Source organism: Streptomyces sp. NPDC001728 (assembly GCF_040297565.1).
GTDB lineage: Bacteria > Actinomycetota > Actinomycetes > Streptomycetales > Streptomycetaceae > Streptomyces.
On record NZ_JBEOZK010000002.1, the window covers coordinates 1 to 224,631 of the forward strand.

Below are 224,631 nucleotides of genomic sequence, written 5' to 3' on the forward strand. Positions count from 1 at the left end.
CCCAGGTCAGAGGGGATGTGAGCGAGGACGGCCTGCCGGACGGCGGCCTGCTCGGCCTCGGACAGGACCTGATGCTCGCCCACGCGACGGCCTCGCGGGCGCGACAGCAGTGCGTCCCGGCCGCCGGCCTGCCACTTCGCCCACCAGTTGTCCACGGCCCTGGCCGACACTTTGAACAGGGCGGCGACCTCTACCCGGCCCCGGCCGTCCACCAGCGCGGACACCGCCAGCAACCGCACGGCCTCCTGCGCGTCCGGCGACCAGGTCCGCGCATCCCCCACCAGATCACTCACACACTGTCAACGAGCCTGAACTCAAAGCGTTTCGGATCAATAGCGCGCATGAAGCGGACTGGCGCCGGCTGACCGATCCCGCGTGCTGTACGTGCGGGCGTGTGCCGGGGCTGAGGCTCGGGGCGCCTTCCGGCATCTATGCAATGTCACACTGCATCGATAGCTTGCTGGGGTGCGGCCCGTGGTGGTCGTGCGTGATTTCTATCGAGAGGCAGGCCATGCACCCCGCTTACGCGGTCACCGATCACGTCTTCACCGTTCCGCTCGACCACTCCTCGCCCCAGGGGGGTGCCATCGAGGTGTTCGCGCGTGAGGTGGTCGATCCCTCGCTCGTCGGGGAGTCGTCGCCCTGGCTGCTCTATCTGCAGGGTGGGCCCGGCGGTAAGTCGCCTCGGCCCTCCGCCGGTTCGCCCGGGTGGCTCGCTCACGCGCTCAAGACCCATCGGGTGCTGTTGATGGACCAGCGCGGCACCGGGCGCTCCACCCCCGTCACCGCGCGCTTCGCCGGCCGGTTCGGCTCGCCTGAGCGACTCGCCGACCATCTGGGGCACTTCCGCGCGGACTCCATCGTCGCCGACGCCGAGCTGATTCGACGTCAGCTCTGTGGTGACGAGCCCTGGGAGACGCTCGGGCAGAGTTACGGCGGCTTCATCACCCTGTCCTATCTCTCCCGCGCTCCCGAAGGGCTCCGCGCCTGTTACGTGACCGGCGGGCTGCCCGGGCTCGCCACCACCGCCGACGACGTCTACGCCCACACCTATCCGCGCGTCCGCGACCGCGTCCTCGACTTCTACTCCCGCTACCCCGACGACGCCCCCCTCCTGCGCCGGATCGCCGACCTGCTCCACTCCACCGACGTCCGCCTGCCCGACGGCGACCGGCTCACCGTCCGACGGCTCCGCACCCTCGGCCTCGCGCTCGGCATGGGCGACGGCTTCGAGCGGATCCACTGGCTGCTCGACGAAGCCCTCGACGCGGACGGCGAGTTGACCGACACGTTCCTCCAGCAGGTCGCCGGCCTCACCGGCTTCGTCGACAACCCGCTCTTCGTCGTTCTGCAGGAGTCGCTCTACGGGCAGGGTGCCGGGCCCACCGCCTGGGCCGCCGACCGCGCCCTCTCCCACTTCCCCGAGTTCGCCGAGGACGCCGATCCCCTGCTGCTCACCGGGGAGATGATGTACCCCTGGATGCTCCGGGAGATCAGGGCACTCCGTCCCTTCGCCGACGCCGCCGACCTGCTCGCCGCCCGGACCGACTGGGCCCCGCTCTACGACCCCGCCCGCCTCGCCGCCAACCGCGTTCCCGTCGCCGCCGCCGTCTACCACGACGACATGTACGTCGACGCCGGCCTCTCCCTGCGTACCGCCCGCGACGTCGGCGCCCTGCAGGCCTGGGTCACCAACGAGTGGGAACACGACGGCCTCTCCGCCTCCTCGGGCCGCGTCCTGGCCCGGCTGATGGACATGGCCGCCGGTCGCGTCACCGCCGCGTAGACCCCGCACAGACCCTGCGTAGAACCCCGTACAGACGCGCGTAGCCCTCGCGCCGTCGTCGTCGCGCAGACCCGCAGAGACCCGTACAGACCCGTGTAGCCCCCGGGGAGTCGTCCCGCCCACGGCTCCCCGGCTTCCGCACGCCCGGACCCTACTCACCACCCCCACCGGCCTGCAACGAGGTAGTGAAAGTTTTCTTTTTGCTCAGCAGGTTTGTCCTGCAACTTTGCAATCCAATCGTGCACAAGCGTTGACACCGCACCCGCCGAAGTCCTCAATAGGCGACACAGTTCAACTTCTTCCCACAGCGCCTCGCCCTCCGCCCACCCCTAGACAACGTTGTCGCGCACGAAAGGATCCGATCGCACATGCGTCGTCGTCTTGCCTGTGCACTCTCCGCCGTCCTCGCCTCCGCCGGTGCCGTCGTCGTCCTGCCCGGTCCCCCCGCCGTTGCCACGGCGACGGCCGGGCCGTACGTGATCGAAGCCGAGAACATGTCGCTGACCAACTTCGGCACCGACACGGTCGACCACGCCTGGAACGGCAACCCCGTCGACCACGTCACCTACGCCCTGGGCGCCGCCGGTCAGACGAGTACCGCCCGCACCGCCTTCTCCGGCGCCGCGGGGACCTACGACCTCGTCACCCGCTACAACGGCAAGGCCGCGAGCGGCGTGACGTACACGCTCGCCGTCAACTCCACCACCGTGGACTCGTGGGCGACCTCCCAGCGCTACGGCCGCGACCACACCGATCCGATGAACATCGACACCCGTACGACCAGCCGGATCGCGCTCAAGGCCGGTGACACGATCGAGCTGACGGCCGTGTCCGCCGGCGAGGCGCCGCGCGTCGACAGGATCACGGTGCAGCAGCACGTGGGGCCGCCGACCAGCGCGCTGACCATCTCCTCGCCGAACGCGACGCTGAACGACGGCTTCGACTGGGGCAAGAGCCGCGCCCTGGGCATGACGTTCTACCCGGGCAACCCGATGATGGGCCACGAGCCCGAGTGGTGGCGCCTCAAGGACGCCACGCACTCCACCGTGACGCCGGGCTACTGGGGCTCGTACACCAGCCGGGAGTCCTTCTACAACCGGGACATCTCCCACCAGTCCGACGGCGCGCACGCGCTCGGTCTGGACGCCGAGACCTTCAACATGATGCGGACGTTCGCCGGCGACGCCGACGATCCGGGCCAGAACGGCTGGCCGCTGTGGGCGCACAGCTCGTACGGCGCCATGTACTACATCGACGGCACCGGCTTCCGTGAACTGCCCTCGCCGTTCAACGTGATGGCCAAGGCGTTCAAGCAGTACCAGTGGACGGGCGACGCGGCCTGGATCAACGATCCGACCCTCTCCGCGTACTACGACTCGACGATGGGTTCGTTCCTGGACGGCCACGAGGTGACCTGGAACGACGCGAACCCGGCCGCCGAGCAGCCGGTGGCGAGGAAGCAGCCCGGGGAGTACACGGCGACGTTCTTCGAGTTCCCGAACGAGAACCTGGTCTCCGCGGCCGACGCGCTCGGGTACCAGTACCAGTCGATGCAGGCCTACGCGGAGATCCTGAAGGCGAAGGGCGACACCGCCGGCAGCGCCACGTGGGCCGCGCGGGCGAAGCGGGTGCGCGACCACTTCGAGGCGAAGTGGTGGGACGCGGCGAACAACCGGTACGTGCGCGGCAAGGACGCCGCCGGTACGGGCTACAGCAGCTGGGGCCACGAGGCCAGCTTCCTGATGATGCTGACCGGCCTCGGCGACCACGGCCCCCGGACCAGCGCCTACCTGGACTTCATCGCCGCCAACGACGACGACCTGAACGTCGAGGCGACCTCGTACCTGCCGGAGATGTACTACCAGTACAACCGGTCGGCCGAGGGCTGGGCGTGGCTCAAGAAGCTCATGACCGGCAAGAACAGCTACCCCGAGGTCTCCTTCCTGGCGGTCAGCAGCGTCGTCGACGGCATGATGGGCGTGCAGCCGGACGCCCCCCACCACAAGGTGGCGACCGTCTCCCGGCTGACCTCCGACACCCCATGGGTGGAGATCGACCACCTCAAGGTCGGTGACAGTGACCTGAAGCTCAAGCACACCGGGACGACGTCCTCCACGCTGACCAACAACTCCGGAGGGTCCGTCGACTGGGAGGCCCAGTTCTACGGGTCCCCCGCCTCGATCACCGTGAACGGCACCGCGTACACGCCGCAGACCAAGTCGCTGTCCGGCAGGACGGTGTCCTACGTGACCGTTCCGGTGGCGGCCGGCGCGTCCGTGACCGCGACCGCCTCGTCCGGCGGGACCGGCGAGACGGTGGACCTGAGCGATCTCGGCTGGACCGACGCGCGGAGCGACTTCGGCACCGTCCAGAAGGACCGCAGCGTCGACTCCCACCCGCTCAGGCTGAACGGCGTCACCTACGCCAAGGGCCTCGGCACCCACGCCAACGGCACCGTCACGTACCTCCTGAACGGCGCCTACACACGGTTCCGTTCGGATGTCGGGGTGGACGACGAGGTCGGCGCGAACTCGACGGTCCGGTTCGAGGTCTGGGGCGACGGCGTCAAGCTGTACGAGAGCCCCTCGGTGATGACGCCGTCGAGCGCGACCGCGTCCGTGGACGTCGACGTCACCGGCGTACGCACCCTGGAACTCAGGGTGCGGGACGCGGGCGACGGCATCGACAGCGACCATGCCGACTGGGCCGGGGCGAAGCTCCTGGGATAGGAGCGACGCCGGAGCCGGCGGGCCGCCCGGAAGGGCACCCGCCGGCTCATCGGCAGTCCCGGAAGGGCACTACCCCTTCGGCGCCGGCCCGGTGGAGGCGCGGATGACCAGTTCGGGGTCGAAGAGGAGTTCCCCCGTCGGTACGTCCCGGTTGGTGACGAGCGCCAGGACGCTCCGCCCGACCTCCAGGGCGAGCCGGTCCGCGGGCTGGCGCACCGTCGTCAGGGGCGGGTCGACGAACTCGGTGATCATCGACCCGTCGTAGCCGACGACGGAGATGTCGCCGGGCACGGAGTACCCCTGGCGGCGGATGCCCCGGATCGCGCCGAGCGCCATGTAGTCGCTCGCGGCGACCACGGCGGTGGCGCCGAGGCCCAGCAGGGAGGCGGCGGCGGCCTGGCCGCCCTCGACGGTGTACGACTGCCGGATCACCCACTGCTCGGCGTCCTCGACGCCGCGCCTGGCCATCGCCGCCACGAAGCCGCGCACCCGCCGGTCGGCGGGGTGGTTGCCCGTGGGGCCCGAGGCCATGCCGATCCGGCGGTGGCCGAGCTGGAAGAGATGGTCGACGGCCAGGTCGGCGGCGAGCATGTCGTCCGTGCTGAAGACGGGGGCGGGCACCCCGTCGGCGAACTCGCCGTTGACGCCGAGGTACGGGATGCGGCGCGCGCGGAGCAGCTCGTACGTGTCGGTGTCGGCGCCCTCCAGCGTGTTGGACGCGGAGAGGAAGACGACGGCCGCGATGCCCTTGTCGACGATGGACGTGATGAACTCGCGTTCCTGCACGCCGCCGGGGAAGGCCGGGCAGAGCACGGTCTTCAGCCCGTGCGGGGCGAGCGCGGACTCGATGCGCTCGGCGACGTCGGCGAAGAACGGGTTCGAGACGCGCTCGGTGACGACGGCGACGAGCTGGCCCTGCACCGGCCGCTCGTACCCCAGCTCGGTCATGGCGCCCTCGACCGCGTCCCGCGTCTTCTTCGCGACCCCCTGCCGCCGGTTGATCACCCGGCTGACGGTCGCCTCGCTCACTCCCGCGCGGGCCGCGATCTCGACGATGCCGACCTTCACCGGTCCCCCTTCGTCATGACGTTCATCCGATGCTCCTGACCACTGCCAGCCCCATCCGCGGAACGGGGAGGCTCCGCAGGCCGGGCCGGAGGGTGTGCGGGTTCCGCTCGATCATACGGCCGTCACAGGCGTGGATCACGATCTCCACAGCCGTCCCCGCGCCCTCGGCGCCCTCGACGTCGAGCACGATCCGGTCCGTGTCCGAGGCGTTGACCAGGACGGTCTCCGTGAACTCGGCCGGCCGGACCGGCACCGCGCGCTCGCTGTGGACGTCGACCACGCTCACCCCGTCCGCCTCCGAACGGACCAGGGTGTAGAGGTCGTCGGGGCGGCCGGGCAGGACGGTCCCGTCGAGCAGCTGCGGACGCAGCCGCCGCCACTGCGCGAGCCAGAAGCGCAGCGCCGCCAGGTGGTCCGGGGGGAGCCGGTCGAGGCGTACGGAGATCTGCGGGACGGAGTGCAGGGCCCCGACGAGCTGCCGGGCGGCGGCCTCCACGGGCGCCGCGGCGTTCCACAGCAGCGGGTCGGAGTGCACGGCTCCGCCGACGGCGAGCAGGGCGGTGTCGATCGTGCGCACCCGGTTGGCGGCGGCGTCGCCGGGGCAGTCGACGGACCGCAGCATGTTGCCGAAGGCCACCATGCCGGGGCCGACGTAGGGCTGCCGGAGTTCGAGCAGCAGCTCGGGGCGTACGGCTTCCAGCGCGGTCCGCAGCTCGGTGAGCAGCAGGGTGAGGGCCTGTCCGACGTCGCCGCCGCCGTCGCCCGCGTACACCATGGCCTGGTCGAGGAAGTCGAGCTTGAGCCCGTCGAGTCCGTGGTCGCGGACGAGGGTGACGCAGGTGTCGACGACATGGGCGCGCACCTCGGGCAGGCGGGGGTCGAGGACGTATGCCCCCGGCACCGTCGCGGCGACCGGGGCGCGGGTCGCCCACCGCTCGTAGCACTCCGCCTTGGGGCCGAGCAGGAGCGGGGCGATCCAGGCGAGGTAGCGCAGGCCGGTGTCGCGGACGCGGGCGACGTGGGCCGTGAAGTCGGGGAACTTGGCGGTGTCGGGGGTCCAGTCGCCGCAGCCGGCGTAGCCCCGGCCGCTGCCCAGGTGCTGCCAGCCGTCGTCGAGGATGAGCACCCCGCAGCCGGCGTCGGCGGCGAGTGCGGCCTGCTGTTCGACGGAGGCGGCGTCCACCCGCTGGTTGAAGGCGTACCAGGTGGAGTACACGGGCAGCCGGGCCGCTTCGGGGACGGGCATCGCGCGCGTGCCGGCGGCGAACCGGTCGCGCAGGGCCCCGAGCGCCGTGGCGGCCGAGGGGCCGCTCGGGACGAACAGGATGCCGTGCGGGTCCTGGGACGCGGGCAGTCGGAGGTGGACGACGTAGGTGTCGTGTTCCTCGGACACCCCGAAGCGGATCCGGACCTCGGGCACGGGGTCGGTGGCAGCGAAGGTGAGCAGGGTCGCGCCGGAGTGGTCGTACAGGCAGCCCGCGGCGAAGCCGTCGACGAGGCTGACGGTGGACCGCCCCTCCCAGTCGGCGACGAGGGTGCGCGACCAGCCGGCCTGGGGGTGCCAGTAGCCTGCGGCGTCGCCCAGGGGCAGGGAGAGGCGGATCTCGACGGGGGCGTCCGCGGCGTCGACGCGCAGCATCCGCAGGCCGTCGGGGAGTTCGGTCAGGGTCCAGGCCGGTTCGGTGCCGGGGGCGAGGACGGCGATCTCGACCGTGTCGAGCAGCGGCTCGTACGTCGCCGGCGCGAGCTCGGCGGTGGTGACGGCGTCGTGGGTCAGGGCGGTCACGTTACTCCTTGACGGCGCCGGCGAGCAGGCCGGAGACGAAGTGGCGTTGCAGGGCGAGGAAGACGACGGCCATGGGGATCGCGGCGACGGCCGTGCCGGCGAGGATGGCGCCGTAGTCGGTGTCGTCGACTCCCTGGAGGGAGGCGAGGGCGACCGGGATGGTGTACGAGGCTCCGTCGCGCAGCACGATCAGTGGCCAGATGAAGTCGTTCCACTGATAGAGGAAGAGGAAGATGCCGAGGGCGGCCAGGGCAGGCCGCATCGGTGGCAGCACGACCTTGAGGAAGAGCCGGAACTCTCCGCAGCCGTCCATGCGGCCTGAGTCGAGGAGTTCGTCGGGGAGCGCCGCCATGGACTGCCGCATCAGGAAGATCCCGAAGGGCAGGGCCAGGTTGGGCATGATCACGGCCTGGTAGGTGTTGAGCCACTCCAGCTCGGCCATGAGCGTGAAGAGGGGCACCAGGGTGACCTGGGCCGGGATGACCAGGCCCAGCATGATCACGCCGAACAGCGGGTCGCGGCCCCTGAAGCGGTACTTGGCGAAGGCGTAGCCGGCGAGGGTGCAGACGGCTCCCGCGCACAGGGTGTAGACGGCGGCGATGCCGGCCGAGTTGAGTACCACGCGGCCGAAGGACACCGTGTTCTGGAGGCTGGTGAGGTTCTCCGTCAGGTGGCCGCCGGGGAGCAGCGGGGGCGGGGAGTCGAAGACCTCCCGGGAGCTGTGGGTGCCGGCGATGACGAGCCAGTAGAAGGGGACGAGGACGGCGGCGAGGGCGATGGCCAGTCCGGAGGTCAGCATGATGCCGTTGCCTCGGCCCTTGCTCCGGGCACGGCTCCGGCGCGGGCCGCGGCCGGTGCGGGTTCCGGTCGTGGTGGTGGTCATTTCCTGTCTCCCAGGACGCGGAACTGGATCAGCCCGAGGATGCCGATCAGTACGGCGAGGGCGTAGGCGATCGCGGAGGCGTAGCCGAAGTCGAAGTACGTGAAGGCGTTCTGGTAGAGGTACACGCCGATGGTGAGCGTGGCGTTGTCCGGGCCGCCGCGGGTGAGGACGTAGGGCTCGTCGAAGATCTGCAGGGTGCCGATGGTCGACAGCACGGTGGTGAGCAGGAGCGCGGGCCGCAGTCCGGGGAGCGTCACGTGCCGGAAGGACTTCCAGGGGCCGGCGCCGTCGACCGAGGCGGCGTCGTACAGCTCCCCGGGGATCGACTGCAGCCTGGCGAGCAGGATCATCGCGTTGTAGCCGGTGTAGTGCCAGGTGAGGGCGAGGCCGAGGGAGATCTTCGCCCAGAGCGGGTCGACGAGCCAGGGCACCGAGTCGATGCCGACCAGTCCGAGGAGCCAGTTGACCAGTCCGTACTCCTCGTTGAGCAGGACCGAGAAGACGATGCCGTACGCCACCAGGCCGGTGACCATCGGCAGGAAGAAGCCGAGCCTGAAGACGGAGCGGGCGCGCAGCGCCGCCGAGTCGAAGGCGACGGCCAGTCCGGTGGCGAGGATCAGCATGACCGGCACCTGGACCACGAGGATCACCGCGGTGTTCCCCAGGGCGGTCCAGAACAGCGGGTCGTGGAGCAGCCGGGTGTAGTTGTCGGCGCCGACGAAGGTCTCGACGCCTCCCACCGTCTTGTGGAGGCTGAGGACGAAGGACCAGGCGATCGGGTAGAGCTTGAAGGCGGCGAAGAGCAGCAGGGCGGGCAGGACGAAGGCGTAGGGGGCGAGTCGCCGGGCGGTGAGCCGCGGCGGGCGGGTCCCCCGGGGGCCGCCCGCCGCGGGCTTCGTGCGGGCCGGTGTGGCGAGCGCGGTCATCACGCCTGCTTACGGCCGGTCTGCTGGGCGAGCTGGTCGGCGGCCTCGCGGAGCACCTTGGCCGGGTCGGCGCCCTTGAGGAGCACCTTGGTCTGGGCGTCGGTGGTGGCCTTGAGGGCGCGGGCGTAGTCGGCGGTGTAGTTGAAGGCCGGCGAGTCGGCCTTCAGCGCGCCGAGGAAGATCTCGCCGGGCTTCCGGCCGCCGAAGAACGCCGAAGGGGTGTGGAAGACCGGGTCGTCGTAGGCCTTCATCAGGGCGGGGGCTATGCCCTTGCCCTTGTAGATCTTGACCTGGTTCTCGGGGCGGGTGAGGACGAACTCGACGAACTTCCAGGCGGCTGCCTGGTGCTTGCTGCCGCCGGCGACGGCGAGGTGGGTCGAGTTGACGGTGGCGCTGGTCAGTCCGCCGCGGCGGACGGGCGGGGGCAGCCGGACGCCCCACTTGCCGGCCTCGCCGGGGACGGTCTCCTCGATGATGCCGCCGAACCAGGTGGGCCAGGGCACCACGGCGGCGGTGCCCTTCTTGATGGAGCTGATGAGGGCGTTCCAGCCGCCGGAGATGTCGTTGACGAGTCCGGCGTCGTTCATCCGCTTGATGATCGTCATCGCCCTGACGGCCTCGGGCGAGTCGAGCGTGATCCGCCCGTCCAGGTCGAAGTAGAAGGCGCCCTGGAGTTGCAGCAGCATCTGGAAGAAGTTGGCGGAGTCGGCCTGCGAGGCGGGCTTGTCGATGCCCAGGAGGTACTTCCCGGTCTTGGCCTTGATCTGCTTGCCGGCCTCGATGGCGGCGTCCCAGGTGTCGATCGCGTCGACGTCGACGCCGGCGGCCTCGAACACGTCGGACCGGTAGTAGAAGCCGGCGGAGTTGGCCTCCCAGGGGAGGGCGCTGACGCGGCCGTCCTTGGAGGAGACGGTCTGCCACAGGCCGGCGGCGAAGGCGTCCTTGTACGTGTCCGCGCCGAGCCTGCCCAGGTCGGCGAGGCCGTTCGGGAACTTCTCGACGTAGCCGGGCAGGTAGTCGACGCCGATGTGGAGCACGTCCGCGAGACCGCCGCCGCCGGCCGCGAGGCCCGTGGTGATCTTGTCCCAGATGGCGGGGTTGCCGATGTCCTGGACGGTGACCTCGATGTCCGGGTACTGCTTGTTGAACGCCGGTACGAGCGCCTTCATCTCGGCGGCCGGGCCCGCCCAGCTCCAGACCGAGATGTCACCCTTCGCGGCGTCGCCGGCCGAGCCGCTCGCCTGCCCCGTGCCCCCCGTGCCCGAGCAGGCGGTGAGTCCGCCCAGTCCGGCGCCGGCGCTGAGCACGCCGCCCGCTCTCAGCACATCGCGACGGTTCATGACCATGGCACATCCCCTTGCCTCGCAGATCGAAGGGCCAGGCCGGCGGGCGCCAGGCTGACGAGCCGCGACGTTAACAATCAGCCAGGGAGACTTGCAATACTCAATTGAAAACTTGCTGCCGGATCCGGCAATTGAGGGTTGCAGGAGTCTTGTACGGCGGCGAACGGCGCTGTTAGCGTCCGGGCGCCACCCGTACGGCCCGCTGATTCCGGAGGAGCCCCCATGAGACACACGCGCCCCGCACGTCTGGCCCTCGTCGCGGCCACGGCCCTGCTGACCGCACTCGCCCCGCCGGTGCTGGGCGACGGCCCCGCCGCGGCGACCGCCCAGCCTCCGCTGACGATCACGAACCCCGGCTTCGAGCAAGGGTCCACCGGCTGGACCTTCACCCAGGGCACCGGCGTCGCCACCAACATCCCGCACGGCGGCTCCCGGCTGATCTACCTCGACGCGGGCGCGGGCCGGAAGGTCTCGCAGACGGTCACCGTCGGCGGCCCCGGCACCTACGACTTCTCCGCCTGGATCGCCACCAACGGCACCGGAGCGAGGTTCGCCGTCCGGGTCAACGGCGCCGTCGCCGGGGCGGTCGACCTGCCGAACCGCTCCACCTACGCGCGCTACACCGTCAGCCGGGTGGGCCTGAAGGCCGGCGACCGGCTGGAGATCGCCTTCGAATCCGGTACGGGCTGGGTCAACGCCGACGACGTCATGGTCTCCCCCGCCGCCCCCGCCGACCCGGTCGTGACCTCGTCCGACCCGAAGATCGTCGAGATGTTCGGCTGGGCCAAGCGCAAGGCCAACAGCTGGGTCCAACTACCTGGCACCACAGGCCCGTTGAACGTCGACGAGCGCTACCCCTCGGGCTCCGGCACCGGCACGTACGGCCCCTCCTACTGGGCGGGGTACGCCCACCGGAGCGCCTACTACTCACGCGACATGGCCCACCAGCTGGGTGGCGCGGCCGTGCTCGGACTGCATGACGAGAACAAGAACATGCTGCGCGCGTTCGCCGCGTCGTCCACGGCCACGCACGCGTACTTCCCCGTGTGGGCGGTCAACTTCGACAACCGGACCTATCTGTCGATCGACTACCACAGCTCCACCAACTACGTACGCGAGGTCCCGGCGCCCTTCGAGCTGGTGGAGAAGGCCAACGAGGCCTACCGCTGGAGCGGCGACCCCGCCTATCTGGACGACCCCGTCCTGTGGGACTTCTACCGGCACACCACCGAGGAGTTCGTCGAGCTCCACGACGCCAGGAAGCCCAACGGCATCGCCGAGGGCACCGGCAACGGCATCTTCGCCGGAGCCGCGAGCTACAACGAGCTCGGCACGGAACGCCTCGCCGAGTCCGGCGACGCCATCGGCTCCCAGTACCAGGCGTACCTGGCGATGGCGGCCCTGGCCACCAGCAAGGGCGACAGCGCGCTGGCCGCCGACTTCACCGCGAAGGCCGCCGCCCTCAAGGAGTACTTCAACACCACGTGGAGCGGCACCGGGTCCGGCGGATCCATGGTCCGGGGCTACACCGTCGACGGGCAGGCGCTCACCGGCTGGGGCAAGGAGAACAGCTGGTTCATGCCCATGAAGCGGATCATCGCCCCCGGAGCACGGAACGACGCCTACCTCGCGTACGTCGACCAACAGGCGAGCGGGAGCGGCCGGCCGGGCAACATCGAGGCGATCTCGTACCTGCCCGACACCTTCTTCGCGCACAACCGCAACGACACCGCGTGGAAGTGGATGAAGTACGTCTACGACCAGCGCGACGTACAGCACCCGGTGTCGCGGCAGGGCCCCAACGGCGACTACCCGGAGGTCTCGTACACCCTGGTCGGCCAGACGGTGAAGGGGCTGATGGGTGTCGAGCCCGACGCGCCCGCCCGCCGGCTCACCACGCAGTCGCGGCTGCCCTCGGGCATGGACTGGCTGGGGATCGACGGGCTGCGGATCGGCGGCGAGCCCTTCGCGCTGCGCCACGACGGCGCCACCCGGTCGACGCTGACCAACGACGGGGCGTCCACGTACACCTGGGAGGCCCGCTTCCCGGGCGTCCACACGTCGGTCGAGGTCGACGGCGCGGCCCGGGAGGCGAGGACGAAGGTGGTCGACGGGACGGCGTACACCTACGCCGAGGTCTCCGTGCCGCCGGGGACGACGGTGACCGTCCAGGTCGGCTGAGGGACACCCGCCGGCCGGGGTCCGCCGGGACCGGGACGCCTCACAGGCTCACCGGCCCCGGTCCCGGTCCCGCCTCAGGGCCTCATCGGTCCCGGCTCCAGGCACCGAGCGCCGGGACGCAGCGCTCGGCGAAGTCCTCGAAGTCGGCCGGGGTGTTGTAGAGGTGCGTCGAGAGCCGCAGATAGCCGACGCCGCCGAAGCTGGTGACGGCCGTGGCGACCCCCAGCTCCCGCAGCACCCGGTCGCGCAGCGCGTCGGCCTCGGCGTGGGTGGTGGCCAGCGGTTCCGGCAGCCGTACCAGCCGCAGGGCGCCGACCGGCATGCCGACGTCCACCCGGCAGTCCCGGCCGGTGAGCTCCGAGAACGCCTCGGCGACGATCCGCTCGGCGTAGTCGGCCAGTTCGCGCAGATAGGTGCGGGCCGTGTCCCATCCCCAGGTGTCCTCGATGAAGCCGAGGGCGGTGGGCGCGGCGAGGTAGCTCGTGGCGTCGACGGTCCCCTGGGTGTCGAAGCGGGCGGGGAACGGTTCGGGAGCGCCCCAGGAGTCGATCAGCGGGTGGAGGTCGTCGCGCAGTCCGGTGCGCGCCACGAGCGCGGCGGTGCCCCGTGGGGCGCAGCCGAACTTGTGGAGGTTGCCGACCCAGAAGTCGCAGGAGAGGCCGTCGAGGGGGCTCTCGGCGAGGCCGGGCACGTGCGCCCCGTCGACGAGGACCGGGATGCCGCGCCGGGCGGCCTCGGCGGCGATCCGCTCCACCGGCATCCAGCGGGCCGTGGGGGAGGTGATGTGGTCGATGACGAGAAGACCGGTGGCCTCGCCCAGCTCGCCGACGACGTGCTCGTACGCGGTGTCCGCGTCGGCGTCGAGCGGGACGCGCGCCGTGCGCACCCGGCCGCCCCAGCGCCTGGCCAGGCGCTCGGCCCCCATGGTCACGGCGCCGTAGCCGTGGTCGGTGACCACGATCTCGCCACCGGGACGCGCGGCGGCTCCGGCGAAGACGACGCTGGCGCCGGCGCTGGCGTTGGGCACGAGGGCCAGGTCGCCGGGTGCCACCCGGAGGAAACGGGCGATCTCGGTGCGCGCCGCCGCCACCCGCCCGGGCAGCTCGGGGAACCACTCGACGGGTGAGGCGTCCATCCGCCGGCGCAGCCGGTTCTGCTCCTCCTGGGCGAGGAGGGGAACCGCGCCGAACGACCCGTGGTTGAGGTGCCTGAACGCCGGATCGAGCGACCACGCGGCGGCGGCCGGACGACCGTCCGGGAGCGCCGGCGGGGTCGGTGCGGTGCTGGTGGTGTCGACCGTGCTCACGATTCTCCCGGGGACCTGCCGGTGGGGCCGCCCGGCGCGCTGTGCTCGCCGGACGGCCCCACGGGCGTGTGGTGCGGTCGCGTGCCGACGACGTGGTGCGGGTGTCGTGCGGCTACGCGGTGCTGACCGCTGTGCTGTTACTTGACGTTGATCGCCGTCCAGGCCTTCGCGACCGCGTTGTACTCGGCGCTGCCGGCGCCGTACAGGTCGGTGGCCGCGCTCAGCGTAGCCGTCCGCGCGCCGGCGTAGCTGGTGGACGAGGTCATGTAGGTGGACAGGGCCTTGTACCAGATCTTGTAGGCCTTGGTGCGGCCGATGCCCGTGACGGTGGAGCCGTCGGACGTCGGGGAGTTGTAGGCGACGCCGTTGACGGTCTTGGCGCCGCTGCCCTCGGAGAGCAGGTAGAAGAAGTGGTTCGCCGGGCCCGAGGAGTAGTGGACGTCCAGGCGGCCGACGGACTTCGACCAGTAGTCGGCGGAGCTGCCGTCCTTGCTGGGCTTGTCCATGTAGCGGAGCGGGGTGCCGTTGCCCCGGATGTCGATCTCCTCGCCGATGAGGTAGTCGCCCTGGTCCGAGGCGTTGGCGGCGTAGAACTCGACCGAGGTGCCGAAGATGTCGGAGGTGGCCTCGTTGAGGCCGCCGGACTCGCCGCTGTAGCGCAGGCCCGCGGTGGAGGCGGTCAGGCCGTGGGACATCTCGTGGCCGGCCACGTCCAGCGAGGTGAGCGGCTTGAGGTTGCCCGTGCCGTCGCCGTACGTCATGCAGAAGCAGGAGTCGGACCAGAAGGCGTTGACGTACGCGTTGCCGTAGTGGACGCGCGAGTACGCGGCGGCGCCGTCGCCCCGGATGCCGTTGCGGCCGAGCTCGTTCTTGTAGAAGTCCCAGGTGACGGCCGCGCCGTAGTGGGCGTCGGCAGCGGCGGTCTCGCGGTTGGTGGCGAGGCCGTTGCCCCAGGTGTCGGTGCTGTTGGTGAAGAGGGTGCCGGTGCCGTTGCCCGTGCCGCCCGCCAGGTCGTACGTCTTGTGGCCGCCGCGCGCGGTGTCGTTCAGGGTGAACGAGGGCGCGGTGCCGAGCGTGACGCTGCCGCTGTACTGGGTGTTGCCGGTGCCCGTCTCGATCGCCTCGTAGGAGTAGAGCTCCTTGCCGGTGGTGGCGTCGGTGATGACGTGGCGCTCGCTCGGGGTGCCGTCGGTCTGGACGCCTGTGACGGTCGTCTCCCAGGCGAGGGCCGGCTTGCCCGTGGCGGCCCAGATGACCTTGCGGGAGGAGGCGGGGGCGGCGGAGCGCGCGTCGGAGGAGGCGGCTGCGGCCTTCCCGGCGGTCGTCGCGGCGACGGCGGGGGCCGTGCTCGCCACGGATATCCGGGCCTCGGTCGCCTTGGTGGTGGCGCGGGCGCCGTTCTTCCTCTCGTGCACGACGAGGTCGCCGCCGAGGACGGGGAGGCCCTCGTAGGTGCGCTCGTAGCGGGTGTGGACGGTGCCGTCGGCGTCCTTGACGACATCCCGGACGACCAGCTTCTCCTTGCCGGAGAGGCCGATGGCCTGGGCGGTGGCGGCGGCACCGGCCTGGGCCTCGTGGACGGCGGCGGCGCGCTGGGAGCCGGTGAGGACGAGCGCGGTGGCGCCTGCTTCGCGCTGGACATCGGCGCTGGCGGATCCGGTCTGGACTCCGACGACGACCATGGCGGCCGATGCGATCAGGGCGGCGGTGCGGGCGGGGGTGATACGGCGGTGCGAGGACTGCTGGCGGGTCACGCGGGCTCCTTCGCTGCGAAGCGTGGGGGGGGGTTGTGGGGGGTGGTGCGGCTGAGAGCGTGCCAGCGAAGGATCCTGTTTGACAGGTCTGCAACAAGAATTTGACCAGCTGTTGTCCGAAGGAAAGTGAACTGTGTTCGCTATTCGGGGTGTTGGCGGTTAACGAGCGTTCCGCTGCCCGCAAGCGGGCAGCGAGAAGCCCCCGGAGCGATCTCCGGGGGCCGGGGGGCGCGGGGCCGCGTCAGGCGGTTCGCTTGTGCGGGGCGGCTTTCTTCGCCGTCTTCTTCGCCGTCGACTTGGAGGCGGTCTTGGAGGTGGCCTTGGACGCGGCCTTGGACGGCGTCGCCTTCGACGCCGCCTTCGACGCCGTCTTGACCGGGGTCCCCGCACGGGCCTTCCCCGCCGCCTCGGACGTCGCCTTCGCCGTACTCTTCCTCGCCTCCGCCTTCTTCGCCGTACCCTTCCTCGCCTCCGCCTTCTTCGCCGGCGCCCTCGACGTCGACTTCCTGCCCCCCGTCTCCTTCGGCGTCCCGCGCGGCTTGAGCTCCGTCACCACCGCGCCCTCGCCCCGCGCCTCCCTCGCCGCCCGCACGCTGCTCTCCAGCGCCGCCATCAGATCGATGACCTGGCCGCCCGTCCCCTCCCCCGGCTCCGCGGCCGGCACGCCCTCGCCGCCCTCCGCCTTGGCCGCGATCATCTCCTCTACCGCCGTCCGGTAGTCGTCGTGCAGGCTGCCGATGTCGACCTCCCCCAGCGTGGCCATCAGCGCGTCCGCCAGGTCGAGTTCGGCCTCCCGCACGCTCACCGGGGTCTCCGGGGCCACCCCCTCCGGGGCGCGGATCTCATCCGGCCAGAGCAGGCCGTGCATGGCGATGACGTCGTCGACCACCCGGAGCATGCCGAGCCGCTCCCGGCCCCGGAGCGCGTACTTGGCCACGGCCACCCTGTCGCTGCGCTTCAGGGCCTCGCGCAGCAGGGTGTACGGCTTGGCCGCCGGCACTCCGTTCGCCGACAGGTAGTACGCGGCGTCCATCTGGAGCGGGTCGATCTCACCGGCCGGCACGAAGGCGACGATCTCGATCGTCCGCGCCGTGGGGAGCGGCAGCGCGGCCAGGTCCTCGTCGGTGATCGGGATCATGGCCCCGTCGGCTTCCTCGTACGCCTTGCCGATCTCCGCCGGGGCGACCTCCTCGCCGTCGAGCTCGCACACCTTGCGGTAGCGGATGCGTCCGCCGTCCTCGGTGTGGATCTGCCGGAAGGAGACGGAGCGGCTCTCGGTGGCGTTCACCAGCTTGATCGGGATGCTGACCAGGCCGAAGGATATGGCGCCGTTCCAGATGGATCGCACGGTTCTTCCTTTCGGGCCGAATCATCGTTGATCGGGACGAATCGTGGGATTCTCATCGTATGACGCCGATCACAGAGGTGGAGGGGCGACGCCTGGCGCTCAGCAACCTCGACAAGGTGCTCCACCCGGCCACCGGCACCACCAAGGGCGAGCTGCTCCACCACTACGCGACCGTGGGGCCCGTGATCCTGCCGCATCTGCGCGATCGTCCGGTGTCGTTCCTGCGCTATCCGGACGGTCCGGACGGGCAGCTCTTCTTCACCAAGAATCCGCCGCCCGGCACGCCCTCCTGGGTGAGGACCACCCCCGTGCCCCGCTCCGAGGACCCCCGGGCCCGGCAGGTGGTGATCGAGGACCTGGCCTCGCTGATGTGGGCGGCGAACCTGGTCGTGGAGTTCCACACCCCCCAGTGGCGGGCCTCCTCCCCCGCCGTCGCCGACCGGCTCGTGCTCGATCTGGACCCCGGGCCGCCCGCGACGGTCGTCGAGTGCTGCCGGGTCGCCGTCCGGCTGCGCGAGCGGCTCGCGCGGGACGGCCTCGACGCGTACGCCAAGACCTCCGGCGCCAAGGGGCTGCACCTGCTCGTACCGGTGGTGCCGACGCCCTCGGCGCGGGTCTCCGCGTACGCGCGCCAGCTCGCGGTCGAGGCGGAGGCGGAGCTTCCCGGGCTCGTCGTGCACCGGATGGCCCGCGCGCTGCGGCCGGGGAAGGTGTTCGTCGACCACAGCCAGAACGCCGCCGCCAAGACCACCGCCACCCCCTACACCCTGCGGGCCCGGACCCTGCCCACCGTCTCGGCCCCGGTCACCTGGGAGGAGGTGGAGGCCTGCGCCCGCACCGGCACGGATCCGGCGGCCCTCGCCTTCCTCATGGACGACATCGCGCCACGTCTGGAGCGGTACGGGGACCTCCTGGCGCCCCTTTTCGCGCCGGAGCGGGCGGGGGAGGTGCCGTGAGCGGGGCGGCGGGAGGGGGCGCGGACCCGGGTTCGGACGCGGGTGCGGGCGCGGGCGCGGGAGCGGGAGCGGGTACGGGCGCGGGTACGGGTTCGGACGCGGGCGCGGGCGCGGGTACGGGTACGGGTACGGGTACGGGCGCGGGTACGGGCGCGGGTACGGGCGCGGGTACGGGCGCGGGTACGGGCGCGTACGGGAGCGAGGCGGTCGTACTGCCTCCGCCCGTCGACGTCATGCGGCCACGGGCCGCCGACGGGATTCCCGTACAGGCCGAGCCGCCCCGGGAACTGCAGTACTCCCTCAAGCTGGACGGCTTCCGCGCCCTCGCCTTCGTCCTCGGCGACGGGAAGGTCGTCCTCCAGTCCCGCTCCCGCCGGGACCTCGCCCCCGAGTTCCCCGGGATCGCCGCACACCTCCGGGACCGGCTGCCGCCCGGGATCGTGCTCGACGGCGAGCTGTGCGCGTACCGGGAGGGGCGGCTGAGCTTCACCGACCTGCTGCGTTCACCCGCCGACCGGACCCGGGAGGGGGTGCCGGTCTCGTACATCGCCTTCGATCTGCTGGCCGTGCCGGGGCGGGACGTGCGCGGCCTGCCGCTCCGCGACCGGTGGGAACTGCTGGGCACCGCCCTGCGGGACGCCGGGCCGCCGCTCCAGCGGGTCCTGGCGACGCTCGACGAGGAGACCGCGCACGGCTGGTTCCGGGACCTGCGGGCCGCCGGGGTGGAGGGGATCGTCGCGAAGCGGATGGGCTCGGCCTACCGGGCCGGGCCCACCTGGGCCTGGCGGAAGATCCGGCACGTCGACACCGGCGACGGGGTGCTCCTCGGACTGATCGGCCCGCCCGAGCGGCCCCGGGCCCTGGTCGTACGGCTGGCCGACGGCCGTACGGTGACCACCTCGCCCCGGCTCACCCAGGCCCAGTCCCGCGAGGTCGGCCTGCTGGTCGGCGACCGTGCGGGTCCGCTCGCCCAGGACCCCGAGCACGGGCCGGTGCGCCCGGTGGACCCGCCGGTCCCCGTGGAACTGCGCCGCCTCGCGGGCCGGCAGCCGCAGGAGAAGGCGACCTTCGTCAGGGTCCGGTCGGAGGGCTGAGGCGCGGGCGGCACCTCCCCTTCGTACGCCCGCCGCAAGGCCCGGCCTCCGTACGGCCGCCGCCCCCGCCCCCACGCCCGCAACCCAGCGCAACTGCCGCGCTCCGCACCGTACATGGCGCAAAGAAGTCGCAACTGGAGCCCCCCGCACAGCCGGTGTCACTTGTAAGGCCTTGCTGTCCGTCACGTGGTGCACACTTGCTGCCTTGGTACAGCGCTCACGGGGAAGGCGGCCTGGCAATGCTGACGGGGATCGAGGAGGTCGACTGGGCCTCGCTGGGGCACGCGTACGGCCCCGCGGACGACGTGCCGGAGCTGCTCCGCGGACTCGCCTCCGCCGATCCCGCGGAGCGCGAGACCTCCCTCGACGGCATGTACGGGGCCGTGCACCACCAGGGCGACGTCTACGACTCCACCCTCGCCTGCATCCCCTTCCTCCTCGAACTGGTCGCCGACCCCGGCGTCCAGGACCGCGGCTGCATCGTCGAACTGCTCACCAGCATCGGCGGCATCGAGCTCGACGACGAGGAGGAGCTGGACGAACTCGACCCCGACGAGGAGGAGTTCATCCCCGCCGCGAACTACGCGATGGCCGCCGCCGCCATCGCCGCCGGTGCCGACGTCTTCCTCGACCTGGTCTCGGACCCGGACCCCGAGGTGCGGCTCGCCGCGCCCTGCGCCCTCGCCTCGCTGCACCCCGAGCCCGCCCGGGTCCTGACCCTGCTGCGGGAGCGGCTCACCGTCGAGCGGGACAACGAGGTACGGCTCGCCCTGGTGGCCGCCGTCGGGCGGATCGCCCTGCGGCACGCGTCGCTGCGCACCGAGACCGTCGACTGGCTCGACTGGCTGGCCCGCGCGGCCCACGACCCCGGGCTGCGGCTCGCGGCCCTCGCCCAGCGGGCGCGCTGCGCGCCCGGCGACATCCCCGACGACGTGGTCCCGTGGGTGACGGGCCTCCTGGAGGAGATCCGGACGACCGCGCGGGGACCGGCATCGCCCGGCACCGAGCGGGCCGCGACACCGACCCTGATCGGGCAGGTCCGCGAGCTGCTGGAGGAGCACGCCGCCGGACGGCCCGCGCCCTGGACGGAGGAGTTGCTGCGGACCCTGCACGCGGCGCTCGACGACCGGGTCGACGACCGCATCGCGCTGATCCTCGCGCAGCTGCGCAGCCCGGACTGGGGGCAGCGCTCGGACGCGATCTGGCTGTGCGGCGGGTTGATACGGATCTGGCGCGGGCGGTACGAGGAGGTCGTCCGGCTCGTCGGCGCACAGCTCGACGACCCGGAGCCAAGGCTCCGGGAGGCGGCGACCACCTTCCTCGAGCGGCTCTTCGAACTGGGGGCGCCCGCCGCCGACGCACTGGCGACCCGCCTGTCCGGGGGCCCGTCGGGGACTCAGGCGCGGACCCGGCGGGGGCGTACCGGAACGGGGAAGCTCGACCTCGGTCAGCCGGGACCGGGCAAGCCCGGCGCTGGGCAGATCGGCCCTGGTCAGATCGACACCGGGGGGACCGGCGCTGGGTGGACCAGCTCCGGACAGTTCGGGCCGGGGCTGCTCGGCTCCGGGCAGTTCGGACCCCAGCAGCCCGGCTCCGGACAGTTCGGACCAGGACGGTTCGGACCGGAGAAGCCCGGCTCCGGGCAGCCCGACCCGGGAAAGCCGGGACCTGGGCAGCTCGGGGAGAAGCCCGGACCGGAGCAGCCCGGTCCCGGACCGGGCGACAACGCGAGCACCGACAGCGACACCGACGGCAGCAACGGCAGCAGCAGTGACAGCACCGGCACCGACCCTTCGAGCGGTTTCGCCGGCCGGTCCGGGCGGGACGGGGCGCTCCTCGCGCTGGCCCGGGCCGGCGACACCCGGGCCGTCCCGCTGCTCGCCCGCGCGCTCGAGGAGCGCGAGGTGCGGCGGGAGCTGCTGTACGCGATGGACGGCCTCGGCCCCTCGGCCGCGATGCTCGCCCCGCTGCTGCGGCGCCGCCTCGCGGAGGTCGACCTCGACGAGCGGCTCTACGACCGGGCCGCCCCGCTCCTGTACGCCCTCGCGGCGGTACGCGGTGCCCAGGCCGTTCCCGAGGTCCTGCGGGTCCTGCGCGGTGCGCCCTCGAACCGGCGCGACTGGGTGCGGGAGGCCGCCCTGCGGGCACTGGCCGCCTTCGGGCCGGCCGCGCAGGAGGCCGTACCGGACATGCGGAGGCTTCTGGACGCCGAGTCCGCCACCGTCGCCACGACGGCGGCGCGCGCCCTCTGGGCGGCCGAGGGCGACCGGGGCGACGTCCTGCCCGCCCTGGAACGGTGGCTCGGCCCCGACGCCTCCGGCGCGGACCGCTGCGCCGCCGCCCAGGCCCTCGGGGAGATCGGCCCGGCCGCCGCGAAATCGGCCGAAGCCCTCAGGCCCGGTCTGGCCTCGCGGGACCTGTGGGTCCGGGTCCGCTGCGCGGCGGCCCTGTGGCGGGTCTCCGGGGACGCGTCGGCCGCCCTGCCGGTGCTGCTCGCGGCCTGGGAGGAGAACCGGCACGCGCGCGTGGACGTCGCCGAGTGTCTGGCGGAGATGGGTCCGGCGGCCTCGGAGGCCCAGTTGGTGATCCTCACCGAGCTGACCCGCCGACGGCGTCACAACGCCCGCGAGGGGGCGTCGGGCAGCCATGACATCCACCTCGACGAGAAGCTGCTGACCCTGTGCCGGGCCGCCCTGGCCCGGATGGAGCGGGGCAGGTTCTGACAGTGGTGTCGGTCACCTCCGGGGCGTACCGGTGACCGCGACAACCATACGAATAGACAAAAAGGACTTCCTTCCGAATAAGGTCTACGGGGAGGAGGTCCGAACGGGTCCCCTCGACCACCCGACCGAACGAGGAGCAGCGTGGGACCGCGCGGAGTGCCGATCGCCGCCACCGGAGTCCTGTGCGCCCTCGGCCTCGCCGTCGCCCTCACCGGCTGCGGCGACGGGAGCGGCGGAGGCGGGCTGAAGAGTGCCGGGACGACGCCCCCGGCCGTCGGGCCCGCGCGGCTGTGGCCCGATCTGCCGCCCGCGACCAATCCGCCGATCGACTACGGCGAGTCGGACACCGGGCGCGTCCCCGGCGTCAAGGCGCCCGGTGACGACGTGCACGCCGTCGACCCCGTGGCGGTCGTCCGCGCCGAGGAGCACGCCAGGACCGCTGCCCCCGCCGCCCCCGACGCGCTGGACGCGCGGACCCTGCGCGCCCTGGACGCCTGCGGTTCCGCGCCGGCCGCGTGTCCCGTCCTGCGGCCGTACTACCACGACCTCAGCGGCAACGGCCGGGACGAGCTGATCGTCGGCATCCGGATGCCGGACCAGCAGTTCGGGGTGCGGGTGTACCTCGCGGAGAACGGCGGGCTCACCCGGATCATGTCCACCGTCGACCAGGTCGTGAGCGTGGAGATCGCCGGCCGGGACCTGATCATGCGGTCCAGTTCGGCGGGCATCCCGGGATACGAGTACCGCACCGCCTGGACCTGGGACGAGCAGCAGCAGAGCATGCTGCCCACCCGGGACGAGATCGTCCGCGTGAAGCCCCCCGGGACCGGTCCTTCGACCGTGCCCGCGCCCCGGCTCGTGAGCCCGGCCCCGACTCCGCCCCCTGCTCCGGCACCGCCCCCGGGCGTGGCCCCCGACGCCCAAGCGGCCTTCGCACCCCCACCCCCGTCCGCGCCCGCACCCGCCGGGTCCCGCCCGTGAGGGCGCCCCGACTGCCCGCCTGGACCGCGACCCTCACCTGGAAGGCCGCCGTCTTCATCGCGGTGATGTGCTGCGCCCTCGCCGCGCTGCTCGGCACCCTCGTCCATGTGTCGGTGACCGGCCAGACCGTGCACGACTCGCGCGAGAAGGCGCTCGCGCGGCTCACCGACGTCACCAGGCTGTACGAGGAGGGCGAGCCGCTCCCCCGGTTCGCCGGCATCGACCCCGTCGGGCTCCCCGCGTCGCTGCGGGCGCTCGCCGTGCGCGGTGAGCGCGGCACGATGGTCGCCGACGACGGGGGCCGCCCGACGATGTGGGCGGCGGGTCCGGCGGACCGTCCCGCCGACGGCCCGGCGAACGGCCCCACCGACGGCCGCGTCGGCGGTCGCGCCCTCGCGGTGCGCGTCGACTACACGCAGAGCGCCGAGACGATCGAGGCCCTCGACCGTTCGATCGTCGGCTCCTCCGTCCTCGCGATCGGCGCGACGCTGCTCGTGGGCGCCTTCGCCGTCACCCGGGTCACCCGGCGGCTGCATCTGACCGCCCAGGTGGCCCGCCGGATCAGCGCCGGCGACCTGGACGCGCGCGTCGACGACCCCCGTACCAAGGACCCCTCGCGTCCGCAGGACGAGGTGGCCACCGTGTCCGGGGCACTCGACACGATGGCCTCCTCGCTCCAGCGCCAGCTGCAGAGCGAGCAGCGGTTCACGGCCGATGTGGCGCATGAGCTGCGTACCCCCCTGACCGGGCTCTCGGCCGCCGCCGAACTGCTGCCGGAGGGGCGGCCCTCGGAGCTCGTACGGGACCGGGTACGGGCGATGCGGGCGCTCACCGAGGACCTGCTGGAGATCTCCCGGCTCGATGCCCGCAACGAGACCGTGGACCTGGCGGTGCACGAACTGGGCCCGCTCACCGAGCGGGTGGTCCGCTTCTCGGGCACCGACACGGAGCTGCGGATCGTCCGGGACGCGGCGGTGGTGACGGACCGGCGGCGCGTCGAGCGCGTGCTCGGCAACCTGGTGGCCAACGCGCACCGGCACGGGGCGCCCCCGGTGGTGGTGACGGTGGACGGGCCGCTGGTCTCGGTCCGGGACCACGGGCCCGGCTACCCCCGCTACCTGCTGGACTCGGGGCCGCAGCGGTTCCGCACCGAGAGCGGCGGCAAGGGGCACGGCCTCGGACTGACGATCGCGGTCGGGCAGACGGAGGTCATCGGCGCCGAGCTGGTCTTCGCCGTCGCCCCGGACGGGGGCGCCGAGGCCCGGCTGCGGCTGTCGGAGTACGTGCCTCCCGTCCCCGCCGAGCCGGCGGACTGACGGCGCGCACTCCACGGCACACCGTCACACAAAAGGGACATAGGGCATACCGCTTGCTACGTTGCGGCCATGACCGCACCGCGCCCGGACGCTCCCCCGCCCGGGGTACGCATCCCGAAGCGCCGCGGCGTGGAACTCTCCCTCCTCGTCTGCGCCGTCCTCATCTCCGTCTACGGCTACGCGGAGGTCGGCCTCGCCCGCAGCGGAGCCGTACCGCCGGACGCGGCCCGCTACGGGGCCGGGCTCGGCCTGCTCGCGCTCCTCGCCCATCTCGCGGTCCGGTTCCGCGCCCCGTACGCCGATCCGCTGCTGCTGCCGATCGCGGTCCTGCTCAACGGCCTCGGTCTGGTGCTGATCTACCGCCTCGATCTGGAGACGCCGAACGACCAGGCGGCGGCGACCCAGCTGGTCTGGTCGACCCTGGGGGTGGGCCTGTTCATCGTTGTCGTGCTGCTCCTGCGCGACCATCGGGCGCTCCAGGGGTACGCGTACGTGTCGGTGGCCGCCGCGCTCGCCCTGATGATCCTGCCGATCTTCTTCCCGGCGGTGAACGGCGCCAAGATCTGGATCCGGATCAGCGGTCTCTCCTTCCAGCCGGGCGAGTTCGCCAAGATCCTGCTCGCGGTCTTCTTCGCCGCCTACCTCGCCGCCAACCGCAACGCACTCGCGTACACCGGCCGCCGGATCTGGAAGTTCCAGTTCCCGACCGGGCGGGTGCTCGGGCCGATCGTGGCGATCTGGCTGCTGAGCGTCGGCGTCCTCGTCCTGGAACGGGACCTGGGCACCTCGCTGCTCTTCTTCGGGATCTTCGTGATCATGCTGTACGTGGCCACCGGCCGCATCGGCTGGATCGCGGTCGGGCTCGTCCTCGCCTCCGCGGGGGCCTTCCTCGTCGGCTCCCTCGAACCCCATGTGCACAGCCGGGTGCAGGACTGGCTCGACCCCTTCGCCTCCATCCGGGCGGGCGACGGCCCCGGACAGCTCGCCCAGTCGCTGTTCGCCTTCGCGGCCGGGGGGATGCTCGGCACGGGGCTGGGTCTCGGCCGTTCCGTCCTCATCGGCTTCGCCGCCAAGTCCGACTTCATCCTCGCCACGGCCGGCGAGGAACTGGGCCTCTCCGGACTGACCGCGCTCTTTCTGCTGTACGCGCTGCTCGTCGCCCGCGGCTACCGCGCCGGCCTCTCGCTGCGCGACCCCTTCGGGCGGCTCCTCGCGATCGGACTCGCCTCGATCGTGGCGCTCCAGGTCTTCGTGATCGCGGGCGGGGTGATGGGACTGATCCCGCTGACCGGCATGGCGATGCCGTTCCTGGCCCAGGGCGGCTCGTCGGTGGTGACCAACTGGGTGATCGTGGCGCTCCTCATCCGCGTCAGCGACTCGGCCCGCGCCCCCCAGCCCGACGACGCCGACACCGGGACGCTCGCGCCCGTGAAGGAGGGTGCCTCGTGACCAGGCCGTACGCCTCGGGGGGAACCACGTGATCCGGTACGCCCGGCGGGCCGCCGCGCTCTGTCTGGTCCTCCTGGCGGCCCTGCTCGTCAACGCCGCCCGTGTGATGGTCTTCGAGGCCGAATCGCTCGACGCCAACCCGGCCAACCGGCGGATCGCCATCAACCGGTACGCCGAGCCGCGCGGCGAGATCGTCGTCGACGGGAAGCCGGTGACGTCCTCCCGGGACAGCGGGCAACAGCTGCGCTGGGAACGGACGTACCCCCAGGGCCCGTTGTACGCGCCGGTGACCGGCTACTCCTCGCAGACGTACGGCACGACCCTCGTCGAGCACGCCGAGGACGCGGTCCTGGCCGGCACGGACCCGATGCTGGCGCCGCTGCCGCTCTGGAACGACCTCACCCGGGGCCGGCAGCCCGGCGGCGACGTGGTGACGACGATCCGGTCCTCGATGCAGGAGGCCGCCTACCGGGGTCTCGACGGGAAGCGGGGCGCGGTCGCCGCCGTCGAACCGTCCAGCGGACGGATCCTGGCGCTCGTCAGCTCCCCCTCGTACGACCCCGGTGTCCTGTCCGGCACGGGCCGGGAGGTCGACGACGCCTGGCGGCGGCTCAACACCTCGCCCAACCAGCCGATGCTGAACCGGGCGCTGCGGCAGACCTACCCGCCGGGCTCCACGTTCAAGATCGTGACGGCGGCGGCGGCCCTGGACGCGGGGGTGGTCCGCGACGTGGACGCGGCCACCGACACCCCGGACCCCTTCGTGCTGCCCGGCACCCGGCAGGTGCTGCCCAACGAGGCGACGGGCTGCGCCGACGCGTCGCTCGCCGCCGCGATCCAGTGGTCGTGCAACACGGTGATGGCCGGCCTCGGGGTGAAGGTGGGGCTCGCCGGGATGGTCGACGCGGTGGAGAAGTTCGGCTTCAACGACACCGGGCTCCGGGTGCCGTCCTGGGTGGCCAAGTCCAACTTCGACCGGGAGATGAGCCCGGACCAGCTGGCCCTCTCCTCGATCGGGCAGTTCGACACGACCGCGACGCCGCTCCAGATGGCCATGGTGGCCTCGGCCGTCGCCAACAACGGCGAGATCGCCCGCCCGTACCTCGTCGACCGCACCACCACCTCCGGCGGCACGACCGTGGACCGGACGGGCCGCCGCAGCTACCGGCAGGCGATGAACCCCTCGACCGCGATCCAGCTCCAGCGGCTGATGGTGAAGGCGGTCGAGGAGGGCACGGGCACGAACGCGGCGATCCCCGGCGCCCGGGTCGGCGGCAAGACGGGCACCGCGCAGCACGGATTCGGCAACACGGGGACCCCGTACGCCTGGTTCATCGCCTGGGCGCAGGCCGAGGACTCCGCCCGGCCGGCGGTCGCGGTCGCGGTGGTCGTGGAGGACGCGGAGGCCTCCCGTACGGACATCAGCGGGGGCGGCAGCGCGGCCCCCGTCGCCAAGGCGGTGATGGAGGAGGCGCTGCGGCTGGAGGCGGAGGCGCGGAGGTGACCACCGGGCGGGGCGCGGCGCCGGCCGAGTGGCCGGACCGGTCGGGCAGTACGGCCGGGCGGCCGGACCGGTCGGGCGGCGGTGTCAGTTGAGCGGCTTGCGGGTCTCCGCCCGGACCTTGGCCGCGGTCTCGGCGAGGGCGGCCAGGTCGATGCCCTCGGGGTCGGCGGTGGCCGACCCCGGGTCGACGAGCGCGACGGCCGCCGCGGTGTTGTCGTCGCCCCAGGCGCACATGGGGAGCGTGGTCGTGCCGAGCGCGGTCTTCGACGTCGTGACCTGACAGCTCACGGTCACGCCGTACCCGGCGGGGGTGAACTCCTTGGGCCCGACGACGAGCGTGGAGCCCTTGTCCTTGGCTGCGCCCTCCAGGATGGACGCGCGGCTGGCCTCGCCGCTCTTGATGCGTCCGTACATTCCGGAGAGGACGAGGACGGCCCCGTCCTTGCCACCGTACTGCCCGACCGCCGCCGTCGCGTCCTTCACGGTGAGGTCGGGGGTGTCCTCGATCTCCTTGCCCTGGGTGTCGGACAGATCGGAGACGAGGGTGTACTTCCCGCCGAGGAGGGTCTTGGGGACGACGAGCTTGTGCGTCGCCTCGGGAAAGGAACCGGTGACGCCCGCGAGCCCGGCCTTGGCCGCGTAGCCGAGACCGCCGACCACGACCAGCGATCCGAGGACGATGGCGACGATCGCCCCGGCCGACATCTTCTTCTTCGGCGGCGGCCCCATCGGCGGCTGCCCCCAGGCCCCGGCGCCGGGCCCCGGGTACTGCGGGGGGACGCCGTGCGGCGGGTGGCCCGGCCGGGGGTGACCCTGCTGCGGGAAGCCCTGGGGGGAGCCGTACGGCCCGGGCTGCTGCGGGGGCGGTACGGGTCCGCCGTACGGCTGGTGGGGCGGCTGACTCGGCGAGGGCGGCATGGTCATGACGAGCACGCTACGTCAGAGGTATGACAACGGGGTCCGCCGGGTGCGGTGGCGAGGCGGTCCGCCGCGCCCGGTCTCCCGGACTTCCCCTTACGCCTCCGCCGCCCCCGCCTCGATCGCGTCCGCGACCTCCGTCACCCGGGCCCGCTCCTCCCGCGCGAAGCGCTCCGCGTCGAGCGCCTCCGCGATCTCCTCGTCCTGGGTCATCAGCAGGTCGAGGTTGGAGTCGCCGAGGTCGAAGACGCCCATGTCGAGGTAGGCCTTCTGGAGGCGTTCGCCCCACAGGCCGATGTCCTTGACGCAGGGGACGATCCGGCTGAAGAGGAGCTTGCGGAAGAGCTGGAGGAACTCGCTCTGCTCGCTGAGTTCCTCCGCCTCCTTCTTCGGGATGCCGAAGTTCTCCAGGACCTCGACGCCGCGCAGCCGGTCGCGCATCAGATAGCAGCCCTCGATGACGAACTCCTCTCGCTCGCGGAGTTCGGCGTCGGTGAGCTGCTTGTAGTAGTCGCGCAGGGCCATCCGCCCGAAGGCCACGTGCCGGGCCTCGTCCTGCATCACGTACGCGAGGATCTGCTTCGGCAGCGGCTTGTCGGTGGTGTCGCGGATCATGCCGAACGCGGCGAGCGCGAGGCCCTCGATGAGGACCTGCATGCCGAGGTAGGGCATGTCCCAGCGGGAGTCGCGCAGGGTGTCGTCCAGCAGGCCCTGGAGGTTGTCGTTGATCGGGTAGAGCATGCCGATCTTGTCGTGCAGGAAGCGCCCGTAGATCTCGGCGTGCCGGGCCTCGTCCATGGTCTGGGTGGCCGAGTAGAACTTGGCGTCGAGGTCGGGCACGGACTCGACGATCCGGGCGGCGCAGATCATGGCGCCCTGCTCGCCGTGGAGGAACTGGCTGAACTGCCAGGAGGAGTAGTGCCGGCGCAGGTCGCCCTTGTCCTTCTCGGTCATCTTCGCCCAGTGGCGGGTGCCGTGGAGGGTCAGGACCTCGTCGGGGGTGCCGAGCGGGTCGTACGGGTCGACCTCGATGCCCCAGTCGATGCGGGTCGCGCCGTCCCACTGCTTGTCCTTGCCCTTCTGGTAGAGGGCGAGGAGACGCTCGCGGCCGTCGTCGTAGTCCCAGGAGAAGCGGGCGGAGCCGGTGGCGGGCACCTGCCAGACGGGTGCGGACGGAGCCGAGGTGTAGAGGTCGCGCGTCGACACTGACGCCTCCTTCGGGAGCGGGTCCTGCCCGCCAGGCTCACACGTTGGTAGACGGATCGTCAACAAGTCGTACACGACCGATCGGTGGCGGCACGGGGACGGCCGCCACGGGACACCTCCGCGCGTTCCGCTGCGGATACCCTGCGGGGCATGACGAGCCCCGCCACTCCCGCCTACCGCCGGCTCAGCGTCGAGGAGCGGCGCGGGCAGCTCCTCGACGCCGCCCAGGAGCTCTTCGCGCACCGGTCGCCCGAGGACGTCTCACTGGACGACGTGGCCGAGGCGGCCGGCGTCTCACGGCCGCTCGTCTACCGCTACTTCCCCGGCGGCAAGCAGCAGCTGTACGAGGCCGCCCTGCGTTCCTCCGCCGACGCCCTGAACCGCTGCTTCGCCGAACCGCCGGCCGGACCGCCCACCGAGCGGCTCGGCCGGGTGCTCGACCGCTACCTGGCCTTCGTCGACGGTCACGACGCCGGGTTCAGCGCCCTGCTGCGCGGCGGCAGCGTCGCCGAGACCTCCCGGACCAGCGCCATCGTCGACGAGGTGCGGCGGGCCGCCGCGGAGCAGATCCTCGTCCACCTGGGGGCGGAGAAGCCGGGCCCCCGGCTCGGCATGCTGGTCAGGACATGGATCGCGGCCGTGGAGGCGGCCTCGCTGATCTGGCTCGACGAGGACCCCCGGCCGCCGGCCGGGGAGCTGCGGGACTGGCTGGTGGACCATCTCGTCGCCCTGCTCGCGGCGACCGCGGCGGGCGACGAGGAGACGGCGCGGGTGATCGGGCTGCTCCTCCCCCAGGAGGCCCCCGGGGGACCGGTCGCGCGGCTGGCCCGGCGGGTGCTGCCGGTGGTGGGCGGGGCGGCCCACCTGCTGTGACCGGTGGGGAGGTCCGGCGGGACGGCGGGCCGGAGGGGACACTGGTGGGGTGAAGAGCGAGAACACCCCCTTCCGCGGCGGCCCCCTCGACGGCCGGGTCCTGCCGATCCTGCTCGGCCCGACCGGCCACCCGCCGAAGTGGTACGAGATCCCGGTCCCGGCCCACGACGGGCGTCCGCCGACGCTGTACGCGTACCGGCGCGAGCCCGCGGGCCACACGAAGCGGCTCGGGCTCCAACGGGGCTGGGTCTACGAGTACGCCCCCGAGGGCCGCGAGCGGCGCGAGCTGCGCTGGCCGTGGTCGAAGCCGGGCGGCGGGGCCGCGGCCCGCCCCGGGGACGCTGAGCCGAACGGGTGAGTCCGCCGGACGCGCCCCCATTCGTACGGTAATCGGATGAAGTGAGGCGTCATCATCCCCGTGGAGGTGATGACGTGCCACGCAAGCTGCTGCGTACGGTCTGCACGGGGGCGCTGGCCGCGATGACGGCGCTCACGGGGGTCACCCCGGTCGGTGCGGAGGCGCCCGGGCCGCAGGACGACCCGCCCGTGGAGGCGCCGATCGCGTGGGCGGACCCGGCGGGGGAACCGGTGGGGCCGGTGGATCCGGGGGCCGGGCCGGTGGGGCCGGGGACGGACCCGGTCGAGGGGACGGCCCAGGCCGACGGGGCGACCCAGGCCGACGGGATGAGGCCGGACGTCCCGACGGCTCCCGCTGTCCCCGACGCCTCCGCATCCCCTGCCGTTCCCGACGACGCCCTCGCCTCCTCCGACGCGCCGGCAGCTTCCGTCCCCCCCGGCACCCCCGTCCCCCCCGACGCTCCCGAGCCCCCGGCCGGTACGAGTCCCCCCGCCACAACCGATGACGCCGCAGCCCTCCCCCCCTCCGGCGGCGACTCCGTCACCGCACTCCTCACCCGGATGCGGACGCTCTACCGGCAGGCCGAGGAGGCCACCGAGCGGTTCAACGCCGCCGAGGAGGCCCTCAAGGTGCGGACCGCCGACACCAAGAAGGTCACCGCACGGCTCACCGCCGCCCGGACCGCGCTGGCCCAGGGGCGGGCGGCGGCCGGCCGGATCGCCCGGGACCAGTACCAGGGCAGGTCCGAGTTCTCCTCGTACCTGCGGCTGCTGTTCGCGTCGGACCCGCAGTCGGCGCTGGACCAGGGGCACCTGATGGCCCGTGCGGCCCGCGACCGGGCCACGACCGTGTCGCGGCTGGAGGGGGCCGAGCGCAAGGCGGACGCGCTGGCGGCGGCCTCGCGCAAGGCGCTGGACCGGCAGCAGACCCTCGCAGCCGCGCAGCGCACCCGGCGGGACGAGGTGCGGGCGCGGCTCGCGGAGGTCGAGAAGCTGCTCGCTGGCCTCTCGCCGGAGCAGCTGGCGCGGCTGACGGAGCTGGAGCGCACCCAGACGGCGGGTGCGCAGCGCGAACTGCTCGACTCGGGGGTCCTGGACGTCCGGCGCACCCCGTCGCGGGCGGGCGCGGAGGCGCTGCGGTTCGCGGTGGGGCAGATCGGCAAGCCGTACGAGTGGGGGGCGGAGGGCCCGGAGGCGTACGACTGCTCGGGGCTGACGCAGCAGGCGTGGGCGGCGGCGGGCAGGCGGCTGCCGCGCACCAGCCAGGAGCAGTGGGCGGAGCTGCCCAGGGTGCCGCTGACGGAACTGCGGCCGGGTGACCTGGTGGTGTACTTCCCGGGCGCGACGCATGTGGCGCTCTATCTGGGCGAGGGCCTGGTGGTGCAGGCGCCGAGGCCGGGCGGGAAGGTGAAGGTGTCCCCGATCGCGGCGAACCCGCTGCTCGGGGCGGTGCGCCCGGACGAGGAGGGCACGTCACTGGCCACGTACACCCTGCCGGAACTTCCGGCGGGGGCGAGGGACGGCGGGGACGAGGGGTACGACCGGGGCGAAGGGGCCGGGGACCGGAGCGGCGGGGCCGGGGACCGGAGCGGCGGGGCCGAGGGGCGCGACCGCTCCTGAACTCCCCCTGAACCCCCCTTCCCCACACACCCCTTGCTCCTGCAAGCCGCTCACGGTGGGGATCGGGGTCGGCCATCTCGCGGACCGGCACGGAGCGTGGGGGGTGTACGTGGCCACGCTGCTGGTGCAGGCGGTGGCGACGGGCGCGTTCGTCCTCGCCGACAGCTTCTGGCCGTTCGTCCTCGCGGTCTCGACGGCCACCGGGGCGAAGGCGGCGGGGCCGGCGGCCCGTGCGCCGCTCGTCCGCCACCACGGAGGGGAACGGCCCCAGGAGTTCCGGGCCTATGTGCGGGCCGTGACCAGGTGGGCCCCGCCCTCCTCATAGCCCTGTGCGTGGGCTGGGGCCGCCCCGGCTGGTACGTGGTCGGCGCCCTGTTCGCGACGACGGGCCTGCTGGCGCCGGCGGCGGTCCGGTGGGCGGAGGAGAGCCGTCAGTCGCTGAAGAGGGCGATGACGCCGAGCACCCAGACCCACACGAAGGCGACGACCCCCACGAGGCAGCCGGCACCCGCGACGAACCCGCCGACCGACCACCCGCCGACGTCCGACGCGTCCTCCTCGTACGTGTCCTCGCCGTAGGACGACGGGTCGTCCCAGTCGACCGGACGTCCCAGCCGCTCGGCGCACGCGGTCCGCACCGCCACCTGCTGTCCGTGTGCGAAGGCGGTGGCGGCGAGCTCCTCGGGCCCGCGCCATGCGAGGGCCTTCATCCGCCGCCCGGGAGCTCCGTACCGCGCCTCGAAGGCGGCGGTCTCCTCGGCGCTCCGGTCCTCCTCGAGGTACGTCCAGCGCCCGGCCTCCGCCGCGTCCCCGTACAGCCGGTACACCTCGGCGAGCCGGCGCCGCAGCGTCAGGTCGTACGGGAACGAGGCGACGAGCCCGCGCAGCCGCTGCCGCGCCATGGGGACCCGACCGGCGACGAGGTCGGCGTCCACGCGGGCCAGGGTGTTCGACTGAGACATGAACACATGATCGAGCCTCGGGGCGTGGCGGCTCGACCGGTTTTACGGCCCCCGTCCCGACGCGACGGTCGGCGCCCGAAGCTCGGGCCGCTGTTCGCCGGGCCCGGTCAGGCCCCGGCGACCTCCGCCAGGTACGCGTTCGTCTTCTCCGGGTCGAAGAAGAAGTTCTCGAAGTCCGACGGGTCGCTGAAGCCGTTGGCGAAGCGGTCGGCGACCGGCTGGAGCCGGCCTGCCGCGCCCAGGAGGTTCAGGACGTGCTCCGGCAGCGGTGCCAGCATCGCGTTCGTCCACTTGGTGACGTGCTGGGCCGTCTGCCAGTAGCGGTCGAAGGCGCTCTGCATCCACTCCGCGTCGAAGGGCTTGTCGCCCTGCTCGACGATCGCGTCGAGGTACGCGGCGGCGCACTTGGACGCCGAGTTCGACCCCTGGCCGGTGATCGGGTCGTTGGCGACGACGACGTCCGCGACACCGAGGACCAGGCCGCCGCCGGGCAGCCGGCCGATCGGGTTGCGGACGGTCGGGGCGTAGCGGCCGGCCAGCGTGCCGCCCGCGTCGGTCAGTTCGACCCGGGTGGCCCGCGCGTACTCCCAGGGGACGAACTTCTCCATCAGCTCCAGCGTCAGCGCCAGGTGCTCGGAGGGGTCCTTGATGCCGCGGAAGACATCCAGCGGGCCGTCCGGGACGCCCTCCCAGAAGAGGATGTCGGCGCGACCGCCCGTCGTCAGGGTCGGCATGACGAAGAGCTCGCCCACGCCCGGGACCACGTTGCAGCGGACCGCGTCGAAGTCGGGGTGCTCGGGGCGCGGCCCGAGGCCGTGGACGTACGCCACGGCCAGCGCCCGCTGCGGTGCGTCGTACGGCGAACGGGAGGCGTCCCGGCCGAACATCGACACCAGCTCGCCCTTGCCCGCCGCGACCAGCACCAGGTCGTAGCTGCGGGCGAAGTAGTCCAGGTCACCGACGGCCACACCGTGGATCACCAGTTGGCCGCCGCGCTGGGCGAAGGTCTCCATCCAGCCGGCCATCTTCACCCGCTGGTCGACGGACTGCGCGTACCCGTCGAGCCGGCCGACCCAGTCGATCGCGCGCGTGGAGTCGGGCGCGGCCACCGAGACGCCGACGCCCTCGGTCCTCGGCGCCTGCGACTCCCAGAAGTTGAGGCCGAGGTCCCGCTCGTGCTGGAGCGCGGTGTCGAACATGCACTGGGTGGACATGACCCGGCCGGACCGTATCTCGTCCGCCGTCCGGTTCGACATGAGGGTGACCTCGTACCCCCGCGTCTGGAGTCCGAGGGCGAGCTGGAGGCCGGACTGACCGGCGCCGACTATGAGTATCTTCCGCATGGGTGGAGCTCCTGGCGTGACGGGGCGGACTATTCGGGGGTGGCTTCGAGGGCGTGCGCGACCATCGCGAGCAGGCTCTCGACGACGCTGTACCGCTTGCGCGCGTCCATGATCACCACGGGTACGTCCGGGGACACGGTCAGCGCCTCCCGTACGTCGTCCGCCTCGAACAGCTCCGTGCCCTCGAAGTGGTTGACCGCCACGATGTACGGCAGCCCGCAGCTCTCGAAGTAGTCGAGCGCCGGGAAGCAGTCCGTCAGCCGCCGCGTGTCGGCCAGCACGATCGCGCCTATCGCCCCGCGCACCAGGTCGTCCCACATGAACCAGAAGCGCTGCTGCCCCGGCGTGCCGAAGACGTACAGGACGAGGTCGTTGTCGAGCGTGATCCGCCCGAAGTCCATCGCCACGGTCGTCGTCAGCTTGTCCGGGGTCGCGCTGAGGTCGTCGGTGTCCTCGCTCGCCCGGGTCATCAGCGCCTCGGTCTGGAGCGGGGTGATCTCCGAGACCGCGCGGACGAAGGTGGTCTTGCCGACGCCGAACCCGCCCGCGACGACGATCTTCGTCGCGATCGGGGCGCGCGTGTGATCGAGCTGCCAGTCCCGCGCACCGTCCTCCGGGTCCGGGGCGGCGTCCTCGGGCCCCGCGGTGTCCCGCGTGAACAGGTCGGCCCCGGGCTGCGCGGGAATGCCCGCGACCACCGGTGAGTCGGAGACGGCGGAGGCGTCAGAGACGACGGAGTCCACTCAGCACCCTTTCGAGGAGCGCGCGGTCGGGCTGGCCGGTGCCGTGACCGGTCCCGTACACACGGATCTTTCCCTGGTCTGCCAGGTCGCTGAGCAGCACCCGGACGACACCCAACGGCATCTTCAGCAGTGCCGAGATCTCCGCCACCGTGCGCATCCGGCGGCAGATCTCGACGATGGCCCGCATCTCCGGCATCAGGCCGCGGGCGCCGGGCCCGCCGTCCGTCAGGACCTTGCGCACGGCGGGCGCTTCGAGCGCCGCCACGAAGGTCTCGACGAGCAGGACGTGGCCGAAGCGGGTACGGCCGCCGGTCAGCGAGTACGGGCGTACGCGCGCGGGGCGGCGCGCGTCCCCGCGTACCGGCAGCCGGTGGGCGGAAGCTGACGTCACTGGGTGCTCTCCATCGATTTGCGCAGCTCGCTGCGGACTTCGGGGGTGAGTACGTGACCGGCGCGGCCCACGAAGAGCGCCATGTGGTACGCCACGACGCTCATGTCGCAGTCGGGCGTGGCGTGCACGCCGAGCAGCGAGCCGTCGCTGATCGACATCACGAAGACGCTGCCCTCCTCCATCGCGACCATGGTCTGCTTGACCCCGCCGCCGTCCATCAGCCGTGCGGCGCCGATGGTCAGGCTGCCGATGCCGGAGACGATGGTGGCCAGGTCGGCGCTGGAACCGCGCGGCCCTTCGGAACGGCCGGCCACGGCGGCGGCCGTCGGATGCTGCTGGGTGGCCGGGTCGGACGAGAGCAGCATCAGGCCGTCGGAGGACACGACGGCGACCGAGCGGACGCCGGGCACCTCCTCCACCAGGTTCCCGAGCAGCCATTGCAGGTTGCGGGCTTCCGTGCTCAGTCCGAACGTTCCCGTCGCAGTCAACTGCGTGCCTCCTCGACTGTGTCCCCCGTCATCTCCTCTGTACGTGCAGTCCTTACGTCTTCCGTCCGCGCCGTGTCCAACTCCGCTTCCACGTCACGGCGCCCCGCTTTGGCCCCCTGGTGGAATCCGCCCAGGCGGCGGCGCAGTGCCTCCGCGTCCACACCACCCGTTCGGGGGGTGGCGGTGGCGCCGGCCTGACGCACCACCTGCGGGGTGCGCTTGGGCAGGCCCTTGTCGGTGACCCGCTCCCACTGCGCGGCCCGCGGCCCGGGAACGGACTGGTCCGCTGCGGGCTCGGGGGCAGCCTCGGGGGCCGGTTCGGGGGTGACGGCGCCGGCCATGTCGGCGGCGCGCTCGTGGGTGTCCGGCTCCGGCGGCGGGTCGGGCAGCCGGACCTGGAGCGTGGTCTCGGAGAGGGACTCACCGAGGGCGGGCGACGCCTCGGGGGCGGGCTCGTCATGGACGGGGGCTTCGGGGGCGGGGGCGTACCCGCTGACCGGCTCGGGGGCGTATGCCGGCTCGGGCTCGTACGCCGGCTCCGGCTCCGGCTCCGGCTCCGGGGCGTATGCCTGCTCCGGCTCGTACGCCGGCTCCGGCTCGTACGCCGGCTCCGGCTCCGGTGTCGGTTCGGCGGCCGGCTCCGGGGGCTCCTCGCCCCGCTCCATCGCCGCGTTCACCTCCGCCTCCATGAACGCCCGCTCCGCCGCCTCCACCAGCGGGTCCCGGCTCCGGGACGGCAGCGCGTTGGAGTTGGCCTCCGCCGCCGAGCCCGGCAGCTGGAACGTGGGGGCCGCGCCCGCCACCCGTACGGGCTCCGTCACGGTGGCCGGCGGGGCGGTGGGGAGCAGCGGCGGCGGCAGGACCACGACGGCGGCCGTGCCGCCCGGCTGCTGCTCGCGCAGCTCGACGCGGACGCCGTGGCGGGCGGCGAGCACGGCGATGACGCGCATGCCCAGGCCCTCGCCCTCGAAGGCGGACGGGTCGGCCTTCGCCAGGCTCGTGTTGAGCTCGGAGAGCCGGCCGGGCGTCATGCCGATGCCCGCGTCCTGGACGGAGAGCATGACCTCGCCGGTCTCCAGGAGCCAGCCGGAGAGCTGGACCTCGGCGTCGGGCGGCGAGAAGGAGGTGGCGTTCTCCAGGAGTTCGGCGATCAGATGGCTCAGGTCGTCGGCGGCGAAGCCGGCGAGCTGGGCGTGCGGCGGCAGGGACTGGATGGTGACCCGCTCGTACCGCTCGATCTCGCTGACGGCGGCCCGCAGCACGTCGACCAGCGGCACGGGTCCGGCGTGGCCGTGGACGTGCTCGTGTCCGGCGAGGACGAGGAGGTTCTCGCTGTGGCGGCGCATGACGGTCGCCATGTGGTCGAGCTTGAAGAGGGTCGCGAGGCGGTCCGGGTCCTGCTCGCGCTCCTCCAGCTTCTCGATGACGCCGAGCTGCCGCTCGACGAGCCCGAGGCTGCGGAGCGAGAGGTTGACGAAGGTGTGGTGGACGGTGCCGCGGAGCCGTTCGAGGTCGGCGGTGAGGAGGGCGACCTGACCCTGGAGTTCGGCGCGCTGGGTGGCGAGTTCGGTGCCGAGGGTGTCCTTGGCGGCGGCCAGGTCGTCCTGTCCGTCGCTGAGCCGGTCGGTGAGCGACTCGTTGTGCGCGGAGAGGCCGGTGAGCTTGCCGTGCAGGGTGTTGAGGGAGCGTACGACCTGGGCGAACTCGTCGTTGCGGCCGGTGAAGCGGACCGGCTCGGCGTCCTCGCCGGACTGCGCGACGGGGGCGGCGGCGAGCCGGGCGGCGCCGATACGGAGGACGGCGAGCGGCCGGGTGAGGGTGCGGGCCACATAGGTGGAGATGCCGATCGCGACGAGCAGGCAGCCACCGAGGAAGGCGATGCGCAGTTCGAGGGCGGTGACGTCGTCGTCGCGGAGCGCGGCGAGCCGCTCGACGCGCTGGGTGGCGAGGGCGGACTCGACGCCGCGCATCTGCTCGACGCGGGAGGAGAGGGCGGCCTCCAGGCCGGCCGGGTCGGTCTCGCGCTCGCCCTCGGTCAGCTTCGGCTGGTCGGTGAGGGAGGCGAGGGAGCGCTCCGCGCTCTTGACGTCGGGGCCGGAGACGGTGGCGGCGAGGGAGTCGCGGGCGGCGGAGCCGGCGGCCTGGTCGAAGTCGCCGAGTGCGGCGAGTTCACGGACCCGGGCCTGCTGGGCGGCGGCGGTGAGGGTGTCACGGGCCCGCTCGGCCTCGGCGGCGCCCTCGGGTACATCGGGGACGTACCTGTCGGTCTCGGGGTCGTAGTGGACGTCTCCGGTGGGCTCGGGCTGCGTCACGGAGAGGGCGGCGAGCAGCAGACCCCGAGTGGCGGAGGCCTGTTCGACGGCGCGGCCGAGGGCGGCGGGGGCGCGGGTGGCCTCGGTGAGCGCGGTGTCGGAGGCGCGGGCCGGGCTCTTGTCGGCCAGTTCGTCGGCGAGGGCCTGGAGCTTGCCGATGACCTCCGAGTACGCCCGGTGGGCCTCCAGGGCGGTGCCCTTGCCGGTGAGGGCGGCGCGGCGGACGGAGGGGACCCCGGCGAGGTCGCGGCGGAGTTCGGTGGTGGCGGCGGGCCGGATCTCGTCGATCTGGCGGTCGACGCGGGCGGACCGGGCGCTGGTGATCTGGCGCTTGTGCTTGGCGTCGCCGGTCTGGTTGTCACGGCCCGCGGCGATGTACGCGACGACCTCGTCGCGTTCGTCGGCGAGGGAGTGGGAGAGGGTGACGGCCTGCCGGTCGAGTTCGGCGAGCGTCACCAGGTTCTGGGTGTCGGTCAGCTCGGCGGAGGCGGCGAGGATCGCGGGGGCTCCGGCGGCGAGGACGGTGATGCCGACGAGGGCGACGCCGGCGACCAGCCGGTTGCGGACGCGCTTGGGGCGGCCGGCGGGCGGCTGGGCCTGCGCGAGGGGCGCCGTGGTGGTGCCGTCCGGGTTCGGTGCTGCGCCGGGGGTCCGGCTCCGCGTGCCGTTCTTGCTCCGAGGCCGCTTCATCTGCACCGGTGCTCGCATTCTTGACTCGTCCACCCACAAAGCAGAGGTGACGACCGGTCACGTGGAGCGCCCCCACCCCTGGTACGGCTTCCGACCATTCCAGCGCTTCTGGGTAGGAGGCGCGCATCGGCCGCTCCGCCACCCGAACGAGTGAACAGCACTCATGAGTTGGCAAACAACTTGCCAAGGCGGACGGGACGGGGCCCGACGGGACGCCGGTTGGATCTTCCGCGCGGCCTTTGGCAGGATGCCCGCCCGCAGCCCGACGGAGGTGGCTGTTCCGCCTCCCGGCCCGTCACCGGCAGCTTGGTACAGGCCATTTCCGGTCATTTGCAGGTCCCGTGAAGGAGCCCGTGAAGGAGTGCGGCCGACCGGGCACACTGGACGTCATGCGCAGCGATGTCGCCTCCCTCCCCGGCAGCCCCGAACGCCCCAACGAGGACTGGGTGGCCGCCGCCCTGCCCGCCTCGGGGCGGGGTGGAACCGTCGTCCTCCTCGATGGCGTCACACCTCCCGCGACTGATGACGGTTGTGTGCACTCCGTGCCGTGGTTCACCGCCCGCCTGGGCGGGGCTCTGACCGAACTGTCCGCTTCTTGGCCGGACATGCCCCTGTCCGAGATCCTGTCCCGGGCCATCCTGCGGACCGCGGATGCCCACCGCGACACCTGTGACCTTTCTCACGTGCGTACACCCCAGGCGACCGTGGTCCTCGCCCGCTGGGACGACACCCTGGTCGAGCACCTCGTGCTCTCCGACTCGGTCCTCCTGGTCGAGGCGCCGGACGGGGCGGTACGGGCGGTGCTCGACGACCGCCTCGACCGGGTGCCGGACGAGATCCTGCGCTCCCTGGAGGCGACCGACCGGCTGCGGAACCGGGAGGGCGGCTTCTTCACGGCGGCGGCCGACCCGGCGGTCGCGGCGCGGGCGGTGACGGGGGCGACCCCGCGCGCGGAGGTGCGGTCGCTGGCCGCGCTGACGGACGGGGCGAGCCGCTGGGTGGACCTGTTCGGCGCGGGCGACTGGACGGACTGCCTCGGCGTCCTGCGGAAGGAGGGGTCGCTCGGGCTGCTCCACCGGGTGCGGGCCCTGGAGACGGCGGACGAGCGGGCGGGCGGGGCGCGCCGCTGGAAGCGGCACGACGACGCGACGGCGGTCTACACGGAGCTGTCGGGCACCTGAGCGAGGGCCGGCGACTGGACAGTGGGGGCGGGCCACCGGCGGACGCGGTCCGGGCGGACGCGGCCCGGGCGGCTGGACAGCCGGAACGGCCGTCGGCGGACGCGGCCCGGGCGGCTGGACAGCCGGAACGGCCGTCGGCGGACGCGGCCCGGGCGGCTGGACAGCCGGAACGGCCGTCGGCGGACGCGCCCCCGCGTTCAGCCCTCCGAGCGGACGTTGAAGTGGTTCAGGAGGCGGGCGAGTTCGGCGACCTCGGCGCGGTCCCAGTCGGCGAGCTTGCGGACGTAGCGCTCGCGCCGGGCGTCGCGGACGCTGCGGAAGCGGTCGCGGCCCTCCTCGGTGAGGCGGACGAGCGAGGCGCGGCCGTCGGCGGGGTCGGGGTCGCGTGCGACCAGTCCCAGGTCTTCGAGGGCGCGGAGCTGGCGGCTCATCGTGGCCTTGCCGACGCCGAAGTACCCGGCGAGTTCGGTGGCCCGCTGGGGCCCGGCGTCGTCGAGGCGTACGAAGAGGCCGTACGCGGCGGGCTCCAGTTCGGGGTGGACCTCGCGGGCCATCTCGCCGGACTGGGCGCGGGCGCGGCGCAGAAAGACCGCCAGCTCCCGTTCGAGGGCGAGGAATTCCTGGTCCACACCACCTCCGGAGGTGGCCCGGCCTTCACTTCCCGTACCGCTTCCGTGCACGTCAGCACCTTCCATGCGCTTTCCGGCCGCTGAAAGTTTCTTCCGGCGGCGCTCATCGCCGCAGCTCCTTCAGTATTTCGCAGGAGTAGACCAACGGCAGCCATCAGGCCCCCTTCCGCAGGGCGGGTCTACGTGCGTAGCGTCTTTCCCGGCAGCCCTCATGACATGTCCACACCAGGGCCCGCCGACACCGCTCCCCCCACCGAGCTTTCGGAGGCACGCAATGCGTGTGCACAGATCCGGAACGACCCTCGCCGGCGCCGCCCTCGCGGCCCTGACCCTCCTCCTCCCCCTCGCCGGGTCCGCCGGTGCCGCCCAGGACCCGGGCACCCGCGTGGCACCGCCGCGCGGTTCCGCCACCATGGGCATGGGCGTCATCGCCCACGACGGACAGGGCTCCGCCCCCGGCGGCGCCTCCGCCCAGGCCGTCCAGACCGAAGGCGTGGACGTCTCCAGCCACAACGGCAACGTGGCCTGGTCCACCCTGTGGAACAGCGGGGTCAAGTGGGCCTACGTCAAGGCGACGGAGGGCACCTACTACAAGAACACCTCGTTCGACCAGCAGTACACCGGCTCGTACAACGTCGGCATGATCCGGGGCACGTACCACTTCGCCACCCCCGACACGACGACCGGCGCGGCCCAGGCCGACTACTTCGTCAACAACGGCGGCGGCTGGTCGAAGGACGGCAAGACCCTGCCGGGCGTGCTGGACATCGAGTGGAACCCGTACGGCGCCACCTGCTACGGCAAGACCCAGGCCGGGATGGTCTCCTGGATCCGCGACTTCGTCGACCGGTACAAGTACCGGACCGGGCGGGACGCCGTCATCTACACGGCGACCAGCTGGTGGACCCAGTGCACCGGCAACTCCGCCGCCTTCGCCACGACCAACCCGCTGTGGATCGCGCGGTACTCCTCGACCGTGGGCGAACTCCCGGCCGGCTGGCAGTACTACACGATCTGGCAGTACACCTCCTCCGGCCCCACCGTCGGCGACCACAACCACTTCAACGGCGACTACTCGCGGGTGCAGGCGCTCGCGAACGGCTGACGCCTCCTCCTTCCCAGCGGTCCCCGGGTGCGCGGCGCCCCGGGGGCCGCTTCGGCTTTTTCCGCCCACCCCCTTGCTCATTGGTATGGACCAATGCGACGCTCTATCGCGGTCGCCCGGGATTCAACTTCCGTCCGCTCAGCGCGCGTTGCTCGTTCCGTCCTCCCCCACGCACGAGAGAGAGCCCCCGCATGCCGTCCTACCGCCGCACCGCCACCGGCGTCGCCGCCCTGTCCGCCGCCACCGCACTCGTCGGCCTGACCCCCACCACAGCCGCCGCCCACGGGGCCGTCTTCAACCCGGTCAGCCGCATCGCCGCCTGTTACGCCGAGGGCCCCGAGACCCCCAGGTCCCAGGTCTGCAAGGACCTCGTCGCCGACTCCGGCACCCAGCCGCTCTACGACTGGAACGAGGTCAACATCGCCAACGCCGCGGGGCAGCACCAGGCCCTCATCCCCGACGGCAAGCTCTGCTCGGCGAACCGCGAGAAGTACCGGGCGCTGGACTGGGCCCGCACCGACTGGCCGGCGACCGCGGTCGCCGCGGGCTCCTTCGACTTCAAGGTCCGGGTGACGGCCGCCCACTCGGGCACCATGACCGTCTACATCACCAAGCCCGGCTTCGACCCGACGCAGCCGCTGAAGTGGTCGGACCTGGACGCGACCCCCGTCGCCGTCTACAACACCACCCGCACCGCCACCGACGGCTACTACAACTTCACGGGCGACCTCCCCGCCCGCACCGGCCGCCACATCGTCTACAAGGTGTGGCAGCGCAACGACAGCCCCGAGGCCTTCTACAGCTGCTCGGACGTCACCTTCGGCGGGGCGGCGGCGCAGGCCGGCACGGCCCGGGCACAGGCCCCCACCGAGGCGAAGATCGCGGCGGGAGCCGAACTGTCCACCGTGAGCCACGCGGGCCACGGCGGCGACGAGCAGCCCCCGGCCCTCTCGGCCGAGTCCGCCGAGGCCCCCACCTCGCCGCTCCCCCTGGCCCTCGCGGGCGCGGGCGGGCTCGCCGTCTTCGCGGCGGGCACCCTGCTCCTGGGCCGCCGCCGGAACCCGTCCGCCTCCTAGGGCCTGTCTTTGGATCAGGCCGGATCAGGGAGCGGGGCCTGGTGCGTGCGATCGCAAGGCGGAGGAGGGAGTCAACGCGGTGGGGGCACCTCCCAGCGGTAGCCGGGGGAGTCGGCGACCGACGACAACACGGCGAGCGCGCGTGCCAGGCCCCGCGAGCCCGGCATGATCCGAAAGGCAGGCCCTAGTCCCGGCGGAACCCGCCGGGCCCGCGCGGAACCCGTCAGGAGCCGGACGTCCCGAGCGGGAAGAGGGCGGTGAGCCGGGGCAGCGCCACCCCTTCCGGGCGAGACCCACGGGAATCGTCGTCCTCTTCCCACTCCCCCGCCGCCTCGGCGGCCTCCTCGGCCTCCTCCACGGCGTCGAGGAACTCCTCGCCGTCGTCGTCGTCCTGGCCGGTCAGCTCGTCGTAGGCGTCCTGCGCGACATAGTCGAGCTCCTCCCACTCGGGCCACTCGTCGTCGTCCCAGTCGTCATGGGGCCGCCCCACCAGGAGCCGTATCCCCGGCACGTCCGCCAGCGCGTCGGGGTCGGCGACGACCGACTCGTACACCTTGCGTCCCTGTCCCACCAGCCAGAGCGTGAAGTAGTGGAAGCCGTCGTCCGTGCAGTCGCCGCCCTCGATCCGGTTCGCAGCCCTCCACAGGTCCTTCCGGTCGGCGGTCTCGCACGCCCGCTCCAGCCGCACCTGGAACTCCACGCTCTCGGCGGCGGGACGCCGGAGCAGCTGTCCGCGCAGCCACTCCAGCCGCTCGTCCCGGTCACCGGGGCGGCGGCTCAACTCGTCGATGAGAGCCCAGAAGGCGTCTTCGTTCATGCGTACGAGCATGACAGCCCCAACTGACATCCGGGTCACGATTTACTCCCGGGTACGGCGGAGCGTGATGCCCCCGAAGGACACCCGGGGTACGGCGGAGCGGGGTGCCCGTCGAGGACACCCCGCTCCGCCGCGCGAACGTCAGGCCGCCACGCCCACCGGCACCGCCGCCGGCGCCAGCGCGATCTCCAGGACCTGGCGGACGTCGGTCACCGGGTGGACCTCCAGCTTCTCCAGGATCTCGGCCGGGACGTCGTCCAGGTCGGCCTCGTTCCGCTTGGGGATCACGACCGTCGTGATGCCCGCCCGGTGCGCGGCCAGGAGCTTCTGCTTCACGCCGCCGATCGGGAGGACCCGGCCGGTGAGGGAGACCTCGCCGGTCATGGCCACGTCCGTACGGACCAGCCGGCCGCTCAGCAGGGAGGCCAGCGCCGTCGTCATGGTGACGCCCGCGCTCGGACCGTCCTTGGGGACGGCGCCCGCCGGGAAGTGGATGTGCACGCCGCGGTCCTTCAGACCGGTGACGGGCAGCTCCAGTTCCGCGCCGTGCGAGCGGAGGAAGGAGAGCGCGATCTGCGCCGACTCCTTCATCACGTCGCCCAGCTGGCCCGTGAGGGTCAGCCCGGCCGCGCCGGTCTCCGGGTCGGCGAGGGAGGCCTCGACGAAGAGCACGTCACCGCCGGCGCCGGTCACCGCGAGTCCGGTGGCGACACCCGGCACGGCCGTACGGCGCTCCGCCGGGTCCTGCGCGGACTCGGGGACGTGGTGCGGCCGGCCGATGAGGTCCCGCAGGTCGTCCGGGCCGACCGCGAACGGCAGTTCGCGGTCGCCCAGCTCGTGCTGTGCGGCGATCTTGCGGAGCAGCCGGGAGACGGCCCGCTCCAGGGTGCGGACGCCCGCCTCGCGGGTGTACTCGCCGGCCAGCCTGCGCAGGCTCGCGTCCTCGAGGACGACCTCGCCGGGCTCCAGGCCCGCGCGCTCCAGCTGCCGGGGCAGCAGGTGGTCGCGGGCGATGACGACCTTCTCGTCCTCGGTGTAGCCGTCGAGCCTGACCAGCTCCATGCGGTCGAGCAGGGCCTCGGGGATGGCTTCCAGGACGTTGGCCGTGGCCAGGAAGACGACGTCGGAGAGGTCGAGTTCGACCTCCAGGTAGTGGTCGCGGAAGGTGTGGTTCTGCGCCGGGTCGAGGACTTCGAGGAGGGCGGCGGCGGGGTCGCCGCGGAAGTCGGAGCCGACCTTGTCGATCTCGTCGAGCAGCACCACCGGGTTCATGGACCCGGCCTCCTTGACGGCCCGGACGATCCGGCCGGGCAGGGCGCCCACGTACGTACGCCGGTGGCCGCGGATCTCGGCCTCGTCCCGTACGCCACCGAGGGCGACCCGGACGAACTCGCGTCCCATCGCGTGCGCGACGGACTCGCCGAGGGAGGTCTTGCCGACGCCGGGCGGGCCGACGAGGGCCAGCACGGCTCCGCCGCGGCGCCCGCCGACGACGCCGAGGCCGCGCTCGGAGCGCCGCTTGCGCACCGCCAGGTACTCGGTGATGCGCTCCTTCACGTCGTCCAGGCCCGCGTGCTCGGCGTCGAGCACGGCACGGGCGCCCCGGATGTCGTAGCGGTCCTCGGTCCGCTCGTTCCAGGGCAGTTCGAGAACGGTGTCCAGCCAGGTGCGGATCCAGGAGCCCTCGGGGGACTGGTCGCTGGACCGCTCCAGCTTCTCGACCTCCTTGAGGGCGGCCTCGCGGACCTTCTCGGGCAGGTCGGCGGCCTCCACGCGGGCGCGGTAGTCGTCGGACTCGTCCCCCTCGGCCTCGCCGTTGAGGTCGCGGAGTTCCTTGCGGACGGCTTCGAGCTGACGGCGGAGCAGGAACTCGCGCTGCTGCTTGTCGACGCCCTCCTGGACGTCCTTGGCGATGGTCTCGGCGACGTCCTGCTCGGCGAGGTGCTCGCGGAGCTGGGCGGTGGCGAGCCTGAGGCGGGCGACCGGGTCGGCGGTCTCCAGGATGGCGACCTTCTGCTCGACGGTGAGGAAGGGCGAGTACCCGGAGTTGTCGGCGAGGGCGCCGACGCCCTCGATCTGCTGGACGCGGTCGACGACCTGCCAGGCACCGCGCTTCTTGAGCCAGCTGGTGGCCAGCGCCTTGTACTCCTTGACCAGATCGGTGACCTGGCCGGGCAGCGGGTCGGGCAGGGTCTCCTCGACGGTGCTGCCCTCCACCCACAGGGCGGCGCCGGGTCCGGTCGTACCGGCGCCGATGCGGACGCGGCCGACGCCGCGGATCAGGGCCCCGGGGTCGCCGTCGGACAGCCGTCCGACCTGCTCGACGGTGCCCAGGACGCCGGTCCCGGCGTAGGTCCCGTCGACGCGGGGCACCAGCAGCACCCTGGGCTTGCCCGCGCCGGGCCGCGCGGCGGCCTGGGCCGCCTCGACGGCGGCGCGCACGTCGTTGTCGGACAGGTCGAGCGGCACCACCATTCCGGGCAGCACGACCTCGTCGTCGAGCGGCAGCACAGGCAGAGTGAGCGGCACGGACGGCTTGGCGTCAGAAGCCATGATCTCCCCTTCGGCAGTCAAGTTGAGCTATGTGGACTCAATGCATGTGAGCCAAGGAATGTTCCCGGACGCCTGTTCGCCCTGAGCGATCAGCCCCCTACGCAGGGCCTCCCGTCGATGTAATGCCTGCATGGATATCTCGTCTATTACATCGGCCTGGGTGGCGGGCTGGGCCGTCTCCCGGGGGACCCCGGCCCCCGTCGCCGAGCACTGGGGCCACCGGATCGACGTGGGCCTGCCCCGGCACGTCGTACGCCATGTCCTGCCCGCCCCCGACGCGGCCTCCGTCGGCGCGCTCTGCGCGCGGCTCACCGCCCCGTACAGCTGGCTCAAGATCATGGCGGGGCCCGAGGACGCGGGCGCGTGGATCACCGAGGGCTGGACCGTCCCCGCCGACCCGGGTTTCATGATGGTCAAGCCGCTGGACCCGGCCGCCAGGCCCGCGCCGCCCGAGGGGTACGCGCGGACCACCGAGCTGCGCGAAGGCGTCATCCGGGTCCGGATCCTCGCCCCCGACGGAACGCTCGCCGCGCGCGGCCAGATCGCCCCGACCGGCTCCACCGCCGTCGCCGACCAGGTCGAGACCGACCCCGCCCACCGGCGGCGCGGCCTGGGCGCCAACGTCATGCGCACCCTGGAGGCCGCCGCCGCCCAGACGGGCGCGCAGACCGGGGTACTCGCCGCGACCACGGACGGCCTCGCGCTGTACGACTCCCTCGACTGGCGCTACCGGGGGCCGGTGACGGGGATCGTGCGGCCGGAGCCGACGGAGGCCTGACAGTCCGGACGGAGCCGACGGAGGGCCGGCGGTCCGGACGGCGGGCCGAGTCCCGAGCCGCCGCGGCCGGGCGACCTTCACCGTCCGGGCGGAATCCCGGCCGTCCGGCTGCGCGCGGTGCCCCCGTGCGGGCATGCTCGGAGCATGGTGCGAGGCGTACGGAAGACCTGGTGCGGGAGCCTGCTGCTGATCGGGGCCCTGGCCGGCGGTGCGAGCGGCTGCGGGCCCGGGATCACCCCCGCGCCCGGCGGGCCGCCGTCCTCGGTGAGCGGACCGGCCGTGCCGAGCGTCACCACCGGCCCCGGCACCCCGGCGGCCGACCCCCAGCCGGGTGAGGTCCTCGTCGAGGTGGCCGTCAGCGGCGGCTTCGCCGGCGTCGACAACCGTCTCGTCGTCCACTACGACGGCACCTGGACCAGCCGCTCCGGCGCCGAGCCGCCCCGCACCGGGCACCAGACCCCCGCCGAGGCCGCCGAGCTCCGGGCCGCCCTGGAGGACCCCGCCTACGCGCAGGTCCCCGAGCGCCCGACCGGCCGCCCGATCGCCGACGGCTTCCAGTACTCCGTGACGTACCGCGGCCGCGTCGTCGTCGCGGGCGACGGCGAACGCCCACCCGCCCTCCAGCGGGTCTTCGCCGCCCTCCCCGACGGCGGCCCGCCCACGAGTCCCTGACGTCGCGGCCCGCGCGGTGAACCGAACCGGGGCACGCGCGCGATAGAGAGGGCGTGAGACTGTTGCGCCCCGCAGGGGGAGGCCCCTCCGGGGGCGACGGGAAGGACGACGCGGCGCTGCTGCGCGCGGTCGCCCGGGGGGACACCGAGGCGCTCGCCGTGCTGTACGACCGGCACGCAGGCTGGCTGCACGCGCGCCTCGCCCGGCGCTGCCCCGACGAGGAGACCGTGCGGGAGGTCCTCCAGGACACCTTCGTCACGGTCTGGCGCTCGGCCGGCGGACACCGGGGCCGGGGCGAGGCCGGTGGCTGGCTGTGGGTCATCGCCGCCCGGCGGCTCGTCGACGCCCAGCGGGCCGGGGCCCGCGCCGAACGGGCCGTGGAACGGGCCGCCGCGCACGCCGCCGCACCCACGGAGCCGCCCGCCGCCGCGCCGTCCGCCGAGGACCGGGTGCTCGCGGGTCTGGAGTACGGGGAGGTCGGCGCCGCGCTCGACCGCATCTCGCCCGAACTCGCCGAGGTCCTGCGGGCGACCGTCGTCGACGGCCTGACGACCCGCGAGACCGCCCGGCTCCTCGGCATACCCGAGGGCACCGTCAAGACGCCGCCCTCCGCGCCCGCCGCGAACTGCGCGCCGCGCTCGGGGCGGCCCGGCCCGGCGGCCCGAACGCCCTGGGAGGCACCGCATGACGACACCACGGCCGCCCCGCCCGCGGCTCCCCCGGTTCGCCGGATCACGCTTCTCGGGATCATCCCGCTCCGGATCGCGCTCCGCCGGATCGTCCTCCCCGCTCGCCCGGCCGTCCGGTCACCCGCCGTCTGCCTGGCACGTCAGCGACGCCCTCGCCCTCCGGTACGCCGAGGGCTCGGCCGCCGAGACCGACGCCTGGTCCCTGGAGAAGCACGTCGAGTCCTGCACGTCCTGTGCGGGCCGCGTCTCGGAGACCGTCCGGGCCGGCGTGGCGGGCCCCGCCCTGGCGGCCGTACGCCACGAGCTCCTGACCTCCCTCGGCCACCGGCCCGCCCCTGCGACCGCCGCCACCCCCCACAGCCGCCTCGGGCGCCGGGCCCGGCTCTGGTACGCCGTCGGGCCCGCGCTCCGCGGGTCCTGGGTGGTGGCCGTACTCCTCGTCGTCGGCGGCGCCTTCGGGCTCGCCCACGGCGCCGGGGTCCAGGGCGCGCGGGGCCTGCTGCTCGCCGTCTCCCCCGTCCTGCCGCTCGCCGGGGTCGCCGTCTCGTACGGGCGGCACGCCGACCCCCTGCACGAGATCACCGCCGCCACCCCGTCCGGCGGACTGCGGCTGCTGCTCACCCGGGCAGCCGCCGTCCTCGGCGTGTGCGTACCGCTGCTGACCGCCGGCGGGGCGCTGCTGCCGTCGGCGGCCGGGATCCCCGGGGCCGCCGCCTGGCTGCTGCCGGGGCTCGCGCTGACCCTGGCCACGCTCGCCCTCGGCTCGTTCGTCGGCTGCCAGGCCGCCGCCGCGACGCTCGGCGGCGGCTGGCTGCTCGCCGTCACGGGCCCGCTCCTCGGCCCGCCGGACACCCCGGGCGCGGGAGCCGCCGCGCTCGCACCCTACTTCTCCGGCCCCGCCGCGCAAGGCGCCTGGGCCGCCGCCGCACTCGTCTGCGCCGCCCTGCTCGCACTGCGGCGCCGTTCCTTCGACCACCTGGAGTCCCGGTGAACACGCTGCCCACCGTCGCGGTGCGCGGACTGACCGTCCGCCACCGGCGTACCATCGCGCTCGACCGGCTCGATCTGTCCCTCGGCCCCGGCGTGCACGGCCTGCTCGGCCCGAACGGGGCCGGGAAGACCTCCCTCGTCCGAGTCCTCGCGACCGTCGCCGCACCCGCCTCCGGCGGGGTCGAACTGCTCGGCGCGGACGCCACGAGCCACCGCGAACGGACCGGCATACGGCGCCGTCTCGGCTATCTGCCGCAGGAGTTCGGGTACTACCCGGCCTTCACGGTGCGGGAGTTCGTCGCCTACGTAGCCTGGCTGAAAGAGGTACCCGCGGACCGGGTCCCGGCGGCGGTGGAACGCGCGGTGGAGCGGGTCGGGCTCGGGGACCGGATCGACGCGCGGATGAAGACGCTGTCCGGCGGCATGCTCCGGCGGGCCGGCATCGCCCAGGCCATCGTGAACGAACCGGAGCTGCTGCTGCTCGACGAGCCGACGGCCGGTCTCGACCCGGAGCAGCGGGTCGACTTCCGGGCGCTGCTGCGGGAGCTGGGCGGGACGGCGACGGTGGTGGTCTCGACGCACCTGGTCGAGGACGTGGCCGCGGCCTGCACCGGGGTCGCCCTGATCGAGGCGGGGCGGCTCGCCTTCCAGGGCACGACGGCCGAGCTCACGGCACTCGGCGGGGAGCCGGCCGGGGCGGGCGACTCCACCACGCACGCCGTGGAGCGCGGCTACACGGCCGCGCTGCGCGCCCACCGCAGCGGTGCGGGCCCGGAGCGGGAGGCACTGCGATGACCGCCACCCTCACCCCTTCCCGCACGGAGCCACGCGCGCGCGTACGGGCGGTCTCCCCGCTCCGGGCCGAACTGCGGCGCGGGCTCGGGCCCTGGACCGGGGCCGCCGTCGTCCTCACCGTGCTGGTGACGATGTACGGCAAGGCGCCCGGCTGGCAGGGCCGCTGGGCCGACGCCACGAACATGCTGCACGTCACCGCCGGGCTGCTCGCCGGGCCGCTCGCCCTCGCGGCCGGCTGCTGGCAGGGCGGCCGGGAGCGCAGGCGCGGGACGGCGGAGCTCTGGGAGTCCGTCCCCCGCCCGCCCCTGCGCCGGCTGCTCGTCGCGGTCGCCCCGGCCGCGCTCTGGCCGGCCGCCGCCGTGCTCCTCGCCGACGCCGTCTGTCTCCTCGCCACCTGGCCGTACGTCTCCGGGGGCCGCCCGTACGTCGAGCTGCTCGCCGCCGACGTGGTCGCCGTCGCCGCCCTCGGCGCGCTCGGCCATGTCGTGGGGCGGGTGGTCCCCTGGCGGCTCACGGCACCGCTCCTCGGGATCGTCGGGTACGTCGGGCTCGCCGTCGGCGCGTACGCCGTGGGCCCCGCGCGCTGGCTCTCCCCGGGGGCCGAGCACCAGTTCTTCTGGGACCGTCCGGTGTGGTGGTTCGGCCCGGTGTCGGCGGCGTGGACGGCGGGGCTCGCGCTCACCGCGCTCCTCGCGTACGGGCTGCGCCGGGGCCGGGGCCGGGCGCTCGCCCTGGTTCCGCTGGCCGTGGCGGTCGCCGCCGCCGCCCTCGTCCTGCGGCTGCCGCCGGACGAGGGCCCCTGGCGCCATGACCCGGCCCTGGCCCGGCGGGTCTGCGACGACGGCACCCCGCAGGTGTGTCTGACGGCCGTCGACGCGGAGCTGCTGCCCGAGGTGTCGGCGGCGCTCGCCCCGCTGAACGCCCGGCTCAAGGGGGTGCCCGGTGCCCCGGTCCGCTGGATCGGCGGCCCGTTCGGGCCCGGCCGCCCCGGCGACATGGAGCTGCCCAACGCGGCGCAGGACGCGGTGCGCGGCCGGCTTCCGCACCCCGATCTGTTTCTGAACTCGGCCGTGACCTGGCTGTTCTCGGACACGTGCGCGCCGGGCGACTTCACCGGGGCGGACGCGGAGCGGGCGAGCGAGGTGCACCTCGCCGTCACCGAGTGGCTGGCCCCGACACCGGACGACTACGGACCCGACACGACCGCAGCCCGGCCGTACGTGGAGCGGCTCCGCGCCAAGTCCCCCGCCGCCCAGCGCGACTATCTGGCCCGCTACCTCGCGGCGGACACCTGCCATCCGGACGAGGTGCCGATCCCGTGAGCCACCCCCGAACCGGCCCCGCAGGGCCGGCCAGGCCCATGAGGCTCGGCCCGCCGGCGCTCTACCTCCGCTCCCGGGCCCTGCCCGGCGCGCTCGCCGCTCTCGTCGGTGTCGCCGTGGCCGCCGCCTGGGTGGCCCGGTGGCTCGAATCGCTCCCCGGTCTCGACCACACCGCCCGGCTGCCGGTCGTGGTCTTCGGCCCGCTGGTCGCGGCGGCGGCGGTCGGCACCAGCCTGTACGCGCCCAGCGACGAGCTGGACCGCACGGCGGTACGCGCGTGGTGGCCGCTCCGGCTGGCCCACGTCCTCGCGCCGACGGCCCTCGCCGCGGCGCTGTTCGCCCTGGCGCTGCCGGGCCACCCGGAGGCGTTCGGCGCGCCCGCCGCGGTTCGGGACACACTGGGGCTCGTGGGGATGGCGGCGGGCTCCGCCACCGTCGTCGGCGCCCGGCTGAGCTGGCTGCCGCCCGCCTTCTTCGTGGGTGCGGTCCATCTGGCGGCCCCGGCCCGGCCGGGCGGTGCGGCGCAGTGGTGGGCCTGGGTGATGCAGCCGGGTCCGCAGGCCGGGGCGTGGACGGTGGCGGCCGGGGCGTTCGTGGCCGGAACGGGTCTGTACGCGTGGCGGGGCGCGCGGCGGACGGCTACGGAGGCGTAGACCGGTGGCCGCCGGCGGTCCGTAGGCCATGACCCGCAGTCCGTAGCCCGAACCCCGTGACCCGTGACCCTGCGGAGTCGAACGGGTGTCCGGACCCCATCTCCCCTCCCCCGCAAAGGGTTTGTCCCGCTCGTCCCCACCCCGTAAGGATGGGCCGGGACCGACTGCCGAGACGAGAGCGGAGCGACCGCCGATGTCAGGACCCGTGACCCTCGACCGCCGTGAAGGACCGTACGGAGAGGTCGTGCTGCGCCGCCGTGACGCGCACTTCGAGATCATCGCCAACGGGACCTTCCTGATGGACACCTCCGACGGGCGTTCGGAACGGCTGCTGATCGACGCGGCGCAGGCAGCGCTGCCGCAGGAGGAGCGTGCCGGCGCCTCGCTCCTGGTGGGCGGGCTCGGCGTCGGGTTCTCGCTCGCCCATGCCGCCGCCGACCCCCGCTGGGGCCGGATCACGGTGGTCGAGCGGGAGGAGGCGATCATCGACTGGCACCGGCGGGGGCCGCTGGCCGCGATCTCCGGGGCCGCGCTCGCCGATTCCCGGACCGTGATCCTGCACACGGACCTGGTGGCCCACCTCCGGACCTCGTCCGACCGCTACGACGCCCTCTGCCTGGACATCGACAACGGGCCCGACTGGACGGTCACCGAGGACAACGAATCCCTGTACGCGGCCGAGGGGTTGGCGGCCTGCGCGGCGCGGCTGAAGCCCGGGGGCGTGCTCGCCGTGTGGTCGGCACGGCCCTCCGACGATTTCGAAGGGTCCTTGCGGAATGCCGGATTCAGCGGGGTACGGACGGAAGAGATCCCCGTTGCCCGGGGCGTCCCCGACGTGGTCCATCTCGCGGTCCGTCCCGGATAACTCCTGGATAGCCGGGACGCCACCGGTACCTCTAGGCTGCTGAGCCGACATCGGCGACGCGAGGCGGGGCAATGGAGCAGACACACACCACTCACCACGGTGCGGCGGCCACTCCGGGGGCCCAGCGGCGCGTCCTGGTGGTCGAGGACGACGTGACGATCGTGGAGGCGATCTCGGCGAGACTGCGCGCCGAGGGCTTCCTCGTGCAGACCGCGACGGACGGCCCGGCGGCCGTGGACGCGGCCGAGGCCTGGCAGCCGGACCTGATGGTCCTGGACGTGATGCTGCCCGGCTTCGACGGTCTCGAGGTGTGCCGGCGGGTCCAGGCCCAGCGGCCCGTACCGGTCCTCATGCTGACCGCCCGCGACGACGAGACCGACATGCTGGTCGGTCTCGGGGTCGGCGCGGACGACTACATGACCAAGCCGTTCTCGATGCGCGAGCTGGCCGCCCGGGTGCACGTCCTGCTGCGCCGGGTGGAGCGGGCCGCGCTGGCCGCGGTGACCCCGCGCAGCGGCATCCTGCGGCTGGGCGAGCTGGAGATCGACCACGCGCAGCGCCGGGTCCGGGTGCGTGCCGAGGACGTCCACCTGACGCCGACCGAGTTCGACCTGCTGGTCTGCCTGGCGAGCACCCCCCGCGCGGTCCTCTCCCGCGAGCAGCTGCTCGCCGAGGTGTGGGACTGGGCGGACGCCTCGGGGACCCGGACCGTGGACAGCCACATCAAGGCGCTGCGCCGGAAGATCGGGGCCGAACGGATCCGTACGGTGCACGGGGTCGGCTACGCGCTGGAGACTCCGGCGCCGTGAACCCGCGGGGGCCCGGCGGGCCGCGGGAGCAGCGGGGCCCGGACGGCGGTGCGCGCCGGCCGCGCCGGATCGTGATCTCGATCAAGACCAAGCTCGGCGCGCTGGTCGTCGGGGCGGTCCTGCTGACCTCCGGTCTGGCCCTGGTGGCGATCCGGACGTCCACCGAGTTCCGGTACATCACGATCTTCGCGATGATCGCGACCCTGCTGATCACCCAGTTCGTGGCGCAGTCCCTGACGGCGCCGCTCGACGAGATGACCACCGTGGCCGGGACGATCTCGCGCGGCGACTTCTCCCGCCGGGTGCGGGGTGCGGACCGGCGGGACGAGCTGGGCGACCTCGCGTCGACGATCAACCGCATGGCGGACGACCTGGAGGCCGTGGACCGGCACCGCAAGGAGCTGGTGGCCAATGTGTCGCACGAGCTGCGGACCCCGATCGCCGCGCTCAGGGCCGTACTGGAGAACGTCGTGGACGGGGTGTCCGAGGCGGACCCGGAGACGATGCGGTCGGCGCTGAAGCAGACCGAGCGGCTGGGGCGGCTCGTGGAGACGCTGCTCGACCTGTCACGTCTTGACAACGGTGTCGTGGCGCTGAAGGTGCGCCGTTTCGAGGTCTGGCCCTACCTCTCGGGGGTGCTGCGGGAGGCGAACCTCGCCGCGTCGCAGCGCGGCCTCTCGTCCAGCTCGGGCCTGCACAACCGCACGGACGTCCATCTGCACCTGGACGTGTCGCCGCCCGAGCTGGTGGCGCACGCGGACGTGGAGCGGCTGCACCAGGTGATGGCGAACCTGATCGACAACGCGGTGAAGCACTCGCCGCCGCACGGCCGGGTCACGGTCAGGGCCCGGCGCGGCCCCTGTCCGGACTCGCTGGAGCTGGAGGTCGAGGACGAGGGTCCCGGCATTCCGGAGTCGGAGCGGCACAAGGTCTTCGAGCGGTTCAACCGGGGTTCGGCGCCGCGCCGGCACGGGCCGGGGAGCGACGGCGGCACGGGCCTGGGGCTGGCGATCGCGCGCTGGGCGGTGGATCTGCACGGCGGCGGGATCGGAGTGGCCGAATCGTCACGTGGCTGCCGGATCAGAGTCACTCTTCCGGGCAGCCTTCCGCCGCGAGATTGACGTAGGGTTCGAACCGGAAGCGCTCGTTCTGCGTGTAGATATGCGGGACCTGTTCAGGGGTGCGGTCGAAGGGGGCCGTGCTCGCTGTTTTCCGTACCCTCACACCTGGCGAACCACGCTTGTTTCCCGCCATTCACGGCTCCGAAACACCGCGTCAAGTGTGACTTGCGCGACGTTGGAGCGCCCGGCCTGCACCTCTCGGCCGGACAGGCGTAGCCTTTATTTCCGCTGTCCATCACCTTGTGAAGCGGAAGAGGGCGGTTGCCGCCGTGTCGTCTCAGTCCCCCAGTACCCCGAGCTCCCCGACCGACCAAGACGGGCAGGGCCAGAACCCTGCGACCGCCTTCGGTGCCAATGAGTGGCTCGTCGACGAGATCTACCAGCAGTACCTCCAGGACCCGAATTCGGTCGATCGTGCCTGGTGGGACTTCTTCGCCGACTACAAGCCGGGAGCGTCGGAGACCCCGGCCGCCCCGGCCGCCACCACCACTCAGAGCGCGTCCGCCGCGCCGCAGACGGGCCCCGCACAGGCCGCGCCTGCCGCTCCCGCGGCCGTTCCGGCCCCGGCGCCCGCCCCGGTCGCCGCCCCGGCTCCCGTGAAGCCCGCAGCGGCTCCCGCGGCTCCGGTCGCCGCGAAGCCCGCCGCCGCCGCTCCGGCCGCCGTGAAGGCGGCTCCGGCCAAGCCTGCCGCCGCCCCGGCGGCCGAGGCCCCGGCCGGCCCCGAGCTGATCACGCTGCGCGGCCCCGCCGCCGCGGTCGCGAAGAACATGAACGCCTCCCTGGAGGTGCCGACGGCCACGTCCGTCCGCGCCGTGCCGGTGAAGCTGCTCTTCGACAACCGGATCGTGATCAACAACCACCTGAAGCGTGCCAGGGGCGGGAAGATCTCCTTCACGCACCTCATCGGCTACGCGATGGTGCAGGCGATCAAGGCCATGCCGTCGATGAACTACTCCTTCGCGGAGAAGGACGGCAAGCCGACCCTGGTCAAGCCGGAGCACGTGAACTTCGGTCTCGCGATCGACCTGGTGAAGCCCAACGGCGACCGCCAGCTCGTCGTCGCGGGCATCAAGAAGGCCGAGACGCTCAACTTCTTCGAGTTCTGGCAGGCGTACGAGGACATCGTGAAGCGGGCCCGCGTGGGCAAGCTGACGATGGACGACTTCTCCGGCGTCACCGTCTCCCTGACCAACCCCGGCGGCCTCGGCACCGTGCACTCCGTGCCGCGTCTGATGCCCGGACAGTCGGTCATCATGGGCGTCGGCTCGATGGACTACCCGGCCGAGTTCCAGGGCACCTCCCAGGACACCCTGAACAAGCTGGGCATCTCGAAGGTCATGACGCTGACCTCGACGTACGACCACCGGGTCATCCAGGGCGCCGCCTCCGGCGAGTTCCTGCGCGTCGTCGCCAACTTCCTGCTCGGCGAGCAGGGCTTCTACGACGACATCTTCAAGGCCCTGCGCATCCCCTACGAGCCGGTCCGCTGGTTCAAGGACATCGACGCCTCGCACGACGACGACGTCACCAAGGCCGCGCGCGTCTTCGAGCTCATCCACTCCTACCGGGTCCGCGGCCACGTCATGGCCGACACCGACCCGCTGGAGTACAAGCAGCGCAAGCACCCCGACCTGGACATCACCGAGCACGGCCTCACCCTGTGGGACCTGGAGCGTGAGTTCGCGGTCGGCGGCTTCGCCGGCAAGTCGATGATGAAGCTCCGCGACATCCTCGGTGTGCTGCGCGACTCGTACTGCCGCACCACCGGCGTCGAGTTCATGCACATCCAGGACCCGAAGCAGCGCAAGTGGATCCAGGACCGCGTCGAGCGCCCGCACTCCCGCGTGGAGCGCGAGGAGCAGCTGCGGATCCTGCGCAGGCTGAACGCGGCGGAGGCCTTCGAGACCTTCCTGCAGACGAAGTACGTCGGCCAGAAGCGCTTCTCCCTGGAGGGCGGCGAGTCCGTCATCCCGCTGCTCGACGCGGTCATCGACTCGGCCGCCGAGTCGCGCCTCGACGAGGTCGTCATCGGCATGGCCCACCGCGGCCGGCTGAACGTCCTGGCGAACATCGTGGGCAAGTCGTACGCGCAGATCTTCCGCGAGTTCGAGGGCAACCTCGACCCGAAGTCGATGCACGGCTCCGGCGACGTCAAGTACCACCTGGGCGCCCAGGGCACCTTCACGGGCCTCGACGGCGAGGAGATCAAGGTCTCCCTGGCCGCCAACCCCTCCCACCTGGAGGCGGTCGACCCGGTCCTGGAAGGCATCGTCCGCGCCAAGCAGGACGTCATCAACAAGGGCGGCACGGACTTCACCGTCCTGCCCGTCGCCCTGCACGGTGACGCGGCCTTCGCCGGCCAGGGTGTCGTCGCCGAGACGCTGAACATGTCGCAGCTGCGCGGCTACCGCACCGGCGGCACGGTCCACATCGTCATCAACAACCAGGTCGGCTTCACCGCCGCCCCGGAGTCCTCGCGTTCCTCGATGTACGCGACCGACGTGGCCCGCATGATCGAGGCGCCGATCTTCCACGTGAACGGCGACGACCCGGAGGCCGTGGTCCGCGTCGCGCGGCTCGCCTTCGAGTTCCGCCAGACGTTCAACAAGGACGTCGTGATCGACCTCATCTGCTACCGCCGCCGCGGTCACAACGAGGGCGACAACCCCTCGTTCACCAACCCGCAGATGTACAACCTGATCGACAAGAAGCGTTCGGTGCGCAAGCTGTACACCGAGTCGCTCATCGGTCGCGGCGACATCACCCTCGAAGAGGCGGAGCAGTCGCTCCAGGACTTCCAGGGCCAGCTGGAGAAGGTGTTCGCGGAGGTCCGTGAGGCCACCACCGCCCCGGCGGCGACGACCGTGCCGGACGCCAAGGCCGCCTTCCCGGTCACCGTCACCACCGCGGTCTCCCAGGAGGTCGTGAAGCGGATCGCCGAGACGCAGGTCACCATCCCGGAGCGGATCACGGTCCACCCGCGTCTGATGCCCCAGATGCAGCGCCGTGCCGCCTCCATCGACGACGGCACCATCGACTGGGGCTTCGGCGAGACCCTCGCCATCGGCTCCCTGCTGATGGAGGGCACCCCGGTCCGGCTCTCCGGCCAGGACACCCGCCGCGGCACCTTCGGTCAGCGCCACGCGGTCCTGGTGGACCAGGAGACCGGCGAGGACTTCACCCCGCTGCTCTACCTGACCGACGAGCAGGCCCACTACAACGTCTACGACTCGCTGCTCAGCGAGTACGCGGCGATGGGCTTCGAGTACGGCTACTCGCTGGCCCGCCCCGAGGCCCTGGTCGTCTGGGAGGCCCAGTTCGGTGACTTCGTCAACGGCGCGCAGACCGTCGTCGACGAGTTCATCTCCTCGGCCGAGCAGAAGTGGGGCCAGACCTCCGGCGTCACGCTGCTCCTGCCGCACGGCTACGAGGGCCAGGGCCCGGACCACTCGTCCGCTCGCCCGGAGCGCTTCCTCCAGATGTGCGCGCAGGACAACATGACGATCGCGATGCCGACGCTGCCGTCGAACTACTTCCACCTGCTGCGCTGGCAGGTCCACAACCCGCACCACAAGCCGCTCATCGTCTTCACCCCGAAGTCGATGCTGCGTCTCAAGGCCGCGGCGTCCAAGGTGGAGGAGTTCACCACCGGCGGCTTCCGCCCGGTGATCGGCGACTCGACGGCGAACCCGGCCGACGTCCGCAAGGTCGTCTTCTGCGCCGGCAAGGTCTACTACGACCTGGAGGCCGAGCGTCAGAAGCGCGGTGACACGGAGACCGCGATCATCCGTCTGGAGCGCCTGTACCCGCTGCCGGGTGCCGAGCTCCAGGCCGAGATCGCCAAGTACCCGAACGCCGCGAAGTACATCTGGGCGCAGGAGGAGCCGGCGAACCAGGGTGCCTGGCCGTTCATCGCGCTCAACCTGATCGACCACCTGGACCTGGCGGTCGGCGCGGACATCCCGGCGGGCGAGCGCCTGCGCCGGATCTCGCGTCCGCACTCCTCCTCCCCGGCGGTCGGCTCGGCCAAGCGCCACCAGGCGGAGCAGCAGCAGCTGGTCAACGAGGTCTTCGACGCCTGATCGTCGTACCGCGTGAGGAGGCCCGGCACCCCGAGTGGGGTGCCGGGCCTCCGGCGTGTCCGGGGTCCGTCAGAGGTTGGCCTCGAAGTCCCAGTACGGGCGGTTGCGCTGGCGGGCGGAGAGGGTGTGCGGGTGCTGGGCGCCGAGCGTCCTGGTGAGGGTGAGCAGGGCGTCCTCCTCCAGCTTCGCCGCCTCCTCGGTCTCGCGCAGACCGCGGAGGTCGGTGGCCAGGGCGACCTGGCAGGAGAGGGTCAGCGGGTGCTCGTTCCCGAGGATGTGCCGGGCCCTGCGGAGGGTGTCACGGCTCAGCTCGGCGGCCTCGTACACCCGGCCGTTGAAGTTGCGGGCGGCGGTGGTGTTGAGGGCGCAGCCGAACACCCAGGGGTGGTCGGAGCCGAGGGTGGCGGTGAGTCCGGCGAGCGCGGACTCCAGCATGGTGAGGGCCGAGGACCGCTCGCCCGAGGCCTGCATGACGAGGGCGGTGTTGGCGAGGACGCCGGTGGAGACCGGGTGGGCGGGGCCGAGGAGGGCGCGGTAGCCGGCCTCCGCCTCGGTGATGAGTTCCCTCGCCAGGTCGAGGTCGCCGTGCTCGCGGAGGAAGTTGGCGTAGTTGGTGACGGCAGAGAGCGTCACGTAGTGGTCGCGGCCGTAGGCCTGCTCCAGGTGTTCCAGGACGGTGGCCATCATCGCGCCGATGTCCTGCTGGAAGCCGCCCTCGCGGCGGCGGCACAGCGCCAGCTGGCTGTGCGCGTACAGGGTGTGGAGGTGCTGGGGGCCCAGGATGCGCACGTGCAGCCGGACGTTGGCCTCCTGGCGGCCGAGGGCCTCGCGGTAGCGGCCGAGCAGGCGCAGGTCCTGGGCGACGGCGTTGTTGGAGTTGAGCGTGGAGGCGTGGTGGGGGCGCAGGATGCTCTCGCAGCGGGAGAGGGTGTCGGCGTCCTGCTCGTACGCCTCCTGGTAGCGGCCCAGCATGCGCAGGACCACGCCGAGGTTGTGGCGGGCGACGAGGGTGAGGAACTGGGTCTCGCCGAGCAGGCCCCTGGCCTCCGCGAGGGCTTCGCGCTGGAGGAGCTCCGATTCCTGGTACTGGCCGAGGAAGCGGAGGTCGCGCGCGATGGAGATCTTCGACTGGAGTGCGCCGAGCTGGTCGGTGTTCCCGGCGGCGGTCAGCCGCTCGCGCTGGGCCAGGTCGAGGTCGTACGCCTCCCGGAAGCGGCCGTAGCGGCGCAGGATGTCGCCTTCGAGGGTGGTGAGTTCCTGCATGTGCGGGGCGAGCGGCTCCATGAAGGACGTCCACTCGTGGCGGATGCGCTGGGCGAGCCGGATGCCCGCCCGGTACTCGCCGCTGCGGTCGCAGAAGCGCAGGCAGTTGAGGACGGCGACCTGGATGCGGGGGTCGGTGCTGCGGAGCGCGCCTGAGGGTTCGAGGTGCGGCAGGAGTTCGGAGTAGCGGGGCCAGTGCCTGCTGTCCGTGGGGTTGCCGGGGTCGGCCTCGGCGAGCAGGGTGCGGACGGCCTTGCGGTGGGCGTCGCGGTGCTCGCCGTCGGTGAGCCGGGCGACGATGTCGTGCACCAGCCGGTGCATGTGGATCGACTCCTGGTGGGGGCCGATCTCGTCGGTGGTCACGGGACCCCGGGTCTCACGGGTGAGCACCGAGTAGTTGACGAGGGTGTCGAGGGCGCGGGTCCAGGCGGGCAGGTCGGTGGCCATCCAGCGGAGGTCCTCGGGCAGCTGCGCCTGGGGGTAGGCGCGGACGATGCCGAGGGGGATGCGGCCGGGGGCGAAGGAGGCGCACAGGCTGAGGATGTCGATGGCCTGCGGCTGGGCGCGCCGGAGCCGGTTGATCAGTATCGACCAGGAGGTGAGTGAGGCGTTGGGCATGCCGTCGCCGGGCGAGGGCTCGTCGACGGTGGAGAGCCGTCCGTCGCGGACCATCCGGAGGTACTCGGGGGCCTCCATGCCGGACTCTCCGAGCCAGGCGGCGGCCTGGACGAGCGGCAGCGGTACGTCCCCGAACTCGGCGGCGACCTCGTCCGCCTCGGCCGCGTTGATCTGCGGGGCGCGGCGCATCAGATAGCCGGTGGACTCGCGCCGGTCGAAGCCGGGGATCTCCAGGACGTCGGTGTGCTCGCGCCAGCCGCGGTTGCGGGAGGTGATGAGGACGTGGCCGGGGCCCTGGGGGAGCATGACGTCGATGCCGTCGGTGTCGTCCCAGCCGTCGAAGACGACGAGCCAGCGGGAGTGCGGGTCGCCGCGGCGGAGGGCTTCGCGGACGGCCCGGATGCGTTCGCCGGGTTCGCTGCCGGTGGGCAGGGCGAGTTTCACGGCGAGTTCGCCGAGGCGGTCGCGCTGGACGTTGCGGTCGTCGGAGCTGACCCACCAGACGACATCGTAGTCGGGGCTGAAGCGGTGGGCGTACTCGGCGGCGATCTGCGTCTTGCCGATGCCGGACATGCCGAGCAGGGTGCAGGCGGCGCTGCCGCGGTCGGCGTCCATCAGCCGTTCCTGGAGCTCGCTGAGAAGGTCGTCGCGGCCGGTGAACCGGGGGTTGCGGCGGGGGATGTCGCCCCAGATCTCCGGCGGGTTGTCCGGGTAGCGGGCGAGCGCGGCGGCCGGGAGGCGGCGGCCCCCCGGCCTGCGGGGTTCGATGGCGAGCCGGCTGAGGACGCGCGCCTCGGCCTCCTCCTCGCCGACACCCCAGAGGCTGACGGGTTCGAGGACGGCGGTGGAGGGCAGCAGGGGCCGGTTGGTGAGGTTGACGGCGGCGAAGCGGTCGGCGTGCGCGGCGACGAAGCCGCGCAGGACGTCGTTCCATTCGCCGGCCGGCCGGGGGCCCAGCTCGAAGAACCAGTCGTTGAGGACGAGGAGGACCTGGCCCCGGGCGAGCAGCAGGTCGCCGAGGGAGTCCTCCAGGGGGACTTCGCGGGGCGGGTCCCACCGCTGGAGCGTGGCGCGTACGCCGTGGGCCTCCAGGCGCTGGTTGATCCAGGCCGCCCAGGGGCGGTGGTATCCGGGGAAGACCACCAGGACGTGTTCGGGAGCGGCTCTGCCCCCGTGGCTCTCCGTGCCCCCGCCCGACCGCTGTTCCGCCATCTGTACGTCTCCCGTCCCGCTCACGCGCAACGCAGTGTCATGTGCCGTGGGCACAGTGTTACCCACGGGCCGTGGGGCTCGCGCCGAGGCTCGCATGGCGCTGCCTCATTTGCCGGGCGAACTCCCGGCCCTCATTGGTCAGTTCATCGGATTCAAGCAGCATCGTGAGCGCTTCGCCCACCTGATCGTGGACATGGTCGAACTGCTGCACGGCCCGCGCGCTCCACGCCCCCGGGACCCCGGGGGCGTCCCTCGCCCGCCGCCACAGATCGGCCAACGCCAGATGGGCGTACGCCCCTTGGAAGACCCCGGCGACCGGGCGCGCGTCGGTGCGCCAGCCGACCCGGTACAGCGCGGCCCGGCCGGGCCGGTAGAGCGGGACGAGTTCATGGAGGGTGGAGAGCTTGCTGTGGTGCAGCTCGTGGACGAGCGTCTCCGCCATGTCGTACGGGCCGGCCGAAGGCGTCATGAGGACGGCGCCGGGCGCGACGCTCAGCGTGGCGCCGACGGAGCGCGGCCCCTGCGGGCGCAGTGGCACGAGCGCGCCGACCGTCCCCCCGACCTCAGCCGCCCGCTCGCGGTCGGTCCGCCGCAACAGCTCCCCGGCCGCCCGCCAGTGCCCGGACCAGGTGGCGTGGTCGATGTCCGGCCGCTCGGCCGCGACCCGGGCGGGGGTGCCCACGCCACCGGGCGGCACCCGGTACGGGTCCAGGTCCTCCAGCCGGGCGGCTCCGCCGGACAGGGCCCGCAGCCCGCGCCAGCCGGGGCCGGTGCCGGCCACGGCGCCGGTGCGGGCGTCTTGGAGCCGGAGGAGGGCGGCGGTGGCGGCGGAGTCGGAGTGGACGCGGACGACTTGGGAGCGGGAGGTGAGCCGGACGGGGGTGCTGTCGGGGGTGCCGGTGGTCGTGGGGGGCGGGGTGCGGTGCGGGGGCGAGTCCGGAGGCGAGTTCGGGGCCCCGTCCGGTCCGGGGTCCTGCGCACGCTCCGGGTTCACCACGACGTTCCCGACGCCGGGGAGCGAGAGCACGCCGTCCGGGGCCCCGACCACCAGGTCCAGCGGCCGTCCCGCCCGCAGGGCGGCGGTGACGGCGACGAGTTCCAGCCGGGTCAGATGCCGGTCGAAGGCGGGGCCCGGGGGCTCGGTCAGCGCGGCGGCGAGCCAGGCGCCGGTGGTCGGGTAGTCGAGGACCGCGCGGACGGTCGCGGGGGCGGCGCGCTCGGCCGTCTCCAGGAGGCGCCAGGCCGTCCGGAAGCCGCGCAGGACGTCGGGCGCCACCTCATCGCGGTGGCGGCGCACCCGTACGAGCAGCGCCTTGAGCAGGAGCATGCGGCGGGCGTGCGCCCCGTGGCGCAGATAGGACGCGCCGGCCGGCGCGGGCCGGGTGGCGGCCAGGGCGGCGAAGGCCTCGGGGCGCGGCGGCGCGGCGATCACTCCCGGCTCCCGGAACGGGCCACCGGCCTCGGCGGTGTCGTACCGGCCTGACGGACGGATTCGGCCGGAACCGAGCGGTCGGCACGGTTGCGGGGCGCCGTCGGCCGGAGGGTGCGGACCGGGCGGAGATCAGTCGACGAAGGCGTCCTCGGGCCAGGAGACGACCAGGTCCGAGGGATCGCGCAGTACTCTCTCGACCGCCTCGCCGAGGACGGCGTCGTTGCTGACGCGCAAGGTCCGCAGGTCAACGGCCGCGAGATCGGACAGACGCGGAGACCGGCGGGCACCCCGGCCGATACCGGTCGCCCACTCCGTACGCTCGAACACTCTCGGCTCCTCCTCACCGACGCTGTCCCCCACGGTCGTAGCGGCGCAGCGGTTCTTCCCGACGCCGGGAGACCGGAAACCCATTCGATTCAACTGCGCCCATTCACGCCCCCGTTATCCGGCCGCTCGTCAGAAGCTCATTCGCCGATGCCGCTCCAGGCCCACCAGGGTGGTGCGATCCCGCGCCGGGCCTCGGCGGAGACCGTCCCGGGGGGCGCTCCCGTCACTCCCTCCACCTCCCTCAGCAGGGTTCTGGTCCGCTCCACGTCCTCCCAGTCCACCTCCACGAGTCGTCCCGTGAGCCGCCGCCACTGCTCGCTCGCCGCCCGCAGCGTGGCCCTGGCCCGTACCGGACGGCCCATCAGCCACAGGACCGCTCCCTGAGCGTGCAACGCGCGGGCGCCGGTGACCGTGCCCGGGTCGTCGCCGTGGGCGGTACGGGAGTCCTCCGCGGCGTTGCGGTAGGCGGTGAGGGCGTCGCCGATCACCCCGTCGCGCGCCACCTCGGCCAGTTCCAGCCGCACCCGGCCCAGTTGCAGCCACACCTCGGCCCGGTCCCCCGGGTCGTGGGTGCCCCGCAGCGCCTGTTCGAGGAGGTGGCGGCTCTCGAAGAGGTCGGGGAGGAACCCGGCGCGGTGGAAGCGGAGCGCGAGGACGCTGCCGATCAGGCTCCTCGCCCTGGCCCGCTCGGGCGCCCCGGCGGGCAGCCGGGTGAGGGCCTCGCGCAGGACGCCCTCGGCCCGGTCGACGGGGGCGGTGCCGGTGCCGGCCTCGGCGCGCCGCAGCAGCGATCCGCCCCAGGTGAGCAGGAGCGGGCCGCGCTGCTCGCTGTCGGCGGGGGCGAGCAGGGTGGCCTCCTCGTACGCCGCGTCGGCCGCGGCCCCGTCGCCCTCGGTGTCGTACAGGCGGGCGCGCGCCGTGGTGAAGCGCAGCCGGAGCGCGCGGGCGTCGCCGAGGAGGGGTTCGGCGCGGTCGAGCACGCGGCGGACGCGGGCCGGTTCGGCCTCGGCGAGGTGCAGGGCGTCGGCGAGGTCGAGGAAGGCGGCGGCGCTCTCGTGGAGGGTGAGGGCGGCGCCGAGTTCGCCGGCCGCCGCCTCGCCCTCGCCCTGGGCGAGGAGGAGTCGGCCGCGCCGCAGGTGGAGGGTGTGGCGGGCGGTTTCGGGCCAGCGCTCGGCGTCCCCTTCGAGGGCGGTGAGGGCCGCGTCGAGGTGGCCGGGGTCGTCGGTGTCGCGCCACAGCGCGTGGTGGACGACGGCGAGTTCGAGCCGGGCCTCGGCCCAGGCCTCGCCGCCCGCTCTGGCGAGTTCCCCGGCCCGTACCAGCGTCTCGGCGGCCTGGTCGAGGAGTTCGGGGCGGCGGCCGGTGCGGCGGGCGGCGGCGGTGCCGGCCTCGGCGTACAGGGCGCGGGCGAGGACGATCCGGGCCTCGACGGGTTCGTCGGGGAGGGCCGCCTCGGCGCGCTCGCGGGCGCCGGCGAGGAGGGTCGGGTCGGACTGGCCGCGGCCCTGGTCGAGGAGGCGGCGGGCCTCGGTGAGGGGGTCGGGCGTGATCAGGTCGGGGTGGTAGAAGCGGAGCACGCGCGCGGGGATGCGGGCGAAGAGTTCGGTTTCGGCGCCTTCGGGACCGAGCGGTTCGTCGGTCTCCTCGGGAAGGCCGGGGCCCCGGGCGGCGTCCCGCTCGGCCTCGGCTCCGGTGTCGGCCCCCGAGAGGCGGGCGGCGGCGAGCGCCGGGAAGTTGCGCATGCCCTGGCCGAAATTGCGCTCCACGTACGCGGAGCAGTGTTTGAGGACGAGGGCGGCGGCGCTGGGGTCGAGCGAGCCGAGGAAGTGCTGCTGGATGCCGGGCGGATAGCTGAAGCAGGGGTACGGGGTGGGGCCGGGGAGCCGTCGCAGGAGGCCGCTGAGCAGGACCTCGGCCAGTTCCATGGGCCCGGTGTCGGGCAGCATGGCGCGCTGGACGAGCTGCATGACGGGCAGGGTCAGGGGGGCCGCCGCGAGGTGGACGGCCAGCCGGAGCGCCCCGGGTGAGGCGCCGGCCCGGAAGGCGCGCAGGAGTTCGTCCTCGCGGCGCGGGACGCGGGGGGTCCCGGGGGTGCGGGGCAGGGTCTGCTCGGGGCCGAGCCAGGCGGCCCAGCCGCGTACGGCGTTGCCCCCGTGCCCGGTGTGGAGCCGGGTCCAGGAGGCGAAGGCCTCGGGCGTCGGGGTGAGCACGGGGACGGCCCGGCGGCCGGGGACGCGGGGGCCCCAGGGCTCGTCGTCGGAGCGGAAGGTGGTGTGGCCGCCGGGGGTGGTGGAGCGCTGGAAGGTGCCGGGTTCGGCGGGGAGCGCGGTACGGGGCCACAGGCGGGGCGGCAGCGGCTGGACGAGGGCGAGCGGGGAGTTGCGGGGCCACTGGTGCAGGAAGCGCTGGGCGGCGCCGCGCTGCCAGAGGGGTCCGACGCAGTCGCTGACGATCAGGGTGAGGCGGCGGCCCGTGGGGTCGTGGAGCTGGTCGACGGGGCGCAGCCGTGGCCGGCCGTCGGCGCCGGAGGTGGTGGTGACGAGCGGGGGGCCGTCGCCGGTGTCGTACAGCCGGTGCACATGGACGTCGCGGAAGGCGCCGGACTGCTGGCAGGCCTGGCGGAGTTCCTCGACCATCCGGCTCCAGACGACCATGGCGGGTCCGGTGTCCATGAGGAGCTGGATGTCGGGGCGGCGGCCGGTCGCGGGGCGCACCACGAGGGTGAGGATGCCGGCGGCGGCGCTGCGTTCGGCGGTGGCCTCCTCGTCGAGGGTGCCCTCGCCGGGGCGTTGCGGTGCGAGGGCGTAGTCGCGCAGCGGGCGGAGGGCCTTCTGCAGGCCGAGGAGCCCGGGCAGGGCGTTGGCGCCGGGGGCGCGGACGGGCAGGGTCGCGCCCCGCTCCGGGCGCCGGGGGCGGCGTCCTGGCCCGCCGTCCCCGGTACGTCCCGTGACCTCGGTGGTGGTGGTCCGGGCGGCCATGTGGAGGGAGACGGAGTCGCGCGGGTCGTCGGACCCGGCGTCCCCTTCCTCGCCGGTCCCCTCCTCGCGTAACGTGCCGTCCTCGCCGCGGAGGGGGTCACCGTCGGGACGGTCCGGACCGTCGGCGGCGTCCCCGGCCGTCCCTCGCCGTGCGCCGTGCCCCTCCGGCCCCACCGCTCCCTCGGGTCTCTCCGGCCCCCCGGGTTCCTCCGGTTCCGCCGGGGGAGGGCCGGGCAGCCACCGGGCCAGCCAGACGGCGTCGGCGATGTCCTCGGCGGTGGGGTCCTGCCCGGCGGCCCGCAGTCTGCGGGTCAGCTCCTCCAGATGCGTCCGGAGCATCCGACCGTCACCTCGGCTGATCGAGCGGTTGCATGAGCATGTCGGCGATGCGTTCCCTGGTGACCCGTTCGGCGCGGGAGGCGTGCTGGGTCAGGTAGAGCGCGTTGAGGAGCTGGTCGGTGGCGATCACCTCACCCGGCTCGCGGTTGAGGAAGCGCTGCACGAGCCCCTGCTCGGCCTCGCCCGCGGCGGCGTCGGAGCCGAGGTGGGCCTCGATCATGGCACCGACCTGCTCCTCGCCGGGGGCTTCGAGCTCCAGGCGGATGCAGCGGCGCAACAGGGCGGCGGGGAAGTCCCGTTCGCCGTTCGAGGTGAGCACGATGAACGGGAAGGTGGTGCAGCGGACCCGGCCGCCGAACACCGGCACCTTGCGGCCGTCGTCGCTGAGCACCTCGACGACGGGCTCCCGGTCGGCGATCCGCTCCAGCTCCGGGACGGCGAACTCGCCCTCCTCCAGGGCGTTCAGAAGATCGTTGGGCAGGTCGAGGTCGCTCTTGTCGAGCTCGTCGATCAGCAGCACCCGGGGCTCGTCGGAGGGCAGCAGCGCCGTACCCAGCGGACCGAGCCTGATGTACGAGCCGATGCCGGCCGGGGCCGCGGCGCCGGGCGATCCGGCCTGGGCGCGCTCCAGCTGGACGTCCTGGAGCCGGCCGATGGCGTCGTACCGGTAGAGGCCGTCCTGCAGCGTGGTGCGGCTGACGATCGGCCAGCGCAGCACGCGCCCGAGGCGCAGCTCGTGCGCGACGGCGTGGGCGAGGGTGGACTTGCCGGTGCCGGGGTTGCCGGTGACGAGGAGGGGGCGCCGCAGGTACAGGGCGGCGTTGACGGCGTCCGTCTCGGCGGGCCGGGGATGGTGGTTCTGGACGAGTCTGCGCCGGACGCCGAGCCGCCGGTCGGAACCGGCCAGGGTGTCGTCGGCGCTGCCCGCCGAGAAGTCCCGCCAGGGCGGCGGGGCGGGCAGTCGCTGTATCTCGTCGTGCGGAAGACCGGCACCACGGTAGATCCGCCAATCGCTCACGATGGACTCCTCCTGGCTGTGGTGTCGATGCCGGGCCCGTCGAACGTACCGCCCGGGGGCGGGGCCTGTTGATGCCGTAACCGGACGGATCCCGGTCGTGTCGTCCCGGTTGCCGCTGGGGTCACTGCTCCCCCTCCCCGAGCAGGGACGGGACCTCTAGAGGGCCGCCGTACGGGGGCCGGTCGGGCGGGTCCAGCAGGATGGCGATGCTCTGCGCCCACGCGTACGCGGCGCGTGCCTCGGGGCCGGCCGCCGGGTCCGTCGCCCGGGTGCGCAGGGAGCGCACGCGCCCGCGTACGCCCCAGGCGCCGTCGGCGTCCGCGAGCAGCCGGTCGGCGCGCTCGTGGAACTCCGCGCAGTCGGTGTGGTCGTGGGCTCCGGTCCGCCAGAGCGCGATCGGGTGCCCGGCGGCCAGCGCCGCGTTCATCGCCATGAGCCCGTCGCCGCTGCCCACCGGGCCGCAGTAGACGGGGACGGTGCCGCCCTCCGCGTCCCTGAGCCGGTCGTACGTCTCCGCCCAGGTCTCCCGGCGTACGCGCGCGGTGTGGGCGTCCATGCCCGCGTCGGGCACCTCGGCGCGCAGCGCCGCCGCGTGCAGCGGGCCGCACTCCCCCGCCTCCCAGCGCTCGCGCCACTCGGGGGCCGGTTCCAGGTCGTGGCGGCGGACGTCGCGGATGACGACGATCCTGCGCTGGCCGAGATTCGTCCCCCAGGCCTCGTCGGGGCCCTGCGGAGGTTCGAGCCGCCAGGTGTCGAGGGGTTCGTCGAAGAGCTCCAGCGGAAGCATGGCCTCCACGGCGGCCAGGTGCGGTCCGCTGTCGCCGCGCCGCAGGGCGTCCGCGAGTGGTTCGCGCAGGGTCTCCCGGAGCCGTGACCGCTCGACTCCCCGGTCGTCGCAGTGGAGCGGGCTGACGGTGTGGCCGTCGAGGAGGAGCTTGACCTGCCAGGGGTACCGGCGGCCGTAAACGGGCTTGTCGATCTTCAGGAGGACGTCGGCACGCGCGCGGGGTTCGCGTACGGACAGGGGCGCGGGGCGGCCGGGGCTCACCAGCCGGTCGATCTCGCGCCGCAGGAAGCGGTCGGCGTCGCCCGCCTTGTCGACGATCCAGTGGGTGAGGCCCGCGATGTCGGCCCTCGGCCCGTACCGTCCGCCGACGTGCCGGACGACATGGGCCGCGTACAGGAGCACCGCGTCCAGCTCCAGGTCGCGGACGCCGTCCCGGCGGGGCGCGCGGAGCCCCCGCAGGAGCCCGGCGCCCTCGCTCCAGGTGCGCGGGTCCTGCTCCAGGGCGTCGGGCAGGTCGTCGTCCCTGATCCAGGCCTTGACCTGGTCGATGAGGTCGAGGATCTCGCCGGGCGCGGTGGGCGCGGGCAGCTCCGCGAAGTGCCCGTACAGCTGGGTGCGCACCCCGGGGCTCGGCCCCGGGGAGGCGGGCAGCTTCCCCTGGGCGCGGGTCCAGTCGGGCCGCTCGTCGAAGGAGTGGTAGCTGAGGAGGTGGTACCGGTCGTGGGCGCGCAGGGCCTCGGCCATCGCCTCGCCGCCGGGCAGGTCGTGCAGCCGGCGCAGGGCGGTGACGGGGACGACGGCGCCGCCGTCGGGCCCGCGCCCCTTGTTGAGCCCGACGACGACGCCCTGCCCGTCGTCGACGACGGGCCCGCCCGAGCAGCCCTCGACGGGCATGACCCCGTCGGTGACGAGGGCCTTGCCGTCACTGCCGTTCAGGGTTCCGTGGACGTGCCGGACGCCCAGCTCGCCGGTCTCCCGCGACCAGCCGTGCAGCCCGACGGAGGCCGGCAGGACGGGCACGCGCTCGCTGAGGCGCACGCACGACGCCTTCCGGGTGCCGGGCACCCGGATGAGCGCGAGGTCGGGGAAGGGCCAGCGGTCGGGGGGCGCGTCGGGCTCGTCGGGGAGCGGCAGGGCGAGCACGACGGTGCCCGTGGTCCGCCGGGTGGTCGGGCCGTCCTCCCAGATGACGCCGACGGCCGGCTCGCTCCTCCACACCGCGCTTCCCCCCTCGGCCACGACATGGGCGCAGGTCAGCACCCAGCCGGGGGCGATGAAGAAGCCGGTGCCCCAGTACCGGTCGCCGTCGTGGTCATACCCGCCGTCGGGAGCCGCGATGCGTACGAGTGCGGGGCGCACGAGAGCGTCGAAGGCGCTCATACGGCGCCATCGGCCGCCGGACGCCCGTCGGAGGCGCCTTCCGGGGCTTCGGCGGCGGGGGCCGGGGGCGCGGACGGCGGCTCGGACGGGGCCGGCGGAGTGGCCGGAGGGGTGGACGGTGCCGGGGGAACGACCTCGGAGCGGGCCGGTGGGAGGGTCGGCGCGGGAGGCACGCGTACGTGCGCGGGCACGGGTGCCTCGGAGGGTGCGGGTGCGGATGCCTGCGCGGGTACGGCGGGGGCGGATGCCTGCGCGGGTGCCCGGCCCTCCTCGGTCCAGGTCAGCGAGACGTTCACGGAGGCCTTGCCCGAGCCGTCCGCGAGGACCCCGATGACCTTGCCGGACTGCGCCGACAGTTCGATGCCGAAGCTGACGGCCACCTCCACCGGGCCCTGCGGATCGAGTCCGGCGCGCAGCGAGCCGACCACCCCGCGCACCACGTCCGTGAGCCCGCCGGCCATCGAGACCACCCGGTCTCTGACGCCGGTGTCCGTGAACCCGCCTCCCCTGCCCAGCTCCTGCACGTCACTGACCCGGGCCCACACGTGCGTGCCGTCGTCCAGCCGAACCCGAGCGATCCCGTGCGTCACAGCGGCCCCCGCTCCCCGAAACGATGATGAGGAAGGCTAGTCGGTGGGACTGACGGGCGACAGGGGACGTGAGAGGTACGGCCTATCCTGATCGCATGTACTTCACCGACCGTGGCATCGAGGAACTGGAGAAGCGGCGAGGCGAGGAGGAGGTCACCTTCGAGTGGCTCGCCGAGCAGCTGCGGACGTTCGTCGACCTCAACCCCGACTTCGAGGTGCCTGTCGAGCGCCTCGCGACCTGGCTGGCCCGTCTGGACGACGACGAGGACGACGACGAGTAGCGGGGTCGGCGGGCACCGGTCACCGGCCGGGACGACGGGCGGGCGGCGTCGGTCCCGTTCACCCGCAGGGGTGACGGCGCGCGGGTGACACCGGTACCGGTGTCACCGGCCGGGCACCCGTCATCGGCCGGAAACAGCTCACGCGCGTGTGCACGCACGACTCGGGAACCGCTGGACCTCCACGTCGTGCGCACGTGTGCACGCACGGCTCGGGAACCGCTGGGCCTCCACGTCGTGCGCGCGTGTGCACGCACGACTCGGGAACCGCTGGACCTCCACGTCGTGCGCACGTGAGCACGCACGGCTCGGGAACCGCTGGACCTCCACGTCGTGCGCACGTGAGCACGCACGGCTCGGGAACCGCTGGGCCTCCACGTCGCCGCGCGTCCTCACGCGCGCGTGCTCACGGCTCCCGCGGACGGTCGTAGAAGAGCCCGAACGCACCGTGCGCGACGAGCAGCGCCCCGGCCGCCGTCCAGCCGCCGCTGCGCCGGCCGATGCCCCAGAGCAGCAGCGGCACCCCCGCCGCGAGCTGGGCACCGCTCAGTACGCGCGCCCTGGGGCCGCCCGGCAGATACGGACCGAGGGGACTGCTCTCCACCACGTCGAGCTCCGCGCGCACGGCGTCGCCGCCCCAGGCCATCAGCTTCGTACGGGCGGCCGGGAAGACCCCCTCGTCGTGCGGTTCGAGCTGCTCGGCGCCCTGGGCCAGGGCCGCGGAGCGGAGCCGGTCGGCGCTCTCGCCGGGGAGGAGCCCGGTGGGCAGGGCGAGCCCGGTGCGGCGGAGGACCGCGACGACCCCGAGGAGCCGGGTGGGGGCGTCGGCGTCCGGATCCGGTCCGGTGAGCGGCTCCAGGTCCTGCACGTCCAGGACGGGGTCGAGGTCGAGCCGCGCGGCGAAGGTGCGCATGGCCTCGTCCTCGCCGACGGGGGTGCCGTCCGCGAGCCAGGTGTAGCCGACCGTACGGCGGAATCCGGCGGCGAGCGTGAGTCCGGCCCGGTCGCGGTCCCACCAGAGCGCGACGACCGGCCAGGTGGCGGCCGAGACGGCGAGGGCCGTGGCCCAGCCGGTGACGACCTGCTCGACGGGCTCCCCGCCGTGCAGCCAGGGCTTCCCCTCCGGCACGAGCACGCTCCAGCCCTCTCCCGCCGGGGCGAGGAGGAGCTGTTCCCGTAGCAGCCGGGCCGGCGGACGGACCGCCGTGGGATCGGCGCGGCAGAGCAGCAGCGCCCCGGCGGGGTTCGGTCCGGATGTCGCGTTCATGCGCCCCACGCTAGGCCAATTTGTCCGCATACGGACGTAATTGCCCCCACCCTGTCAGGGGAGAGTCAGGGTTGACTTCACTTCGCCGCGATATATCGTGTCTAGGGAGATACGCGATATGTTGCGTTGCCGAACGGGAGGTCAGCACCATGACAGAGTGGTCCGTCAGCGAGCCGACGAAGCTGACAGCGGCTGAGCCCGTGACCCGGCTGCGGGTCCGCATCGTCAACGGCACGGTGAACGTGGTGGGGACCGACGAGAGTTCCGCCCGGGTGGAGATCTCCGAGATCGAGGGCCCGCCGCTGACCGTGTCGCAGGACGGCTCCACCCTGACCGTGAGCTACGAGGACCTGCAATGGAAGAGCGTCCTCAAGTGGCTCGACCGCAAGGAGTACCGCCGCCGGGCCGTCGTCTCCGTCGCCGTCCCCGCGGGCGTCGACGTCGAGGTGGGAGTGGTCGGCGCCGAGGCCGTGGTCACCGGGATCAAGGGCCGTACGGAGGTGCGCGGCGTCACCGGCGGCACCACCCTCCTCCGGCTCTCCGGCCCGGTCCGCGCCGAGACGGTCTCGGGCAGCCTGGAGGCCCAGTCGGTGACCGGCGCCCTGCGGTTCAGCTCCGTGACCGGTGACGTGACGGTGATCGAGGGTGCGGGCGCCTCGGTGAAGGCCGAGACGGTCAGCGGTGACATGGTCATCGACCTCGACCCGGCCGAGCTCGACGGGCCGCCCGCCGACATCCGGCTCTCCAGCGTCTCCGGCGAGGTCGCCATCCGGCTCCCCCACCCCGCCGACGCCCAGGTGGAGGCGAGCACCACCAGCGGCTCCGTGTCGAACGCCTTCGAGGATCTGCGGGTGAGCGGCCAGTGGGGCGCCAAGTCCGTGACCGGCACCCTCGGTTCCGGCCGGGGCACCCTCAAGGCGACCACCGTCTCCGGCTCCATCGCGCTGCTCCGCCGCCCCGAGCCGGACGAGGACACCGGCTCGACCTCCTCCACCACTCCCACCGCGTCCGGAAAGGTGCTCTGACATGCCGCCCGTCTTCGCGCACGGCCGCCTCCGCCTGTATCTGCTCAAGCTGCTCGACGAGGCCCCGCGCCACGGCTACGAGGTGATCCGCCTCCTGGAGGAGCGCTTCCAGGGGCTGTACGCACCCTCGGCCGGCACGGTCTACCCGCGACTGGCCAAGCTGGAGGCCGAGGGCCTCGTCACCCACGCCAGCGAGGGTGGCCGGAAGGTCTACTCGATCACCGACGCGGGCCGCGCCGAACTGGCCGGGCGCGCGGACGAACTGGACGACCTGGAGCGCGAGATCCGCGAGTCGGTCTCGGAGCTCGCCGCGGAGATCCGCGACGACGTGCGCGGGGCGGCCGGCCGGGTGCGCAGCGAGATGCGCGCGGAGGCGGGCCGGACCCGCGCCTCGGAGTCCTCCTCGTTCGCCGACGCCAAGGAGGAGCTGCGCCGGGTCGGCCAGGAGTGGAAGGAGCAGGCCCGGCAGGCCCGCGCCGAGGCGAAGTCGGCCCGCCACCGGGCGAACGAGTTCCAGCGGGTCGCCCAGCAGGTGCAGGACGAGGTGCAGGACCGCTTCTCGCGGGGCGACTGGCCGAAGGGCGTCTGGGAGGGCCTCTCCGACATCACGGCGCAGCTCGGCGGCCTCGTGGCGGGCACCACCCACCCGAAGGCCGCCGCCGCCCAGGAGTCGCCGTTCGCCAAGGCGCCGGAGTGGGCCCGGGACATGGAGGGCTCCGGTGACCCGGCCCGCGATCTGGACCGCCTGCTCGACCGCTTCCGCGACGAGATCAGGGACGCGGCCCGCGACCACGGAGTGAGCCAGGACCAGCTGACCGAGACCCGCGAGCAGTTGTCGGCGGCGGCAGTCCACATCACGGGACTGCTGAGGTCCCGGCCAAGAACGTAGACGGGGCGGGCGGGGGCGGAGACACCCCGGGCCTCCACCCCCGCCCGCCCCCGTGCGCTCAGCCTCGGGTGGCCGTGACCGTCACCCTCGCCCCCGGGGCCGCGAGAACCCACGCCCTGCCCGGGGACTTGCGGAGGACGAGCGCGCCGCCCCGTGCCGTCACCCGCCAGTCGCCGGGCGGCAGGGAGAGTTCGGTGACCCGGGGGCCGCGGCGCCCGGCGGAGTCGTACGAGAGGCGGTAGACCCCGGCCCCCGGGTCGTACGTGGTGGAGCGGACCGTGCCCGCGACCGCCTCCGCGTACGGCTCGGCGGTCAGCTCCTTGTTGACACGGAAGGCACCGGCGGCGTCCACCGCGCAGTAGCCGCCGCCGTAGCACCACGCCCACCCCGCCCAGCCGGAGCTGTAGCGGCCGAGGGAGGCCATGGCCTCACGGTAGAAGCGGTTCATGTTCGGCAGGGAGTTGTTGAGCGGGCCCCACTCCCCCACCACCACGGGGACCTTGTACTCCTTGGGGTACAGGGTGACGGCCTCCTCGTAGTTCTCGAGCCACCGGGCGGCGGGGTCGTAGTCGGTGCCCGCCTCCATGCCGGAGTTGTAGAAGTGGGGGGCGTAGACGATCTTCGGGTCGTCGATCCGGCCGAGTCCGGTGGGCACACCCTCGCCGACGATCGGGGTCGGTTCGACGAAGATCCAGTGGGACCGGTCGACCGAACGGACCGCGTCCGCGATCCGGTTGTACATCGGGGTGAGCTGGTCGCGTTCGATGCGCCGGGCGGCCGTCGCGAGGTCCTCGCCCTCCCGCAGCTCGCCCATCGGCTCGTTGATCAGGTCGTAGCCGATGACGGCCGGGTGGTCCTTGAAGCGGTCGGCGAGCACCCGCCACATCCGGGCCTGGGCGCGCCGCAGGTCCTCGTCCTCGTAGAGATGGGTGAAGGCCCGCTGGACGGCGGGCTCGAAGTACTGGGAGAACCAGTCGTCCGGGTGGGGAGTGAAGGGCAGCCCGTCGGTCCTGGTCGCCCACGCGGGTATGCCCCGGCTGCCGAACGCGGGCCCGAAGACGTCCTGGTGGGCGTCGATGAGGACCTTGACGTCGTACTTCTCGGCCCAGTCCAGGACGCGCCCGATCTTCCGCAGATAGCCCTGGCTGTACTGGCCCGGCCGGGGCTCCAGGTCGTCCCAGAGGACGACGAGGCGGGCGAGGTTGAAGCCCTTCGCCCGCATGTCGCGGATGTGCTTCTCGGTGATCCCGGAGAGGGCGGCGTCGCCGCTGTTCGTCTTGTCGGTGAGGTTCCAGCCGCGCAGGGTGAGGGTGCGGCCGTACTCGTCGGTGAGGACGGGGACCGTGTCGCCGCCGACCTCCGCGCGGGCGGCGGCGGTCGGGGCGAGCAGCGAGGCGGCGAGGGCGCCGGCCACGAGGGTGGTTCGCAACAAGGGAGGACCTCCAGCACGATGAAGTGAGCGTTGTTCACGTTTTCGCGGTGCGGGAGATCCCATCAGTTCTACTGACGAGTCATCAAGACGTCGTCAGCACGATCTTTCCGAAGAGTTCGCCGGAGGCCATCTTCCGGAAGCCCTCGCGGGCCCGGTCCAACGGCAGCACCTCGTCGACGACCGGACGTACGCCCGTCGTCGCGCAGAAGGAGAGCAGATCCTCCAGCTCGTCCTTGGATCCCATGGTCGAGCCGACGACCTTCAGTTCCAGGAAGAAGATCCGGGTCAGCTCGGCGTGGGCGGGCCGGTCGCCGCTCGTGGCGCCGGAGATGACGAGCGTGCCGCCCGGCCGCAGCGACTTGACCGAGTGCGACCAGGTGGCGGCGCCGACGGTCTCGATGACCGCGTCGACCCGCCGCGGGAGCCGGGCGCCGGGCTCGTACGCCTCGACGGCGCCGAGTTCGACGGCCCGCTTGCGCTTGGCCTCGTCCCGGCTGGTGGCGAAGACCCGCAGGCCGGCGGCCTTGCCGAGGGCGATGGCCGCGGTGGCGACGCCACCGCCCGCGCCCTGCACGAGCACCGAGTCGCCGGGGCGCACACCGGCGTTGGTGAAGAGCATGCGGTACGCGGTCAGCCAGGCGGTGGGCAGGCAGGCGGCCTCCTCGAAGGAGAGCTCCTTCGGCTTGGGCAGCACGTTCCAGCGGGGCACGGTCACCCGCTCGGCGAAGGTGCCCTGGTAGCGCTCGGTGAGGATGGAGCGGGGCTCGTCGGGTCCGACGCCGTGGCCCGTCTGGCCGATCACGGAGTGCAGGACGACCTCGTTGCCGTCCTCGTCGATGCCGGCCGCGTCGCAGCCGAGAATCATCGGGAGCTTCTCCTCGGGGAGGCCGACCCCGCGCAGCGACCAGAGGTCGTGGTGGTTGAGCGAGGCGGCCTTGACGGTGACGGTGGTCCAGCCGGGACGCACCTCGGGTTCGGGGCGTTCGCCCAGTTCGAGGCCGTTCAGGGGCTGGTCGCGGTCGATTCGGGCGGCGTAGGCAGCGAACATGGCCCCGACCCTAGGGTGCGGCGGCCGGACGGGGAACCACGCCCCGCTGTGACCCGTGTCGCCTGGACAGCACCGGGCCCTCCCCGTACGCGAGAGCCCCGCCCGTACGCCGAGGACCCCGCCGTACGCGCGGACCGCCGGCCCGTACGTGGAAGGCCCCGCCCGTACGCGAAAGGCCCCGTCCCGGCGTACGGAACAGGGCCCCTCGAGTGACGTCCGGCGCGTCAGCGGCGGGCGACGCCCTCGGCGCGGGCCGCGGCGGCGACCGCGGCGGCGACGGCCGGGGCGACCCGCTCGTCGAACGGCGACGGGATGACGCAGTCGGCGGCGAGCTGGTCGCCGACGACGTCCGCGATGGCGTTGGCCGCGGCGATCTTCATGCCCTCGGTGATCCGGGAGGCCCGGACCTGGAGCGCGCCGGCGAAGATGCCGGGGAACGCGAGGACGTTGTTGATCTGGTTCGGGTAGTCCGAACGCCCGGTCGCCACGACGGCCGCGTACTTGTGCGCGATGTCGGGGTGGACCTCGGGGTTCGGGTTGGCCATGGCGAACACGAAGGCGTTCGGAGCCATGGACGCGACGGCCGCCTCGGGGACCGTACCGCCGGAGACGCCGATGAAGACGTCGGCGCCGGCGAGGGCGGTCTCCAGGGAGCCGCTGAGACCCGCCTTGTTGGTGAGCCCGGCGATCTCGCGCTTGACGTCCGTGAGGTCGTCCCGGTCGCTGCTGACGATGCCCTTGCGGTCGGCGACGGCCACGTCACCGAGGCCGGCCTCCAGCAGGAACTTGGCGATGGCGACACCGGCCGCACCGGCGCCGGAGATGACCGCGCGCAGGTCGCCGAGGGTCCGCCCGGTCAGCTTCGCCGCGTTGCGGAGGGCGGCGAGGGTGACGATGGCGGTGCCGTGCTGGTCGTCGTGGAAGACGGGGATGTCCAGGCGCTCCTGGAGCTTGCGCTCGATCTCGAAGCACCGCGGGGCCGAGATGTCCTCCAGGTTCACGCCGCCGAAGGACGGGGCGAGCCGGACGACGGTGTCGACGATCTCGTCGGTGTCCGTGGTGGCGAGGGCGATCGGGACCGCGTCCACGCCGCCGAACTGCTTGAAGAGGATGGCCTTCCCCTCCATGACCGGGAGGGAGGCCTCCGGGCCGATGTCGCCGAGGCCGAGCACGGCCGTTCCGTCGGTCACGACGGCGACGACCTGGGACTTCCACGTGTAGTCGTTGACCAGGTCGGGCTGCTCGGCGATCGCGGTGCACACCTTGGCGACGCCGGGCGTGTACGCGAGGGACAGGTCGTCCTTGTCCCGGAGGGGGACGGTGGCCTGGATGGCCATCTTGCCGCCCCGGTGGAGGGCGAAGACAGGATCGAAGGGCTCCTCGGGAGCCCCTTCCGTACTGTCATTGCGAGGATTGACGATCTCCGCTGCCATTGGGTTGACCCCTTAAGTCTGCTTCGTCTGAGGGTTGGCCGCTCCTGGTGTGGAGCGGTGGGCGGGTCCCGCAGCCGCCGTGTCTGGCAGCCGCGCGGGCGCGCCGCACAACGCGCCCTGAGCCCCGGATGAGGGGTGTAAGGATCCTTCTTACCGGACGGACGGCACCGCAGACGAGTCCGTATCCACTCGGTGACACGACTCATACCGAGCGCATCCGGACACGGACGGAGAACGACACGTCACCCGATGTCCCCATAGATGGTTTCTGCACCCGATTGGCGGCCTTCGGCTCGTCCGAATGGCGAGACGGGCAGGAAATTCTTCGGTGGCGTGGAAGGCATTCCGCAGAAGGTCCGGCCTTGATGTACCGGCCTGTTGGTATCCGGCCATCACCCGTTACCCGATTTTGACATCCTTGGCCGTCGGTTTGAGGCGGTCCGAATGGCAAGATGCCGTAATCACACGAGGTCACGACACTCGAAGACGCGTACGTGACCCCACCTGGCATCTCCCTCACACGCCGGAGGAACCCGATCATGACCGCACGCACCACGCGCTGTACGACCGCCAAGACCCGCACGTCCCGTCTTGCCGCGGTCGCCGCCATCGCGGTCGCCGGCTCCGTCCTGCTGACCGCCTGCGGCGACCAGACCGACAGCGGATCGACGAGCCCGACGAAGGAGGGCGGCTCCACGAACGCCGCCCCGCTCTTCTCGAAGCTCCCCGCCGACATCCAGAAGGCCGGTGTCATCAAGGTCGGCACCGACGCCTCGTACGCGCCGATGGAGTTCACCGAGGGCGGCAAGATCGTCGGCGTCGACCCCGACCTCGCACAGGCCCTGAGCAAGCAGCTCGGCGTCGAGTTCCAGTTCACCTCGGGCACCTTCGACGGCCTGATCACCTCGATCTACACCGGCCGCCAGCAGCTGATCATGTCCTCGATGACGGACAACAAGAAGCGGCAGGAGGGCCTGGACGACAACGGCAAGAAGATCGGCAAGGGCATCGACTTCGTCGACTACTTCAGCTCCGGTGTCTCCCTGCTGGTCAAGAAGGGCAACCCGCAGGGCGTCAACTCCCTCGACGACCTGTGCGGCAAGACCGTCGCCGTCCAGCGCGGCACGATCTACGAGGACACCTTCAAGGCGCAGGCCACGAAGTGCGGCGACAAGAAGCTGACGATCCAGGCCTTCGACACCGACGCCGAGGCCCAGACCCGCGTCAAGGCCGGCGGCGCCGTGGCCGACCTGAACGACTACCCGGTGGCCGCGTACATCGCGAAGACCTCGGGCGGCGGCAACGACTTCGAGGTCGTCGGCAGCCAGAGCGACGTCGGCCTCTTCGGCATCGGCGTCTCGAAGGACAACACCCAGCTGCGCGACGCGGTCAAGGAAGCGCTCGACGCGATCATCAAGGACGGCACCTACGCCGAGGCCCTGAAGAAGTGGAACGTCGAGGACAGCGCCGTCAAGTCGGCCACCGTCAACGCCGGCAAGTGACCTCCCCGCTCCACTGAAGGGCAGTCGTCATGACTGACAAGATCAGCAAGGACCCGGCCGCCGCTCCGGCCGGGCCCGGCGCCTCGGGCACCCCGTACGAGGCCATCAAGGCGATCCCCGTGCGCCACTACGGCCGCTGGGTCAGTGCCGTGGTGGTCGTCGTACTCCTCGGATGGCTCATCTACGCCTTCTCCCAGGGCGATGTCATCTGGGCCACGGTGCGGGACAAGGTGTTCGACCCGTCGGTCATCAGCGGCCTGTGGAACACGATCATCATCAGCGTCGCGTCCATGGCCCTGGGCCTGGTCCTCGGCATCCTCTTCGCGGTGATGCGGCTCTCCAAGAACCCGGTCACGGGTGCGGTCGCATGGCTCTACATCTGGTTCTTCCGCGGTACCCCGGTGTACGTCCAGCTGCTGGTGTGGTTCAACCTGTCGCTGATCTTCCACTACATCAACCTGGGGCCGATCTACAAGAACGAGACCGTGGACGTCATGACGCCGTTCATGGTGGCGCTGCTCGGCCTCGGCCTCAACGAGGGCGCCTACATGGCGGAGATCGTCCGCGCCGGCATCCAGTCGGTCGACGAGGGCCAGACCGAGGCGGCGCACGCGCTCGGCATGTCCCAGACGAAGACCATGGGCCGCATCGTCCTCCCGCAGGCCATGCGGGTGATCGTGCCGCCGACGGGCAACGAGTTCATCAACATGTTGAAGACCTCGTCCCTGGTCTCGGCCGTGCAGTACACGGAGTTGCTGCGGGCCTCCTCGAACATCGGCAACACGGCGGGGGCCGTGATGGAGATGCTCTTCGTCGCCTCCATCTGGTACCTCGCGCTGACCAGCGTGTTCAGCGTCGGCCAGTACTACCTGGAGCGCCGTTTCGCCCGCGGTTCGACCCGTAACCTGCCGCCCACCCCGCTGCAGCGCATCAAGGCGAACCTGACCACGTTCAAGCGTTCCCCGGAGGCAGCGGCATGACCGGCCAGCCCATGGTCAAGGCGGAGGGCGTCCACAAGTCGTACGGCGCGGCCCACATCCTCCGTGGCATCGACCTCGAAGTGCAGAACGGCGAGGTCTTCTGCCTCGTCGGCCCGTCCGGCTCCGGCAAGTCGACCTTCCTGCGCTGCATCAACCACCTGGAGCGGGTGGACGGCGGCCGTCTCTCGGTCGACGGCCAGCTGGTCGGCTACCGGGAGAAGGCCGGCAAGCTCTACGAGCTGAAGGACAGCGAGGTCGCGGTCCAGCGCCGGGACATCGGCATGGTCTTCCAGCGCTTCAACCTCTTCCCGCACATGACGGCCCTGGGCAATGTCATGGAGGCCCCCATCCAGGTGAAGGGCGAGTCCAGGGCGGTGGCACGCGAGCGTGCCGAGCGCCTGCTCGACCGGGTCGGCCTGCGGGACAAGATGGGGAACTACCCGTCGCAGCTCTCCGGCGGCCAGCAGCAGCGAGTCGCCATCGCCCGCGCGCTGGCGATGGAGCCGAAGCTGATGCTCTTCGACGAGCCGACCTCGGCGCTCGACCCGGAGCTGGTGGGTGATGTCCTCGACGTCATGCGGGACCTCGCCGAGTCGGGCATGACGATGATCGTCGTCACCCACGAGATGGGCTTCGCCCGTGAGGTCGGCGACTCGCTGGTCTTCATGGACGGCGGCGTGGTCGTCGAGTCGGGCAACCCGCGGGACGTCCTGGGCAACCCGCAGCACGACCGGACGAAGGCATTCCTGTCGAAGGTGCTGTAGGGCGTACGACGCAGGCGCTGTAGGGCGTACGACGGAGGAAGGGGCGGTACGGGATTCCCGTACCGCCCCTTCCCGCGTCCCCGGCGCTACTTCACGGCGAGGAGCAGCGTGTCGGAGGGCGAGGCCCAGACCGGCCGGGCCTCGCCGAAGCCGGCGGCGAGGAGGGTGTCGGCGTGCCAGCGCGGCGAGGGCATGTCGCCGTCGGCGTGCTCGCCGTAGATCTCGAAGCGGCGGGCGGTGGGCTCGGCGAGGGCGGGGTCCTGGGCGGCGGCGGCCCACCACTCGGCCCAGTCGAGGGCGCCGCCGGCCTTCGCGCGGTCCATGACGGCGTGGCGCTGGGCGCGCTCGGCGGCGTTGATGCGGGGGGTGGTGCCGTCGATCATGTGGTCGGCGTTCATGAAGACGCCGCCGTCGCGGACGAGGCCGGCGACCTGACCGTAGAGCGCGGTCAGGGGCCCGCTGTGGAGCCAGTGGAGCGCGGTGGCGGTGAGGACGGCGTCGTACGAGTCGTGGGGCAGCCGGGCGGCCCACGACGGGTCCTTGAGGTCGGCGGTCACGAAGGTGACACGCTCGTCGCCGGCGAAGTACCCCTCGGCGATGGCGAGAAGGGCGGGGTCGAGGTCGACACCGGTACTGGTCGCATCCGGGAACCTCTTGAGGAGCCGATCCGTGATACTTCCCGTACCGCACGCGAGGTCGAGGACGCGGGGCTTCGGCCCCGCGAGGGCCTCGACCATGTCGAGCATCACGCGGAACCGTTCCTCACGGTCCGGCATGTACCACTCCTGCTGACGGTCCCAGCTCTGCTGCCAGCCCGCCCAGTCGGTTCCGGTCATCGCCGTTCCTCCCCGCCTTCGTAATACCCTCTAAGGGGAAACAGCCGTTACCCCTTTCGACCGAGACACTAGCCCGCCGGAGTAAGGACTACAAGTGGAACTGGCCTATTACTCGGATTACGCCGTGCGTCTGGTCAACACCGAGGAGCCGGCCCGCAACAAGGACGCCCTGACCTCCGTCGAGGTGATCCGCGAACTCTTCGGCCCCGCCACCCAGATGGCGCGCCGGGCCACCGACTCCGACGTGACCCGTTTCCGCGCGGTACGCACCCGGCTGCGGGCGATCTTCACCGCGGCCGACGAGGGCGACCACACGGGCGCCGTGGACCTGCTGAACTCACTCCTCCTGGAGTTTCCCGTCAGCCCCCAGATCTCCGGCCACGACACCCTCGACGAGGACGGCCGCCCCCGGTGGCACATGCACCTCGCCGACCACCCCTCGAACGCGACCGCGGGCTACGCGGCCATCGCGGCGATGGGGCTCGCCTTCCACCTGACGGAGTTCGGCGCCGACCGGCTCGGCCTCTGCCAGGCCCCGCCCTGCCGCAACGCCTACCTCGACACCTCCACCAACCGCTCCCGCCGCTACTGCTCGGACCGCTGCGCGACCCGCGCGAACGTGGCCGCCTACCGCGCCCGCAAGCGCCAGGAGGCCGAGCGGCCGGACCCCACCGGCCTGAGCGCGGAGAACAGCCAGGAGAGCGTCACCCCCCAGGACCGCTGACGCCCCGGCGTCAGCGGCCGGTAGCGTGCCCGCACCCGCCCGAGGACCAGCTCGGGCGGTACGGCCCCGAAGACGCGGCTGTCCCCCTCGGCGTCCGGGTTGTCCCCCAGCACCCACCAGCCGCCGTCGCGTCGCTCGATCAGCCGCTTCACAATGAGGAGATCCTGCTGGAGCGGATGCCGCAGCACGGCCACGCACCCCGGCCGCAGCCGGCCGCCGTACCGCACGAGCAGCTGGTCGCCGTGGAGCAGCGTCGGCACCATCGACACCCCCGTCACCTCGGCGATCCCGAACGGAGCCCCGGCCTCCGCCACCCGCTCACTCCCCGATCCCGTCATCCGGCACCTCTCGCTCCACTCCTGCGTCGGCTCGTCCACTCGTACACGAGTCCCATGGTGACCCTGGACTTTTGACCTAAGCCCCAGGGGGCGCCCGCGAAAACGCCCTTCTCACCGAGTAATGTCCCACCTGAGAAGACGATCACGAGGAAGGACGGCTCAATGCTCTCCCGCCTGTTTGCCCCCAAGGTGAAGGTCAGCGCCCACTGCGACCTCCCGTGCGGCGTGTACGACCCGGCCCAGGCCCGCATCGAGGCCGAGTCGGTCAAGGCTGTCCAGGAGAAGTACCAGGCGAACGAGGACGCGCACTTCCGCGCCCGCGCCACGGTCATCAAGGAGCAGCGCGCGGAGCTCGCGAAGCACCACGTGTCGGTGCTCTGGAGCGACTACTTCAAGGCCCCGCACTTCGAGAAGTACCCCGAGCTCAACCAGCTGGTCAACGACACTCTGAAGGCCCTCTCGGCCGCAAAGGCGTCGACGGACCCTAAGACGGGCGAGAAGGCGCTGGAACTCATCGCCGAGATCGACCGTATCTTCTGGGAGACCAAGAAGGCTTGATCTCAGCCTAGGCCGCCTGACCTGCGCTTTCGCGGGTAAGGCTGCCTACCTGTCCGCACCCGGTCCGCAGGCCGCCGAGCACGGCGTCCATGACGGCCCGGGTGCGGTCTTCTTCCCCGGGCCAGAGGTGCGCGTAGATCCGCAAGGTGATGACGGCGGACGCGTGCCCGAGGACGAGCTGCACCTGCTTGACGCTCGCGCCTCCGGCGATGAGCGCGGAGGCGTAGAAGTGCCGCAGGTCGTGGGTCACCATGTGCGGCAGCTCGACGGCCTTACGGCCCTCGCGCTCGGCGACTTCGTTCTCGGCCGCCTGGAGCGCCTTGCGGGCGCCATTCCACTCGGTCTTCCAGCACCGATAGTTGAGCGGCTCACCCTCCTCCATCGTGAACAGCCACTCCCTGGACGGACGTGCGGCGAGATGCGCGAGGAGCGCGTCAGTAACGACCTCGCCGACGGGGACTGTACGCCGGGACTTGGCGGTCTTCGGCGGGCCGATCTTCCCGGACTGAAGCCGCTGCCGGTCGACCCGGATGGTGCCGCCCTTGAAGTCGACGTCCGACACCTTGAGGCCTAGCAGTTCACCGATGCGCAGCCCTGATCCGGCAAGGGTGACGATCGCCGCACAGATGTACGGCGGCATCACCCGCGCCATCGCCTCGACCTGCTCGACCGTGGGCGGGGTGACCTCCTCATCCGGCATGGCGGGGAGGGTGATCCGGCGGCACGGGCTGGAGGCGATGACCTTGTCGTCCACAGCCGCGGTCATGACGCGTACGAGGACGTCGTAGACGTTCCGCACGCTGCCGGGGCCGAGCTGGTCGGAGAGGTGTTTGAAGAGCACCTGGATGTCGTTGCGGTGTATCGCCGCCATGGAGCGGGCGCCCAGCGCCGGTACGAGGTGGAGCCGGAGCGCGTTGTCGGTAATGCGCTCGCCCGCCTCGCTCGCGATGAGCGAGCCCTCCCACTTCGCGGCGTACTTCTCGAAGGTGACGCGGCCGGCGCGCGGGTCGACGTACTGGCCGGTGACCATGCTGGCCGTGACCTCGTCGAGCCAGCGTTGGGCGTCGAGCTTCCGCTCGAAGTGGCGAGCGTGCTCCTTGCCGTCGAGGTCGCGGTAGCGGGCCCGCCATTTGCCGTTGGGGCGTTTCTGGATGTTGGCCAAGTGGCCTCTCCTTCGTGTCGGTTGTCAGTAGTGGCCGCCGTCCGCGATGTCGTTACTGAGGGTGCGAGCGTCCCGCTCGTCGCCCATGAGGCGGAGGCACTGCTCGTGGATGGCCCGCGAGCTGTCGGGGTGGGCCTTGATGTGGTCGGCGATGGCGACCACGGCGCGGTGCAGGCGGTCGCGCGCGTCTCGGGCCTCGTAGAACGCTTCGACGGCCTCTTGGACGAGGCGCCGGCTGTCGATGTCGAGCCCCTCCAGGGGCGGGGACATCAGCTCTTCGAGAGGGAGCTCGAAGACGCGGGTGAAGGCGAGGGCCTCGTCGAGGTTGATGCGCCGACGGGGGGTGCCGTTCTCGATACGCCAGACCGCTGTCTGGTTCATCTTGACGCCGGCTCCGGTCACCCGATCCGCCAGCTCGGTCGTGCTGTACGTCGCCCATCCCTGAACGAACGAACCGGTGAGAGGCGGGACCTTGCCCGTCCCGTCCCTCACCTGAGAGGAACGTCGATGGAGGACTCTACGTCCCCCGCCACCTCGAACACATCCCACAAGGTCGTCTGGCCCACCCCCGCGGTCCCCGGCCAAGGCATCCCGTGGCACGGTCCGGACCGAGCGGACGGCCGGTCCGTCTCTCCGGGGACCGGCGGACAAGCGGACCGTGCCGCTGGTCCGGTCGGCCCGGAACCGGACCGGTCCGCGACCGGAACCCGGACCGGAGTTCCGGCCAACCCGGACCAGGAACCCGGGCCGACGGAAGACGCGCGGCTCAGCGGCCTGACCGACCGGACCGGGAACCCGGACCATGGACCCGGTCCGGAAACTGAGGGGCGGACGGAGAGTTCCGGTCATTCGAGTGTCGAACCCGGACCGTCGGTCCGGGTTGACCACGGTGCTGCGGGGACGGCCCCGGAACCCGGACCGGGGACTGGGGACCGCGAGCGTGCCAGCCTCAAGGCGGACGAGGACCAGGACGGGGCCGCCGTACTGGACGAGCTGCGCGCCGCGATCGGCCGCTACGTCGTACTGCCGAGCGACGAGGCCCTGACGGCGGTCACGCTGTGGGTTGCGGCCTCCCACATCCAGCCCGCCCTCCAGCACGCGCGGGCGCCTGGCGGTGGTGGGACCGACCAAGGGCTGCGGCAAATCCCGGGTCCTGGACGTGCTCCACGAGACCGTACACAAGCCGATGATGACGGTGAACACCTCGCCGGCGGTGGTCTTCCGGATCATCGGCGAGGACCCGCCGACGCTGCTGGTGGACGAGGCCGACACCATCTTCGGCCCCAAGGCCGGCGACAAGGAGGACCTTCGTGGCCTGCTGAACGCCGGACACCAGCGCAACCGGCCCGCCTGGCGGATCTCCGGTCCGGAGCACAAGCCGACCGCGTTCCCGACCTTCGCCATGGCGGCGCTGGCGGGCATCGGCGACCTGCCGGACACGATCACGGACCGGGCCGTCGTTCTCCGCATGCAGAAGCGCAGGTCCGGCGAGAAGGTCTCTCCCTTTCCGCTCCCGGCACTCCGTCCCGGAACTGAACGCGCTGCGGGACCGGCTGGCCGCGTGGCTGACCCCGCTGCGCGGGACAGCGCACCGACTGGTGCCACCGATGCCGGTCGAGGACCGCGCCGCCGATACGTGGGAGCCGCTGGTGATCGTCGCCGACCTGGCCGGCGGCCACTGGCCCGTCCAAGCCCGTGCCGCCTGCCTGGCGATGACCAGGAACGAGGTGGTCCAGGACGAGCAGACGACGCTGAAGACCCGGCTGCTCCGGGACATCCGCCGAGTCTTCGAGCACCAGGGCGACACGGAGGCGCTGCGCAGCCACGACCTGCTCGCCGCCCTGGTCCAGGACGCCGAGGCACCCTGGGCCGAGTACGGCACCAAGGGCCTGAACGCCTACCACCTGGCCAACCTGCCGCGCGACTTCGGCATCAGCCCGGCCAACCACCGTTTCGAGAACGGCAGGCAGGCCAAGGCGTACGCCCGCAACCAGTTCCTCGACGCCTGGGCCCGCTACTGCCCCGACCCTGCCCAGCCGGCACCCGCAGCAGAGAAGACCGCGCCCGTACGTCGAGTCCCAGGCAAGCCGCCCTCCCCTCCGTCCGGGGCGCTGCCCATCGGCCTGCCCGGCGGGCCTGCCGGCCCCAGGCCCACGCGCTGACACCAGCTCCGTATCAATCCGTCGCATCCGTCCCCGCGCAGGTCAGCGCGGGGACGGAGTTCCTCGCCGATACGGATCACCCCGTACCTGAGACCGCCTCCGTACCTGTCCTGACCAGCGACGGGACGGATGCGACGGACGTGACGAAGCCCCACCCCACACGACCACCGGAGCACCGCCATGCCCGAAACGAGCACCGACAACGCCCCCGCCCGCCGACGCAGGGGATTCTTCGGCCTGACCCGCCGATCAGCAGCAAGCTGGAGCGAACGAGCCTATAACGAGGCTTCGTCCGCGCGTGCCCACGCCCCAGGGGTGGCGGAGGAGAAGGCCGAGCGCCAGGGGGCGCCCGAGCCGGAGGAGGGTGTAGCCGAGACCAGCTGCCCGCCCGCACCCGACGCCGTCGCCCCGAGCACTCAGCCGCCGGCCGACGTCCCACCGCCTGTCGAGCAGCCCTCCTGGCGGGATCTCGATGCCCCCGTCCTGCCCGCGCTGATGAACCGCAAGCGCACGGTGGAGAAGCGCGACCAGGAGAAGACCATCCGCTTCACCCGGACCGCTGTAAGCGTGATCAGCGCCGCCGCTCACCAGCGCGGTCAGAAGTTCGCCGGATTCGTCGGCGACGCCGCCCTCGCCGTCGCCCTCGGCAAGACAGGGCTGGTCGGCAGCCCGGAGGACGACCCGGTCCGCCCGCTGATCGAGGCCGTCGAGGCGCACACGGTGGCGCTGAACCGCATCGGCGGCAACCTCAACCAGATCACCGCAGCCATCCCGTGCCCGAGCGCGCCGAGGCCGTGCTGGAGGTCCGGTCCGTACTGCGCCCAGCGACCGCTACCTCACCGACGCTGAGTGGGCTGAGGTCGCCTGCCGGATTGTGCACGCCACCGGCATCGCCCCCGAAGGCGACGAGAAGGCGTGCCGCTGGATCGCCGTGCGCCACGCCGACGACCACATCCACATCATGGCCACCACCGTCCGCGCCGACGGGCGCCGCCCGCGCATCCACCACGACGGACAGCGGGCCCAAGCCAAGTGCCGCAAGATCGAGGCCGAGTTCGGCCTGCGCCGCCTGAAGTCCGGCGACCTCACCGCGCCCCGCACTCCCACCGGCGCCGAACGCGCCAAGGCCGAGCGCCAGGGCCAGACGGTCACGGCACGGCACTGGCTGCGCGAGCAGGCGTACGCGGTCGCCGCCACCGTACGCAACGAAGCCGACTACTTCACCGTGCTGCAGTCCCTCGGCATCAAGGTCAAGACACGCCTCGGCCCCGAGACCGGCGACGTGATCGGCTACAGCCTCGCCGCACCTGGCGACACCAACGCGGCCGACGAACCCATCTGGTACGGCGGCTCGAAACTCGCCCCCGACCTCTCCATCAACCGCCTACGCGAACGCCTCCCCGACCAGAAGGTGGCCGACCACCCGCGGTACGTGGCGGACCCCGCCGACCCATGGCGCCACACCACCACCGCCATCCACACCGCACGCACCGTCCTCGCCTCCGATGACGATGCCGCCGCCCAGGGCCACCTGGCCGCCTTCGGCGATGCCCTGTACAACATCGCCAGCGCCACGACCGGCCCTCACCGGGCGGAACTACGAGCGGCGACGATGGCGTTCAACCGAGCCCGTCGCTCCGCCACCCGCGCCGACCACCAGGCCGCCACCGCCCTGCGCAAGGCCGCAAAGGAACTCGCCTACGCCTCCAACGAGCCGGGCGGGCTCGCCATCGCCCTGCTCTTCGCCACCATGCACCTGGCCCGCGCCGCCGCCAACTGGCACGAACAGCGCGGCCACGAACAACAGGCCGCCGCAGCCGAAGAAGCCCTCCGCCACCTCCAGGCGGGCTACCAGCAGGCCGCCGCACCCGTCTTGGCTGACCTGGCCCGCCTCGCACCACGAGACGCAACCGCCCGCCGCTACGAACAGGACGTGCGCGCGGCCCTCCCCGACCACGCCGACCGCATCCTCGCCGACCCCACTTGGACCGCCCTGACCACCACCCTCGCCCACGCCGAGACCGCCGGCCACAACCCCCGCCGCCTCCTGGCCGAGCTGGGCACCCAGCGGGAACTCGACAGCGCGGAGCGCCCGGCCGAGGTCCTCAACTGGCGCATCACGGCTCAGCCGAACCGGCAGGCCCAAGCGGCTCGCAGGCGAAGCTCCGTCAGGGGCGCCTCGCCCGTGTCGGCCACGCCACACCCTCCGGCCATGGCAGTGGCCACGAGGCCCGGAGCGCACGGTCGGCACCGCTGACCCCGCGCCGGAGCTCTGCCTCCCGGCCAGTCCGGGGCTCAGGCACTTCGCAGCCGTTGCATCCGGGGACCGGAGCACGGCACTCTCACTCACGCGCCGCGTGCAGCAGTGAGCCGAGCTGGGTGCGGGAGCGGACGCCGAGTTTGCGGTACACGCGGGTCAGGTGGTACTCGACGGTCTTGGCACTCAGGAACATGCGCACCGCCACCTCGCGGTTGGTGGCGCCCTCACCCACAAGCACCGCGATCTGCTCCTCCGTGGGAGTAAGGGACTCGAAGAGCCGACGCCCCGGTGCGGCCTGGTCGTCGGCGCGTGACTCGTCCGGGCGGCCGGTGTCGCAGCGTTCGAGGGCATCGGCCGCCTCCTGCCGCCAGGGCCGGGCGTCGCAGCCGGTAAACAGCGTCAGCGCTGCGGAGGCGGCCTGCCGGGCGGGCGCGGAACGTCGTCTACGGCGCTCGATCGCGCTTCTGACGAGCAGGCACTCCCCCTGCTCCAGCGGCTGCCCGAGCACCGAGAAGCCGTGCTCAGCCTCGTCCAGCAGGGTGATCGCGTCGTCCAGGTCGCCGCCGGACGCCCGCAGCACGGCCTGTGCCCGGTGCAGTTGAAAGGTCACGGCGCAGGCGGACGGATCGGGGACGTTCCGGGTCAGTTCGGTGTGGGTGTCGGCGATCAGCTCCGATGCCTCCCGCATCCTGCCCAGGCGGGCCAGTCCGGTAGCGAGATCGGCATGCCAGCGCAGGAGCACGGGGGCCTGCATCCCGTGCGCGCGCTCCGCGTCGCGCACGCGCTCCAGCATCGCCACGCCGCCCGGGACGTCACCCGAGCGCATCAGCGCCTGTCCGAGCACATGCAGGCCGCGGCCCAGGAAGATGGTGTCCTGCTCCTGTTGCGAAGCCCGGACGGACTGCTCAGCGAAGGCCGTGGCGCGTTCCAGGCAGCCTCCGGCGAGTTCGGCCACCGCGCGCGTGTACCAGGCGGGCCCCGGGCTCGTGCCGAGTTCCCGTACGACGCGTACCGCGCGGTCGGCGAAATCGAAGGCTTCGCTGCACCGCCCCATCCGGGCCGAGACCTCCGCCACCGAGCGCAGGACCACCACCAGCTCGTCGTCCAGACCGCGTTCGGCATGGGCGAGCATGCGCAGCAGGTCGGTGCGGGCCTCGAAGAGCCGGTCCTCGAAGAACGCGAAACGGGCCGCGTTGAACCGCGGCGTCACGTGCAGAAGCCCGGGGGGCGCCACGTCCGGCAACGCGAGGGCGGCGGCGAGCGCCTGTTCGGACTCGGCGGGGCGGCCGGTGACACGGGCGGCGATGGCCTTCATCGTCAGGGCGATCGCCTCGGTCGTGGCGTCCCCGGCCGTACGGGCCAGCTCCGCGGCGGACGCGGCCTCCACGCCACTGGCCTCGTGCTTGCCCTTGACCATCGCCGTCCATGACAGACGCAAACGCACCGGAGCCAGCAGCGCCGGGTCGTCCCCGGCGTCCACGAGGGCCCCGGCGAACACCTCGTCCATCTCCGCGAGGGCCTGGCCGGAGAGGTCGATCAGCGCCTGCCGGACCCGGACCCGCTGGGAGGGTTGCGCGTCGGCGCCCAGTACGGCGTCCGCAGCGCGGTGGACGATGTCCGGAAGGGCGCCGGCGGCTCCCACCTCGGCAGCGCAGACCAGCCACTCCAGTCGTTCCGCGTCGCGGTCGGCCGGGGTGCGGTCGGCGGCCAGCAGGTAGAGCTCGGCCCCCAGTGCCCGGGCCCCGTTGCGGCAGGCGGTCTCGGCAGCGGTCACCAGCGAGCGGGTGAGGGCGGCGAAGGGGCTCGACGAGGCAAGAGCCCGGTGCCGGACGCGGCTGGCGGCGTCGGTGACGACGGCGGCCAGGGTGAGATGGGCGCGCGCCCGTTCGGCCGCCGACGCCAAGTCCGCCACGACGCCGACGGCGGTCGGCGGGGTGAAGCGGATTGCGCCGCCGTCATTCACGAGCAGCCCCGCCGCGGCGGCGGCCACGACATCGGCGTGTTCGCGCCCTGCCCTGCGCAGCAGTTCGACGGTGGGCCGGCCGGCCAGGGCGGCCGTCAGGACGGTGGCCCGGGCCTGCGTGGGCAGTACGCCGAGCCGGTCGGCGATCAGCCGGTGCAGCAAGGGCGGCAGCGGCACCGGGCGACGGCCCCCCGGGGGCCGGTCGCCGAAGGCTCCGGCGAGCGCCAACGCCAGGAACGGGTTGCCTCCGGAATCGGCGTGCAGCTTGTTGACGACGCGCTCGGGCAGCGCGTACTCCGCCAGGAGTTCTGCCGACTCCGTGGGGGTGAGTGGCGGTACGGGAATCTCCTCGGCGTCCGGGAGGACCCGCGGCCCGGGGCGGGCGGCGGCGACCACGCGGAACCGGTCACCCGTCACACGGCGGGTGGCGTAGGCGAGGATGTCGGAGGAAGTCGTATCGATCCACTGGGCGTTGTCGAGGAGCAGCAGCACCGGCTCCTCGGCAGCGAGGCATTCGAGCAGCGCTTGCCACGCCAGCCGGCTCTCGCGCGGCTCCGGGCCGCCCCGGGACGCGCCGTCGTGCACCCGCAGTGCTGTGGCGTCCACCGCCGCCCGCAGCCGTTCCGGGATCTGGCGGACGAAGCGGTGGGGGATCTGCCGCAGCAGATCGGCCAGTGCCGTGCCGGCCATCCATCTGTCGTGCTCGGCACCGATGACCTGAAGCACCCGACCGCCCGCATGGCAGGCCGCCACGGCCAGGGCATCGAGTACGGCGCTCTTGCCGATGCCGCTCGGACCGGTGAGAAGCACCCGGTGTCCGGCTGCTACGCGCGCCTCGACAGATACCAGCAGCTCCGTCCTGCCGATGAGAAACGGCCCGCCCGCGGGGCCGTTGAGCGAGTGCAGGGCGTGTTCAGTCATATGGCCCGCCCTCTTGGTTCCGGCGTCAGCAGGTCTGCCGGATGACCATAACCACTGGTGGTGGGGGGTGCAATGGTCGGTGAACGCGAAGCGTCCGGTGCCCGCGGACGCGGGCACCGGACGCTGGGGAGGCCGTCAGGGACTCAAACGCCCCTGACTGATCCGGCCTACGGCTGGAAGTCCGCGACGTCCACCGTGATGTCGTCGAGCAGGAAGAAGGTCGGGAGGCTGGAGTCCTCGGTGCCGACGAAGCGGATCATCACGGTCCGGTCCGCGAACGCTGACAGGTCGGCGCTGTGCCGGACGTAGCCGGCCGACTGCTCGATGTTGGTGTGCGTCTTCAGGGTGCCGAGCAGCGTCCCGTCAACGGACCAGACCTGGACCCGGAGGAAGTCCCAGGCGCGGGTGTTGCCCTCCTTGCTGGCCACGCGCAGCGAGTAGTTGAGCGTGGCGGGCCCGCAGCCCGCGGGGATGCGGACGTTCTGGGAGAACCTGTCCATGCCCGTGGTGCCACGGCCGTTGAGCGACGCGTACCACTGGCCCGTGTGGGGGGTGTAGGTCGTCGTGTCGTTGGTGATCAGGGACACGGGGCTGGCCGTCCAGCCAGTGGCGCCCTCCTCGAAACCGGGGTTGGCCAGCTTCTGCCCGCTCTCGCAGGGGCCGCCGCTCACGACGAGCGTGTAGGAGGCGGCGCGCCTGGTGGAGGGAGTAGTGGCGATGACCCGGATCTCGTAGGTGCCGTTGGGGGTCTCGGGTGTGGTGGCGATGGTCATGGTCGAGGTGCCGCCCGCGGTGACCGACGCGGGGCTGAACGTCACTGTGGCGTTCGCCGGCGTGCCCAGGGCCGTGAGCGTGATGCTCTCGGCCACACCCCGCGTGACGGCGGTCGTGATGTCGGTGGTGACGGACTGGCCGACGGTCACGGCGCCCGAGGAGGACCCCAGCGACAGCGAGAAGTCGTTGGCGACGTTGGAGGCCGTCGTGTGCAGCAGCTTGTTGGGCGAGCCGAGTCCGGGCTGGTTGACGGCGCCGGTGGTGGCCTCGTTGATCATCGCGTCCCGGACCTGCTGCGGCGTCCAGGTGGGGTTCTGCGCGACGATCAGGGCAGCGTCACCCGCGACGTGGGGGGACGCCATCGAGGTGCCGTTGATGGTGCTGGTGGCCGTGTCGTCGGTGTTCCAGGCCGAGGTGATGGTGCTGCCGGGCGCGAAGATGTCCAGGCAGGGACCGAAGTTGGAGTAGGACGCGCGCGTGTCCAACGCGGAGGTCGTGGCGCCGACGGTGATCACCGAGGGCTCGGAGGCGGGCGAGCTGTTGCAGGCATCGACGTTGCTGTTGCCGGCCGCGACCGCGTAGGTGATGCCTGCGGCCGTCGACCGGGCCACGGCGTCGTTCATGGCCACGCTGAACGAACCGCCCAGGCTCATGTTGGCCACGGCGGGCTTGACCGCGTTGGTGGTCACCCAGTCGATACCCGCGACGACACCCGCGGTCGTGCCGCTGCCCGAGCAGTTGAGCACCTTGACGGCAACGAGCTGCACGCCCTTGGCGACACCGTACTTGCCGCCGCCGGTGGTGCCGGCGACGTGGGTGCCATGACCGTTGCAGTCGGATTCGACTCCGTCACCGGAGGTGTTGATGCCCCAGGTGGCCCGGCCGCCGAAGTCGGTGTGGGTGGTCCGGATGCCCGTGTCGACGATGTAGGCGTGGACGTTGGAGGCCAAGGCCGGGTACGTGTATGAGGAGTCCAGCGGCAGGCCGGTCTGGTCGATCCGGTCCAGACCCCAGGACGGCGGGTCGACCTGGACATCGCCGGGGCCAGGGCCCGTGCCCGGGTCCGTCGGGGTCGGGTCCGTCGGGGTCGGCGTCGGGTCCGTCGGGGTCGGCGTCGGGTCCGTCGGCGTCGGCGTCGGGTCCGTCGGCGTCGGCGTCGGGTCCGTCGGCGTCGGCGTCGGCGTCGGCGTCGGGGTCGGCTTGGGCTTGGGGCCCCGGCCGTTGCCCTGCGCCGACGCGCCGGGCTCGATCAGGCTGATGATCTGGTTGACCTCGACCCGGGCGACGGCTGGGTCGGCGGCCAGCGCGCGAGCGTCGTCCTCGCTCATGTTGACGGAGAAGCCCTTGAGCGCCTCGTGGTAGACGTGCTTGACCTTGCCCTTGTGCTTCTTCGCGAGGCGGTCGGCGCTGGACGCCGGGCTCTGGCCGTCCTTGAGAGTCACGATGTAGCTGTCGGCGATGCGCTCGGGCGCGTCGAGGCCCTGGATCGCGATGGTGCTGCGTGGCGCCGGGTCGACTGGGGCCGCCGACGCCAGTGATGCCACACCGACCGTCGTCACCGCGAGGGCGGTGGCGACTGCGGTCGACAGAAGGACACCCTGCAGGGTTCTCCGTGAAGGATTTGGTGACTTGCGCATGACAAGACCTCGGGATCTCTGGTGCCCGGCACCGTGTGCCTGCGAGCTGCTAGTGGGGAGCACCGCCTCGCCCCTTCAGGAGGGGAAGCGGTGCCGATCACCCTAGGGACTCGGCCCCTCGGGGGAATCAGGGAAATCCCCTGCATGCCTCAGGGGGTCCGGGAGTGCCACTCGGTCACGCCCTGCCGGCCTCCAGCGGGACACACACGCGAGACGGTGTCCCTGCTCGGGACAGCAGGGACACCGTCTCTATGCCTTCGGGTACGGGAAACGGGGATTGTCGGGTCGTAGAGCCGGTCAGCACGGCGGAGTGGCTGATCCGCTGTGGGAAGCCGTGAGCTGCTGCTTCGACCCGGACTTGCCGAGGTCGTTGCCGGAAGGTGCCGTCGGGAGCATTGCGAAGAGAACATCGGCCCGCTGTCAGGTGAGGCAGAGCAGGGTTGCCGCACTGGTCGCGGGGTTGGCCCGGGAAACGGCGATGCTGGCCCGCCCGCGGTGGTCGAATCGGTCCGCAGAAAGCCCGCAGGACACCCGCAGGAGGCCGTGGGAGACCAACACACCAACGAGGAAGTCGCGTCAGGGCCCTGCTGGGCCCCCCGACGCAGGTCAGGATCGGGCCGCAGGCATTCCGTTTCAGCGTCTAATGCGTGCGACGAAAGGCCATCTGACCTGCGGCGGAGCGGGTAGGGCAGCCTTTGCGGGTGAGAGATCGAAAGCGCTGAGCACCCCGCCGAGGTCCTCAACTGGCGCATCACCGCTCAGCCGAACCTGCGTGTAGAGGCCGCGCGCAGGCGGAGCACCCGCGCGACCACACCCACGTCTCAGCCCACTCCCAAGCCGGTAGGCGAACGGCCCACGGAGCGCGGGCGTCGCCGGTAGCCGAGTCGGATCTCAGCGACGACACACGAGGATGCCGCCCCGACACGTGATCTCGAACGCCCCGTGCCGTGCGATGTCATCGGCGAGCATCGTGCGTGCCCGGTCGATCGTGGCCTCGAAGGGCACTTCGTGCTGATCCGCCCAGGCTCGGTAGGAGGCCATGTGGGCGATGACGGGCTCGGGGTCGCGGACGGTGATGCTGCCGGGCAGCTCGATGGTCTCCACCCGGCTGAACTCCTCACCGAGGTAGGCCGGGGCCTTCTCCAGGGAGAACCGGGCGCTGAGCGAGATTCGGGCGGGGCCGCGTCCGGTGCCGAGGACGTCGCCGGCGGCCCGCTGCCACAGGTCGTCGAGTTCGGCCTTGTCCTGGTCGCTGTTGGTGGAGGCGATCACCAGCCCGTCGCCGGTCACCACACGCGACAGCTCCCGGACCGCCTGGGCGATGTCGGGAACGTGATACAGCATGTGCAGCGCCAGGGCGGCGTCCACGCTCTCCGTGGCCAGCGGCAGACGGGTGGCCTCCGCCACGGCGACCGGGCCGGGGACCCCGGCGAGGATGCCGGGCGCGATGTCCAAGCCGAGCAGGTCCAGGTCAGGCCGGTCCTGGCGGAGCCGCTGGAGGAACTTGCCGTTGCCGCAGCCGATATCGACCACGCGCCCGCGCACGTTGTTCAGCTTCTCGGCGACGATGCCGGGCAGGTCGTAACGAGGCGTCTGCCACTGATAGAGCGACTGGCGGGCAGCCAGATCCCGATCACTGCTGTAGGCGCTTCCGGCCAAGCGGGCCCGGTCGGTGACGGCGGCGTCGTGGGCGGCGGACAGGTCGGTCACGTCGGCAACTCCGGGGGGTGGGCGGCAGGCAGGGACGCACGGACGGCCGTGTGCTGGAGTCGTTCGCACAGCTGTACCACCTGCGCGGCCCCACCGTACTGCGGCCCTCCCCGCTCCTGCCCGAGAACGATGAGCCGACACGTGAGACCGGCCGAGAGTCGCTCGGGCGAGGCCGCAAGGCCGAAGGCCCTCCAGGCCCACGGCTCGAAGCTCGCCGGGCGCCCCACCTTCCCGGCCCCGGGAAGGAAGCCCTCAGGCCTGGAAGAGGTGACCGACGTTGTTCCACATGAGCGTGCCGCGCCGGTCCGGCTTGTCCGCGGCCCAGTCGAGCAGGGCGTCGCGGACCTTGTCCTGCGAAACCGTGCGCGTGAACCGTCGGCGTCGTCCGATGCAAACCGGCCAGGGCCCTCGCCCGGACGCGGCTACTCCGTCGGCAGGCTGTACCGGCGCTTCTCCTTCGACGTCGCTCCCAGGCGGTCGTAGAAGCGGATCGCGCTCTCGTTCCACGACGGGGTCTGCCACTGGATCTCCGCGAGGCCCAGCCGCGTCGCCTCCTCCCGCACCGCGTTCATCAGCAGCGGGCCAAGGCCGTGGCCCCGGGAGGTCTCCGTGAGGTAGAGGCAGTCCATGTGGAGGTACTCCGTACCGTCCCAGGTGGAGACCTCCGGGGCGCAGGTCGCGTACCCCACGAGGGTCCCGTCGGGGAGGGTGGCGACCAGGCAGCGGAGTCGCGCGGGGCCGGGGCCCGGGCCGAAGAGGAGGCCGGTCAAGCGGTCCGCGAGGCCGGGCGCCGGAGGGGCCGACTTCTCGTACGCCGCGTGCTCGGTGATGAGTTCCACGACCCGCGTCAGGTCCTCCGGGCGGGCGTGCCGGACCACGGCCCGCGCGCGGTCGAGGGCCGGTCCGTCCTCGTGTTCGTGTTCGCTCATGCGGTCATCATGCCCTCGTCAGGAGCCCGTCACGGTCCCCGTACGCCCTGAGGCACAGCACCCGCCCCCGTCGCCCTCACGCCGTCATCAGGTCCGGTCCCACGAACGCCCCCGGCGCCGCCCCCTGGCCGCGGAGCCACTCGCGGTACGGGGCCGCCCGCAGCGCCACTTCCCGGTACGCCGCGGCGAGTTCCGCGTACAGGATGTCCAGGGGCGCTCCGGGCCGCGCGTACAGCAGCAGCCGGACCGCCAGCGGGTCGCCGCGCAGGGGGCGGATGGCCATGTCCTCGCGCGGGCCCGACGTCGGCTGGCACGGGGCGACGGCCTCGCCGAGGACGACGAGCGAGGCGGCCGTGTGGTAGTCGGCGTGCAGCAGGGGCGGGTCGATGCCCGCGGCGCCCAGGACCCGGCGCAGGCCGTCCCATTCGCCGTCCACGGTCGGGTCGACCATCCAGTGGTCGTCCGCCAGGTCGGCGAGGTCCACCACGGGCCCGGCGGCGGCCGGGTGGTCGCGGGCCATGGAGATGAACTGAGGTTCGCGGGCGACCAGGACGCGCCCCCGGAGGCCGTCCGGGACCCGTAACGGGCTGCCCTCGACCTCGTGCACGAAGGCCACGTCGAGCTGGCCGGCGGCGACCGTGCGCAGCAGCGCGTTGGCGGAGACGTCCATCCGGAGGCCGACGTCGGTGCCGGGCAGGCGCCGGCGGATTCCGCGCAGCCAGCCGGGGAGCGCCCGGCTCGCGGTGGAGCCGACGCGGAGTCCGGGTCCGTCGGCGCGGGCGGCGGCGCGGGCCTCGGTGACGAGCGCGGCCATGTCGGCGACGAGGGGGCGGGCCCGGCTGAGCAGGGAGTGGCCGAGCGGGGTGGGGCGGCAGCCGGTCCGGCCCCGGGAGAAGAGTTCGGCGCCCAGGGAGTTCTCGATGCGCCGCAGTTGCGTGGTCAACGAGGGCTGTGTCATGCCCAGTTGGCGGGCCGCCTTGTGCAGGCTGCCCGTGTCCGCGATGGCGCAGAGCGCGCGCAGGTGTCTCACCTCCAGCTCCATGCCCCGAGGGTAGGGCGGCTCCCTGAGTCGCACCAGACACCCGGAACCGTTCAATCACCTTTCATTCCAAGGCAGTTGAAGGTGATCCGGAGTCGTATCGGGGGCCTTCGCGGGCGGGTCCGGTGAGGGTGATGCGGTGGGGCTATCGGCGGTTGACATCATCCGCGCACGGCCCGGCTGCCCCGAGACTCTCTCCGACCCCAACAGGAGGAGCCCCCCATGCGTCACCCCAAGGTCCTCACCTCCGTACTGACCGCCGCCCTCGGCCTCGGTCTCGCCGCCTCCGTCGGTACGGCCCCGGCGGCGGCCGTGAGTACCGTCCACGCGGGCAACGCCACCGTGGCGTACGCCGGTTCGGCCGAGGAGGCCAAGGCCAATCAGGCCTTCTTCGACGCCGTCATGAAGTCGGTGGCGAAGAAGCGTGCCGCCACGCCCGGCGCGACCGCCGTCACCGTCGTCTACAGTGCCGCCAACGCGCCGAGCTTCCGCACCCAGATCTCCCGCTCGGCGCAGATATGGAACAGCTCGGTGGCGAACGTCCGTCTCGTCGAGGGCGGCAACCCGGACTTCGCGTACTACGAGGGCAACGACTCCCGTGGCTCGTACGCGAGCACCGACGGTCACGGCGGCGGCTACATCTTCCTCGACTACCAGCAGAACCAGCAGTACAACTCGACCCGTGTGACCGCCCACGAGACCGGGCACGTCCTCGGGCTGCCGGACCACTACAGCGGTCCGTGCAGCGAGCTGATGTCGGGTGGCGGACCCGGTACGTCCTGCCAGAACGCCCAGCCGAACGCGCAGGAGCGCTCCCGCGTCGACCAGCTGTGGCGCTACGGCCTCACCTCCGCCTTCAAGGGCTGATCCCGGCCCCTTCCCGCACACGGGCCGACCCTCGGCCCATCCCGTACGCGGGCTGATCCCGGCCCGTTCCGAGCCCCCCACGTACGACGACGGCGGCGCCCCTCCCTCTCCGCGTTCGAGGGGGCGCCGCCGTCCCGTGCTTCTCAGGCCGGCTGGAGCAGACGGCGGCCGAAGTCCGCGCCGGGCGGGAGCTGGCGCCGGACCCGGTCGAGCGCCCCGTCGAAGTCACCCCCGGCGACGCACGCTTCGAAGGCCGCGCCGCCGTAGTGCAGCGTCAGGCTGAGGTCCCCCCGCTCGCCGAGCGTCAGCAGACAGGCCAGCGTGGCCTGTTGGGAGGCGCCGTCCACGACGACGGGGAGCGGCAGGTCCCACTCCAGGACGCAGCCGGTGAGGGGCTGCCCGCCCTCGCCGTCCGCGCTGAGCGCGGCGAAGCCCTCGCCCTTGTACTCGATACCCCTGATGCGGGCGGTGACGTGCCGCCCATCGGCTGTGATGACCAGCGCTTCCGCGCCGTTGCGGTCCCGGTACCAGCCGGTCCAGACTTCCGTCGACTCCGATGACATGCGCGGACTGTAGCGGTATGACCGGCTCCGGCGCGCGCCTGGTCACCCTGCGGCCGGACTTCTCCCGATCTTGCCGTTTGTGCCGGTCACGTGCGTGCTCGCGGCTTCCGCTCCCGTCCCGGTCCCCGGCTCGGCGCCGGCGCCCGCGGGCTCGTGGAGCGGGCAGTCGGGATTGCGGCAGGGCTGGACCTCCCACTCCGGCACCCAGGCCCCGAGGACCTTGTGCCGGGTGGCCACAGTGGCCCGCCGACGGCCACAGGCCGGGCAGTCGAACTCGGCCCGGGGATCCCGCGTCGTGCGGGGCGCCTCATCACCCATGGTTCCAGGGTAGGACGCCCCGCGCGGCGGCGCCCGTCGCCGCTACCGCTGCCTGGCGTACGTACGGACGAGCACGCCGTTGTCGAAGGCGCGCACCGCGCCGAGTTCGAAGTCGCGGGGCTCGAAGCCGGCGCCGAACATCGGCATGCCGCTGCCGTAGACCTGCGGGTAGGTCTTGATGATCAGCTCGTCGATCTCCTCGATGAGCTCGCCGGCGATGGTCGAGCCGCCGCAGAGGTAGATGCCCAGGGGGCTGTCCTCGGCCTTGAGTTCGCGGACGCGGCCGACGAGGTCGTCGGCGATCAGCTCCACGTTGGCGTGGGGCGACTCGGCCAGCGAGCGGGTGGCGACGAACTCGCGCAGGTGGTTGTACGGACTGGTGACGCCGATGTCCAGGGCGAGCTGGTAGGACCGCATCCCCTGGATCAGGGTGTCGAAGTGCTTGTTCTCGGCGTCGATCCCGAAGATCTCCCGTGCGTGCGTCGGGACGGTGTCGGGGTACTCGGCGCTCATGGCCTCCATGTACGCGCCGGTCGAGTACTTGAACATGGACGAGGCATCGCCTTCGGGGTCACCGATGAAGCCGTCGATGGTGCAGGCGATGTAATACGTGAGCTTGCGCAAGCCGGTCCTCTTCTCCTTCGGAGCGCGGCTGCGATCGCAACCACGACGGCTATAGTGCTTCACCTGTAGTGGTTGCGCAAGACCCTTTTTCGAGAAGATCCGCTCTACCCGGAGGGAGCCCGAGATGGCCAAGAACCCGGAACGCCGTACGGCACTGCTCGACGCCGCGATCGAGGTCCTGGCGGACGAAGGTGCCCGCGGGCTGACCTTCCGCGCGGTCGACGCCCGTGCCGGCGTCCCCACGGGCACCTCGTCCAACTACTTCCGCGACCGGGACCAGTTGCTCTCCCAGGTCGGTGACCGGATCTTCGTACGGCTGACCCCGACGCCGGAATCCGTGGAGACCGCCTTCGCCCCCGCGCCCAGCCGGGAGCTGCTGGTGGAGCTGATGCGCTGGATCGCCCGGCGTCTGACGGCCGAGCGCACCTGCTACCTCGGGCTGTTCGAACTCCGCCTGGAAGCCGTACGCCGCCCCGAGCTGCGCACCCAGCTCACCAGGGTGCTCCGCTCCGACCTGGACGAGAACGTCCGGGGGCACCTCGCCGCCGGGATGCCCGGGGACGCCGACACGGTCCGGCTGCTCTACTTCGCGCTCACCGGACTGCTGCTCGACCACTTCACCGTCCCGGACCTGCACGGCGACCGGCACCTGGACGAGCTCATCGAGACGGTGGTCACCCGCATCGTCCCCGCCGCCTGAGGCCCGCCGGCCGACGACAGGCGCCCGCCGGTCCTCAGCGTGTGCGGCGCGTGACGAACTCCGCCAGGGCAAGCAGGTCTCCCGCCGCCGCCGGATCCGGGACCGCCTGCGCCAGGTACTCGACCGCGCGGCCCATCCGCTCGGCCGCCTGCGCCTGCGCCCAGTCGCGCCCGCCGGCCCGCTCGACCGCGTCCGCCGCCGCCCGTACCGCCGCCGCGTCCAGCACCGGACGGGCGTAGATCTCGGCCAGCTCCTCGCCCGCCGGGGTCCCCGAGGTCAGCGCCGCCACCACGGGGAGCGACTTCTTGTGGGCGACCAGATCGGCCCCGGCCGGCTTGCCCGTCCGGTCCGGGTCGCCCCAGATCCCGATCAGGTCGTCGATCAACTGGAAGGCGAGGCCCGCCTCCCGGCCGAACGCGTCGAGCGCCGCGACCTCCTCCTCGGCCGCGCCCGCGTAGAGCGCGCCGATGGCGCAGGAGGCGCCGAGCAGCGCCCCGGTCTTCGCGGTGGCCATGGCCAGGCACTCGTCGAGCGTGACCGCGCGGGGGTCGCGCTGTTCGAGTGCGCAGTCCGCCTGCTGCCCGGCGCACAGCTCGATGACGCAGGCCGCCAGGCGCGCGGCGGCGGCGGGCGAGGCCGGGTGCGGGTCCTCGGCGAGCAGCCGCAGCGCGAGCGCGCTCATCGCGTCACCGGCGATCAGCGCGTCCGGGATGCCGAAGACGGTCCAGGCGGTGGGCCGGTGCCTCCGGGTCACGTCCTCGTCGACGATGTCGTCGTGGAGCAGGGTGAAGTTGTGTGCGAGCTCGACAGCCGCGGCGGCCTTCACCGCCTGGGCCTCCTCGGCGCCGAGCGCCCGCGCCGCCGCCAGGACCAGGGCGGGCCGGATCGCCTTGCCCGGCTGCTCCGCGGCGGGTGTGCCGTCGGCGTGCTCCCAGCCGAAGTGGTACATCGCGACCCGCCGCATGGAGCCGGGCAGGGTCTCGACGGTCGAGCGCAATTGGGGATTGACAGCGGTGCGCGTCCGGTCCAGGAGCCGCACGGCCCCCTGACCGTCGGTGACGGCATCCGCGCTGGCCATGGTCACGGTCACTTCCTTCGTTTCCTCCGTGGCGGTACTGCGCGGCGACGAGCCGGGAACGCCCGGGGGCGGGAGGGTTCGGTCCCCGCCCCCGGGCGTCGTCGGACTCAGCGCCAGCGGCCGACCTCGACGTTCTCCAGGACGCCGAGCGCGTCCGGGACGAGGACCGCCGCCGAGTAGTAGGCCGTGACCAGGTAGGAGATGATCGCCTGCTCGTCGATGCCCATGAAGCGGACGGAAAGGCTGGGCTCGATCTCGTCGGGCAGGCCGGTCTGGTGCAGACCGATCACGCCCTGGTCGGCCTCGCCGGTACGCATGCAGATGATCGAGGTGGTGCGGGCGTCCGACACCGGGATCTTGTTGCACGGGTAGATCGGCACACCGCGCCAGGTCGGGATGCGGTTGCCGTTGATGTCGATCGTCTCGGGCACCAGACCGCGCTTGTTGAGCTCCCGACCGAAGGCGGCGATGGCGCGCGGGTGCGCCAGGAAGAGCTTGGAGCCCCGGCGGCGGGAGAGCAGCTCGTCCATGTCGTCGGGGGTGGGGGCGCCGTCGTGGGGCTGGATCCGCTGCCCGTAGTCGCAGTTGGCGAGGAGGCCGAACTCCTTGTGGTTGACGAGCTCGTGCTCCTGGCGCTCACGGAGCGCCTCGACCGTGAGCCGCAACTGCTGCTCGGTCTGGTTCATCGGCTGGTTGTAGAGGTCGGCGACGCGGCTGTGGACCTTCAGTACGGTCTGGGCGACGCTCAGCTCGTACTCACGGGGCGAGGCGTCGTAGTCGACGTACGTGTGCGGGACGACGGCCTCGCCGACGTGGCCGGCGGAGAGGTCGATGGCGGCCTCGCCGTAGGTGTTGGTGCGCTGGTCCGGCAGGGCGGCCACCGTCGCGAGGTGGGCGGCGAGCGAGCCGGCGCGGTCCGCGAGGTTCCGCACGTCGTCCCGGGTGAGCTCGAGGACCGTACAGGCGGTGGCCGCGCGGGCGGTCCACTCCCAGGAGGCCTCCGGGTCGACGAGGGCGTCGTCGCCGAAGTAGGCGCCGTCGGCGAGGACGCCGATCACGGCCTCGTCCCCGTACGGCCCCTCGCCGACCTGCTCGACCCTGCCGTGCGCGAGGAGGTGGACCCGGTCGGTCGGCTCGCCCGCGACGGCGATCACCTCGCCCGCCGCGTAATCCCGCTGGCGGCAGCGGGACGCCAGCTCGGTCAGCGCCTCCTCGTCCTCGTAGCCGCGCAGGGCGGGGAGCTCGCCGAGTTCGGCGGGGATGACCGCGACGCGCTCTCCGGTCTGCACGAAGGTGACCCGGCCGTCACCCACGGAGTAGCTGAGCCTCCGGTTCACCCGGTACGTACCGCCCTGCACCTGGACCCACGGCAGCGCCCGCAGCAGCCACCGCGAGGTGATCTCCTGCATCTGCGGTGCCGACTTGGTGGTCGTGGCGAGGTTCCGCGCGGCGGCGGTGCCGAGACTCTGCTGCGGGGACTGCTGCTCCGCGCGGACCTCGTCGCCAACCGAACCAACGGACATGGAACTCCCTCTCGTATGACCTCGAAAAAGACTGAGTTGCGAGAGAAAGCCTTTCAGCACGGAACGTGTCGGCGCCATTACACATTCGGGTGGGACTGTTCGACGATCTTCGGGGCATGTCACGTGATTTCCATCCGAACAGCGGAGCCCCACCCGCCCCATCGGCCGGTGTCCGGATCGGCTCGCACACCGTCCGAACGGATGGCAGCGGACTGGCGGACTCCGGTATTCCGGAAGCTCACCCCGTCCTCCGGAGGGAGTCGGTCATGTCCTCACCCATGTCGGCGAGCAGGTTCCTCGACGCGCTGCGCGACGAAGGCCTCACGGTCGTCCAGGTCGGCGAATGGTCCACCCACAACCGCAACCACAAGGGCCCCTGGGGCCCCGTGTACGGCGTGATGATCCACCACACCGTGACCCGGGGCACCGCGAACACCGTCCGGATCTGCCGGGACGGCTACGCGACCCTGCCGGGACCCCTCTGCCACGGCGTGATCGCCAAGGACGGCACGGTCCACCTCGTCGGCTACGGCCGCGCCAACCACGCGGGGCTCGGCGACGACGAGGTGCTCCGGGCGGTCATCGCCGAGCAGGGACTACCGCCGGACGACGAGGCCACGACGGACGGCAACCGGTACTTCTACGGCTTCGAGTGCGAGAACCTCGGGGACGGCAAGGACCCGTGGCCGAAGGTCCAGCTGGATGCCATCGCGAAGGCGGCGGCGGCGCTGTGCCGGGTGCACGGCTGGACGCAGCGCTCGGTGATCGGGCACCGGGAGTGGCAGCCGGGGAAGGTCGACCCGCGCGGCTTCACGATGGCCTCGATGCGGGAACGGATCGCCGACGTCCTGAGCTGAGCGCGCGTGGGGCGGTTCCACGGCTCCGCCGGCCACGGACAATGGCCGGGTGAACGCGTTCGACCTCTCCCGTCTCCGGCCCCGGCTCCCCTCCCCCCTGGAGCCGGTGGAGGACGAGCGCTTCGCCCGGCGCGGCCTCACGCTGCTCCTCAAGCGCGAGGACCTGATCCACCCCGACCTGCCGGGCAACAAGTGGCGCAAGCTCGCCCTCAACCTGGGTGCCGCCGCCGGACGTCCCGTCCTGACCTTCGGCGGCGCGTACTCCAACCACCTGCGGGCGACCGCCGCCGCCGGGCGGCTGCTCGGCTTCCCCACGGTCGGGATCGTCCGGGGCGACGAGCTGGCCGGGCGCCCGCTCAACCCCTCCCTCGCGCGGTGCGCGGCGGACGGGATGCGGCTGGAGTTCGTGGACCGGACCACGTACCGGGCGAAGAACGATCCGGCGACCCTGGCACGGCTCCTCGACCGTGCCCCCGCGGGCGCGTACGTGGTCCCCGAGGGCGGCAGCAACGCGCTCGCGGTGCGGGGCTGCGTCGAGCTGGGACGGGAGCTCGCCGGGGTGGCGGACACGGTCGCCGTCGCCTGCGGCACCGGCGGCACCCTCGCGGGCCTCGCGGCCGGGCTCTCCCCCGGGCAGCGGGCGCTCGGCGTCCCGGTCCTCAAGGGCGGCTTCCTGGGCGGGGAGGTCCGCGCCCTCCAGGAGGCGGCGTTCGGCGGGCCGCGCGGTGACTGGACGCTGGACGAACGTTTCCACTGCGGGGGGTACGCGCGCGCGTCCCCCGTTCTGGAGGACTTCGCACGCGACTTCGAGGCGCGGCACGGACTCGCCATCGAGCGACTGTATGTGGCCAAAATGCTTCACGGCCTGACGACCCTCGCGGAGGAGGGCGCGTACCCGGCGGGCACCCGGCTCGTGGCCGTGGTGACGGGCGCCCCGGACCGGCCCGGGCAGACCGGCCCCGGCGGCACTCAGCCGTCCGACTCCTCGCGGTAGGCCGCCGCCTCCTCCAGGTCGAGTCTGCGCAGCAGCGTCCGCATCATCTCGTCGTCGATCCGGCGCGCGTCCCGCAGCTGTACGAAGACCTCACGCTCGGCGTCGATCATCTCGCGCGACAGCCGCCGGTAGGTGTCGTCCGCCGTCTCGCCGGTGACCTCGTTGACGGAGCCCAGCCGCTCCCAGACCGCGTTGCGGCGCCGTTCGAGGACCGTGCGCAGCCGGTCGGCGAGGGGCTTCGGCAGAGCGTTGCGCTCGTCGGCGAGGAGCTTGTCGAGGCGTTCCTCGGCGGCCCGCGAGGCCTCGCTCTGGGCCTGCGCCTCGGCCAGCGTCTCGGCGTACGTGTCCCGTCCGGGGAGTTTCAGGAGCCGGATCAGGGGCGGGAGGGTCAGTCCCTGCACCACCAGGGTGCCGATCACGGTGGTGAAGGTGAGGAAGAGGACGAGGTTGCGGGCAGGGAACTCCACACCGTCGGTGACGACGGGGATGGAGAAGGCGATGGCCAGGGAGACCACGCCGCGCATGCCGGCCCAGCCGACGACGAGGGGCGCCCGCCAGTCCACCTCGGGCTCCCGTTCCCGGATGCGCGGGGACGTCCAGCGGGGCAGGAAGGTCGCCGGGTAGACCCAGACGAAGCGGACGACGACCACGGCGACGAAGACGCCGACCGCGTACCAGGCCGCTTCGCCCATCCCGTACGGGCCGAGTCCCTGGACGACGTACGGCAGCTGGAGGCCGATCAGGGCGAAGACGGCGGACTCCAGGACGAAGGCGACCATCTTCCAGACCGCCTCCTCCTGGAGCCGGGTCGCGAAGTCGACCTGCCAGGCGCGGTGGCCGAGGAAGAGGCCGACCACGACGACGGCGAGGACTCCGGAGGCGCCGACCTCCTCGGCCGCCGCGTAGGCGACGAAGGGGATGAGGAGGGAGAGCGTGTTCTGGAGGAGGGAGTCGCCGAGGCTGCGGCGCAGCCAGTGGATGGGCACCATGAGGACCAGGCCGACGCCGATGCCGCCGAGGGCCGCGAGCGCGAACTCCCCCAGGCCGCCCGCCCAGCCGACGCCCTCGCCGACGGCCGCCGCGAGGGCGACCTTGTAGGCGGTGATGGCGGTGGCGTCGTTCACCAGGGACTCGCCCTGGAGGATCGTGGTGATCCGGTTCGGCAGGCCGAGCTTGCGCGCGATGGCGGTGGCGGCGACGGCGTCCGGCGGGGCGACCACCGCGCCCAGCACGAGCGCGGCGGTCAGCGGCAGGTCGGGGACGAGGGCGTACGCGAGCCAGCCCACGGCCACGGTGGCGAAGAGGACGTATCCGACGGAGAGCAGCGCGACGGGCCGGATGTTGGCCCGCAGGTCGAGATACGAGGAGTCGACGGCCGCCGTGTAGAGGAGTGGGGGCAGGATCAGCGGCAGCACGATGTGCGGGTCGAGGGTGTAGTCCGGCACCCCGGGGACGTACGAGGCGACGAGACCGGACGCGACGAGCAGCAGGGGGGCGGGCACCGGTGTCCGGCGCGCGATCCCCGCGATCGCGGCGCTCGCCGCCACCAGCGCCACCAGTTGCAGTGCGTCCATGCCCGTCTGCCCCGTCCCTGTCCGTGCCGCGACGTAACCTGGCCATCATGAGCGAGTGCCCGCACGTAGCCGAAATGCCGCGCCCCGAACCGGCGCCGCTGGCCGACACCTGTCCCGAGTGCCTTGCGGACGGTACACATCCGGTACAGCTGCGGCTCTGTCTGGCCTGCGGGCACGTGGGCTGCTGCGACTCCTCGGCGGGCCGGCACGCGACGGGGCACTTCTCCACGACCGGGCATCCGGTGATGCGGACGTTCGAGCCGGGCGAGGCCTGGCGCTGGTGCTTCGTGGACGGCTCGATCGTCTGACCCGGACCCGCGGTCCGGGCCGGATCGTCCGGCCGTCCGCCGGTCCGGTCGTACGACCGTCCGGCGATTCGGCCGTCCGACGGTTCGCCCGCCCGCCGGTTGGGTACGTCATCCCTCCGCCGGTCGCTCGTTCCCGGCCCCCGCAGACCCCTGCCCACCGTCCGCGCCCATGGGCCTACCATGGGTGACGGTCGGTGACGGGGGAGGCGGGAGCCGACGGCGACACGGCGGGACCGATCGCGATAGCGTCACGGCGGACTGCGCAGTCCCTGCGTACCGCCCGGTTCGGGGGGCCCTTTCCCCCGAGCCCCGAATGAGCTTGCGCCACCTTGGAGGTGAGGGTGTCCCAGATCACAGGCGAGCCCGGGACCCAGGACTTCGTGGAAGTCCGGCTGCCCGCTGCGGGTGCCTATCTGTCCGTGCTGCGTACGGCCACAGCCGGTCTCGCGGCGCGCTTGGACTTCACCCTCGACGAGATCGAGGACTTGCGGATCGCGGTCGACGAGGCCTGCGCCATCCTGCTCCAGCAGGCCGTGCCGGGGTCCGTCCTCAGCTGTGTCTTCCGGCTGGTCGACGACTCCCTCGACGTGACCGTCTCCGCCCCGACGACGGACGGCCGGGCGCCCGAGCGGGACACCTTCGCCTGGACGGTGCTCTCGGCACTGGCCGGCAAGGTGGAGTCGTCGGTGGCCGACGACCGTACGGTCTCGATCAGCCTGTACAAACAGCGCGGCGCGGGGCCAGGCCCGGCGTGAGGCGCGGGGACGCGACGGCCGGCATCCCTGAGCAGCAGGCACGGCCGTATGAGGTCGCTACGGAGCAGGCGGACCAGATGAGCGAGCACGAGCAGCACCACGAGGTTCCCGAGACACCAGGTGTCTCCGAGGCCCCCCGGGGCCCCGCGAGTGCGGAGGGCTCCGCCGCGGCTCCCGAGGAGCCGCGGTCGGCGGAGGCCGATGCCGCCGCGGGCGGGGACGCGGAGGCGGACGCCGGCGCGGGGAAGCCCGGGGACGAGGCCGAGGAGGACGACGAGGAACCGGACGTCCCCGCCGCCCCGGACCCGCACGACCGGAGCGGCGCCCGCGCCCTCTTCATCACGCTGCGCGAGCTGCCCGAGGGCTCCCCGGAGAAGGCGGAACTGCGCAACCGGCTGGTACGGATGCACCTGCCGCTGGTGGAGCACCTGGCCCGGCGCTTCCGCAACCGCGGCGAGCCGCTGGACGACCTGACCCAGGTCGCGACCATCGGTCTGATCAAGTCGGTGGACCGGTTCGACCCGGAGCGCGGCGTCGAGTTCTCGACGTACGCGACCCCCACGGTCGTCGGTGAGATCAAGCGCCACTTCCGTGACAAGGGGTGGGCGGTCCGGGTGCCGCGCCGGCTCCAGGAGCTGCGGCTCTCGCTGACCACGGCCACGGCGGAGCTCTCCCAGCAGCACGGCCGCTCGCCGACCGTGCACGAGCTGGCGGAGCGGCTCGGGATCTCGGAGGAGGAGGTCCTGGAGGGGCTGGAGTCGGCGAACGCCTACTCGACGCTGTCCCTGGACGTCCCCGACACGGACGACGAGTCGCCGGCGGTCGCGGACACGCTCGGCGCGGAGGACGAGGCCCTGGAGGGGGTCGAGTACCGCGAGTCGCTCAAGCCGCTGCTCGAGGACCTGCCGCCCCGGGAGAAGCGGATCCTGCTGCTGCGCTTCTTCGGGAACATGACCCAGTCGCAGATCGCGCAGGAGGTCGGCATCTCTCAGATGCACGTCTCCCGGCTGCTGGCACGGACCCTGGCGCAGTTGCGGGAGAAGCTCCTCGTCGAGGAGTGACCCCTCAGGCCTGCTGACCGGGGCGCCGGATGCCGAGCGCCTCGGTCGTGGCCGGGTTCACCAGGAGGACGAGCCCGGCGACGGCCAGGACGCCGAGGACGACGCCGGCCGGGATCATCGCGCTGTTCGCCTGGATCATCTGCCAGGCGACCGGCAGGGCCAGGATCTGGGTGATCACGGCCGGGCCGCGGCTCCAGGAGCGGCACAGCCACAGACCGCGGGCGGCGGCCAGCGGGATCAGACCGAGTGCGACAAGGGTCACAGCTCCGGTCGCGGCCCCGGTGAGGTCCTCGGACGTCCCGGTCAGGGCGTGCACCATCATGTACACGCCACCGGCGACGAGCCCGAGGGCCTCCACACCGGCCACGACCGCCGCCGCGGCAAGGCGGACGGGTCGGGCGGCCGGTCGGGCGCCGGCGGTCCGGTCCGTACTGTTCGTGGGCTCCGTACTGCTCATAGAGGGCAGGGTAGCGGGGGCGGGCCGGGGCTCAAGGAGCCGGGCGAGCCGTCCAGGGAGCGGGCTGGACTGGGCCCGGTACCGAGGGGTAGGTACCCTGACGCTCATGCGCGCACTTCTCGTGGTCAATCCGGCAGCCACCACCACCAGTGCCCGCACCCGTGACGTCCTGATCCACGCCCTCGCCAGCGAGATGAAGCTGGAGGCGGTCAGTACCGAGTACCGCGGACACGCGCGTGACCTGGGCAGACGGGCCGCCGACTCGGGCAACATCGACCTCGTGGTGGCCCTCGGCGGCGACGGCACGGTGAACGAGGTCGTCAACGGACTGCTCCACGACGGGCCGGATCCCGAGCGGCTCCCGGGCCTCGCGGTGGTCCCCGGCGGCTCGACGAACGTGTTCGCCCGCGCCCTCGGACTGCCGAACGACGCCGTGGAGGCGACCGGCGCCCTGCTCGACGCCCTGCGTGAGCGGCGGGCACGCACGGTGAGCCTCGGGCTCGCCTCGGGAACGCCGGGCACGGACGACGAGTCCGTCCCCTCCCGCTGGTTCACCTTCTGCGCCGGCCTCGGTTTCGACGCGAGTGTCATCGGCCGGGTCGAACAGCAGAGGGAACGAGGGAAGCGGTCCACGCACGCCCTCTATCTGCGCCAGGTGGCGCGTCAGTTCCTGGAGGAACCGAACCGCCGGCACGGCACGATCACCCTGGAGCGCCCCGGCGCCGAGCCGGTCGAGCACCTCGTCCTCTCCATAATCTGCAACACCTCCCCCTGGACCTACCTGGGCAATCGTCCGGTGTACGCGTCCCCGGAGGCCTCCTTCGAGACCGCGCTCGACGTCCTCGGACTGCGCCGTCTATCCACTCCGGCGGTGGCCCGCTACGCCACCCAGCTGCTCACCTCGACCCCCGAGCGAGGGCCGCGCGGCAAGCACGCCGTATCCCTGCACGACCTGACCGACTTCACCTTGCATTCGAAGGTCCCTCTCCCCCTCCAGATGGACGGAGACCACCTGGGACTGCGTACGAGCGTGACGTTCACAGGCGTACGCCGTGCACTGCGTGTGATTGTGTGAGTGGAAGGGCCCAAAGTCCTTTCACTCGAACGTTTAGGCGTGCATCCACCCCTTAGAAGTACGGCTGTGACCTAGCCGACACCGAGGAATCAAAAAAAACTTTCCGGAAGGGGTTGTATCCGTTGCCGGGGTTTGGGAGTCTCTTCTTGGCGATCGGGACGGCCCGCAACACCGGCCTCCACTGAGAGCCAGAACCCCTCCTCAGTAACAAGGACCACACCAGTTGACCTGGCAGTCGGCCCTTCCCTTGCGGGGGGATTCGTGAAAGCGTTCACATTCACAAGCAACTCGCACATAACACTGAGAGAGGTAGCAGCCATGGACTGGCGTCACAACGCCGTTTGTCGTGAGGAAGACCCCGAGCTGTTCTTCCCCATCGGCAACACCGGTCCTGCGCTGCTGCAGATCGAGGAAGCCAAGGCCGTCTGCCGCCGCTGCCCCGTCATGGAGCAGTGCCTGCAGTGGGCGCTCGAGTCCGGCCAGGACTCCGGCGTCTGGGGTGGCCTCAGCGAGGACGAGCGCCGCGCGATGAAGCGCCGTGCCGCTCGCAACCGGGCGCGTAACGCCAGCGCCTGAGCCACCTGCACAGCCTGAGGCACGCGGCGCGTACACAGCGTACGCAATCACCGCTCCCGAGCCGCAGCACGCAGCAGTAACCCACAGCATTCGAGCCCCGGACCGATTTCCTCGGTCCGGGGCTCGCTGCTGTTCCACCTTCGGGCTTTCCCCTGATTCCGGCCTTCTCCGGTTTCCGCCATTCCCGCCGTACGGCTACTTCAACGGCTGTACGGGAATGTCGAGGACCACCTTCGTGCCGCGTTCGGAGCCCGGCAGCATGTCGAAGGAGCCGCCCAACTCCCCTTCCACCAGGGTCCGTACGATCTGGAGGCCGAGATTTCCGGCGCGCTGCGGATCGAATCCCTCGGGCAGGCCGCGGCCGTCGTCCCGGACGGTGATCAGGAGCCGGGCATCGGCCCTGGGTTCGCCGCGCACCGCGGTGACTTCGACGGCGCCCTCGTCACCCGGGGCGAAAGCGTGCTCCAGGGCGTTCTGCAGGATCTCGGTGAGGACCATGGCGAGCGGGGTCGCGACCTCGGCGTCCAGAATGCCGAAGCGGCCGTTGCGCCGGCAGGTGATCCGGCCCGGGGAGATCTCGGCGACCATCGCGATCACCCGGTCGGCGATCTCGTCGAACTCGACGCGCTCGTCCAGGTTCTGAGACAGCGTCTCATGGACGATGGCGATGGAACCGACGCGCCGCACCGCCTCGTTGAGGGCCTCGCGGGCGCTTCTTCCGCCTGGAGCGGCAGCGTCCATCCGACGAGCCTGGAGGCGCAACAGGGCGGCCACCGTCTGGAGGTTGTTCTTCACCCGGTGGTGGATCTCCCGGATGGTGGCGTCCTTGGTGATCAACTCGCGTTCGCGGCGGCGCAGTTCGGTGACGTCCCTGAGCAGGACGAGCGAACCGATCCGGGTGCCCTTGGGCTTGAGCGGGATCGCCCGCAGCTGGATCACCCCGCCGTTGCCCTCGACCTCGAACTCGCGGGGCGCGTAGCCGGAGGCGAGGGTGACCAGGGCCTCGTCCACCGGGCCCCGGGACGGGGCGAGTTCGGCGGTGATCTGGCCGAGGTGCTGGCCGACCAGGTCGGCGGCGAGACCGAGCCGGTGGTACGCGGAGAGGGCATTGGGCGAGGCGTACTGCACGATGCCCTCGGCGTCGAGCCGGACCAGTCCGTCGCCGGCGCGCGGCGAGGAGTCCATGTCGACCTGCTCGCCGGGGAAGGGAAACGTTCCGGCGGCGATCATCTGGGCGAGGTCGGAGGCCGACTGGAGGTAGGTCAGCTCGAGCCGGGAGGGGGTGCGGACGGTCAGCAGGTTGGTGTTGCGCGCGATGACACCGAGGACCCGGCCCTCCCTGCGCACGGGGATGGACTCGACCCGTACCGGGACCTCCTCGCGCCACTCGGGGTCGCCCTCGCGGACGATCCGGCCCTCGTCGAGAGCGGCGTCGAGCAGTGGACGACGGCCGCGCGGCACCAGATGGCCGACCATGTCGTCCTGGTAGGAGGTGGGGCCGGTGTTGGGCCGCATCTGCGCGACGGACACGTACCGCGTGCCGTCGAGGGTCGGGACCCAGAGGACGAGGTCCGCGAAGGAGAGGTCGGAGAGCAGCTGCCACTCCGACACCAGCAGGTGGAGCCACTCGAGGTCGGAGTCGCTCAGGGCGGTGTGCTGGCGCACGAGGTCGTTCATGGAGGGCACGGTGCGAGCGTACCCGCGGAATAAAGGGCCGGTGAACCTGGATCTCCTGGGCTACGTGTTGGAGTATGGGCCAGGAACGACCGCGCTCCTGTGGATGGACAGACAAGAATGGTCTAGTCCACAATGAACGCAACAGAGCCTCCATCCTCCCCGCACAGGAGGATGGAACGAGGTACCCGACGCTCTCTGCCCTGACTGCGTCGAGACCTCCCACAACGGCCGAGGGACCGCACACCCCGGCCGGCGCAACTCCGGGCTGCGGTGCCGGACGGGCTGAGGGTCCCGTCAGGCGCCGCGGCCCGCGGGCGTTTCCGGGGGCTTCACCGGCGCCCGCGCCGACACGGCGCGCACCGCGGCCCCGGCCACCACCGCGAGCTCCTCCGTCATGGCCCCCCGGCGGGCCCGCCGCGGCATGCCCCGGGGTTCGAGTGGCCGGGGTGGGCAGGGCGGCTGACGATGGGGGCGGCGGGGTGTCCGGGAGGCGGAACGGCATGAGGGGAAGGCCCCTCCTCTGCTAGATTTGGCTTTGATTGGTCTATACCACACGGCTCCTCACCAGCCCCTCATCAGATCGGCAGGCACAGCGTGGAAGTTGTCATCGTCAAGGACGCCAAGGCGGGCGGCGAGCTCATCGCGGACGGCATCGCCGACCTCCTGCGCCGCAAGCCCGACGCGCTGCTCGGCGTGGCCACGGGCTCGACTCCGCTGCCCATCTACGACGCCCTGATCGCCCAGGTCGAGGCCGGCTCCGTCGACGCCTCGCGGGCCCGGATCGCCCAGCTGGACGAGTACGTCGGCCTCCCCTCCGGCCACCCGGAGTCGTACCGCTCCACGGTGCTCCGCCAGGTCGTCGAGCCGCTCGGGCTCTCCCAGGAGGCCTTCATGGGCCCCGACGGCTCCGCCGAGGACGTCCTGGCCGCCTGCGAGGCCTACGACCGGGCGCTGACCGCGGCCGGCGGTGTGGACCTGCAGATCCTCGGCATCGGCACCGACGGTCACATCGGTTTCAACGAGCCGTGCTCCTCGCTCGCCTCCCGCACCCGGATCAAGACGCTCACCGAGCAGACCCGCGTGGACAACGCCCGCTTCTTCGACGACGACATCGAGCAGGTGCCGCACCACGTCATCACCCAGGGCATCGGCACCATCCTGGAGGCCCGCCACCTGGTGCTGCTCGCCACCGGCGAGGGCAAGGCCGAGGCCGTGGCGCAGACCGTCGAGGGCCCGGTGGCGGCGCTCGTGCCGGCCTCCGCGCTCCAGCTGCACCCGCACGCCACGGTCGTGGTGGACGAGGCCGCCGCCTCCAAGCTGAAGCTCGCGGACTACTTCCGTCACACCTTCGCCGCCAAGCCCGCCTGGCAGGGCATCTGAACCGCCCGGAACCCGCTGTGACCGCGCCCCGGTCATGGCGAAGGGGCCCGGCACCTGAACAGGTGCCGGGCCCCTTCGCGTACGCCTGCCGGAGCGACCGTCAGGCGCAGGTTCCGACGACGGCCTCGGCGGCGGCCCGGCCGCAGACCCGGGCCGCGCCGTGGGTGGCGATGTGCAGGGCCCCGCGGGGCTCCGCCTCGTTCAGGCCCATCTCGACCACGACCGTGTCGGGGCGGGCCGCGACGAGGCCGTCCAGGGCCTCGCCCATCCAGGGGTGGCGGTGGACGTCACGTACGACCGCCACGATCCGCCGCTCCCCCGCTGCGGCGAGGACGGCGTCCACGGAGGAGTCGGCGTAGGAGCCGGTCTCCGTGCCGGGCAGCAGCCGGTCCAGCTCGGCCGCGACGCCCCAGGGCGTCTCGTCGCCCACCGCGAAGTTCGCGACGGGAGTGAAGGAGGCCACGTAGGGAGCGCTGCTCATCGGCGTGTACGGCCGGTCCCCCCGGGTCACATTGAGGGCCCGGCGGGCGGCGACGAGTCCGATGTCGGCGCCGGGCGCGGTCCCCTCCTGCACTGCCGCGCCCGGCACCGATTCAGCCCCCCTGGCCCGGTGCGCCTGGGTCCAGGACGCCAGGGCGCGCACGCGCGCCGCGGCGTCGGCAAGCCGCTCCTCGGGCAGTTCACCGGTCCGTACCGCGTTCACCAGCGCGTCGCGCAGCTGCAGCACGGTGTCCTCGTCGCACAGCCCGCCGCCGACGCAGATGGCGTCGGCGCCCGCGGCGATGGCGAGGACGGATCCGCGCTCGATGCCGTACGTCGCGGCGACGGCCTGCATCTCCATGCCGTCGGTGACGATCAGGCCCTCGAAGCCCAGCTCCTGGCGCAGCAGACCGGTGAGGATCTGCGGGCTCAGGGTGGCCGGACGGTGCGGGTCGAGCGCGGAGAGCAGAATATGCGCGCTCATGACCGCTTTGGTACCCGCGGCGATGGCCGCGCGGAAAGGCACCAGCTCACGGGCGTGCAGTGTGGCGAGGTCCACATCGATCCGGGGCAGCGCGTCGTGGGAGTCCACGTTCGTGTCGCCGTGTCCGGGGAAGTGCTTGGTGCAGGCCGCGACCCCGACGCCCTGGAGGCCGTCGACGTACGCCACCGTGTGCCGGGCGACCAGGTCCGGGTCCGGCCCGAAGGACCGGACGCCGATGACCGGGTTCTCGGCGTTGGAGTTGACGTCGGCGGACGGCGCCCAGTTGAGGTCGACACCGCACCGGGCGAGCCGGCGGCCGAGCTCGCGGGCCACGGCCCGGGTGAGCTCGACGTCGTCCACGCTGCCGAGCGCGTAGTTGCCGGGGAACGACGACCCCTGCTTGACCTCGAGGCGGGTGACGTCGCCGCCCTCCTCGTCGATGGCGACGAGGACGTCGTCCCGCTCGGATCGCAGCTGCGCGGTGAGCGCGGCGAGCTGCTCGGGGCTGACGATGTTCCGGCCGAAGAGACCGACCGAGGAGAGGCCCTCGCCGATGCGGCGGAGCAGCCAGTCGGGCGCGGTGGTCCCGACGAAGCCGGGCTGGAGCACCGTGAGCGCGTCACGGGTCAGGGTGTCCGCGCCGTGTACGAGTGTGGTCATGGGGAGCCGTTATCCCTTCACCGCGCCGGCGGTCATGCCGCCGACGGCCTTGCGCTGGAGGAAGAGGAAGACGATGAGGACGGGCAGTGCGAAGAGCGTGGAGGCGGCCATGGTGGCGCCCCAGTCGCTGCCGAACGCGGTCTGGAACTGGGTCAGCCAGAGCGTCAGGGTCTGCGACTCCTTGTCCTTGTTCAGCATGAGGATCATGGCGAACTCGTTCCAGGCGGTGATGAAGCCGAAGAGCGAGGTCGACATCAGGCCGGGGGCGAGCAGCGGGAAGATCACCTTGCGGAAGGCCTGCGCCCGGGTGCAGCCGTCGATCTGGGCGGCCTCCTCCAGCTCGACCGGGACGGCGGCGATGAAGCCGCGCAGGGTCCAGATGGTGAAGGGGAGGACCATCACGAAGTAGATGAGCGTGAGCATCGGAATGCTGTTCAGCATGTCGTTCTCACGGGAGATCATGTACATCGCGATGACCATGACCTCCCAGGGGGCCATCTGCGCCAGCATCACGATGAGGACGATGCCCTTGCGTCCCTTGAACCGCATGCGGGCGATGGCGAAGCTCGCGGCCAGGGCGACGAGCAGGGCCAGGAGGACGGCGCCGATGGTGACGGTGAGGCTGTTGGTGACGTACGTCCAGAACAGGTCGACACCGGTCGCCGTCGTGTAGTTCTCCAGCGTCGGCGTGAAGACGAAGACGGGGTCCTTCGTCATGATCTCGTGCTGCGGCTTCAGCGAGGACGAGAACATCCAGTAGACGGGGAAGACGAACACCACCGCGATCACGAGGGCGCTGACGTTCTTGGCGACCGTGCCGACCGTGAGCGGCTTCCTGGTGCGCAGCTTCTGCGGAGTCGGGTTGGTGGTGCTCACAGCTCCTCCTCCTGCTTCAGGATCAGGCGGAAGTAGAAGGACATGACCGCGATGAGCATCACGATCGTCAGGATGGAGATGGCGGCGGCGACACCGTAGTGGAACTGGCCGACGCCCTCGATGTAGGCGAAGACGGGGAGCGTCTCGGAGCCTCGGTCCGGACCGCCCAGGTTCATCGCGTAGACCTGCGCGAACGCCTTGAAGATCCAGATGATCTCCAGGAACGTGGTGATCATGAAGAAGGACTTCAGGTTCGGGAAGACCACCGCCCAGAAGGTCCGCCAGCCGCTGGCGCCGTCCATCTTGGCGGCCTCGTACAGCTCGGTCCCGACGGTCGTCAGGGCGGCGTACATGTTGAGGGCGACGAAGGGGACGGAGCCCCAGACGAGCAGGATCAGGATGATGACCAGGGTGGAGAAGCCGGTCTCGAACCAGTTGTGCTGTTCGTAGCCGGCGAAGCCGAGCGTGCGCATCAGCCAGTTCACGACGCCGAACTGCTCGTCGAAGAGCCAGCGGAAGACCGTGACGGAGGCGACGATCGGCATGGCCCAGGCGAACATCAGGGCCAGCGAGAGGACCAGTCGCATCTTCTTGCCGAGGCGGTTGAGCAGCAGGCCTATACCGGTGCCGATCGCCATGATGAGGACGACGTTGACGGCGGTGAAGACGAGGCTCCGGACGACGACGGTCCAGAAGTCCGGGTCGCCGAGCAGGTCCTTGTAGTTGTCGAAGCCGATCCAGACCGACTCGCGGGTGATGAATTCCTTCCGGTTGATCTGCTGGAAGGAGAGGATCACATTGCGGATCAGCGGGTAGAGCAGCAGCACCGCCATGGACAGCAGGGCAGGCGCGACGAGCAGGTACGGCAGCAGCCCGCCGGGCAGGGAGCGTCTGCCGCGCGAAGGCTGAAGGACTTCCTTCGGGCCCGAAGAGGGTGGCGGAGTCTGAGACTTCCCTGCCGCCCTCCCGGGCGCGTCCTGGGGACCGGCGGTCGCCGTCCCCTGGGAGTCCACGGTCATGGTCTTTTTCCTCGCGGTTCTGGGGCTCCCGCGCCCACCGGGGCACGGCCCGGGGGAGCGGGCCGCTGTTCACTGCTTTTCAGCAAAGCGCCGGTGGTGCGGCCGGTGCGATACCGGCCGCACCACCGGGCTACGGATTACTGCTGGTTGATGCGCTCGTTGATGACCTTGTCGGCCGCCTCCGCGGCCTTCTTGGCGTCCTCACCCTTCAGGACCTTGGTCATGTAGTCCTTGATCGGGTTCGGGGCGGTCTCGACGTTCGCCCAGCCCGGGGTGACCGGGGTGACCTTGCCGGAGGCGGAGGACAGCGCCATGGCCTCGGCGAAGGAGCCGGCGGCGGGCTTGAACTGCGCGGCGTCCGTGTTCGGGAGCAGCGCGCCCTCGGTGGCGGCGGCGTACTTCGTCATGAAGTCCTTGCCGGCGGCGAGGGCCAGCCACTCCTTCGCGAGGTCCTTGTTCTTGGAGCGCTCGGCGATGGCGAGGTTCGAGCCGCCGAGGAAGACGGAGCCCGGCTTGTCGGCGGTCTTGCCCGGGATCGGGAAGTAGCCGAAGTCAGCCGTCTTGCCGGCCTTCTTCATGGCGTCGACCGCGCCGGTGGCCTCCCAGCCCAGACCGATCCAGGAGGAGACGCCACCCTTCGGGACGACGTCGGTCGACTGCTGCGGGGTCGCCTCGTCCTTGTCCTTCGGAGCGGTGGAGTAGGACGCCAGCTCCTTGTAGAAGTTCATGGCGTTGACGGCCTCGGGGGAGGACAGGTTGCCCTTCCACTTGTCGCCGTCCTTGACGGCGAGGTCGCTGCCCTCGTCCCAGACGAGACCGGCGAGGACGTACCAGCTCTGGCCCGGCAGGTAGATCGCCTGCGACTTCGGGTCGGAGGACTTGAGCTTCTTCAGACCGTCGATCCACTCGGCGCGGGTCTTCGGCGGGGTGACACCGGCCTTCTTGAAGGCGGCCTTGTCGTAGACGACGACGCGGTTGGCGGCGTACCACGGCGCGGAGTAGAGCTTGCCGTCCAGTTCGTTGGAGGCGACCATGCCCTTGTTCCAGGCGTCGTAGCCCAGCGTGGCCTTGTCACCGCTCAGGTCGGCGAGGCCGCCCGTGACGGCGTAACCGGCCGTCTGCGTGTTGCCGAGCTCCAGAACGTCCGGCGGGGTGTCCTCGGAGAGGGCGGTGGTGACCTTCTCCTGGATGCCGTTCCAGATCTGCTTCTCGACCTTGACCTTGACGCCCGGGTGCTTGGCCTCGAAGGCCTTGTTCACCTCGGCCATCCAGGTGTCCGGAGCGGAACCGTCCATGACCCAGACCGTCAGGGTCTTGTCGCCCCCGGCCGGCGCCTTGGCGCCGTCCTTGCCCGTGTCGCTGTCGGAACCACATGCAGCGATAGAGACCATCATGCCCGCGACGCCGATCGCCGCGATGAGCTTGCGCTTCACGCCACCCTCCTCAGGGATGCCTGCAACCCCTGCCCACCGCGCGAAGACATACGTCAGGTAGTGCTCGTGGGGCTGGGACCTGGTCTTTAATGGTTTAGACCAGTACCCGGAGCTTGGCCTAGACCTTTAGGGGTGTCAAGGGTGTATAAGAAGGGCAGTCGCGTCCGTTATCGGACCGACACCTGAGGGAGGGCGACGACCCGTGACCGGTCCGTGCCACCATGTGAGCCGCGACAGACGGAGGAGCCGGTGACGGCAGCAGCACAGGAGTCGGGAAGGCAGGCCATGGCCACGGACGCGGGCAGCACGGAGACGGAAGGTGGCGCACCCACCCGTACCGCGCGCGTGCCCAAGTACTACCGACTGAAGCGGCATTTGCTCGACATGACGGAGACCCTGCCGCCCGGCACACCGGTCCCGCCCGAGCGCACTCTCGCCGCCGAGTTCGACACCTCGCGCACCACCGTGCGCCAGGCCCTGCAGGAGCTGGTCGTCGAGGGCCGCCTGGAGCGCATCCAGGGCAAGGGCACGTTCGTGGCCAAGCCCAAGGTGTCCCAGGCCCTGCAACTCACCTCCTACACGGAGGACATGCGCGCCCAGGGCCTGGAGCCCACCTCGCAGCTCCTCGACATCGGCTACGTCACGGCCGACGACACCCTCGCCGGGCTGCTCGACATCTCGGCCGGCGGCCGGGTGCTCCGCATCGAGCGGCTGCGCCTCGCGAGCGGTGAGCCGATGGCGATCGAGACGACCCATCTGTCGGCGAAGCGTTTCCCCGCGCTGCGCCGCTCGCTCGTGAAGTACACGTCGCTGTACACCGCGCTCGCCGAGGTGTACGACGTGCACCTCGCGGAGGCCGAGGAGACCATCGAGACCTCCCTCGCCACCCCGCGCGAGGCCGGGCTGCTCGGCACGGACGTCGGTCTGCCGATGCTGATGCTCTCCCGTCACTCCGTGGACGCCCAGGGCGAGCCGGTGGAGTGGGTACGGTCCGTCTACCGGGGCGACCGGTACAAGTTCGTGGCGCGCCTGAAGCGCCCCAACGGCTGAGCCGCCCCTCCCGTACACGCCGAACGGCCGCACCCCCACCGGGTGCGGCCGTTCGGCGTTTCCGGGGGCCGTACGCACCGGGACACCGGGGCCGTACGAGCCCTGCGGCGGGGACCGTACCCACCCCGCCGGCCGGACCGGGTCATTCCGGGGCCGTACGGGAGATGACGGGCGCCCGGCACCTTCCGCCTGGCAGCATCGTGACGCCTCCCCGGTACGCGCAGGTCAGCGGCGCGCGGCGGCCCGGCGTACCGACTGGCTCCAAACGGCCACGCGGTTGGCGCCAGCCGGATTCCGGTGACGGGGCCCCTCGGCCGGGCCAGTCTCGGACCTGTCGAAGCCGCCCGGCAGAGCCCGGGAGCGGCGGCGGGAGACCCCCCCCGACAGCCTCGGTCCGCATCGCCAGGAAGGCAGTTCCGCCATGCTCAGCGCCGCCCGCCTGCTCCTGGAGCGGCCCGAGTACGACGTGACGGAGAGGGGGAGTACGTGCGCTGGTACTGCGACCTCGGCGGCGCGGCGCGCACCGTCCCCGTGGTCCCGATGCTGATGGTGGTGGTGGACCGGGAGGCCGCGCTCGTCCCGGTCGACCCGGAGGACGGCCGCGCGGGCGCCCTCGAAGTCCGCAGCCCGGGGGCTGGTGCACGCGCTCGTGGTGCTCTTCGACCGGCTGTGGGACACCGGTACCCCGTTCGGTGAGGCCCCGCGCCGCGACGAGCACGACCTCTCCCCGCAGGAGCGGGAGTTGCCGATGCTCCTCGGTATCGGCTGCACCGACGACATCGCCGCCCGGCACCTCGGGATCTCCCTGCGGACCGTGCGCCGGATGAGCTCGGAACTGATGAACCGGCTCGGCGCGCGCAGCCGTTTCGAGGCGGGGGTGCGGGCCGCCGAGGAGGGCTGGCTCCGAGGCCGGTTCCGGGCCCTGTTCCGAAGAATCACTTCCGTTATACGGACGGGGGTTCCGTGGAGCGGGAACCGTCCCCTAGATTTCCCCAGCATTACCGAGGTGATCAGCGAGGGGACGGAATCGCCATGCCGGACACACCAGACACGCCAGAAGCGACACAAGGGAGACAACCCACCGTCACCCCCATGAGGGTGGTGATCGCGCTCTGCCTGATCGCACCGATCGTGGCGATGCTCTGGGTGGGCTCCTACGCCAAGACCGAGCCGCTCTTCATCGGCATCCCGTTCTTCTACTGGTACCAGATGCTCTGGGTGCTCATCTCGACCGCGCTCACCATGATCGCGTACAAGCTGTGGCAGCTGGACCAGCGTGCCCGCAAGGGAGGTGACGCGCGATGAAGGACGGCGTGAACGGCGTGGCGCTCGGCGTCTTCGTCTTCTTCTTCGTGGCCGTCACGGTCATGGGCTTCCTGGCCGCGCGCTGGCGCAAGGCCGACAACGAGCAGAGCCTCGACGAATGGGGCCTGGGCGGACGGTCGTTCGGCACCTGGGTGACCTGGTTCCTGCTCGGCGGCGACCTCTACACCGCGTACACCTTCGTCGCCGTCCCGGCGGCCATCTACGCGGCGGGCGCGGCCGGCTTCTTCGCCGTGCCGTACACGATCCTGGTCTACCCGCTGATCTTCACCTTCCTGCCGCGCCTGTGGTCGGTCTCGCACAAGCACGGGTACATCACCACCTCGGACTTCGTGCGCGGCCGTTTCGGCTCCAAGGGTCTGTCGCTCGCGGTCGCGGTCACCGGCATCCTCGCCACCATGCCGTACATCGCGCTCCAACTGGTCGGCATCCAGGCCGTCCTGGACGTGATGGGCGTCGGCGGCGGCGAGAACACCCACTGGTTCATCAAGGACCTGCCGCTGCTGCTCGCCTTCGGTGTCCTCGCGGCGTACACGTACTCCTCGGGTCTGCGCGCCCCGGCGCTCATCGCCTTCGTCAAGGACACCCTGATCTACATCGTCATCGCGGTGGCGATCATCTACATCCCGATCAAGCTGGGCGGCTTCGACGAGATCTTCGCCAAGGCGGGCGAGGCGTACGCGCAGACCAACCCGGCGACCGGCAAGCCGCGCGGCGCGCTCGTCCCCGGTGAGGCCGGCCAGTGGACGTACGCGACCCTCGCACTCGGTTCGGCGCTCGCGCTGTTCATGTACCCGCACTCCATCACGGCGACCCTGTCGTCGAAGAGCCGTGACGTCATCCGCCGCAACACCACGATCCTGCCGCTGTACTCGCTGATGCTGGGGCTGCTCGCGCTGCTCGGCTTCATGGCGATCGCCGCCGGGATCAAGGTGAAGAACGGCCAGCTCGCGATCCCGCAGCTGTTCGAGACGATGTTCCCCGACTGGTTCGCGGGCGTCGCCTTCGCCGCGATCGGCATCGGCGCGCTCGTCCCGGCCGCGATCATGTCGATCGCCGCGGCCAACCTCTTCACCCGCAACATCTACAAGGACTTCATCAAACCGGACGCCACCCCGGCCCAGGAGACCAAGGTCTCCAAGCTGGTCTCCCTCCTGGTGAAGGTCGGCGCGCTGGTCTTCGTCCTCACCATGGACAAGACGGTCGCGATCAACTTCCAGCTACTCGGCGGCATCTGGATCCTGCAGACCTTCCCGGCCCTGGTCGGCGGTCTGTTCACCCGCTGGTTCCACCGCTGGGCGCTGCTCGCCGGCTGGGCCGTCGGCATGGTCTACGGCACGGTCGCCGCCTACGGCGTCGCCAGCCCGACCCAGAAGCACTTCGGCGGCTCCTCCGCGGAGATCCCGGGCATCGGCGAGATCGGCTACATCGGCCTCACCGCCTTCGTCCTCAACGTCGTCGTCACGGTCGTCCTGACCTTCGTCCTCAAGGCCGTCAAGGCCCCCGAGGGCGTCGACGAGACCTCCCCGGCGGACTACACGGCCGACCGCGGCGACTCCGGGGTCAAGGACCTCCCGAAGGTCGGCGCCGGGTCGCGCTGACCCCCGGACGCGCGATGAAGGGGCCCGGGAAGATCCCGGGCCCCTTTCCGTACGCCCCGGGGCACACTGACCGTCATGGACTTCACGATCAGGGCGGTACGGCCCGAGGAGTACGAGGAGCTCGGTGACCTCACCGGGCTGACCTATCTGAACGACGGACTGCTGCTGCACGGGGAGGACGACTTCTATCTGGACGTGCTGCGCGACACCGCCCGGCGGGCGCGCGAGAGCGAGGTGCTCGTCGCCGTCGACGCCGAGGACGGGATCATCGGCGGGGTGACCTTCGCCCCCGGCGGCACCACCTGGGCGGACATCGCGGTCCCCGGCGAGGCCGAGTTCCGGATGCTCGTGGTCGCTCCTGCGGCCCGCGGCAGGGGCGTCGGGGAAGCCCTCGTACGCACCTGCGTGGACCGGGCGCGGAACCTGCCGGAGTGCGCGCGGATCGTGCTCTCCACGGACGCGAAGATGGTCTCGGCGCACCGGATCTACGAGCGGATGGGCTTCGTCCGCACCCCCGAGCGGGACTGGGAGCCGATCCCCGACCACCGCCTGCGTACCTACGCCTTGGCGTTCTGAGCCCGGGACCGACACAACATGTGGGGGGTGCCACGAGCGGCGCCCCCCACATGTATGCTCGTCCTCGCTGTCGACGCAGGGGAATCCGGCGCGAATCCGGAACTGTCCCGCAACGGTGTGCTTCATACGGATTCGACGGATCCGTACGACGTGAGTCCGAGGACCTGACGACAGCGCGCCCGGTCCGTCCGTTCCGGGTGCCACAGACGTCCGGGCCTCGCGGAGTGGGCCGGTGGACGCGGCGCACCCGCGCGTACGGGTGCCCGCCTGCCCGCCTTCCCCCGCCGCGGCCCCGAGCCGAGCGAGGGAGAGCCCCCACGTGACCATCGCGCCCGCCGATCCGGCGTCCGCCGAGGCTTCCGCGGTCGAGAGCGACGGCCCCGGGACCGTGCTGCTGCGGACCCTGACCGACCTCACCGCCGATCTCCCCGACACCGACCCCGGCAAGGTCGCCGCCGCCGCGCTCCGCGGCCGGAGCGCCGTCGCGGACGAGGCGGAGCTGCGCGAACTGGCCACCGAGGCTGCCGCGGGCCTGATCGCCGAGGACCCGGCGTACTCCCGGCTCGCCGCCCGGCTCCTGACGATCACGATCGCCGAGGAGGCGGCCGGCCAGGGCGCCGTCGCCTTCTCCGCCTCCGTGGCCGTCGGTCACCGCGAGGGTCTGATCGCCGACCGCACCGCCGACTTCGTCGCGCTGCACGCGGACCGGCTCGACGCGACGATCGACCGGGCCGGCGACGACCGCTTCGGCTACTTCGGTCTGCGCACCCTCTACTCGCGCTACCTGCTGCGCCACCCGATCACCCGCAAGGTGATCGAGACCCCGCAGCACTTCATGCTGCGCGTCGCCTGCGGTCTCGCCGAGGACGACTCGGTCCGCGCGCTCGACGAGGTCGCCGCGCTGTACGGCCTGATGAGCCGCCTGGACTACCTGCCGTCCTCCCCCACGCTCTTCAACTCCGGCACCCGCCACCCGCAGATGTCCTCCTGCTACCTGCTGGACTCCCCGCAGGACGAGCTGGACTCCATCTACGACCGCTACCACCAGGTCGCGCGGCTCTCGAAGCACGCCGGCGGCATCGGCCTCTCGTACTCCCGCATCCGGGCCCGCGGTTCGCTGATCCGGGGCACCAACGGGCACTCCAACGGCATCGTGCCGTTCCTGAAGACCCTCGACGCCTCCGTCGCCGCCGTGAACCAGGGCGGTCGCCGCAAGGGCGCCGCGGCGGTCTACCTGGAGACCTGGCACGCGGACATCGAGGAGTTCCTGGAGCTCCGCGACAACACCGGCGAGGACCAGCGCCGTACGCACAACCTGAACCTGGCGCACTGGATCCCGGACGAGTTCATGCGCCGGGTCAACGCCGACGCCGACTGGTCGCTGTTCTCCCCGGCGGACGTGCCCGAGCTGGTCGACCTGTACGGCGCCGAGTTCGACGCCGCCTACCACAAGGCCGAGGCGGCGGGCCTGGCCCGCAAGACCATGCCGGCCCGTGACCTGTACGGCCGGATGATGCGGACCCTGGCCCAGACCGGCAACGGCTGGATGACCTTCAAGGACGCCTCGAACCGGACCGCCAACCAGACCGCCGAGCCCGGCACGGTCGTCCACTCCTCGAACCTCTGCACCGAGATCATCGAGGTCACGAACGACGGCGAGACGGCCGTCTGCAACCTGGGCTCGGTCAACCTGGGCTCGTTCGTGGTCGGTTCGGACATCGACTGGGAGCGTCTGGACGAGACCGTCAGGACCGCCGTCACCTTCCTCGACCGGGTCGTCGACATCAACTTCTACCCGACCGAGCAGGCGGGCCGCTCCAACGCCCGTTGGCGGCCGGTGGGCCTGGGCGCGATGGGCCTCCAGGACGTCTTCTTCCAGCTGAAGCTGCCCTTCGACTCCGCCGAGGCGCGCGCGCTGTCGACGAAGATCTCCGAGCGGATCATGCTGGCGGCGTACGAGGCCTCCGCCGAGCTAGCCGAGCGCAACGGCCCGCTCCCCGCCTGGGACGAGACCCGCACCGCCCGGGGCGTCCTGCACCCCGACCACTACGACGTGGAGCTCAACTGGCCGGAGCGCTGGGCGGCCCTGCGCGAGCGGATCGCGGCGGTCGGCATGCGCAACAGCCTCCTGCTCGCCATCGCGCCGACGGCGACCATCGCCTCGATCGCGGGCGTCTACGAGTGCATCGAGCCGCAGGTCTCCAACCTGTTCAAGCGCGAGACGCTGTCCGGCGAGTTCCTCCAGGTCAACTCCTACCTGGTCGACGAGCTGAAGAGGCTCGGCGTGTGGGACGCGCAGACCCGTGACGCGCTCCGCGACGCCAGCGGTTCGGTGGCCGGCTTCACCTGGATCCCGGCCGAGGTCCGCGAGCTGTACCGGACGGCCTGGGAGATCCCGCAGCGCGGTCTGATCGACATGGCAGCCGCCCGTACGCCGTTCCTGGACCAGTCGCAGTCGCTGAACCTGTTCCTGGAGACGCCGACGATCGGCAAGCTGTCGTCGATGTACGCGTACGCCTGGAAGCAGGGCCTGAAGACGACGTACTACCTGCGCTCCCGCCCGGCGACCCGGATCGCCCGCGCCGCCCAGGCGTCGACGGCCGCCGCCGCCATTCCCGTCCAGCAGGCGACGCCCGACGCGGACGCCCTCGCCTGCTCCCTCGAAAACCCCGAGTCCTGCGAGGCCTGCCAGTAATGAGTACCGAGAAGAAGAACCTCCTCGACCCGGGCTTCGAGCTGACCCTCCGTCCGATGCGCTACCCGGACTTCTACGAGCGCTACCGCGACGCCATCAAGAACACCTGGACCGTGGAGGAGGTCGACCTCCACTCGGATGTCGCCGACCTCGCCAAGCTGACGCCGGCCGAGCAGCACATGATCGGCCGTCTGGTCGCGTTCTTCGCGACGGGCGACTCGATCGTCTCCAACAACCTGGTGCTGACGCTCTACAAGCACATCAACTCCCCGGAGGCGCGGCTGTACCTGAGCCGTCAGCTCTTCGAGGAGGCGGTGCACGTCCAGTTCTATCTGACGCTGCTCGACACCTATCTGCCCGACCCGGACGACCGCGCCGCGGCCTTCGACGCGGTCGAGGAGATCCCCTCCATCCGCGAGAAGGCGCAGTTCTGCTTCCGCTGGATGGACTCGGTCGAGAAGATCGACCGGCTGGAGACGGCCGCCGACCGCCGCCGCTTCCTGCTGAACCTGATCTGCTTCGCCGCGTGCATCGAGGGCCTGTTCTTCTACGGCGCCTTCGCGTACGTGTACTGGTTCCGGTCCCGCGGTCTGCTGCACGGCCTGGCCACCGGCACCAACTGGGTGTTCCGGGACGAGACGATGCACATGAACTTCGCCTTCGAGGTCGTGGACACCGTCCGCAAGGAGGAGCCCGAGCTCTTCGACGACGCCCTCCAGCAGCAGGTCACGGACATGCTGAAGGAGGCCGTCGAGGCGGAGTTGCAGTTCGGCCGCGACCTGTGCGGCGACGGACTGCCCGGCATGAACACCGAGTCGATGCGCGAGTACCTCCAGTGCGTCGCCGACCAGCGCCTCCAGCGCCTCGGCTTCCCCCCGGTGTACGGCTCCGAGAACCCCTTCTCCTTCATGGAGCTCCAGGGCGTCCAGGAACTCACCAACTTCTTCGAGCGCCGCCCGTCCGCCTACCAGGTGGCGGTCGAGGGCTCGGTGGACCTCGACGAGGACTTCTAGCCGGTACGAGGAAGGGCCCCGCTCCTGGTGAGGAGCGGGGCCCTTCCTCGTGCACGGGTCCGGATCAGGCGTTCGGCACCGTCTCGTAGCGCGGGGTGCCCTCTTCCATCTGGCGCAGGGCGTCCTTGCGGTCGCGCTTCGACAGCTTGTCGATGTACAGGAAGCCGTACAGGTGGTCCGTCTCGTGCTGGAGGCAGCGGGCGAAGTAGCCGGTGCCGCGGACCTTGACCGGGTTGCCCTGGGCGTCCTGGCCGTGGACCTCCGCGTAGTCGGGGCGGGCCAGCTCCGCGTACGCGGTCGGCACCGACAGGCAGCCCTCGTTGGACTCGTCGAGGACGCGCAGCTCGGGCGGAAGCTCCTGGAGGACCGGGTTGACCACGACACCGGTGTGCCGGACGCCCTCGTCGTCGGGGCAGTCGTAGACGAAGACCTTGAGGTCCACGCCGATCTGGTTCGCGGCCAGGCCCACGCCCTCGGCGGCCTTCTGGCTGGCGAACATGTCGTCGATCAGCTTCGCCAGCTCGTCGTCGAACTCGGTGACGTCCTTGCACTCCCGGTGAAGCACCGGGTTGCCGACGACCGTGATCGGGCGGACCGTGCCGCGCTCGCTGTGGGCGAGCTCGCGCGCCTCGCAGTCCTCCGTGTCCACGACGAAGCCGTCGTTGATCTGCGTCTGCTCGTCCGTCTCCTGCTGCGCCATGTCCGGCCGCGCCCTTCTGAAATCCCGATTCCGTCGAGGGACAGCCTACGGGCCCGCCGGGAGACGATCAGCAGACCTCTTCGAGATCGCGCCACTCCCGGCTGTCGGGACTGTCCGCCACCCAGCCGTCGAGGAGGCCCCGCACCAGGCCCGGCGGGGCCGCGATGCCGCACTCGCGCTCCGGCACCCACAGCTCGCCCGGCGAGCGGTGGCCGAGCGGCCCGGGGTGCCCCGGCTCGCTGTGGTCGTGGGGGTCGGTGTGCTCGCCCTCGCCCTCGGCGCTCGGCATGGTCGACTCCGAGCAGGCACGGCAGAGCAGCCGCACGGAGGACGACCAGTCCTCGGCGGCGAAGCCCGCCTCGGCGGCGAGCTGCTCCAGGGCGTCCCGGTCGGCCTCGGTGGCGGCCTCCAGGAGGACGACCCAGGTGGGGACGGGTGAGGGCGCCCACAGCTCGATCTCGTCGAAGACCGGGTAGGAGGGTCCCGCGGTGGTGGTCCGCTCACCGTTGGGCACACCATCGTGCAGGACGACCTCGCCCCAGCGGCGCCCGGAGGACGGCAGCGGGATGGAGAGGACCTCGATCCGGGCCGGGTCGAGCCGGCGGCCCCACACGACCTCGGCCTCGCCCTCGGGCGAGAGGCGGACGGCGGCGCTGCCCAGCTCCATACCGGCGGGCTCACCGGTGCCCGCGGCGGCGCCGGGCACCTTCAGTCCGTAGGCCTGCCAGGCGCGGCGGGCCAGCGGCCAGTCCTGGAGCGCGGTGGCGGCGATGCCCACGTTCCACCAGTCCGGGGCGCCGGTCTCCTTGTCGAGCAGGGCGACCGCGCGGAGCCCGGCGGCCCGCGCCTGCTCCCAGTCGTGCCGGAACTTGTGCAGCAGCGCGAGGTTGAACCAGGACTCGGAGAGCCAGGGCTCCAGATCCGCCGCGCGCGTGAGCAGTGCCCCCGCGTCCTCGTACCGGCCGTCGCCGATCAGCGTGAACGCGCGGTCGGTGGCCTGCCGCCACGAGGCGGAGGGCCGATGCCGTACCTTCCCGAAGATCTTCACGATTCCCGCCTGCCGGTCGCTTCACCCTCTTGTTCGCATCCAACCATGCCCGGTCGGACGCGCGCTCATTACCCATGGGTTACCCAAGGACGACCGAGGTCACCCCAGGCGTCCCGCCCCGCGCCAGGACCCTGGCCAGGCATTCGACGACGTCCGGATGGTAGTCGCGGGCGGTGCCGAGCCGGAGCCGTTCCAGGGCGTCGAGGGCGGCGCCCGCGTGCTCACCGCCCGCGAGGCCACCCGCGAGGTCGTCGTAGGCGTTCACGGCCCGGACGATCCGGGCGGGCAGCGGCTGCTCGCGGTACGGGTCGGCCTGCCGCTCCACGACGACGGCGACGGCCGCGGGGACGCCGGTCCTGCGGACGACCTCGCCGCCCAGGAGGGCGATCCGGCGCTGCTCCTCGGTGGGCAGCAGGGCGGTGGCGCCGCCCGCGACCGGGTCGACGAGGGAGAGCTGTCCGATGTCGTGCATGAGCGCCGCGTACTCGAGGACGGTCAGCCCGGTCCCGGAGAGCCCCAGCTCGCGCCCCACGGCGGTGCTGAGCGCGGCGACCCGGCGCGCGTGGCCGGGCGGGGTGCAGCCGGCGATCTCGGTGGCGCGGGCCAGGGAGGCGATGGTCTGCCGGTTGACGGTGCGGACGGCCGCGTACCGCTGGAAGGAGAGCTGGGTGAGCAGCAGCGGTACGGCGAACACGGGCAGCGCCCAGAGGCCGGCGGCGGCCACGCCGAGCGCCATGACGGCCCCGGTGGCGCAGACGGCGGAGCCGATGCCGAGGAGGGCGCGCAGCTCGTCGCGGAGGAGGGGCCCGTACGGGAATCCCGTACGGGCGCGGAGCACGAGCGCGGCGAGCACGGCGTCGCAGAGGGCCGTGAGGACGAGCAGCAGGAGGAGGAAGAGGGCGTACGGCGGGCCCTGCCCGAGGCGCCGGACGACGGCCCCCGAGTTGTAGAGGGGCTGGAAACAGAGGGCGGCGAAGCCGACGGTGAGGACGCGGCGGGCCAGGTGGTCGAGGCGGGGGCCGCTGCCCCGGGCGATGTGGGGGACGATCCCGGCCAGGCAGGCGGCGACGACGACGGCGACGATCTGGAGGGCGCCGTGGGTGGTGGCGGTCCCGGCGCTCGCCCCGAGCAGGGCGTAGGCGAGGGAGCCGGCGACGGCGAGCGGCGCGGGTTCCCTCCCCGGGGCCTCCTCGGGTACGGGCGCCGCCGCCGTGTGCCGCGGCCCGCCCCGGCGGGCCAGCTCGCCGAGGAGGATCAGGGTGCCGAAGGCGAGGGCGTGGGCGGGTTCGTCGACGCCGTACCAGAGGGTGGAGCCGAAGCCGGCGAGGCCCAGCAGGAGGGCCGCCGCGTACACGGCGCCGACGGTGGCCGCCCCGGGTCTCACGCGCGCTCCTTCGGCCGTGCGGGGGCGGCGCCGGGCTCGCGGGGCGGGGGCACGTCTCCGCCGGGTCCGGCGGTCTCTTCGGCGGTGACGGCGGGCTGCCAGCCGTGCCGTTCCAGGGCGCGGACGAGGGCGGCGACCATCCGGGGGTCGAACTGGCTGCCCGCGCACCGCTCCAGTTCGGCGACGGCGGTCGGGACGGGGCGTGCCCGGCTGTAGGAGCGGGTGGAGGTCATCGCGTCGAAGGAGTCGGCGACGGCCACCACCCGGGCGAACTCGGGGATCTCCTCGCCGCGCAGCCCGTAGGGGTAGCCGCGGCCGTCGATGCGCTCGTGGTGGTGGAGGATCGCGGCCCGCGCCTCGCCGAGGAAGCCGATGCCCCGGACCATCTCGTGGCCGTACTCGGGGTGCAGTTCGATGATCCGGCGTTCCGCCGGGGTGAGCGGTCCGTCCTTGCGGAGCACCCGGGTGGGGACGCCCAGCTTGCCGACGTCGTGGAGGATGCCGGCGAACCGCACGACGTCGAGCCGGTCCTCGGCCATGCCGAGTTCACGGGCGATCAGGACGGAGGCGTGGCCGACGCGTTCGCTGTGGCCGCGGGTGTAGCGGTCCTTGATGTCGACGGCCTGGACGAGGGCGCGGATGGTGGCCTGGTGGGCGGCGCGTTCGCGGTGGTACTGGGCGAAGACCCAGCAGGAGATGTACATGGGCAGGAGGACGAAGAGCGCCGCGACCGGCCCGTACGAGCTGCGCCAGAGCACGGCCATCATCAGCCCGGCGAGCCCGTGCAGGGCGTACGGGGCGAGGGCCCGGCCGAGGAGGCCGCGCCAGGCGGTCCTGAGGGGCAGTCCGTCGGCGGTGGCGCGGATGCCGCCGTCGAGGGCGGTCAGGACCAGGCAGAACGCGAGTGCGGCGGCGAGCGCGGGCAGCAGGGCATACGGGAAGTCGGGGGTGTCCGGTCCGTGCCCGAGGGCGTTTCCGCAGCTCAGCACCCTGGCGACCTGGGCGGCGGCCCAGACGGCGAGGGCCGCGGCGGCGGCCCGCCAGGCGCGCCGGGGCGCGGCCGGCTGTTCGTCGACGCGGGCGAGGAGGCTCCCCGGCAGGGCGGTGAGCGCGGCGGCGGCGGGCGGCAGGAGGAGGGCGGCGGCGAGGAGGACGGGGAAGAAGGAGCCGGTGCCCATGGGGACGGAGCCGCCGAGGCCGCGGCCCAGGAGGCGGCAGCGCGCGGGCAGTTCGCAGAGCGCGTACAGCGCGGCGAGGAGGGCGACCGTGCCCCAGGGGGTGGCCGTGCCGGGGCGCAGCGCGGGCAGGGCGCAGGCCCCCGCGCCGAGCAGGGCGCAGCCGAGGTACACGCGGGCCGCTCGCGGAATGACCTTCACGCCCATCACGCGTATCACGCTAGCGAGTTGGGGGGCCGTCGGCGGCTCGGTGGCGATGATTCGCACCATCGGGTGATACAAGCTGATATACGAAGGAGGCCGCCGCGTCCCTGACGCGACGGCCTCCTCTCCCGCTACCGGGACGTCACTCCTGCGGAGCCGGTGTCGTCGGGACGATCTCCGTGATGTCCTGCTCGGGCACCAGGTGCCCGGAGCGGATGAGGTCGATCCGGCCCATCACCTTGGCACGCAGGTCGGTGGGGACGTCGTCGCTGCCGCAGCAGCGCTTGACGAGCTTCTTCACCGCCTGCTCAAGGCCGTACTTCTCCAGGCACGGTGAGCACTCCTCGAAGTGCACCTCGAACTTGGTGCAGTCACTGTCGGGCATCTCGTGGTCGAGGAACTCGTAGAGATGATCCAGGACTTCCGAGCAATCCGTCTCGTGCGGCTCTCCGCAGCTCATGAGCCCGAGCCTTTCAGATCGTTCGACGACTCTCCGGCGCCCGCGGGAACGAGCCCGCGGTCGCGAGCGTAGTCCTCGAGCATGCCGCGCAGCTGGCGGCGGCCCCGGTGCAGTCGGGACATCACCGTACCGATGGGTGTCCCCATGATGTCCGCGATCTCCTTGTACGCAAAGCCCTCGACATCCGCGAGATAGACGGCGATGCGGAACTCCTCGGGAATCGCCTGCAGCGCTTCCTTGACGTCGGAGTCCGGGAGGTGGTCGAGCGCCTGGGACTCGGCCGAGCGGAGACCGGTCGACATGTGCGACTCGGCGCGGGCGAGCTGCCAGTCCTCGATCTCCTCGGCGGCGCTGCGCTGCGGCTCGCGCTGCTTCTTGCGGTACGAGTTGATGAAGGTGTTCGTGAGGATGCGGTACAGCCACGCCTTGAGGTTCGTGCCCTCACGGAACTGGTGGAAGGATCCGTACGCCTTGGCGTAGGTCTCCTGCACCAGGTCCTCCGCGTCCGCGGGGTTGCGCGTCATGCGCAGCGCGGCCGAGTACATCTGGTCGAGGTAGCCGAGGGCGTCCCGCTCGAAGCGCGCGTTGCGCTCCTCGGTCGTCTCCTCGGGGCCTTCGTCGGTCCCTGTGTCGGTCCCAGTGACCGGACCCACCTCCTCCAGCGCCGCGGCGAGCCCGAGGGCGGACCCACTCGTTTCGGAGGATAGACGAGGAACCGCTCCGCCCGCCGCCCGAATCGGGCCCCCCTTGGGCGCGGGCAGCACTGTCCAGTCGAGGTCAGCGGCCTTCGCACGCTCCGGGCAGATGATCGAACCCATGCGACGGACTCCCTCTTCCTTTGCTCTCACACCGACGAACCGAACAACAGTGGTCCCCCACTCAACATTCCCGGTTCGTCAGCGGAGCGAAGTGATCCACTCGGCGACCCCTTCGACGAGCACGGCCATGGCCTCCTCCTGACCGAGGGGCGCGCGCTTGGGCAGCGCGAGGCCGTGGTCCCCGTAGGGGATCGCCAGGAGGCGGTACGGGCCTTCCGGGAACTCCGGGGGCCGTCCGAAGGTGTCGTTGCCGCCCTGGACGACGAGCGTCGGCAGCCCGGTGCCGAGCAGTTCGTCGGCGCGCGACTTCTCCGGCCGGCCCGGCGGGTGCAGCGGGAAGCTGAGCGCGAGGACGGCGAGGGCGCCCAGCTCGTCCCCGGTCCGGCAGGCGACGCGGGCGCCGGCGCTGCGACCGCCGGCGATCACCGGGAGGCCGGGCCGGGCGAGGGCGGGCCAGAGGCCGCGCCAGCCGGTGTCCAGGGTCTTCGGCGCGGGGGCGACCTTCCTGCCCGCGACCCGCCAGGGCTGCTCGACCAGGGCGACGGTCACGCCGTGCGCGGGCAGCGCCCCGGCCAGGGCCCGCAGGTCGCGGGCCTCGATGCCGCCGCCGGCCCCGTGGCCGAGGGCGAGGACCACCCAGGGCCCGGTCCCCTCGTACCAGGTGACGCGCGCCTCACCGGCCTCGGTGGGAACGGTCTCGGAGGAGGGCTCGTACTGTGTCACGTCGCTCACGCCCCCATCCTGCCCCCCGCGAGCGCGGCGGGAGCGGTTCAGAACAGCGTGCCGACCTCCGGGCCCTCCAGCTCGGTCAGCAGTTCCGGCCCGTTGTTGCGGACGTTGCTGACGGCGGTCGCCACCGGGTAGGCCCGCATCAGGCCCTCCGGCGGCGCGGCGAGCAGCCCGCGCAGCTCCTCCGGGTCCGTGCGCGCCGGGTCGAGCCAGGCGTCCCAGCGGTCCTCCGTCAGCATCAGCGGCATCCGGGGGTGGATGTCGGCGAGCGAGTGCGGGCCCTCGGCGGGGGCCACGCCCAGCGGACCGGTCTCGGCCTCCGTGGTGATCACCGAGCAGGTCACCCACCACGCGGAGGGGTGGGCGTCGGGGAGGGTCCGGTCGCGCCAGAACTCGTAGAGCCCGGCCATCGCGAAGACCGAGCCGTCCGCCGGGGTCACGAAGTACGGCTGCTTGCGGGGCCGCTTCTTCTTCCCCTCGACCTCCAGGTCCCGCTCCCCGGACCCGGTCACCCACTCGTAATAGCCGTCGGCGGGCAGGATGCAGCGGCGGGCGGCGAACGCCTTCTTGAAGGAGGGCTTCTCGGCGAGGGTCTCCGCCCGCGCGTTGATCATCCGGGCGGCGCCCTCCGGCGACTTCGCCCAGGACGGCACGAGGCCCCATCTCAGCGCGCGGAGCTGGCGAACCGGACGCAGGGTCTCCGCGTCTTTCAGTGGACGCTCCAGAACGGCCCAGACCTCTTTGGTGGGGGCCACGTTCCAGTCGGGGGCCAGAGTCTCCTCCGGCTCCCACTTCTCGATCCCGAAGACGTCGACGAGATCCTCGGGCCGCCGACTGGCCGCATACCTTCCGCACATACGTGCCACACTGCCACGATCCCCGACCTCCCGAGGAGCGGCCCGAAAGATGGACCTCTCGATCGACCTCCTCAGCCCGCAGGCCGCCCCCGCCGAGTGGCTGGTGATCGCCACCGGCGTCGCCGCCCTCGCCGTCACCGTGCCCCGCCGCCTCTGGCTGCTCGCCCGGAACGCGATCACCATCGCCCACGAGGGCGGCCACGGGCTCGTCGCCCTCGCCACCGGCCGCCGCCTCGAAGCGATCCGGCTGCACTCCGACACGAGCGGGCTGACCGTCAGCCGGGGCAGGCCCACCGGGCTCGGCGTCGTGCTCACGCTGGCCGCCGGGTACCCCGCCGCCCCGCTGCTCGGCCTCGGCGGCGCGGCCCTGATCGGCACCCACCGGGTCACCCTGCTGCTGTGGATCGCGACCGCCCTGCTGCTCGCCATGCTGGTGATGGTCCGCAACGCCTACGGCATCGCCACCGTCCTCCTCACCGGCGCCGCGTTCCTCCTCGTCTCCTGGCTGACCGGTCCCGAGGTCCAGTCGGCGTTCGCCTGCGCGGTGGTGTGGTTCCTGCTGCTCGGCGGCGTCCGCCCGGCCTTCGAACTCCAGGCGAAACGGCGCCACGGCGGCGCCCCCGACTCGGACGCCGACCAGCTGGCGCGGCTCACGCACGTGCCCGCCGGAGTGTGGCTGTTCTTCTTCCACGCGGTCGCGATCAGTGCCCTGATCGGCGGCGGTCGCTGGCTCCTGGGCATCTGACTCCCCCGTACAGTGAGTCCATGACCGCAGTGACCCCCGCGCACACCGACCCGCCCACCGACCTCTGGCCCGCCCCGTACGCGCGCGGCGCCGTCGACGCGACCGTCACCGTGCCCGGATCGAAGTCGGTCACCAACCGCGCCCTCGTCCTCGCCGCGCTGGCCTCCGAGCCCGGCTGGCTGCGCCGCCCGCTGCGCTCCCGCGACACCCTCCTGATGGCCGAGGCGCTCCGCACCCTCGGCGTGCGGATCGAGGAGACGGTGTCGTCCAGCTCCTCCGGCGCGGGCGGCTCCGGCGAGGCCTGGCGGATCATCCCCTCGCCGCTGCGCGGCCCCGCGACCGTCGACGTCGGCAACGCCGGCACGGTCATGCGCTTCCTGCCCCCCGTCGCGGCCCTCGCCGACGGCCCGGTCCGCTTCGACGGCGACCCCCGCTCCCACGAGCGCCCGCTGCACGGCGTGATCGACGCGCTGCGCGCGCTCGGCGCCCGTGTCGACGACGAGGGCCGGGGCGCGCTGCCGATGACCGTGCACGGCGCCGGCGGTCTGGACGGCGGAAAGGTCGAGATCGACGCCTCCTCGTCCTCCCAGTTCGTCAGCGCCCTGCTGCTCTCCGCGCCCCGCTTCAACCAGGGCGTCGAGGTACGGCACGTCGGTTCGCGGCTCCCCTCGCTCCCCCACATCCGGATGACCGTCGACATGCTGCGCGCGGTCGGCGCCCGGATCGACGAGCCCGAGCACGGCGGCGAGCCGAACGTGTGGCGGGTCGCGCCCTCCGCGCTGCGCGGCCGGGACCTGGTCGTCGAGCCCGACCTGTCGAACGCCCAGCCGTTCCTGGCGGCGGCGCTGGTGACCGGCGGCCGGGTCACCGTCCCCGACTGGCCGGAGCGGACCACCCAGCCGGGCGACGAGCTGCGCCGCATCTTCACCGAGATGGGTGGCTCCTGCGAGCTGACCGAGGCGGGTCTCACGTTCACCGGTACGGGCCGGATCCACGGCATCGACGTGGACCTCGGCGAGGTCGGCGAGCTGACCCCCGGCATCGCGGCGGTCGCGGCCCTCGCGGACTCCCCGTCGACCCTGCGCGGCGTCGCCCATCTGCGGCTGCACGAGACGGACCGGCTGGCGGCGCTCACCAAGGAGATCAACGAGCTGGGCGGCGATGTGACCGAGACCGAGGACGGTCTCCACATCCGCCCGCGCCCGCTGCACGGCGGCGTCTTCCACACGTACCACGACCACCGCATGGCGACGGCGGGCGCGATCATCGGCCTCGCCGTCGAGGGTGTGGAGATCGAGGACGTGGCGACGACGGCCAAGACCTTGCCGGACTTCCCGGGGATGTGGACCGAAATGCTCGGGGCCTGAACCATGCGGCGTTACGGCAAGCACACCGACGAGGACGACATCCGCCAGCGGCCCAACCGCAAGGGCACCCGTCCCCGTACGACCATCCGCCCGAAGCACGAGGACGCCGTCGAGGGCATGGTCCTCACCGTCGACCGCGGCCGGCTGACCGTCCTGGTCGACGACCGGGCCATCACGGCCATGAAGGCGCGCGAACTGGGCCGCAAGGCCGCCGTGGTCGGCGACCGGGTCTCGCTCGTCGGAGACCTGTCCGGCGAGAAGGACACCCTCGCCCGGATCGTGCGCATCGGTGAGCGCAGCTCGGTGCTGCGCCGCACGGCCGACGACGACGACCCGTACGAGCGGGTCGTCGTCGCCAACGCCGACCAGCTGGCGATCGTCACCGCGCTCGCCGACCCCGAGCCGCGCCCCCGGCTGATCGACCGCTGTCTGGTCGCCGCGTACGACGGCGGCCTCACCCCGCTGCTCGTCCTCACCAAGTCGGACCTCGCGTCGCCGGACAGCCTCCTGGACATGTACGGGGCGCTGGGCGTGCCGTATGTCGTGACCACCCGCGACGAGTTCGTCGACGGGGTCGCGGCCGAGCGGGTCCACGAGCACCTCAAGGGCCGGACGACCGCGTTCGTCGGGCACTCCGGTGTCGGCAAGACGACCCTGGTCAACGCCCTGGTCCCGCCGGAACGACGGCGGACCACGGGTGTCGTCAACGCGGTCACGGGCCGCGGCCGGCACACCACCACCTCCGCGCTGGCGCTGCCGCTCGACGACAAGGAGGGCGGCTGGGTCATCGACACCCCCGGCGTCCGCTCCTTCGGCCTGCACCACGTGGACCCGTCCCGGGTGATCCTCGCCTTCCCCGACCTCGTACCGGGTACGGAGAACTGCCCGCGCGCGTGCAGCCACGACGAACCGGACTGCGCGCTCGACGCGTGGGTGGCGGAGGGGCACGCCGATCCGGCGCGGCTCGTCTCGCTCCGCCGGCTCCTGGCGACCAGGGAACGACGCGAGGGCGACTGAACCGTCCGTGTTTACGGGCTCCCACGACCGGTAAGTGCATAATCACACCAAGTGCGACGAAGCAGTCACCGACGGGCGTGGGAGGCACTGACGATGGCGTGGCTGCTGGTGGTGGTCGCGGGGATCCTGGAGACGGGGTTCGCGGTCTGCCTGAAGCTCTCGCACGGTTTCACCCGGTTGTGGCCGACGGTCGCCTTCGCGGCCTTCGCCCTGGGCAGCTTCGGTCTCCTGACGCTCGCGCTGCGGAAGCTGGACGTGGGGCCGGCGTACGCGGTGTGGACCGGGATCGGGGCGGCCGGGACGGCGATCTACGGGATGGTCTTCCTCGGCGACGTGGTGTCCACGCTCAAGATCGTGTCCATCAGCCTGGTGATCGCGGGGGTCATCGGACTCCAGCTCTCCGGCTCGGCGCACTGAGCGGTCACCGGCAGGGCCGGTGCGACGACATGGCTGAGGGCGATCCGTACGGCGAGTTCGCAGCCGGCCGCCCACCGCTCCCCCGCGCAGGCCGCGGTCTCCGCCACGAGTTCGCCCGGCGCGGGCGGGCCCTCGTCGGCGCGCCGCTGGGCGGGGACGGGGGCGAGCCGGGCGCCGGGCCTCACCGGCCGGGGCTGGGGCAGCCACTCGTTCCAGGCGCCGGTGAGCAGGGCCCGTAGTATCGGGCGGACGGCGGCGCGGGCGATGATCCACTCGGCGACGGCGACGAGGTTCCGCTCGGGCGGGGCGGGGGCAGCGAGAAGTCGCCGGACGCCCTGGAGGTAGGCGTCGGCCTCTCTGCGCACGAGGGCGCGGGCGAGGCCCTCCTTGCTGCCGAACTCGTTGTAGAGGGTCTGCCGGGAGACCCGGGCGGCGGCGGCCAGGTCGGCCATCCGCACGGCGGACCAGGACCGGTGCGCGAGCGCGGCGACCGCGGCGTCGAGCAGGGCCTCACGGGCAGTCGGCACGTTCGCCTCCCGGAACGGACGTTTCCGTACGCGGCTCAGGGGCCCAGCCTCGGCAGCGGTCCGGCCACTGTCAAGGGGTCGCGGTGGACGCTCATCCGTGCGGGGATCGCACGGCGATAGAGTGCCGACCATGGCCGACTACCACGATGATCTGCGTCTCGCCCACGTCCTCGCCGATGCCGCCGACGCGGCCACCATGGACCGGTTCCAGGCGCTCGACCTCAAGGTCGAGACCAAGCCGGACATGACCCCGGTGAGCGAGGCCGACAAGGCGGCCGAGGAACTGATCCGGGGGCAGCTGCATCGCGCGCGACCGCGTGACGCGATCCTCGGCGAGGAGTTCGGCGTGGAGGGCTCGGGCCCGCGCCGCTGGGTGATCGACCCGATCGACGGCACGAAGAACTATGTGCGCGGGGTGCCGGTCTGGGCGACCCTGATCGCGCTGATGGAGGCCGGGGACACCGGCTTCCAGCCGGTGGTCGGTGTGGTGTCGGCCCCGGCGCTCGGTCGCCGCTGGTGGGCGGCGAAGGGCCTCGGCGCGTACACCGGCCGCAGTCTGGCCTCGGCGACCCGGCTCGGTGTCTCGAAGGTCGCCACCCTGGAGGACGCCTCCTTCGCGTACTCCTCGCTGGGCGGCTGGGAGGAGCGGGGGCGCCTGGAGGGCTTCCTCGACCTCACGCGCGCGTGCTGGCGGACCCGCGCGTACGGCGACTTCTGGCCGTACATGATGGTCGCGGAGGGTTCCGTGGACATCTGCGCGGAGCCGGAGTTGTCACTGTGGGACATGGCGGCGGTGTCGATCGTGGTCCAGGAGGCCGGCGGCACGTACACCGGGCTCGACGGCCGACACGGCCCGCACAGCGGCAACGCGGCGGCCTCGAACGGCCTGCTCCACGGCGAGCTGCTGAGCTATCTCAACCAGGAGGACGCGCGCGACTGAGCGCGCCGAGGGGCCGCCCCCGGGAGCACGCCGACGCCCGCATCGAACGCGCCGACGCGCTCCCGGGGGCGCTTCGCGCGCCCCCTTGTCGGACCCCTCCCCCGGTGCCACTCTGAGAGTCCCCCCACTTGTGAACTTGTGAATCGCTTCTCGTGGAACGCGGGAACGATTCACCAAGGAGGTGGCTCCGTCCATGCTCGTCCGCGACGCCATGAGCACGGTGGTCCTCACCATCGGCCCCGCCCACACCCTCCGACAGGCCGCCCGGCTGATGGCGGCGCGCCGCGTCGGCGCGGCCGTCGTCCTCGACACCGACGCCGGCGGACTCGGGATCCTCACCGAACGCGACATCCTCAACTCGCTCGCCAGGGAGCAGGACCCCGACCTGGAGACCGCGGGTTCCCACACCACCCGTGACGTCGTCTTCGCCGCGCCCGCCTGGACCCTGGCGGAGGCGGCCGAGGCGATGACCCGCGGCGGCTTCCGCCATCTCGTCGTCCTCGACGACCACGGGCCGGTCGGCATCGTCTCCGTGCGCGACATCATCCGCTGCTGGATCCCGGTGCACAGCGTGGCGGGCTGAGCCGGCCCCGGGGCTCACGGGCGCGTGTGCCCTCGGACTCCCGGGCACGCGAAGGCGGGCCGGACTCCATACGGAAGTCCGGCCCGCCCTCATCCACGGCAAGCGCCCTCAGCCGCGCAGGGCCTGGACCACGGCCTCCAGCCGCTTGCCGAAGTCTCCGTCCGCCCGGCGGAAGTTGCCGATCGCCCGCTCGACGATGTCCTCGCGCGAGACCTTGGCGATGAAGCCCGACAGGTTCTCGACCAGACGGCTCTTCTCGTCCTCCGTCATCAGCCGGTAGAGGTTGCCCGCCTGCACGAAGTCGTCGTCCTCCGCGTGGGCGGGAGCGGCGTGGTCGCCGGTGACACCGGTGACCGGGGCGGACTGCCACAGCGGGCGGTCCGTCTGGAACGGGCCGCCGAAGCTGTTCGGCTCGTAGTTCTTCGCGCCCTTGTGGCGGCCGTCGTAGAGGTGGCCGTCACGGGAGTGGGTGCGCGCCTCGGTGGCGTGCGGGCGGTTCACCGGCAGGTGGTCGGCGTTGATGCCGACGCGGTAGCGGTGGGCGTCGCCGTAGGCGAAGAGCCGGCCCTGGAGCATCTTGTCCGGGGAGGGCCCGATGCCCGGCACGAAGTGCGCGGGGCTGAAGATCGACTGCTCGACCTCGGCGAAGATGTTCTCCGGGTTGCGGTTGAGCTCCAGTCGGCCGATCTCGATCGGCGGGTAGTCCTCGTGCGGCCACACCTTGGTGAGGTCGAAGGGGTTGAAGCGGTAGTCCGCCGCGTCGGCCGCGGGCATGATCTGGACCTGCACGGTCCAGCTCGGGAAGTCACCGCGCTCGATGGCCTCGCGCAGGTCGCGCTGGTGCGAGTCGGGGTCCTCGCCGGCGATCCGGTTGGCCTCGGCCTGGGTGAGGTTCTTGATGCCCTGGTCGGTCTTGAAGTGGTACTTGACCCAGAAGACCTCACCGGCCTCGTTGTTCCACTGGAAGGTGTGCGAGCCGTAGCCGTTCATGTGGCGGTACGAGGCGGGGATGCCGCGGTCACCGAAGAGCCAGGTCACCTGGTGGGTCGACTCCGGGGAGAGGCCCCAGAAGTCCCAGACGTTGTCGGCCTCCTGTGAGCCCGAGTACGGGTCGCGCTTCTGGGTGTGGATGAAGTCGGGGAACTTGATGGCGTCCTTGATGAAGAACACCGGGGTGTTGTTGCCGACGAGGTCGTAGTTGCCCTCTTCGGTGTAGAACTTCAGCGCCCAGCCGCGCGGGTCGCGCACGGCGTCGGCCGCGCCGAGGTTGCCCGCGACGGTGGAGAAGCGCAGGAAGGTCTCGGTCTCCTTGCCGACCTCGGAGAGGAACGCGGCGCGCGTCCACCGGGAGACGTCACGGGTGAGCGTGAAGGTGCCGTAGGCGCCCGCACCGCGCGCGTGGACCACGCGCTCCGGGATGCGCTCCCGGTTGAAGTGGGCGAGCTTCTCCAGGAGGAGCTGGTCCTGTACGAGCACCGGACCGCCGACGCCCGCCGTCTCGCTGTTCTGGTTGTCCGCGACCGGCGCGCCGGCCTCCGTGGTGAGCGGTCCCTGCGTCACGTGCGCCTCCTGCGTCCTGTCCCTGCCGTTCCGCACTCGATCCTACGATAGACATTGTCTAAGTCAAGTGAACTTCCAAAGTCACACCAGTTCGGGACTCGGCGCCTCGGCTGCTACCCTGACCCTCATGAGCGACCTGTTGGAACGACTGCGCGGACGCGGCTGGCGGATGACCGCGCAGCGACGCGTCGTGGCCGAGGTGCTCGACGGGGATCATGTGCACCTGACCGCCGACGAGGTCCACGCGCGCGCGGTGACGCGCCTTCCCGAGATCTCGCGCGCGACCGTCTACAACACGCTGGGCGAGATGGTCACCCTCGGCGAGGTCATCGAGGTCGCGACCGACGGACGCGCCAAGCGGTACGACCCGAACGCCCACCGGCCCCACCAGCACCTGGTCTGCGGCCGCTGCGGCGCGATCCGCGACGTCCACCCGGGCGGCGACCCGCTGGCGGACCTGCCGGACACCGAGCGCTTCGGTTTCACGATCTCGAACGTCGAGGTCACGTACCGGGGCCTCTGCCCGAACTGCGCGACCACCGCCTGACCGAGAAGCCCAAGAAGGCCCCCGCTCCGGCGGGGGCCTTCTCCGTGTCGTCCGCGTGTCGACGCGCGGACGACGAAGGCCCGGATCCAGTGAATGGATCCGGGCCTTCGCTGCTACTGAGTAGCGGGGACAGGATTTGAACCTGCGACCTCTGGGTTATGAGCCCAGCGAGCTACCGAGCTGCTCCACCCCGCGTCGGTAAACCTGACTCTACGGGACGCCCCCCGACCAGCGCAAATCCGTTGGCGCACGGCCTCCGCACGGTCCCCGGGGGACTACGCGGTCAGTTCCTGGTGCAGTGCCTCGCTCAGCCGGGCCGCCCGCTCGGCGACCTCCGCCGGGCCGAGCTCCACCGCGCGGGCGCACCAGTGGCGCCCCTCGGTCAGCTCCCCGCGCCGGGCCGCGAGCAGCGCGAGCCGGAGCGCGGCGCGGCCGTGCCCGGCCCTGGCCGCCCGGGTCCACCAGAGGGCGGCCTCGCGCTCGCTGCCCTCACGGGCGAGCAGCAGCCCGAGGTTGAAGGCGCCGTTGCGGCTGCCCGCCTCCGCGGCCTCGCGGTACCAGCGGTCGGCCTCGGCCAGGTCGCCGCGGCCGGCGGCAAGCATCCCGACCCGCACCTGGGCGCGCCGGTGGCCCTGCTGGGCGGCCCGCTCGTACCACTCCTCGCACTCGGACTTCTCCTCGCGGGGCGCGCCGAGCACGGCGGGGCCGGGCTCGGGCCGACGCGCGTCGAGCACCGAGGCCAGCCGGAAGGCGGCCTCGGCGCTGCCGCCGCCGGCCGCGCAGCGCAGGTGCCGCTCGGCGGTCCGCTCGTCGCCGTCCCTGAGGGCCGCGATGCCCACCTGGAGCGCCGCTTCGGTGTGCCCGGCGGCGGCGGCCCGCTCGTACCAGACGAGGGCCGTACGGTCGTCGTCGCGGCCCGCGTGGAGGATGCCGAGGTTGAAGGCGGCGTCCACGCTGCCGGCCTCGGCGGCCTTGGAGAACCAGGGCTCGGCGCCGTTGGCGTCGCCGGCCTGGAGGAGCAGCACGGCGAGCGCGTTGGCGGCCTCGCGGTGACCCGCGTAGGCGGCGCGGCGGTACCACTGCTCGGCCTGCGGAATGCGGTCCTGGGCGGCGCAGAGCAGCCCGAGGTTGTAGGCGCCGTTGACGTCGCCCGCGTCCATGGCGGCGCGGTACCAGCGCTCGGCGGTCTGCTGCTCCCCCCGGGCGGCGTGCAGCGCGCCCAGCGCGTTGGCGGCGTTGCCGTCGCCGTCCTGGGCGGCGCGCAGCCACCACACGGCGGCGCTCTCCTCGTCGCCCGCGTCGCGGAGCAGGAAGCCCAGTGCGCAGGCGGCCTTGGCCTCGCCCTCCTTGGCGGAGCTGAGGTACCAGCGGCCGGCCTCCTTGAGTTCGCCCCGGTGCTCCAGGATCGCGCCCAGGTGGAGCGCGGCCCGCCGGTGACCGCGCGCGGCGGCCTGCCGGAACCACTGCTCGGCCTCGGTGGGCGCTCCCCCGGGCTCGCCGGGGGCGCGCCCGGCAGCGGCGGTCCCGGTGCCCGTGGCGCCGCCGGGCACGATCGCGCCGGTGCCGGGCGTCCTGAGCCGGGTGCCGGTCTCGTGCGGGCCGCGGGTGCTCTCGGTGGCGCGGCGCTCCAGGGCGAGGGCGAGCCGGAAGGCGGCCTCGCGGTGACCCTGTTCGGCGGCGGCGCGCAGCCAGCGCTCGGCGCCGACGTCGCTGCGGTGCTCGAGCAGCTCGGCCAGGGCGTACGCGCCGAGGGCGTGGCCCTGCTCGGCGGCCTGGCGCAGCCAGTACTCGGCGGCGGGCTCGTCGCCGCGCTCGCGGTGGTGGCGGCCGAGGGCGTGGGCGGCGGGCGCGGAGCCGGCGACGGCGGCGACCCGCCACCAGCCGGCGGCCTCCTCGGCGTAGCCGCGCTGGTGCAGCAGGACGCCGAGGTTGTTCGCGGCGGCCCGGTCGCCCTCGGCGGTGGCGCCGCGCAGATAGGGCTCGGCACCGTCGAGGTCACCGCGGCGCAGCAGCAGCGCGCCGAGGGCGCTCATCGAGGCGAGGTCGCCGCGCTCGGCGGCACGCCGGTGGCGGGCCTCGGTCTCGGTCTCGTTCTCGGTGTCGGCATCGGTCTCGGCGGTGGTGTCGACGGCCGCATCGACGGCCCCTACTGCCTCGATGATCTCGTCTGCGGCTTTTCTGGCGTGCCGCTGCACAAACCGCCCTGTCTCCAACAGAGTTGCCCTGTCCCCCATAAATACCATCGTCGCACCACCCGCAACCCGAGCACACCTGGTATACCGCAGCCAGTGAGGTCACTCAGCGTTTTGTCGACATGCCCACAGAGAGACAAGTCAAACACGACTCACGCCAACTCGCCCCTTCCCTACCGCGCTTCGGGCCCCCCGCGCACGCCGACACACGACGAGGGCCCGGATCCTTATGGATCCGGGCCCTCGTCCTCTGAGTAGCGGGGACAGGATTTGAACCTGCGACCTCTGGGTTATGAGCCCAGCGAGCTACCGAGCTGCTCCACCCCGCGTCGGTAAACCAACAGTACCACGGACGCGGGGTGGAAAACCTCAGGTCAGCCGCCTGATCCCGTGGAGGGGGCGCCGGAGGCGTCGCTCTTCGGCGCCGCCGGAGGCGCGCTCGCTCCGGTTGTCTTGAGCTTGGCCCCGGCGTTCGCGGCCCGCTGGAGCGCGGCCTGGAGCTCCTCCTGGGCCTTGCCGTACGCGGCCCAGTCCTGCTTCGCGAGCGCCGCCTCACCGTCGTCGTACGCCTTCTGGGCGTCGGCGATGGCCTGCTTGAGCACGGCGTCGTTGGACGCCGGCGGCGGATTGGTGGTGCCCGGCGGGGTCGTGGGCGTGGTGGGCGGCGTGGTGGGCGACTCCACCCCGAAGACGGCGTTGAGCGCCTTGGTGAGGTTGTCCTCGAACACGGTGGTGTCCTTGGTCGTGTCACCGTCCGGCTGATCCGCGTCCACGTACGACACGGCGACCTTCTTCAGGAGCGGGTAGAGCGCGTTCCTGCCCTGGGCGTAGACCGGTTCGACGTACAGGAACCCGCCGTCGAGCGGGACGGTCAGCAGGTTGCCGTACTGGATGTCGGAGTCGGCGCCCTTCATGTCCCGGACGAAGGTGGCGACCGATGGCAGACCGTTCAGCTTGCTCTGCACCTGGGCCGGGCCTGGCACGTCCTCGGTGACCCGCAGCAGTCTCAGTCGGCCGTACTCCTTGCTGGTGGCGTCGGCGTCGACCGCCATGAAGCCGCCCAGGTTGGGCCGCCCGTTCGGCGTGAACGTCGTCGTCAGCGAGAAGCGCTGCGCCGTGTCCCCGGGCATCTTCATGCTCAGGTAGTACGGCGGGACCGCGTTGCCGTCCTTGTTGGTCGGGTCGTCCGGCACCTGCCAGGCGTCCGAGCCGCTGTAGAACTGCGCCGGGTCGGTGACGTGGTAGCGGGTCAGCAGCTCGCGCTGGACCTTGAACATGTCCTGCGGGTAGCGCAGGTGCTGCATCAGGTCGGCGTCGATGTCGGACTTCGCCTTGACCGTGTCGGGGAAGGCCTTCATCCAGGTCTTGAGGACCGGGTCCTCGGTGTCCCACTGGTAGAGGGTCACCGTGCCGTCGTACGCGTCGACGGTGGCCTTCACCGAGTTGCGGATGTAGTTGACCTGGTTCTGCTGGGCGACGACCGCGCGCTGCTGGTTGCCGACGGTCAACGAGTCGGCCGTGGTGTCGCCGAGCGTGGTGCGCGAGGCGTACGGATAGCCGTTGGTCGTCGTGTAGGCGTCGATGATCCACTGGATCCGCCCGTCGACGACCGCCGGGTAGGCGTCGCCGTCGATGGTCAGCCACGGTGCGACGGCCTCGACGCGCTCCTTGGGCGTGCGGTTGTAGAGGATCCGCGAGCCCTCGCCGATGGCCCCCGAGTAGAGGATCTGCGGCTCGCTGAAGGCCACCGCGTACGCGGCGCGGTTGAAGGTGCTGGAGAGGCTGACGCCGCTCTTCTCCTTGTAGCTGGTGGTCTTCTCGCCGTTCTCCTCGTAGTCCAGCTCCTTCTGCGGGCCGCCCACGATCGAGTACTGGTCGGTCTTCTCGCCGTAGTAGATCCGCTGCTGGTAGGTGCCGAGCTGACCGGTCGTCGGCAGTCCGGACTCGGTGAAGACCGGGGAGCCGTTGGCGTCGGTCTGGGTGCCCGAGGCCAGGATCGCGCCGAAGCCGTGGGTGTACGTGAAGTGGTCGTTGATCCAGTTCCGCTTCGGGATGCCCTTGATGTTGAGCTCACGGAGACCGACGACGGTGTCCTTGCCCTGGTAGCGGTCCACATCCAGGGTCGTCGGGAACTGGTAGTACTTCCGCTTCTGCTCCAGCTGCTGGAACGTCGGCGACACGATGTTCGGGTCGAGGAGCCGGTAGCTGGCCGCCGTGTCGGCGTCCGTGCGCAGCTGGTCCTTGGCCTTCACCGTCGACTTGCCCGAGTAGTTCTCGGGCTTCGTCCCGTCGATCGCGTACGCCTTGCGGGTCGCGTCGATGTTCTTCTGGATGTACGGCGCTTCCTTGGCCTGCTCGTTCGGCTGGACCTGGAACTTCTGCACGATCGCCGGGTACAGACCGCCGATCAGGATCGCGGAGAGCACCATCAGACCGAAGCCGATCACCGGCAGCTGCCAGGTGCGGCGCCAGAGCGTCGCGAAGAACAGCAGCGCGCAGATGACGGCGATGCAGAACAGGATGGTCTTCGCCGGCAGGTACGCGTTGGCGTCGACGTACCGCAGGCCCGTCCAGTTGCCGGTGGCCTTGAAGTCGCTGGACTTCACGGCCAGGCCGTACCGGTCGAGCCAGTACGCGACCGCCTTGAGCGCGACGAAGAGGCCGAGCAGCACCGAGAGGTGACCGGTGGCGGCGGCGGTGGCCCGGGCACCGGGGCTGGTGATCCGCAGCCCGCCGTACAGGTAGTGCGTGAGCGCCGCGGCGATCAGCGAGAGCACGGCGGCGGCGAAGCCGAAGGCGAGCAGGAAGCGGTACCAGGGCAGGTCGAAGGCGTAGAACGACACGTCGAGCCCGAACTGCGGGTCCTTCTGCCCGAACTTCACGCCGTTGACCCACATGAGCCAGGTGCGCCACTGGCCCGAGGCGGAGGCGCCGGCGATCAGCGCCACCAGCGCGGTGACGGCGAGCAGCACCCACTTCTTGAACGGGGCCAGGCCCATCCGGTACCGGTCGAGGCTCTGCTGCTCCAGCGACATCGCGCTGAGCGGCGGCCGGAGCCGGTACGCCAGCCAGATGTTGAAGCCGACGGCGAGGCCCATCAGCAGGCCGAAGACCGCGAAGAGACCGATCTTGGTCCACAGCGTGGTGGTGAACACGGACGAGTACTCGACCGAGCGGTACCAGAGCCAGTCCGTCCAGAACCCGGCGAACATCACGAACGCCATGGCCAGGACGGCCAGCACCCCGAGAGTCATGAGCAGGGTACGGGCCCGCCGGGACGGCCGGCCGACTCTCATCCTCGGCCCGGACGGGCTACCGCCCCGGTCCGGCATCTGGAAAGCCAACGTGCGCCCCTCGATGTTGATGCGTCTGAAAGCAGGCCCCGCGATCGTAGAGCCCACTGGTGCAACTTACTGAGGCTTTACCTAGTTCCCGTGTTCCGGGTCAGAGGAGGCAGGATGTTGGTCATGTCCAACGTTTCCCCCTCCGGCCCGGCCATGGCCGCGAGCCCCCTCACCCGCGCGGTGCTCGAGATCGACGAGTACGCGGCGGGCCTCGGCTGGGACCAGCCGGCCCGTCTCTTCGCCCTCGTCGACACCGCACGGCTGCGCGCCAAGGAACCCGCGCTCGCCTCCCAGCTGGGCCTGGGTGACGATGCCACCGCCTACACCCCGATCGAGCAGGACAAGCTGCCGCGCGGGAAGCCCCTCGACGAGTTCCTCGGCACGATCGCCTGGCCCAAGGGCGTGGCCGGCTGCGCCATGACGGTGGAGCGGCTCATGCTGCCCCCGTCGGCGGAGGCCCAGGTCCCGCAGGGGCTGAACGAGAAGCAGCTCGCCAAGTGGGTGGCCTCGCACCCCGACCGGCAGGAGGTGCGGATGACCGTGGCGGTGCTGCGCGGCGGCGCCCGTGAGGCGGCGATCCGGCTGCGTGAGAAGGACACCGCGACGGAGGTGCTGACCGGCCCCGACCTGGTACCGGGCCTCGCCGAGGCACTGGCGGCGACGTTCGAGTCCTGAGTCCCTGCGAATCGCCGAAGGGGCGCCCGGCCGGTCCGGCGGGCGCCCCTTCGGCGATTCCGTGCTCAGCTCCTCGAGCAGCTCGGCAGGGACTTCGTGTCGCCCTTGCGGAGCTTCTCCAGGGACTTCGTGGCGTCGTCGATGGTGTTCACCTTCACCAGGGTGAGGCCGTCGGGCGTGTCGGCGGCGGCGGCCTCGCAGTTGTCGGCCGGGGTGAGGAAGTACTCGGCGCCGGCGTCGCGCGCGCCCACCAGCTTCATCTCGATGCCGCCGATCGGGCCGACCTCGCCCGCGTCGTCGATGGTGCCGGTGCCGGCGATGAACCGGCCGCCGGTGAGGCTCTCCGGGGTGAGCTTGTCGACGATGCCGAGCGCGAACATCAGACCGGCGCTGGGTCCGCCGACGTCGGCCAGGTTGATGTCGATCGTGAACGGGAAGACGTGGTCGGTCCCGGCCTGGATGCCGACGACGGCCCGGTCGCCCTCCTCCGAGGTCGTGGTCGTGATGACCACCTTCCGGGTGGCGGTCGGCTCCTTGCGCGCCTTCTCGGCGGCGGCGGCCTCCTTGGCGGGGACGATCGTGAACTCGACGTCCTGGCCCGGCTTCCGCTTGACGACCTGCTTGGCGACGTCCGCCTGCGCGGTGATCGGCACACCGTCGACGGCCTTGATCACATCGCCCGCGTGCAGCTTGCCCTCGGCGGGCGAACCCTTGACCACGGCGCCGACCACGACTCGGGAGACCACCGGGATCCCCAGCTCGTCCAGGGCCGCCACCTTGGCGCTCTCCTGGGACTGGCTGAACTCCTCGGCGTTCTCCTGGCTCGACTGCTCCTCGGTCTTCCCGTCCGGGTAGAGGGTGTCGTGCGGCACCACCACGTTGTCGTGGGCGAGCCAGCCGTAGACGGCCTCGACGGCGTTCATCCGGTAGTCCGCGCCGGTGACGCGTACCGTCGTCATGTTGAGGTGGCCGTCGGTCGGGTAGGTCTTGTGTCCCGAGATGTGCAGGACGGGCTCTCCCCTGGCCTCACCGAGGGTGTTGACCGTGGGGCCCGGGCTCATCTCCGCGTACGGCACCGGGATCAGAACGCCCGCGATGAGCAGACAGATCAGGACCAGGGTGGAGGCGAGCATCGTCGCGGTGCGGCGTGGCATGGAACGACAGTACGGGACTCGCCTGTGGGTGCACCCCTGGGGCGGTCCGTACGAGGCGGCCCGCGTCGGCCCTACGGCGAGGTGGTGACCGGGGCGGCCGTCGTGGCCGGTTCGCGCTCCGGCCGAGCGGAATCCGGTGTCGTGGTGTGGGCGCGTTCCATCGCGTCCCGGAAGCGGGCGTAGCCGGCGAGTTCGGCCACGTCACCTATGGTCTTGTTCCTCGAAGCCCAGCTTCCCCATATCGCCGCGCCGACGACTGCGAAAAGCGGAATCAGCAACCAGGCGAGCGCTGCCATCCCGACCTCCCATCCCCAGTGAGTTGATCAGCAGACTGTTTCATCTGTGATGTCAACGCTGGCGCTTGGGGGCCGGTTACGCAAATCGGGCGTTCGGCTACCCGCCGTCGGCGCGTCGACTTGCGGCCCCGCACAGGAAGCTCAGCAAGCCCCCACCCACTCCTCGGTGCCGTCCGAGAAGGTCTGGTGCTTCCAGATGGGGACCTCGTGCTTGAGGTCGTCGATGAGCTTGCGGCTGGCCTCGAAGGCCTCGCCGCGGTGCGGGCAGGACACGGCGACGATCACCGCGACGTCCCCGACGACCAGATCACCCACCCGGTGGACGGCGGCGAGCGCGCGCACGGGGTAGTTCGCGACGACCTTCTCCGCGACCCGGCGCAGCTCCGCTTCGGCGGTCGGGTGGCTGGAGTAGCCGAGCCCGTCGACGTCCGCGCCGCCGTCGTGGTTGCGCACGGTGCCGACGAAGAGCGTCGTGCCGCCGGAGGCGTCGTCGCCGACCGCCCGGAAGACCTCGTCGAGGGAGAGCGGCGTCTCCCGGATCGCGAGGAGCTTGATCGGGTCGGCGGCGGCCTGCTCGCCGGGGTGGTCGTGCGTGTGTGCCATGGACCCATCGTGCCGTACGCGCGCGTGAAGCCGGAATAGCGGTTTCGACCGGCGGTCGGACCCCGCCCTAGGAGGGTCCTACAGGCCGCCGGCCGGGCCGGTCAGATCCCGCGCCGCTTTCGCATCTGGCGGACCAGCGCCGCCGTGCCGAGCAGCGCCACCGTCGCGCCGGCCGCACCGGCCGCCGTGGCGTCCTTGCGGCCCAGGCGGCGGCCGGCGACCGTGTGGCGGCCCTCGGCCTCCTCCAGGAGCGCGGCGAGGACCTCCTCGTTCGTCCACTTCGGCCGCCAGCCGGCGTCGTGCAGCCGTCCGACGCTCACCACCCACGGGTGCATCGTGTAGGCGAGGTCACCCGCCGGGGACGGGGTGAGCCCGATCCGGTGGAGCCGGGCGGCGGCGCCGAGGGCGACGGCGGAGGGCAGCTCCATGCGGCGGATGCCGGAGAGCTCCTCGACCTCCTCCTGCTCGAGCCAGCCCTCGCAGCCGACCGCGAACTCGCCGTCGACCTTCTCCAGGGCCGCGTACTCCAGGGCGCTCACCAGGTCCTCGACGTGGCAGAACTGCCAGGTGGGCCGGGAGCCCGCGACGACGAGCAGCCGGGGCGACTCGAAGTAGCGGGTCAGCGCCGTGTCCGTACCGCCGACGAGGACGGCCGGGCGGACGACGGTGACGTTGAGGCCGGGGTGCGCGCGGGGCGCCCGGCGGCCGAGGCGCTCGATCTCCAGCATGTCGCCGACGCCGGTGGCCTCGGCGGTCGCCCGCAGCTCGGCGTCCTCGGAGAGCGGGATGTCGTTCTCGGGCAGGGCGCCGTAGACCATCGCGGAGGTGCACAGCACCACCCGGTGGACACCGGCGGCCGCGGCGGCGGTCAGTACGGTCTGGGTGCCGCGCACGTTGTAGGCCGTTCGGGCGGCGGGGTCGGTCTCCAGGTCGAGATCGACCGCGAGGTGCACGACGACGTCGGCGCCGCGCAGCTTCTCGGCGATGGCCGGGTCGCGCACGTCGAGGACGTGCCATTGCGCCTCGGGGACCTCGCCCCGGCGCTCGTCGATGGCGACGACCTTCTTGATCTCGTCGGAGGCGGCCAGGCGCCTGGTCAGCAGGTCACCGACCCCGGACGCGGCGCCGGTGACCGCGACGACGGGGCCGCGCGCGGCGGACCGGGTTGAGTGGTTTCGCGCTCCGCGAACCTGAGGATCTGGGGAACTCACCGGGCGTCTCCAGCGGTTGTCTTCAGTACGTACGCGGATGACGCGTACGGACCAGGTGGCGTCCATCCTGCCGCAGGGCACGCCCCGGCGGAGCACCGAGCCCATTTCCGGCCCGGATGTCTACGCTGGTGGTGTGCGGGTCTGTCTGACAGGCCTGGTCGGGCAGTCGCCGTCGGCAGGAGGCCGGCGGCCCTACGAGCCGAGGAAACCTGTGAGTGACACCCCATTCGGATTCGGCCTTCCGCCGGAGGAGCCGGAGAACGGCGACGAGGGCAAGAAGAAGGACCCCGCCGGAGGTGGCCAGGGGTCCGGTGGCCAGGGCGGCAACCCGTTCGGGGCGAACCCGTTCGGTTTCGGCGGGCTGCCGGGCATGGGCGGTCCGGGCGGCGCGGACAACCCGTTCGCCGCGATGTTCGGCTCGCTGAACCCCAACGACCTGGGTGCGGCCTTCCAGCAGCTCGGGCAGATGCTGAGCTACGAGGGCGGTCCCGTCAACTGGGACATGGCCAAGCAGATCGCCCGCCAGGTGGTGGCCCAGGGCACCGCCGACGGCACCAAGGACGCCAGCGTGGGCCCGGCCGAGAAGTCGGCGGTCGAGGAGGCCGTGCGCCTCGCCGACCTGTGGCTGGACGAGGTCACCTCGCTGCCCTCCGGGTCGAACACGGCGGTGGCGTGGAGCCGCGCCGAGTGGGTCGAGGCGACCCTGCCGGCCTGGCAGCAGCTCGTGGACCCGGTCGCGGAGCGGGTCGGCGCGGCGATGGGCGATGTCCTGCCGGAGGAGATGCAGGCCATGGCGGGCCCGCTGATCGGCATGATGCGCTCCATGGGCGGCGCCATGTTCGGCCAGCAGATCGGGCAGGCCGTCGGCGCGCTCGCCGGTGAGGTCGTCGGCTCGACCGATGTCGGTCTGCCACTCGGCCCGGCCGGGCGTGCCGCGCTGCTTCCGCTGAACATCGAGGTCTTCGGCAAGGACCTGGGCGTGCCCTCCGACGAGGTGCGGCTGTACCTGGCGCTGCGCGAGGCCGCGCACCAGCGGCTCTTCGCGCACGTGCCGTGGCTGCGGGCACACCTGTTCGGCGCGGTCGAGGGGTACGCGCGGGGGATCAAGGTCGACACCTCGAAGCTGGAGGAGGCGGTGGGCCAGCTCGACCCGACGCACCCCGAGCAGCTTCAGGAGGCCCTCCAGCAGGGCATGTTCCAGCCGGAGGACACCCCGGCGCAGAAGGCGGCGCTGGCCCGTCTGGAGACGGCGCTCGCGCTCGTCGAGGGCTGGGTGGACGCGGTGGTCCACGAGGCCGCCAAGTCGCGGCTGACCTCGGCGGACGCGCTGCGCGAGACGCTGCGCAGGCGCCGGGCCTCGGGCGGTCCCGCCGAGCAGACCTTCGCGACGCTGATCGGTCTGGAGCTGCGTCCGAGGCGACTGCGGGACGCGGCGCGCCTGTGGGCCTCGCTGACCGACGCGCGCGGGGTCGACGGCCGGGACGGGCTGTGGGAGCACCCGGACATGCTGCCGACGGCGACCGACCTGGACGACCCGGACGGCTTCGTGCACCGGGAGCACCTGGACTTCTCCGAGCTGGACAAGATGCTCGGCGAGGCGGCGAAGGGCGACGCCCCCGAGGACGGGGACGGCAAGGAGTGAGTCTGTTCGACGACGCGGTCCTCGTCCTGAAGGGTTACGAGGGCCAGCCTGAGCTGCGCGATGTCTATCTGGAGCATCTCGCCGCCCACCCGGGCGGCATGTACAAGCCGTGCACGGCCGGGCATCTGACGGCCAGTGCGCTGGTGGTCGATCCGGCGCGCGGGCGGGTGCTGCTGACCCTGCACAAGAAGCTGGGCATGTGGCTGCAGATGGGCGGTCACTGCGAGGAGGGCGATCCGACGGTCGAGGCGGCGGCGCTGCGCGAGGCGACGGAGGAGTCCGGGATCGCGGGTCTGACCCTGCTGCCGGGCGGTCCGGTGCGGCTGGACCGGCATCCGATCCCGGCGCCCTGCCACTGGCACCTGGACGTGCAGTACGCGGCGCTCGCCCCGGCGGACGCGGTGGAGCAGATCAGTGACGAGTCGCTGGACCTGCGCTGGTTCGCGTACGACGAGGTGGCGGGGGTGGCGGACACCTCGGTGGTCCGGCTGGTGGAGGGCACACTGGCCCGGCTGTCCTAGGGCCAATGCCGGTCTGGCCCCTGAAACGAGCCGAACACCGCGACTGGCCGCCGCCCGACCCGCCCATCGTCACGATCACCGGACCGGGCAACACCCAAAGTCACCGGCATTGGTCCTAGGGCCTGTCGTCCCACTCCCGTCGTCGCCCGCAGGGCGGCCCCGCGGCGTCCGGTGCGTGCTCTCGGCGTGCCGGGCGGAAGCCCTCGTACGGGACGCACTCGGGCTTTTCCCCGGGTGCGGCGAGAGCGCGTGCCCGGCGTCGTGGGGCAGGCGGGAGTGTGACGACAGGCCCTAGCCGCGGGCTGCTGTCGGCGGAGATGGCTGAGGGGGCGGTCGCCGTGGCCGCCCCCTCACGCGCGCTCAGTTCCAGGCGTTGTTCTGGTTCTGGCCGTGCGCGCCGTGCTGTCCCGCGCCGAACTGGGCGGCGACGCCCTGGCCGATGGCCGCGTGCTGCGGGGGCATGACCTCGCTGGGCTGGACGAGCGCGAAGCCCTGGCCGAGGAAGCTCAGCTCCCAGCCCTCGCCGGTGTTGCCGCGACGGCGGCGGACGCTGGAGTTGCTCGTCTGGGCCTGCATCTGGACGCGCAGCCCGGTGGACCAGGCGACGATGGCGTCCGCGTCGACGTTGACGTACTTGTCGGGCGTGACGTGCATCATCAGCGGCTGCCCGGAGGTCATCAGGGCGACCTTGCCGCGGCCGGAGATGTTGAGCTGGTACTTGCCGGAGCCGGAGACGCCGTACTGGCTGTCGACGGCGATGACCTCGGTGTGGAGGGTCGAGTCGAGCGCCAGGACGTAGCCGCTGTCGACGGTCAGGCCCTCCTGCTCGACCTCCACGATGTGGACGTACTGGGCGAGGTTGGCGAAGTAGACCGTGCCCTGGCCGGAGCAGCGCATCAGGTCCAGGCCCTCACCGGTGCGGGCCTGGGCCCGTCGCTGGCTCGGGGTCTGGTACTCGCCGTCGAAGTCGACGAGTCCCTGGTAGGCGACCATGGCGCCCTTGCGGGCAAGGATGTCGTCCTGCCCGGAGAGGGTGACCCTCAGGAGCTGCGGGTTCTGGACGACGTACCGCTCGTGGCTCTGCTGCTCGGCGTGGTTGAAAAGCGGGCTCTGCATGATGTGTTCTCGCTCTCCCTCAGCCCCGGGCCCGCAGGCGGTCGGTGCTGTCCTCGCTCGGCTGGACGACGACGATGCCCTGGCCGGAGAAGGCCATCTGGTACGCCTCGCCGCTGCCCCGCCCGATGAGCGAGGAGGCCTTGAAGCTGCGCTTGCCCTTGACCTTGAGCGTCGGCGACCAGGCGACGAGGGCGTCGGGGTCGACGTACGTCTCGTCCTCGCCGCGTCCGCAGTCGACGACGATCGGCGTGCCGCGCGAGGTCAGCGCGACCCAGCCGGTACCGGAGATCTCCACGTTGAACAGGCCCTGGCCGGCGAACTTGGCGAGGCCCTTGACCCGCTCGACGCCCCACTGGAGGTGGGCGTCGAAGGCGAGGAGGTTGGTGCCGTTGACCGAGAGGGAGTCGTTCTGGAGGTTGATCACGACGACGTCGGCGCCGTAGTCGGCGAGGTAGAGCAGTCCGTCGCCGGTGCACTTCATGATCGGCGCGCCCTCGCCGGTGGCCCACTGCTGGGCCACCTGGCGGACGGCCGGCGGGTTGGGCTCGTAGGTGATGAAGCCTTCGTAGGCGACCATCGAGCCGGTCCGGGCGTAGAGGTCCTGGCCGGATGCCATGGCCACCTTGAGCATGGTGTGGCCGTGGTTCTCCATCCGGGCCGCGACGGGGGTCGGGGCGTAGCCCGCGAGTTGCTGGTTCATGACTTCGGGCTCCCTCAGACCTCGTAGGGCTGGACGACGATGAAGTTGCCGGGGGCGGCCCGGAACTGGAGGTTCACGGTCTCTCCGCTGTGGCCGGGGTAGGCGTTGCGGCGGAGCCGCACCTGGCTGGAGAGGATGACCTGGGAAGCGGACGACCAGGCGACGACGGCGTTGCAGTCGGCGAAGGTGGTCGGCGTGACGGGCAGCACCACGGGGACGCCGCGGGTCTTGACGACGACGGTGCCGGTGCCCTGGAACTGCATCGTGAACAGGGCGCCGCCGGGGATGCCGTGGCCCTCGATGCGGCGCACCTCGTACTGGAGGGTCTCGTCGAACGCGAGGACGTTCTCGGCGGAGACGCAGATCCCGTCGCCCTGGAGTTCGATCGGGTGCAGATGGGCACCCTCCTCCGCGAGGAAGACCTGTCCGCGGCCGGTGCAGCGCATCAGCTGCATCTCCTGCCCGGTGGCGTTGCCGACGATCCGGCCGGCGAAGCCCGCGCCCTTGTACCCGAAGTCGACCTTGCCCTGGTACATGACCATGGAGCCCTGCCGGGCGAGGACGGGAACGCCGCCCATGGCGAGGTCGACCCGCATGAGCTGCTGGTTCTGCGGGGTCCAGCGGGCGCCGGTGGCGGTCTCCTTGTACGGGGCGAGCGCGGCGGCGAGCCCCGCGCCTCCCGCCGGGACACCCTGCGGGACGCCGGGCTGCTGCCCGTACCCCGGAGGCTGCTGGCCGTACTGCTGCGGCGGCTGCCCGTACGGGGGCTGGCCCTGCGGGGGGTACGGGCCGGGAGCCTGCCCGGGGAACTGGCCCGGGGGCTGACCCGGGACCTGGCCGTACTGCTGCGGCGGCTGCTGCCCGTAGGGGGCGGGGGCCGGAGCGGGCGGCGGGACCGGGCCGGGGGCCAGCGGCGCCACCATCGTGGGCGCGGTGTGGACCGGCTGCACGGGCGCGGGCGGCGCCGGTGCGTGCGGGGCCTGCGGGGCGCCGAAGGCGGGCGCGGGCGCCGGAGCCGGGGGCGCGCCGAAGGCCGGCGGGGCCGCCGACTGCGGCGGCGGAGCGAAGCCGGGGGCCTGGGCCTGCTGCTGCGGGACGGCGGGCTCCTCCTCGGCGACCTCGCCGCCGAAGTTGCGCAGGAGCGCGTCCAGTCCGCCGTCGAAGCCCTGGCCGACTGCGGCGAAGCGCCAGGCGTCCTTGAGGTAGAAGTCGCCGAGCATCACCGCGCGCTCGGTGGTGAACTCCGCTCCGGTGAAGGCGTACCGGGCGACCTCCTCGCCGCCCGCCACGATCCGCAGGTGGCCGGGGCCGACCTGGGACATCTGGCCGGCGCCGTCGATGGTCGCGGTGAACGACAGCTTGTGGATGTTCGCGGGGATGCGGTCGAGGGTGACGCGGAAGGACTCGGTGTCGCCGGACTGGGCGCCCAGCAGCTGCACGGACTCCTCGGGCGTCTTCGGCTGGTTGAAGAAGACGAAGTAGCGGTCGTCGGAGAGCCGCTCCTCGGCGTCGAGACCGAAACAACTGATGTCGAAGGTGAGTCCGGGCGCCGCGATCTGCACACCCACGTACAGATCGGTCCCTGCGGTCAGATCACTGATCTTGGCCTTGTGGCCGCGTTGGAATTCCCTGGCCATGCGTAACGACCGTCCCCCATCCCGAATGGCGAATGCTCGCGCCAGGCTAACCGCTGTACGCGACATTGAGACAGGCCAGGTCGCTTTCGGTACGGAATCGGGAAATCCACTCCCGCGCGTACCCGGGGCGTCACTCCTCGCGAGCGGCGGGCAGGTGCGGCAGCCGCTCGGCGGCCACCACGCCCTCCAGATAGCCGCGGGCCCGCTCGGTGCGGGAGTAAGCCTCCAGGAGCCGCCAGAACCTCGGGCCGTGGCCCGGTACGAGCAGATGGGCCAGCTCGTGCAGGAGGACGTAGTCGACGACGTACTCGGGCATGCCCTGGAGCCGGTGGGAGAGGCGGATGCTGCCCTCGGAGGGGGTGCAGGAGCCCCAGCGGGCGTTCTGGTTGGTGACCCAGCGGACCGAGGAAGGCCGGGCCCGGCCGCCGAAGTACTGCTCCGAGAGCTGCGATGACCGCTCGGTCAGCTCACGGTCCCCGAGGACGCTCCGGCTCTCCTGGGCGGCCAGCTTGTCCAGCATGACGCCGACCCAGCGGCGCTCCTCCGCCTCGGACATCCGGGCCGGGATGAGCACCACCGTCCGGTCGCCCTCGCGGTAGGCCGAGACGGTTCTGCTTCGCCGTGGGCTTCTGCGGACCTCGACCGCACTCGTCCCGGCACCGCGGTGCGGCTTGTCGGTCACGCTGCGCTGTGGGTCGGCGGGCACGGCCCCGACGTTACCCGCTGCCGGCGGGGGAAGTCCCGCCTCCGGAGTGGTTTCGGGAACGATCCGACCCCACCGCACACCATTTGAATGACTATTCCCCTCGCCTGTGGACAACTTTCGACGCCCGTCACGACGTCGGGGCATTCTCACCGGGACGGCGAAAGAGCCGCTGTCGATCACGAGGCTTTCGATCATGAATGCGCGGTACGGGACGAGGACGGGGGCGGGACGAATGCATCCGATGGTGAAACCGGCGCTGAGGCGGGCCTGGCGGGGGCTGCGCCGCCTCCAGTTCGGGGTCACCCCCGCTCACGCGGTGGTGCTCGACCCCGTCGACCCCGGGACGGGAGCGGTGCTGGGACTTCTGGACGGCACCCGGGGTGTCGACCTGCTGCGGGCCGAGGCGCGGGCACGCGGCCTGCCGGAGGGACACCTCGACGCCCTCCTCGGGCGGCTGGAGTCGGCCGGGTTGCTCGCCGACGCGGCGGCCGGGCGGCCGGGGAGGACGGGTCCGGCGGCCGGGGCGCGGGACACCGCCCTCGATCCGCTCCGCGCCGATCTTGCCTCCCTCTCGGTGGTCCACCCCGAACCGGACCGGGCGGCGCGGACACTGACGGCCCGGCGGGCCCTGCGCGTCCAGGTCCGGGGCGCCGGACGGGTGGGGACGATGGTCGCGGCCCTGCTGTCGGCGGCCGGCGTGGGCACGGTCGAGGTGCTGGACTCGGGCCGGGTCGAGCCCTGGGAGACGTCCCCGGGCGGGCTTCCGCCCGAGGCCGTGGGCGAGCGGCGGGCGACGGCGGCGCGGCGCCTGGTCGGCGGCTGGCGGAGGGGCCGCGCCGCCGCGGTCAGGCCGGGCGGGGCGGCGTCCGGCGGCGGACCGGGTGAACGGAGCGGAGGGAGCGGACTCTCACTCGTCGTGGTGACACCGAGGGACGGCCTCGGGGCGTACGTCCCCGATCCCCTCCCGGCCGCGGGGTGGGTCGCCACCGGCACCCCCCATCTGTACGCGGGGGTCCTGGAGGCGACGGGGACGGTCGGTCCGCTCGTGCTGCCCGGCGGCACCGCCTGCGCGCGGTGTCTCCAGGAGGCGCGGACGGACGGGGAGCCGGACTGGCCCCGGCTGCTCGCCCAGTGGCGCTCGGGCGCCCCGCATCCCCTGCCCGCCTGCGACCTGGGTCTCGCGACGGCGGTGGCAGGGCTGGCCGCCGCGCACGCGCTGGTGTTCCTGGACGGGGACCTCCCGGCGAGCACGGGCACCCGATGGGAGGCGTCGTTGCCGCTGTTGGAGTGGCGGGAGGAGCGGCTGAGACCCCATCCGGCCTGCCCCTGCGGCGCGGCGCGCGCGGGAGAGGGGGAGCGTGCCTCGGCAGCCGGAGGCGCGCAGGACACAATGGCGGGGTAACGGCCCTGCGCGGCACGGCAGTCTGGGTTTTGGAGGGGCGTATGTCTGATCTTCCCCGGAAGGCGGTCACCCGGACCGCCAAGTTGGCCGCGTTGCCGCTGGGCTTCGCGGGCCGGGCCACCTGGGGCCTGGGCAAGCGGATCGGCGGGAGATCGGCCGAGCTGGTCGCCCGCGAGCTCCAGCAGCGCACCGCCGAGCAGTTGTTCAAGGTCCTCGGTGAGCTGAAGGGAGGGGCGATGAAGTTCGGGCAGGCGCTGTCCGTCTTCGAGTCGGCCCTGCCCGAGGAGGTGGCCGGGCCGTACCGGGCGGCGCTGACGAAACTTCAGGACGCTGCGCCGCCGATGCCGACACGGACGGTCCACGCGGTCCTGGAGGAGCGGCTGGGCGGGGAGTGGCGGGAGCTGTTCCTGGAGTTCGAGGACAAGCCGGCCGCCGCCGCCTCGATCGGCCAGGTGCACCGGGCCGTGTGGCATGACGGTCGCGAGGTCGCGGTCAAGGTGCAGTACCCGGGCGCCGGGGAGGCGCTGCTCTCGGACCTGACGCAGCTGAGCCGCTTCGCGCGGCTGCTCGGTCCGCTGATCCCGGGCATGGACATCAAGCCGCTGATCGCGGAGATGCGGGACCGGGTCTCCGAGGAGCTGGACTACGGCCTGGAGGCGGCGGCGCAGCAGAGGCACGCGGAGGAGTTCGCGGACGATCCCGATGTGCGGGTGCCGGCGGTGGTGCACCGGACGGACCAGGTCCTGGTGACCGAGTGGACGGACGGTATCCCGCTGGCGGAGGTGATCACGGACGGCACGCAGGAGCAGCGGGACCGGGCGGGTCAGCTGCTGGCCCGCTTCCTCTTCTCCGGCCCCGCCCGCACGGGGCTGCTGCACGCCGATCCGCACCCGGGGAACTTCCGGCTGCTGCCCGGCGCCGACGAGGACGAGGGGCCGGAGGGCTGGCGGCTCGGGGTCCTCGACTTCGGCACGGTGGACCGGCTGCCGGGCGGGCTTCCGGAGACGATCGGGACCTGCCTGCGGATGACGCTCGCCGGTGACGCCGACGGTGTGTACGGGGCGCTGCGGACGGAGGGCTTCGTCAAGGAATCGGTCGCGCTCGACCCGGACGCGGTCCTGGAGTACCTGCTGCCGATCATCGAACCGGCGGAGGCGGAGTCCTTCCTCTTCACCCGGGGCTGGATGCGCACCCAGGCGGCCCGGATCGCGGACCCCCGCTCCCCCGCCCACCAGCTGGGCAAGCAGCTCAACCTGCCGCCCTCGTACCTGCTGATACACCGGGTGACGCTGAGCACGATCGGGGTGCTGTGCCAGCTCAACGCGACGGTACGGCTGCGGGACGAGCTGGCGGAGTGGCTGCCGGGCTTCGTGGTGCCGACCGCCGCCGACTAGTCCCGGCCGGAGGCGGGACCGGGGCAGGGCCGGTCCCGGGGGCGGCTTTCACCACCAGGAGGAGTCGAGGCGGCCCTCGATCGAGCGGATGTTGGCGCGGGCGCACTCCTCGCAGAAGTAGCTGCGCCGACCGTTCTCCACGGAACAGGTCCAGGTCAGCGGCAGGGTCTCGGAGGTCTTGCCGCAGCGCGCGCAGGCGAGGGGGCCCTCGGGGGTACGGGCGTCGTTCACCCTTGTGACGATAACCCGACGAAGCCCCGCCGACCCGACAACGCACCGCGGGGGCCCGTCCGCTCGGACGGGCCCCCGCAGGGGCGCCCCTGGGGGCGCGGGATCCTTCGGTCCGGGTACGGACTCAGTGCATGACGGCCATGGCGAGCGCGCGGCGGGCGCGCAGCGAGACGCGCTCGGCGCGGCGCTGCATGCGCCGGGCGGCGACCAGGCGCACGGCCTGGCGTTCCGCGTCGGCCTCACGCTGTCGCTCGTGCATATGAGCACGAGCCAGGGCTTCTGGGGCGAGTTGCATTTCACGGGTCCTGTTCTGACGCGCGACGGGCGCGGCGGAGGGGGAGAAGACTGAGGTCGCGAAGCCGGCGGGCTCGCTGGTGGAAGAGGTCATCGGGGCCTGCTTCTGGGGATCGTGCGTGAGGGGGCGGTCGATGGTTCCGGTGGCGCTCATGCCGCGACGACCGGGTTCTTGCGCGGACGGCCACGGGGCCGCTTGCGGGCGACGACGACGCCCTGGACGAAGAGCTCGCCACCCCAGACACCCCAGGGCTCGCGGCGCTCCTTGGCGCCGGCGAGGCAGGCGGCCACGAGCGGGCAGGTCTGGCAGAGGGACTTCGCGTACTCGACGTCGGCCGGGGACTCCGCGAAGAAGACCTCGGGGTCGTAGGCGCGACAGGGGACGGGCACGCCGAGGTTCTCGATGGCGTCGTCGAGCGCGGTGAGCGCGGTGAGGGGGATCAAAGCGGGGTCCTCCGTGAGGCCGGGCAGGGGGATCGAGTCGGAAGGCGGTACGGACGGGGCGTGCGCTTCGAGTTGCACGGTGGATTTTCCTCGTCTGGTCGTTTCCGGCCGGTTGACCGGGTTTTCGGCTGGTACCGGGTGGTGCTGTCCCGAGGCGCCTTCGTGTCCTCGTCCCCGTTCGGGGACAAACAGAAGGGCCGCGGATCCCGGGTGGGGTTCCGCGGCCCTGAAGGCGCCGGTCTGATCAAGGATCAGACTGGATCACTCCAGGGTTCGAGCCCACGGAAGGCCCACATCTTGTGGTGGTGCGTCGTCGTCTGCTGCTTGCCGGCACCGGTCGCCGCAAAGCCATAGACCGTGGCCTTGCCTGCTGCTACTACTTCCAGTGCCTTGGTCGGTCGCTCATTGCGCAGCTCCCGGGCAGCCTCACCGAGACCGGAAACACCGGCGACGGGCAGACCGGTGGCGGGCAGACCGGTGCCAAGGAGCGCAGCGGCGGAGAAGCCGAGCGTGCAGGCGGAGGCGGCCGAGCGATCGGTCATTTTGGCGGTGCTGACGAAGCTGACGGTGCTGGCGGAGCTGGTCTGGATGGTGTAGCTGATCACTGGATTCGCCTCCTCTCGGCGTCTCGGAGGGTTCGGGTGTGAGCCGGACCCTCATGTTTATTTGGACAAGTACAGCACGAAGACAGGGCTTCGAAGAAGCCGCTGTTGTCGTGGTTAAGAACCTATGGGGCTTGACGGGGCGGGCGCAAACTATTTTTCCGACGAGTTTTCCTCAGTCCTCGTCCCCTCCTGCCCCACTGTCCTCACCTGCGCAGATGGCCAGGACATCGGCGCCGAAGCGGTCCAGCTTGCGGGCTCCGACGCCGGAGATCGTGGAGAGCTCCCCGCCGGTGGTGGGGACCCGCTCGGCGATGGCCATCAGCGTCTTGTCGGTGAACACGCAATACCCCGGCTGGCCGAGTTCCCTGGCCTGTTCCGAGCGCCACTCGCGGAGCCGCTCGTAGAGGCCCTCGTCCATGTCCGAGGGGCAGTCCTCGCAGCGCATCAGCTTCATGGCGCCCGCCTCGGTGAGGGTCGTCCCGCAGACCCGGCACAGGGCGGGTCCGCGCGGCTTGCGCCGGCCTGCCGTACCGGAGCCGCGCTCGAAGGAGCCGGACCCGCCGGACGGGACCGTGCCGAGGGACCCGGAGCCGGGCCGCAGCCCCTTGAGGAAGCGGCTGGGCCGCCGGGAGGCCCGGCCGCCCGGGGAGCGCGCGAGTGACCAGGAGAGCGTGAGGTGGAGCCGGGCGCGGGTGACACCGACGTACAGCAGGCGCCGTTCCTCCTCGACCTGCTCGTCGGTCTTGGCGTAGGTGATGGGCAGCATGCCCTCGGTGAGGCCGACCAGGAAGACGGCGTCCCATTCGAGGCCCTTGGCCGCGTGCAGCGAGGCGAGGGTGACGCCCTGGACGGTCGGGGCGTGCTGGGCGGCGGCCCGCTCGTCCAGCTCGGCGACCAGGTCGGAGAGGGTGGCGCCGTGCTTGGCGCGGGCGAAGTCCTCGGCGAGCCGAACGAGAGCGGCGAGGGACTCCCAGCGGTCACGGACGGCGCCCGAGCCCGCGGGCGGCCTGGTCGACCAGCCCTTGGTGGAGAGCACGGCCCTGACCTGCGCGGGGAGGTCGTCGGCGTCGTCGAGGAGGGAGTCGTTGCCCCCGGCGCGGGCGGCGCCGCGCAGGGCGATGCCCGCCTCCCGTACCTCCTGGCGCTCGAAGAAGCGCTCGGCGCCGCGCAGCTGGTAGGGCACCCCGGCGTCGGCGAGGGCCTGCTCGTAGACCTCGGACTGGGCGTTGATCCGGTAGAGGACCGCGATCTCGCCGGCCGGGACGCCGGCGGCGATGAGGTCGCGGATGCGGCGGGCGGTGCCCTCGGCCTCGGTGGGCTCGTCGGCGTACTCCGTGTAGACCGGCTCGGGGCCCGGGTCGCGCTGGGAGATCAGCTCCAGACGGTGGTCGGCGGCCCGGCCGCGGGCCTGGCTCAGCAGCCCGTTGGCGAGGTGGACGACCTGCGGGGTGGAGCGGTAGTCGCGGACGAGCTTGACCACGGTGGCGCCCGGGTGGCGGGTGCGGAAGTTCAGCAGGTGGTCGGGGGTGGCGCCGGTGAACGAGTAGATGGTCTGGCTGGCGTCGCCGACGACGCAGAGGTTGTCGCGGTCGCCGAGCCACAGGTCGAGCAGCCGCTGCTGGAGCGGGGAGACGTCCTGGTACTCGTCCACCACGAAGTGCTGGTACTGGCTGCGGATCTGGTCGGCGATGTCGTGCCGGTCCTGGAGGATGCCGACGGTGAGCAGCAGCACGTCCTCGAAGTCGATCACCGAGCGGTCACGCTTCAGCTGCTCGTACATGGCGTAGATCTGGCTGATCTCCGCCGGGTCGCGGGGGGCGTCCCTGAGGGACTTGGCGACGACGGCAGGGTAGTCGGCGGGGACGGTCTGGGTGACCTTGGCCCACTCGATCTCGCCGGTGACGTCCCTGAGCTCGTTCCGGTCGAGCCTGACCCGGCAGCGGGCCGCCGCGTCGGCGACCAGCTGGATCTTCCGCTCCAGGAGCCGGGGCAGATCGCCGCCGACGGCTTTCGGCCAGAAGAACTGGAGCTGGCGGAGGGCCGCCGAGTGGAACGTACGGGCCTGGACACCGCCCGCGCCGAGCTCCCGGAGCCGCCCGCGCATCTCGCCCGCGGCGCGGTTGGTGAACGTGACGGCCAGCACGCTGGCGGGCTGGAGTCTGCCCGACCGGACCCCGTAGGCGATGCGGTGGGTGATCGCCCGCGTCTTGCCCGTGCCGGCTCCCGCCAGCACGCACACCGGGCCGGTCAGGGCCAGGGCGACCTCGCGCTGCTCCGGGTCGAGCCCGTCGAGCACCGCGTCGGCCGTCTCCGGGACCTGCGGGAAGAGAGTGGAGTGCGTTGCTGCTGTCACCCCCCAATGCTGCCAGGTCGGGCGGACTCGTCGCGGAGGCTTGTCCACAGGCGGCCTCGCCGGTCATACGAATTCCGGGAATGGGACGGAAGGCCCGTACGTTCTCCTTCTCGGCACCCGTCAGCGAAGAAGAGGAGCGCCTGGCCATGCAGGGCACTGTGACGATGTACAGCACCACGTGGTGCGGCTACTGCCGTCGGCTGAAGAGCCAGATGGACCGCGAGGGCATCGCGTACACCGAGATCAACATCGAGCAGGACCCCGAGTCGGCGGCCTTCGTCGAGAAGGCCAACGGCGGCAACCAGACCGTCCCCACGCTTCTGGTGGTGGCCTCCACGGGTACCGAGTCGGTCATGACCAACCCGTCGCTGGCCCAGGTCAAGCAGGCGCTGACCGCCTGAGCCCCGCGAGCGGTACGACGAAGCCCCCGGCCTCATACGGCCGGGGGCTTCGTCGTACCGGTCGGCCGGACCACCTCGCCCGGCTTCGCCGTACCGCTCGGTCAGACCACGTCGCCCGGCTTCGGGAGCGGCTTGCCGTACCAGCGCTCGATCAGGCGGGAGGCGATCGAGATGCCGTACGGGGGCACGATCTCGCCGGACTCGAAGGCGGCGGCCAGGTCCTCGCGGGAGAACCAGCGGGCCTCGTGGATCTCCTCGCCGTCCACGTCTATCTCCGAGGACGTGGCCCGGGCGAAGAAGCCCAGCATCAGGCTGGACGGGAACGGCCAGGGCTGGCTGGCGATGTACTCGACCTCGCCGACCGTGACGCCCGCCTCCTCGAAGACCTCGCGGGCGACCGACTGCTCGATGGACTCGCCCGGCTCCACGAAACCGGCGAGGGTCGAGAAGCGGCCCTCCGGCCAGTGCACCTGACGGCCCAGGAGCGCCCGGTCCTGGTCGTCCGTGACCAGCATGATCACCGCGGGGTCGGTCCGCGGGTAGTGCTCGGCGCCGCAGGCCTGGCAGCGGCGGATGTGGCCGGCCGCGGCGATGACCGTGCGCTCGCCGCAGCGCGAGCAGAAGCGGTGGAGGCGCTGCCAGTTCTCCAGGGCCACCGCGTGCACCATCAGGCCGGCGTCCCGGTCCGAGAGCAGCAGACCGGCCTCGCGGAGCCCGGCGGGCCGCGCGGACTGGTCCATGCGGCCGGGCAGCGAGTCCTTCTGGAGCGCGAAGTAGGAGACGCCTTCGGCGTCCGTGCCGAGGAAGTAGCGGTGGGTCTCGGTGACCGGCGCCTCGAACGCCGGGGTCATGACGAGTTCGGTGCTGCCGTCCGGCAGGTCGTCGATGAGCACCTGCCCCGCGGAGACCACGAAGACCCGGGTGGTGGGGTGGCTCCAGGCGGCGGCCAGCCACGCCTCGTCGAGGCGGTGGTGTGCGGCGCGGTCGATGCCGCTCGGGGCGGTGAGCGAGATCGGGCGGTCCGCCGGCACGTGCTTCGGGCCGCTCTGCGCGTTCTTCAAGGTGCTCACAGGTGCTTCCAACTCCCCCGGATCGGTGTGTGGGTTCAGCGCTGGGCGACGAGGAGGGCGGCGGGCAGGTCGCCCCACAGGTGCGCGGTCGTTTCGACGCCCTTCATGAGGAGATCGAGTTCGATCTTCTCGTTGGGGGCGTGCCAGCCGTCGGACGGGACGGAGATGCCGAGGAAGAGGACGGGCGCTTCCAGGACGTCCTGGAGGTCGGCGGCCGGTCCCGAGCCGCCCTCGCGGGTGTAGCGGACCTTGGCACCGTCGAAGGCCCGGCTCATGGCCCCGGCGACCGCCTTGAGGGCGGGGTGGCCGAGGGGCGTGAGGCAGGGGCGGGTCGGGGCGCCGAAGACGATCTCGTACCGGATGCCGGCGGGGACGAGGGCGGCGAGCCAGTCCCGTACCGCCAGCTCGATCTTGGCCGGGTCCTGGCCGGCGACCAGCCGGAACGACAGCTTGAGCTGCGCGGAGGCGGGGACGATCGTCTTGCCGCCGGGGCCCTGGTAGCCGCCACCGATGCCGTTGACCTCGGCGGTGGGGCGGGCCCAGACGCGCTCCAGGGTGGAGAAGCCGGCCTCGCCGAGGGTGCCGTGCGACTTCGCGGTGCGCAGCCAGGCCTCCTCGTCGAAGGGCAGCTCGGCGACGAGGGCGCGCTCGGCCTCGGTGAGTTCGGTCACGCCCTCGTAGAAGCCGGGGATCGCCACGTGCTCGTGCTCGTCGTGGAGGGCCCCGACGATCCGGCCGGCGACGGTGGCCGGGTTCGGGACGGCGCCGCCGAAGGAACCGGAGTGGATGTCCTGGTCGGGGCCGTACAGCTCGATCTCGCAGTCGGCGACCCCGCGCATGCCGGTGCAGACGGTGGGGGTGGTCTCGGACCACATGCCGGTGTCGGAGACGATCACGGCGTCGGCGGCGAGCCGTCCGGCACGGGTCTCGACGAGCTCGCGGAAGTGCGGGGAGCCGGACTCCTCCTCGCCCTCGACGATCAGCTTGAGGTGGACGGCGGGCGCCGTGCGGCCGGTGGCGGCGAGGTGGGCGCGGACGCCGAGGGTGTGGAAGAACACCTGGCCCTTGTCGTCGGCCGCCCCGCGCGCGTACATCCGGCCGTCGACGACCGTCGGCTCGAAGGGGTCCGTGTGCCAGCCGTCCTCGCGGGCCGCGGGCTGCACGTCGTGGTGCCCGTAGACGAGGACGGTCGGGGCGTCCGGGTCGTCGGAGGGCCACTCGGCGAAGACGGCGGGGGCGCCGGCGGTCTCCCAGACCTCGACCGTGGTGAAGCCGGTCTCCGTCAGCTTGGCGGCGAGCCACTCGGCACTGCGCCGCACGTCGTCGGCCCGGTCCGGCTGCGCGGAGACGGAGGGGATGCGCAGCCACTCGGCGAGGTCGCCCAGGAAGGCGGCACGGTGCTGCTCGATGTACGTACGTACGGCGTGGACGGCGCTGTCCGGGGTCTCGCTCATGCCCCCGAGCCTATCCGGCGTCCTGGGGTGCCCCTCCCAGCAGGAGGGTCTCCAGCTCGGCCCGGCCGGGCAGCCGGGCGGGCCGCGCGACTTCACCCGTTCGGACGTACACGAAGGCGGCGGCGACCTCCTCGGGCGGGAGGCCGTGCTGCTCGGCCCAGGCGAGCCGGTAGATCGCGAGCTGGAGGGGGTCGGCGGTGCGGTGCCTGCTGGTCTTCCAGTCGACGATCTCGTACGCCCCGGAGTCCGGGTCCCGGTAGACGGCGTCGATCCGGCCCCGGACGACCCGGCCGCCGAGCGAGAGGTGCACGGGGACCTCGACGCGGTACGGGGTGCGGTGGGCGTACGGGGTGCGGGCGAAGGCCTCCTTGAGTTCGTCGAGGTCCCGCTCGTCCAGGATCTCCGGCTCCCCCGCGAAGTCCTCGCCGCCGGGCAGTTCCTCCGGGCCGAGGAACGGCAGCGGCAGTTCCTCGAAGCGGGACTCCACCCACGCGTGGAAGCGGGTACCCCGGCGGGCGGCCGGCTGCGGCGCCTGGGGCATGGGCCGGGCCAGCTCCTGGGCGAAGCCGTCGGGGTCGGCGGCGAGCCGCAGCACCTGGGAGGCGGAGAGGTACGCGGGGAGCAGGACGTCCCGGGTGGTGGCGCGGGCGCGGCGCAGCTCGGTGGTGAGGGCGGTGAGGTCGCGGTCCCAGGAGGCGATGGTGCGGGCGTCCTCGGGGGTCGGCCCGGATTCCGGGTCCCTCGGCGCCGGGACGGTGTCCGCGTGGGTGTCCTCGGGGAGGGTCTCCTCGTCCCAGAGGGGTTCCTCCTCCTCGGGCCAGGGGTCCTCGGGGTGGGGGTCGGCCGGGGGTGGTGCATGGGTGGGCCCGGCCTCCGGGTACGGGGTCTCCCGGTGCGAGGTCTCCCGGTGCAGGGGCTCCCCGTGCGAGGGCTCCCCGTGCGAGGGCTCCCCGTGCGAGGGCTCCGCATGCGCGTGCTCTGTGTCCGGTGCCGTGGCGAGGGACCACAGCGCCGTCCTCACCTGTTCCGCCGCCCTCCTCCGGAGGGCCAGCGCGTCCGGGTCCAGCGGCAGCGGCCAGGCCTGGTCCGTCCCGTCGTCCGCCAGGGTCGGGTTCTTCTCGTCCGGGCCCGGCTCCTCCGCCCAGGCCTCGATGTCGCCGTGGCCCGCCGCGCAGTGCTCGTACAGGGCCTGGAGGAAGTCCGAGGGCCCCCGCGGCTTCTTCTGCGAGGGGCCCCACCAGTGGGCGGAGCCGAGCAGCAGGGAGCGGGGGCGGGTGAACGTGACGTAGCCGAGGCGCAGTTCCTCGGTGTGCTGGTGGTCCTTCATGTCGTTCTTGAAGGCCGAGAGGGACTTGGCGTCCCAGGTGTCGACGCGGGGCAGGGTGGGCGCGTCGCCGCGCAGGGCGTGCGGGAGGACCTGCGGCTGGGAGGTCCAGGACTCGCGGGCGCGGGCGCTGGGGAACTGGCCGGCGACCAGGCCGGGGACGGCGACGACGTCCCACTCCAGGCCCTTGGACTTGTGGGCGGTGAGGACCTTGACGGTGTTCTCGCCGCCGGGGAGGGCGTTGTCGAGGCCCTTCTCGTACTGGACGGCCGTCCGCAGGAAGCCGAGGAAGGCGAGCAGGCTCGCCTCGCCGTCGAGGGAGGCGAAGCCGGCGGCGATGTCGAGGAAGTGGCCGAGGGTCTCGCGGCGGCGGGCGGCGAGCGCGTGCGGGGACGCGGACAGCTCGACCTCCAGGCCGGTCGCGGAGAGCACCCGGTGCAGGACGTCCATGAGGGGGTCGGCGAGCGAGCCGCGCAGGGCGCGCAGCTCGGCGGCGAGGCGGGCGAAGCGGACCCGGGCGTCGGCGGAGAACGCCAGGCCGTCGTCGGCGGCGCCGCCGGAGTCGAGGAAGGTGTCGAGCGCGTCGGCGAGGGAGACGACCTCGGCCGGGTCGACGCCCTCGACGGCGGCGGCGAGCCGCTGTTCGGGGTCCGGCGCGTCGCCGCCCCGGTGGACGAGGAGGCGGGCCCGGCGGCCGAGGAGGGCGAGGTCGCGGGGGCCGATGCGCCAGCGGGGGCCGGTGAGGAGGCGGACCAGGGCGGCGTTGGCCCCCGGGTCCTGGAGGACCTCGCAGACGGCGACGAGGTCGGCGATCTCGGGCAGGTGGAGGAGGCCGGAGAGGCCGACGACCTCGACGGGCACGTCGCGGGCGACGAGGGCCGCGTGGATGGCGGGGAAGTCGGTGGCGGTACGGCACAGGACGGCGATCTCGCCGGGTTCGCGGCCGGTGCGGACGAGGTGGGCGAGGGAGTCGGCGAGCCAGTCGATCTCCTCGGCGTGGGTGGGGAGGAGGGCGATGCGGACGCTGCCGTCCTGCTCCGCGCCGGGCGCGGGCCGCAGCGCCTCCACGCCCGCGTGCATCGCGCGCAGGGGTGTCGCGAGCCGGTTGGCGAGGTCGAGGAGCCGGCCCCCGCTGCGCCGGTTCTCGGAGAGCGAGTAGCGGTCGGCGGGGCTGCCGTCCGCGTGCGGAAAGTGCTCGGGGAAGTCGTCGAGGTTGGCGACGGAGGCGCCGCGCCAGCCGTAGATGGCCTGGCAGGGGTCGCCGACGGCGGTCACGGCGTGGCCGGTGGGCGGGCCCGCGGCGCTCCGGCCGAAGAGTCCGGAGAGCAGCAGCCGCTGGGCGACGGAGGTGTCCTGGTACTCGTCGAGGAGGACGACCCGGAACTCCTTGCGGAGGATCTCGCCGACCTCGGGCCGGGTGGTGGCCAGCTCGGCGGAGCGGGCGATCTGGTCGCCGAAGTCGAGCAGGTCGCGGGAGCGCTTGGCGGCGCGGTAACGGACGACGAGGTCGAGGAGTTCGCGGCGGGCGGCTGCGGCCTCGGGGATCTTGCGCAGTTCGGCGTTGCTGAGCCGGGCGCCTTCGAGGGCGGTGAGCAGCTCGGAGTCGTACGCCCGGAGCGTCTGCGGCGGTACGAGGTGTTCGGCCAGCTCGGCGTCGAGGGCGAGGAGGTCGGTGACGAGGGTCGGGAACGACCGGGTGAGGGCCGGGTACGGGCCGGGGGCCTCGCGCAGCACGCGCGCGGCGAGCTGGTAGCGGGTGGCGTCGGCGAGGAGCCGTGAGGTGGGTTCCAGGCCGATGCGGAGGCCGTGGTCGGTGAGGAGCTGGCCGGCGAAGGCGTGGTACGTCGAGATGCGGGGCTCGCCCGGGGGTTCGTCGGGGTCGATGACATCGGGGTCGGTGACCCCGGCGCGGACGAGGGCGGTGCGGACGCGCTCGGCGAGTTCACCGGCGGCCTTGTTGGTGAAGGTGAGGCCGAGTACCTGCTCGGGGGCGACCTGGCCGGTGCCGACCAGCCACACCACGCGGGCGGCCATCACCGTCGTCTTGCCGGAGCCGGCTCCGGCCACGACGACGTGCGGGGCGAGCGGCGCGGTGATGCAGGCCGTCTGCTCCGGGGTGAAGGGGATGCCGAGCAGCTGCTTGAGCTGCTCGGGGTCGGTGATGCGTGAGGTCACCCCAAAGAGGCTAACGGGGCCGACCGACATTCCGGTCCGGTAGCGCTCCGGCCCGCGGGGTCAAAGGGGCTCGTCACACGGCCGTGCCCTGGTCCAGCTTCGACAGGTCCACGGTCTCCGAGGCGGGCGGGATCACCACCTTGACGGGCTTGTCGTAGTCGGAGAGCACCAGGGCGCCGGGTTCGGGGCCGCCCTTCTTCACCATCTTGAGGATGTACGGCTTGCCCTGCCGGGCGACGGACACGGTGGTCGTCTCCCCGCCCGCCTTCTTCTTCACCAGGGTCGCCACGGGGGTGTCGCCGACCTTCGCGTCCGGGCCCCTGACGAGGCCGCGGCGCTCGGCCTCGTCCCTGCCGAGGTCCGCGAGGAGCGATTTCAGGTCGCAGACGCCGCCGAGGTCGGCGCTGCCCGCCTGCCCCGGGGAGATCTTCAGCCAGCGGCCCTTGACCAGCTCGATCGTGGCGGCGATCTGCGCGGGGGACATCCCCTGGGAGGTCATGGAGGCACGCCAGAAGGCCTCGTCGCCCTTGAGGTAGGTGATCGAGGCGGCCTTGCGGAGTTCGGCGGTGCCGCCCTTGATCTTCATCACGCCGGTGCACTCGTCGTGGTCGTTGACGGCGAAGTCGATGTCGAGCGGTTGGCCGTCCGCGGACAGCCGGCCGGTCATGCGGAGGGAGGTCGCGGACCGCGTGGCGGTGACCGCCTTGTCCCCGATCCGGTCGGCGGTGAGACCGGCGAACGGATCGGGTGACGGGGCCGTCACCGCCGGCGCGGCGGCCGGGTCACCGGCCGCCGCCCAGGCCGCCGCGGGTGCGGGACCTGTCACGACGGCGACGGCGCAGACGACGGCCGCGGCGCGGAGCTTTCGGTGGGACGCCATGCGAGCCTCCTCGCGGGTTTTCCCGAGCCCTGTCCACCAGGGTCGCTCCACGCGCGCGTGGCCGCTACTCCACCCGGGTGGGTCAGGAACCGCCGAGCTTGGCCAGTTCCGCCATGTCGACGATCTGGTCGGCCGGAGGCGCGGCGACCGTGAGGGGCTTGTCGAACTCGCTGAACGTGACGGTGCCGGGCTCCTTGCCGCCGGCCTTCACGACGCGCAGGACGTACGGCTTGCCCTCCTTGGCGACGTAGAAGGTGGTGGTCTCGGCGCCCTTCTTCTTGGTGAGGGTGGTGGCGGCGGTGCCGTCGACGTCGGCGTCCTCGCCACGGGTCAGGCCCGTGCGGTCGCTCTTGTCCTCCTCGTCCATCTCCTTGATCATGGTCTTGAGGTCGCAGAGCGAGCCGAGGTCGTTGTCGTCGCCCTCGGACGGCATCTTCATCCAGCGGCCCTTGAGGAGCGCGGACATGGCGCCGGCCTCGTCGGCCGAGGCGCCCTCCTCGCCGCCGGTGGAGCGCCAGAAGGCGTCGTCGCCCTTCATGTACGTGAAGCCGCCGGTCCGCAGGATCTCGGCCTTGCCGTCGCCACCCGTACCCGCGGACATGCTGCCCTTGCAGGAGCCCTTGCTGTCGAGGGTGAAGTCGGTGGTCATGTCCTGGCCGTCGGTCTTGCCGGTGCCGTTCATGCGCAGGGAGGTCGCCGTCTTGGTGGTCGTGACGGCCTTGTCGGCGATGGCGTCGGCGGTGAGCCCGGCGAAGGGGTCGGCGGCGGCCTTGTCCTTGTCCTGGGAACAGCCGGTGACGCCGGCGACCAGCGCCACGCAGATCGTCGCCGTCGCCCAGAGCTTCCTGTTGGCCTTCATGCCCGTACTCCTCACAGCGGTCCTTCACAGCTTGTCTTCACGCCGCCCTTACGGGGCGGCGCGAGGAGATTGACCTGCGAGGGAGTGCGAAGGATGTACGGAAGGGGTACGTGACGCTCCCCACAGTGGGGACCAAGGGGTGTCAGTCGACGACGTGGCGGCCCTCGGGGCGGGCGCTGCACGAGGCGCGGAACGAGCAGGTCGTGCAGTGCTGGCCGGTGGTGGGGGTGAACCGCTCGTCGAGGACCCGGCCGGCGGCGGTGGCGAGCAGTTCGCCGACCCACTCCCCGGTGAGGGCCTCCTGCGCCTGGACCTTCGGCAGGGCGTCGCCGCCCTCCTTCTTCGGGGCGGCCTGGCGCAGCTGGACGAGTTCGGCGCCGCCGGGTTCCGGCCGCCGGCCGTCGAAGAGCTCGTCGAGCGCGCCCTCGCGGACGGCGAGCTGGTAGACGGCGAGCTGGGGGTGGTGGTCGACCTCGTCGCGGGTCGGCGCGGACTTGCCGGTCTTGAAGTCGACGACGTACGCGCGGCCCTCCGCGTCGGTCTCGACGCGGTCCATGGAGCCGCGGATGCGGACCTCGTACTCCCCCGCCGCCAGCGTCACGTCGAAATCCTGCTCCGAGGCGGCCGGGGTGCGCCCGCCGCGGTCCATGACGTGCCAGCTCAGGAAGCGTTCCAGGGCCACGCGCGCGTGGGCCTTCTCCTGGGCCGACTTCCAGGGGGCGTCGAAGGCGAGGGCGTCCCAGACGGAGTCCAGGCGGGTCATGAGGACGTCGAGGTCGGCCGGGGTGCGGCCGGAGGCCACCTCGTCGGCGAGGACGTGGACGACGTTGCCGAAGCCCTGGGCGGCGGTGGCGGGCTCCGCGGCCTTGACCTCGCGGCCCAGGAACCACTGGAGGGAGCAGGTGGTGACCAGGTTCTCCAGGGAGCTGGGCGACAGGGCGACGGGCCGGTCGCGGTCGCGCAGCGGGGCCGCGCCCCGGGTCGGCTCGAAGAGGCCCCACCAGCGATCCGGGTGGGCGGCGGGGACGAGCGGCTGGCCGTCCTCGTCGGTGAGCGCGGCCAGCCGCGCGAGCCGGTGGGCGGCGGCGTCGCGGAGCGCGGGCGCGGCCGCCGGGTCGACGGTGGTGGCGCGCAGCTCGGCGACCAGGGCGGAGACGGCGAGGGGGCGGCGGGGGCGGCCGGGGACGTCCTTGGGCTCGACGCCCAGCTCGGTGAGGAAGCGGGACGGCTGGTCGCCGTCCTCGGCGGCGGCCTTCACCGCGGTGACGACCAGCCGGTCACGCGCGCGCGTGGCGGCCACGTAGAAGAGGCGTCGTTCCTCGGCGAGGAGGGCGCCGGGGGTGAGGGGTTCGGCGAGGCCGTCGCGGCCGATGCGGTCGGCCTCCAGGAGGGAGCCGCGGCGGCGCAGGTCGGGCCAGAGGCCCTCCTGGACGCCGGCGACGACGACGAAGCTCCACTCCAGGCCCTTGGAGCGGTGGGCGGTCATGAGGCGGACGGCGTCGGGGCGGGTGTGCCGGCGGGTGAGGGTGTCGGCGGCGATGTCCTGGGCGTCGAGTTCTTCGAGGAAGTTGAGGACGCCCCGGCCGCCGACGCGTTCCTCGGCGCGGGCGGCGGTCTCGAAGAGGGCGCAGACGGCGTCGAGGTCGCGGTCGGCGTTGCGCCCGGCGGGGCCGCCGCGGAGTGCGGCGCGCTCCAGGCGGCCGGGCCAGGGGGTGCCCTTCCAGAGCACCCAGAGGGCCTCCTCGGCGGTGCCGCCGTCGGCGAGCAGGGTGCGGGTGTCCCGGAGGAGGTCGCCGAGCCGCTTGGCGCCGCGGGCGTACGCGGGGTCGTGCGCGACGAGCCGCTCGGGCTCGGCGACGGCGCGGGCGAGGAGGACGTCGGAGGGCGGCGGGACCTTGTTGCCCGCGTCGCGTTCCTCGTCGCGCAGGGCGCGGCCGAGTCGGCGGAGGTCGGCGGGGTCCACGCCGGCGAGGGGGGAGGCGAGGAGTTCCAGCGCGGTTTCGACGGGGAGCCAAGGTGCGTCGGGTGCGGGCCGGCCCACGGCCTCGGGCCCCGACGACACCGCCCTCAGTGCCAGCAGCAACGGCGCCACCGCCGGTTCGTGGCGCAGTGGGGTGTCCGCCGCGTCCGTCTCCACCGGGACGCCCGCCGAGGTGAGGGCGCGGCGGAGGGACGGGAGGGTGGCGGCGGCGCGGGTGAGGACGGCCATGTCCTGCCAGGGGACGCCGTCCTCCAGGTGCGCGCGGCGCAGCAGGTCGGCGATGTTCTCGGCCTCCGCCGAGGCCGTGGGGTAGGTGTACGCCTCCGCCCGGCCGCCGTCCCGCGCCGCGGTGAGGTCCCGGTGGGCGCGGACCCGGTCGGCGGGAAGCCGGGGCATCGGCATCCGCCGGGCGAGCTGCCGGGTCGCCCCGAGCAGTTCGGCGCCCGAGCGGCGGGCGGTGCGCAGCACGCGTACGTCCGCGCCGCCGAAGGCGTCGGGGAAGTCGAGGATGCCGTTCACGTCGGCGCCCCGGAAGGCGTAGATGGACTGGTCGGGGTCGCCGAGGGCGACGACCGTGCTCCGGCTGCGGCCCGCGAGCGCGTGCAGCAGCCGGACCTGCGCCGGGTCGGTGTCCTGGAACTCGTCGACGTACACCGCGTCGTACCCGGGCAGGGTGGTGTCCCCGGCGAGCAGTACGGCGCGGTGGACCAGCTCCGAGTAGTCGAGGACGCCCTGGAGGTCGAGGACGTCGAGGTACTCGGCGAGGAAGCCGGCCGCCGCCTTCCAGTCGGGGCGGCCGACCCGGTCCGCGAAGCGCGCGAGGGCGTCCGGTTCGAGGCCCAGTTCGCGGGAGCGGGCGAGGACCGCCCGGACCTCGTCGGCGAAGCCGCGGGTGGTGAGGCAGGCGCGCAGTTCGTCGGGCCAGCGGATGCTGCCGAGGCCGTCCTTCTCCAGGTCGACGTGGCCGGCGAGCAGCTCGCGCACGGCGAGGTCCTGCTCGGGGCCGGAGAGCAGCCGGAGGGGTTCCGCGAAGAGCTCGGCGTCCTGGTGGGCGCGGATGAGGGCGTAGCAGTACGAGTGGAAGGTGGTGGCCTGGGGCGGGCGGCGGCCACCGAGCCGGGCGGCCATGCGGTCGCGGAGTTCGACGGCGGCCTTGCGGCTGAAGGTGAGGACGAGGAGGCGTTCGGGGTCGGCGCCGCGCTCCATGCGGGCGGCGACGGCCTCGACCAGGGTCGTCGTCTTGCCGGTGCCGGGTCCGGCGAGGACGAGAAGTGGTCCGCCCGCGTGGTCAACCACTTCCCGTTGCGCTGCGTCCAGCTGAGGGGGATCCATCGGGGCCGGCGTGGTACGCACCAGTCGGTACGCGCCCGGGGTCCGCTGCCGTCCCGGACCCGGGTACGGCTGTCCCTGGTGCGGCGGCGTACGCCGGGTGGTCGAGGAGGTACTCACGTGGGTCGCCGGTCCTGGTGGGAGTGGTGGTGCGGGTGAGGCGGGCGTCCGCCGCGGCCGGCCGTCGGGCCCGGAGGCCCTCCGCCGCTCCGGGAGACGCGCACGTCGACGTTACGCGAAACGGCCCGCCGCCGAGCCGTACTCCGCGCCCCGCCCGCTCGCGTGCGGGACCGTCCCGGCGGCGGACGCGCCCCGCCCTCCCCGTGCTCCCCCGGCGGACGGGCTCAGGTGTGAGATCCGTCCCAGCGGGCCCGCCGCATGTCGATCCTCGGTACGTGCCCCTCGGCGGCCGGGCCCGCCTCGCGCAGCGGGGTGCCCTCCTCGCGGTAGTGGCCGAGGGCCCTCAGCTCGTGCCCGGGGAGCAGGGTTCCGTCCGCGCGGACCACCCGCCACCAGGGCGCCGTCCCGCCGTACAGGGCCATGACGCGGCCCACTTGGCGGGGTCCGCCCTCGCCCAGCCACTCCGCGACGTCCCCGTAGGTCATCACCCGGCCGGGAGGGATGGCGTCGGCCACGTCGAGCACCCGTTCCGCGTACTCGGGCAGTTCTCCGGTCTCCCCCACGGGCTCCTCCATGCTCATCCGCCCCATCCTGCCTCACCCCACCGACATGGCCCTGATGCCTCCGCGCGGCGGTTCTTCGTGCCACCATCGTCCGGGCGGTGACTGGTGATACGAGATCAAGAGCGACAAGTACAAGAACGAGAACGACACGACGCGCATGCAGAGACGGACATGGTGATGGGCCAGGACACTCAGCCTCCGGAGGAGGACCGGTCCGACGTGCCCGAGCGGGTCTCCGGCGACGAGCCGCTGCTCGCCGCCCGTGTCCACCGGCCCTCCGACCTGATGAGGCTGCTCGCCGGCCTGCTCGCGATCGGGCTCGTCATCGCCATCGCCGCGTTCGCCCACGCGACGACCTCGGGCCTCGAGGAGGACATCAACAAGGGCGCGGTCGGCGCACCCGACGTCTTCGTCAAGATCGCCGGTCTCGTCTCCTCCATCGCCGTCCTGCTGGTCCCGGTCGCCTTCGCCATCGAACGTCTGATCAAACGTGACGGGCTGCGCATCGCGGACGGCGTCCTCGCCGCCGTCCTCGCGCACGGAGTCACCCTCGCCACCGACCTCTGGGTCGCCCAGGCCGCGCCCGGCACGATCCAGGACGCGCTGACCCAGCCGCAGTCCGGCGGCGGACTCACCGACCCGGTGCACAACTACCTGGCCCCGGTGATCGCGTACATGACGGCCGTCGGCATGGCCCGCAGACCCCGCTGGCGGGTGTCCCTGTGGGCGGTGCTGCTGCTCGACGCGTTCACGATGCTGGTGGCCGGCTACACCACCGCGCTGTCGATCATCCTGACCGTCCTGATCGGCTGGACGGTGGCGTACGGCACGCTGTACGCGGTCGGCTCCCCCAACGTCCGGCCCACCGGCCAGACCCTCCTCGCCGGTCTGCGCCGGGTCGGCTTCAAACCGGTGACCGCGCTGCGCGCCGAGGGCGTCCCGGACTCCGCGGACAGCGGCGACCGGGGCCGCCGGTACATCGTGACCCTGGAGCACGGGCCACCGCTGGACGTCACCGTCGTCGACCGGGAGCAGCAGGCGCACGGCTTCTTCTACCGGGTGTGGCGGCGGATCACCCTCCGGACGATCACCACCCGCCGCTCGATCGTCTCGCTGCGGCAGGCCCTTGAGCAGGAGGCGCTCCTCGCGTACGCGGCCATCGCCGCCGGGGCGAACGCGCCGAAGCTGATCGCCACCTCGGAGCTCGGCCCGGACGCCGTGATGCTCGTGTACGAGCACATCGGCGGCCGCAGTGTGGACTCGCTGGACGACGCCGAGATCACCGACGAACTGGTCCGCAGCGCCTTCCGCCAGGTGCGGGCGCTGCAGTCGCGCCGCATCGCGCACCGCAGGCTCACCGGTGACGCGATCCTGGTGGATCGTGCCGGCAGGGTGATCCTCACCGAGCTGCGGGGCGGCGAGATCGCGGCCGGCGACATCATCCTGCGGATGGACGTCGCCCAGCTGCTCACCACCCTCGGTCTGCGGGTCGGGGCCGAGCGGGCGGTCGCCGCCGCCGTCGAGGTCCTCGGCCCCGACACCGTCGCCGACTGTCTGCCCCTGCTCCAGCCGATCGCCCTGAGCCGCTCCACGCGCGCGACGCTGCGGAAACAGGCCCGGGAGCGGTCGGCACGCGAGCGTGAGGCCGTGCTCGCCGCCTCGGAGGCGGCCAAGCACGAGCGGGAGCTCGCGAAGGCGGCGGCGCACGGCGGGCCCGAGAGTGTGCAGACGGAGACGAAGGCCGAGAAGAAGGCGGACAAGAAGGCCGAGAAGCGGGCGCTCGACACGGCCCTCGACGAGGCCCGCGAGGAGGACCTGCTCTCCCAGATCCGCCAGCAGGTGCTGCTGATCCGCCCGCAGGCGCCGGTGGAGCCGGTCCGTCTGGAGCGGATCAAGCCGCGGACCCTGGTCAGTCTGATCGCGGGCGCGGTCGCCGCGTACTTCCTGCTGTCGCAGATCGCCCGTACACCGCTGTCGACGGTCAGCCAGGCGGACTGGCGGTGGGTGGCGACCGCCGTGGTGTTCTCGGCGCTCAGCTATGTGGCGGCGGCGATGGCCCTGGTGGGCTTCGTGCCGGAGCGGGTGGGGTTCTGGCGGACGGTGGTGGCGCAGGTCGCCGGCTCGTTCGTGAAGATCGTCGCCCCGGCGGCGGTCGGCGGTGTGGCCCTCAACACCCGCTTCCTCCAGCGCGCGGGCGTGCGCCCCGGGCTCGCGGTGGCGAGCGTCGGCGCCTCGCAGCTGTTCCAGCTCGGGGTGCACATCATGCTGCTGCTCTCCTTCGGCTATCTGACGGGTACGGAGAAGTCGCAGTCCTTCACCCCGTCGAGGACGGTCATCGCGGGTCTGCTCACGGTCGCGGTCCTGGTCCTGGTCGCGACGGCGATCCCGTTCATGCGGAAGTTCGTCTCGACCCGGCTGCGGTCGCTGTTCGCCGGTGTCGTGCCGCGCATGCTGGACGTCCTCCAGCGGCCGATGAAGCTGGTCACCGGCATCGGCGGGATGCTGCTCCTGACCGCCGCGTTCGTGTTCTGCCTCGACGCCTCGATCCGGGCGTTCGGGCACGGGACCGCGACGGTCAGCTACGCGAGCGTGGCCGTCGTCTTCCTCGCGGGCAACGCGCTCGGCTCGGCGGCGCCGACGCCCGGCGGCGTCGGCGCGGTCGAGGGCGCGCTCACCCTCGGTCTGGTGGCGGTGGGCCTGCCCATCGAGGTCGCGACCCCGGCGGTGCTGCTGTACCGCCTGCTCACGCTGTGGGTCCCGGTGCTGCCGGGCTGGATCTGCTTCAACTGGCTGACGCGGCGCGGAGCGCTGTAGCGGACCACCGCTCGTCGCCCGCGCCCCCCACGGACAGCGCCCGCCGCCCGCCACCCGCATGGACCTCCGTCCCGCGCGGGTGCGCGGGCGGCGGCACACCATGGGCCTATGCCGATCTCCGCCGCCCAGCGCGCCGCCCTGTTCACCGCCACCACCGTGCTGCTCGCCGCCGGGTGCTCGGACGGCGGAGAGGGGACGGCGCAGCAGGCGCGGCCGAGTGGCTCCGGCGGCCTCTCCGCGCTGGCCGCGCAGAAGCTGTCCTGGGCCCCCTGCCCGGCGCCTTCGGCCGCCGAGGGCGGCGGGCCCGCGCCCTCCCCGCTGCCCGGCGGCGCGACCTGGGAGTGCTCCTTCCTGCAGGCGCCGCTCGACTGGTCGGTGCCGGAGGGCGAGACGATCGAGCTGGCCCTCATCCGGGCCCGGGCGCGCGACAAGAACCGGCGGATCGGTTCGCTCGTCTTCAACTTCGGCGGTCCCGGCGGCTCCGGCATCACCGGCCTGCCCGGCTTCGCCACCGACTACGAGACCCTGCGCGGGCGCTACGACCTGGTGTCCTTCGACCCGCGCGGGGTGGGCCGCAGCGACCCGGTCGAGTGCGCCGGCGACAAGGAGCTCGACGCCTACTACGCCCTGGACTTCACGCCCGACGACGAGGCGGAGGAGCGGACGCTGTCGGAGGCGCAGAAGAAGTACGCGGCCGGCTGCGAGCGGGACGCCGGCCCGGCCCTGCCGCACGTCGGCACCGAGAACGCCGCCCGGGACATGGACCTGATGCGCCAGGTCCTCGGTGACGAGAAGCTCCACTACTTCGGCATCTCGTACGGAACCGAACTCGGCGGCGTCTACGCGCACCTGTTCCCGAAGAACGTCGGCCGGGCCGTCTTCGACGCCGTCGTCGACCCGGAGGCGGGTGTCGAGGACGGCGCCCTCGGCCAGGCGAAGGGTTTCCAGCTCGCCTTGGACAACTTCGCCCGGGACTGCGTCGACCGGGGCGGGGAATGCACCCTGCCCGGTACGACCGTCGCCGAGGTCGAGTCCTTCGTGACGGACCTCCTCGCGGCCCTCGACAAGAAGCCGATCCCCGGCATCGGGGACCGGAAGCTGACCCAGACGCAGGCCACCAACGGCATCGCCCAGGCCCTGTACTCCAAGGAGTACTGGACCTATCTGGAGCAGGGGCTCGACGCGGCGGACGGCGGTGACGGGGCGCTGCTGCTCTCGCTCTCGGACGCGATGAACGGGCGCGGCGAGAACGGCTCGTACAGCAACATCCAGGCCGCCAACGCCGCCATCAACTGCGTGGACTTCAAGGAGCGCTACACCCTCGGCCAGGCGAAGGAGCGGCTCGGCCAGTTCCGTGAGGCGTCCCCCGTCTTCGGCGACTTCATGGGCTGGGCGCTGGCCGGCTGCGCGCAGTGGCCGGTGCCGGGGCTCTGGGAGCACCCGGACGTCTCCGCGCCCGGCTCCGCGCCGATCCTGGTCGTCGGCAACACCGGTGACCCGGCCACCCCGTACCAGGGCGCCCGCTCGATGGTGAACGCGCTCGGCCAGGGCGTCGGAGTGGAGCTGACGTACGAGGGCGAGGGCCATGGCGCCTACAACAGCGGCAACGCGTGCGTGAAGAAGGCCGTCGACGCCTACCTCCTGGACGGCCGGGTCCCCACCTCGGGAACCGTCTGCAAGTAGCCCGGCCCCGGCAGCCCGGCCCGTCCTGCGGGGCACCCCCTAGGATGACCGCCTTGCCGGGATCCTGGGGGAACACATGTCCGTACGGATACGCATGACGGTTCTGGCCGTGACGGGGGTACTGCTCGCGGGCTGTACGAGCGCGGGCGGCGGGGCCCCCGGCCCCGCCTCCACCTCGCCGACGACCACCGGAACGGGCCCGACGGCCACCGAGACCGGTCCGCCGGACGCCACCCCGGCGCTCCCCGGCCCCCTCACCGGCCAGCGCCTCGACTGGAAGCGCTGCCCCGCCCCGGAGGGCGGGCAGCGGCCCGGCGCGGAGTGGCGCTGCGCCACGGTGAAGGTGCCGCGGGACTACCTGAAGCCGGAGGGCGCCACCCTCCCGGTCGCGCTGATCCGCAAGCAGGCCACCGACGAGCGCGGTCGCATCGGCTCGCTGCTCTTCAACTTCGGCGGCCCCGGCGCCTCAGGGGTCGACATCCTGCCCCGGGCGGCCGAGGAGTACCGGGGCCTGAACGAGCGCTACGACCTGGTCGGCTTCGACCCGCGGGGTGTGGGCCGCAGCGCGGGCGTGGTCTGCCGCACGGACGCCGAACAGGCCGCCGCCGAGGCCACCGTCGACCTCACCCCGGACACGGCCGCCGAGGAGGCCGCGTACCTCAAGGACAGCACCGCCTTCGCCGCCGGCTGCGCCGAGCGCTCCGCCCCGCTCCTCGCGCACACCACGACCAGCGCCACCGCCCGGGACCTGGACCTGATCCGGCAGGTCCTCGGTGACGAGAAGCTCCACTACTTCGGCATCTCGTACGGCACCCAGCTCGGCGGCACGTACGCCCATCTCTTCCCGGGGAAGGTGGGCCGGCTCGTCCTCGACGCCGTCGTCGACCCGACCGCCGACACCTTCGGGCACGCCCGCCACCAGACGACCGGTTTCCAGCGGGCCCTGGACAACTATCTGAAGAGCACCGGCCAGGACCCGAAGGCCGGGACCGAGCGGATCGCGCGCCTGCTGCGGAAGCTGGACCGGGCCCCGCTGACGGTCGGCGAGCGTCGGCTCACCGAGAGCCTGGCGCTCACGGGCATCGCGGTGACCCTGTACGGGAAGGCCAACTGGCCCCTGCTGACGCAGGGCCTCCAGGAGGCCGAGGCCGGTCGCGGCGGCGCCCTGCTCGCGCTCGCCGACGCCTACAACGACCGTGACGCGAGCGGCCATTACTCCACCCAGTCCCACTCCCAGCGGGCGATCTCCTGCGCCGACTCCAGCACGCGGCCGACCGCCGCGCAGGCGAAGGCGCTGCTGCCCGAATTCCGTCGCCTCTCCCCCGTGTTCGGCGCGTTCCTCGCCTGGGACACGGCCGGCTGGTGCGCCGGGTGGCCGGTGAAGGGCGAGCGGGCGACCCCGGAGGCGAGCGCCCCGGGCGCGGCCCCGGTCCTGGTGGTGGGGACGACGGGCGACCCGGCGACCCCGTACGAGGGCGCGGAGCGGATGGCGAGGGAACTCGGGGACGGCGTCGGCGTCCTGGTGACCAACAGGGGCGAGGGGCACGGCGCCTACGGCACCTCGCGGTGCGTGACGGAGAAGGTCGACGCGTACTTCCTCAAGGGCACGGTCCCGAAGTACGGCACGACCTGCTGAGCGCGCGCATGACGAAGAGCCCGGACCTCGCGAGGAGGTCCGGGCCCTTCGGCGAGTCGCCTAGTAGACCGGCTTCTCGGGCTCGATCTGGTGGACCCAGCCGATCACGCCGCCGCCGACGTGCACCGCGTCCGCGAAGCCCGCGGACTTGAGCACGGCGAGGACTTCCGCACTGCGGACACCCGTCTTGCAGTGCAGGACGATCCGCTTGTCCTGCGGGAGGTCCTGGAGGGCGGTGCCCATCAGGAACTCGTTCTTCGGGATCAGGCGCGCGCCCGGGATCGAGACGATCTCGTACTCGTTCGGCTCACGGACGTCGATGATGTCGATGTTCTCGCCCTCGTCGATCCACTCCTTGAGCTGCTTCGGAGTGATCGTGGAGCCGAGCGCCGCCTCCTGGGCCTCCTCGGACACGACGCCGCAGAAGGCCTCGTAGTCGATGAGCTCGGTGACGGTCGGGTTCTCGCCGCAGACCGCGCAGTTCGGGTCCTTGCGGACCTTGACCTGGCGGTACTGCATCTCCAGTGCGTCGTAGATCATCAGGCGGCCGACCAGCGGGTCGCCCACGCCGGCCAGGACCTTGATGGCCTCGGTGACCTGGATGGAGCCGATGGACGCGCACAGCACGCCCAGGACGCCGCCCTCGGCGCAGGACGGGACCATGCCCGGCGGCGGGGGCTCCGGGTAGAGGCAGCGGTAGCAGGGGCCGTACTCGGACCAGAACACGGACGCCTGGCCGTCGAAGCGGTAGATCGAACCCCACACGTACGGCTTGTTCAGCAGCACGCAGGCGTCGTTCACCAGGTAGCGCGTGGCGAAGTTGTCCGTGCCGTCGACGATCAGGTCGTACTGGCTGAAGATGTCCATCACGTTCTCGGCCTCAAGCCGCTCTTCGTGGAGGATCACGTTCACGTACGGGTTGATGCCGAGCACGCTGTCGCGTGCCGAGGCGGCCTTGGAGCGGCCGATGTCGGCCTGGCTGTGGATGATCTGGCGCTGGAGGTTCGACTCGTCGACCTCGTCGAACTCCACGATGCCGAGCGTGCCCACGCCGGCGGCGGCCAGGTACATCAGCGCCGGCGAGCCGAGGCCGCCGGCACCGACACACAGCACCTTCGCGTTCTTCAGCCGCTTCTGCCCGTCCATCCCGACGTCCGGGATGATCAGGTGGCGGGAGTACCTGCGGACCTCGTCTACGGTGAGCTCGGCAGCCGGCTCGACCAGGGGTGGCAGCGACACGGGGACTCCGGTTGTCGGTATGTCAGTACGGTTGTTCTCCCCGTAACACTGCCACGCCTCTTCTCATTCCGAGACACCCGGTCCGATCCGCGAGACGATTTCGTCCCAGTAGCCGGGCAGCGAGTGAAATGCCGCGGTTTGCCCCGGGGCCCCCGTCCGGTCGGTGAAGAAGATCGTCCCGGCCCCCTGCCAGCGGGCGATCCGCAGCGCCTCCTCCAGATGGGTGCGCGGGACGCCGTGCACGAGATGGACGAACTTGGCCTCCGTGTACTCGGCCGTCCACTCGGCCACCTGCGACCAGCGGTAGTCCGCCCACGGACCGGAGAAGGTCACCAGCTGGTCGGCGGTCTCCGCGTATCCCGGGTGGGGGTGGGCGCCGTGACCGAGGACGAGGTGGGCCTCGCCGCCGAGGATCGCCTCCAGGGTCGCGGTGACCCGCCGCACCCCGGCCAGGTCGGCCCGGTCGGCGGGGCAGCGGTCCAGATAGAAGCCGTCCACCCGGTACCAGTCGAGGAAGCGGTGGGCGTCCGAGACCAGCTCCCCGTACGGCCGGGAGCCGTGGGCGGCGTCCAGATGCCCCAGGACCCGGACCCCGGCCTTGCGGAGCCGGCCCGCCGCCTCCAGACAGTGCGGGTCCGGACGGCTGCCGGGCCCCTCCGCCACATTGAGCACCGCCCAGTGCAGCGGGGTCCCCGGCCGGGTCAGCTCGCCCCACTCGACGGGGGCGAGCAGCGGGTGGGCGTAGCCGGGCACGCCCACCCCCAGTGCCTGGACGGCTCCGGTCGCCGTCAGATGCGGCACGCCGCCTCCATCCAGATGTCGGCGAGCGACTCCTCCAGGTTGATCCGGGGCCGCCAGCCCAGCCGGTCGCGGGCGGTGCGCACGTCGGCCTGCTGCCAGGGTCCGCAGCCGTCGGGGTACGGGTACGGCGCCGAGGCCAGCTGGTCGGCGATGGTCCCCTCGCTGCGGGGTGCGCCGATCATCGGGCGCTGCGGCATGCCGTGCGGGGCGTCCAGCTCGTGGAGGTTGCCGGAGTAACCGGCGACCCGGGCGAGGACGGCGGCGGCGTCACGGAGGCGGACCGCCCGGCCGGTGCCGATGTTGACGACGCCCTGCGCGGCGGAGAGCGAGGCGGCGTGCACGGCCCGCGCCACGTCCCGGACGTCGACGAAGTCCCGCTGCACCCCGAGTCCGCTGAGCTTCAGCTCACCGTCCCCGGCCTGCATGGCCCGGCGCATGGCCTCGGCGAGACGGCCGAGCGGCGAACCGGCGGGCGTGCCCGGCCCCACGGGCGAGAACACCCGGAGCACCACGGCGTCGAGCCCCGAGCCGAGGACGAGTTCGGTCGCCGCCAGCTTGGACACCCCGTACGGGCCGCCGGGGCGGGGTACGGCGTCCTCGGCGGTCGAGGAACCGGGCTGGCTCGGCCCGTACTCCGAGGCGCAGCCGACCTGGACGAGCCGGGCGCCGCAGCCGCTGCGGCGCAGGGCCTCGCAGACGGTGGCGACGGCGACGGTGTTGTGCCGGGTCAGGTCGCGGGCGCCGCCGCGGGTCGCGCCCGCGCAGTTGACGACGACCCCGGGGTGGACGGCGTCGAGGAAACGGGTCAGCGCGCCCGGACTCCCGGAGGCGAGGTCGAAGCGCACATCGGCGTCGTCCCCCCGGCCGAGCGCGGTGAGGTGCACGGCCGGGTCTGCGAGCAGGCGGTCGGCGACGAAGCGGCCGATGAAGCCGTTGGCTCCGAGCAGTAGCACCCTCATCGCGCGGCCCCTTCGTGCCGACCGGCCGGTCCTTGGGATTGGGGGGTCATGGTCTTCGGTCTCCTTGCGGGGTGATGAGAGAGGTGACGGGGCACGCCCGCGGCGTCGGCTCCGCGGGTGTGCGGGGTTGTTCGTGGGCCCTTCACGGGGTGGCGTGGGCGGAGGCCCGGACGAGGGCGCCGGTCGCGTGGGCCAGCAGGCCGAACGCGGCGGCGCCGCAGACGAGGGTGGGTACGGCCCCGGGGCCCCAGGTGTCGACGAGGGCGCGCACCGGGGCGGCGAGCGCGTCGAAGCCGGGGGCGGGGACGCGGGAGGCGAGGACGCTCGCGAGGGCGAGCGCCTCGGCGGCGCAGGCGGCGGCGAGGGCGGCGGTGGCCGTCTCGGGGAAGCCGTGGACGGTGAGGAGCCGGGCGAACAGCAGGAGGGCGCCGAGGGCCAGGGCCCCGGTGCTGAACCCGGTGAGTTCGAGGAGGCCGGTGAGGGCGAGGAGTTGGAGGGTCACGGTGGCGAGGAGCAGCGGGCGGACGCCGGCGGCGAAGTCGGCGAGTCCCCGGCTGTCGGTGATCCGGCGGCGGGCCCGGTCCGCGAAGAGGCGGGCGCACCAGGCGGCGGGGGCGACGGCGAGCGCGAGCCCCAGGAGCGGGCCGGTGGTCAGGTCCCAGGGGCCGTCGGGGCCGCCGCTGAGCACCTGGTCGAGGAGTCCGTCGCCGCCGACCGCGTAGCCGAGGAGCCAGAGGGTCCAGAGGCGGGCGGCGGGCACGCTCCCGCCCTCGGGGACGCGGAGCGGGCCGCGCCGGACGGCGAGCAGCAGGGCCCCGGCGAGGAGGAGTGCGCCGGTGACGCCGACGGCGAACCGTACGGGGCCGTGGGTGAGGGCGAGTCCGATGCCGGTGAGCGCGGCGGCGGCGCCGGGGGTGAGGACGGCGAGCACCCACGCGTCGGTGTCCTGTCGGACCGGCGCGGGGGGCGGGGCCGGTTCGCTTCCCCGGGGCACGCGCGCGTGGAGCTCCTCGGCGAGCGAGAACACGTCCCGGTGGCGGAAGCGCGCGGCGGTGCGGTCGGTGAACCCCTGCGCCTCGAGTCCGGCGGCGATCTCCAGCGGGTCGACGGCCCGCGCGCAGAGCTCCCGGTGGCGGTGCATGAGCACCTTGACGGGGTCGGCGTGCCCGCGCCGGGGGCGGGCGGCGGCGGGGGTACGGGCGGAGGGGCCGTCGGCCGGGACCGGGGGGCCGGGCGTACGGGAGTCCGGCGCCGTGCTCTCCGGCACGGTGTCCGCCTGGGCGCTGTCCGCCCGCGCGGTGTCCCCAGGCGCCCTGTCCCGTCGTCCGGTGTCCCCCGGCTCGGGGGGGATCTCGGCGGCCTCCCCCTGGGCCCGGCCTATCCCGGAGGGCGGTCCGTCCATCGGTTCGGCCGGGTCCGACCGGTCGGCGCCGTCCACCGGGGCGGCCGGGTCCTCCGGGCCGCGGAGGTCGAGCGTCCCGCCGGTGGGCGGGGTGAGGGCGGGGGCGCCGAGGAGGGCCTCGGAGCGGGCGTCCCAGGCTCCGGGGCTCGTCGGTGCGGCGGAGCCGCGCATGGGGGTGCCTCCTTCAGGCATCGGGGGCTCCTGTCCCGGCACTCACGGTCTGGTTGGCCCAGCTGCCCCGTACATGTGCCTCGGCGGGGTGGGCGAAGGGCACGCCGTCCCCGAGGCGGTGGCGCACGGGCGCGTGGGAGAGGAGCTCCAGGTAGATACCGCGGAACGCGGCGAGGTTCTGTTCGACGGTGAAGAGTTCGAGCGCGCGGGCGCGGGCGGCGGCGCCGAGCCGGTAGCGGCGCTCGGGGTCGCGGAGCAGCGCGAGGCAGGCGTCGGCGAGCGCCCGGGGGTTGCGCGGGGGCACGACGAGGCCGGTGCCGCCGATGATCTCGACGACCGCGCCGACATCGGTCGAGACGGTGGCGCGCGCGCAGAACATCGCCTCGACGAGGGTCGCGGGGAAGCCCTCCACGACGCTGGACAGGACGACGACCGCGCCGGAGGCGTAGGTGTCCTCCAGGGTGGGCGCCTCGGGGCCGCCGAGTTCCTCGAAGGTGACGGGGTTCTCGCCGACGGCGTGCGCCCCGGCGGCCTCGTCGGGGAAGAGCTGGGCGGCGAGCCCCCTGCAGTGCGTGAGGTACGCGCCGGCGCCGGGTTCCCGTACGGGCACGGCGACGATCCGCAGCCGGGCGTCGGACTGCCGCGACCGGATCTCCGCGAAGGCGTGCAGCAGCGCGATGAGGTCCTTGGCGGGTTCGACGCGGCCGACCCAGACGAGGGTGGCCGGGTCGCCGCTCTCCTCGTCCTCGCCGACCTCGGCGAAGCGGTCGGCCGCCATGCCGGGGTGGACGATGCGGATCCGGGCCCGGTCGGCGCCGCACTTCTCCTGCCAGCGGCGGGTGTGCGCGTTGCCCGGGGTGAGGAGCGCGGCCTGTCCGTAGACCTCGGCGGCGAGCCGGCCGTGGAGGGCGGCGAGCAGCGCCCGCAGCGGGGCGGAGCGGTCGGCTCCGGCGGTGGCGAGGTAGTGGGAGCGGAGGGGGGCGCCGTACTCGGTGACGAGCAGCGGGGTCCCGAAGAAGCGTTTGGCCAGGAGGCCGGGGAGGGCGGTGGTGCCGCCCGCGGTGGCATGGCAGAGGTCGGCCGCGCCGAGGGCGTCCTCCTCGTACCAGTCGAGGGAGAGCGGGCGCAGGGCGCGCTCGACGTGCTCGACGAAAGCGAGGTGGTCGGGGAGGCCCGCGGCGGCGGCGCCCCGGCTCGCGCCGGTCGCGCGGCAGGCGGATTCGAGGGCGCGGACGGCGTCGTCGGAGCGGAGCGCGCCGGGGAGTCCGCCGCGCTCGCGGGCGAGTTCGGCGAGCGCGTAGAGGCCTCCGGCGAAGGCGTCGTGGTCCTCCGCGCAGAGTCCGGCCGTCAGCCGGTGGAAGGCCTCGGTGAAGCGGTGGCGGTCGCGGCGGCCGTAGGCCCGGCGGGCGGCGCGGGCGCCGAAGGCGGTCCGTTCGAGGAGGTTTCCGTGGGCCGTGGCCGCGTCGGAGGTCCCCAGGTCGACGGTGCGGACGACGCGGGTGTTCGGGGGGAGCGGCGTCGGGGTGCCGGAGCCGCCGAGGGAGTACAGGTCGAACTGGTGCTGGCCGAGCCCGCGTACGAGCCGCTCGCACCAGCGTCCGGATTCACCGGTGGCATACGGGTAGCCACCCTCCGTGAGCAGTCCGATCCGCACGAGTGCACCCCCGATGTCCCTTGGCGGCGGCCACCGTCGGTCCGGTGACTCGCAGCGGGAAGAACGTAAGCGGAGAAACCGGTGGTGCGACGGACGGTTGTCCGTCGCACCACCGGAAGGGGTGAATGCACGTAACTTTCCCGCCCCCGTCGCGTTCTGTCGCGCTAGGCGTCAGATCCGTCACGGCGGGTCAGGCGAGGCCGGCTCCCGACGCCTCTCCGGGCGCTCAGCCCGTCGGGTACACCCAGGGGTTGGCGCGGCACTTGATTCCACCGATGCTCAGCGACTTCGTCTGCTGCTGCATCACCGGGGCGAGCGCGCCGGGCGTGCTGCAGCTCACATGGCCGTGCCCGAGCCGGTGCCCGACCTCATGGTTGATGAGCATCTGCCGGTAGGCGTACATCGCCTTGGGGCCGAAGGTCGCCGATCCCTGCGCCCAGCGGAAGGCGTTGATCATCACGCGCTCGGTGGAGGCCGAGTCGCAGGACACGTTGTCGACGGTGGTGTCGAGATGGGACTTCGCGCACCAATCGCCGGTGGTGCCGGGGCTGGCGAGCGTGAGCACGAACTGGGACTCCCCGCTGGAGACCCGCTCGAAGGTCATCGCCCCCTGCCCGGCCCAGCTGCGCGGGTCGTTCAGGGTCTTGTGCACGGCGTCGGCGAAGAGGCCCGGGTCGAGCCCGAGCCCCTTCTCGATGTCGATCCGGTAGCGGATCAGGCGCCCCTTCCCGGGTGCCTTCTGGAAGCCCGGCACGGTCGTGAACTCGCCGGATCCGTCCAGCTTCGGGTCGATCGGGAACTGCCGGGTCATCAGCTGCTCGTACGTGGGCGCCGGGGTGGCGGCCGGGGCCGGGGCGGCCGGGGTCTTCGGGGCGGCCCGTTCGTCGGAGCGGGAGGCGGAGTCGTCCGCGGCGCGCTCGGCGGGCCGCTCGGCGGCGCGGGCGGTGGCCGGGGCGTCCTCCCGGTCGGCGACCTGCCCGGCGACGACGAAGGCGAGGACGGTGGCGACGGCGGCAGCCGCGACGCCCGTGAGGGTACGGCCGAGACCGCCCCGGACGACCGGGGCCTCGACGGCCGCCCCGGGTACCGGCTCGGGCACGCTCTCGCGGCGGGGCCCGGGGACGAACGCCGCCTGGGAGTCGGCCCGTTCGGGCCCGTCGGGGCGGGGGGAGCCGTGCCGGGGCGCGTACTGCCGGGGCCGCGGCGCGGAGCCCTCGTCGTGCTGCGGATGGCCGCCGCGTACGGGAGTCCGGTACGCGGGAACACCGTGCGCGGGGGTCCCGGGCGTCCCGTGCGCGGGAGTGTCGAAGACGGAACCGACGTAGCCGGAGGCGCCGTGGGAGGGGGTGCCGTGGGAGGGGGTCCCCTGCCCCGGGGCCCCGTGGGAGGGGGCGCCGTGCGCCGGAACGCCGTGAGCGGGGGTGCCGTACGCGGGGATGCCGTGCGCCGGAGTGCCGTACCCGGGTGTGCCGTGCGCGGGACCCCCGTGCCCCGGTGCCCCCTGTCCCTGCGGCGGCGGTCCCGGTCGCCCCTGGGTGCCCGGTGCGGTCTGGCCGCCGTCGGGGGTCCTGCGCCGACGGCCCGGCCCCGGGGCGCGCCCGGCGGGTGCCCCCTGCGGCTGCGCCGCCCCCGTCGTCCGTCCGGGAGCCGGCTGCTGACCGGTGTCGGCCACCGGCGGCGCGGAGCCCTTGCGGCTATGTCGTCCCACGCCCCGGATCAGCTCCCGCCGTTGTCGGCGATCAGGTCCCGGACGGCCTGGGCGACCGTCTCGGGGTACTCCATCATCGCCACGTGCCCCGCCTCGGGGAGGGACAGCAGGCGCGAGCCGCGGAAGGCGGCGGCGGCCTTGCGGGCCATCCGGTACGAGACGAGCTGGTCGCGCCCGCCGTAGACGAGCAGCGTGGGGGCGAGGACGCGTTCCGCCTGCCGCCACAGTCCGTGCTGCCCGCCGAGCGTGTACGCGTCGACGATGCCGCGCGAGGAGCGTGCCATGGCGTCCCAGAAGTAGGGAAGCTCCAGACGCCGTTCCATCTCCTCGACGGCGTGCCGGAGGCCCTCGTCGGAGACCCGGCCGGGGTCTCCGTAACAGAGGGAGAGGACGCCCCGGACGCGCTGCTCGGCCGTCCAGTCCCTGCTGAGCTTCGCGAAGGCCGAGGCGACGCCGGGCACCGCGAGCAGCACCGTGGGCCAGGCGGTGCGCTGGGCGCGCAGCTCGGGCAGGGCCGGGGAGACCAGGGTGAGGGTGCGGACCAGGTCGGGCCGGGCGGCGGCGACCCGGGTGGCGACGGCGCCGCCCAGCGAGTTGCCGAGGATGTGCACGGGCCCGCGGCCGGCGGAGTCCAGGAGGCGGATGACGGCGCGGGCGTGCCCGGTGATCGAGTAGTTGCCGTCGTCGGGCGGCGGGGAGTCGCCGAAGCCGGGGAGGTCGACGGCCTCGCCGTCGACCAGGTCCGCGAGCAGCGGCATCAGGGCGGACCAGTTCTGCGAGGAACCGCCGAGGCCGTGGACGTACAGCGCGGGTGCCAGGCCGGGCCCGGTGCCGGGCCGGGCGCGCACCGTGAGGGTGAGCCCGGGCAGCGACACGGAGCGCAGTTCCTCGCCGTCGGCGACCCGCACGGCGCGGGTGGTGCGCGGGGTGGGTGGCGCAGCGGCGGTCCGGGTTTCCGGCAGCTCGGTCGACGACATGGCCGCAATATTACGAGACGATCACGCGGCGAGGCGTGTGGGTGCCGTCACAGGTGCGTATGCGGCGGGGCGCGGGTGCTCCTAGGCTCGAAGAGAGGGCCTTCGGAGAGGACCGCGACCCTCGTGCCGGAAGGAACCGCATGACTGTCGATCCGACCGATCCGGACACATTCGCCGAGGAAGAGGACGCCGTGCTGGACGAGGAGATCCCGGAGGCCGACGCCGCCGAGCAGCACACGGATCTGCGGCAGCGCGAGGACGAGCAGGTCACCCATGTCGAGCGCGACTCGGCGAACGAGGCCGACTCCTCCGAGCAGGCGCGTGTGGTCACCCTGGACGAGGACGACTACCGCTGAGACGGCACCGGCACCGGTGAGACGGCCGTCGGCGGGACGACTCCCGCCGATTTGTTCGGTTTAATATTGAATCGACTGTCGACCAGGGCGTCCGGTCCGTGAAATTCTGCGTTCGCACCGCGCACAGCCGGGTTACCCAAAAGTACGATGGCGGCGCGTGCGACAGCGCGCATGGATCGATTCTTGGGAGGCCGCGTGAGCGCCATCGAGCAGACAGAGGCAGCACGCCCTCGGGGCACGCGCCTGCCGCGACGTGCCCGACGGAACCAGCTCCTCGGTGCCGCCCAGGAGGTGTTCGTCGCCCAGGGGTACCACTCGGCCGCGATGGACGACATCGCGGAGCGGGCCGGCGTCAGCAAGCCGGTGCTCTACCAGCACTTCCCCGGAAAGCTGGAGCTCTACCTCGCCCTGCTCGACCAGCACTGCGAGTCCCTCCTCCTCTCCGTGCGGACGGCGCTGGCCTCCACCAGCGACAACAAGCTGCGGGTCGCGGCCACGATGGACGCGTACTTCGCCTACGTCGAGGACGAGGGCGGCGCCTTCCGGCTCGTCTTCGAGTCCGACCTCACCAACGAACCGGCCGTACGCGAGCGCGTGGACCGGGTGAGCCTCCAGTGCGCCGAGGCGATCTCCGACGTGATCGCCGAGGACACCGGCCTGTCCAAGGACGAGTCGATGCTGCTCGCCGTGGCCCTCGGCGGTGTCTCCCAGGTCGTCGCCCGCTACTGGCTGTCGAGCGGGTCCGCCATCCCGCGCGACAAGGCGGTCGGCCTGCTGACCTCGCTCGCCTGGCGCGGCATCGCCGGCTTCCCGCTGCACGCGGTGGAAGGCCAGCTGAGCGCCGAGGGGCACTGACCCGCCGGACGCACCCGCCGTCCCGCGCGTGTTCGCTCCTGGCGTGCCCGAGTGAACCGTGCGCGTCCCCTCACCGGGCTAATGTGTGCAGCGTACGGCGCGGGTATTCGCGCAACGCTGACCGTTCGGAGGGACATAGCCGTGGAGGTCAAGATCGGCGTGCAGCACGCACCCCGGGAGATCGTTCTGGAGAGCGGGCAGTCCGCCGAGGAGGTGGAGCGCGCCGTCGCCGACGCGCTGGCCGGCAAGGCGCAGCTGCTCAGCCTCTCGGACGAGAAGGGCCGCAAGGTCCTCATTCCGGCCGAGAAGATCGCGTATGTGGAGCTCGGCGAGCCCGCCGTGCGCCGCGTGGGCTTCGGCGCGCTCTGAGCCCGGGATCTACGGGGAAGGCCCGGTGGACCGTCACGGTCCACCGGGCCTTTCGCGTACCGGTGCGGCTCGTCCCTACGGGTCGTTCGTATGCCTGTATGGCCACGTCAGCGCGTACGGAAGGATTGCGTCCCGGGCGCCCGGGGTAGGAGGGATCTCGACCGCACCACCCGCCCCGCACCCCTCGCGAGGTGATCAGCAGTGTTCCTGGAAGTCCTCGGTTCCGCCCTGCTCGGTTTCGCCCTGGCCTGGGCCGCCGTGCACCGGCTGCCCGACCGCCTCCCCGTCCGGGTGATCGTCCTCGTCACCGGCACGCTGGGCGGTGTGTTCGGCGCGCTCGTCACCCACGGAGCCCTGGGCCCCGGCCACTTCCTCGCCACCCTGGTCGGCGCGGTGGCGGTGGCGGCGGTACTGCTCTCGCTGCTGGTCAGGCCGGCCTCCCGCCGTCTGCGCCGATCAGCCGCGATGTGAACCGACACGAGAGATGAGCCGGCCCGAGCGGCCGGCCGAAGAGGCCCGCGTACGGCGAACGCACGCGGGCCTTCGTACGACAGCCACGACAGCCACGACAGCCACAGCGGCCACGGCGCCTGCGGCAGGGAAGACCCGGGCGAAGGCCTAGGCGGCCAGGCCCAGCGCGGCCATCCGCTTGGTGTGCGCCTCGGTGATCCGGGAGAACATCCGGCCGACCTCCGCGAGGTCGAAGCCGTCCGCCACGCCGCCGACCAGCATCGTCGAGAGCGCGTCGCGCTCGGCGACCACGCGCTGGGCCTGCGACAGCGCCTCACCCATCAGACGGCGGGCCCACAGCGCGAGCCGACCGCCGACGCGCGGATCGGCGTCGATCGCCGCGCGGACCTTCTCCACGGCGAAGTTGCCGTGGCCGGTGTCGTCGAGCACGGACAGCACGAGCCCGCGCGTGTCGGAGTCGAGGCGGGCCGCGACCTCCCGGTAGAAGTCGCTGGCGATCGAGTCGCCCACATAGGCCTTGACCAGGCCCTCCAGCCAGTCCGACGGCGCGGTCATGCGGTGGAAGTCGTCGAGTGCCTTGGCGAAGGGCTCCATGGCCGCGGTCGGCTCGGCGTCCACCTCGGCGAGGCGGTCGCGCAGCCGCTCGAAGTGGTGGAACTCGGCCGAGGCCATCTTCGCCAGCTCCGCCTTGTCGCCGAGGGTCGGCGCCAGCTTGGCGTCCTCGGCGAGCCGCTCGAAGGCCGCGAGCTCTCCGTAGGCGAGGGCGCCGAGGAGGTCGATCACGGCGGCGCGGTACTGCGGCTCCTCGGCGGCCGTCGCCCAGTCCTTGGCGGCGATCCCGGTGGGTGTGGCGTTGTCAGGCGTCTCCATGGAGCGCACAATAGCCCGCTCGCGCACCAGGGGAAGGCGCTGGTCAGTCAGTGTGACCGTGCCCTCATCACCATTTCCCCCAACACACATGCGCGATTCCGGGGTACAGTGATAAGGCGCCTGCTGATTATGCGGACATGCTTTCGCACGTTCGGACGTATTCGGTGGGCCGACTCATGAATGAGGATGCCCGGTCGGTGGCCCGATCGGCTCCGGCCCGACAGCCCTTCCGGCGGACCCGCGGAAGGGTCACCCTCAGCGGTACGACGCTCGAGCGACGGCAGTGGTCCCGCGCCGCCCGGCAGAGATCCCCCAGGATCCAACCGGCAGTTCCTGGCACGGTACGACCCCCTTCGTTCGCCTCGCGCCGCGTCTCACAGAAGAGGCAGCACCCTGACTACGACTTTCCGAGAACTCGGAATCCTTCCCGAGACGGCCGAGGCCCTTGAGGCCGTCGGCATCGTCACCCCCTTCCCCATCCAGGAGATGACCCTTCCGGTCGCCCTCACCGGCACCGACGTCATCGGCCAGGCCAAGACCGGCACGGGCAAGACCCTCGGTTTCGGTCTCCCCATCCTGGAGCGCGTCACCGTCCCCATGGACGTCGAGATGGGCCGGGCCAAGCCCGAGCAGCTCACCGACGCCCCGCAGGCGCTCGTCGTCGTCCCCACCCGCGAGCTGTGCCAGCAGGTCACCAACGACCTGCTCACCGCCGGCAAGGTGCGTAACGTCCGTGTGCTCGCCATCTACGGCGGCCGGGCGTACGAGCCCCAGGTCGAGGCCCTCAAGAAGGGCGTCGACGTCGTCGTCGGCACCCCCGGCCGACTGCTCGACCTGGCCGGCCAGCGCAAGCTCGACCTGTCGCACGTCAAGGTCCTCGTCCTGGACGAGGCCGACGAGATGCTCGACCTGGGCTTCCTGCCCGACGTCGAGAAGATCATGAACATGCTTCCGGCGAAGCGTCAGACCATGCTGTTCTCGGCCACCATGCCGGGCGCGGTCATCGGCCTGGCCCGCCGCTACATGTCGCAGCCGACGCACATCCGCGCCACCTCGCCCGACGGCGAGGGCGTCACCGTCGCCAACATCAAGCAGCACGTCTACCGCGCGCACAACATGGACAAGCCGGAGATGGTCTCCCGCATCCTGCAGGCCAACGGCCGCGGGCTCGCGATGATCTTCTGCCGCACCAAGCGCACGGCGGCCGACATCGCCGAGCAGCTGGAGCGCCGCGGCTTCGCCTCGGGCGCGGTCCACGGCGACCTCGGCCAGGGCGCCCGCGAGCAGGCGCTGCGCGCCTTCCGCAACGGCAAGGTCGACGTGCTCGTCTGCACCGACGTCGCCGCCCGCGGCATCGACGTCGAGGGCGTCACCCACGTCATCAACTACCAGTCGCCCGAGGACGAGAAGACCTTCCTCCACCGCGTCGGCCGCACCGGCCGCGCGGGCAACAAGGGCACGGCCGTCACCCTGGTCGACTGGGACGACATCCCGCGCTGGCAGCTCATCAACAAGGCGCTGGGGCTGGACTTCAACGACCCGGTCGAGACGTACTCCTCGTCCCCGCACCTCTTCGAGGAGCTGGACATCCCGGCGGGCACCAAGGGCATCCTGCCCCGCGCCGAACGGACCCGCGCGGGTCTGGGCGCGGAGGAGCTGGAGGACCTGGGCGAGCCCGGCGGACGCCGTGCGCGCGGCCCGAAGACCGACAGGCCCGAGCGGACCGAGGAGCGCCCCGAGCGCACCCGGACCCCGCGTCAGCGCCGTCGCACCCGTGGCGGCGAGTCCGACGCCCCGGTGTCGGCGGCCCCGGCCGCCGAGTCGGCGCCGGTGACGGTACCGGTGACCGTGCCGGCGACGGACGAGGCGCAGGCCGAGTCCGGCCCGCGTACCCCGCGCCGCCGCCGTCGCACCCGCGTCGGCGCCCCGGGCGCCGCTCCGGTGACGCAGCCGCAGTCGGCTCCGGTGGCCCAGGCCGCCGCTCCGGTCGCCGCCCCGGTCACCCGGGCCGTGGTGGAGGCCGCTCCGGCGCCCGCCGCCGAGGCCCCGGCCGCCGAGCCGAAGACCCCCCGCCGCCGTGGCCGTACGGCCGCGCGTCCGGAGGCCGTGCGCTCCGCCCCCGTGTCCCAGGCCCCCGTATCCCAGGCCCCCGCGGCCCAGGAGCCGGCCCCGGCGCCGCGCCGTCGTCGTCCCCGCATCCGCCCGGTCGAGGACACCGTCTCCTTCCAGACCGTCGAGACCGCCGCGGCTGCCCTGCGCGCCGCGCCGGCCGCCCCGGTCGTCGAGGCCGCGCCCGCCCCGGTCGCCGTCGAGGAGGAGCCTGAGAAGGCTCCCCGTCGCCGTACGGCCAAGAAGGCCACCACGGCCGCCGCCCCGGCCGCCACCGTCGTCGCCGAGCCGGTCGTCGAGGCCGTCGTCGCCGCCCCGGCGGTCACCGAGCCCGTCGCGCCCGTCGTCGAAGCCCCGGCGGCCCCGGTCACGGCCGAGGTTCCCGCACCGCGTCGTCGCCGTGTGGTGCGCAAGGCGGCCGGTTCGCCGGTCACCTCCACCCCGGTCGTCGAGGCGATCGTGGAGCCCGCGCCCGCCCCGGTCGTCGAGGAGGAGCCGAAGAAGCCCGCGCGGCGCCGTGTGGTCCGCAAGGCCGCCGGTTCCCCGGCCGTCTCCGCCCCGGCCGAGACGGTCATCGTGACGGCCCCGGTGGCCGAGGCCGCTCCGATGGTGGAGGCCGCTCCGGCCGCCGCCGTCGAGACCCCGGTGGAGGAGCCGAAGAAGGCCCCCCGTCGCCGTACGGCCAAGAAGGCCGCCGTCGTCGAACCGGCCGCCGAGCCGGTCGCCGAGGCCGTCGAGGCGCCTGCCGCCGAGGAGGCCCCGAAGGCTCCCCGCCGTCGGGCCGCCAAGAAGACCGCGGTGGCCGCCGAGGCGCCCGACGCCTCCGAGCCGAAGGTCCCGGCCCGTCGCCGTACGACGAAGAAGGCCGCGGCTGCCGCCGAACCGGCCGCCGAGGCCGAGGCGCCGAAGGCCCCGCGCCGTCGCACCACGAAGAAGGCGGCGGCCCAGCCGGAGAGCTGAGCCCGTCCGTCCCACCGCCGCGGCCCGGCCCCTCCCCAGGGGCCGGGCCGCGGCGTCTTACGCGGGCCGCCCCGGTACTCGCCGCTCCGGTTACAGTCCAGACATGAGCAAGCCCCGGTCCCTCGCCCTGCCGCCCCGCACCCGTGCCCATCGGCTGGTGACCGCGCGCGGCGCCTTCGCCGTGCTCGACACGGCACCGGCGGGCGACCGGCGCGGCACGGTGCTGCTGCTGCCCGGGTACACCGGCAGCAAGGAGGACTTCCTCGGCCTGCTCGGGCCGCTGAGCGAGGCCGGGTACCGGACCGTCGCCGTCGACGGGCGCGGTCAGCACGAGACCCCGGGCCCGCGCGGCCGGGCCGGCTACCGGCGCCGGGCGCTCGCGCTCGACGCGGTGGCGCAGGCCGCCGCCCTCGGGGACGGTCCCGTCCATCTGCTCGGCCACTCCTTCGGCGGCCTGGTGGCCCGCGCGGCGGCCTCGCTCGCCCCGCGCGCCTTCCGTTCGCTGACGCTGCTCTCCTCGGGCCCGGGCCGGGTGGCCAGGCCGCAGCGCATCCGGGTACGGGTGCTGCGCGCCGCGCTCGCGCTGCTGCCCAAGGAGCGCGTCTGGCAGGCGATGTGCTGGCTGGACAGCCGGGGCGAGGAACCGGACACGGACGACGCACCCCAGCTCGCGGGCTTTCTGCGGCGGCGCTGGATGCGCACCCGTATCGCCCAACTCTCGGGCACAGGAAGACTGTTGCTCAGTCGGCAGGACGGTACGGCCCAGCTGACCGCGCTGCGGATGCCGCTGCACATGGCGTACGGGGCGGACGAGATGGTCTGGTCGACCGCGGACCTCGCGGCGGCGGCGGCCCGCACCGGCGCGCACCACACGGTGGTGGCGGGCGCCGGTCACTCCCCCAATGTGTCGCACCCGCGCGAGCTGGCCGACCGGCTCATCGAGTTCTGGGAACGGCCCGCGTCAGAACTGCGCCTTGAGGTGCTGCCAGAAGCCGTCCCGCAGGGCACGCCGGAGTGAGGCGTGGCCGCGCAGGGAGCGGCTGAGCAGGCGTTCCGCCTCGACCAGCAGGTCCTGGTCGACGGGTCCCGGCAGATAGGGCGCGCTGGGCAGGAGTTCGGCGAGCCGGTCCCTGCCGCGCTCGCCGAGCCAGGTCGCCGCGATCTGCGCGCCGATGAAGCGCACCTCCTCGCGGGAGGGCGGCGGCTCGCCCTCGTTCTCGTACGTGGTGACCGGGCGGCGGGTGACGTACGGGCGGCAGAAGTCCAGCTCGAAGGTGCGCTGGCTGTCGACCTCCCAGAGCAGCGCCTCGGCCTGGTTGCGCCCCTCGGCGGCCTCGATGCCCCAGAGGTGGACGCGGGCGCCGTAGCCCTGCGCCGCCTCGACGGCCGAGACGAGGTCCTCGTCGCCGCCGACGAGCGCGGCGTCGCTGATGGCGCGGTGGCGGGCGAGGGACTCCAGGTCCGTGCGGATCAGGGAGTCGACGCCCTTCTGCTGGTTGTTGGCGTTGAGGTTGCCGAGGCGGACCTTGACGTCGGGGAGTTCGGCGATGGCCTGCTGCTCGGGCGTGTGGATACGGCGTCTGGCCCCGTCGTACCAGTAGACGCGGAGCAGTCTGCTGTCGGCGAAGATCGTCCGGGCCGTGTCGATGAGCGCCTCGATGAATCCCTCGGAGTCGAGGTCGAAGGAGCGCCGGTCCTCGGTACCCGCCACAAGCAACCCGGCCGCAGCATGGACGTAACCCGCGTCGACGAAGATGGCGTGGGTGGAGGGAGTCTTGGCGACCTCCGCCAGCATCCGCTGGAGGAGCTCATTGGTGCGCTCCAGGCGGGCGTCCAGCGCGTGGAGGCGGGTGTCGGTCTCGGTCACCTGAGTGGTGTCTGCGTCGTTCATACGGGGCTCATTGTCCGCCGCTCCGGGCCCGGCCGCCACACCCTCCTACCCGTTAGTAGTTAGACATCCGAAAATTTTCCTTAGCGTAAGGAATGTTTGCAGGGTGCAACTCGTTGGACCCCTATGTAACGCAGTTCTCCATCAGGAGGATCAACTCAGACGAAGGGAGAAGCCTGTGCGCTTCGAAATCCTGCGACTCGACGACATCGACGGCACGCCCGTCGACCGGACCGTCGTGGACGCCGCCTCCGTCAACCGGATCGTGCAGCAGGCCGCCTCGATCGGCCAGCGCATCTGGATCCGCCCCGCCGAGACCTCGGCCTCGTAACAGGTCAGGTCCACACCACGCACCGCGCCCCCGCACGGACTTCGCAAGAGCGGAATCCGTACGGGGGCGCAGTGGCGTCCGGGGGCTCCCCGGTGCCCGGTCAGGCGTTCTGGATGACCTGGGTGACGCCGTTGATGATCTGCTGCACCGCGATGGCGGAGAGCATCATGCCCGCGAGCCGGGTCACCAGGACCACGCCGCCGTCCTTGATGACGCGGATGATCAGCAGCGAGTACCGCATGGTCAGCCAGAGCACGACGTGCATGGCCGCGATGGCGGTCCAGACGGAGACCTGCGAGGCCACGCTGTCGGCGTTCTGCACGGCGAGGATGACCGAGACGATGGCACCGGGCCCGGCGAGCAGCGGCATGCCGAGCGGGACGAGGGCGACGTTCACGTCCTTGGTCTGCTTGGGCTCGTCGGTCTTGCCGGTGAGCAGGTCGAGCGCGATGAGCAGCAGCAGGAGACCGCCCGCGATCATCAGCGCAGGGACGGAGACGTGCAGGTAGTCGAGGATCTGCTGCCCGAGCAGACCGAAGACGGTGATGACGCCGAACGCCACGGCGACGGCCTGCCAGGCCATCCGGCGCTGCACCTTGGCCGGGCGGCCGGAGGTGAGGGCGAGGAAGATCGGCGTGATCCCGGGGGGATCCATGATCACGAAGAGGGTCAGGAAGAGCGAGCCGAAGACGGCGACGTCGAACACGGTGGGGTGCCTTGCGGGAGATGCGAACGGTGGGGTGCCGGCCCGACCGGGCGGAATACAGGATTCCGGAGGCGGGGCAGGAAGAACGCCGCCACGCGCGACACGGGGTCACGGGGGACGGACCGGAAGGAAGAGGGGCCCTGGGACGACGGGGGGGCCTGGCCTGCGGGCTGGACCGGACGGACATGGCCGGACGGACATGGCTGGACGGACATGGCTGGACGGACATGGCTGGACGGACATGGCCGATCGGGCAAGGCCGGGCTGACCGGGCTCGGCCTGGCAACCACCGGGCCGGGTGCGACCCGACCGGCCTGAGCGACCCGACCGACCCGACCGACCCGACCGACCCGAGCGGCCTGAGCGGCCTGAGCGGCTCGACCAGCTCGACCAGCTCGACCAGCTCGACCAGCGAGCCTGCCGGAGCGCGGCGCGGACCTGCCTGGAGCGGACCCGGTCCGACTCGACCCGAGCAGACCCGGCCCGTATCGGCCCGGCCGGTCCAACCCGACCCGGCCGGACTGGACCCGGAGCCGACCGTCCGGCCCATGGCCGTCCCGACCGGAGCGAACCGGGCTGGACCCGGTCGAGTTCGACCCGTACCCGAGCGAACGGTCCACGCCCGGCCCGGCCGGGCCGGAGCCAGGTCCGGCCGGAACCCAGCCGTTCGGCCCGCCGCCGCGTGCCGTCCCGTGCGCGGTCCGGCCCTAGGGGCCGACCGTCGTCAGGGCTGTGCGGGCGCGGGTCCCCCCGCGCCGGGGACCGGGAAGGCCCCTGCGGCACGACGGGTGATCTCGCCGTAGATCTCGGGGTCGGTCGTGTAGTCGCCGAGGCGGCAGGTCTTGCGGCTGCCGTGGTAGTCGCTGGAGCCGGTGGCCAGCAGTCCGAGCTCCTTCGCGAGCCCCCGCAGCCGCGCCCGCGTCGCCTCGTCGTGGTCCATGTGGTCGACCTCGATGCCGTCGAGACCGGCCTCGGCGAGCCGGGCTATCGAGGCCTCGGGCAGCACCTGGCCGCGCTTGACGGCGAGCGGGTGCGCGAAAACGGTGACACCGCCGGCCGCCTTGACGAGGCGGATCGCCTCGACCGGGTCCAGCTCGTGCTTCCCGACGTACGCCCGGCCGCCGTCGGCGAGCCAGTCGGGCGTGAACGCCCCCGACACATCCGGTACGACCCCCAGCTCGACAAGTGCCTCGGCGACGTGCGGGCGGCCCACGGAGCCGTCGCCGGCGATCCGGGCGACCTGCTCCCAGGTGACGGGCACGCCCAGCTCCTGGAGCTTGCCGACCATGGCACGCGCGCGCGGGACGCGGTCGTCGCGGACGAGCTCGCGCTCGGCGAGCAGCGCCGGCTCCTCGGGGTCGAAGAGGTACGCGAGCATGTGGAGGCCGATCCCGTCGACCCGGCAGGACAGCTCGGCGCCGGTGACGAGGGTGAGGCCCTCGGGGAGCGCGGCGATCGCCTCGGCGTGGCCGCGCGTGGTGTCGTGGTCGGTCAGGGCGACGACGTCGAGTCCGGCGGCGGCTGCGTTCCGTACGAGTTCGGCCGGGGAGTCCGTACCGTCGGAAGCCGTGGAGTGGGTGTGCAGATCGATGCGCACGACGCGGAACTCCGGGGACTCGGCACGGACGAGGGACGCTCCAGCATAACGGGCGAATCGAACACGCCGGTACGGAACGTCACCACCGGCCACCCCGCCCGGCGACCGCTCCCCATGGGCCCACGAGCCCGCAGGCCCGGCAGGATCCGAGGGACCGTCCCCAGGACGACAGGCCCTAGTTCAGCAGCCTCGGTGTCAGCGCGCCGCACGGGAGCAGTTCGACCTCGGCGCCCGCGTCGCGCAGGTCCGTCAGGACCAGCTCGTCGTACATGAGGAGACCGGACTGCTCGGGCCAGACGATCGCCCACAGCCACAGCCCGCAGGCCTCCCCCGCGAAGACCGCGCGGTCCGGCGGAGCGCCGTTCACGTGCCAGAGCGGGGTCGGGCGGCCGGCGGCGAGGACCTTCGTCTGCGGGGGTTTCTCGATGGCCATGCCCGCACCGGGGTCGGGGCCGTCGATCCCGGCGTACCGGGCGCCGAGGCCGACGCCGAGTTCCTCGGCGATCAGGAGCAGCTCACCGATGCCGCCGAGGGGCCCGGGTCCCGAGCAGGCGACGGCGGTCGCGCGTCCGCCGCTGCGGTCGTCACCGGCGTACGCGACGCCCGTGAAGAGCCAGCCGACGGGCAGGGGCCACGGCATCCAGACCGGCACCTGGGACCGGTGCACGACGACACCGAGAGCCTCGACGCTGGGCGGGATCACGGGCTGGAGCGGGTGCACCGAGCCGTGCACATCACACTGCCAGGAGTCGGCGAAGAGTCCGGGCGCCCTGACTCGGCCACCGCACTTCGGACAACTGGGTTCGCCCCTCATAGGGCTCAACGGTCCTACCCCCGGAGCCCCGCGTCAAGGACGATCACGGACGATCACCCGTCCGGCCCGTGCCGTTCACCCGGCGCCACCCGCGAATATACATGTAGCTTGCACTTATTAGACTGTCTAACTTATCGTGTGCATATTCCCACCATCTCGACGCGGAGGAGCCGCAGCATGCAGAGAGCAGAAGACGACGAGACCCCGGCCGCGGCCGGGGTCGGCATCCTGCGCCAGCCGCCCGCCGTCTGGGCCACCGCCGGCGCCTCCGTCGTCGCCTTCATGGGCATCGGGCTCGTCGACCCGATCCTCCCGTCGATCGCCCAGGGGCTGCACGCCACCCCCAGCCAGGTGTCGCTGCTCTTCACCTCGTACTTCCTCATCACCGCCGTCGCGATGCTGGTGACCGGCTTCGTCTCCAGCCGCATCGGCGGGCGCAGGACCCTGCTCGCCGGACTCGCGCTGGTCGTCGTCTTCGCCGCGCTCGCCGGCACCTCCGACTCCGTCGGCCAGCTCGTCGGCTTCCGGGCCGGCTGGGGCCTCGGCAACGCCCTCTTCGTCTCGACCTCGCTCGCCGTGATCGTCGGCGCCGCGGCCGGCGGCAGCGCGGCGGCGATCCTGCTCTACGAATCGGCGCTCGGCCTCGGCATGGCCTGCGGGCCGCTGCTCGGCGCCGTCCTCGGCAACGCGAGCTGGCGCTACCCCTTCTTCGGCACGGCCGCCCTGATGGCGATCGGCTTCCTCTGCATCACGGTCTTCCTCAGGGAACAGCCGAAGCCGGCCCGCAAGGTCTCCCTGCTCGACCCGATCCGGGCGCTCGGCCACGGCGGGCTCGCCTCGGCCGCGGCGGCGGCGTTCTGCTACAACTACGCGTTCTTCACCGTGCTCGCCTTCACCCCGTTCGTACTGAACATGACGCCGTACAAGTCGGGCGCGGTGTTCTTCGCCTGGGGCGTGCTGCTCGCCGTCTTCTCGGTCCTGGTGGCGCCCCCGCTCCAGCGGCGCTTCGGCTCGCCGGCGGTGCTCGGCGGCTCGCTGGTGCTGCTCGCGGCCGATGTCGTGGTGCTCGGCTACGGCAGCCACACCACCGCGATCGTCTGCACGGTCCTGTCGGGCGCGTTCATCGGCGTCAACAACACCGTCTTCACCGAGCTGGCCCTCGGCGTCTCGGACGCCCCGCGCCCGGTCGCGAGCGCGGGCTACAACTTCGTCCGGTGGTTCGCCGCGGCGGCGGCCCCGTACCTCGCCCCGAAGATCGAGGAGTGGAGCGACGTCCACATGCCGTTCGTGGTGGCGGGCGTGGCCGCGGTGCTCGGCGCCGTGATCGTCCGGGTCCGGCGCACGGCCCTCACCCGCGAGGTCGGGGAACTGGCCCCGAAGCACGCAGCGGAGGACGGCGTGGGCGTCTTCGCCGACTGACGCTCCGGGCCGTGCCCGGACCGGAGCCCCCGGCCGGTCGGCCGGCCCGGGAGCCGGTCAGTCCAGATCCACGGACCTGCGCAGCGGATCGCGCAGGTCCGTCCCCCGTGCCAGCCAGCGTTCCTCCAGGGCCTTGGCCCCGTGCACCCGCTTCCACGCGGCCTCGTTCGAGGTCATCGGCAGGAGCGGCAGGAAGCGCACCGGATCCATCGGCTCGTCCAGGCCGAGGTCCTCGACCAGACCGCCGGACTCGGCGACCAGCACCGAGCTGAAGGCGGCGCCCGGCCAGAGCGGATCGCCCACGTCGAGCGAGGCGCCCGGAGCGACGATCACCCCCTCGACCTGCGGGGTGGCGGCGAGGACCGCGAGCGGGCGCAGCACCTTGTCGGTGTCGGCGAGCCCGGCCCGTACGGTCAGGACCAGCTCGGCGCGCGGACCCTTGACCGGGTCGGCGAGCGCCGCGGTCGGATCGGCCATCGGCTGTGCGGACATGCCGAGGGTCGCGTACCGCACGAGATCGCCGTCGACGAAGCGCAGCACCTCGATCCGGTCCGTGCCGAGGAACGTCACCGCGGCCCGCGCGTCCGGTTCTCCGAGGGCCGTCCGCAACCGGGCCTCGACCAGAGCAAGAACTTCTCCCATGGGTTGAGCATAAAGCGCGTATGGAACGGGCAAAGGAAGGGATTGACCCTCAGTCGGCTGATAGTCTTGGCCGCTGGTCGGGAGTCCCGAACTCCCGACTACTCGTCACACGTCATCCCTCACGGGGGACCGGCCGGAGGAGGTGGGGCTGCGATGGACCGAAGTCGATCGGGCAGTACCAGCCGCTCTTCCGACCCGCACCCGAGCCCGGTGCGTACGTCTCTCCGGTGATTCCAGGTCCGCACGGATCTTCTTCTCCGGCATCTCGCACGACGGAAGAGCATTTCGCCTTTGCCTGTCAGTAGCGAACGCCGTCACCGCGACCCTTCGGTGCCGCCCGCTTTGTGGACGACGTAGCTCCACGTCCCCATTCCGGGCTGCGCCGGGCTCGCCGACGGCCTCTCCGTGAAGGAGCATGCCCATGTCGATGATCCGTGACCTGCGCGCCGCCGTCCGCCCGAGCCTGCTGCACCCGCTGCGCAAGACCCCGACCGCGTACACCTCGTACGACCCCACCCGCGACCACTCGGCCTCCAGCGCCGTGGTCGACTGCGCCGTCTACCGCGACGGGCGCCGCATCGACGACCGCGAGTGCCTGACGCCGCGCGGCGCGATGAGCCAGGTGCGGGAGAGCGGCGGCTTCGCCTGGATCGGTCTGCACGAGCCGACCGAGGCCGAATTCGCCGGTATCGCCGCCGAGTTCGGGCTGCACCCGCTCGCCGTCGAGGACGCCGTCCACGCCCACCAGCGGCCCAAGCTGGAGCGGTACGACGACACCCTCTTCACCGTCTTCAAGACCATCCACTACGTCGAGCACGCCGAACTCACCGCCACCAGCGAGGTCGTGGAGACCGGCGAGGTCATGTGCTTCACCGGCCCCGACTTCGTCATCACCGTCCGGCACGGCGGCCAGGGCTCCCTGCGCAACCTCCGGCACCGCCTCCAGGGCGAGCCGGAGCTGCTCGCCAAAGGCCCCTCGGCCGTGCTGCACGCCCTCTCCGACCATGTCGTCGACGGCTACATCGCGGTCGCCGACGCGGTCGAACTCGACATCGACCAGCTGGAGATCGACGTCTTCTCGCCGGCCGCGAAGGGCTCGACGCGCGGCACGGACACCGGCCGGATCTACCAGCTGAAGCGTGAGGTACTGGAGTTCAAGCGGGCCGTCACGCCGCTCATGCGCCCGATGCAGCTGCTCAGCGAGCGCCCCATGCGGCTGGTCGACCCCGACATCCAGAAGTACTTCCGGGACGTCGCCGACCACCTCGCCCGGGTCCAGGAGCAGGTCGTCGGCTTCGACGAACTGCTCAACTCGATCCTCCAGGCCAACCTGGCGCAGGCGACCGTCGCGCAGAACGAGGACATGCGCAAGATCACCTCGTGGGCGGCGATCGTCGCCGTCCCCACGGCGGTCTGCGGCGTGTACGGCATGAACTTCGACCACATGCCGGAGCTGCACTGGAAGTACGGCTACCCGATGGTGCTGACCGGCATCATCGCGGTCTGCTTCACCATCCACCGCACCCTCAAGCGCAACGGCTGGCTGTAGGGGGGTCATGCCGGGCAGGCCGGACACCCCCTGGATACCCTTCAGTCATGACCGACACGCTCACCGGCGCCCTCGTCGAGGAGGCCACCAAGAAGTCCGGCCTCGTCTGGGTGCGCGGCACCGGACCCGCCCGCGCGCTCTGGCACGTCTGGCACGACGGGGCCGCCTTCGTCGTCGGCGACGGCCCCGGCGAGCAGCCGCTGCCGGGCCTCGCGGACGGCGGGACGGCCGAGGTCACGGTCCGCAGCAAGGACAAGGGCGGCCGACTCGTCGCCTGGACCGCCGCCGTACGCGAGCTCGCCCCCGGTACGGACGAGTGGGACGCGGCGGTCGCCGAGCTCAAGGGCAAGCGGCTCAACGCACCCGACGGCGAGGCCATGACCGGCCGCTGGGCGCGCGAGTGCCGGGTGCTGCGCCTCGAACCCCGCGGCTCGACCACGGAGCTGCCGGACGGCTCGCTGGCCGCCGTACCGCTGCCGACGGAGGCCACGACCCGCGAACCGGTACCGGCGGGCCTCCCGAAACTCCTGCTGAAGCGCCGCAGGCGCTGATCCCGTCAGCCGGCCGGACCGCTCAGGTCCGGGGCAGCTGCTTGCCGTAGTCGAGGGTCTCCCCCGTCGAAGGCGCGGCGAGCGGGAAGTCCTTGTTCCACTCGGAGAGCACCACGACGCCCGCGCCCCCGCCCCGCGCGAATCTCAGCGGGTACGGGGAGCCCTCAAGGGCCACGTCGAGGGTGCCGCCCTCGCCGTCCGCGCCGCCCTTCACCTTGACCGTGCGGACCCCGCCGATCTGGTCCCGGTCGCCCTTGACCATGTCGCCGTGCAGACCGATCAGCCCGTCCAGCAGCAGCCCCATGTCGGTGAAGCCGCGCAGCTGCTTGTACGAGGGGTCGCCCTGCGGCACCTTCACGTACTTGTCGTCGAGCTTGTCGGCGGCCTCGGCGTCCGCCTTCGTCGGCGTGTCGCCGCCCTTGTCGTCGTGCGCCCAGAAATCCGCGTCGGCCTTCAGATAGAGCGCGTCGCCGACCCGCAGCAGCTCGAAGGTGCTGTTCTTCGTCACCACGGAGCCGGTGGCGCCGTCCTGCTTCAGACGCATGTTCAGCTTGAACGTGTCGCCCTTGCTGACCAGGGTGCCGGAGAGCCGTACCGCCTTCGCCGCGTCCGCCACGGAGCGCGCCTTGCCCTCGATCTCTGGCGCGGAGAGCTTCCCCACGCCGTTGGTCCCCTCGTCCGGGTCGGCTGCGCAGGCGGTGACCCCCACGCTCAGACCGGCGCAGAGCGCCAGGGGCACGACGGCCCTGCGGATACGCGATGACGGGGCACGAACGGCCATCAGCGCTACCTCTCATGTCGTGGGGGACACGGGCCGCGGCCGTACCGGACTACGGGATACCGGGGCGGCGGCCGTCTGAACTGCCTGGTCCGCCGGGCGGCGGACCGCCGGCGTGCCGGTGGGGACGGCAGACCGCAGCGTACCCGGGCCGGGTGACGGCCCAGGCGGCAGCCGTACGGAGGCGCTGCCGGGGCGGGCCGGAACGCCACGGGCTAGCCTGAACCCGGCAAAGCTCGGCAATGACTCGAATCGTGCGGCACCGAGGAGGCGCGTGGCATGGCGGCAGGCGCCCCCCGGATCTTCGTCTCCCATCTCGCGGGAGTCCCGGTCTTCGACCCCGTGGGCGACCAGGTCGGCCGGGTCAGCGACCTGGTGGCCATGCTGCGGGTCGGCCGCAGACCGCCCCGGCTGCTCGGCATGGTCGTGGAGGTGCTGAGCCGCCGCCGGGTCTTCGTCCCCATGACCCGGATCACGGGCGTCCAGTCCGGCCAGGTCATCACCACCGGCGTCGTCAACATGCGCCGCTTCGAACGGCGCCCCACCGAGCGGCTGATCCTCGGTGAACTCCTCGACCGGCGCGTCCGGCTGGTGGGGCCCGGCGGGGAGGAGGGCGAGGAGGTCACCGTCCTCGACATCGCCATCCAGCAGCTGCCCGCCCGCCGCGACTGGGAGATCGACAAGGTCTTCGTCCGCAAGGGCAAGGGCGGGGTGCTGAGCCGCAAGGGCGAGACGCTGACCGTCGAGTGGTCGGCGGTCACCGGCTTCTCCCTGGAGGAGCACGGGCAGGGCGCCGAGAGCCTGGTCGCCACCTTCGAGAAGCTGCGTCCCGCCGACGTCGCCAACGCGCTGCACCACCTCTCCCCCAAGCGGCGCGCCGAGGTCGCCGCGGCGCTCGACGACGACCGGCTCGCCGACGTCCTCGAAGAGCTGCCGGAGGACGACCAGATCGAGATCATCGGCAAGCTCAAGGAGGAGCGGGCGGCCGACGTCCTGGAGGCGATGGACCCGGACGACGCGGCCGACCTGCTGTCCGAGCTGCCCGAGGAGGACCAGGAGCGGCTGCTGACGCTGATGCAGCCGGACGACGCGGCCGACGTCCGCCGCCTCCTGGCGTACGAGGAGCGCACGGCGGGCGGTCTGATGACGACCGAGCCGATCGTGCTGCGGCCGGACGCCACGGTCGCGGACGCGCTGGCCCGGGTCCGGCAGCAGGACCTGTCGCCGGCGCTCGCCGCGCAGGTGTACGTGTGCCGACCGCCGGACGAGACGCCGACCGGCAAGTACCTGGGCACGGTGCACTTCCAGCGGCTGCTGCGGGATCCGCCGTTCACGCTGGTCAGCTCCCTGGTGGACAGCGATCTGCCGCCGCTCGGCCCGGACACCCCGCTGCCGGCCGTCACCAGCTACCTCGCCGCGTACAACATGGTCGCGGCTCCCGTGGTCGACGAGAGCGGTTCGCTGCTCGGCGCGGTGACCGTCGACGACGTGCTCGACCACCTGCTGCCGGAGGACTGGCGGGAGACCGAGTTCCACGAGGAGGGGGCGGGGCATGGCGGCTGAGCGCACACAGGAGCGGGACCGGGAGCGCGAGCGGACGGGTCCCCGCATCCGGCTCGACCTGCCGCGCGAGCGGCGGGCCCGGTTCCTCCCGGAGTACGACCCCGAGGCCTTCGGCCGGCTCTCGGAGCGGATCGCCCGGTTCCTGGGGACCGGACGGTTCCTGGTCTGGATGACGCTGACGATCATCGTCTGGGTGCTGTGGAACATCTTCGCCCCGGGGGTGCTGAAGTTCGACGAGTACCCGTTCATCTTCCTGACGCTGGCGCTGTCCCTCCAGGCCTCGTACGCGGCGCCGCTGATCCTGCTCGCGCAGAACCGGCAGGACGACCGGGACCGGGTCAATCTCGAACAGGACCGGAAGCAGAACGAGCGGTCGATCGCGGACACCGAGTACCTGACGCGGGAGATCGCGGCGCTGCGGATGGGCCTCGGCGAGGTGGCCACCCGCGACTGGATCCGGTCGGAGCTCCAGGACCTGGTCAGGGAGCTGGAGGAGCGCCGCGGTCTATTCCCGTCCGGCGACCACCGGGGAAGTGACGTACCCGACCGTTGACAGGCCTTTCATGGGCAGGTGGTATGCGCCGTACCATCATCGGTATGGCTACGGAAGACGCGGTGCTCGAAGCGCTGGCGACGGTGAACGACCCTGAGATCAACAAGCCGATCACTGAGCTCGGCATGGTCAAGTCGGTGGAGATCGAACCGGACGGCAAGGTCGCCGTCACGGTCTACCTGACGGTCTCCGGCTGCCCGATGCGCGAGACCATCACGCAGCGCGTGACCGAGGCCGTCTCTCGGGTCGAGGGCGTCACCGCCGTCGATGTCTCGCTCGACGTGATGAGCGACGAACAGCGGAAGGAGCTTGCCGCGGCGCTGCGCGGCACGGGAGCGGAACGCGAGGTGCCGTTCGCGAAGCCCGGATCGCTGACCCGGGTGTACGCGGTGGCCTCCGGCAAGGGCGGTGTCGGCAAGTCGTCCGTCACCGTGAACCTGGCCGCGGCGATGGCAGCCGACGGTCTCAAGGTCGGTGTCGTCGACGCCGACATCTACGGCCACAGCGTGCCGCGGATGCTGGGCGCCGACGGGCGTCCGACCCAGGTCGAGAACATGATCATGCCGCCCTCGGCACACGGCGTGAAGGTCATCTCGATCGGTATGTTCACCCCGGGCAACGCCCCGGTCGTGTGGCGCGGCCCGATGCTGCACCGCGCGCTCCAGCAGTTCCTGGCGGACGTGTACTGGGGCGACCTGGACGTCCTCCTGCTCGACCTGCCCCCGGGCACCGGCGACATCGCGATCTCGGTCGCGCAGCTCGTCCCGAACGCGGAGATCCTCGTCGTCACGACCCCGCAGCAGGCGGCGGCCGAGGTCGCCGAGCGGGCCGGCTCGATCGCCGTCCAGACCCACCAGAAGATCGTCGGCGTCGTCGAGAACATGGCGGGCCTGCCGTGTCCGCACTGCGACGAGATGGTCGACGTGTTCGGCACCGGCGGCGGCCAGCGGGTCGCGGACGGTCTGACGCGGACCACGGGCGCGACGGTCCCGGTCCTCGGCTCGATCCCGATCGACGTACGGCTCCGCGAGGGCGGCGACGAGGGCAAGCCCGTCGTCCTGTCCGACCCGGACTCCCCGGCGGGTGCGGCCCTGCGCTCCATCGCCGGCAAGCTCGGCGGCCGTCAGCGCGGCCTCTCCGGCATGAGCCTGGGCATCACGCCGCGCAACAAGTTCTGAGACCGGCCCGTTCCGGCAGAGGGGCGCCCCTTCGGGGGCGCCCCTCTCCATGCCGTCAGGCGTACGCGTCGAGATCCTTGATCTGTGAGAAGCCGAGCCCGTAGGCGCTCATCCCCCGCCCGTACGCCCCGATGTGGACGCCGTCCGCTGACCCGGCGAGGACCCAGCCGAACTCGGACTCCCGGTAGTGGAACGGCACCGGGACGCCGTCCACCGGCAGCGACAGCGTGGACCACTCCGCCCCTTCGAGGTCGTCGGCGAGCTCGAAGGCCGTCTCGGTCTGCTGGTCCAGCCAGTTGTCGCGCGTCGCGTGGTCGAGCGAGGCGGGCCAGGTGTGGACGAGCAGCCCGCTGCCGGCCAGCCAGGCGGCCGAGGAGACGGTGGTGGCGTCGAGGACGCCGGTGCCGTCGCCGGTCCGCCGGACCGGGCTCGCCGCGACCGTGACCACGACCGCGAACCGCTCCTTCTCCGCGGCGCTCGCGTCCGACTTTATCGACGGCGCGTCACCGTGCCCGGTCGATCCGTGCTGCACGCTGCCGTCCGCCGCCGTGCCGACCTGCATCAGCCAGCGGGGCCCGGTGAACGCCTCGTCGAGGCCGTACCAGGCGAAGGGCGCGCGCAGATAGCCCTCGGCGGTCCGCCGGGCCGTCGGTACGCCCTCCACCCGACTCGTGGTCTCCATCAAGGCCGCCTCCTCGTTCCGTCAACAGAGGGAGGATAGCCACCAGGACGCGTCGGGGCGGTGACAGCCCGTCGTCAGGTCGCGTCGGAGTCGTACGGCGGACGCTCGGTGGTGTCCGGCTTGTCCCGCTTCTTGAGGAGGTCCGGGGTGCCGCCGGCGGCCGGGACGGCACCCGCGGAACCGTTGACCGGAGCGCCGTTGACCGGGGTGCCGGTGACGGCCGACGGCTGCGGTTCGCGGCCGTGGACCGCGTCGGCGACCTCGTTCATCTCCTTCTTGAGGTCGAAGCTGCCGCGCAGCTCCTTGAGTTCCTTGAGGTCCTCGTTCTGCTCCAGCTGCTTGCGCAGGAACGTCTTGGGGTTCAGGTCCTCGAACTCGAAGTCCTTGAAGTCCGGTCCGAGCTCGCTGCGGATGTCCTCCTTCGCGCTGTCCGAGAAGTCACGGACCTTCCTGATGAAGCGCGAGACGTCCTGGATCACCTTCGGGAGCTTGTCCGGCCCGAAGACGAGCACGGCGAGGACCACGAGCGTCACCAGCTCGAGTGCGCCTATGTCGCTGAACACCTTGTAGCTCCTTCACGCCGGTCCAGGGCCCGGTCCACGGTACCCGCCGAAACTGCCGCGCGGGTACCTTCCGGTGGCCGCCACATGGCACTCAGGTGCCCTGCGAGGAGCCGAGGGTCAACGTCTTTGTCAGCTCTTTGCCGTTGCGGGTCAGGGTGAGTTCCAGCTTGTCGCCGGGGCGGTGGGCGCGGATCTTCACGATCAGCTCCTCGCCGTTGTGCACGCGCTGGCCGTCGACCTTGGTGATGACGTCCCCGGGCCGGAGTCCGGCCTGGGCGGCCGGGCCGCCGGGCGTGACGGAGGCGGAGCCGTCCTTGCCCTTCTCGCCGACGCGGGCGCCGTCGCCGTTGAACTGCATGTCGAGGCTCACACCGATGACGGGGTGGCGGGCCTTGCCGGTGTTGATGAGCTCCTCGGCGACGCGCTTGCCCTGGTTGATCGGTATCGCGAAGCCGAGGCCGATGGAGCCGGGCTGGCTGGCGCCCGCGCCCTCGCCCTCGCCGGAACCTCCGGCGGCGCGGATCGCGCTGTTGATGCCGACGACCCGGGCCTTGGAGTCGAGCAGCGGACCGCCGGAGTTGCCGGGGTTGATGGGGGCGTCGGTCTGGAGCGCGTCGACATAGCTGATGTCGGTGCCGTCGCCCTTCTCGCCGCCCGCCGTGATCGGCCGCTCCTTGGCGCTGATGATGCCGGAGGTGACCGTGTTGGAGAGGTCGAAGGGGGCGCCGATGGCGACGACCGGGTCGCCGACGCGGACGTTGTCGGAGTTGCCGAGCGGCAGCGGCTTGAGGCCGGAGACCCCGGTGACCTGGACGACGGCCAGGTCGTAGCCGGTGTCCTTGCCGATGAGCTTGGCGCGGGCGCTCTCGCCGCTGGAGAAGGTCACCGTGATGTCCTCGGAGGACGCGGCGCCGTCGACGACGTGGTTGTTGGTGAGGATGTGGCCCTTGGTGTCCAGGACGAAGCCGGTGCCGGTGCCGGAGGAGCCGTTGCCCTTGACGTGCAGGGTGACCACACCGGGCAGCGCGCTGGCGGCGATCCCGGCCACGCTGTCGGGGGCCCGGCCGATGTCCTCGGCGTCGGCCTGCGGCAGTTCGACGGTGGTGATCCCGCCGTTCCGCTCGACGTAGGCGCCGATGCCGCCGCCGATGACTCCGGTGACGAGCGCGAACACGAGCGCTCCGGCGACGGCGAGCCCCTTGCGGGACTTCTTGGCGGGCGCGGGCGCGGGAGGAAGCGCGGCCCCGCCGGCCCCCCAGGGGTCGTACTGCACCCAGGGCGCGCCACCGGCGGGCGCGTGGGCCTGCGGGTGGCCCTGCGGGTGGGTGTGCGCCCCCTGGAGGGGCTGCGGCGGTACGGGGGGCACATGGGCCTGCTGCGGCGGTACGGGCGCCGGCGGGCGCTGTACGGGCGGTGCGGGCGCCCACGGCCCCGGCTCGCCGTAGGGCGGCGTCCGGTACTCGTCGGGCGCGTGCAGCGGCTGCGGGGCGCCCCGCGCGGGGGCGGGGGCCTCCGCTGACGGGGTCTCGGGTGCCGGGGCGGTGTCCGCGGGGGCGTGGGCCGTGTCCGGGGCGGCGGGGGCCACGGGAGTCCCCTCCGCCGGGGCGGCGGTGGACGCGGCCGGCTCGCCCTTGGTGAGGAGCACGGTCGGCTCGGGCGCCGGCGCGACGGCCGGGGCCGGGGCCGGGGCCGGCGAGTCCGTCACGTCCGTGCCGCCCGTGTCCCCGGCCGGCGGCTGGGGCGCGGGCAGCGGAAAGTCGCCGTCGCCGTCAGCGGTGCCGGCCCCCGGGCCGGTGACGTCGTCGGCCGGAGGCGGCGAGGGTATGCGCGCCGCCTCCGGTGTGCTCGAAGGCCGGCTCCACCAGTTCGGCTTCCCGTTGTTCATGCTCTCCCCGCAACCGCTGGCCCGTCCGCGCCCCTGGGTCGGGCGCCGGTGTCCCTGGATTCAACCAGGTCGCGGGTCAGCGGTGGGAGCCGAGCGGCCCGCTCGTCGGACTCGCCGCCGGACTCGGCCCGGGGGCGAAGGCCAGCTGGAGCGCCGGACCCGTCGGCCGTATGAACGGCGACAGGGCGAAGAACGACTGCGGGACCGGGTCCTGGAGCCGTACGGCCGTCATCGGTGTCGCGGGGGAACGCATCGCGTCCAGCGGCACCGCGCCCGCCGGGACCGTGCCCTGACCGGCCGTCGACACCGGGCCGTGCGGCAGCCCGGCGGGCACCGCCGAGAACGGCGGGTCCCCCGCGACCGGCTGTCCGGCCCCGACCGACTGGGCGCCGGACCGGTCGCCGGAGCGCGTGCCCCGGGAGACGGCCGTGCCCGAGCCGGGACCCGCGGCGGTGGCGCGCAGCGGGGTGACCGCGCTGCCCGTGCCCTGGCCGCCGCGCGCGCTCGCGCTCACCGAGGCCTCCAGCGGCAGGGTGCCGCCGAGGGCGATGGCCGCGAAGGAGACCGCGCTGGCCGCCGCGAAGGCGAACCGGCGCCCGCGGCCGGAGCCGCCGGACACCCGGTCGCCGACCTCGTGGATACGGAAGCCGGTGTGCGGGGCGTGCGGGGTGACGACCGCGGCGGTGGCGAAGCCGTCGGTCTTCAGTCCGCCGGCGCCGAGGAGTTCTTCGAGGGGCCCCCTCGGTCCTCCGGGGCCGCCGGAGCGTCCGGGACCACCGGGTCCGCCCGGTTCGCCAGGACCCCCGGGCAACCCCTGGAGGCGCGCGAGGAACCCTTCGGAGGGCGGCGGGGGCGCCGCGGAGGCGAAGACGCTCTTGAGGCTGCGCTGTGCGTCGGCCTCCGCCTTGCAGCGGGCGCAGGTCGCCAGGTGGGCGAGGACCCGCTCGCGGGCGTCATGTCCGAGTTCGCCGTCGACGAGCGCGGCCAGCCGGTCCCCGAGGTGGTGTTCCGCGGGGGTCGGCGACGAGGAACGCGATCCGCTCACGCTGTCCCTGCCTCCCATCCCACGGAGGCGAGGGCACGCTCCGCCCGTGCCTCGGGCGAGCGGTGCTTGAGCGCCTTGCGCAGGTGCGAGCGACCGCGGTGGATCCGGCTGCGGACGGTGCCGAGCTTCACGCCGAGGGTCGCGGCGATCTCCTCGTACGACAGTCCTTCGATGTCGCAGAGGACGACCGCGGCGCGGAACTCGGGCGCGAGGGTGTCGAGCGCCTGCTGCACGTCGGCGTCGAAGTGGGTGTCGTTGAACACCTGCTGCGGCGACGGCTCGCGGCTGGGCAGCCGCTCGGCGGCGTCGTCGGCGAGCGCGTCGAAGCGGATGCGCTGCTTGCGGCGGACCATGTCGAGGAAGAGGTTGGTGGTGATGCGGTGCAGCCAGCCCTCGAAGGTGCCCGGCGTGTAGGTCGACAGCGAGCGGAAGACGCGGACGAAGACCTCTTGGGTCAGATCCTCGGCGTCGTGCTGGTTGCCGGTGAGGCGGTACGCGAGCCGGTAGACCCGGCCACTGTGCGTGCTGACGATCTCCTCCCAGCTGGGAGGGGTCCACGCCTGCGATTCCGCATCCGATGCGAAGGTCGCGGTGGTGGGAGCGGAGTCGGTGGAGCGGAAACGGTCAGCTGTGTCGGTCACGGATTTCGGCTCACCCGCCGACCTGAGAAGACGCCGAAGCACTCCTCCCCGATCCACAGGCGCAGCCGCACCTCCCCTGTCGGCTCTGGTGGTGTCCAGTGGAGCCCCTACCATAGCCACCTCGCCCGTTAGCTCCGGATAAGAATCTTTACGCGAATTTGGAACCGGGTCGCCCGGCTGCCTCCTGTCGCGTCCTTCCCCTGGTGAACGCCCGGTCCCATCTGCGGGTTCCCGCTCACAGCGGATACAGTCACCGTTGCGTCAACTACGGGGACAGGAGAGGGCCATTACCGCCAACCGGCAGACGAGCTGGTCGTTCGCCGACGCCTTTGTCGCCGAGGACGATGCTCTGCGCTGGGCCCGGGAGCGGGCCAGGGAGGCAGGGCTGCCCTCGGTGTCCCCCGGCACCGGTGGCGCGCTGCGCCTGCTCGCCGCGACGGCGGACGCCAAGGCGGTGGCCGAGATCGGAACCGGCACGGGCGTGTCGGGCATCTATCTGCTGCTCGGGATGCGGCCGGACGGCGTCCTGACCACGGTGGACCTCCAGCCGGAGCGGCAGCAGCTCGCCAAGACGGCGTTCCGGGCGGCGGGCTTCGCCGGCAACCGGGCCCGCTTCATCCCCGGCCGTGCCCTGGACGTACTGCCCCGGCTCGCGGACGGCGGCTACGACCTCGTGTTCTGCGACGGCGACCGGCTGGAGTACCTGGACTACCTCGCTGAATCGTTGCGCCTGCTGCGACCGGGAGGCCTGGTCTGCTTCGAGGGCGTCTTCGCGGACGGCCGCACGGTCGACTCGGCGTCCCAGCCGCCCGAGGTCCAGCGGATCCGCGAACTGCTCCGCGCGGTGCGCGAGAGCCACGAGCTCGTCCCCTCCCTGCTGCCGGTCGGCGACGGCCTGCTCTGCGCGGTCCGCCGGGGCTGAGACGCCCGCGGCACCCCCGTGGGACCGGACTTCCCGGCCCCGGCAGCCCCGTGGCACCGGCCTCCCCGGCTTCCGTGACCCCGTCGTACCGGGCGTCCCGGCCCCCGTAGCCCAGCGCCGAAGTTCCCCGCGCGCCCACCCCGAGTCCCCCCGTCCCCGGGCACACCACTGCCCCGGTACGGGCAGGCCGTACCGGGGCAGTGGTCAGGATGTCGAGGAGAGTCGGGTCAGCCGACGACCTTCTTCAGGGCGTCGCCCAGCGCCTCGGCCTCGCCCGGGGTCAGCTCGACGACAAGCCGACCGCCGCCTTCGAGCGGAACGCGCATGACGATGCCCCGCCCCTCCTTGGTCACCTCGAGCGGGCCGTCACCCGTCCGCGGCTTCATGGCCGCCATGCTTGTTCCCCTTCCTGAAACCAGCTCTTTGTCAGCCGGGCAGCTCCATGATGTGGAGCACGCGTCACCGGCTTCGAACACATTGCTTCCAGGTCATTATCCCGCATGGCAGGACCCGATGACCAACATCGATTGGCATCGCTTCCGCAACGCGCTCCCGCAAAACCCCACATTTCGGCGGTCCGCCTGCGATACTTCGCCGCTCGGCGTCCGCCGGGAGCCCCCAATTCTTTGACGCACCTCACATGGGCGGTGCGGGTGATGTCCGCCATGCTGGGCTGGTCAACCACGCGAAGAGGCGAAGGGATCACGATGGCCGACACGGTTCTGTACGAGGTGAGCGACGGACTCGCCACCATCACGCTCAACCGCCCCGAGGCCATGAACGCCATGAACGTGGCGACCAAGGTGGCCCTCCGGGACGCGGTGGAGACCGCCGCGACGGACCCCGCCGTACGGGCGGTGCTGCTCACCGCGGCCGGCGACCGGGCGTTCTGCGTGGGCCAGGACCTGAAGGAGCACGTGGGGCTGCTCATGGCGGACCAGGAGTCCGGCACCAGCGAGACCATGAACACGGTCCGCGACCACTACAACCCGATCACCACGGCCCTCGCGGGCATGGCGAAGCCGGTGGTGGCGGGCGTGAACGGCGTCGCGGCGGGGGCCGGCTTCGGCTTCGCGCTCGCGGCGGACTTCCGCGTGGTCGCGGAGACCGCCTCGTTCAACACCGCGTTCGCGGGCGTGGCGCTCACCGCCGACTCGGGCGTGTCCTGGACGCTGCCCCGGCTGATCGGCGCGAGCCGGGCGTCCGACCTGCTGCTCTTCCCGCGCACGATCAGCGCGCGGGAGGCGTACGAGCTGGGCATCGCGAACCGCCTGGTCCCGGCCGCGGACCTCGCCGCCGAGGCCGAGGAGGTGGCGCGGAAGCTGGCGGCCGGCCCGACGGTGGCGTACGCGGCCCTGAAGGAGTCCCTCGCCTTCGGCGCCGGCCACTCGCTCACCGAGGCGCTGGAGAAGGAGGAGGAGCTCCAGACCCGGGCGGGCGCCTCCGAGGACCACACGATCGCGGTCCGCGCCTTCGTCGCCAAGGAGAAGCCCACGTACCTGGGCCGCTGAGCCCGGCGGGAACCCGTTCGTACGGGTGGTGGGCGGGTCTATAGGATCCGCTCACCATTCGTACGCACATACCTGGGGGGTTCCGTGCGTCCTTCTCCTTCCGCGCGCCTTCTTCGCGGCGCACTCACGACGGGCCTGGCCCTCGGCCTCTCCGCCACCGCGCTGTCCTCGCCGGCACTGGCGACCGACGGCTGGGACCGGTGTCCCGACAACGCCGTGTGCGGCTTCAGCAAGCCGCTCTACCAGGGCGACATGATCGTGATCCGGAAACCGATGCTGTCGCTCGGCTCCTGGGACAACCGCATCCGGTCGTACGTCGTCAAGCTGCACGGGTACAGCAGCGCGATCTGCCTGCACCCCGAGCCGGGGCTCAACCCGGAGGGTGCGACCCACTCCTACTACTCGGAGTCCCTCGACGAGAGCACGCATCCCGAGCTGGACCGGGCGGTCAGCTCCGTCGACGTCGGCCCCGACGCGGACGACTTCTGCGGGGACGAGGGCCGCTACCCGTCCATCTACGACCTGGTGAAACGCCGGCCCGCGACGCTGCCCGCGTCGGGTGCCTTCGGCGACCTCAACCGGGACGGGTACGCCGACGTCCTCGCCCGCAACATGGTCGGCCAGCTGTGGGCGTCCCACGACTACACCAGCGGAACCAGCCCCCGGCTCGTCGGCGGGGGCTGGAGCACCATGACGAAGCTGGTCCGGCACGGCGACTACACCGGCGACGGCAACGAGGACGTGTACGCCCGGGACAGCTCCGGCGTCCTCTGGCTCTACCCCGGCAACGGCAGCGGCTGGTTCAAGCCCCGCGTCAAGGTCGGCGGCGGCTGGAACACCATCCGCGACCTGGCCGCCGTCGGCGACCTGACCGGCGACGGCAAGGGCGACCTGCTCGCCTCCGACGGCGCCGGCGTCCTGTGGACCTACCCGGGCAACGGGCGCGGCTGGTTCGGCGCCCGCAAGAAGGTCGGCGGCGGCTGGAAGGCGATCAACGAGCTCGTCGGCGCCGGGGACATGAACTCCGACAAGAAGGCCGACCTCGTCGCCCGTGACACGACCGGCAGGCTCTGGCTGTACCCGGGCAACGGGCGCGGCTGGTTCGGCGCCCGCAAGCTCATCGGCACCGGCGGCTGGAACGCCCTGGGCGAGCTGGCCGGTCTCGGCGACATCAACGGTGACGGCCGCGCCGACCTCGTCGCGCACACCCCCGACCCCGAAAGCCCGGAGCGGAACCGGCTCCGTGTCTACAACGGCACCGGGGACGGTCGCCTCCAGGCCCCTTGGACCCTCTCCTCGATCCGGTCCACGCACTACGCCTTCTGACCCTTTCCCGAATGGACTCCCGAGCCATGATCCGCACCCTTCGGGCCCGTCGCGCCCTGGCCGCCGCCGTCACCACGGCGGCGTCCCTCGCGACCCTCATGACCGCCGCTCCTCCGGCCGCCGCAGGTTCGGAGCGCTGCCCGTCCGGGCGGCTGTGCGTCTTCCAGTACCGCGACTTCACGGGCGCGATGAAGATCGTCACGTCCAGCCAGCCCACCCTCGGCGCCTGGGACAACACGATCTCCAGCGTCGTCAACAACTCCGCCCTGCACGCCGTGCTCAGCGTCGACACGAACTACCGGGGCAGCGACGCCCTGGTCACGGACCCGTACAACGGCGCGATCAACTTCGACGGCTCGATCATGGGCCGGCTCGACAACCGGATCAGCTCGATCCGGGTGGCGACCACATCCTGGGAGGCCAACGGCGGCGAAGCGTGGATGGACTGGTGGCCCCAGGAGAAGCGCCCCACCGGCCTCCCGGCCGCCGCGCAGTTCGGTGATCTGAACAACGACTCCAGGCCCGACCTCCTGGAGCGGGCCGACGACGGCCGCCTGTGGTACCTCCACGGCTACAGCGCACGCTGGGACGTCTCCCCCAATGCCGTGCTGATCGGCGGCGGCTGGAACGCCATGACGCAGATCGTCCGGCACGGCGACTACAACGGGGACCGCAACGAGGACGTCTTCGCCCGTGACCGGGCCGGCGTGCTCTGGCTCTACCCCGGCACCGGCAAGGCCGGATTCAAGCCCCGCGTCAAGATCGGCGGCGGCTGGAACGCCATGAAGGAGATCAAGGCCGTCGGCGACATCACCGGTGACGGCCGCCGTGACCTGGTCGCCCGGGACACCGCCGGTGTCCTGTGGACCTACCCGGGCAACGGCCGGGGCTGGTTCGGCACCCGCAAGAAGGTCGGCGGCGGCTGGAACGCCATGAACCGGCTCGTGGCACCCGGCGACATGACCGGCGACGGCAGGTCGGACCTGGTCGCCCGGGACGGCTCGCGCGCCCTCTGGCTCTACCCGGGCAACGGCCGGGGCACGTTCGGCGCCCGGGTCAGGCTGCCGTACGCCTGGCCGTCGGACGCCCCGGTGTTCTCCGTCGGCGACGTGACGGGCGACGGGGCGTCGGACCTGATGCGGCCGATCGACTGGAACCAGCTCTACATCTACGCCGGAAACGGCCGGGGCGGCCTCGCCGGCCCGCAGGCCGACATGGGCTGGGACTCCGCCGAGCGGGTCCACGTCTTCTGACCCGACGGCCCCACCGGCCCGGGACGGGCTACCGTCCGCCCCGGGCCACGCAGTCCGCCACATGGTCGTCCACCAGCCCGCAGGCCTGCATCAGGGCATAGGCCGTCGTCGGGCCGATGAAGCGGAGCCCTCGCTTCTTGAGGGCCTTCGAGAGGGCCGTGGACTCGTCGGTGACCGCCGGCACGTCGGAGACCGTACGCGGGGCGGGTCGGGCCTCCGGATCGGGGGCGTGCGACCAGATCAGCGTGTCGAGTTCGCCCGGGGACCAGCCGGCGAGCAGCTTCGCGTTGGCGAGGGTCGCGTCGATCTTGGCGCGGTTGCGGATGATGCCCTCGTCCACGAGGAGCCGTTCGCGGTCCGCGTCCCCGAACTCGGCGACCGAGGCGATCCGGAAGCCCTCGAAGGCGGTGCGGAACCCCTCGCGGCGGCGCAGGATCGTGATCCACGACAGGCCCGACTGGAAGGCCTCCAGACAGAGCCGCTCGAAGAGCGCGTCGTCGCCGTGGACCGGGCGGCCCCACTCCTCGTCGTGGTACGCCACGTAGTCCTCGGTCGACAGGCCCCAGGGGCAGCGCAGCCGCCCGTCCGGGCCGGGGACCGCCCCGCCGGCCGTCATGCCCCCTCGCCGTCCGCGTCACCGGCGGACGCGCCCGCGAGCGCCTCCTCCAGCTCGGCGATCCGGGCGTCCCGCTCGGCCAGTTCGGCGCCGAGGCGGACCAGGACGTCGTCGACGTCCACCATCCGGTAGCCGCGGAGCCCGACGGGGAGGCGGAGCGCCTCGACGTCGGCGCGGTCGACCTGCCGGCCGGCCGGGAGGGGGTCGACGAGCTGCTCGGGCGCCACCTCGGGCAGCACCTCGCCCTCGCCGCCGCCGACCACGGCCAGGGTCACCGCGGCCACGACCACGACCATCGTGATGAGCAGAAACCAGAACACCTGCGCGCCTCTCCCCTGAGTGGAAATCGTCCCGTGCCGATCGTGCCACGTGCCACCGGCGGCTAGGGTCGCAGGCGAACGGACACGAGGGAGGACAAAAGGGATGCTGCGCTTGGGACGGCGTGAATTCGGGCCGCACGAGCCGGTGATCATGGCGATCGTGAACCGGACCCCGGACTCCTTCTACGACCAGGGCGCGACCTTCCGCGACGAGCCGGCGCTCGCCCGGGTCGAACAGGCGGTGGCCGAGGGTGCGGCGATCATCGACATCGGCGGGGTGAAGGCGGGCCCCGGCGAGGAGGTGACGGCCGCGGAGGAGGCGCGGCGCACGGTCGGTTTCGTCGCCGAGGTGCGCCGGCGCCACCCCGATGTCGTGATCAGCGTGGACACCTGGCGGGCGGACGTCGGCGCGGCGGTCTGCGAGGCCGGGGCGGACGTGCTGAACGACGCGTGGGGCGGGGTGGACCCCGGGCTCGCCGAGGTGGCCGCGAAGTACGGCGCGGGGCTGGTGTGCACGCACGCGGGCGGCGCCGAGCCGCGGACCCGGCCGCACCGGGTCGCGTACGAGGACGTGATGGCGGACATCCTGCGCGTGACGGTGGGGCTCGCGGAGCGCGCGGCCTCACTGGGGGTGCGCCGGGACGCGATCATGATCGACCCGGGCCATGACTTCGGGAAGAACACCCGGCACAGCCTGGAGGCGACGCGGCGGCTCGGGGAGATGGCCGAGACGGGGTGGCCGGTGCTGGTGTCCCTGTCGAACAAGGACTTCGTCGGGGAGACGCTGGACCGGCCAGTGAAGGAGCGGGTGCTCGGGACGCTCGCCACCACGGCCGTCTCGGCGTGGCTGGGCGCCCAGGTCTACCGGGTGCACGAGGTCGCGGAGACGAAGCAGGTCCTCGACATGGTGGCGTCCATCGCGGGACACCGCCCGCCGGCGGTGGCCAGGCGCGGGCTGGCATAGGCGCCCCTCTGCCCGGGTAGTCGTGAGGCGCGCGGACGCAGCGCAGTCCGGCGCGGGCGCGGGCGCACGGACGCCCCCGTCAGGCATGGGCGCGGGCGCGCGTAGCCCCCGTCAGGCATGGGCGCGGGCGCGCGTAGCCCCCGTCAGGCATGGGCGCGGGCGCGCGTAGCCCCCGTCAGGCATGGGCGCGGGCGCGCGTAG

At 72.5% G+C, this 224,631-nt stretch carries 190 protein-coding genes, 2 tRNA genes, 5 pseudogenes and 1 riboswitch; of the genes and pseudogenes, 90 read left to right on the forward strand and 107 right to left on the reverse strand.

Annotated features, from left to right (window positions below):
- The coding region (locus ABT154_RS02930) for a helix-turn-helix domain-containing protein (protein WP_351852074.1) at positions 1-293 on the reverse strand (293 nt) is incomplete at its 3' end.
- A gap of 218 nt (positions 294-511) precedes the next feature.
- Between ABT154_RS02930 and ABT154_RS02935 the strand changes: the two genes are divergently transcribed.
- Both ABT154_RS02935 and ABT154_RS02940 read left to right on the forward strand, forming a co-directional pair.
- Positions 512-1,786: an alpha/beta fold hydrolase gene (locus ABT154_RS02935; RefSeq protein WP_351852077.1), complete on the forward strand. Its 1,275-nt coding sequence runs from the start codon at positions 512-514 to the stop codon at positions 1,784-1,786.
- 368 nt (positions 1,787-2,154) lie between these two features.
- Entirely contained in the window at positions 2,155-4,515 is a 2,361-nt protein-coding gene (locus ABT154_RS02940; protein ID WP_351852079.1) for an NPCBM/NEW2 domain-containing protein, read from the forward strand.
- 69 nt (positions 4,516-4,584) lie between these two features.
- Here the strand turns inward: ABT154_RS02940 and ABT154_RS02945 are convergent, their stop codons facing one another.
- The 5 genes from ABT154_RS02945 to ABT154_RS02965 are packed head-to-tail and all read right to left on the reverse strand — an operon-like array spanning position 4,585 to position 10,518.
- Positions 4,585-5,583: a LacI family DNA-binding transcriptional regulator gene (locus tag ABT154_RS02945; RefSeq protein ID WP_351852082.1), complete on the reverse strand. Its 999-nt coding sequence runs from the start codon at positions 5,581-5,583 to the stop codon at positions 4,585-4,587.
- Between the two features lie 22 nt (positions 5,584-5,605).
- Positions 5,606-7,369, reverse strand: coding sequence for a glycoside hydrolase family 36 protein (locus ABT154_RS02950; protein ID WP_351852084.1), 1,764 nt, complete (start codon positions 7,367-7,369; stop codon positions 5,606-5,608).
- 1 nt (position 7,370) lies between these two features.
- Positions 7,371-8,252 carry a carbohydrate ABC transporter permease gene (locus ABT154_RS02955; protein ID WP_351852086.1) on the reverse strand — a complete coding sequence of 294 codons (882 nt, stop codon included), beginning with the start codon at positions 8,250-8,252 and terminating at the stop codon, positions 7,371-7,373.
- A complete protein-coding gene (locus tag ABT154_RS02960) occupies positions 8,249-9,178 on the reverse strand; it encodes a carbohydrate ABC transporter permease (RefSeq protein ID WP_351852088.1) in 930 nt (309 codons plus the stop codon). The genes ABT154_RS02955 and ABT154_RS02960 overlap by 4 nt, the downstream gene beginning before the upstream one ends.
- A complete protein-coding gene (locus tag ABT154_RS02965) occupies positions 9,178-10,518 on the reverse strand; it encodes an ABC transporter substrate-binding protein (protein ID WP_351852091.1) in 1,341 nt (446 codons plus the stop codon). Before ABT154_RS02965 ends, ABT154_RS02960 begins: the two co-directional genes overlap by 1 nt.
- A 225-nt stretch (positions 10,519-10,743) precedes the next feature.
- Here ABT154_RS02965 and ABT154_RS02970 point away from each other — a divergent pair, with 225 nt between their 5' ends.
- Positions 10,744-12,702 carry a carbohydrate-binding protein gene (locus ABT154_RS02970; protein WP_351852094.1) on the forward strand — a complete coding sequence of 653 codons (1,959 nt, stop codon included), beginning with the start codon at positions 10,744-10,746 and terminating at the stop codon, positions 12,700-12,702.
- Positions 12,703-12,784: 82 nt separating this feature from the next.
- Here the strand turns inward: ABT154_RS02970 and ABT154_RS02975 are convergent, their stop codons facing one another.
- The 3 genes from ABT154_RS02975 to ku all read right to left on the reverse strand — a co-directional run bounded on the left by ABT154_RS02975 (position 12,785) and on the right by ku (position 17,110).
- A complete protein-coding gene (locus ABT154_RS02975) occupies positions 12,785-14,008 on the reverse strand; it encodes an aminotransferase class V-fold PLP-dependent enzyme (protein WP_351852097.1) in 1,224 nt (407 codons plus the stop codon).
- Between the two features lie 137 nt (positions 14,009-14,145).
- Complete coding sequence (locus tag ABT154_RS02980; RefSeq protein ID WP_502969427.1) at positions 14,146-15,762, reverse strand: M4 family metallopeptidase; 1,617 nt, start codon at positions 15,760-15,762, stop codon at positions 14,146-14,148.
- Positions 15,763-16,003: 241 nt separating this feature from the next.
- Entirely contained in the window at positions 16,004-17,110 is a 1,107-nt protein-coding gene (gene ku / locus ABT154_RS02985; protein ID WP_351852100.1) for a non-homologous end joining protein Ku, read from the reverse strand.
- Between the two features lie 59 nt (positions 17,111-17,169).
- Between ku and ligD the strand changes: the two genes are divergently transcribed.
- The 7 genes from ligD (at position 17,170) to ABT154_RS03020 (ending at position 27,133) form a co-directional block, all read left to right on the forward strand.
- Entirely contained in the window at positions 17,170-18,066 is an 897-nt protein-coding gene (gene ligD / locus ABT154_RS02990) for a non-homologous end-joining DNA ligase (protein ID WP_351852103.1), read from the forward strand.
- Complete coding sequence (locus tag ABT154_RS02995; RefSeq protein ID WP_351852105.1) at positions 18,063-19,160, forward strand: ATP-dependent DNA ligase; 1,098 nt, start codon at positions 18,063-18,065, stop codon at positions 19,158-19,160. The genes ligD and ABT154_RS02995 overlap by 4 nt, the downstream gene beginning before the upstream one ends.
- Before the next feature lie 239 nt (positions 19,161-19,399).
- Positions 19,400-21,883, forward strand: coding sequence for a PBS lyase (locus tag ABT154_RS03000; protein WP_351852108.1), 2,484 nt, complete (start codon positions 19,400-19,402; stop codon positions 21,881-21,883).
- Between the two features lie 141 nt (positions 21,884-22,024).
- The gene (locus tag ABT154_RS03005; protein ID WP_351852111.1) at positions 22,025-22,864 is read left to right on the forward strand and encodes a hypothetical protein; all 840 of its coding nucleotides are present in this window, start codon (positions 22,025-22,027) and stop codon (positions 22,862-22,864) included.
- Positions 22,861-24,180 (forward strand): ATP-binding protein, encoded by a 1,320-nt coding sequence (locus tag ABT154_RS03010; RefSeq protein ID WP_351852114.1) that lies wholly within the window; start codon positions 22,861-22,863, stop codon positions 24,178-24,180. The genes ABT154_RS03005 and ABT154_RS03010 overlap by 4 nt, the downstream gene beginning before the upstream one ends.
- A 69-nt stretch (positions 24,181-24,249) precedes the next feature.
- Positions 24,250-25,629: an FtsW/RodA/SpoVE family cell cycle protein gene (locus tag ABT154_RS03015; protein ID WP_351852117.1), complete on the forward strand. Its 1,380-nt coding sequence runs from the start codon at positions 24,250-24,252 to the stop codon at positions 25,627-25,629.
- 28 nt (positions 25,630-25,657) lie between these two features.
- Positions 25,658-27,133 (forward strand): penicillin-binding transpeptidase domain-containing protein, encoded by a 1,476-nt coding sequence (locus ABT154_RS03020; RefSeq protein ID WP_351853115.1) that lies wholly within the window; start codon positions 25,658-25,660, stop codon positions 27,131-27,133.
- 84 nt (positions 27,134-27,217) lie between these two features.
- Here the strand turns inward: ABT154_RS03020 and ABT154_RS03025 are convergent, their stop codons facing one another.
- The gene (locus tag ABT154_RS03025; RefSeq protein ID WP_351852120.1) at positions 27,218-28,057 is read right to left on the reverse strand and encodes a hypothetical protein; all 840 of its coding nucleotides are present in this window, start codon (positions 28,055-28,057) and stop codon (positions 27,218-27,220) included.
- A 90-nt stretch (positions 28,058-28,147) separates the two neighbouring features.
- Complete coding sequence (locus ABT154_RS03030) at positions 28,148-29,257, reverse strand: ferritin-like domain-containing protein (RefSeq protein ID WP_351852123.1); 1,110 nt, start codon at positions 29,255-29,257, stop codon at positions 28,148-28,150.
- Positions 29,258-29,407: 150 nt separating this feature from the next.
- Here ABT154_RS03030 and ABT154_RS03035 point away from each other — a divergent pair, with 150 nt between their 5' ends.
- From ABT154_RS03035 to ABT154_RS03050, 4 genes are all read left to right on the forward strand, one after another.
- Positions 29,408-30,130 (forward strand): TetR/AcrR family transcriptional regulator, encoded by a 723-nt coding sequence (locus ABT154_RS03035; protein WP_351852126.1) that lies wholly within the window; start codon positions 29,408-29,410, stop codon positions 30,128-30,130.
- Positions 30,131-30,179: 49 nt separating this feature from the next.
- On the forward strand, positions 30,180-30,488 hold the full coding sequence (locus ABT154_RS03040; protein ID WP_351852129.1) for a DUF8847 domain-containing protein: 309 nt from the start codon (positions 30,180-30,182) through the stop codon (positions 30,486-30,488).
- Positions 30,489-30,562: 74 nt separating this feature from the next.
- The gene (locus ABT154_RS03045) at positions 30,563-32,107 is read left to right on the forward strand and encodes a C40 family peptidase (protein ID WP_351852132.1); all 1,545 of its coding nucleotides are present in this window, start codon (positions 30,563-30,565) and stop codon (positions 32,105-32,107) included.
- A gap of 103 nt (positions 32,108-32,210) precedes the next feature.
- Positions 32,211-32,432, forward strand: a complete 222-nt coding sequence (locus ABT154_RS03050) for a hypothetical protein (protein WP_351852134.1) — start codon at positions 32,211-32,213, stop codon at positions 32,430-32,432.
- Positions 32,433-32,538: 106 nt separating this feature from the next.
- Here the strand turns inward: ABT154_RS03050 and ABT154_RS03055 are convergent, their stop codons facing one another.
- From ABT154_RS03055 to ABT154_RS03080, 6 genes are all read right to left on the reverse strand, one after another.
- Positions 32,539-33,069, reverse strand: a complete 531-nt coding sequence (locus tag ABT154_RS03055; protein ID WP_351852137.1) for a DUF6584 family protein — start codon at positions 33,067-33,069, stop codon at positions 32,539-32,541.
- 107 nt (positions 33,070-33,176) lie between these two features.
- A complete protein-coding gene (locus ABT154_RS03060) occupies positions 33,177-34,412 on the reverse strand; it encodes a styrene monooxygenase/indole monooxygenase family protein (protein ID WP_351852140.1) in 1,236 nt (411 codons plus the stop codon).
- Between the two features lie 29 nt (positions 34,413-34,441).
- Entirely contained in the window at positions 34,442-35,098 is a 657-nt protein-coding gene (locus ABT154_RS03065; protein ID WP_502969444.1) for a GTP-binding protein, read from the reverse strand.
- 37 nt (positions 35,099-35,135) lie between these two features.
- Entirely contained in the window at positions 35,136-35,546 is a 411-nt protein-coding gene (locus ABT154_RS03070; RefSeq protein WP_317876171.1) for a DUF742 domain-containing protein, read from the reverse strand.
- Positions 35,543-36,034, reverse strand: coding sequence for a roadblock/LC7 domain-containing protein (locus tag ABT154_RS03075; protein ID WP_351852145.1), 492 nt, complete (start codon positions 36,032-36,034; stop codon positions 35,543-35,545). The genes ABT154_RS03070 and ABT154_RS03075 overlap by 4 nt, the downstream gene beginning before the upstream one ends.
- A complete protein-coding gene (locus ABT154_RS03080) occupies positions 36,031-39,054 on the reverse strand; it encodes a sensor histidine kinase (protein ID WP_351852148.1) in 3,024 nt (1,007 codons plus the stop codon). Before ABT154_RS03080 ends, ABT154_RS03075 begins: the two co-directional genes overlap by 4 nt.
- Before the next feature lie 371 nt (positions 39,055-39,425).
- Here ABT154_RS03080 and ABT154_RS03085 point away from each other — a divergent pair, with 371 nt between their 5' ends.
- Positions 39,426-40,217, forward strand: a complete 792-nt coding sequence (locus ABT154_RS03085; RefSeq protein WP_351852151.1) for a hypothetical protein — start codon at positions 39,426-39,428, stop codon at positions 40,215-40,217.
- 197 nt (positions 40,218-40,414) lie between these two features.
- On the opposite strand, the gene ABT154_RS03090 is transcribed toward ABT154_RS03085, so the two are convergent.
- Positions 40,415-40,912: a MarR family winged helix-turn-helix transcriptional regulator gene (locus ABT154_RS03090; protein ID WP_502969429.1), complete on the reverse strand. Its 498-nt coding sequence runs from the start codon at positions 40,910-40,912 to the stop codon at positions 40,415-40,417.
- A gap of 208 nt (positions 40,913-41,120) precedes the next feature.
- On the opposite strand from ABT154_RS03090, the gene ABT154_RS03095 reads away from it, so the two are divergent.
- Together ABT154_RS03095 and ABT154_RS03100 are read left to right on the forward strand one after the other, a co-directional pair.
- Positions 41,121-41,951, forward strand: coding sequence for a lysozyme (locus tag ABT154_RS03095; RefSeq protein ID WP_351852154.1), 831 nt, complete (start codon positions 41,121-41,123; stop codon positions 41,949-41,951).
- 191 nt (positions 41,952-42,142) lie between these two features.
- Positions 42,143-43,027, forward strand: coding sequence for a lytic polysaccharide monooxygenase auxiliary activity family 9 protein (locus ABT154_RS03100; protein WP_351852156.1), 885 nt, complete (start codon positions 42,143-42,145; stop codon positions 43,025-43,027).
- Positions 43,028-43,250: 223 nt separating this feature from the next.
- Here ABT154_RS03100 and ABT154_RS03105 read toward each other — a convergent pair whose 3' ends face one another.
- Positions 43,251-43,844: a DUF4240 domain-containing protein gene (locus ABT154_RS03105; RefSeq protein WP_351852158.1), complete on the reverse strand. Its 594-nt coding sequence runs from the start codon at positions 43,842-43,844 to the stop codon at positions 43,251-43,253.
- Positions 43,845-43,985: 141 nt separating this feature from the next.
- Positions 43,986-46,397: an endopeptidase La gene (lon, locus tag ABT154_RS03110; RefSeq protein ID WP_351852161.1), complete on the reverse strand. Its 2,412-nt coding sequence runs from the start codon at positions 46,395-46,397 to the stop codon at positions 43,986-43,988.
- Positions 46,398-46,527: 130 nt separating this feature from the next.
- Between lon and ABT154_RS03115 the strand changes: the two genes are divergently transcribed.
- The 11 genes and pseudogenes from ABT154_RS03115 to ABT154_RS03165 all read left to right on the forward strand — a co-directional run bounded on the left by ABT154_RS03115 (position 46,528) and on the right by ABT154_RS03165 (position 59,173).
- Positions 46,528-47,175: a GNAT family N-acetyltransferase gene (locus ABT154_RS03115; protein ID WP_351852164.1), complete on the forward strand. Its 648-nt coding sequence runs from the start codon at positions 46,528-46,530 to the stop codon at positions 47,173-47,175.
- A 144-nt stretch (positions 47,176-47,319) separates the two neighbouring features.
- The gene (locus ABT154_RS03120) at positions 47,320-47,847 is read left to right on the forward strand and encodes a hypothetical protein (protein WP_351852167.1); all 528 of its coding nucleotides are present in this window, start codon (positions 47,320-47,322) and stop codon (positions 47,845-47,847) included.
- 53 nt (positions 47,848-47,900) lie between these two features.
- Positions 47,901-48,535: pseudogene (locus ABT154_RS03125) on the forward strand (RNA polymerase sigma factor).
- Positions 48,532-49,527 carry a zf-HC2 domain-containing protein gene (locus ABT154_RS03130; RefSeq protein WP_351852170.1) on the forward strand — a complete coding sequence of 332 codons (996 nt, stop codon included), beginning with the start codon at positions 48,532-48,534 and terminating at the stop codon, positions 49,525-49,527. The pseudogene ABT154_RS03125 and the gene ABT154_RS03130 overlap by 4 nt, the downstream one beginning before the upstream one ends.
- Positions 49,524-50,321, forward strand: a complete 798-nt coding sequence (locus ABT154_RS03135; RefSeq protein ID WP_351852172.1) for an ABC transporter ATP-binding protein — start codon at positions 49,524-49,526, stop codon at positions 50,319-50,321. The genes ABT154_RS03130 and ABT154_RS03135 overlap by 4 nt, the downstream gene beginning before the upstream one ends.
- The gene (locus ABT154_RS03140) at positions 50,318-51,643 is read left to right on the forward strand and encodes a hypothetical protein (RefSeq protein WP_351852174.1); all 1,326 of its coding nucleotides are present in this window, start codon (positions 50,318-50,320) and stop codon (positions 51,641-51,643) included. Before ABT154_RS03135 ends, ABT154_RS03140 begins: the two co-directional genes overlap by 4 nt.
- 38 nt (positions 51,644-51,681) lie before the next feature.
- Positions 51,682-52,296, forward strand: a complete 615-nt coding sequence (locus ABT154_RS03145; RefSeq protein WP_351853119.1) for a hypothetical protein — start codon at positions 51,682-51,684, stop codon at positions 52,294-52,296.
- A gap of 193 nt (positions 52,297-52,489) precedes the next feature.
- Positions 52,490-53,161, forward strand: coding sequence for a spermidine synthase family protein (locus tag ABT154_RS03150; RefSeq protein WP_351852177.1), 672 nt, complete (start codon positions 52,490-52,492; stop codon positions 53,159-53,161).
- Between the two features lie 71 nt (positions 53,162-53,232).
- Positions 53,233-53,970, forward strand: coding sequence for a response regulator transcription factor (locus ABT154_RS03155; protein WP_317878594.1), 738 nt, complete (start codon positions 53,233-53,235; stop codon positions 53,968-53,970).
- 68 nt (positions 53,971-54,038) lie between these two features.
- A complete protein-coding gene (locus tag ABT154_RS03160) occupies positions 54,039-55,091 on the forward strand; it encodes a HAMP domain-containing sensor histidine kinase (protein ID WP_351853121.1) in 1,053 nt (350 codons plus the stop codon).
- Positions 55,092-55,360: 269 nt separating this feature from the next.
- A complete protein-coding gene (locus ABT154_RS03165; RefSeq protein WP_351852180.1) occupies positions 55,361-59,173 on the forward strand; it encodes a multifunctional oxoglutarate decarboxylase/oxoglutarate dehydrogenase thiamine pyrophosphate-binding subunit/dihydrolipoyllysine-residue succinyltransferase subunit in 3,813 nt (1,270 codons plus the stop codon).
- A gap of 69 nt (positions 59,174-59,242) precedes the next feature.
- On the opposite strand, the gene fxsT is transcribed toward ABT154_RS03165, so the two are convergent.
- The 7 genes from fxsT to ABT154_RS03200 form a co-directional block, all read right to left on the reverse strand.
- A complete protein-coding gene (fxsT, locus tag ABT154_RS03170; RefSeq protein WP_351852183.1) occupies positions 59,243-62,266 on the reverse strand; it encodes an FxSxx-COOH system tetratricopeptide repeat protein in 3,024 nt (1,007 codons plus the stop codon).
- Positions 62,267-62,324: 58 nt separating this feature from the next.
- Complete coding sequence (locus tag ABT154_RS03175; RefSeq protein WP_351852185.1) at positions 62,325-63,698, reverse strand: HEXXH motif domain-containing protein; 1,374 nt, start codon at positions 63,696-63,698, stop codon at positions 62,325-62,327.
- Between the two features lie 129 nt (positions 63,699-63,827).
- A complete protein-coding gene (locus tag ABT154_RS03180) occupies positions 63,828-64,025 on the reverse strand; it encodes a hypothetical protein (RefSeq protein WP_351852188.1) in 198 nt (65 codons plus the stop codon).
- Positions 64,026-64,162: 137 nt separating this feature from the next.
- Positions 64,163-67,342, reverse strand: a complete 3,180-nt coding sequence (locus tag ABT154_RS03185; protein WP_351852191.1) for an SAV_2336 N-terminal domain-related protein — start codon at positions 67,340-67,342, stop codon at positions 64,163-64,165.
- 7 nt (positions 67,343-67,349) lie between these two features.
- A complete protein-coding gene (locus tag ABT154_RS03190; RefSeq protein WP_351852194.1) occupies positions 67,350-68,360 on the reverse strand; it encodes an AAA family ATPase in 1,011 nt (336 codons plus the stop codon).
- Positions 68,361-68,481: 121 nt separating this feature from the next.
- Positions 68,482-70,527 (reverse strand): VMAP-C domain-containing protein, encoded by a 2,046-nt coding sequence (locus ABT154_RS03195; protein ID WP_351852197.1) that lies wholly within the window; start codon positions 70,525-70,527, stop codon positions 68,482-68,484.
- Positions 70,524-71,117, reverse strand: a complete 594-nt coding sequence (locus ABT154_RS03200) for a CU044_2847 family protein (protein WP_351852200.1) — start codon at positions 71,115-71,117, stop codon at positions 70,524-70,526. Before ABT154_RS03200 ends, ABT154_RS03195 begins: the two co-directional genes overlap by 4 nt.
- A 95-nt stretch (positions 71,118-71,212) precedes the next feature.
- On the opposite strand from ABT154_RS03200, the gene ABT154_RS03205 reads away from it, so the two are divergent.
- Complete coding sequence (locus ABT154_RS03205; RefSeq protein WP_024761804.1) at positions 71,213-71,398, forward strand: DUF6104 family protein; 186 nt, start codon at positions 71,213-71,215, stop codon at positions 71,396-71,398.
- Between the two features lie 403 nt (positions 71,399-71,801).
- Here ABT154_RS03205 and ABT154_RS03210 read toward each other — a convergent pair whose 3' ends face one another.
- On the reverse strand, positions 71,802-72,662 hold the full coding sequence (locus ABT154_RS03210) for a hypothetical protein (RefSeq protein ID WP_351852202.1): 861 nt from the start codon (positions 72,660-72,662) through the stop codon (positions 71,802-71,804).
- A gap of 149 nt (positions 72,663-72,811) precedes the next feature.
- Here ABT154_RS03210 and ABT154_RS03215 point away from each other — a divergent pair, with 149 nt between their 5' ends.
- Positions 72,812-73,687: a DUF4097 family beta strand repeat-containing protein gene (locus ABT154_RS03215; protein ID WP_351852204.1), complete on the forward strand. Its 876-nt coding sequence runs from the start codon at positions 72,812-72,814 to the stop codon at positions 73,685-73,687.
- A 1-nt stretch (position 73,688) separates the two neighbouring features.
- Complete coding sequence (locus ABT154_RS03220; RefSeq protein ID WP_351852206.1) at positions 73,689-74,576, forward strand: PadR family transcriptional regulator; 888 nt, start codon at positions 73,689-73,691, stop codon at positions 74,574-74,576.
- A 58-nt stretch (positions 74,577-74,634) separates the two neighbouring features.
- Here the strand turns inward: ABT154_RS03220 and ABT154_RS03225 are convergent, their stop codons facing one another.
- The 3 genes from ABT154_RS03225 to ABT154_RS03235 form a co-directional block, all read right to left on the reverse strand.
- Positions 74,635-76,008, reverse strand: a complete 1,374-nt coding sequence (locus ABT154_RS03225; protein ID WP_351852208.1) for a cellulase family glycosylhydrolase — start codon at positions 76,006-76,008, stop codon at positions 74,635-74,637.
- Between the two features lie 82 nt (positions 76,009-76,090).
- A complete protein-coding gene (locus ABT154_RS03230) occupies positions 76,091-77,056 on the reverse strand; it encodes a zinc-binding dehydrogenase (protein WP_351852210.1) in 966 nt (321 codons plus the stop codon).
- 224 nt (positions 77,057-77,280) lie between these two features.
- Complete coding sequence (locus ABT154_RS03235; RefSeq protein WP_332436174.1) at positions 77,281-78,489, reverse strand: NAD(P)-dependent malic enzyme; 1,209 nt, start codon at positions 78,487-78,489, stop codon at positions 77,281-77,283.
- A gap of 539 nt (positions 78,490-79,028) precedes the next feature.
- Here ABT154_RS03235 and ABT154_RS03240 point away from each other — a divergent pair.
- Genes ABT154_RS03240 through ABT154_RS03250 form a run of 3 tightly spaced genes read left to right on the forward strand, consistent with a single transcriptional unit; the run spans position 79,029 to position 81,735 of the window.
- A complete protein-coding gene (locus ABT154_RS03240) occupies positions 79,029-79,991 on the forward strand; it encodes an ABC transporter substrate-binding protein (RefSeq protein WP_351852212.1) in 963 nt (320 codons plus the stop codon).
- Between the two features lie 29 nt (positions 79,992-80,020).
- The gene (locus ABT154_RS03245) at positions 80,021-80,971 is read left to right on the forward strand and encodes an amino acid ABC transporter permease (protein WP_351852214.1); all 951 of its coding nucleotides are present in this window, start codon (positions 80,021-80,023) and stop codon (positions 80,969-80,971) included.
- Complete coding sequence (locus ABT154_RS03250) at positions 80,968-81,735, forward strand: amino acid ABC transporter ATP-binding protein (protein ID WP_351852216.1); 768 nt, start codon at positions 80,968-80,970, stop codon at positions 81,733-81,735. The genes ABT154_RS03245 and ABT154_RS03250 overlap by 4 nt, the downstream gene beginning before the upstream one ends.
- Before the next feature lie 86 nt (positions 81,736-81,821).
- Here ABT154_RS03250 and ABT154_RS03255 read toward each other — a convergent pair whose 3' ends face one another.
- Positions 81,822-82,571, reverse strand: a complete 750-nt coding sequence (locus ABT154_RS03255; protein ID WP_351852218.1) for a class I SAM-dependent methyltransferase — start codon at positions 82,569-82,571, stop codon at positions 81,822-81,824.
- Positions 82,572-82,665: 94 nt separating this feature from the next.
- Here ABT154_RS03255 and ABT154_RS03260 point away from each other — a divergent pair, with 94 nt between their 5' ends.
- On the forward strand, positions 82,666-83,295 hold the full coding sequence (locus ABT154_RS03260; RefSeq protein WP_351852221.1) for a CGNR zinc finger domain-containing protein: 630 nt from the start codon (positions 82,666-82,668) through the stop codon (positions 83,293-83,295).
- Here the strand turns inward: ABT154_RS03260 and sodX are convergent.
- Positions 83,199-83,633 carry a nickel-type superoxide dismutase maturation protease gene (gene sodX, locus ABT154_RS03265; RefSeq protein WP_351852224.1) on the reverse strand — a complete coding sequence of 145 codons (435 nt, stop codon included), beginning with the start codon at positions 83,631-83,633 and terminating at the stop codon, positions 83,199-83,201. The two genes, ABT154_RS03260 and sodX, sit on opposite strands and share 97 nt — an antisense overlap.
- A 162-nt stretch (positions 83,634-83,795) precedes the next feature.
- Here sodX and sodN point away from each other — a divergent pair, with 162 nt between their 5' ends.
- The gene (gene sodN, locus ABT154_RS03270) at positions 83,796-84,191 is read left to right on the forward strand and encodes a superoxide dismutase, Ni (RefSeq protein WP_030320908.1); all 396 of its coding nucleotides are present in this window, start codon (positions 83,796-83,798) and stop codon (positions 84,189-84,191) included.
- A gap of 7 nt (positions 84,192-84,198) precedes the next feature.
- On the opposite strand, the gene ABT154_RS03275 is transcribed toward sodN, so the two are convergent.
- Positions 84,199-85,353, reverse strand: a complete 1,155-nt coding sequence (locus tag ABT154_RS03275) for a tyrosine-type recombinase/integrase (protein WP_351852227.1) — start codon at positions 85,351-85,353, stop codon at positions 84,199-84,201.
- Between the two features lie 24 nt (positions 85,354-85,377).
- Positions 85,378-85,845 carry an XRE family transcriptional regulator gene (locus ABT154_RS03280; protein WP_502969430.1) on the reverse strand — a complete coding sequence of 156 codons (468 nt, stop codon included), beginning with the start codon at positions 85,843-85,845 and terminating at the stop codon, positions 85,378-85,380.
- A gap of 501 nt (positions 85,846-86,346) precedes the next feature.
- Between ABT154_RS03280 and ABT154_RS03285 the strand changes: the two are divergent.
- From ABT154_RS03285 to ABT154_RS03295, 3 pseudogenes are all read left to right on the forward strand, one after another.
- Positions 86,347-87,515: pseudogene (locus ABT154_RS03285) on the forward strand (DUF3631 domain-containing protein).
- A gap of 315 nt (positions 87,516-87,830) precedes the next feature.
- Positions 87,831-88,318 (forward strand): annotated as a pseudogene (locus tag ABT154_RS03290) (hypothetical protein); the annotation flags it as partial.
- A gap of 2 nt (positions 88,319-88,320) precedes the next feature.
- A pseudogene (locus tag ABT154_RS03295) lies at positions 88,321-89,772 on the forward strand (relaxase/mobilization nuclease domain-containing protein); the annotation flags it as partial.
- A gap of 85 nt (positions 89,773-89,857) precedes the next feature.
- Here ABT154_RS03295 and ABT154_RS03300 read toward each other — a convergent pair.
- Complete coding sequence (locus tag ABT154_RS03300; protein ID WP_351852229.1) at positions 89,858-92,659, reverse strand: helix-turn-helix transcriptional regulator; 2,802 nt, start codon at positions 92,657-92,659, stop codon at positions 89,858-89,860.
- Between the two features lie 167 nt (positions 92,660-92,826).
- The gene (locus ABT154_RS33890) at positions 92,827-94,977 is read right to left on the reverse strand and encodes a S8 family serine peptidase (protein WP_502969431.1); all 2,151 of its coding nucleotides are present in this window, start codon (positions 94,975-94,977) and stop codon (positions 92,827-92,829) included.
- Positions 94,978-95,775: 798 nt separating this feature from the next.
- Between ABT154_RS33890 and ABT154_RS03315 the strand changes: the two are divergent.
- Positions 95,776-95,949, forward strand: a pseudogene (locus ABT154_RS03315) (relaxase/mobilization nuclease domain-containing protein); the annotation flags it as partial.
- A 12-nt stretch (positions 95,950-95,961) separates the two neighbouring features.
- Here the strand turns inward: ABT154_RS03315 and ABT154_RS03320 are convergent.
- The 3 genes from ABT154_RS03320 to ABT154_RS03330 form a co-directional block, all read right to left on the reverse strand.
- Positions 95,962-96,780: a class I SAM-dependent methyltransferase gene (locus ABT154_RS03320; protein ID WP_351852232.1), complete on the reverse strand. Its 819-nt coding sequence runs from the start codon at positions 96,778-96,780 to the stop codon at positions 95,962-95,964.
- 422 nt (positions 96,781-97,202) lie between these two features.
- Positions 97,203-97,709, reverse strand: a complete 507-nt coding sequence (locus ABT154_RS03325; protein WP_351852234.1) for a GNAT family N-acetyltransferase — start codon at positions 97,707-97,709, stop codon at positions 97,203-97,205.
- Between the two features lie 76 nt (positions 97,710-97,785).
- Positions 97,786-98,751 carry a LysR family transcriptional regulator gene (locus tag ABT154_RS03330; RefSeq protein WP_351852236.1) on the reverse strand — a complete coding sequence of 322 codons (966 nt, stop codon included), beginning with the start codon at positions 98,749-98,751 and terminating at the stop codon, positions 97,786-97,788.
- 219 nt (positions 98,752-98,970) lie between these two features.
- On the opposite strand from ABT154_RS03330, the gene snpA reads away from it, so the two are divergent.
- Positions 98,971-99,615: a snapalysin gene (gene snpA, locus ABT154_RS03335; RefSeq protein ID WP_351852238.1), complete on the forward strand. Its 645-nt coding sequence runs from the start codon at positions 98,971-98,973 to the stop codon at positions 99,613-99,615.
- Between the two features lie 143 nt (positions 99,616-99,758).
- Here snpA and ABT154_RS03340 read toward each other — a convergent pair whose 3' ends face one another.
- Both ABT154_RS03340 and ABT154_RS03345 read right to left on the reverse strand, forming a co-directional pair.
- Entirely contained in the window at positions 99,759-100,178 is a 420-nt protein-coding gene (locus ABT154_RS03340; RefSeq protein ID WP_317878672.1) for a DUF6304 family protein, read from the reverse strand.
- Positions 100,179-100,538: 360 nt separating this feature from the next.
- Complete coding sequence (locus ABT154_RS03345; protein ID WP_351852239.1) at positions 100,539-101,120, reverse strand: dihydrofolate reductase family protein; 582 nt, start codon at positions 101,118-101,120, stop codon at positions 100,539-100,541.
- 124 nt (positions 101,121-101,244) lie between these two features.
- Between ABT154_RS03345 and ABT154_RS03350 the strand changes: the two genes are divergently transcribed.
- The gene (locus ABT154_RS03350; protein WP_351852242.1) at positions 101,245-101,820 is read left to right on the forward strand and encodes a TetR/AcrR family transcriptional regulator; all 576 of its coding nucleotides are present in this window, start codon (positions 101,245-101,247) and stop codon (positions 101,818-101,820) included.
- Positions 101,821-101,854: 34 nt separating this feature from the next.
- Here ABT154_RS03350 and ABT154_RS03355 read toward each other — a convergent pair whose 3' ends face one another.
- Both ABT154_RS03355 and ABT154_RS03360 read right to left on the reverse strand, forming a co-directional pair.
- Positions 101,855-102,898: a family 2 encapsulin nanocompartment cargo protein polyprenyl transferase gene (locus tag ABT154_RS03355; RefSeq protein WP_351853123.1), complete on the reverse strand. Its 1,044-nt coding sequence runs from the start codon at positions 102,896-102,898 to the stop codon at positions 101,855-101,857.
- Positions 102,899-103,005: 107 nt separating this feature from the next.
- The gene (locus ABT154_RS03360) at positions 103,006-104,421 is read right to left on the reverse strand and encodes a family 2B encapsulin nanocompartment shell protein (RefSeq protein ID WP_351852244.1); all 1,416 of its coding nucleotides are present in this window, start codon (positions 104,419-104,421) and stop codon (positions 103,006-103,008) included.
- A gap of 266 nt (positions 104,422-104,687) precedes the next feature.
- On the opposite strand from ABT154_RS03360, the gene ABT154_RS03365 reads away from it, so the two are divergent.
- Both ABT154_RS03365 and ABT154_RS03370 read left to right on the forward strand, forming a co-directional pair.
- Positions 104,688-105,278, forward strand: coding sequence for an N-acetylmuramoyl-L-alanine amidase (locus ABT154_RS03365; RefSeq protein WP_351852246.1), 591 nt, complete (start codon positions 104,688-104,690; stop codon positions 105,276-105,278).
- Positions 105,279-105,327: 49 nt separating this feature from the next.
- Positions 105,328-106,272: a 1-aminocyclopropane-1-carboxylate deaminase/D-cysteine desulfhydrase gene (locus tag ABT154_RS03370; protein WP_351852248.1), complete on the forward strand. Its 945-nt coding sequence runs from the start codon at positions 105,328-105,330 to the stop codon at positions 106,270-106,272.
- Here ABT154_RS03370 and ABT154_RS03375 read toward each other — a convergent pair.
- The gene (locus tag ABT154_RS03375; RefSeq protein ID WP_351852251.1) at positions 106,248-107,846 is read right to left on the reverse strand and encodes a Na+/H+ antiporter; all 1,599 of its coding nucleotides are present in this window, start codon (positions 107,844-107,846) and stop codon (positions 106,248-106,250) included. The genes ABT154_RS03370 and ABT154_RS03375 overlap by 25 nt on opposite strands.
- A 47-nt stretch (positions 107,847-107,893) precedes the next feature.
- On the opposite strand from ABT154_RS03375, the gene ABT154_RS03380 reads away from it, so the two are divergent.
- The 3 genes from ABT154_RS03380 to ABT154_RS03390 all read left to right on the forward strand — a co-directional run bounded on the left by ABT154_RS03380 (position 107,894) and on the right by ABT154_RS03390 (position 109,970).
- On the forward strand, positions 107,894-108,154 hold the full coding sequence (locus ABT154_RS03380; RefSeq protein ID WP_351852254.1) for a UBP-type zinc finger domain-containing protein: 261 nt from the start codon (positions 107,894-107,896) through the stop codon (positions 108,152-108,154).
- 341 nt (positions 108,155-108,495) lie between these two features.
- Positions 108,496-108,909, forward strand: coding sequence for an ATP-binding protein (locus tag ABT154_RS03385; protein WP_024761155.1), 414 nt, complete (start codon positions 108,496-108,498; stop codon positions 108,907-108,909).
- Positions 108,906-109,970 carry an RNA polymerase sigma factor SigF gene (locus ABT154_RS03390; protein WP_502969432.1) on the forward strand — a complete coding sequence of 355 codons (1,065 nt, stop codon included), beginning with the start codon at positions 108,906-108,908 and terminating at the stop codon, positions 109,968-109,970. Before ABT154_RS03385 ends, ABT154_RS03390 begins: the two co-directional genes overlap by 4 nt.
- A gap of 4 nt (positions 109,971-109,974) precedes the next feature.
- Here the strand turns inward: ABT154_RS03390 and ABT154_RS03395 are convergent, their stop codons facing one another.
- Positions 109,975-110,427: a hypothetical protein gene (locus ABT154_RS03395; protein WP_351852256.1), complete on the reverse strand. Its 453-nt coding sequence runs from the start codon at positions 110,425-110,427 to the stop codon at positions 109,975-109,977.
- 106 nt (positions 110,428-110,533) lie between these two features.
- Between ABT154_RS03395 and ABT154_RS03400 the strand changes: the two genes are divergently transcribed.
- Both ABT154_RS03400 and ABT154_RS03405 read left to right on the forward strand, forming a co-directional pair.
- Positions 110,534-111,502, forward strand: a complete 969-nt coding sequence (locus ABT154_RS03400) for a diacylglycerol/lipid kinase family protein (RefSeq protein ID WP_351852258.1) — start codon at positions 110,534-110,536, stop codon at positions 111,500-111,502.
- Positions 111,503-111,820: 318 nt separating this feature from the next.
- Complete coding sequence (locus tag ABT154_RS03405; RefSeq protein ID WP_003953983.1) at positions 111,821-112,078, forward strand: WhiB family transcriptional regulator; 258 nt, start codon at positions 111,821-111,823, stop codon at positions 112,076-112,078.
- A gap of 195 nt (positions 112,079-112,273) precedes the next feature.
- Here ABT154_RS03405 and ABT154_RS03410 read toward each other — a convergent pair whose 3' ends face one another.
- A complete protein-coding gene (locus ABT154_RS03410) occupies positions 112,274-113,755 on the reverse strand; it encodes a histidine kinase N-terminal domain-containing protein (protein ID WP_351852260.1) in 1,482 nt (493 codons plus the stop codon).
- A gap of 594 nt (positions 113,756-114,349) precedes the next feature.
- On the opposite strand from ABT154_RS03410, the gene nagB reads away from it, so the two are divergent.
- Positions 114,350-115,135 (forward strand): glucosamine-6-phosphate deaminase, encoded by a 786-nt coding sequence (gene nagB, locus ABT154_RS03415; RefSeq protein WP_351852263.1) that lies wholly within the window; start codon positions 114,350-114,352, stop codon positions 115,133-115,135.
- A 100-nt stretch (positions 115,136-115,235) separates the two neighbouring features.
- Here the strand turns inward: nagB and ABT154_RS03420 are convergent, their stop codons facing one another.
- The 4 genes from ABT154_RS03420 to ABT154_RS03435 all read right to left on the reverse strand — a co-directional run bounded on the left by ABT154_RS03420 (position 115,236) and on the right by ABT154_RS03435 (position 120,087).
- Entirely contained in the window at positions 115,236-116,759 is a 1,524-nt protein-coding gene (locus ABT154_RS03420; RefSeq protein ID WP_351852266.1) for a glycoside hydrolase family 3 protein, read from the reverse strand.
- A gap of 9 nt (positions 116,760-116,768) precedes the next feature.
- Positions 116,769-117,635 carry a carbohydrate ABC transporter permease gene (locus ABT154_RS03425; protein ID WP_502969433.1) on the reverse strand — a complete coding sequence of 289 codons (867 nt, stop codon included), beginning with the start codon at positions 117,633-117,635 and terminating at the stop codon, positions 116,769-116,771.
- On the reverse strand, positions 117,632-118,654 hold the full coding sequence (locus tag ABT154_RS03430; protein WP_351852268.1) for a carbohydrate ABC transporter permease: 1,023 nt from the start codon (positions 118,652-118,654) through the stop codon (positions 117,632-117,634). Before ABT154_RS03430 ends, ABT154_RS03425 begins: the two co-directional genes overlap by 4 nt.
- A 137-nt stretch (positions 118,655-118,791) precedes the next feature.
- Positions 118,792-120,087 carry an extracellular solute-binding protein gene (locus ABT154_RS03435; protein WP_351852271.1) on the reverse strand — a complete coding sequence of 432 codons (1,296 nt, stop codon included), beginning with the start codon at positions 120,085-120,087 and terminating at the stop codon, positions 118,792-118,794.
- Between the two features lie 285 nt (positions 120,088-120,372).
- On the opposite strand from ABT154_RS03435, the gene ABT154_RS03440 reads away from it, so the two are divergent.
- From ABT154_RS03440 to ABT154_RS03465, 6 genes are all read left to right on the forward strand, one after another.
- Positions 120,373-121,137 (forward strand): GntR family transcriptional regulator, encoded by a 765-nt coding sequence (locus ABT154_RS03440; protein ID WP_351853130.1) that lies wholly within the window; start codon positions 120,373-120,375, stop codon positions 121,135-121,137.
- 1,092 nt (positions 121,138-122,229) lie between these two features.
- Complete coding sequence (locus ABT154_RS03445; protein WP_056558058.1) at positions 122,230-122,442, forward strand: DUF3311 domain-containing protein; 213 nt, start codon at positions 122,230-122,232, stop codon at positions 122,440-122,442.
- Positions 122,439-124,061 carry a monocarboxylate uptake permease MctP gene (mctP, locus tag ABT154_RS03450; RefSeq protein ID WP_351852273.1) on the forward strand — a complete coding sequence of 541 codons (1,623 nt, stop codon included), beginning with the start codon at positions 122,439-122,441 and terminating at the stop codon, positions 124,059-124,061. Before ABT154_RS03445 ends, mctP begins: the two co-directional genes overlap by 4 nt.
- 75 nt (positions 124,062-124,136) lie before the next feature.
- A complete protein-coding gene (locus ABT154_RS03455; RefSeq protein WP_351852276.1) occupies positions 124,137-124,637 on the forward strand; it encodes a GNAT family N-acetyltransferase in 501 nt (166 codons plus the stop codon).
- A gap of 54 nt (positions 124,638-124,691) precedes the next feature.
- A riboswitch (cobalamin riboswitch) is annotated at positions 124,692-124,823 on the forward strand.
- 133 nt (positions 124,824-124,956) lie between these two features.
- Entirely contained in the window at positions 124,957-127,332 is a 2,376-nt protein-coding gene (locus tag ABT154_RS03460) for a ribonucleoside-diphosphate reductase subunit alpha (protein WP_351852278.1), read from the forward strand.
- The gene (locus ABT154_RS03465) at positions 127,332-128,345 is read left to right on the forward strand and encodes a ribonucleotide-diphosphate reductase subunit beta (protein WP_351852280.1); all 1,014 of its coding nucleotides are present in this window, start codon (positions 127,332-127,334) and stop codon (positions 128,343-128,345) included. The genes ABT154_RS03460 and ABT154_RS03465 overlap by 1 nt, the downstream gene beginning before the upstream one ends.
- Before the next feature lie 64 nt (positions 128,346-128,409).
- On the opposite strand, the gene def is transcribed toward ABT154_RS03465, so the two are convergent.
- The 8 genes from def to ABT154_RS03505 all read right to left on the reverse strand — a co-directional run bounded on the left by def (position 128,410) and on the right by ABT154_RS03505 (position 135,720).
- Positions 128,410-129,045 carry a peptide deformylase gene (gene def, locus ABT154_RS03470; RefSeq protein ID WP_351852282.1) on the reverse strand — a complete coding sequence of 212 codons (636 nt, stop codon included), beginning with the start codon at positions 129,043-129,045 and terminating at the stop codon, positions 128,410-128,412.
- A gap of 67 nt (positions 129,046-129,112) precedes the next feature.
- The gene (locus tag ABT154_RS03475; protein ID WP_332436134.1) at positions 129,113-130,093 is read right to left on the reverse strand and encodes a tetratricopeptide repeat protein; all 981 of its coding nucleotides are present in this window, start codon (positions 130,091-130,093) and stop codon (positions 129,113-129,115) included.
- Between the two features lie 79 nt (positions 130,094-130,172).
- The gene (locus ABT154_RS03480; protein WP_351852284.1) at positions 130,173-131,477 is read right to left on the reverse strand and encodes an HD-GYP domain-containing protein; all 1,305 of its coding nucleotides are present in this window, start codon (positions 131,475-131,477) and stop codon (positions 130,173-130,175) included.
- Positions 131,474-132,853, reverse strand: coding sequence for an HD-GYP domain-containing protein (locus ABT154_RS03485; RefSeq protein ID WP_351853133.1), 1,380 nt, complete (start codon positions 132,851-132,853; stop codon positions 131,474-131,476). The genes ABT154_RS03480 and ABT154_RS03485 overlap by 4 nt, the downstream gene beginning before the upstream one ends.
- A gap of 145 nt (positions 132,854-132,998) precedes the next feature.
- A complete protein-coding gene (rsrA, locus tag ABT154_RS03490) occupies positions 132,999-133,316 on the reverse strand; it encodes a mycothiol system anti-sigma-R factor (RefSeq protein WP_317879011.1) in 318 nt (105 codons plus the stop codon).
- Positions 133,313-133,969 (reverse strand): sigma-70 family RNA polymerase sigma factor, encoded by a 657-nt coding sequence (locus ABT154_RS03495; RefSeq protein WP_056558039.1) that lies wholly within the window; start codon positions 133,967-133,969, stop codon positions 133,313-133,315. The genes rsrA and ABT154_RS03495 overlap by 4 nt, the downstream gene beginning before the upstream one ends.
- A gap of 243 nt (positions 133,970-134,212) precedes the next feature.
- Positions 134,213-134,857: an alpha/beta hydrolase family protein gene (locus ABT154_RS03500; protein WP_351853135.1), complete on the reverse strand. Its 645-nt coding sequence runs from the start codon at positions 134,855-134,857 to the stop codon at positions 134,213-134,215.
- Between the two features lie 47 nt (positions 134,858-134,904).
- The gene (locus ABT154_RS03505) at positions 134,905-135,720 is read right to left on the reverse strand and encodes an SOS response-associated peptidase (protein ID WP_351852288.1); all 816 of its coding nucleotides are present in this window, start codon (positions 135,718-135,720) and stop codon (positions 134,905-134,907) included.
- 49 nt (positions 135,721-135,769) lie between these two features.
- On the opposite strand from ABT154_RS03505, the gene ABT154_RS03510 reads away from it, so the two are divergent.
- From ABT154_RS03510 to ABT154_RS03525, 4 genes are all read left to right on the forward strand, one after another.
- Positions 135,770-136,465: a M50 family metallopeptidase gene (locus ABT154_RS03510; protein ID WP_351852290.1), complete on the forward strand. Its 696-nt coding sequence runs from the start codon at positions 135,770-135,772 to the stop codon at positions 136,463-136,465.
- A gap of 20 nt (positions 136,466-136,485) precedes the next feature.
- Entirely contained in the window at positions 136,486-137,832 is a 1,347-nt protein-coding gene (gene aroA / locus ABT154_RS03515) for a 3-phosphoshikimate 1-carboxyvinyltransferase (RefSeq protein ID WP_351852291.1), read from the forward strand.
- A gap of 3 nt (positions 137,833-137,835) precedes the next feature.
- Positions 137,836-138,849 (forward strand): ribosome small subunit-dependent GTPase A, encoded by a 1,014-nt coding sequence (gene rsgA, locus ABT154_RS03520; RefSeq protein WP_351852293.1) that lies wholly within the window; start codon positions 137,836-137,838, stop codon positions 138,847-138,849.
- Positions 138,850-138,942: 93 nt separating this feature from the next.
- On the forward strand, positions 138,943-139,266 hold the full coding sequence (locus ABT154_RS03525) for a DMT family transporter (RefSeq protein ID WP_079044739.1): 324 nt from the start codon (positions 138,943-138,945) through the stop codon (positions 139,264-139,266).
- Here ABT154_RS03525 and ABT154_RS03530 read toward each other — a convergent pair.
- Entirely contained in the window at positions 139,158-139,793 is a 636-nt protein-coding gene (locus ABT154_RS03530; protein WP_351852296.1) for a TetR/AcrR family transcriptional regulator, read from the reverse strand. The genes ABT154_RS03525 and ABT154_RS03530 overlap by 109 nt on opposite strands.
- A 130-nt stretch (positions 139,794-139,923) precedes the next feature.
- Between ABT154_RS03530 and hisN the strand changes: the two genes are divergently transcribed.
- Both hisN and ABT154_RS03540 read left to right on the forward strand, forming a co-directional pair.
- The gene (gene hisN, locus ABT154_RS03535; protein ID WP_351852298.1) at positions 139,924-140,733 is read left to right on the forward strand and encodes a histidinol-phosphatase; all 810 of its coding nucleotides are present in this window, start codon (positions 139,924-139,926) and stop codon (positions 140,731-140,733) included.
- Between the two features lie 193 nt (positions 140,734-140,926).
- Positions 140,927-141,316 (forward strand): CBS domain-containing protein, encoded by a 390-nt coding sequence (locus tag ABT154_RS03540; protein WP_351852300.1) that lies wholly within the window; start codon positions 140,927-140,929, stop codon positions 141,314-141,316.
- Positions 141,317-141,424: 108 nt separating this feature from the next.
- Here the strand turns inward: ABT154_RS03540 and ABT154_RS03545 are convergent, their stop codons facing one another.
- Complete coding sequence (locus ABT154_RS03545) at positions 141,425-142,876, reverse strand: catalase (RefSeq protein WP_351852303.1); 1,452 nt, start codon at positions 142,874-142,876, stop codon at positions 141,425-141,427.
- 127 nt (positions 142,877-143,003) lie between these two features.
- On the opposite strand from ABT154_RS03545, the gene ABT154_RS03550 reads away from it, so the two are divergent.
- Positions 143,004-143,423, forward strand: coding sequence for a Fur family transcriptional regulator (locus tag ABT154_RS03550; RefSeq protein WP_317878450.1), 420 nt, complete (start codon positions 143,004-143,006; stop codon positions 143,421-143,423).
- Between the two features lie 121 nt (positions 143,424-143,544).
- On the opposite strand, the gene ABT154_RS03555 is transcribed toward ABT154_RS03550, so the two are convergent.
- From ABT154_RS03555 to ABT154_RS03570, 4 genes are all read right to left on the reverse strand, one after another.
- Positions 143,545-143,618, reverse strand: a tRNA-Met gene (locus ABT154_RS03555).
- 80 nt (positions 143,619-143,698) lie between these two features.
- Positions 143,699-145,666 (reverse strand): tetratricopeptide repeat protein, encoded by a 1,968-nt coding sequence (locus ABT154_RS03560; protein WP_351852307.1) that lies wholly within the window; start codon positions 145,664-145,666, stop codon positions 143,699-143,701.
- A gap of 204 nt (positions 145,667-145,870) precedes the next feature.
- Positions 145,871-145,944, reverse strand: a tRNA-Met gene (locus ABT154_RS03565).
- Between the two features lie 45 nt (positions 145,945-145,989).
- Positions 145,990-148,947: a UPF0182 family membrane protein gene (locus ABT154_RS03570; RefSeq protein WP_351853138.1), complete on the reverse strand. Its 2,958-nt coding sequence runs from the start codon at positions 148,945-148,947 to the stop codon at positions 145,990-145,992.
- A gap of 135 nt (positions 148,948-149,082) precedes the next feature.
- Between ABT154_RS03570 and ABT154_RS03575 the strand changes: the two genes are divergently transcribed.
- Positions 149,083-149,634, forward strand: coding sequence for a PPA1309 family protein (locus tag ABT154_RS03575; protein ID WP_351852310.1), 552 nt, complete (start codon positions 149,083-149,085; stop codon positions 149,632-149,634).
- Positions 149,635-149,699: 65 nt separating this feature from the next.
- Here the strand turns inward: ABT154_RS03575 and ABT154_RS03580 are convergent, their stop codons facing one another.
- From ABT154_RS03580 to ABT154_RS03595, 4 genes are all read right to left on the reverse strand, one after another.
- Positions 149,700-150,788, reverse strand: coding sequence for a YlbL family protein (locus tag ABT154_RS03580; RefSeq protein WP_351852313.1), 1,089 nt, complete (start codon positions 150,786-150,788; stop codon positions 149,700-149,702).
- Positions 150,789-150,859: 71 nt separating this feature from the next.
- On the reverse strand, positions 150,860-150,988 hold the full coding sequence (locus tag ABT154_RS33895) for a hypothetical protein (RefSeq protein WP_502969450.1): 129 nt from the start codon (positions 150,986-150,988) through the stop codon (positions 150,860-150,862).
- Between the two features lie 237 nt (positions 150,989-151,225).
- Complete coding sequence (locus ABT154_RS03590) at positions 151,226-151,687, reverse strand: molybdenum cofactor biosynthesis protein MoaE (protein WP_351852317.1); 462 nt, start codon at positions 151,685-151,687, stop codon at positions 151,226-151,228.
- Between the two features lie 101 nt (positions 151,688-151,788).
- Complete coding sequence (locus ABT154_RS03595; protein ID WP_351852319.1) at positions 151,789-152,898, reverse strand: SDR family oxidoreductase; 1,110 nt, start codon at positions 152,896-152,898, stop codon at positions 151,789-151,791.
- A gap of 211 nt (positions 152,899-153,109) precedes the next feature.
- Between ABT154_RS03595 and ABT154_RS03600 the strand changes: the two genes are divergently transcribed.
- Both ABT154_RS03600 and ABT154_RS03605 read left to right on the forward strand, forming a co-directional pair.
- The gene (locus tag ABT154_RS03600; protein WP_351852321.1) at positions 153,110-154,540 is read left to right on the forward strand and encodes a zinc-dependent metalloprotease; all 1,431 of its coding nucleotides are present in this window, start codon (positions 153,110-153,112) and stop codon (positions 154,538-154,540) included.
- Complete coding sequence (locus tag ABT154_RS03605; RefSeq protein ID WP_351852323.1) at positions 154,537-155,061, forward strand: NUDIX hydrolase; 525 nt, start codon at positions 154,537-154,539, stop codon at positions 155,059-155,061. The genes ABT154_RS03600 and ABT154_RS03605 overlap by 4 nt, the downstream gene beginning before the upstream one ends.
- A gap of 360 nt (positions 155,062-155,421) precedes the next feature.
- On the opposite strand, the gene ABT154_RS03610 is transcribed toward ABT154_RS03605, so the two are convergent.
- From ABT154_RS03610 to ABT154_RS03625, 4 genes are all read right to left on the reverse strand, one after another.
- Positions 155,422-156,177, reverse strand: a complete 756-nt coding sequence (locus ABT154_RS03610) for an AIM24 family protein (RefSeq protein ID WP_351852326.1) — start codon at positions 156,175-156,177, stop codon at positions 155,422-155,424.
- Positions 156,178-156,196: 19 nt separating this feature from the next.
- Positions 156,197-156,877 (reverse strand): AIM24 family protein, encoded by a 681-nt coding sequence (locus ABT154_RS03615; protein ID WP_351852329.1) that lies wholly within the window; start codon positions 156,875-156,877, stop codon positions 156,197-156,199.
- Between the two features lie 14 nt (positions 156,878-156,891).
- A complete protein-coding gene (locus ABT154_RS03620; RefSeq protein WP_351852332.1) occupies positions 156,892-158,514 on the reverse strand; it encodes a TerD family protein in 1,623 nt (540 codons plus the stop codon).
- Between the two features lie 130 nt (positions 158,515-158,644).
- Entirely contained in the window at positions 158,645-159,220 is a 576-nt protein-coding gene (locus tag ABT154_RS03625; RefSeq protein WP_351852334.1) for a M48 metallopeptidase family protein, read from the reverse strand.
- Between the two features lie 232 nt (positions 159,221-159,452).
- Here ABT154_RS03625 and ABT154_RS03630 point away from each other — a divergent pair, with 232 nt between their 5' ends.
- Positions 159,453-160,622, forward strand: a complete 1,170-nt coding sequence (locus tag ABT154_RS03630; protein WP_351852337.1) for a TOMM precursor leader peptide-binding protein — start codon at positions 159,453-159,455, stop codon at positions 160,620-160,622.
- 41 nt (positions 160,623-160,663) lie between these two features.
- Entirely contained in the window at positions 160,664-162,016 is a 1,353-nt protein-coding gene (locus tag ABT154_RS03635) for an ABC1 kinase family protein (RefSeq protein WP_351852340.1), read from the forward strand.
- A gap of 48 nt (positions 162,017-162,064) precedes the next feature.
- On the opposite strand, the gene ABT154_RS03640 is transcribed toward ABT154_RS03635, so the two are convergent.
- From ABT154_RS03640 to ABT154_RS03660, 5 genes are all read right to left on the reverse strand, one after another.
- Positions 162,065-162,247, reverse strand: coding sequence for a hypothetical protein (locus tag ABT154_RS03640; protein ID WP_317878925.1), 183 nt, complete (start codon positions 162,245-162,247; stop codon positions 162,065-162,067).
- A gap of 124 nt (positions 162,248-162,371) precedes the next feature.
- On the reverse strand, positions 162,372-162,695 hold the full coding sequence (locus ABT154_RS03645; RefSeq protein ID WP_332436124.1) for a putative WhiB-interacting protein: 324 nt from the start codon (positions 162,693-162,695) through the stop codon (positions 162,372-162,374).
- Positions 162,692-163,063 carry a WhiB family transcriptional regulator gene (locus ABT154_RS03650; RefSeq protein WP_351852343.1) on the reverse strand — a complete coding sequence of 124 codons (372 nt, stop codon included), beginning with the start codon at positions 163,061-163,063 and terminating at the stop codon, positions 162,692-162,694. The genes ABT154_RS03645 and ABT154_RS03650 overlap by 4 nt, the downstream gene beginning before the upstream one ends.
- Positions 163,064-163,236: 173 nt before the next feature.
- Positions 163,237-163,590 carry a hypothetical protein gene (locus ABT154_RS03655; protein ID WP_351852346.1) on the reverse strand — a complete coding sequence of 118 codons (354 nt, stop codon included), beginning with the start codon at positions 163,588-163,590 and terminating at the stop codon, positions 163,237-163,239.
- 172 nt (positions 163,591-163,762) lie between these two features.
- Complete coding sequence (locus ABT154_RS03660; protein ID WP_351852349.1) at positions 163,763-165,943, reverse strand: ATP-dependent DNA helicase UvrD2; 2,181 nt, start codon at positions 165,941-165,943, stop codon at positions 163,763-163,765.
- Positions 165,944-166,089: 146 nt separating this feature from the next.
- Between ABT154_RS03660 and ABT154_RS03665 the strand changes: the two genes are divergently transcribed.
- On the forward strand, positions 166,090-166,344 hold the full coding sequence (locus ABT154_RS03665; RefSeq protein WP_351852352.1) for a mycoredoxin: 255 nt from the start codon (positions 166,090-166,092) through the stop codon (positions 166,342-166,344).
- A 101-nt stretch (positions 166,345-166,445) separates the two neighbouring features.
- Here the strand turns inward: ABT154_RS03665 and nudC are convergent, their stop codons facing one another.
- The 7 genes from nudC to ABT154_RS03700 form a co-directional block, all read right to left on the reverse strand.
- The gene (nudC, locus tag ABT154_RS03670; protein ID WP_502969435.1) at positions 166,446-167,414 is read right to left on the reverse strand and encodes an NAD(+) diphosphatase; all 969 of its coding nucleotides are present in this window, start codon (positions 167,412-167,414) and stop codon (positions 166,446-166,448) included.
- A 35-nt stretch (positions 167,415-167,449) separates the two neighbouring features.
- Positions 167,450-168,868 carry a dipeptidase gene (locus ABT154_RS03675; protein WP_351852355.1) on the reverse strand — a complete coding sequence of 473 codons (1,419 nt, stop codon included), beginning with the start codon at positions 168,866-168,868 and terminating at the stop codon, positions 167,450-167,452.
- Positions 168,869-168,878: 10 nt separating this feature from the next.
- The gene (locus ABT154_RS03680; RefSeq protein WP_351852357.1) at positions 168,879-172,367 is read right to left on the reverse strand and encodes an ATP-dependent helicase; all 3,489 of its coding nucleotides are present in this window, start codon (positions 172,365-172,367) and stop codon (positions 168,879-168,881) included.
- A 73-nt stretch (positions 172,368-172,440) separates the two neighbouring features.
- Entirely contained in the window at positions 172,441-173,247 is an 807-nt protein-coding gene (locus tag ABT154_RS03685) for a hypothetical protein (protein WP_351852359.1), read from the reverse strand.
- Positions 173,248-173,329: 82 nt separating this feature from the next.
- A complete protein-coding gene (locus tag ABT154_RS03690; protein WP_351852361.1) occupies positions 173,330-174,106 on the reverse strand; it encodes a hypothetical protein in 777 nt (258 codons plus the stop codon).
- Positions 174,107-174,248: 142 nt separating this feature from the next.
- Positions 174,249-177,536 (reverse strand): ATP-dependent helicase, encoded by a 3,288-nt coding sequence (locus ABT154_RS03695; protein WP_351852363.1) that lies wholly within the window; start codon positions 177,534-177,536, stop codon positions 174,249-174,251.
- Between the two features lie 224 nt (positions 177,537-177,760).
- The gene (locus tag ABT154_RS03700; RefSeq protein ID WP_351852366.1) at positions 177,761-178,126 is read right to left on the reverse strand and encodes an MGMT family protein; all 366 of its coding nucleotides are present in this window, start codon (positions 178,124-178,126) and stop codon (positions 177,761-177,763) included.
- Positions 178,127-178,270: 144 nt separating this feature from the next.
- Here ABT154_RS03700 and ABT154_RS03705 point away from each other — a divergent pair, with 144 nt between their 5' ends.
- From ABT154_RS03705 to ABT154_RS03715, 3 genes are all read left to right on the forward strand, one after another.
- Complete coding sequence (locus ABT154_RS03705; RefSeq protein WP_502969436.1) at positions 178,271-180,913, forward strand: flippase-like domain-containing protein; 2,643 nt, start codon at positions 178,271-178,273, stop codon at positions 180,911-180,913.
- A 108-nt stretch (positions 180,914-181,021) separates the two neighbouring features.
- Positions 181,022-182,596 carry an alpha/beta hydrolase gene (locus tag ABT154_RS03710; RefSeq protein ID WP_351852371.1) on the forward strand — a complete coding sequence of 525 codons (1,575 nt, stop codon included), beginning with the start codon at positions 181,022-181,024 and terminating at the stop codon, positions 182,594-182,596.
- A gap of 76 nt (positions 182,597-182,672) precedes the next feature.
- On the forward strand, positions 182,673-184,232 hold the full coding sequence (locus ABT154_RS03715; RefSeq protein ID WP_351852373.1) for an alpha/beta hydrolase: 1,560 nt from the start codon (positions 182,673-182,675) through the stop codon (positions 184,230-184,232).
- Between the two features lie 60 nt (positions 184,233-184,292).
- On the opposite strand, the gene moeZ is transcribed toward ABT154_RS03715, so the two are convergent.
- From moeZ to ABT154_RS03750, 7 genes are all read right to left on the reverse strand, one after another.
- A complete protein-coding gene (moeZ, locus tag ABT154_RS03720) occupies positions 184,293-185,471 on the reverse strand; it encodes an adenylyltransferase/sulfurtransferase MoeZ (protein WP_033201278.1) in 1,179 nt (392 codons plus the stop codon).
- 63 nt (positions 185,472-185,534) lie between these two features.
- The gene (locus ABT154_RS03725) at positions 185,535-186,272 is read right to left on the reverse strand and encodes a spherulation-specific family 4 protein (protein WP_351852377.1); all 738 of its coding nucleotides are present in this window, start codon (positions 186,270-186,272) and stop codon (positions 185,535-185,537) included.
- A complete protein-coding gene (locus ABT154_RS03730; RefSeq protein ID WP_351852379.1) occupies positions 186,260-187,231 on the reverse strand; it encodes an NAD-dependent epimerase/dehydratase family protein in 972 nt (323 codons plus the stop codon). The genes ABT154_RS03725 and ABT154_RS03730 overlap by 13 nt, the downstream gene beginning before the upstream one ends.
- Positions 187,232-187,373: 142 nt before the next feature.
- A complete protein-coding gene (locus ABT154_RS03735; protein WP_351852381.1) occupies positions 187,374-188,804 on the reverse strand; it encodes a hypothetical protein in 1,431 nt (476 codons plus the stop codon).
- A 13-nt stretch (positions 188,805-188,817) separates the two neighbouring features.
- Positions 188,818-190,458, reverse strand: a complete 1,641-nt coding sequence (locus ABT154_RS03740; protein ID WP_351852384.1) for a DUF3492 domain-containing protein — start codon at positions 190,456-190,458, stop codon at positions 188,818-188,820.
- 226 nt (positions 190,459-190,684) lie between these two features.
- On the reverse strand, positions 190,685-192,166 hold the full coding sequence (locus tag ABT154_RS03745; RefSeq protein ID WP_351852386.1) for a DUF3152 domain-containing protein: 1,482 nt from the start codon (positions 192,164-192,166) through the stop codon (positions 190,685-190,687).
- A gap of 8 nt (positions 192,167-192,174) precedes the next feature.
- A complete protein-coding gene (locus tag ABT154_RS03750; RefSeq protein WP_351852389.1) occupies positions 192,175-193,143 on the reverse strand; it encodes an alpha/beta fold hydrolase in 969 nt (322 codons plus the stop codon).
- A 140-nt stretch (positions 193,144-193,283) separates the two neighbouring features.
- On the opposite strand from ABT154_RS03750, the gene ABT154_RS03755 reads away from it, so the two are divergent.
- The 4 genes from ABT154_RS03755 (at position 193,284) to ABT154_RS03770 (ending at position 195,194) form a co-directional block, all read left to right on the forward strand.
- Entirely contained in the window at positions 193,284-193,499 is a 216-nt protein-coding gene (locus tag ABT154_RS03755) for an Rv3202a family protein (RefSeq protein ID WP_351852392.1), read from the forward strand.
- A gap of 195 nt (positions 193,500-193,694) precedes the next feature.
- A complete protein-coding gene (locus ABT154_RS03760) occupies positions 193,695-194,354 on the forward strand; it encodes a TetR/AcrR family transcriptional regulator (RefSeq protein ID WP_317878693.1) in 660 nt (219 codons plus the stop codon).
- 141 nt (positions 194,355-194,495) lie between these two features.
- Complete coding sequence (locus ABT154_RS03765; protein WP_015036001.1) at positions 194,496-194,723, forward strand: DUF3107 domain-containing protein; 228 nt, start codon at positions 194,496-194,498, stop codon at positions 194,721-194,723.
- 201 nt (positions 194,724-194,924) lie between these two features.
- A complete protein-coding gene (locus ABT154_RS03770) occupies positions 194,925-195,194 on the forward strand; it encodes a hypothetical protein (protein WP_317878692.1) in 270 nt (89 codons plus the stop codon).
- A gap of 147 nt (positions 195,195-195,341) precedes the next feature.
- Here the strand turns inward: ABT154_RS03770 and ABT154_RS03775 are convergent, their stop codons facing one another.
- On the reverse strand, positions 195,342-196,064 hold the full coding sequence (locus tag ABT154_RS03775) for a ferritin-like fold-containing protein (protein WP_317878847.1): 723 nt from the start codon (positions 196,062-196,064) through the stop codon (positions 195,342-195,344).
- 486 nt (positions 196,065-196,550) lie between these two features.
- Here ABT154_RS03775 and ABT154_RS03780 point away from each other — a divergent pair, with 486 nt between their 5' ends.
- A complete protein-coding gene (locus ABT154_RS03780; RefSeq protein ID WP_351852395.1) occupies positions 196,551-199,133 on the forward strand; it encodes a DEAD/DEAH box helicase in 2,583 nt (860 codons plus the stop codon).
- Positions 199,134-199,236: 103 nt separating this feature from the next.
- Entirely contained in the window at positions 199,237-200,151 is a 915-nt protein-coding gene (locus tag ABT154_RS03785; RefSeq protein ID WP_351852398.1) for an alpha/beta fold hydrolase, read from the forward strand.
- Here the strand turns inward: ABT154_RS03785 and ABT154_RS03790 are convergent.
- On the reverse strand, positions 200,095-201,024 hold the full coding sequence (locus ABT154_RS03790; RefSeq protein ID WP_351852400.1) for an NYN domain-containing protein: 930 nt from the start codon (positions 201,022-201,024) through the stop codon (positions 200,095-200,097). The genes ABT154_RS03785 and ABT154_RS03790 overlap by 57 nt on opposite strands.
- Positions 201,025-201,199: 175 nt before the next feature.
- Here ABT154_RS03790 and ABT154_RS03795 point away from each other — a divergent pair, with 175 nt between their 5' ends.
- Positions 201,200-201,352, forward strand: coding sequence for a DUF8834 family protein (locus tag ABT154_RS03795; protein ID WP_086024648.1), 153 nt, complete (start codon positions 201,200-201,202; stop codon positions 201,350-201,352).
- A gap of 100 nt (positions 201,353-201,452) precedes the next feature.
- Here the strand turns inward: ABT154_RS03795 and ABT154_RS03800 are convergent, their stop codons facing one another.
- The 3 genes from ABT154_RS03800 to ABT154_RS03810 all read right to left on the reverse strand — a co-directional run bounded on the left by ABT154_RS03800 (position 201,453) and on the right by ABT154_RS03810 (position 204,469).
- Entirely contained in the window at positions 201,453-202,058 is a 606-nt protein-coding gene (locus ABT154_RS03800) for a MarC family protein (RefSeq protein ID WP_189800030.1), read from the reverse strand.
- A gap of 724 nt (positions 202,059-202,782) precedes the next feature.
- Positions 202,783-203,655, reverse strand: coding sequence for a PHP domain-containing protein (locus tag ABT154_RS03805; RefSeq protein WP_351852405.1), 873 nt, complete (start codon positions 203,653-203,655; stop codon positions 202,783-202,785).
- A gap of 175 nt (positions 203,656-203,830) precedes the next feature.
- Positions 203,831-204,469 (reverse strand): DUF6758 family protein, encoded by a 639-nt coding sequence (locus ABT154_RS03810; RefSeq protein ID WP_351852408.1) that lies wholly within the window; start codon positions 204,467-204,469, stop codon positions 203,831-203,833.
- Positions 204,470-204,646: 177 nt separating this feature from the next.
- Between ABT154_RS03810 and ABT154_RS03815 the strand changes: the two genes are divergently transcribed.
- On the forward strand, positions 204,647-205,888 hold the full coding sequence (locus ABT154_RS03815; protein ID WP_351852410.1) for an MFS transporter: 1,242 nt from the start codon (positions 204,647-204,649) through the stop codon (positions 205,886-205,888).
- 57 nt (positions 205,889-205,945) lie between these two features.
- Here ABT154_RS03815 and ABT154_RS03820 read toward each other — a convergent pair whose 3' ends face one another.
- The gene (locus ABT154_RS03820) at positions 205,946-206,530 is read right to left on the reverse strand and encodes a suppressor of fused domain protein (protein ID WP_351852412.1); all 585 of its coding nucleotides are present in this window, start codon (positions 206,528-206,530) and stop codon (positions 205,946-205,948) included.
- Positions 206,531-206,951: 421 nt separating this feature from the next.
- Here ABT154_RS03820 and ABT154_RS03825 point away from each other — a divergent pair, with 421 nt between their 5' ends.
- Both ABT154_RS03825 and ABT154_RS03830 read left to right on the forward strand, forming a co-directional pair.
- Entirely contained in the window at positions 206,952-208,079 is a 1,128-nt protein-coding gene (locus ABT154_RS03825; RefSeq protein WP_056551431.1) for a magnesium and cobalt transport protein CorA, read from the forward strand.
- 47 nt (positions 208,080-208,126) lie between these two features.
- Positions 208,127-208,630, forward strand: a complete 504-nt coding sequence (locus ABT154_RS03830) for a hypothetical protein (RefSeq protein ID WP_351852415.1) — start codon at positions 208,127-208,129, stop codon at positions 208,628-208,630.
- A 22-nt stretch (positions 208,631-208,652) separates the two neighbouring features.
- Here the strand turns inward: ABT154_RS03830 and ABT154_RS03835 are convergent, their stop codons facing one another.
- Entirely contained in the window at positions 208,653-209,411 is a 759-nt protein-coding gene (locus tag ABT154_RS03835) for a hypothetical protein (protein WP_351852418.1), read from the reverse strand.
- 276 nt (positions 209,412-209,687) lie between these two features.
- Between ABT154_RS03835 and ABT154_RS03840 the strand changes: the two genes are divergently transcribed.
- From ABT154_RS03840 to ABT154_RS03850, 3 genes are read left to right on the forward strand one after another with little or no spacing between them, the layout of a single operon-like run.
- Complete coding sequence (locus tag ABT154_RS03840; RefSeq protein ID WP_351852420.1) at positions 209,688-210,971, forward strand: magnesium transporter MgtE N-terminal domain-containing protein; 1,284 nt, start codon at positions 209,688-209,690, stop codon at positions 210,969-210,971.
- Positions 210,961-211,524, forward strand: a complete 564-nt coding sequence (locus tag ABT154_RS03845) for a DUF1003 domain-containing protein (protein ID WP_351852423.1) — start codon at positions 210,961-210,963, stop codon at positions 211,522-211,524. The genes ABT154_RS03840 and ABT154_RS03845 overlap by 11 nt, the downstream gene beginning before the upstream one ends.
- 44 nt (positions 211,525-211,568) lie before the next feature.
- Positions 211,569-212,702, forward strand: coding sequence for an Mrp/NBP35 family ATP-binding protein (locus ABT154_RS03850; protein WP_351852425.1), 1,134 nt, complete (start codon positions 211,569-211,571; stop codon positions 212,700-212,702).
- 55 nt (positions 212,703-212,757) lie between these two features.
- Here the strand turns inward: ABT154_RS03850 and ABT154_RS03855 are convergent, their stop codons facing one another.
- The 5 genes from ABT154_RS03855 to sigE all read right to left on the reverse strand — a co-directional run bounded on the left by ABT154_RS03855 (position 212,758) and on the right by sigE (position 217,632).
- Complete coding sequence (locus ABT154_RS03855; RefSeq protein WP_351852426.1) at positions 212,758-213,384, reverse strand: hypothetical protein; 627 nt, start codon at positions 213,382-213,384, stop codon at positions 212,758-212,760.
- Positions 213,385-213,458: 74 nt separating this feature from the next.
- A complete protein-coding gene (locus tag ABT154_RS03860) occupies positions 213,459-213,947 on the reverse strand; it encodes a sec-independent translocase (RefSeq protein ID WP_351852429.1) in 489 nt (162 codons plus the stop codon).
- 91 nt (positions 213,948-214,038) lie between these two features.
- Positions 214,039-215,832: a S1C family serine protease gene (locus ABT154_RS03865; protein ID WP_351852431.1), complete on the reverse strand. Its 1,794-nt coding sequence runs from the start codon at positions 215,830-215,832 to the stop codon at positions 214,039-214,041.
- A gap of 76 nt (positions 215,833-215,908) precedes the next feature.
- Positions 215,909-216,877: a zf-HC2 domain-containing protein gene (locus ABT154_RS03870; protein ID WP_351852433.1), complete on the reverse strand. Its 969-nt coding sequence runs from the start codon at positions 216,875-216,877 to the stop codon at positions 215,909-215,911.
- Complete coding sequence (gene sigE, locus ABT154_RS03875) at positions 216,874-217,632, reverse strand: RNA polymerase sigma factor SigE (RefSeq protein ID WP_317877500.1); 759 nt, start codon at positions 217,630-217,632, stop codon at positions 216,874-216,876. Before sigE ends, ABT154_RS03870 begins: the two co-directional genes overlap by 4 nt.
- A gap of 142 nt (positions 217,633-217,774) precedes the next feature.
- Here sigE and ABT154_RS03880 point away from each other — a divergent pair, with 142 nt between their 5' ends.
- Positions 217,775-218,440 (forward strand): O-methyltransferase, encoded by a 666-nt coding sequence (locus ABT154_RS03880; RefSeq protein ID WP_351852436.1) that lies wholly within the window; start codon positions 217,775-217,777, stop codon positions 218,438-218,440.
- A 227-nt stretch (positions 218,441-218,667) separates the two neighbouring features.
- Here the strand turns inward: ABT154_RS03880 and ABT154_RS03885 are convergent, their stop codons facing one another.
- Positions 218,668-218,835, reverse strand: coding sequence for a DUF3117 domain-containing protein (locus ABT154_RS03885; RefSeq protein WP_017239934.1), 168 nt, complete (start codon positions 218,833-218,835; stop codon positions 218,668-218,670).
- Positions 218,836-219,147: 312 nt separating this feature from the next.
- Between ABT154_RS03885 and chcB the strand changes: the two genes are divergently transcribed.
- From chcB to ABT154_RS03900, 3 genes are all read left to right on the forward strand, one after another.
- A complete protein-coding gene (chcB, locus tag ABT154_RS03890; protein ID WP_351852439.1) occupies positions 219,148-219,951 on the forward strand; it encodes a 2-cyclohexenylcarbonyl CoA isomerase in 804 nt (267 codons plus the stop codon).
- Positions 219,952-220,035: 84 nt separating this feature from the next.
- On the forward strand, positions 220,036-221,277 hold the full coding sequence (locus ABT154_RS03895; RefSeq protein ID WP_351852441.1) for an FG-GAP-like repeat-containing protein: 1,242 nt from the start codon (positions 220,036-220,038) through the stop codon (positions 221,275-221,277).
- Between the two features lie 11 nt (positions 221,278-221,288).
- Positions 221,289-222,530 (forward strand): FG-GAP-like repeat-containing protein, encoded by a 1,242-nt coding sequence (locus ABT154_RS03900; protein WP_351852444.1) that lies wholly within the window; start codon positions 221,289-221,291, stop codon positions 222,528-222,530.
- A 28-nt stretch (positions 222,531-222,558) separates the two neighbouring features.
- Here the strand turns inward: ABT154_RS03900 and ABT154_RS03905 are convergent, their stop codons facing one another.
- Together ABT154_RS03905 and ABT154_RS03910 are read right to left on the reverse strand one after the other, a co-directional pair.
- Positions 222,559-223,146: a DNA-3-methyladenine glycosylase I gene (locus ABT154_RS03905; RefSeq protein WP_351852447.1), complete on the reverse strand. Its 588-nt coding sequence runs from the start codon at positions 223,144-223,146 to the stop codon at positions 222,559-222,561.
- Positions 223,143-223,466 (reverse strand): hypothetical protein, encoded by a 324-nt coding sequence (locus ABT154_RS03910; protein ID WP_351852450.1) that lies wholly within the window; start codon positions 223,464-223,466, stop codon positions 223,143-223,145. The genes ABT154_RS03905 and ABT154_RS03910 overlap by 4 nt, the downstream gene beginning before the upstream one ends.
- Before the next feature lie 103 nt (positions 223,467-223,569).
- On the opposite strand from ABT154_RS03910, the gene folP reads away from it, so the two are divergent.
- Complete coding sequence (gene folP / locus ABT154_RS03915; protein WP_351852453.1) at positions 223,570-224,430, forward strand: dihydropteroate synthase; 861 nt, start codon at positions 223,570-223,572, stop codon at positions 224,428-224,430.
- Positions 224,431-224,631: the final 201 nt, after the last annotated feature.

What these genes read in the sequence shown, in the direction of transcription:
- ABT154_RS02935 (WP_351852077.1), top strand. Translation starts at nt 512, where the DNA reads ATGCACCCCGCTTACGCGGTCACCGATCACGTCTTCACCGTTCCGCTC.
- ABT154_RS02940 (WP_351852079.1), top strand. Translation starts at nt 2,155, where the DNA reads ATGCGTCGTCGTCTTGCCTGTGCACTCTCCGCCGTCCTCGCCTCCGCC.
- ABT154_RS02955 (WP_351852086.1), bottom strand. Translation starts at nt 8,252, where the DNA reads ATGACCACCACCACGACCGGAACCCGCACCGGCCGCGGCCCGCGCCGG.
- ABT154_RS02960 (WP_351852088.1), bottom strand. Translation starts at nt 9,178, where the DNA reads ATGACCGCGCTCGCCACACCGGCCCGCACGAAGCCCGCGGCGGGCGGC.
- ABT154_RS02965 (WP_351852091.1), bottom strand. Translation starts at nt 10,518, where the DNA reads ATGAACCGTCGCGATGTGCTGAGAGCGGGCGGCGTGCTCAGCGCCGGC.
- ABT154_RS02970 (WP_351852094.1), top strand. Translation starts at nt 10,744, where the DNA reads ATGAGACACACGCGCCCCGCACGTCTGGCCCTCGTCGCGGCCACGGCC.
- ligD (WP_351852103.1), top strand. Translation starts at nt 17,170, where the DNA reads ATGACGCCGATCACAGAGGTGGAGGGGCGACGCCTGGCGCTCAGCAAC.
- ABT154_RS03000 (WP_351852108.1), top strand. Translation starts at nt 19,400, where the DNA reads ATGCTGACGGGGATCGAGGAGGTCGACTGGGCCTCGCTGGGGCACGCG.
- ABT154_RS03015 (WP_351852117.1), top strand. Translation starts at nt 24,250, where the DNA reads ATGACCGCACCGCGCCCGGACGCTCCCCCGCCCGGGGTACGCATCCCG.
- ABT154_RS03025 (WP_351852120.1), bottom strand. Translation starts at nt 28,057, where the DNA reads ATGACCATGCCGCCCTCGCCGAGTCAGCCGCCCCACCAGCCGTACGGC.
- ABT154_RS03035 (WP_351852126.1), top strand. Translation starts at nt 29,408, where the DNA reads ATGACGAGCCCCGCCACTCCCGCCTACCGCCGGCTCAGCGTCGAGGAG.
- ABT154_RS03055 (WP_351852137.1), bottom strand. Translation starts at nt 33,069, where the DNA reads ATGTCTCAGTCGAACACCCTGGCCCGCGTGGACGCCGACCTCGTCGCC.
- ABT154_RS03060 (WP_351852140.1), bottom strand. Translation starts at nt 34,412, where the DNA reads ATGCGGAAGATACTCATAGTCGGCGCCGGTCAGTCCGGCCTCCAGCTC.
- ABT154_RS03080 (WP_351852148.1), bottom strand. Translation starts at nt 39,054, where the DNA reads ATGCGAGCACCGGTGCAGATGAAGCGGCCTCGGAGCAAGAACGGCACG.
- ABT154_RS03085 (WP_351852151.1), top strand. Translation starts at nt 39,426, where the DNA reads ATGCGCAGCGATGTCGCCTCCCTCCCCGGCAGCCCCGAACGCCCCAAC.
- ABT154_RS03090 (WP_502969429.1), bottom strand. Translation starts at nt 40,912, where the DNA reads ATGGAAGGTGCTGACGTGCACGGAAGCGGTACGGGAAGTGAAGGCCGG.
- ABT154_RS03095 (WP_351852154.1), top strand. Translation starts at nt 41,121, where the DNA reads ATGCGTGTGCACAGATCCGGAACGACCCTCGCCGGCGCCGCCCTCGCG.
- ABT154_RS03100 (WP_351852156.1), top strand. Translation starts at nt 42,143, where the DNA reads ATGCCGTCCTACCGCCGCACCGCCACCGGCGTCGCCGCCCTGTCCGCC.
- ABT154_RS03105 (WP_351852158.1), bottom strand. Translation starts at nt 43,844, where the DNA reads ATGAACGAAGACGCCTTCTGGGCTCTCATCGACGAGTTGAGCCGCCGC.
- lon (WP_351852161.1), bottom strand. Translation starts at nt 46,397, where the DNA reads ATGGCTTCTGACGCCAAGCCGTCCGTGCCGCTCACTCTGCCTGTGCTG.
- ABT154_RS03115 (WP_351852164.1), top strand. Translation starts at nt 46,528, where the DNA reads ATGGATATCTCGTCTATTACATCGGCCTGGGTGGCGGGCTGGGCCGTC.
- ABT154_RS03120 (WP_351852167.1), top strand. Translation starts at nt 47,320, where the DNA reads ATGGTGCGAGGCGTACGGAAGACCTGGTGCGGGAGCCTGCTGCTGATC.
- ABT154_RS03130 (WP_351852170.1), top strand. Translation starts at nt 48,532, where the DNA reads ATGACGACACCACGGCCGCCCCGCCCGCGGCTCCCCCGGTTCGCCGGA.
- ABT154_RS03140 (WP_351852174.1), top strand. Translation starts at nt 50,318, where the DNA reads ATGACCGCCACCCTCACCCCTTCCCGCACGGAGCCACGCGCGCGCGTA.
- ABT154_RS03145 (WP_351853119.1), top strand. Translation starts at nt 51,682, where the DNA reads ATGAGGCTCGGCCCGCCGGCGCTCTACCTCCGCTCCCGGGCCCTGCCC.
- ABT154_RS03150 (WP_351852177.1), top strand. Translation starts at nt 52,490, where the DNA reads ATGTCAGGACCCGTGACCCTCGACCGCCGTGAAGGACCGTACGGAGAG.
- ABT154_RS03155 (WP_317878594.1), top strand. Translation starts at nt 53,233, where the DNA reads ATGGAGCAGACACACACCACTCACCACGGTGCGGCGGCCACTCCGGGG.
- fxsT (WP_351852183.1), bottom strand. Translation starts at nt 62,266, where the DNA reads ATGGCGGAACAGCGGTCGGGCGGGGGCACGGAGAGCCACGGGGGCAGA.
- ABT154_RS03185 (WP_351852191.1), bottom strand. Translation starts at nt 67,342, where the DNA reads ATGCTCCGGACGCATCTGGAGGAGCTGACCCGCAGACTGCGGGCCGCC.
- ABT154_RS03195 (WP_351852197.1), bottom strand. Translation starts at nt 70,527, where the DNA reads ATGAGCGCCTTCGACGCTCTCGTGCGCCCCGCACTCGTACGCATCGCG.
- ABT154_RS03205 (WP_024761804.1), top strand. Translation starts at nt 71,213, where the DNA reads ATGTACTTCACCGACCGTGGCATCGAGGAACTGGAGAAGCGGCGAGGC.
- ABT154_RS03210 (WP_351852202.1), bottom strand. Translation starts at nt 72,662, where the DNA reads ATGAACGCGACATCCGGACCGAACCCCGCCGGGGCGCTGCTGCTCTGC.
- ABT154_RS03215 (WP_351852204.1), top strand. Translation starts at nt 72,812, where the DNA reads ATGACAGAGTGGTCCGTCAGCGAGCCGACGAAGCTGACAGCGGCTGAG.
- ABT154_RS03220 (WP_351852206.1), top strand. Translation starts at nt 73,689, where the DNA reads ATGCCGCCCGTCTTCGCGCACGGCCGCCTCCGCCTGTATCTGCTCAAG.
- ABT154_RS03230 (WP_351852210.1), bottom strand. Translation starts at nt 77,056, where the DNA reads ATGTTCGCTGCCTACGCCGCCCGAATCGACCGCGACCAGCCCCTGAAC.
- ABT154_RS03235 (WP_332436174.1), bottom strand. Translation starts at nt 78,489, where the DNA reads ATGGCAGCGGAGATCGTCAATCCTCGCAATGACAGTACGGAAGGGGCT.
- ABT154_RS03240 (WP_351852212.1), top strand. Translation starts at nt 79,029, where the DNA reads ATGACCGCACGCACCACGCGCTGTACGACCGCCAAGACCCGCACGTCC.
- ABT154_RS03245 (WP_351852214.1), top strand. Translation starts at nt 80,021, where the DNA reads ATGACTGACAAGATCAGCAAGGACCCGGCCGCCGCTCCGGCCGGGCCC.
- ABT154_RS03250 (WP_351852216.1), top strand. Translation starts at nt 80,968, where the DNA reads ATGACCGGCCAGCCCATGGTCAAGGCGGAGGGCGTCCACAAGTCGTAC.
- ABT154_RS03255 (WP_351852218.1), bottom strand. Translation starts at nt 82,571, where the DNA reads ATGACCGGAACCGACTGGGCGGGCTGGCAGCAGAGCTGGGACCGTCAG.
- sodX (WP_351852224.1), bottom strand. Translation starts at nt 83,633, where the DNA reads ATGACGGGATCGGGGAGTGAGCGGGTGGCGGAGGCCGGGGCTCCGTTC.
- sodN (WP_030320908.1), top strand. Translation starts at nt 83,796, where the DNA reads ATGCTCTCCCGCCTGTTTGCCCCCAAGGTGAAGGTCAGCGCCCACTGC.
- ABT154_RS03300 (WP_351852229.1), bottom strand. Translation starts at nt 92,659, where the DNA reads ATGACTGAACACGCCCTGCACTCGCTCAACGGCCCCGCGGGCGGGCCG.
- ABT154_RS03325 (WP_351852234.1), bottom strand. Translation starts at nt 97,709, where the DNA reads ATGAGCGAACACGAACACGAGGACGGACCGGCCCTCGACCGCGCGCGG.
- ABT154_RS03330 (WP_351852236.1), bottom strand. Translation starts at nt 98,751, where the DNA reads ATGGAGCTGGAGGTGAGACACCTGCGCGCGCTCTGCGCCATCGCGGAC.
- snpA (WP_351852238.1), top strand. Translation starts at nt 98,971, where the DNA reads ATGCGTCACCCCAAGGTCCTCACCTCCGTACTGACCGCCGCCCTCGGC.
- ABT154_RS03340 (WP_317878672.1), bottom strand. Translation starts at nt 100,178, where the DNA reads ATGTCATCGGAGTCGACGGAAGTCTGGACCGGCTGGTACCGGGACCGC.
- ABT154_RS03350 (WP_351852242.1), top strand. Translation starts at nt 101,245, where the DNA reads ATGGCCAAGAACCCGGAACGCCGTACGGCACTGCTCGACGCCGCGATC.
- ABT154_RS03355 (WP_351853123.1), bottom strand. Translation starts at nt 102,898, where the DNA reads ATGGCCAGCGCGGATGCCGTCACCGACGGTCAGGGGGCCGTGCGGCTC.
- ABT154_RS03360 (WP_351852244.1), bottom strand. Translation starts at nt 104,421, where the DNA reads ATGTCCGTTGGTTCGGTTGGCGACGAGGTCCGCGCGGAGCAGCAGTCC.
- ABT154_RS03365 (WP_351852246.1), top strand. Translation starts at nt 104,688, where the DNA reads ATGTCCTCACCCATGTCGGCGAGCAGGTTCCTCGACGCGCTGCGCGAC.
- ABT154_RS03375 (WP_351852251.1), bottom strand. Translation starts at nt 107,846, where the DNA reads ATGGACGCACTGCAACTGGTGGCGCTGGTGGCGGCGAGCGCCGCGATC.
- ABT154_RS03380 (WP_351852254.1), top strand. Translation starts at nt 107,894, where the DNA reads ATGAGCGAGTGCCCGCACGTAGCCGAAATGCCGCGCCCCGAACCGGCG.
- ABT154_RS03395 (WP_351852256.1), bottom strand. Translation starts at nt 110,427, where the DNA reads ATGAGCAGTACGGAGCCCACGAACAGTACGGACCGGACCGCCGGCGCC.
- ABT154_RS03400 (WP_351852258.1), top strand. Translation starts at nt 110,534, where the DNA reads ATGCGCGCACTTCTCGTGGTCAATCCGGCAGCCACCACCACCAGTGCC.
- ABT154_RS03405 (WP_003953983.1), top strand. Translation starts at nt 111,821, where the DNA reads ATGGACTGGCGTCACAACGCCGTTTGTCGTGAGGAAGACCCCGAGCTG.
- ABT154_RS03410 (WP_351852260.1), bottom strand. Translation starts at nt 113,755, where the DNA reads ATGAACGACCTCGTGCGCCAGCACACCGCCCTGAGCGACTCCGACCTC.
- ABT154_RS03420 (WP_351852266.1), bottom strand. Translation starts at nt 116,759, where the DNA reads ATGACCACACTCGTACACGGCGCGGACACCCTGACCCGTGACGCGCTC.
- ABT154_RS03430 (WP_351852268.1), bottom strand. Translation starts at nt 118,654, where the DNA reads ATGACCGTGGACTCCCAGGGGACGGCGACCGCCGGTCCCCAGGACGCG.
- ABT154_RS03440 (WP_351853130.1), top strand. Translation starts at nt 120,373, where the DNA reads ATGGCCACGGACGCGGGCAGCACGGAGACGGAAGGTGGCGCACCCACC.
- ABT154_RS03445 (WP_056558058.1), top strand. Translation starts at nt 122,230, where the DNA reads ATGAGGGTGGTGATCGCGCTCTGCCTGATCGCACCGATCGTGGCGATG.
- mctP (WP_351852273.1), top strand. Translation starts at nt 122,439, where the DNA reads ATGAAGGACGGCGTGAACGGCGTGGCGCTCGGCGTCTTCGTCTTCTTC.
- ABT154_RS03455 (WP_351852276.1), top strand. Translation starts at nt 124,137, where the DNA reads ATGGACTTCACGATCAGGGCGGTACGGCCCGAGGAGTACGAGGAGCTC.
- ABT154_RS03465 (WP_351852280.1), top strand. Translation starts at nt 127,332, where the DNA reads ATGAGTACCGAGAAGAAGAACCTCCTCGACCCGGGCTTCGAGCTGACC.
- def (WP_351852282.1), bottom strand. Translation starts at nt 129,045, where the DNA reads ATGGCGCAGCAGGAGACGGACGAGCAGACGCAGATCAACGACGGCTTC.
- rsrA (WP_317879011.1), bottom strand. Translation starts at nt 133,316, where the DNA reads ATGAGCTGCGGAGAGCCGCACGAGACGGATTGCTCGGAAGTCCTGGAT.
- ABT154_RS03505 (WP_351852288.1), bottom strand. Translation starts at nt 135,720, where the DNA reads ATGTGCGGAAGGTATGCGGCCAGTCGGCGGCCCGAGGATCTCGTCGAC.
- ABT154_RS03510 (WP_351852290.1), top strand. Translation starts at nt 135,770, where the DNA reads ATGGACCTCTCGATCGACCTCCTCAGCCCGCAGGCCGCCCCCGCCGAG.
- aroA (WP_351852291.1), top strand. Translation starts at nt 136,486, where the DNA reads ATGACCGCAGTGACCCCCGCGCACACCGACCCGCCCACCGACCTCTGG.
- rsgA (WP_351852293.1), top strand. Translation starts at nt 137,836, where the DNA reads ATGCGGCGTTACGGCAAGCACACCGACGAGGACGACATCCGCCAGCGG.
- ABT154_RS03525 (WP_079044739.1), top strand. Translation starts at nt 138,943, where the DNA reads ATGGCGTGGCTGCTGGTGGTGGTCGCGGGGATCCTGGAGACGGGGTTC.
- hisN (WP_351852298.1), top strand. Translation starts at nt 139,924, where the DNA reads ATGGCCGACTACCACGATGATCTGCGTCTCGCCCACGTCCTCGCCGAT.
- ABT154_RS03540 (WP_351852300.1), top strand. Translation starts at nt 140,927, where the DNA reads ATGCTCGTCCGCGACGCCATGAGCACGGTGGTCCTCACCATCGGCCCC.
- ABT154_RS03550 (WP_317878450.1), top strand. Translation starts at nt 143,004, where the DNA reads ATGAGCGACCTGTTGGAACGACTGCGCGGACGCGGCTGGCGGATGACC.
- ABT154_RS03560 (WP_351852307.1), bottom strand. Translation starts at nt 145,666, where the DNA reads ATGGTATTTATGGGGGACAGGGCAACTCTGTTGGAGACAGGGCGGTTT.
- ABT154_RS03570 (WP_351853138.1), bottom strand. Translation starts at nt 148,947, where the DNA reads ATGCCGGACCGGGGCGGTAGCCCGTCCGGGCCGAGGATGAGAGTCGGC.
- ABT154_RS03575 (WP_351852310.1), top strand. Translation starts at nt 149,083, where the DNA reads ATGTCCAACGTTTCCCCCTCCGGCCCGGCCATGGCCGCGAGCCCCCTC.
- ABT154_RS03580 (WP_351852313.1), bottom strand. Translation starts at nt 150,788, where the DNA reads ATGCCACGCCGCACCGCGACGATGCTCGCCTCCACCCTGGTCCTGATC.
- ABT154_RS03590 (WP_351852317.1), bottom strand. Translation starts at nt 151,687, where the DNA reads ATGGCACACACGCACGACCACCCCGGCGAGCAGGCCGCCGCCGACCCG.
- ABT154_RS03610 (WP_351852326.1), bottom strand. Translation starts at nt 156,177, where the DNA reads ATGCAGAGCCCGCTTTTCAACCACGCCGAGCAGCAGAGCCACGAGCGG.
- ABT154_RS03615 (WP_351852329.1), bottom strand. Translation starts at nt 156,877, where the DNA reads ATGAACCAGCAACTCGCGGGCTACGCCCCGACCCCCGTCGCGGCCCGG.
- ABT154_RS03620 (WP_351852332.1), bottom strand. Translation starts at nt 158,514, where the DNA reads ATGGCCAGGGAATTCCAACGCGGCCACAAGGCCAAGATCAGTGATCTG.
- ABT154_RS03630 (WP_351852337.1), top strand. Translation starts at nt 159,453, where the DNA reads ATGCATCCGATGGTGAAACCGGCGCTGAGGCGGGCCTGGCGGGGGCTG.
- ABT154_RS03635 (WP_351852340.1), top strand. Translation starts at nt 160,664, where the DNA reads ATGTCTGATCTTCCCCGGAAGGCGGTCACCCGGACCGCCAAGTTGGCC.
- ABT154_RS03645 (WP_332436124.1), bottom strand. Translation starts at nt 162,695, where the DNA reads ATGAGCGCCACCGGAACCATCGACCGCCCCCTCACGCACGATCCCCAG.
- ABT154_RS03665 (WP_351852352.1), top strand. Translation starts at nt 166,090, where the DNA reads ATGCAGGGCACTGTGACGATGTACAGCACCACGTGGTGCGGCTACTGC.
- ABT154_RS03675 (WP_351852355.1), bottom strand. Translation starts at nt 168,868, where the DNA reads ATGAGCGAGACCCCGGACAGCGCCGTCCACGCCGTACGTACGTACATC.
- ABT154_RS03685 (WP_351852359.1), bottom strand. Translation starts at nt 173,247, where the DNA reads ATGGCGTCCCACCGAAAGCTCCGCGCCGCGGCCGTCGTCTGCGCCGTC.
- ABT154_RS03690 (WP_351852361.1), bottom strand. Translation starts at nt 174,106, where the DNA reads ATGAAGGCCAACAGGAAGCTCTGGGCGACGGCGACGATCTGCGTGGCG.
- ABT154_RS03700 (WP_351852366.1), bottom strand. Translation starts at nt 178,126, where the DNA reads ATGGGGCGGATGAGCATGGAGGAGCCCGTGGGGGAGACCGGAGAACTG.
- ABT154_RS03705 (WP_502969436.1), top strand. Translation starts at nt 178,271, where the DNA reads ATGGTGATGGGCCAGGACACTCAGCCTCCGGAGGAGGACCGGTCCGAC.
- ABT154_RS03710 (WP_351852371.1), top strand. Translation starts at nt 181,022, where the DNA reads ATGCCGATCTCCGCCGCCCAGCGCGCCGCCCTGTTCACCGCCACCACC.
- ABT154_RS03715 (WP_351852373.1), top strand. Translation starts at nt 182,673, where the DNA reads ATGTCCGTACGGATACGCATGACGGTTCTGGCCGTGACGGGGGTACTG.
- ABT154_RS03730 (WP_351852379.1), bottom strand. Translation starts at nt 187,231, where the DNA reads ATGAGGGTGCTACTGCTCGGAGCCAACGGCTTCATCGGCCGCTTCGTC.
- ABT154_RS03735 (WP_351852381.1), bottom strand. Translation starts at nt 188,804, where the DNA reads ATGCGCGGCTCCGCCGCACCGACGAGCCCCGGAGCCTGGGACGCCCGC.
- ABT154_RS03750 (WP_351852389.1), bottom strand. Translation starts at nt 193,143, where the DNA reads ATGTCGTCGACCGAGCTGCCGGAAACCCGGACCGCCGCTGCGCCACCC.
- ABT154_RS03755 (WP_351852392.1), top strand. Translation starts at nt 193,284, where the DNA reads ATGACTGTCGATCCGACCGATCCGGACACATTCGCCGAGGAAGAGGAC.
- ABT154_RS03775 (WP_317878847.1), bottom strand. Translation starts at nt 196,064, where the DNA reads ATGGAGACGCCTGACAACGCCACACCCACCGGGATCGCCGCCAAGGAC.
- ABT154_RS03780 (WP_351852395.1), top strand. Translation starts at nt 196,551, where the DNA reads ATGACCCTTCCGGTCGCCCTCACCGGCACCGACGTCATCGGCCAGGCC.
- ABT154_RS03785 (WP_351852398.1), top strand. Translation starts at nt 199,237, where the DNA reads ATGAGCAAGCCCCGGTCCCTCGCCCTGCCGCCCCGCACCCGTGCCCAT.
- ABT154_RS03790 (WP_351852400.1), bottom strand. Translation starts at nt 201,024, where the DNA reads ATGAACGACGCAGACACCACTCAGGTGACCGAGACCGACACCCGCCTC.
- ABT154_RS03810 (WP_351852408.1), bottom strand. Translation starts at nt 204,469, where the DNA reads ATGAGGGGCGAACCCAGTTGTCCGAAGTGCGGTGGCCGAGTCAGGGCG.
- ABT154_RS03815 (WP_351852410.1), top strand. Translation starts at nt 204,647, where the DNA reads ATGCAGAGAGCAGAAGACGACGAGACCCCGGCCGCGGCCGGGGTCGGC.
- ABT154_RS03820 (WP_351852412.1), bottom strand. Translation starts at nt 206,530, where the DNA reads ATGGGAGAAGTTCTTGCTCTGGTCGAGGCCCGGTTGCGGACGGCCCTC.
- ABT154_RS03825 (WP_056551431.1), top strand. Translation starts at nt 206,952, where the DNA reads ATGTCGATGATCCGTGACCTGCGCGCCGCCGTCCGCCCGAGCCTGCTG.
- ABT154_RS03830 (WP_351852415.1), top strand. Translation starts at nt 208,127, where the DNA reads ATGACCGACACGCTCACCGGCGCCCTCGTCGAGGAGGCCACCAAGAAG.
- ABT154_RS03835 (WP_351852418.1), bottom strand. Translation starts at nt 209,411, where the DNA reads ATGGCCGTTCGTGCCCCGTCATCGCGTATCCGCAGGGCCGTCGTGCCC.
- ABT154_RS03840 (WP_351852420.1), top strand. Translation starts at nt 209,688, where the DNA reads ATGGCGGCAGGCGCCCCCCGGATCTTCGTCTCCCATCTCGCGGGAGTC.
- ABT154_RS03845 (WP_351852423.1), top strand. Translation starts at nt 210,961, where the DNA reads ATGGCGGCTGAGCGCACACAGGAGCGGGACCGGGAGCGCGAGCGGACG.
- ABT154_RS03850 (WP_351852425.1), top strand. Translation starts at nt 211,569, where the DNA reads ATGGCTACGGAAGACGCGGTGCTCGAAGCGCTGGCGACGGTGAACGAC.
- ABT154_RS03855 (WP_351852426.1), bottom strand. Translation starts at nt 213,384, where the DNA reads ATGGAGACCACGAGTCGGGTGGAGGGCGTACCGACGGCCCGGCGGACC.
- ABT154_RS03865 (WP_351852431.1), bottom strand. Translation starts at nt 215,832, where the DNA reads ATGAACAACGGGAAGCCGAACTGGTGGAGCCGGCCTTCGAGCACACCG.
- sigE (WP_317877500.1), bottom strand. Translation starts at nt 217,632, where the DNA reads ATGGTAGGGGCTCCACTGGACACCACCAGAGCCGACAGGGGAGGTGCG.
- ABT154_RS03885 (WP_017239934.1), bottom strand. Translation starts at nt 218,835, where the DNA reads ATGGCGGCCATGAAGCCGCGGACGGGTGACGGCCCGCTCGAGGTGACC.
- chcB (WP_351852439.1), top strand. Translation starts at nt 219,148, where the DNA reads ATGGCCGACACGGTTCTGTACGAGGTGAGCGACGGACTCGCCACCATC.
- ABT154_RS03900 (WP_351852444.1), top strand. Translation starts at nt 221,289, where the DNA reads ATGGACTCCCGAGCCATGATCCGCACCCTTCGGGCCCGTCGCGCCCTG.
- ABT154_RS03905 (WP_351852447.1), bottom strand. Translation starts at nt 223,146, where the DNA reads ATGACGGCCGGCGGGGCGGTCCCCGGCCCGGACGGGCGGCTGCGCTGC.
- folP (WP_351852453.1), top strand. Translation starts at nt 223,570, where the DNA reads ATGCTGCGCTTGGGACGGCGTGAATTCGGGCCGCACGAGCCGGTGATC.